Origin of the sequence: Paraglaciecola aquimarina (assembly GCF_032464635.1) — a bacterium.
Classification (GTDB): domain Bacteria; phylum Pseudomonadota; class Gammaproteobacteria; order Enterobacterales; family Alteromonadaceae; genus Paraglaciecola; species Paraglaciecola aquimarina.
Window position 1 is genome coordinate 1095760 of record NZ_JAWDIO010000002.1, and the last position, 230686, is coordinate 1326445.

A 230686-nucleotide genomic window follows, 5' to 3' on the forward strand; every position below is an offset into this window, starting at 1 on the left:
CCAATTTTAGATAGCCAGCTAATATTTGCAGTACACCTGTCAGTAATGTAGCGACGAGCAGATATTCTAAGCCATGTTCTTTAACTAAGGTGACCATCAACAAAGCCATAGCACCTGTAGCCGCAGAAATCATACCATGGTCTGCCACCCACAAAAGCAATGACCACCGCAATACAAAATGATGCGTATAAACCGACCTTTGGATCAACGCCAGCAATAATTGAAAAAGCAATGGCTTCAGGTATCAGGGCTAATGCCACTACGATACCGGCAAGCACATCACCACGAATATTAGAGAACCACTCTCTTTTCATGTTTTCGAGCATGTATATAACCTAATTTGTAAGTTTTCCTCTACAGCAGAAGAAAATATGATTGTATTTAAAAAGAATAAATTTTGCGTATGACGCTGTAAAAATGCACTTAACTTCAGGTCCATTGAAAAAGTGCGTTTGAAGCGGAATTTTTAGCTAGGGAGGGTTACCTCTCAACAGCCAATTCCTTGTTTTGTTATGTGGCGTGGATCATACAGTCTTTGTAATTTGGTCACAAATACAAGTTTTCATTCAGACTATCAATTGTGGACTATGGGAGGTTTGTTTAGGTAAAGGTGTAAATTTTAGGTAATTGATGTTAATTGTTTACAATAAGTTGATAGAATAACTACATTCTTATTGAAAATGTAACTTTAGAGGCCCACATGTGCATGAACTCAGTTAAAGAACTGGCATTGTTGCGAACCACTATATTGTTTGTCGTCACTGCCTTCATTTCCATCAGCTCGGTAGCGAAAACAACTCAGCCTAATATTTTATGGATTATTACCGATGATCAACGACCTGATTCGGTATCTGCTTACAACCAGGCTGTATATGGAAAAAAGCAAAGCCCTTTGGGATACGTTGAATCACCTAACGCCGATAAACTTGCCGCTGAAGGGGTGTTATTTACCCAAGCGTTCACAAACTCGCCAGTTTGCGGCCCGTCTCGTGGCTCGATGCACTCGGGACGGTATCCATTTAGAAATGGTCATTATGCCTTTGAGTTAACCCATCAAAACCCGGATTTTGTCAAACCTACAGTATCTGAGGTCATGCGCAGCAATGGCTACGCGACTTCTACTTTTGGCAAAGAAGATCACTATATTTATAAATGGGGGCCGGGTCAGGGCTTTCACAATGCGCAATTATTTGATGTAAAAGTACATTTTAAAAATGACTTGCAAAAAAACGGCTTGGGCGACTTATTTACCAAAGCTCAATACGACAAAAACTACAATGTAATTGGTACCGCAGAGACAGTGCTGTATCCAGATGGCAGCGAACGTAAATACTTTTTAAAACGAAATAAAGCAGAACTCACTGCTGAAGATTTGGCGGCTAGAAAAGCCACCGACCAAGAATTCGATATATTACGGGCTTACACGCGAGGCAATACTGATTTGATCCTTGGGGAGTCAACCCTAAGCCAGCGGGCGAAACAATTGACGCTTACATAGTAAAAGAATTTCAGCATTACTTACAAAATGCCAATCAAGAATATCCGTCGTTGTGGGGTAAAAAAATGCAGGGAGCGGATGCCACTAAGCCGCAGTTTCTGCACCTAGGCTTCCATTTACCTCATACGCCTGTCTTACCGCCTAAGTCTTTTAGAGATAGATTCAAAGATAAAACGTACCAAGTGCCAGACTTTAGTGAAGCTGAGTTAGCAAAACTGCCAAAACAGTTGTTAGGCATTTACAAAACTTCAAAGATGAAAGGTATGTCAGATGATGAAATTCAGCAGGCGATTCAAGATTATTATGCTTTTTGTGCCTACGGTGATTTCTTAATTGGCGAGGCGGTTGAGACATTTAAACAGTACAGCGAAAAGAATAATCAAGAGTACGTCATTATTTACACAGTGGGCGATCACAGTTGGCATTTAGGTGAACAAGGTATGGAAGCTAAATTTGGTCCTTGGCAACAATCTGTAGGCAATGCGGCGATAGTCGTTTCGTCTGATAAATCTTTGCTTCCTGCCAATAAAGTGAATACAGACTTGGTGGAGTTTGTCGATTTTGCTCCTACTATCATGGCTGCTGGTGGGGTTGATGCAAGTGCACCTAAGTATGACTATTTAGATGGGGTGAGTTTATTTGATGTTTATAAGCAAACGGTACCTAAACGCGACTACGTATTGGGCGAAATTAATGTGATTGTGGGCCCACGTGCATACCTACATAGCCAACGTTTCCGTTTTTCTATGCGAACTCGTCCCTTTAGTAATATTAAGTTAAAGCCTAATCAATTAGGTAAAGACCTAAAGTGGGCGCTCACTGCACCAGCCGAAAAAGTTGAGATGGCTTTGTATGATTTAGAAAAAGATCCTAAGGAACAAAATAATGTCGCTTATGATAGTCAATATCTGGGATTGGCCAATTGGTTTAGGAATAAACTAGGTAATATTGTATTGGGAGATAACCGTATAGAAGCCGACTGGAGTCAGGCTAACAGTTATCACTTGAGTAACTTTGCTGTTGGTGCCGATGATAAAAAATTGAATATTCCTAAGAATCTGATACCAAACTAATAATCAGTGCTTTTAGTGAACCTAGAAGAAACTGCAAAATGGATTGAGAATAATGAGTCATGTAAACAATACAATAGTCATAACGGGAACCAGCCGAGGCATCGGTTTAGGTTTATGTCAACACTACTTACAATCTGGTTGGAGAGTGATTGCGACTCATAGACCGAATGCTATTGGTAGCGAATTACACGCTCTTGAAGAGCAATATGGGGATAGCTTGAGATTGGCTGAACTAGATCTGTGCGATGAGCAATCTATTCTAAGGTTTGCGAATGAGATGACCAGTCAATTGAGCCAAATTAGGGTGTTAATTAATAACGCTGGTGTGTCTGTTAACAGAGATTTTGGTGCTTGGGATCAAGCTTCATTCTTGACTAACTTCAACGCTAACCTAGTGGGGCCGGCCTTACTTATTCAAGGGCTTTACCCATTATTAAGTGAAGCGACAAAAGTCGTGCAAATTTCAACTGGTTTAGCTTCGATACAAGACAATATTGGCGCTGATGGGCCTTTTGATGCTTATGCCGTGAGTAAAGTGGCCCTTAATCTGTTGACCGTAAGATTAGCTAATAGGGAGCAAACTAAAAAGTCAATTTTTTGTGCGATGAGCCCTGGTTGGGTAAAAACCGACATGGGGGGAGCTGAGGCTCCAACCAGTGTGACTGACGTATCGGCACAAATTTATACTACGATTGAAAAGTTAACCGCTGAACAGTCTGGCGCGTATCTAGATTGCTCAGGGCAAGTTATTGCTTGGTGATAAATGACGTGGCGAGCAACCTGCAATAGGTTGCTTTCGCATTTTTTTATAACGTTTAGCGCATAAAAAGAGTAAAATTCAATTTTTAGGTAATAACCTTCCATAAAGGCTGCTAAGGAATTGATGTGAGCTGGATCTTTTTTACATTGGGCGCGGTAGTAATGCAGACCTTTCGCAACGCTCTGCAGAGTAAGTTGAGTGCAACAGTTAGCACATCAGGGGTAACCCTTGCCCGATTTTTGTTTGCACCGCCCATCGCCTTACTCTATCTGTTCTTATTGTACCGTTTTTCTGAGCAAATCATTCCGGAGTTTAATACAAAATTTATCGTTTTGGTGTTGCTCGCTTCCGTATTGCAAATAGCGGCTACTTCTTTAATGGTGATCTTATTTAAGCAAAAGAACTTTGCAGTGGGAGCGGGGCTAGCGAAAAGTGAAGCCTTAGTGGCTGGTGTAGTGGGCACCATTTTTTTGGTAGTCAGCTTAGCCTGTTTGGCTGGATAGGTATTTTTGTTGGTGCTGCTGCGGTTTTTATATTAAGTGGGGGGGCAGAAAAGGGCAGCTTAGCGTCAAAACCATATTAATAGGATTAGCTTGCGGTACCTGTTTTGCCTTAACTTCTTTGTATGTGCGTGAAGCCGCTCATTTACTAAATGTGCCTTTCCCCCACAGTGCAGCTTGGGTGCTGTTGTGGGTATTATGTATTCAAACAAGTTTGTTGGTAACTTACATTGCTATCAAGAATAGACAGACATTTGTCTTGCTAAAACAAAACGCTAAGATGACGTTCAGCACCAGTTTAACTAGTTGTTTGGGGTCTATCTGCTGGTTTAGCGCTATGGCGTTACACCACGTCGCTTATGTTAAAACATTAGGGCAGATAGAAGTGTTATTTACTATGCTAATCGCGGTGTTTTGGTTGAAAAATCCTGTAAAAAAGCATGAAGTGATTGGTTTATTGTTGATTGCTTTTGCTGCCGTTTTAGTGATGTGGGCTTAAGGCTGTGTGGGCCGAATGAGTGCAGAGTGAAGCAGCATGAAAAATAAAGCCGAGTTGAGTTATGCCGTGCCGGCGGGGCCTTGGCACATAGAGCTAGAAGTCAAGCGTAGCAAGTTTTTAACCCTAGCCAATAATGCTAGCTCAAGACAAGAAGCCGATGATTTTGTGCGTTCGTTGCGAGAGCTGCATCCGCAAGCGAGTCATGTTTGTTGGGCCTATATAGCGGGTGCGCCAAACACCACTGTTCGTTCAATGAGTGACGATGGAGAGCCTAGTGGTACGGCGGGGATGCCCATGTTGAAAGTGCTTGAGCATAGTGGTTTGGGTGACATAGTGGTAGCGGTAGTACGTTACTTTGGTGGCACTAAGTTAGGTACTGGTGGTTTACAGCGGGCTTATTCAGATGCCGTGGCTCAAGTGCTGTCTGCTATGCCAACAAAGACCAAGGTTGCGCGAAATCAGCTCAAGCTCAGCTACGACTATGAGTTTGAAGGTGCTGTTACTCGGCTGATTGGTCGGTATGATGTTGAAAACATCCAAGCTGATTATGCGGCAAATGTGGTGAGTTTAGTGGGGGTGGCGAGCAGTGAATTAGGCGAGTTCAAAGCCGAACTAATCAACATAACCAGTGGCAGAATCACTATTTTTGTCGACGGAGAACACGAACAATAAAAAAGCGCCAAATGGCGCTTTTTTCGTTTTATGCCCGCGCTTTACTCAACCTACGAACTGGCCATGCTAGCAGCGTAAACAAACCTCCAAAGCGTTTTCTTAGATCTTCTAATATCATGTATAAGCAAGGTACTAGTATCAGCGTCACCATAGTCGCGTATAGCACTGCAAAACCTAAGCCTACTGCCATAGGTATAACAAATTTTGCCTGTAAGCTGGTTTCAAACATAATAGGCAATACTCCAGCAAAGGTAGTGATAGAGGTGAGTGTGATTGCCCTGAATCTTGCACAGCCCGCTTCGGTAACCGATTCTAAAATAGAGTAGCCTTCTTTTCGTCTTTGATTGACGAAGTCGGTCATCACTAAGCTGTCATTAATCACCACCCCCGCAGCGGCGATTAAGCCAAATGCCGACATCATGCTGAGGTCAAGACTAAACAAATAGTGTCCCCAAATAGCTCCGGTAAAGCTAAACGGAATAACTGACATGATAATCAGCGGCTGCCCATAACTTTTTAATGGCACAGCCAGCAGAATATAAACGATCAACATACCTGCAATAAAGAAAGCTACCTGCTCATCTTGTTGGGCTTGCTGTTCTTCAATATCACCACCTAGTTCCGATTTTACGCCTGGGAATTTAGATTTAAGCTGGGGCAATAGTTTTTCATCTACTTGTTTGATGACCTCATTCGGCTCAACGGCTTCTTCATCAATTGAGCCATATACATAGACACTTCTATAGCCACCTTCCCGACGAATACGATTAATACCCGGCTTTTCGGTTAGGGTGACTACATCGCCTAGCATCACTTCTTGGCCGCTAGGTGTAGTGAGTACTGCATATTTTAGCTCAGCAAAACGTTCCCGGGTTAGCTTAGGGTAACGCACCATAACACGTACTTCTTCGCCATCACGAATAACCCGCTGGGCTTCACCACCAAAGAAACTATTACCCACTTGATTGGCGATGGACGCTAAATCTAAACCTAGGTCAAAAGCGACAGGTAGTAAGTCGATTTGGATTTCTTTACTAGCTGGGTCAATGGATGAGCTAATATCAAAAAGCCCCTCTTGCTGTTGCAACATAGAGATGAAATCACGACCGGCAGCGTTCAACATTTCGATATCTGCCCCAAATAACATGTAACCAAATTCACCGTTACCGTTGTTATTGCCATTAATGCTATCTTGAATGTTAATTGACTTCATCCACAGGTATTATCGGCATTGCTTCGCGCCATCTTCTGGCTAGTTCAAAGGCGTCAAAGTGCCTTTCTTCTTCGATCACGAGCGGGGCGAGTAGGCGGGCCTCGGTGCGGCCTTGGTTAAATACCATGATGTCTTGCAGCATAGTACTGCCATATTCATCAATGACTTCTTGGTCCACCTTCTGCACCATTTTTTCAATGATTTGTAATGCGTTGATGGTCGCTTCATCCGAAACGTTATCGTTCATTTCGATGCTGATCCCTGGGAAATCGTGAGGGACTTTAGGTTGAGGGATGGTGCGAACATAGTTTGCTGCAATTAGCCCCCAACTTATCATCAGCAGAGCAACGAAGGTCGCTAACACCATCCAGCGCCACTCGATACAGCGAACAATAAAGTTCTTATATGGTCCGTTTACAAAACCAAAAAATCGTTTGTTAAACTTGTCTCGCCAGCTGTTTTCTTTAACTGGGGTGAATTTTATATGCGCTATATGAGCGGGTAAAATCCATTTTGATTCGATTAAACTAAACACCAAACATAAAATAACCACGGTGGCGATATTGACAAAAAAAGCGCCTTCAGGACCTTTCGAGAAAATAAAAGGTGCAAACACTGCAATAGTGGTCAATACACCAAATGTAGCTGGGGTGGCTACACGCTTTGCGCCGCGAATAACGTTTTCGACGCCCCCGCCTTTGGACTCTATTTCACTATAGGCGGATTCGCCGATGACAATGGCGTCGTCCACCACAATCCCTAGCACCATAATAAATGCGAACAAAGACAAGATATTAATAGTAATGCCAAACACAGGCATCATCATGACGGCACCCAAGAAGCATATTGGCAAGCCTACCATTACCCAAAATGCTAACCTGAATCGCAAGAAAATTGTCAGCATAAAGGCTACTAAAATAGCACCTTGAGCAAGGTTTTTAAGCATCATTTCTAGGCGAGCATTAAGGTAAAAGGTCATATCGACCAATACTTTTATTTCTAATCCTTCTGGTAACGTTTTGTTTCTGGCTTCTATGTATTTATGCACAGACTCAGCTACTGGCACCATACTTTGATCTTTGGTGGCTTTAACTGACATATATAGCGCGTTTTTACCTGAGTATTTGAAATAGCGCTCTCCTTCGGTGAAGCCATCTTGAATGGTCGCCACGTCTTCTAGGTAAACTTTGGCACCATTTTTACCTATCTTGACAGGAATGTGTCTAAACTCGTCGCCACTGTAATATTGGTTTTCAACCCGAACCGCAATGATGCCAGAGTCGGTACGAAGTTGTCCGGCAGAGATATTTGCTGAATGTCGCCTAATGGCTTGAGTTATGTCATTTATAGTTAAATCATATTTGCGTAAGGTATCAGGGTCGATTTCAATGGCAATTTCATCCAATGGAGAATCCATTTGCACCAATGATACGTTATTCAGTTGTAGTAATTCGTCTTCTATCTGCTTGGCGATAGGTTTAAGCTCGGTAATGGGTAAATCGCCAACCAAAGACATTTCGATTACATCTTGGCGGAATTCGACTTGAGAAATATTTGCCGGTTCCATTGCTGCAGGGAAGGTGGCAATACTGTCGACTCTCGCTTTTACTTTGTCTAAAACATCAGTCAGCTTTTCATCTTTTTCTATTTCTAAAGTAATTGAACCACTACCTCGGTTTGCGCGCGATACCGCTTTTTTTATTTCGGTGATATCTTTTAATGATTCTTCAATTTTGATCAGGATGCTTTCTTCGATCTCTTGCGGTGATGCTCCGCGATAAACCGTACTAATATTGATGTAGTTGATCTCAATATTAGGAAACATTTGTTTTTGAATCGTAGCAAAACTAAATGCGCCCATAATTAATATGAAAAACATCATTAAGTTTGCTGCTACTGAGTTATTGGCAAAAAATGCAATTAAACCTGTTTCTTTAGGCACATTAATAGGGGTTGTTCAACGTTCGCCAACTGGTTGTCGTGTTCGCTATTCATAATTTTGGCCTTAATTATTGTTGAACGACTAGGTCTGGTTCTGGCTCTGCAATTTTAACCTTCATACCTTTTTGCGGATACTCTGGTAAGGTTGTGATTAACTTATCTTGATCTTGTAAGCCTTCACTAATTAAAAAATATGTGCCTTCTTCACGGAGTATATTTACTCGTTTTGGCTGCATTTGTTGTTCTTCGTCCAATACCCAAATAATCCGGTTATTCACGAGTGTTTGCGGTAACCGATAAACTTGGCTTAAGGTTTCACCACCAAAGGTCACTTCTACGTAATGGCCAAATTTCAATGGTGGTAAGTTAGACTTTACACTGTAGGGGTCTGCTACTCGCACGACTAATTGGCTCATGCGCGTGTCTTGATCGATTATGCCTAAATCTCGGCTAATGGTGGCCTCTCGTTCTATTGGGTCATAACCTTTGGTTCTTACTGTCGCTTTTTGTTGTGCAATGTCTAAGGGTAAGAATTCACGATCAAAGCCAGCTATTGGGAATGAAATTTCTGCGGTTTCGATATTATAAATCTGAGCAATTTGTGTACCTTGGGTGACATATTGGCCAACCCCTATATTTCGTGACACGATCAATGCGTCGTACGGCGCTTTTACTACGCAGTTGTCTAGGTCGCGTAAAGCTATTTTTAAACGAGATTGAGCTGACTTAACCGCGGCTTGGGCGCTAAGTAATTGAGGCTTACGTAAATATAAGTCAGAAATTTTATTCGAGGCTAATCCCTTGGCTTCTCGTTTTGCTACGTCGGCCCTAGCTTGCTCTTCGATTAGTTGAGACTGAGCTAAGGTTAGATTGGCTTCTGCTTGCAATAGTGCTGCTTCGTATGTGTCTTTCTCGATATTAAAAAGTGTGTCTCCACGCAATACCAAGCCTCCACTAACAAAATTGGGATGCCAGCTAATGACTTCACCAGATACTTGGGCCGACAACATTGTACTTTCCAGCGGAGCTACTTCGCCGTAGCTGGTGATTTGCACTTGATAGTCTTGGGCTATCGCAGTTTCAATTTTTACTGTAGGGCGAGTATCTACAGCGTTTTTTTCCTCTTCTCCTTCTGCCGAAGCTTTAATGGCGGTTAATCCGGCGAAACCTACGACTAAAATTAGTAAAGGTAAAGCGCCTTTCATCCATGTCTTTTTCATTGTCATTACCCAGTAGCATTATTTTTAAGCAAATATAATAACGTAGAATAATGTCGACACCTATTGTCATTTGTAAAAATATATTTTGCTTTACACATCTTTTAATAGTTTGATATCTAAATAAACCAAATTAAATCTAAGAGAGACGCCATGAGACGCTGTGCTTTATTAACCACCGATCATCTGGAAGACTATTTTGTCTATGACCAAATGTTAATTGAGCCGTTTAAACAAAAGGGGTGGTTAGCTGAGGAAGTCTCTTGGCGTAATGAGCAAGTCGATTGGTCGCAGTTTGACGTAGTGCTGATCCGGAGTACCTGGGATTACCAACAAGATGTAACTAAGTTTTTAGCTAAGTTAGCCCAAATTAGCCGTACCAGCGCCCAACTAGAGAATAGTCTTAAAATTGTCGAGTGGAATATTAGTAAAGGCTATTTAAAAGAATTACAAAGTCAGGGCGTTAATATAGTGCCAACCCTATGGTTCGATAATTTTGATTACGAGCAGCTTAGCCAGAGTTTTGCGCACTTTGTTACCGGTGAATTGGTTATTAAACCTATGGTTAGTGCCGGCGCGGATTTTACCTACCGTCTAAGCCTGGCGAATTTAGCTCAGCTAAGGCAAGAGTTGAGTGAAGTATTTGCTACTAGGGCGTTTATGGTGCAGCCTTTTTTAAATGGAATTGTCAATGAAGGTGAGTACTCACTGTTTTATTTTTCTGGTGAATTTAGCCACGCTATTTTGAAAAAACCTAAAACAGGTGATTTCAGAGTGCAAGAAGAACACGGCGGTTTACTGCAGACCGTGCAGCCCTCAGATGAGATGTTAGTGGTTGCCCGACATTGTTTAGCTGCACTACCTGAAGATGTTTTCTATGGGAGGATTGATTTGGTCAGACATAGTGATGAGTTTGTTGTTATTGAAATTGAACTAATTGAGCCTTCACTTTATTTTAATATGGATCCTGCATCCCCACAGCGGTTTGTTGATGCTTTTATTCAGCGATTTGGCTGAACTATTGGTTACTGCTACTTTAGTTACATTGCACAATTAATTGTTAACAATATGTTTGGTCTACTGTATGCTGATGTTTATGAAATGTTAACGGTGAGTGCTGTGTACTCACTTTTCTATAATAAACGAGGCACACACCATGTTGAAAGCAATCCCCTGGTTGTTAGTCACTACCGGTTTAACGGTTCTTCCTATTAGTGCGTTAGCTAAAACGGAAGCTGTGGTTAACCTAAATGTTAAACACTCTGTGGGCGGAAAAGACACCTTCGATCGGCAAAAATATATAACCATTCATTCTACTCTGTCTGACAATGATTGGGTGGGAGAGGGTGACCAATTGAAATATCTAATGGACGACCTTGATGTGTATTTTGGTCGTGATAACGGAGGGCCGGGCTGGAATTTTAATCAGGCGGCTGAAGACCCTAGCAATCCTGGTTATGCAGATCCTGACAAGATTGTTGAGCGTGGTAGAAGCGCGCGAGAAGATGCTTGGGGAGTCAATCGTTCATTTCTCCACCAATATGATGGTCGAGGCGACATTATGGTTGGTGGGCAACCCATACCTCATTGGTTAGGAACCGTTACACCACATGCAAATAGTGGCCTCGAGCCATGGCAAGCCGCTGGTGCAGATGCGGTAGGGGATTTCCTAGGCCAGTATATGAATGAATTTTTCCGCAGTGAGGGAGAAGCTGTTACTGATGGGCATTTACGCCCCCACTATTTTGAAGTACTGAACGAACCACTTTATCAGTTAACTGACGATCCTGGATACATTGGCCTAACTGAATCGACCGATCCTATTGATATTTTTAACTTCCATAAGGATGTTGCGACTGCGTTTCGTCGACACAATACTGATGTGAAGATTGGTGGATTTACTGTGGCATTTCCTCGATTTGAAGTAAGAGACTTTGATCGTTGGGAAGAGCGAATGAAGTTGTTCATTGATACTGCTGGTCAGCACATGGACTTCTATTCAACCCATTTTTATGACTTGCAACCTAATGATAAATTCAAGGGAGGGCGTATCGAGGCCACTTTGGATATGATCGATCACTACTCTCTTCTTGCGTTAGGCGAAACGAAAGAGCATGTTATTTCTGAATATGGGGGACGTAATCAACCATTGGAAAGAGACCCTTGGTCACCTTTGCGTGATTGGTGGTTTTTAAAAGCGGCTAGCCCAATGTTGATTCAATTTATGGATCGCCCAGATACAATTGCCAAAACGATCCCTTTTATTCCAGTAAAAGCGGAGTGGGGACGAAAAAGCGACACAGTACCATATCCTTGGCGTTTATTCAGACGGCAGCATGAAGGTGCAGGCGAAACCGGTGATGACTGGGTTTTCACCGATATGGTTAAATTCTATGAACTATGGTCAGACGTAAAGGGCACTCGAGTTGATTCCTATACGACTAACCCTGATATTTTAATGGACAGCTATGTAGCGCAAGACAAACTTTATGTGATTTTTAGTAATTTAACTGAACAAGCAGAAACACTATTGTTGCATCAGTACGGTTCGGCCGATGCCACTATTCAAGGAGTAAAAATCAAGCATCTGTATCTGCACGGCATTAAGCCTAAGTTAGATGTTATTAACGCAGCGGGTGCTATGGATACCTTTGAGCTTGCACCTGAAGCGACCGCTATCATTGAGTACACCTATACCTCAGATATTAATATTGACCAAACATCTTCTGAAACTAAGTATTTTGCCAGCGAGTATCTCAAAGACATTTCTGCAAGTGTTGCTAACCAGTTTGAAATATCAGCGGTACAAACCAGTGAATTGGGTGAAGCCATTTTACGTATTGCGGTGGGGCGTGATCATGGTAAATCATTAACACCAAGGGTGACATTTAATGGACAGATACTGACTTCTGTTGCGCAAATTTCTGGTGATAACCAGTTAGCACGTGACCGTTTCTTTGGCTTGTTAGAAATTCCAGTACCCTATGATTTAGTCAAACAGAATAACCAAGTTGATATTACGTTTCCTGATGCTGGTGGCCATATTGCCAGTGTAAATATGAAAGTGTTTAATTTTGATAGTGATATTCGTCCAGAAGGCGGTGCCGTAAGCGGTATGTTTATTACAGCTGCCACTGACATATTACCTGTTGGCCAAACTATGCAGGTGAATGCATCGGTTACACCTTTCTTTGCTACTGATCAAACTTTTGTGCTCTCTTCTAGCGATGACACTATTGCTACTGTTTCTTCTGCTGGAGTGGTAACAGGTCTTAAAGCTGGGGTAGTTTCTATTATCGCTACATCTACAGATGGCGGTTTTCAAGCAGAAGTGACCGTTACAGTAGAAGAACCAGTCGCAGCAAGTTTGGGCTTCGATGATAGATCTGTTTACTTAAGTACTAGCTATAACGTGGATACTGGCATGCAAGTTACCACTCACTATGAAGCTGGCACCGGTTATAAAGTAACAAGTTCTTTAAATGGCGTGAAATACTTACTTCGTCATATGAGTTCGGGGTGGAAAGTTATTAAGGATATTGAAGTCAATGATACTAGTGCTATTGGCAAACAGCGTGGTACTTCGACGGTTAATATCCCATTAGATGGCTTAACACCAACGGATGAATTGCAGAATGGCGAGTTTTATTTCTTGTTTATTCGGATGAACTCATCAGCTGGTGTCACAAAAGAGATTAATGCGTTCCCAATTAAAATTGAAAAAGACGAGGGTGTTATAGAGCCTGGCTTGCAATGGGATGACTCTGATAAGTACAGAACAACCACTTATACTACTGATAGTACGTTGGATGTTGTTGTTGATTTTGAAGCAGGTAACGGTTTGACTGTTGCTAGTGATTCTGTTGGTGTTAGATTTTACCTTAGAGAAATGGACGGGACATTTACTACGGTATTTAATGATGTGACGGTTTCTGATCCTAGTGCAGTGGATCAGCAAAGCGGTCAAGCTAGTGCATCTATTCCTCTAGATGGGTTAACGCCAAGTACAAGCCTACCTGAAGGTCATTTCTATTTCTTATTTGCTCAGTTCATGTCTTCTGACGGTGCGACACATAATATTAACGGTATTGCGCCGATTAATATTGAGCAAGGTGTGGTACCTGCGTCATTTACACTCGATGATATTAATAAGTATCGCAGCACTGAATATGTGGTGGGTGGCACTATGGACGTGACGACAAACTATGAGATGGGAACTGGAAATACCGTGACTGCTAAATACAACGGTATTCGCTATTTTCTAAGGCATATGGAAGCAGGCTGGACTCGAGTTGTTAAAGATATTGTAGTGGAAGATTCTGCAGCAATTGGTAGCCAAAGTGGTGTATCTCAGGTGAGCATTCCGCTTGCCGGTGCCACCCCATCAGACGAACTTCCCGCTGGTGATTTCTACTTCCTATTCATCAAAGTTGAATCCTCTGATGGCAATGAATACGACATCCCTGTATCAGGTATTACTATTTTGCCTCCGGCGTCGGTTCAAGGTGACTGGGACGAAGATGGTGATGTGGACAGTATGGATGTGCGAGGTTTAATGGGAGCAGTGTTGAGTAGACAGGCAGTAGATCTTGCTTTTGATATCAATGGTGACGAAGTAGTGAACATGCTGGATGTAAGAGCGCTTGCACCCATGTGTACACGTGCCCGTTGTGCCACTAACTAAGAATGTTACGGAGTAATAAAAATGAGAATATATAAATTGTTAGCGTCGTGTATGTTGTTAATTGGTCTTCAAGCGAATGCCAATATGATTTCAATAGAACTGGATAATCCTTCGGTGTCGGTAGGTGAAACGGTGAATGTGAGCTTATTAGCGAACTTTACGGATGCGGTAGACACCATCGACTTTGAGTTTCTATTCGACAATAGCCTATTTAGCTTTGTGAGTGGCTCAGAAGCAAGTGATTTACCGAATGATGGTTTTCTTAATTTCTTTAGTGCGGTGCCAAATACAGTAGGGCTGGGTTTAGGTTTTGTGTCTTTTGAAAGCACAGTGACAGGGAGCTTTTTGTTTGCTTCGTTTCAGCTTGAACGAACGAGCGCAGGTGTGACAGAGTTTTCACTACAAAGTAACGTGTTATCTGACTTTTTAGGGAATGACTACATGTTGGAGCCAGTGAATGCGATGGCTGTGTCAGCGCCGAGCACAGCGGGTTTGTTTGCTTTAGCTGGCCTAGCTTTATTGGGCCTACGTCGCAAGGCTTAACATTGTTAACGTATTAACAAGCAGTAAATTCATGTTTACTGCTTGTTTTATTTCTCTCCCGCTTTAATAAAACTAATCATGCTCCGAAGCTTTGATTACATGACTTCTAACCATACATATTGTCATTTATATATAATTAATCTACTTGAAATATAATTTTACATTGTTAAGTTATTGTGTAAACATTGTTAACAATCTAATGTCTTTTGTATTAAGTGGTTTGATTGGCTTTGAAGGCGATAGAGATTTTAGCTAACTTTCAAATAGAAGAGTTTTAAAGTAATGAAATTAAATACGTCGAAAAAGTTTACCTTGAGCGTGCTTGCGTTGGTTTGCTCACTAGGTGCTTCAGCAAAAACTATCTATGTAGATACCAGCGGAGATGATGCCAACAATGATGGCTCAGAAATCGCGCCATATGCTACATTTCAAAAAGCGAATGCCAATTTGGTGGCGGGCGATACCCTTATCGTTGGCGGTGGCGTTTATCGGCAAACCATGAAAATCACTGCATCAGGAACCGCAGAAGCGCCAATACTTGTTCGCGCTAAAACAGGCGAAAATGTTGTCATTAAAGCCACTGAAGAAATCTCTGGTTGGACTCATTACACTGGTGATATCTATTCTGCAAATGTAAATATGGACATAACAGAATGGTCTCGTAATATTTATCAAAATGGCGAATTGATGCAAATTGCTCGCTGGCCAAATGATGTGGATAACGATGCGTATACAATTGACACTCATGTTATTAATGAATTAAGTACTGCCAGCAGTATTAAAGTGAGTGGCGTACCTGACGTGGATCTAACTGGTGGATACATGTGGTATTTAGGGCAGCATTCAGGCACCTCTTGGACAAAACAAATTACCTCTAATACCGCTTCAGAAATTGTATTTCCTGAGATTAACGTAGCAAGATGGCCATACAGCAATCATAATCCAGCGGAGTTTTTCGAAGGTGGTTATGGTCGATTCTACGTATATGGCAAATTGGCTTTGTTAGATCATCCTCGTGAATGGCATTACGATGCGAATACACAGACCCTTTATTTCCAATCAGTTGATGGCAGTATGCCGAGCGACTCGTCTGTCGAATATACTGCGCGCGAGCGAGCAATAGAGATAAATGGTAGTCATGTAGATGTTGAAGGAATTAGTGCTTGGGGTGGTAACGTTAAGCTTAATGGCCGATATATTCGATACGCTAACTCAAATGTTACTTATGGTAGCCAGCGTCGTAATAACTATGCGCCGGATTCAGGTGCATCAATTACTGATGGCTCAATTAATGTCATTGGTATGCATAATTTAGTCGAAAATAACGTTGTGCATCATGGTTCTAACAATGGTATTCATGTTGCTGGCTGGGCGAACGCCGGTGATTTTGCAGTTATTCAAAATAACGAAATTCGTTATTTTGACACGCTAGGTATTCACGCTAGCCTCATCCGCTCTAATGGCGATAATGTAAAAATACTCAAAAATACTGTATCTCATGTTGGTCGTGATGCAATTTATGTGTCTGGGTTTAACAATGAGTTTGCCTACAATGACGTGTCTTACGCCGGTATGATCAATAACGACGGCGGGTTGTTTTATACGGTTGGTAACACCGAAAATAGAAATATCGAAGTTCACCACAACTGGTTTCATGATGCTATGCGCCGTGACTATCATGATCAAAAAATGGCAGGTATTTATTTAGATAACGACAGTAAAGGCTTTTTAGTTCACCACAATGTTGTTTGGAATGTGCCTTGGACTGGGTTGCAGCTAAATTGGGATAATTGGGATAACCACATGTATCACAACACCTTTATTGATGTTGGAGGTGCGATGGGGGAATGGATTAACGGCCGTAATCCTCGAGACAATAGAGTTTGGAACAACTTTAGTACTGATGCAGACTGGATACGTAGTGACGCTTACGATTTAGACAGCAATATTATTTCTGCATTGAGTCAATTCGTTAATGCGGATGGTCATGACTTTATGCCCCATGCCACTTCTTTACTATTAGATGCAGGGCGGGTTATTGATGATGTTGAAGGGTTCAATAAAGCATTTGCCGGTACAGCGCCAGATGTTGGGGCTTATGAAGCTGGTGGTACACTATGGACAGCTGGAATTAATGCCATTGAAGATACCTGCAATACTTGTTTGTCTGATCCAAATAGTGCGCCGGTACACCCACCTGTTGCAGCTTCTATCATGTTCGATAATAGAGGCGAATATTTAAGTACAGATTATGATGCGGGCTCTTCTATGCAAGTATCGGTTAATTATGATGCGGGTACAGGTCATAAGGTTACTGATGTGTTAGGCGGGGTAAGGTTCTACCTTCGAACCATTGATACTACGACAGGGGATTGGATAACGGTATCTGAAGTTTCTGCGGAAGATGCAACCGCTATTGGCCAAAGAGCAGGTTCGGCTACGGCAACCCTCTCTCTTGCAGGTTTAGTGCCTTCACAAGACTTACCAGACAATCAATTTTATTACTTGTTTGTGATATTTGAAGCATCAGACGGGACAAGAAAAACAGCGAGTGCCAGTCCAATCAAAATCCTACCTGACTCAAGGGTTGCCCCATCATTTGGTTTAGATGATGCGAACAAATATAGAACAACAGACTATTTTGTGGGTGGCACTATGGACGTCACTGTGAATTATGAAGTCGGGACCGGAAATACAGTAGTAGGTAATATTGGGGGGATTCGTTATTTTCTAAGACACATGAACTCTAACTGGAAAGTGATTGAAGATATCAGAGTAAACGATGGCAGTGTAATTGGTACCCAGTCTGGAATATCTCAAGTAGCAATTCCTTTGGCAGGGGTTGTACCTACTGCAGATTTACCTGAAGGTGATTTCTACTTCTTATTTGTCAGTATTGCATCATCCGATGGCACCACAACTAATACTCAAGTACGTGGCATCAATATTCTTTCTGCCCCGGCGTCGGTTCAAGGTGACTGGGACGAAGATGGTGATGTGGACAGTATGGATGTGCGAGGTTTAATGGGAGCAGTGTTGAGTAGACAGGCAGTAGATCTTGCTTTTGATTTCAATGGTGACGAAGTGGTGAATATGTTAGATGTAAGAGCGCTTGCACCCATGTGTACACGTGCCCGTTGTGCCACTAACTAAGAATGTTACGGAGTAATAAAAATGAGAATATATAAATTGTTAGCGTCGTGTATGTTGTTAATTGGTCTTCAAGCGAATGCCAATATGATTTCAATAGAACTGGATAATCCTTCGGTGTCGGTAGGTGAAACGGTGAATGTGAGCTTATTAGCGAGCTTTACGGATGCGGTAGACACCATCGACTTTGAGTTTCTATTCGACAATAGCCTATTTAGCTTTGTGAGTGGCTCAGAAGCAAGTGATTTACCGAATGATGGTTTTCTTAATTTCTTTAGTGCGGTGCCAAATACAGTAGGACTGGGTTTAGGTTTTGTGTCTTTTGAAAGCACAGTGACAGGGAGCTTTTTGTTTGCTTCGTTTCAGCTTGAACGAACGAGCGCAGGTGTGACAGAGTTTTCACTACAAAGTAACGTGTTATCTGACTTTTTAGGGAATGACTACATGTTGGAGCCAGTGAATGCGATGGCTGTGTCAGCGCCGAGCACAGCGGGCTTGTTTGCTTTAGCTGGCCTAGCTTTATTGGGCATACGTCGCAAGGCTTAGTCTTAATTCCATTCAATTCTTGTTGAGTGTACATGTAGCTGAGCTTATTCAGACAAAAAAATATTAAGTTATTGAATTATATTGATATTGCTTAGCTTAAACGATACTGCTTATCCAAAACTCAGGTTAAGTAGTACAGCCTCAAACTAAAAGGCACTGGCTTGATAAGTCAGTGCCTTTAACCTTGTTTTATTCTGCAGTGTTAGCTTTCTTCAAACCAATTGAGTTTTTTATGTAAACTCACCACTGATCCTACAATAATCAATGTGGGTGGTTTTATGCCAGCTTGTTCTGCGATTTGTTGAATATTTTCTAGGGTACCAGTCACAACTCTTTGTCTTGGGGTGGTAGCTGATTGGATCATCGCTGCTGGGGTATCTGCCGCAAGGCCATGTTCGACTAGTTTTTTGCAAATAATAGGTAAGCCGGTTAAGCCCATATAAAACACTATGGTTTGGTCTTGTTGGGCTAACCCTTGCCAGTTTAGGTTAATACTGTTGTCTTTTAAGTGGCCGGTGGCAAAGACAACTGATTTGGAATGATCTCTGTGGGTCAATGGAATACCGCAATAACTGGCAGCGCCACTAGCCGCGGTAATAGCGGGTACCACTTGAAAGCTAACACCGTGCTCAATCAGAGTTTCGATTTCTTCTCCGCCTCGACCAAAAATAAAGGGGTCACCACCTTTTAACCTCACAACTCGATTACCTTCTAAGGCAAGTCTCGCCAGTAATTCGTTGATTTTTTCTTGAGGCACGGCATGGTCGCTTTTGGCTTTACCCACATAAATTTTCTCAGCATCGCGGCGCACCATTTCGAGAATTTCTGGCGATACTAAACGGTCGTACACTACAACATCTGCTTTTTGCATCAGGCGTAATGCTTTAAACGTTAATAATTCAGGATCACCCGGTCCGGCTCCTACTAAGTATACTTCGCCGCTGACGGTAGTGTTTTCTGCCGCTTCAAGTTTCTGCAAAAACTTGTCTTCGGCTTTCTGTAGGTTACCTTGATAAACACTTTCGGCGATATCGCCATCTAGCACGTCTTCCCAGAAGTATCGACGTTCGGTGACTGTTTGTAGGCGCTGCTTAACTACTTCTCTAAATCTTTCAGAAAACTGACCTAACAAGCTAACTTTATGGGGAATGACCGTCTCTAGTTTTTGCCTTAAATAACGTAATAAAACGGGCGCGACACCTCCACTACTAATCGCTATGGTGATAGGTGAGCGGTCAACTATCGAAGGCGTGATAAATTGGCACAGTGGTGTGTTGTCGACCACGTTGACTAATATTTTGTGAGCCTTGGCTTGGTCATGTATGGAAACATTAAGTTGGCTGTCGTTCGTGGCGACGAACACCATTTGCATATTTTGTAAATCAGACTCGTCATATTCTTTATTAGACAAGGTAATTTTGCCAGTTTCAGCTAACGCTTGAATGGTATTACATGCCCAAGGCGCAACCACTGTGATTTGAGCTGAACTCTTGAGTAGTAACTCTACTTTACGAGCGGCTACTTCACCTGCACCTACAACGAGGCAAGATAAATCTGTGGTGTCTAAAAAAATCGGAAAATATTTCATTTTGATTCTAACTCAAAGGGCTGAATAACTATTTTGCCTTGTATGCTGGGGCGAATAAACAGCTTATCGCTACAAATATATGTTTTTTCAGTCTATAGAAGCACAGCTACGATAAATTGCCTCAAACCAATTCCATTTGATATTTCCATAAAGTGCTGCTTTTTATGTCACGATATTTCAGGATGGAGCATTAGCCAATAAAAAAGGGACTAAAATATAGTCCCTTTTTTGATACTAGCTGTTTGACTAGCTACGGTTGTCAGGATTACCACGTTTTTTAGGTGGTTGATCTGACCATTCACGTAGGCCTAAACTTCTGCCCGCTACGCGAGTTTTAGTCAACACGTCTTGGGTTGTTCTTGGCATATCTTTGGGTAAATCAACGGTACTGAAATTGTCATAGATTTCGATAGCACCAATGTTTTTACTGTTAATATTTGCTTCGTTTGCAATGGCGCCAACTATGTTGCCTGGCTTCACACCGTGAGTGTGGCCTACTTCGATACGATAACGCTTCATTCCTTCGCTTGGTGGACCAGACTTGCGGTCACGCTTAGGGCGATCGTTGCCACGTCCGCGCTCTCTTCCGCCGCGGTCGTTACGATCGCCTCTATCATTACGATCATTTCTTGGCGGACGAGAATTTAAGTCGGGACGGTCACTTTCTTTTAGGATAAGTGGCTCGTCACCTTGAGCAATTTTAGCTAACGCAGCCATAATTACTTCTGGTGCCGCTTCAGTTTCAGCTTGAATCGATTCAACGATTGGGATCAATGTCTCGATAGATGAATCGCTGATAGCTTCAATGACACTGCTTTTGAAACGGCTCAAGCGAGTTTCATTAAGTTGTGAAATGGATGGAATTGACATCGCATCGATTGATTGCTTGGTGGCGCGCTCGATTGAGAACAACATACGTTTTTCACGGTGTGAAATAAACAATATTGCGTCACCTTCACGTCCAGCACGACCTGTACGACCAATACGGTGTACATATGATTCTGTATCGTAAGGTACGTCAAAGTTGATAACGTGACTAACCCGTTCAACATCTAGGCCTCGCGCCACAACGTCTGTCGCAACAAGAATATCAATTTTACCTTTTTTCAGGCGGTCAACGGTGCGCTCACGTGAGTTTTGAGGGATATCACCATTTAGCGGTTCCACTGCGTAGCCACGAGCAGATAGCTTTTCAGCTAATTCCATTGTGGCAGTCTTAGTACGCACAAAAATAATAGCGCCATCAAAATCTTCAACTTCCATTATACGCGTCAAAGCTTCCATTTTGTGATGGCCTGCAACTTGGCAGTAGCGTTGGCGAATTGTGCTAGCGGTGGTCACTTTAGATTCGATCTTAACTTGTTTAGGATCGTTTAAGTAACGCTTAGTAATTTTGCGGATAGGGTCAGGCATCGTCGCTGAGAATAACGCTGTTTGGCGCTGTGCAGGTGCATGGCTCAAAATCCATTCTACGTCGTCGATAAAGCCCATACGTAACATTTCGTCTGCTTCGTCCAATACTAAGAATTTTAATTTATCTAATTTAAGCGTGTTCTTCTTAATATGGTCAATAACACGACCTGGTGTTCCTACAACAACTTGTGCCCCACGTCTTAGTTGGCGAATTTGGTTGTCATAAGATGAACCACCGTAAACAGGCAATACGTTAATTTTCTTAGAAAAACTAGCGTAAACTTGAAAAGCTTCAGCAACCTGAATCGCTAATTCACGAGTTGGTGCTAACACCAATAACTGGGTGTTTTTATCGTCTGGATCAATGTTCGCTAACATGGGTAATGCAAAAGCGGCTGTTTTACCAGTACCGGTTTGAGCCGTACCTAAAAGGTCATGGCCGTTTAAAATAATCGGAATACTTTCAGCTTGAATAGGCGTAGGTTTTTCATAACCGACTTTTTCTAATGCTTGTAGCAGTTCTTCGGGTAGGTTTAAATCTCTAAATGTAATATCAGATGTGGTAGTCATCAAGGTTCCCAGGGTACAGGCAGGCACAGCATTATTTGAATCGGTAATACAATTTCTAAAATCGGTAATACAATTATTTAAGGCGAAGCCGGCACGGTTTCAAAGGTCAAATTATATGCGATTTCTACTCGTTACTCCATGTAATGCTTTGTTTAATTGCAATATTTTTCAATTTTGTGTTTTTATAATGGATAAATTTGTAGTTTATTGTCAGAAATGTTGCAAATGAAGCGCAATGCCGACTTGTTTGTTAACAAAGTGATGGTTTTTATTAACATTCTTGCGTTCGAGGGTGGAAGCGAAATTTAGCATTGAGGAAAAAGATGCCAACAAATATTCAAAAAAATAGATTTATTCCTATGCGTAAAACAGATTTGATCCAGGCCTGTATCGATGAAAATTTAATGTCGGAGCAACAAAGTCATGAGTTTGCTACTTTTTGTCAGCTATTAGTCAGCACTTTACACTTCGAATACCATCAAAAGTTAGAGGTTTTGAAAGATAGTTACGCCCCTTTTGAGCCAAATTCCGACACTATATCGATAGATACTACTACGCCTCAACTTCTACAACAAAAACAGCAACAATTTTCTGATACCTTTATAGAAGTATTAAATGCAGCAAATTTTGAAAAAGTAACTGATACAGATTTGCAAGAAGCCCTTAATGAAGAGTCATTATTTAAAGTAAGATTAGCGGTAGAGTTTAATGATTTTGCAGAGGTGGTTTTCTATCGTCGTGGTGAACAAGAAAGAACGGAAGTTATTCGCAAGTATTGGGGTCTTAAGAAACAACGTATTAAATTCACTAATTACGAAAAAGTAGCGGTATACATTAAATTTAAAGATGCAGAATACTTTAAGCAGCAAGAGAAGCATGTGGTTAATTTTGAGCCGGGTTCGACTGTTATTAAGCTTTTTCAAAATATTCCCAAAGCCGATCTAGAAATGTTGTTTCCTAATAGTGAAGTGCGTATGCGACCAATTGATAAAGTCATAATTGGTGGTTCTGCCGTGGTCGGTGGTGCGATTGTATTAGTGACTAAATTAGGTGCTTCTTTGGTTTTATTGGCTGCATTAATTAGCTATTGGTTAGGACTGTCACATAAAGAAGTCACAATAGGTAGTCAGCAACTAGTCGCTTTAGGGGCTGGCTTTGGCGTGTTGGGCGGCTTTATTTTTAAAGAGTGGAGTAAATTCAAAAATAGAAAGTTAAGTTTTATGAAAGCTTTAACCGATAACCTGTATTTCAAAAATCTAGATAACAATAGTGGTGTATTCCACCATTTGATTGATTCGGCTGAAGAGGAAGAATGTAAAGAGTCTATATTAGCCTATTACTTTTTATTGGCTAACCAAACACCCATGTCGCGCGATGAGCTAGACAATAGCATAGAGGTTTGGTTTAACGATAAATTTGATGTGCAATTAGATTTTGAGATAGAAGATGCACTGGCAAAATTAGTGCGATTTGGGTTGGTTACAGAAAATGAACAAAATTACACGGCGGTGTCTGTTAAACAAGGGTTAAATATTTTAGATGAAAACTGGGACCAACTGTTTAAGTTTAATTAAGTCAGCGTATTATATAGCCAAAGTATTATTAGGGAATAAATAGTGAAACGTATATACAAAACTAGTTTGAAGTTAGTCTTGATTGGGATAGTCCTGGGTGGGGTGTCTGCATGTGGTAAAAAATCTAGTGACGAATATATTCAAGAAGCAATGGCATACAATGCTGATAAAAATTCTAAAGCGGCAATCCTGTCGTTAAAAAACGCATTGCAAGTAGATCCCAAGTCAGCCGTTGCTAGATTTGAGCTTGGCCGTTTGTATATTCAAGAAAAACAGTTTGAAAGCGCGGAAAAGGAATTAAATAGGGCGTTAGATTACGGTTATGATGCATCGCAAGTATTGCCTCTACTAACACAGGCATATCATAGTACCGGTGCCTATTCAGCGATCAGCAAAATAGAGCACAAGAACTCTGGCCTGACGGCAAGTGAGCAAGCCGAAATTGGCTATTTCAAAATGTTGTCTTTGGTGCGTTTGAATAAGGTAAAAAGTGCCAGCGAATTGATTGCAGAATTGTCGAGTTTAGATACCAATTCGATATTCAAAGGCTTGACCTTAGCCTATCAGAAAATAATAGACAGAGAATTTACCGCAGCCTTAGTTGAAGTTGACGCTTTGAAACAGCTCGCGCCTGAAAATGCAGAAGTATTGAAGCTATTAGCGCAATTGCATTTATCATTGAAGCAAACCGATGAAGCTATTCTAGTATTTACTGATTATGTTAAGTATTTCCCTGAAGATACCCAAACGACTTTTGTGTTGGCAAAATTATTGGTCGATTCAGGTAAGGCGGCCTCGGCTGAACCTTATATAGATAAGTTATTAAAGATTAACGATAAAAATCCATTACTCAACCAGCTAAAAGCGGCAACATGTGCAGCGCAAGAAAAATATGAACTAGCGCTAAAGCATGCTGAAATTGCGATAAATGGAGGGATTGGCGATCCTACACTAAGACTCATTGCAGGCTATTCTGCTTATCAAATTGAAGATTATGCCAGCGCAAATCGCAATCTCGCATATGTGGCTGGTCAGTTACCCGATAATCATCCAGGCTTGAAGTTGTTAGCGGCAAGTCAATTGCAGCTAGGTTTAACCAGTGAAGTAGGAGACGTATTAGAGCGATTAGACCAGTTGTCAGAGCAAGATGCGTCTTTGTTTTCTAAGGCAAGTTATGAGTTGCTTAAAGGCGGCTTCGAAAATGAGGCTAAAGAACTCGTCGAACGCTCGACCGGTCTTAGCTCTACTGCTGAAGATCTAACTCGTCTTGGGTTATTGCAGTTATCGCTAAATAACTTAGACGGTATCGTTAATCTTGAAGAGGCTGTTGCCAAATCTCCTCAGCTCGAAGCGGCGCAAGTCACTTTAGGTAAAGCCTACTTAGCCACTAAACAGTATGACAAAGCGCTAAAATTAGCTAAAGAATGGAAGGCGGCGAAGCCTGATGAAATAAGAGCGTATATGCTGTCGGGCGAAGTATATACCAAGCAGCGTCTATACGCAGACGCCAAATTAGAATTCACTAAGGCGGCGGAGATAGCGCCAGACAATGCCTCACCCGCTTTGGCTTTAGTTAACGTGGAGTTAGTTCTTAAGAATATTCCCCAAGCTACCGCAATGCTAGAAGATTTACTCGTTGAGCATCCGCAAAATGTAGCGGTTTTAGCGACAAACTATTTGCTTGGCAAACAACAAGGGGATAGCAGCGCTGGATTGGCAAAAATGGAAGCTGCGTTCAATCAAGACCCTCAAAACTTACAATTACGTCTACTGCTAGCACGTGTATATGTTACTGAGCAAGACTATGCTAACGCTATTAAGTTGCTAGAAAGTTTACAGGGGCAGCAGGATCTTCCTACCGCATACTGGAAAACATATGGGCAAAGTTTAATTCGAACGAATGACGTAACTGCTGCTACTAATCATTATGATGCCTGATTGGCAAAAGAACCGAATAGCAAAGATGCGAATATTGGTAAGTTACTTTTATTAGATAACAAGAATAAATTTGTCGACGCGCTGGCGCTTACTCAGCGATATTTGCAGCATCGTGATGATTTGCAAATGCGTTTATTGAATTTACATTTTTTATTATTGAATTCTAAATTCAAAGAGGCGCAATCTGAATATGATGCGTTACCTAAGGTCGTTCTCGAAAGGCCACTAGTTAAAGGATTCTTGGCACAGTTGCAACTCAATGACAAAAAGCCGGAATTAGCGATAGAAAACGGGCTAGTTGCATACAACTCCTCATCTTCGCTGAGAAATTTAATAGTGCTGGTATCTGCTTACACTCAGTTAGGGCAAACAGCTAATAGCATTGCATTATTAGAAGAGCATCTTGAGAAACAACCAAACGACCAAGCTGCCCGTATGCTATTGGCAGAGAAAAATATCGGTACCGATGTAACGTCTGCGATAGCGCAATATGAGCAAGCAGTTGCACAAAATCCAAATAATTATATCGCCTTTAACAACTTAGCGTACTTGCATTTAAAGGCGGGCCAACTGAAAAAGGCAAAAGAATACGGCGAACAAGCCGTGTCTTTACAACCTGACAATTCTGCTGCTTTAGATACACTCGCACGAGTGTTATTTACTGATAGAGAGTTTGATAAAGCACTAGAGTTATACGAACGAGCGATTACGGATGCCATGAAAAATGAAGAAATTTATTTGAATTATGTTGAAACACTTCTAGCGGCAGAAAAAACCTTTCTAGCGACAAGAAAACTGAAGCAAAGAGAGATGAAAGAACCCGTTTCCATTCAGCGAGTGGCCGAATTAAAAGCAAAATATCAATTGAAGTAAAGCCTACTAGCTCAAATTTGAGCTGACAGTTATCCATTTTTCAACGGTGCTGTTAGTTTAGATTTGAGCTACCCCCTTCTTCCCAAATCGTTTTTCCATCAAGTGATGATGCGTAAACCTAATCGGGACACCCATGATAACCTTGTTGGGACACCCATGATTGATTGGGCTGGTTATGGGTGTCTTGATGGCAGTTGTATTGGTTGATTTAGGTTGGATTCCTGCTAACGGCATGCAGGAATGACGGGCTTTGTGGTTGACGTGTAAACCTTATCGGCAAACCCTATTGGGGCACCCATAGCCTTATCGGGACACCCATGATTGCTAGGGCTGGTTATGGGTGTCTTGATGGCAGTTGTATTGGTTGATTTAGGTTGGATTCCTGCTAACGGCATGCAGGAATGACGGGCTTTGTGGTTGACGTGTAAACCTTATCGGCAAATCCTATTGGGACACCCATGATGACCTTATCGGGACCTTATCGGGACACCCATGATTGATTGGACTGGTTATGGGTGTCTTGATTGCAGTTGTATTGGTTGATTGAGGTTGGATTCCTGCTAACGGCATGCAGGAATGACGGCTTTGTGGTTGACGTGTAAACCATATCGGTAAACCTTATCGCGACACCCATGATTGGTTGGAATGGTTATGGGTGTCTTGATTGCAACATGATTGCAACATTATGGGTGTCTTGATTGCAATATTAGTCTTTAGCTTTTAGTTCTTTCAGTTGTTTGTCTAAACTAGCAATTTGCTGGGCAATTTCTTTCAATGTCGGTTCGCCTTGTTCTTCTTGTTTTTCAGCCCGTGCGTTGGCATTTTCTTGCTCCATGACGCCGACCACTATGCCAATCACCATATTCAAGAATGCGAATGCGGTGAAAAATATAAAGGTTAAATAGAAAACCCAGCTTAAAGGGTATACCTCCATGGTTTCGTACATTACATCTGTCCAGTCTTCGAAGGTCATCACGCGGAATAAGGTTAATAACGAAATTGTAATGTGACCCCATAAATCGGGATTGATTTCGGCAAATAAGGTGCTGCCGATGGCGGCATAGATATAAAAAATGATGAACATCAGTAACATGACATAGCCAAGCTGAGGCAGCGCTTTGACTAAAGATACCAGTAGTATGCGTAACTCAGGAATGATTGAAATCATTCGCAATACGCGAAATACTCTGACTAGTCGTGCAATCACTGCTAATTCGGCATCGTCTGCTGGAATTAAACTAACAACGACTATGACGGTATCAAATACATTCCAAAAGCTTTTAAAAAAATCACGTTTTTTATGCTCGGCTAAAAAGCGAATGGTGACTTCAGTTAAAAAGAAACCGCTAATAAACCAATCCAAAAATTTAGTCACTAGTAACATAGTGCTAGACATTGGGTAGGTTTTCGCTCCTACTAACAATGCAGAAAAAATAATCACGGTAACCACAAAAATTTCAAATAGTTTATTACTGCGAATGCGAACGAATGTATTGTTTAGTGTTGATGTTTTCATGGGCTTTATAGATAAGTAATTAACGGCGATAGATTAGTGATTTGGTTGCAAGAGTCAATATAGGAATGTTGTTTTTACACAATGGCTGACATAAAGGTAGGCGCAGATGTACTTTGTGGTGAAAATTTTGTACATGGCGAATGTTCTTTTACGGCAAGAGTAGAGCTATAGAGCGTGACAAAAGTGTTATTTCTGTATAGGTTTCAGCAGTAAAGTGCGAGAAGGGGTAGTATAAACACCCTGGGTAGATAGTGATGAATACCATCCATTCTGATGGCATGCCAGTTTTTTCACTAATACAGCCTTATTCAATACTGTTTTGTTATGTACTGTTGCTACAAATCAAAAAGTGTCCGCTATTTATTGCGCTCTGGTATTACTGGGTGTGTGTGTAAAATTCTGAAATATAGCGACCGCCTTTAATATTTAGTATCAGTCGAAGCTTATAACGTTGTCCCGGATTACTTACTAGTTTTCGTAAATTAGTTTGCGTATGCCAATAGTAAGGGCTTTGCATCATGCCCAGTGGATAAGGGGTTTGCACGTTATTTTCGTCAACCAAAAATAAAGTCGCGCTATCTAGTGGAAATGTTGAGTTGACTGTCGTGAACAGATCTTTGTCAAAAACATTCACTTCGAAATTACCCGATCTTAAAATACAGTTTTGATTAATTACGTCACAGTTGTTAGGTGGGTCTAACTGAATGATTTTCTCTTCTTGCGCTTGGTCTTCAACATAATAGTCGGCGGCTATATAGCCAATCACGGCTAAAATAGGCGCTACCAAAAAGGCAGTTTTAGTATGTTTGTTCATTGTTCTATCTTTTTTAGACTAGCTATTGTTAGCATGCTAACTGATTTCTATTTATCTTGTTAAAAAACAAAGGCTAAAGAGTTTCTCTTTAGCCTCGACTAATTGTTAACAAAGTTCACGCCTTACTAACTATCACCATATTTAACCTGAGTGCTGGCTTACCCAGGATTCAGGTTGTTTAGTGGTTGCTAACTGCGCCGACACCACCAGGGCTACGCATGTTTTCTACTAAGTCCTGAATTTTAGCTGGTGCAGGACCAGTAAATTTCAAGACGATAAAGGCTACGGCAAAATTAACAATTGCACCGACCACACCAAACGCATTGGGTGATATGCCGAAGAACCAATTGGGTGCCATATCCCCTAGGAATGATGTACCGGGTATAAACATAATCCCTTTGTGTTGGAACACGTAAAGCATGGTGATACCGATCCCTGAACACATACCCGCTACTGCAGCAGCGCCGCTCATTGTTTTAGAGAAAATACCCATCATGAGTGCAGGAAAGATTGATGATGCCGCCAAACCAAAGGCCAGTGCCACCGTGCCTGCGGCAAATCCGGGCGGATGCAGCCCCAAATACCCCGAGACTAAAATAGCCAGTGTCATCACTATTCGTCCCGCCATTAACTCGTTTTTCTCTGATAAATCTGGCGTCAGCACGCCCTTCATCAAGTCATGTGAAATAGAGGAGGAAATAGCCAGCAGTAATCCGGCAGCAGTAGACAGTGCAGCGGCTAATCCACCGGCAGCCACCAAAGCAATCACCCAGTTGGGTAAATTAGCTATAGCAGGGTTGGCTAGCACCATAATGTCATTATCAACTTTGACCATTTCATTGGTAGTAGCGTCAGCTGAATACTGAATTTTACCGTCGCCATTTTTGTCTTCAAACTCCAATAGGCCAGTATTCTCCCAATCTTTAAACCACTGCGGACGTTTTTCATATTCTAAGTGTTGGCCTGCGGTTGGTTCAATGGTATTCATTAAGTTTAAGCGGGCCATTGCGCCAACCGCGGGAGCAACTGTATATAGCAATGCGATGAATATGAGTGCGTAGCCTGCTGAAGAGCGGGCGGCTTGAGCCGAAGGAACGGTGAAGAAACGCATAATGACATGGGGTAAACCAGCAGTACCAATCATCAATGACATAGTGTATGCGAACATATCAAGTGAGCCATTCATGTTACTGGTGGTGTATTCCTTAAAACCTAGCTCAGTCACCACTAAATCTAATTTGTCTAACAGGTAAACGCCGCTGCCATCCGCTAAGGTAGAGCCTAAACCTAATTGTGGAATAGGGTTACCTGTGAGCTGAAAAGAGATAAAGATAGCTGGGATGGTATAAGCAAAAATGAGTACCACATATTGAGCTATTTGGGTGTAAGTAATGCCTTTCATACCACCCAATACAGCATAGAACCATACTACCGCCATACCTATGCCTAGCCCTACACCATAGTCAACTTCTAAAAAGCGCGAAAAGGCGACACCTACGCCTTTCATTTGACCAATAATATAAGTCAATGAAGCCAGAATTAAACAAACCACAGCAACAATACGTGCTGTTTTTGAATAATAGCGGTCAGAAATAAATTCAGGAACGGTGAACTTGCCATGCTTACGCATGTAAGGCGCGAGTAGCATGGCCAATAACACATAACCACCGGTCCATCCCATCAAGAAAACGGAACCGCCATATCCTAAAAAGGCAATTAGTCCAGCCATAGAGATAAACGATGCGGCACTCATCCAGTCAGCACCGATAGCCATGCCGTTTTGCATAGGAGTAACCCCGCCGCCAGCAACATAAAAATCACTAGTGGAAGCGGCCCGCGCCCACCAAGGCAATACCGAAGTAGATAGAAAATGAACCGAATACCGCGATATAAGTATATAGTTTTAACTCATCCATTATGATTCTTCCTCGGCTTTATACTTTTTGTCGAGCTTGTTCATTTTGTAGCCGTACCAAAAAATCAAAGCAACAAAAGTGTATATTGAACCTTGCTGAGCGAACCAGAATCCTAGTTTATATCCACCAAGGCGAAACTCGTTTAGTGGCTCTACCAATAACAGACCAAAGCCAAATGATACGACAAACCAAATGACCAAACATATTGCTATTAGCCGCAGGTTTTCCTGCCAATATGTTGTTTTCTTTTGCATACCATTCTCCTAGTAGCGGCGTAATGTTTTGTAGCCATAACCTCGTTTAGTGTTGGAAAAATCTTTATTAGGGGTAAATTTGATTATGGATACATCAATAGCCTGTTGGAAATTAAATTTAAATAATTAGCAACAATTTATACATATTTTTAACGCTATTCAACACTAGTAAGCTTTTGTTTTTTGCGGAGTTATCAGCTAGGTCTTAGGTCCCTGTTGACTTGTTGGTTATGGTCACTCATATCCGTTAGGGGTATGTTATCCCAATTGGTATAGATAAGTGCTTTCTCAAAAGACATCCAGCGGCTTTTAAACAAGGCGTCGGTATGAAGGGAGGGCTGTTCCCTTTCAATTGCTGTGAACATAGAGCAAAAGCCGCTCGAGCATTCCTTTGAGGCGAGTGTTAAATAGGCTTACTCTGTGCTGCTCAAATTCGAAAGAGAACTGACTTTTTGTTGAATAACGAGTTATTCATTCAAAGCGTTCATGCAAAATGAGCGTTATCGAAAGGCTAGGCTTATCAAAAGCTCAGGTTACTTATCATTGTGGATTGGTACTCGCTATAGATATGGACAATGAACTACTTTTGGTGCAATAAAAATCAGGGAAGATTAAACTAAAAGAGTTAATGTAAATTATGTAAGCCCTCGATAAACGGCCGCAGATTGGCACAAGCATAAAAAAGGCAGCGTATGCTGCCTTTATCCGCCGAGGCTTGACGCCACTGACAATGATTGCAGTAAATTAATTTGTTTCAGCAATTAAGGCTGCATCTATATCTCTTACATCTTGAGCCGATAGTTTGCCAGCGGCTAATTTTAATTGCATAACACTGGTAATATAGCCATATCGAACACTAGACAAGTTACGTCTGGCATCGAATAAATTTCGGGTGCTATTTAATACATCAACAATGGTACGCGTTCCTACTTCAAAACCCGCATCTGTTGCATTTAACGCACTTTCAGCCGATATCACCGCCTGTTCAAAAGCCTTGATCCGAGCGATTGAGGCTTTAACATCATTGAAATTAGAACGTACACTACGAATAACCGATCTGTGAATGCGTTCTCGCTCTTCACTATTTGCAACATAACTGTATCTCGCTGAGTCGACGTTGGCCGTTATTCTGCCACCATTGTAAATTGGGATCGAAACATTGATTCCTACACCGTAGCGATTACTGCGATCGTCAGTATCTAATGGCATGTTGTCATCCGAATTAGCACTGGCACTTAAGCTAACAGTAGGTAAGTGTCCAGAGCGGGCATTCGAAATATCGAATTTGGCTATGTCCACACTAGTGTTGGCCGCCACTAGTTCTAAATTCAATTCATCTGCTAGCTTTAACCAATCGTTGATATCAGCTGGGGCGGGCATCGCGGCGGAGAAAGTATTTGTGTTAAGCACGTTCAATGACGAGTAATAACGACCGGTTATTTCTCGTAACGCTTCTAGGCTAGTTTCAACCGCGTTCTCTGCACTTATTTCTGACGCGACAGATGTATCATATTGAGCTTGTGCTTCGTGCACATCGGTAACTGCAGTGAGTCCAACATTGAATCTTTGTTTAGTTTGTTCTAATTGGCGTTCAATGGCGCGCTTTTCTGCTTTAGCAAAAGCTAGATCATCTTTTGCCTGCAAGGTATTAAAGTAACTACTCACTGTACGTACAATTAGATTTTGCATAGATTGAGCGTAAATAGTATCCGCTCTACTGGCGACTAATTCGGCTCGGTCAACGGCTATCCAGTTTGATTGGTCGTAAATACTTTGGCTGAGGCTAATACTTGCGCCATTTGACGAGACATTATTTTCGCCCCTGTAATAGGTTTTTCCGGCTGATAGTGAAGCAGATATCTGTGGTAACAGACTGGCACGGCTTATGTCTATATTAACAAATGCGGCTTCTTTATTCGCTTTTGATTGTAATGTTGCGGGGTCATTTTCTAAAGCTTGTTGATAAACTTCAAATAGTGAATCAGCATAAGCAGTTGATGTAATGCCTACACTTATCAAAAGTGATAAAAGTGTCTTTTTCATTTGTCGTCCTATGTATTTACTTATCCGATCTAGCGCGAATATTCTGTCTGTAGTTAAAGTCTATGCAAATCAAGTGATGACTAACAATTATTTGTCGTAACACAAGGCCCACAAGTGTAACAGAATGTGTGAAAAATAAAGAAGTAATGAATTGGTTTAATCTGTTAATTTGTTGATGAGCTTAACTATTGGCTAAGTGGGTATATTGTTATCCATTGAAAACCTTGAGTTGTTTGTCAATTGTCCGATGAATTTACTGCCTTTGATTTTGATTCAGGTACAATGTCAGTATTAGAGTGACCTAGCATCCATAAGGAACCATTTTGACAAAAATCACTGATGAAATTCAACGCTTTGGCCAGCAAGATATAAAAATATTAAAAAGGGAGCCATTGTATAGTGGGTTTTTTAATATGGTTAAGTACGCCTTTAAGCACAAACTATATAAAGGTGGCTGGAGCAAGGTAATAGAGCGGGAGATATTCGAGCGCGGCCATGCCATTGCTGTTTTACTTTATGACCCAGTTTTAGAAGAGTTTGTGTTGATTGAACAAATTCGAATGGGTGCGGTGGCTACCTCAGAATCACCTTGGTTAATTGAAGTCGTAGCGGGTATTATTGATGAAGGCGAAACGGCTGAAAATGTTTGTCGACGAGAATCCCTTGAAGAGGCGGGGGTGGAAATAAAACACCTGACAAAAGCGCTAAGCTATTTATCTAGTCCCGGTGGCACCACTGAAAGACTGCATATTTTTGTAGGTGAAGTCGATGCGACACAGGCACAAGGTGTGCATGGTTTAGAATATGAAGGAGAAGATATTTTAGTGCACCGAGTACCCGTTCAGCAAGGACTTGAGTGGATTGAACAAGGGGTAGTAGACAACGCTGCTACGCTAATCGCACTGCAATGGTTCGCATTGAATAAAGAAAAAGTAACGGAAAGTTGGTTAAATGAGTAATGTATTGAGTCGAAAATATGTACCTAAGCTAGCAAACATGCACCAAGTGTGTGAGCTGAACTATGGGTGGCTATTAAGGCTTTTACCAGACTGTGATACCGCAGATTTGCATTACCAATTTGAAGTGAATGATACGTTGCAATACACCATTAAAATTATTGAATGCAGTCGATATACCAGTACGCTAGAAATGTCCCAAAGAAGTGTGGCTGGATTTGAATTTTTGCGTCCAGTGGTACAGGTGAGGTTATATCATGATGCACAAATGGCCGAAGTAACCAGTGCGCAAAATATTGGCTCACTTAAGCCTAGCTATCGTTACCCGAATATAAAGATGTATCAAAAGAATGAAAAAGAGATGGTCAATCAGTTTTTAGCTGAATGGTTAGAGTTTTGTATTAGTCAAAATAAACAAGTTGTGACTTACCAAGTTGATTAGCTTTTTTATCTTCTGCATTGCAGAAATAGCTTCTTTGCTAGCCGAATTTATACGCCCCAAACGCTTAGCGTGGCTAAACTCATTAACGGTGGCCGAACTATCGCGGCAATGTATGTCCAACGATTTGGGTAATGTATGAAAGTTATTCAAATTTCAGATTGTCATTTATTCGCAGATAAAAATAAGCTTGGTTACAATCATATTAACCCATACAACAGTTTAGCCAGAATATTGATAGAGGTCATTGCTCACAAACCCGACTATTTATTGGTAACTGGAGACATCAGTGGAGACCACTCAAAGGCCAGTTACCAGCATTTTAAACAGTTGCTAGCCGCCGCTAATATCCAATGCCCTTATTCAATTATTCCAGGCAATCATGATCTTCCTGAGTTGCTCGTCACGCAATTTCCAGCGCAGTGTTTATGGCATAATTCGCCCCTTAACTTGGGGACTAGCCAGTGGCAATTGCACCTGATGAGCTCTCACTATCAAGGTGCTTTGGGATATGTCGCAGAGGGTGACTTAAACCGATTAGCCGCACACCTAACAGATAACCCCGATAAGTATCACTTGCTGGCTGTGCATCATCACCCTGTTTCCTGTGGCTTTTGGATGGATAAACATGAGTGGTTAAATCGCGCTGAATTTATCAATCTAATTGAACAATTCCCCAAGGTTAAAGCTGTTGTTTATGGACATATTCATAATGATTTAGAAACCAATAAAAAAGGGGTGAAATACCTGGCATGCCCAGCTACATGTTGGCAGTGGGCCGCCGAACCATCATTTGCCGTGAGTGAACTTAGTTCAGGGTTTAGAGTCATTAATCTATCCGAAAATGGGCAAGTTAATACTTCAGTACAACGTTTAGCGAGTGTCTAAAATTGCAATATATAGTTATTTATTTACATGGCTTTTTAAGTTCGCCTCAATCTCATAAAGCGATGCAGACGCTTGAGTTTGTAAAATCACATTACCCGCAGTTGACCTTAGAAATACCCAGCTTAGGCAATTACCCTAAACAGGCGGCTGCAACAATTGAGCAGATTATTGCCAAATACCCTGATAAAAAACTACGTTTTATAGGTAGTTCTTTAGGCGGGTTCTTAGCGACTAGCATGTGTGAAAAGTATGCTGGAAAGGCTGTTTTGATCAATCCTGCAGTTAGACCTTTTGAATTATTGGAAGGTTTTTTAGGCGAGCATGTTAACCCATATACCAAAGAGACCTTTTTATTGGAGCAAAAGCACATTGCTGAACTAAAAGCACTAGATACTCCTTTGGAAAATATTAATAGTCAATATTGGTTGTTGTTACAAACAGCTGATGAGACGTTAGATTACCGGCAAGCAGAGCACAAATATCAGGGGCATAAAATGGAAATAGAGCAAGGTGGGGATCATAGCTTTCAAAATTTTGAACGATTCTTACCAGATATTTTTAGGTTTCTACTGCAAGACTAAATGAAGCTTGGTATAACATAACTTTAGCGAGGGCATTTCCTCGGCTTATTTACATTCAGCTACTTCGAATACTATATAAAAACTATGACAAATCAATATAACGCAGATGCCATCGAAGTCTTAAACGGGTTAGAGCCTGTACAAAGACGTCCCGGGATGTATACCGATACCACTCGCCCAAACCACTTGAGTCAAGAAGTTATCGACAATAGCGTCGATGAAGCGCTTGGTGGCTTTGCAAGCTCAATTCGTGTGGTGTTGCACACCGACCAGTCTCTTGAAGTGACCGATGATGGTCGCGGTATGCCAGTAGATATTCACCCTGAGGAAGGAATTTCTGGGGTCGAGTTAATTATGACCAAGTTACATGCTGGCGGGAAGTTTTCGAACAAAAACTATCAGTTTTCCGGTGGTCTTCACGGTGTAGGCATTTCGGTCGTGAATGCTTTGTCTAAGCGAGTTGAGGTAAACATTCGTCGCGATGGCAATGTTCATCAAATTGCTTTTGAAAATGGCGATAAGGTGCAAGAGTTGGCCATAGTCGATACCTGTGGTAAACGTAACACTGGTACAAAAGTGCATTTTTGGCCCGACCCACAATATTTTGATTCTGCCAAATTTTCAGTGACTAAAATGATGCATATACTGAGAGCTAAAGCAGTATTGTGCCCAGGTTTGCGCATTCGATTTGATAATAAAATTAGCAACGAAACGACTGAATGGTATTTTGAAGACGGTCTTCGTGATTACTTGCATCAGTCTGTGAAAGAATATGTGACATTGCCGGAAGATGTACCTTTTGTTGGCAGTCTTGTCGGCAATACTGAAGCCGCTGACTGGGCCGTTATGTGGTTGCCTGAAGGCGGTGAAATGGTCACCGAAAGCTATGTGAATCTCATTCCCACCGCTCAGGGCGGAACCCATGTAAACGGTTTACGACAAGGGCTTTTGGAGTCAATGCGTGAGTTTTGTGAATTTAGAAACCTACTTCCTAGAGGGGTAAAGCTCACGCCAGAAGATATCTGGGATCGTTGTAGTTATATTTTGTCTACTAAAATGCAAGATCCGCAATTTGCAGGGCAAATTAAAGAACGTTTATCTTCACGCCAAGCGGCTGCATTTGTGTCTGGCGTGGTCAAAGATGCGTTTAGTTTATGGCTAAATCAACATACGGACGTAGCCGAACAATTAGCAGAAATGTGTATTAACAATGCACAAACTCGTTTGCGCCAAAGCAAGAAAGTCGCCCGTAAAAAAATCACTCAAGGGCCAGCTTTACCTGGAAAATTAACCGATTGTTCTACCCAAGACACGACTCGCTCTGAATTGTTCTTAGTAGAAGGGGATTCTGCTGGTGGCTCGGCGAAGCAGGCAAGAGACCGAGATTTCCAAGCCATTATGCCGTTACGTGGAAAAATTCTGAATAGTTGGGAAGTGGACTCATCGCAAGTCCTCGCCTCTCAAGAGATTCATGATATCTCGGTGGCTTTAGGAATTGACCCAGATTCTGATGATTTATCTGGTTTACGATACGATAAAATATGTATTTTGGCAGATGCCGATTCTGATGGCTTACACATTGCTACCTTGCTCTGCGCGCTATTTGTTAAACATTTTAGAACCTTGGTAAATACTGGGCATGTGTATGTGGCGATGCCTCCATTGTTTCGAATTGATATCGGCAAAGAGGTCTATTACGCCTTAGATGAAAGTGAAAAAGAGGGCATTTTAGATCGTATAGCGGCTGAGAAAAAACGCGGAAAAGTTAACGTTCAGCGCTTTAAAGGTCTGGGCGAAATGAATCCATTACAATTGCGTGAGACCACTATGGATCCTAACACGCGTAGATTAGTTCAATTGGTATCTGACGAACCCGAGCAAATGTTAGAAACCATGGATATGTTGCTCGCTAAAAAGAGAGCGTCTGATCGCAAAGAGTGGCTTGAATCAAAAGGTAACATGGCGGTTGTTTAACCGTTATTAGTCGCAAAAATTATTAGAAGGAAACTCTGTTGTTTAAGTTGTTTAAATACCTATTGGTTATCGTGCTATTGCTGTTCATTGTTGTTGTTGGCGTATTTTTGTTTGCCTTAGAATCCACTCCTATTTTAAAAACACAAAGTGCACAGCAAGTAAACCAAGCTGAGTCAGTCAAAAGGTTGATGACACAAATTAGTGATAGTGTTAAAAATAAAGACAGTAAACAAAAAATCGCTATTACCGAAAATCAATTAAATAGCTTAGTGGGCTTCGCACAAAGAGCTCATAAACCTATTCAAGGCCAAGTTAAGATTAACCCCGATTCGTCGCAACTGCTGGCCAGTTACGCTTTACCGTCTAATCCTTTTGGTCGATATATCAATATTGATATTGTAGTAAAACCGGGCAATGGCGTTATTGTCGAACATGTCAATGTAGGGCCGTTTTCCATTCCGGGAAATTTAGCACTTTCGACTGTGGTTACCTTAGCTAATTGGTATACAAATAGTGACATTGCGAAGCAATTTGTCGACCAAGTAGAGTCTGTCGCTATGTCTAAGAAAAAATTGGTATTGTCGGTCAGGCCGCTAGATCACTTTTTAAAGGAGCTAAAGCTTGTTAAGCAAAATGTGGATGGCGGCGATAAAGAACTTCGCCAGCGTACCGCATTTTATTTGCGAGAATTGACTATGTTTGAAGTGAGTCATAAGACTACTCCGCAATCACTTGCCAAATTCATGGGACCTTTATTTTCGATTGTTAAACAGCGTTCGACATTTGACACCGCAGCAAAAGAGAACGAAGCGGCGATTATGGCGTTGGCCATCTATGCTGGCCACTACCGATTTGCTAATTTTGTCGGTGACGTGCAACCAGTTAAAGGACAAATCGCTGTGCCTAGTGCGATTCCTATGTTGGGCTTTAGAAATGACTTAAATCAACACTTCATCTTTTCTGCAGCGATTAAAATTATCTCCGAGCAAGGTTTGAGTATTGCCATTGGTGAATTTAAAGAATTAATGGATAGAGGTGAAGGAGGGTCAGGTTATAGCTTTATTGATTTGGCTGCCGATGTGGCTGGGGTAGAATTTGCTATTTCAGCGACTGATCCAAATACAGCTCTAAAGCTACAAGAAGTATTGGCAGGCCAAACAACAGAAAGCAACTTTTTTCCTTCGTTAAAAGGACTACCTGAAGGACTAAATAAGACGGAATTCACCGAACAGTTTAGTGAAGTTGACAGCCCAGCTTATAGCCAAATGGTAACCGAAATTAATAGAAGAGTGAGTAGTTTACCTATACATAACGTACTTGAATAAGACGATATAGTTAATGTTGATTGCTGTAAACAGTTGGTTGTTGTTAACCGTTTACAGCAAGAAATAGCCCAGAATTAGCGCACGCTTTTCTGAAAGTGGCCTAGAGTTTTTAGTAGTAATTCAATTTTTGTAACGAGATCTGGTAATTCGGCTTTTAGATCCGCTTCTGATTTTTCGGCTAGCTCAACGACTGTCTTGGCTAATTCTTCCACGTAAGGTTTAAAAAAACGGCTATTGGCTTCGAACCCTGCCTCTTCTGGAAAAACCGCGGTAAATTTCCCTTTTCCATCATTTTGCAACTGATTGATTATTTGATCAGCGTCAATTGATTTACGATAAATAAGTTGAATGTTCTCACCGAGTTTTTGAATAATTGTTTGCATTGCTAAAGTTTCTGCTCGTTTAGTCGATAATATCTGCGAAGCTGGCAATTCTGCCTGCTTTTGTACTTTGCTACAAGCAATAGGGAACATGGTATGGATATTCAAGGTGCTAGTCACTCTGCTTCATCCGGTGCATCGCTTGAAATTAAGTCTCTGCAACTTGCTAAGTCACAGCAAGAAACAGAGGGTAAAGCGACGCTTCAGCTTCTGGAATCAGCAGCTGACGTGCCAAAAGCTTCGTCTGCTAATCCCGCTATTGGATCTCATGTAGATACATTTGCGTAGATTATTTATGGGGCGTGCCCTATGGATGAAGATGTAAATCAAGTGGCGTTTTGCCGGGCTGGCCTCCTATCTCTCTAACGAGTTTAGGGACTAGATAACCTTAGCTGACGCTTTATTAATTCAGCCATTAGCGTCAAGGCTTGTTGCTCTGGCACATCAAAGTGTTCAGCCCCTTCCACCTTATCTAAAACATGTAAATAGTATGGCATCACGCCAATATCAAATAACCTTTCGTTTAAGTTGATTTGCTGTTCAGCTTGGTCGTTAATGCCTTTGAGTAAAACAGCTTGATTGAGCATGGTGACGCCAGCGTCTTTCAGTTTTTTTACCGCTAATGCGACGTTTTCGTCAATTTCATTCCCATGATTAATATGTAACACCATGACCGGCTTTAAACGTGTTGAGGTAAACCAACTGACGAGTTCGTCGGTGATGCGTGAGGGGATAACCACAGGCAAACGAGTATGGATCCGTACACGGCTAATATGGGGAATAGCCGCGACTTGTTCGGTTAACCACTGTAAGAAATCATCTTTGGCCATTAGTGGGTCGCCACCTGAATAAATTACCTCATTAACATGGGTGTCCTGTTTAATGTAATCTAAGGCGGTTTGCCATTCTGTGCGATTTAGGTGGTTGTCGCTGTATGGAAAGTGCCGGCGAAAACAATAACGACAATTGACTGCGCAACCGCCACGCACTAGCAACAAAAGACGATTTCGGTATTTGTGTAAAATCCCGGGCTGTTGATTGTTTTGTTCTTGAAGAGGATCTTTGCTATACCCCTTTGCGGTGAAAAATTCTTTGTGATGGGTGAATACTTGTAAAAAGAGAGGATCATTTGGATCGCCCTTGACCATACGATTGGCGAATTCTCTAGGTATGCGCATAGGAAATAACTTTCGCGCCTGTATGTCTTGTTGGTAATTTTCAACGGGTAATTCAAGGAAACTTAGCAACAATTCTGGGTCAGAAAAGCTAGTTGTGAGTTCTTTTTGCCAGTTGCTCTCTACAGTCAGGCGTTTTTTAGGTATTATTTGCGACAATTAATCTCTCAGCATAGTTATATTTACGAGGACACATGGCTAATTACAGCACAAATGAGTTTAAATCGGGCCTAAAGATAATGCTCGACGGCGAACCTTGCAACATTCTTGAAAATGAATTTGTTAAACCTGGTAAAGGTCAAGCCTTTAGCCGCGTTAAAATTCGCAAGCTTATCTCAGGAAAAGTATTAGAAAAAACCTTTAAATCAGGTGAGTCAGTAGAAGGTGCAGATGTATTGGATACTGAATTAGCTTATTTATATACAGACGGCGAATTTTGGCATTTCATGAACAATGATACGTTTGAGCAAATTGCTGCAGACGAAAAAGCAGTAGGCGAAAATGTAAAATGGTTAGTAGAAAACGATGTTTGTACCATTACTCTGTGGAACGGTTCACCTATTGCAGTGCAACCTGCTAACTTTGTTGAGCTAGAAATAACCGAAACTGATCCTGGCTTAAAAGGTGATACGGCCGGTACCGGTGGCAAGCCTGCTACATTATCAAGTGGTGCTGTGGTTCGTGTACCTTTGTTTGTGCAGACAGGCGAAGTGGTGCGAGTTGATACTCGTAACGGTGAATATGTAGGCCGTGCTCAGAAATAATTGATAGTACTTCTTATAGTAAAGCTCACCTTATGGTGGGCTTTTTAGTTTTGGTGAAGAAAAATAGTATGGCTAAACCTAGTTGGCAACCTAGTGCCGAAATTACGGTATTAAAAAAAGAGCAGGTATCCTCAAACAGCTTCGTGATTTTTTTGCTGATAAAGGCGTGTTAGAAGTAGACACACCAGCGCTTAGTCATAGCACGGTAACTGACGAACATTTGCACTCATTTAGCACCCAATTCCAAAGCCCAAGCTCGCCAACTAGTCAAACCTTATATTTACAAACGTCTCCAGAATTTGCCATGAAACGTTTATTGTGCGCTGGTAGTGGTGCAATTTATCAAATCTGTAAATCTTTTCGTAATGAAGAAGCCGGGCGTTTTCACAACCCAGAATTTACTATGCTCGAGTGGTATCGCCCTCACTATGACCATCAGCAATTAATGACCGAAATGGATGAGTTAATACAACTGATATTGGCATGCGATAAGTCAGAAAGATTAACTTACCAACAAGCATTTATGCAGCATCTTGACTGCGATCCCATTCATGGGAGCTTGCAACAACTTAAAGTGCTAGCTACGGCAAAGGGTTATGGCGATATCGCGAAACATGAAAACAACAAAGATACCTTGCTAATGTTGTTGTTTAGCCAACATGTAGAACCAAAAATAGGTCAAGTTAGACCTTGTTTTATTTATGACTTTCCTGCTTCGCAAGCAGCACTGGCGAAAATAAATCCATTGAATACCAAGGTCGCAGAGCGTTTTGAGTTGTATTTTAAGGGCATGGAATTAGCCAATGGGTTTCATGAGCTTGATAACGCACAAGAACAGCTAACAAGGTTTGAGGTTGATAATCAAAAGCGCCTAGCTCAAGGTTTGGCAGCCATGCCTATCGATCAGAATCTCATTGCAGCTCTTGAGCATGGTTTACCTCAATGTGCGGGTGTGGCCATGGGAATAGATAGGTTAGTCATGTTAGCCTTAGAGTGTGACAGCATTGATCAGGTCATCGCTTTTGAACACAATAGAGCTTAATTGTTACATCAGTCTTAATTTTGACGTCTTTTAGTGCGACGTTTACAACTTACTTAATGCTAAATTAAAAGGAACATCATGGCAGACGGACAACTCAGTACTTTGCAACAAGAATGGATAACACTGCAAAGTCAGTTTGATCAATATGAAAAATATTCACTGTTGATTAAATTGTGCAATATTCTAATTACTTGTTATTTGCTGTTTGCCCTAAAATTAGCCCTTTGGCCATTATTTATTTGTGCTGTTATTTGGTTACAAGACGGCATTTGGAAAACCTTTCAGGCTAGAACAGGGGATAGGTTATTGTTGGTTGAAGAGGCAGTCAGTCAGTTGCAAGGCGCAGATAACAGTAGCCAGCCAATACTAGGTATGCAATTTAACTCAGCATGGGAAAGCAATCGCAGTGGCGCGATTGGCTTAATCATGGAGTATGTCAAACAATCACTCAAACCCACTGTCGCTTATCCTCATGTTTTGCTGCTTATATTGTGCCTAATCATGATGTTTTTGTAATATCGCGCAATTAGATGACGACGCTAAATAGGCTACGTTAACTGCATATTGGGCATCCGAGTTGGAAAAACTACTAGCTCTACCGTGATCAATAATGTCATCTTTTACTTGCTGGTGTGCACTAGTTAATACCCTAAGTTATTTGCTTATTTTCCATGCTGTTTATTATTAAGTTCGGTTATTAATTTGGTATACATTTCATGCTCTTGGCTCGATAGTTTTTTAATAATCGAGCGAAGATTTTCTATGATTATTGAAATCAATGGGGTCAGAGACGTTGATATATAAAGGTGGGGATAGGAAGTCAAAAGTGTATAGATATCAACCGCTCTGACCCTATCGATTCGCTTAGAAGTTGCCATGGTCAGATTGTCTTTGTATATTAGAGCGTCTTTTGTGGCTAGGTTTGGGGTTGCAAAGACTGCAGCCCGAGTGCTCATGGGCGAGTACAATCAAGAATTAACCTATCAAATGATGGGGTTAAACATACTTTAGATCGCCATTTAAACCCAGCCAAAGCCGGAAACAAGAGCCAATTTACGATAGGTGAAGATGGTGTGCGTGGGCTGTTAAGTGCTAAAAGTACAATTCAGTCTCCGGCTCGTGCATTAGAAACGGGTAATTTCGCCCGTACAATTACAACCAATAGAACAGTTGGTAACTTGGCTGAAAAAATGAGTGGCGGTTCGACCAATACTTTTACCGTAATAACGGATAAGGCAGGTAATTTACAAACCGCGTTTCCTGGTGGGTTATAAATTCATGAATAATGAAGCTAAAAAAATTGAATCGGTAACAGATGAGCTGGCAGAGCTTAATCGTAAGTTTCACGACAAGGTACTGCTTTCAGATGAATTTTATAAGCAGCTAATGCAAGCTGGATTTGCTTATCGTCAATGTTTGTTGGTATCAGTCTTTCCGGATAGTGCTAATACTTATTGTGGGCAGCTTATTAAGCAAAATGGGGATGTTGTAGAGTTTGATATTGATTTGGATAACTCAAAATACTCCTCGTGGGAAAATATCACTGTAAGTTTCCGAGAATTATATGAGAAAAATCGTAGTACAAAGCCTTGGTTGAGAGAGGTAGTTGCTTATGATTTATTTTCTAAGTTAGGTAAATAGTTATCTAATTAGCCCCGCGAGTGCGGGGCTAATTATTTACACCACAGTATAAATCAATGGGGTAAATCAATGGGGTCAGAGACGTTGATATAACACCATAGTCAGCTATTTTTATATTATCGATAAATTTATAAGGTGATGTACAGATGGCGAGACTTCCGCGTTTAAACTTGCCGGGTATTCCGCAGCATGTTGTGCAACGTGGTAATAACCGTCAAGTCAGTTTTTTTTCTGAGGCTGACTACACCGTTTATTTAGATAAGCTCAAAGACTATGGTAAAAAGTACAAAGTGGCGGTGCACGCCTATGTATTGATGACTAACCATGTGCATCTTTTACTGACACCAGAAACAGAAAAAGGTGTGAGTCAGTTGATGCAGGCTCTGGGTCGATATTATGTGATGTATGTCAATAAAACCTACCAACGAAGTGGCACATTATGGGAGGGTAGGTATAAATCAACACTAGTAGATAGTGAAAATTATTTTTTGTTGGTTAGCCGATATATTGAATTGAATCCGGTTAGAGCAGGGATGGTTAATCACCCAGCAGAGTATCCTTGGTCAAGCTATCGTGGTAACGCGTTAAATATGGATATTGGGTTGCTAACAACGCATAGTTGCTATGAAGCCCTTGGTGTTAATGATGACGAGCGACAAAATGCTTATCGGGCACTATTTGAATCTCGTATTGAGGATTTAACCTTGGAAGAAATACGTGATGCGACCAACAAGGCTTGGGTGCTGGGAGAAAATAGATTTAAACTACAAATTGAGCAACAAGCCGGCAGACGAGCATCACCTTTACCTAAAGGTGGGGATAGGAAGTCAAAAGTGTATAAAAATCAACCGCTCTGACCCTATCGATTCTAATCATGTGATTAAGAATGGCACCTTTGTGCCTGAAATGAATGGTTATGTTCGTTTGATTGGCGGAAAGGGAAGCGCTAAATATGGCTTTGTTGGGCTAGATAGAGCGACCGGAGGCATAACAACATTTCACACTAAATCAGTAAGTGAGTTAGCGAGAAAAGCGCCGAGTTTAGGGTTTTCAAAATGATAGTTAATAAAATTGAGTGGATGTCTAAAGAAGCGCAGGAAGCTATTCTTTATATCGGAGATGGTGAGTATGAGTGTGCTGCATTCTCACATCCCTGTAATTTAGAGGAAGAATATGTTTTGGTGGAACCTTTATTGGCTTTTAGTGTTGAAGGATTAATGATTGCAGAAGGTTCTAATTTATCGATAAGTCGTAAAGGGGAATCCCTTGCTCATGATGTGGTCGGAAAATTGTTGAGTGTTGACCCCCTCATTATAAAAGTAGGATCGTTTAAAATAGAGTTGGAAGACCCTCTGCCAGGAGGAATAAAGGACGATAGTGTTGTTCAATTTTCTTGTGGTCGATTAGATGTGATTAGATAATTTTAAATTTGTTAATCAATGGTAATCAATGGGGTCAGAGACGTTGATATAACACCATAGTCAGCTATTTTTATATTATCGATAAATTTATAAGGTGATGTACAGGTGGCGAGACTTCCGCGTTTAAACTTGCCGGGTATTCCGCAGCATGTTGTGCAACGTGGTAATAACCGTCAAGTCAGTTTTTTTCTGAGGCTGACTACACCGTTTATTTAGATAAGCTCAAAGACTATGGGAAAAAGTACAAAGGAATCAATGCAAAGGAATCAATGGGGTCAGAGACGTTGATATATAAAGGTGGGGATAGGAAGTCAAAAGTGTATAGAAATCAACCGCTCTGACCCTATCGATTACTTGGTGTTGTGGGCCTTGTGGAATTGGGTTTTCTGTATTGTTTACTAGTAATATTGCGTCTTACAATGGTGCGAGCAGCATTGATGCGTTTCATGCCGGGGCGGCGTAAAGCAGCTACGGCAGAGGGAAGGTGAGGCTAGTAAGCTGTTTGAGTTGGCTCAAACAGCTTATTTTTATCGGTGATTAAATCGGCGGTAAAATAATCACTTTCTTTAAAATGATTTGCTCTACCGGTACGTCAGACCAGCCGTACTTAGGATCAAAGTCGGTTTTGACTTCAGCCATTTTATCTAGCACTTCGTAACCTTCTTGTACCGAACCAAACACTGTATAACCCCAGTCGCGACCAGGATCTAAACTGTCATTGTTGTTCATATTAAAGAAAAACTGGCGGGTAGCTGAGTGAGGATCATTCTTACGCGCCATAGTGATGTTGTACATTTTGTTTTTTAGGCCGTTACCAGATTCATTAAAGATGGCGGCAAAAGAAGGCTTTTCGATAAAGTCAGTGTCGTAACCGCCTCCTTGAATAACAAATTCTGGCACAATTCGATGAAATATAGTGTCTTCGTAACTACGTTTGTCTACGTAACGTAAGAAGTTATTCACGGTAATGGGCGCTCTGTTGCGGTCGAGTTCAACGATAATATCGCCCATGGTGGTGACAAATTTTACTCTTGGATAAAAATTACTGGCTTGAATTTGCGAGCCATCGTCTTTTGCTTTAGCCAAAGTGCTGGTTGCTACAACCAGTAAAACTAGTGCCACTAATGATTGCATTGTGGATTTGATTGCCATGGATAATCCTTATAGTTTTGTTGCAGATAAAATCACGAATTTTTTGTCCGTGGCGACTATTGTAACTTGTCTAAATAATCTTTTTAACTTTGCTTGATAATCTAAGTGGCGATTGCCAATAACAAAAATTTGCCCACCTTTATTGAGCAACTCTTTCGAATCTTTAAACATTTGCCACGCAATATGGTCGGTAATTGTGTTCTGCTGATGAAAGGGCGGGTTGCAAACGACTAAGTCAATTTGTTTAAATTTAGATTTTTGCACAAAGTCATCTAAACAGTTATTCACTAAAAATTCGCAACTTTCTATGCGATCAGGTCGATTGTTTTGCACGTTAAGCGTCGCCGAAGCAATAGCCATGTAGGATTCGTCAGTGAAGACTACATGTGCACTGTCACTCATATTTAAAATGTGCAAACCTAGCACACCATTGCCACATCCTAAGTCGACTATGGTTTTGTTATCAAAAGCAGGCAATTTTGATAAATGTTGCAACATAAACCGAGCGCCGATATCGAGTTGTTGTCGGGCAAATACATTTGCTAAATTGCTTATTTCAAACTTAGGTTTGTCGGTGTGCCATACCGTTGGATAGAGGCTGATATTCAACTTTTCGCCTGTTGGCTGGCAAAAAATCAATCTAGATTTTTTTTGGCTAATGATGTATGGCAAGGGCCTAGGTATTTGTCGAATAACGCTTGAGTAGATTTTTGAATTAAGTTGGCTTTTCCGGCGGCGATGATTTGTGTATTGGGGGTGACTAACTTTTGAAGATCAATTAATTGTTGTTCTAGTAGCGCCGTAGTCTTAGGAACTTTAATTAAGATTAAATCTGCTTTTGAATCTAGTCCGGTAACCGAGTCATAAAAGTGGCTGTCTGCAATAACTAAGTCGTTTTGTGCTAGGTTTTGTTTGCATGCTTGAAGACTGACATACGAATCATTTATCCAATTGGGTTGGGCTGCGGCAAACCAACAAGCTAAGGTGCCGAAGTCATCGTTGTATATGTTGATTGAACAATTCTCTAGGTTAGTAAAATTCTGTTCTACATATTCAATTATATACTCATCTGCGCTATCCCAAGCTTGCCAACTGGGGTGTTGTAAATTTTTCGGGTATCGATGTAGCTGCAAATTGCGATTTAATAAGCTTAAACTAGTATTCATAAATTTTTGTATGGGCCATCTATGTTTTAAATGATGCGACAGTCTTTAAGTGATGGGGTGTATGATAACACGATGGTTAGCTTGGATATGCTAAAGGCAAGTGTTGTTTGTGATCATAATGGTATCCAGCCCTAGCGAAGCGTATTTAAATTACAACCCAGGTGAAATTATTACTCTTAAATAACTTAATAAAACTCAAAAGGTTATCTGCCTTTCTTGCTATTTAGTTGAAAGATTACTTACCCTGCAGCTGTTTTGTAGCTAGAATCGAACAGGCTTGGGTACAACAATAATAAAAACTATCTCGGCAGTATCGAACACCTGTATAAGCACTTAAGAGGAATTCCAATGAACATTCAAAGTAGTATAGAAAAAAATTGTTATCTCATTTTAAACCTGAACATCTTGAGGTGATCAACGAAAGTTCTATGCATAATGTACCTGAGGGCTCAGAAAGTCACTTTAAAGTGGTTATCGTCACCCCTGAGTTTGCTGGTGAGCGGTTAATTAATCGTCATAGGGCCGTTAACGCAGTACTTAAAGATGAGTTGCAAAATGATATTCATGCCTTAGCTTTGCATACTTATACTGAAAGCGAATGGCAAAAATTATTTGGTGAATTTCCTCGCTCGCCAAATTGTTTGGGCGGTTCAAAATCATAACTTTCTAAATATTCGTTGTACCTAGCAGGTTTATGTCTTTAAATATTATGTTTAACTAATATAAATCTGCTTTGACATAACGGGTCTGTCCTTTCAATTTTTAGCAAATTTTGATAAAAATCACATATCAATAACATTTTTCATTTTTACTTGCTACGTCCTAGGAAGTGAGTGACTTAATTAAGAACCGACACATGTCTTCGCAAATAATGCCTACTTCTTTTACTCTGCGCCTGCAAACTAGTATTGACGCTATACATTCACACCTATGCAAAGCTGTTAGTTGGTGCACTTTGTTCATGGTGCTAATTACTTTTTTGATAGTGGTACTTAGGTATGGGTTTAATTTGGGCTGGATAGCCATGCAAGAATCGGTAATGTACCTCCACGCAGCTGTATTTTTGTTGGGAGCAGCCCATACTTTACAGGTAAATGAGCACGTAAGAGTTGATATATTTTATCGACAAATGAGTTTAAAGAGAAAAGCTTGGGTTGATACGTTAGGCACGTTGCTGCTAATGATCCCGGTGAATATGTTAATTTTACTTTTGAGTTTTGAATACGTAATGACCTCCTAGCAATTGGTCGAGTCCTCACCACAGCCAGGCGGTTTGCCCTTGGTTTTTGTACTTAAAACATTCATTTTGATATTCACTGTGATTATGAACTTGCAGGGCATTGCGGAGCTAATACGAAATATTGTCATCATACGCAGTACATCAGCAGTAAATGCGAGGAATCGTTAATGGAATATATTTCGCTATACATGTTTGCGGTTGTCTGTTTGGTGCTACTGGCAGGCTATCCAGTGGCTTACTCTTTGGCCGGAACCGCTGTCTTATTTGCTGGCTTTGGTGTGATGACTGGCAATTTCGAAATGGCCTATTTACACGCATTGCCTAGTCGTTTATACGGTATTACCACTAATCAAACGTTAATTGCGGTGCCTCTTTTTGTATTCATGGGCATAGTTTTAGAAAAATCGAAAGTGGCGGAAAATCTATTGAATGCCATGACCCAATTGTTTGGACAGTACCGTGGTGGCTTGGCTATATCAGTGATACTGGTTGGCGCCCTATTGGCAGCGAGCACCGGGATCGTTGGCGCAACGGTTGTTACCATGGGGTTGTTGTCTTTACCCACTATGTTGAAGCAAGGCTATGCTCCGAGTTTTGCTGCTGGCAGCATTTGTGCTACGGGTACCTTAGGTCAGATTATACCTCCATCTATAGCCTTGGTTCTACTTGGTGATGTGTTATCTAACTCTTATCAAAAAGCACAACTGAATATGGGAATATTTTCTCCAGAGTCAGTGTCGGTTGGTGACTTATTTGTTGGGGCTATTGTGCCTTAGTATGATTTTAGTCTCACTGTACATGTTGTACGTTATGTGGATCACTTGGTTTCAGCCTCATAAGGTGCCAGAGGCTGCGCCGCAAGCAACGAATGTTTCGCTAAAGCAGCTATTGAGCGCTCTATTACCACCCTTAATTTTAATATTTCTGGTGCTGGGAGCTATTTTAGGCGGATTTTCTACTCCGACCGAAGCTGCGGCAGTGGGTGCTAGTGGCGCGTTACTGCTCGCGTTGTGGCAAAAACAACTTAGTTTTAGCAAGTTAAAAGAAGTCATGCTGAGCACAACTAAAGTTACGTCTATGGTCTTTTTAATCTTGATTGGTGCATCTATCTTTTCCTTGGTTTTTCGAGGTTATGGCGGCGAAGAGTTAATTGAACAGTTATTTAGCAGTTTACTCAGGCGGCGCCTTTACAGCTGTATTGATAGTGATGCTAGTCATTTTTGTCTTAGGCTTTATCTTAGATTTTATCGAAATTACGTTTGTCGTTGTTCCTTTAGTTGCGCCGGTTTTATTAACAATGGGAATCGATCCTATTTGGTTAGGGATAATGATTGCGGTCAATTTACAGACGTCTTTTTTAACCCCGCCTTTTGGTTTTGCCCTCTTTTATTTACGGGGAGTAGCGCCAAAATCTGTGAAAACGCTGGATATTTATAAAGGCGTACTGCCATTTATTGTTATTCAAATTATGCTGTTAATCGCTATGGCAATATGGCCTAATTTAATTACTTGGTTACCAGATAAAATATATGGATAAAAATTTATGTTAGACACGTTGTTAGACGTCTCGAGAAAAACGTTTGTACGTATTGCTATAGGCTTACTCTGTTCTGTTTTTTTGTTGGCATGCGGACAAGAGCAAATTAATTTAGATTCTTCTGTCGCCACGACGGCACAAAAAACCTATAAATGGAAAATGGTTACCTCTTGGCCGAAAAACTTTCCAGGTCTAGGGCGTGCACCGGAAACCTTCGCTAAATATGTAGAACAAATGTCTGCTGGCAGACTGACGGTAAAAGTCTATGGTGCGGGTGAATTAGTACCAGGCTTTGAAGTGTTCGATGCTGTATCGCAAGGTACTGTGCAAATCGGTCATTCGGGTGCCTATTACTGGAAAGGTAAAGCTGCCGCATCGCAGATATTTACCACTATTCCATTTGGTATGAATGCTCAAGAAACCAATGCGTGGTTACATTATGGTGGTGGCCTTGAATTATGGCGTGAAGTATACCAACCCTTTGGTCTAATTCCCTTTCCTGGCGGCAACACCAGTATTCAAATGGCGGGTTGGTTTAAAAAAGAGATCAATAGCATTGATGATATCCAAGGCTTGAAAATGCGTATTCCTGGATTAGGCGGTGAAGTATTTAAAAAGTTAGGTGGTATACCGGTAGCGCTTACTGGCGGCGAATTATTCACCTCTTTGCAATCGGGTGCTATCGACGCCACAGAATGGGTGGGCCCGTATAATGACCTTTCTTTTGGATTATACAAAGCAGCTGACTACTACTATTATTCTGGCTGGCACGAGCCCGGTTCTACTTTAGAGTTTATCGTGAATCAAAAAGCCTTTGAGTCTTTACCTAAAGACTTACAGGCTATCGTTGAAGTAGCCACTCGGGCTGTTAATCAAGATGTATTAGATGAATATACTGCGCGCAATAACACCGCTATGCAAACATTGATACATACTCACAACGTAGACATGCGCCCTTTGCCTGATGATGTAATGAGAGCATTAAAGGCTGCGTCAGCCGAGGTGATGCAAGAGCAATCAAATGCAGACCCGTTGTTTAAAAAGGTATATGAGTCTTATGCTGATTTTCAAACTAAAGTGAGTCAGTATCATCAAGTTTCTGAGGTTGAGTATTATAAAAACCGCTCAGCCCAAGATTAAATTGGTTACATATTAATGTTTAAGTTAACAGAGTATCTGTTCAGATTTGTTTATTGATGCTCTACCTCTACAATATAGACAATTTTTACAATAGGAATTTTTTATGATTATTAAGCCCAAAATTAGAGGCTTTATCTGCACCAACGCACACCCAGTAGGTTGCGCGGCAAGTGTTCAGCAGCAAATCGATTATGTGAAGGAACAAGGTGAGGTTGCGAACCCACCCAAAAATGTATTGGTATTGGGTAGCTCAACTGGCTATGGTTTAGCATCTCGTATTGTGGCTGCCTTTGGTGGCGGAGCCAAAACTCTAGGCGTATGTTTTGAAAAAGAGCCAACAGAGCGCAAAACCGGTACTGCTGGTTGGTACAATACCGCTGGCTTCCATGCTAAAGCAGAAGAAGCTGGGTTGTATGCAAAAACCTTAAATGGTGATGCGTTTTCAAATGAAATGAAACAACAAGTTATCGAAACCTTAAAAGCGGATATGGGTAAAGTAGATTTAGTCATATATAGCTTAGCCTCTCCACGTCGTACCGATCCTGAAACAGGCGAAGTGTACAAATCGACATTAAAACCTGTGGGACAAGCCTATACCACTAAAACCTATGACACCGACAAAAACAAAGTGCATGACGTTAGCTTAGAGCCCGCTAGTGAAGAAGAAATTCAAAACACTATCAAAGTGATGGGTGGTGAAGATTGGGAATTATGGTTAGACGCTTTAGATAAAGCAGACCTATTAGCAGACAACTGTAAAACGACAGCTTATACCTATGTAGGTAAGGAGCTTACTTGGCCTATTTATGGGCAAGCCACAATCGGGAAAGCCAAAGAAGATTTAGATCGTGCCGCCGCAGCGATTGTTAAAACTAAAGCCAGCAAGCATGTTCAGGCTTATGTGTCTTCACTAAAAGCCTTGGTAACCCAAGCTAGTTCAGCTATTCCTGTTATGCCTCTTTATATTTCGCTTATTTACAAAGTAATGAAAGAAGAAGGCACTCATCAAGGTTGTATTGAGCAAATTTATGATTTGTTTAATGAGAAGTTGAATCAAGCTAAGCCTGAAGTAGACGAGAATGGTCGTCTGTATATGAATGGCAAAGAAACCAACGAGGCCACACAAGCTAAAATTAAGGCGCTGTGGGATCAAGTGACGCAAGATAACTTCCATGAACTAAGTGATTATGCCGGTTATCACCATGACTTCTTAAAGCTATTTGGATTTGATGTGCCGGGTGTTGATTACGATGCCGACGTAGATACTTTGGCTGATTGGTAATTAGGCTGATTTATTCAGTGAAATTGAACCGCCGAACTAGGCGGTTTTTTTTAATCTTAAATTTTAATTTTGCTTTTTTATGGCTCTTTTATTGCTAAAAAGGCAAAAACCTTACAAAAATTGCGATTAAACAATAATTTGCATGGAAGATCAGGGCGGGTTAATGCTAAAATTCCGTGCTTAGGTACCTGTAGGTAAGTTTATTATGCACATGGATAATTAACAAAACGTACCTTTGCTATTGAAATTGAGCATTTTCATATAAGCCGCATGATGTTGCAGCGGAAAAATTTATAACTAATACAGGCATATAATACTCATCACCATTGGGTTTTTGGATGTGACTTTAGGAATATTCGAAAGAACCTAATGGTGCTGTGTATTAATTTAGAGTAGTGCTATTGCGTATGATAAAAATCACGAAAGGGTTAGATCTTCCTATTAAGGGATCGCCACAACAAACAATTCAAGATGGAAACTCTGTCACTAGAGTGGCTATTTTGGGTGAAGAATATGTCGGTATGCGTCCAACTATGCATATCCAAGTCGGAGATAAAGTGAAAAAGGGTCAAATTCTTTTTGAAGATAAAAAGAATCCTTGGCGTTAAGTTCACCGCTCCTGCTGCGGGTAATGTTGTTGAAGTTAACCGTGGTGCAAAACGTGTTTTGCAATCGGTTGTTATTCAACTTGAAGGTGATGAAAGTGAAGTATTTGCTAAGTATAGCAGTGCCGAACTTGCCTCATTGGATGCTGCTAAAGTACAAGAGAATTTAGTTAATTCTGGATTATGGACTGCCATTCGGACTCGTCCGTTCAGTAAGTCTCCAGAATTAGGTTCTAAACCAAGTTCAATTTTCGTTAGCGTTATGGATACCAATCCATTAGCTGCTGATCCACAAGTTGTGATCGCAGAACGTAGCGAAGATTTCATCAACGGTTTACAAGTTCTTAGCTGTCTGACTGACGGTAAAGTGTTTGTGAGCAAAGCGCCTGGTGCAGATATTGCTGTAGGTGCCGCTAAAGCCGAAGTTAATGAATTTGCTGGACCTCATCCAGCTGGTTTAGTTGGAACTCACATTCACTTCTTGGATTCAGCTGGTGCTAACAAAAAAGTTTGGCATCTTGGATATCAAGATGTCATGGCTATTGGTTGTTTGTTTACCACTGGTGAATTAGATAACCGCAGAGTTGTTGCTTTGGCTGGCCCAGAGGCAAAAAATCCTCGCTTAGTTCGTACTTTGATTGGAGCTGATGTTGCGGAATTGACAGCCAATGAAGTAAATGACGGTGAGCTGCGTGTCATTTCTGGCTCTGTTTTACAGGGGACGAATGCACATGGCGTTCACGGTTATTTAGGCCGTTTCCATAGTCAAATATCAGTCTTGCGAGAAGGCCGAGAAAAAGAACTTTTCGGTTGGATTAAGTCAGGTGTTAATCAACATTCAGTTACCCGTGCTTATCTTGGGCATTTAAGTCCTAAGAAGTTGTTCAGTATGACAACTACCACCAATGGTTCTGATCGTTCTATGGTGCCTATCGGTAACTACGAGCGCATTATGCCGCTGGATATTCTGCCTACTTTGTTGCTTAGAGATTTATTGTCTGGCGATACAGATGGCGCGCAAACCTTAGGTTGCTTGGAACTAGACGAAGAAGACTTGGCGTTATGTACTTATGTTTGCCCATGGTAAATATAACTACGGTCCGGTCTTGCGTGAATGTTTAGACCAGATTGAGAAAGAGGGGTAATCATGGGTTTAAAAGCATTTTTAGAAAAAATTGAGCCGGATTTTGAAGCCGGTGGGAAGTATGAAAAGTGGTATGCCCTGTACGAAGCTGCGGCCACTATTTTTTATACACTCAGGAACGGTTAACAAATCGACTACTCACGTAAAAGATAGTATCGACTTGAAACGAATCATGATCATGGTTTGGATGGCAACATTCCCAGCTATGTTCTACGGCATGTATAACGTTGGTGCTCAAGCTCATGAAGCTATTTTGGGCGGAGCCGTTTGGGCTGATACTGCTACTGCATTTTGGCAAGCAGGTTTGTTCGAGATGTTCGGTGGCCAGCTAAATGCTGAAAGTACTTGGCTTGGCATGATGCTTTACGGCGCATGTTTCTTCTTACCTATCTACGCTACGGTATTTGTTGTGGGTGGATTTTGGGAAGTGCTATTCGCTTCGGTACGTAAACATGAAATTAACGAAGGGTTCTTTGTTACTTCAGTTTTATTTGCATTGACCTTACCCGCGACTATTCCTTTATGGCAGGCTGCCCTAGGTATTACTTTTGGTGTTGTTATCGCTAAAGAAATCTTCGGTGGAACTGGTCGTAACTTCTTGAACCCAGCGTTGTCTGGTCGAGCGTTCCTTTACTTCGCCTACCCGGGACAAATTTCTGGTGATGCAATCTGGGTTGCGGCTGATGGGTACTCTGGTGCAACTGCATTAAGTCAAGCTGCCGCTGGCAACATCTCTGATTGGAGCATGAATGCTGACTGGTGGAGTGCGTTCTTCGGTAACCTTCAAGGTTCTGTAGGTGAAGTGTCGACTCTAGCTATCGCCCTCGGTGGATTATTCTTGATCTATATGCGAATTGCTTCATGGCGCATCGTGCTAGGTGTGTTATTAGGTGGAGCTGCGTTAAGTACATTACTTAATTTAGTCGGCAGCGATACCAATGCGATGTTTGCTATGCCTTGGTACTGGCATTTAGTCACAGGTGGTTTTGCTTTTGGTATGTTCTTTATGGCTACCGACCCTGTTTCGGCATCATTTACCAATCAAGGTAAGTGGGCTTACGGTATTTTGATTGGCGTTATGTGTGTCATGGTACGTGTTATCAATCCAGCCTTCCCTGAAGGTATGATGTTGGCAATCTTATTCGCTAACTTGTGGGCACCTTTGTTCGATTATTTTGTAGCCCAAAGTAACATTAAACGGAGGATTGCTCGTGTCGGCTAAAAAAGAAACTTTAGGAAAAACAGTAGGCGTTGTTGTTGCCGTATGTTTAGTTTGTTCGATTATTGTTTCAGGCGCTGCGGTAGGCTTGCGTTCGTTACAACAAACTAATGCTGCACTAGATAAACAATCTAATATTATCGAAGCTGCTGGTTTAGCTGAATTAGCTGCTGGCGATATTGCCGGTACATTTGATAAATATGTTGAAGAGAAATTTATCAACCTAGAAACAGGTGAGTATGTTGAGAAACCAACTGAAAACTACGACATGTATAAAGCAGCTAAGCAGGAAGAGTTTTCTGTAAAGGTTGAAGGTAGCAATGTCGGTTTCCAGCAACGTGCTAGCATCGCCAGTATATACGAAGTAAAAGACGATTCAGGCAAAGTTAGCCGCATTATATTACCAATACATGGTAGCGGTCTTTGGGATTTGATGTATGGATTTTTGGCTATAGATGCAGACGGTAATACCGTTCGCGAATTAGTGTATTACCAGCAAAAAGAAACCCCAGGACTAGGTGGCGAAGTGCAAAACCCTAGCTGGAAAGCAAAATGGGATGGCAAAAAATTATTTGATAATGGTGATGTTGCCATTCAAGTAAAGAAAAATGCTAACCCAGCTGACCCTTATGCAGTAGATGCGCTTTCTGGTGCAACACTTACTAGTAATGGTGTGCAGAATACATTGTCATATTGGCTAGGTAAGAATGGCTTCGGTCCTTACCTTAAAAATCAGACTTGGAAATCGTAAGGGGTTCACACAATGGCTGACGTTAAAGAAATGAAAAAGGTATTGTTTGGACCTGTTCTAGACAATAACCCAATTGCTCTTCAAGTACTGGGTGTATGCTCGGCACTTGCTATTACTACTAAACTAGAAACCGCTTTAGTTATGGCATTAGCCTTAACTTCGGTTACCGCTTTTTCTAGTTTATTTATATCTTTGATCCGTACACAGATACCTTCGAGTGTAAGGATTATTATTCAAATGACCATTATTGCTTCTTTAGTAATCGTGGTTGACCAAATATTGAAAGCCTATTCATACGAGATATCGAAACAGTTATCTGTGTTTGTTGGTTTGATTATTACTAACTGTATCGTGATGGGGCGTGCTGAAGCGTACGCCATGAAGAGCCCACCTTTAATGTCTTTCTTAGACGGTATTGGTAATGGTCTTGGTTACTCTATGGTATTGGTAGTCATTGGTACCATTAAAGAATTATTTGGTTTTGGTACCATTTTAGGTTTCCCGGTACTAGAGCTTGTTCAAAATGGTGGTTGGTATCAAGGTAATGGTTTATTGATTTTACCTTTCAGCTCATTCTTTTTGATTGGTGGCTTGATTTGGGTGATCCGTACAATTCGTCCAGAACAAGTAGAGCCGAAGGAGTAATTCATGGAACATTATTTAAGTATATTTGTTAAGTCGGTTTTCATTGAAAACATGGCTCTATCATTGTTTTTAGGTATGTGTACTTTTTTGGCCGTATCTAAAAAAGTAAAAACAGCAATGGGTTTAGGTGTGGCAGTGATAGTGGTTTTAGGTATATCTGTACCTGTTAACCAAGTTATTTTTGTCAATATTCTAGCGCCATGAGTGCCTTAGCTTGGGCTGGGTTTCCTAATGCTGATTTGAGCTTCTTGAGCTTTTTAACCTTTATCGGGGTAATTGCTGCATTAGTACAAATCTTAGAAATGAGTTTGGATAAGTTTTTCCCTGCGCTTTATAACGCTCTTGGTATTTTCTTACCGCTTATTACAGTTAACTGTGCAATATTTGGTGGCGTTGCGTTTGCGGTACAACGTGAATACAACTTTAGCGAAAGCATCGTTTACGGTATCGGTAGTGGTTTAGGTTGGGCAATTGCTATTACCTTATTAGCTGCAGTACGTGAAAAGCTGAAATATGCTGATATGCCAGAAGGTATCAGAGGTCTAGGTTCGGTATTTATGATTGCCGGTCTGATGGCTCTTGGTTTCCAATCATTTACTGGCGTTTCGCTGTAAGCGGACTTCTTAGGAGTATTTAAATGAATCCAAATGAAATTTATCTTGGTGTAGGCATGTTTATCGCTATTGTATTAGCGTTAGTGTTTATCATCATGTTTGCAAAATCAAAATTGGTACCAGAAGGTGAAGTCACTATCACTATTAATGGTGGCAAGGAAGAATCTATCTCTGCACAGCCAGGTGACAAGTTATTAGGTGCGTTGGCTAATGCTGGTATCTTTGTTTCTTCAGCTTGTGGTGGTGGTGGTTCTTGTGGCCAATGCCGTGTAGATATCAAAGAGGGTGGCGGTGAAATATTGCCAACTGAGCTTGATCACATCAGCAAAAAGGAAGCAAAACACGGTTGCCGTTTGTCTTGTCAGGTTTCGATCAAGCAAGACATGGCTATTGAGTTAGAAGAAGAAATTTTTGGTATTAAAAAATGGGAATGTGAAGTTATTTCTAACGATAACAAAGCTACTTTCATTAAAGAGCTTAAGCTTAAAATTCCAAATGGCGAAAGCGTACCTTTCCGTGCTGGTGGTTATATTCAAATTGAAGCTCCACCTCATCATGTTAAATATAAAGATTTCGATGTACCTGAAGAGTACCGTGGTGATTGGGAGCGTTTTGGCTTTTTCAATATCGAATCTAAAGTTGACGAAGAAACTATTCGTGCTTATTCAATGGCTAACTATCCAGAAGAAGAAGGCATTATTATGTTGAACGTACGTGTGGCTTCACCGCCGCCGAACAACTTGTCTTTGCCTGCTGGTAAAATGTCTTCATACATTTGGAGTCTTAAACCAGATGATAAAGCGACTATCTCAGGTCCATTCGGTGAGTTCTTTGCTAAAGATACTGATGCAGAAATGGTCTTTGTTGGTGGTGGTGCAGGTATGGCGCCAATGCGTTCTCATATTTTCGACCAACTTCGCCGATTAAAGTCTAAGCGTAAGATGACATTCTGGTACGGGGCTCGTTCACTTCGTGAAATGTTCTATGTTGAAGATTTCGACATGCTGCAAAAAGAGAATGACAACTTTACCTTAGCATGTTGCTTTGTCTGATCCACAACCAGAAGATAACTGGGAAGGTGACACAGGATTTATTCATAACGTATTGTTAGAAAATTACCTGAAAGATCACCCAGCACCAGAAGATTGTGAGTTCTACATGTGTGGTCCTCCTATGATGAATGCTGCCGTTATTAATATGCTTAAAGAACTTGGCGTAGAAGACGAAAACATTATGTTGGATGACTTCGGCGGATAAAAACAAAGTTCGTTTAGATCAATTAAAGGGGCTATATGCCCCTTTTTCAATGGATTAATATTAATTGTGATTTCTTACCTATCAGCTTTTAAGTGCACCATTTTATTATGGTTAACGAGTTGCTTACTATTTTCTTGCTCTGAGCAAAATAGTGAAATTCATCTTACTGGTCCCACTATGGGCACCACATACAACATCAAGTACGTAGGCACGGATACAATCAGTGCTATTGATTTACAAAAGCAAATTGATACGGAGTTGCTCAACATCAATCAACTGATGTCGACTTATATTGAAGACTCAGAACTGAGTCGCTTCAATCAATGGAATAGTACTGAGCGGTTTGCTTTGTCACCTCAAACCTTATTTGTTATGCAAGAAGCAAAAAGGCTAGGTAAGTTAAGTGACGGGCTACTAGACGTCACGGTTGGTCCTTTAGTTAATTTATGGGGATTTGGACCAGAAGCACGTCCTGAAAAGGTACCGACTGACGCTGATATCCAAAAGGCTAGAAAGCGTGTGGGTCTAAGTCGATTAGTACTAAATGAGCATTCAGCTAGAAAAACACACCCTAATCTTTATGTCGATTTATCAACCATAGCGAAAGGATATGGCGTTGACCGATTAGCTGAGATTTTAGATAAACATAATATCCATCACTACCTAGTTGAAGTGGGGGAGAGATGCGCTTGTCAGGCAAAAAATCGAATGGTCAGGATTGGCGAGTCGCTATCGAAAAGCCTGTCAGTAAGGAGCGTGCCATAGAACGTATCATAAGCGTCGGTAACAATGCGATTGCAACTTCTGGAGATTACCGAAACTATTATGAAGATGAGGGCACACGTTACTCTCATTTAATTGACCCCACTACCGGCAAGCCTATCACTCATAATTTAGTGTCGGTCACTGTGGTGAATCCTTCATCTATGACGGCCGATGGTTTGGCTACTGCTTTGAATGTTATGGGAAAGGAAAAAGCATTAATCTTGGCAGAAAAGTATGACTTAGCCGTTCTACTTATTACTAAAGAAAAACAGGGTTTTAAAGAGTATACTAGTGCCAAGTTTGATCAGCTTGTCACTGTTCATTAATTCCTGCATTCAATTTATTGGAGACTAATTTTGAGTACTTTTATTCTAGCTTTCGTATTTTTTCTAGTAGTAGTTGTGGCTATGGCTGTGGGTTATATTTTCCAGCAGAAAACTATAGCGGGTAGTTGCGGTGGGCTTGGTGCCTTAGGTATTGATAAAGCTTGTGATTGCCCAGAACCCTGCGATCGTAAAAAAATGCGGATGGAAAAAGAGCAAGCTAGAGAGAAAAAGCTAAAAGAGTGGAAACAGAACCAAATTTTATAGTGTTCTAATTTTTGTCTTAGCCAAAAAACCGCCATGCTTGTAGGCGGTTTTTTTATCTTGACCTTCTACATAGTTTTGGCAGAATACTGTAATAATAAACAGTGTTTAGGCTTTCAGTTGCGCAAAATTATTCACATAGACATGGACTGCTATTATGCTGCCGTTGAAATGCGGGATAATCCAGAATATCGAAATGTACCTTTAGCCATTGGTGGTAGCTCCGATAGGCGAGGTGTTATTTCGACCTGTAATTATATGGCGCGCAAGTTTGGTGTACGTTCTGCCATGGCCACTGCACACGCTTTGAAACTCTGTCCAGATTTGGTGTTAGCGCCAGGCAGAATGGAATTGTATAGAGAAATCTCACAACAAATACGTGGTATATTTTCTCGTTATACCGATAAAATCGAACCACTATCTTTAGATGAAGCATACTTAGACGTATCGGATTGTGAGCTGTTTTCTGGCAGTGCTACGCTAATCGCAGAAGACATACGGCGGACTATTTTTGCCGAAACTCAACTCACAGCATCAGCAGGTGTCGCACCTTGCAAATTTGTCGCTAAAATCGCTAGCGATGAAAACAAACCGAATGGAATTTGTGTTGTTACGCCATCTAATTTGGACGATTTTGTAGTAAAACTTAAACTAGGGAAGATCCCCGGTGTAGGCAAAGTCACCCTGTCTAAGTTAAATGATATGGGGTTGTACACCTGTGCAGATGTGCGACGTTTTCCATTTGATGAGTTAATTAAACGTTTTGGTAAGTTTGGCCCGGTTATCTGGGCTAGAAGTCATGGTGAAGATGAACGAAGCCTAACAGTCGAACGGCAGCGTAAATCAGTGGGGGTTGAGCGTACCATGGCCAAAGATATATATAGCCAGCAAGATTGCAGCAAGATGATTGATTCATTGTTTCCTAAGTTACAGCAAAGACTAAAAGTGTCTAGCCCAGATTTGGCTATACAAAGCCAAGGGATCAAACTTAAATTCTCAGACTTTCAGCAAACTACTGTAGAGCATAAATACCAAAAGCTGGACAAAGATTACTTCTTCGAATTGTTAAAGGAAGGGCTGTCTCGGCAAAACAACAGAGGCATTCGGTTGGTGGGGCTGCATGTTGGGTTGCTAGATAAAGCCACTCAGCAACAGCTGCATTTTTCATTTTAGTTTGCCTCAAATATGCTATTTTCCCCAAGTTAATTCTACCCAATGCAACGATTAATAGGAGGCAATAATAGATGACATTGAAAATAGGTAAATATCGACATTACAAAGGTAATGACTATGAAGTGATTGGTGTCGCTCGTCATTCTGAAGACGAGTCTGAATTAGTGGTTTATCGGCCACTCTATGGTGAGAAAAAACCAGGTGAGAGTGACCTTTGGGTTAGACCGCTAGCAATGTTTATGGAAACGGTTGAAGTAGACGGCAAGACTCAAGCGAGATTTGCCTATTTAGCCTGAGTTCTGGATAAGAAGTATCGTTTAAGCTAAGCAATATCAATATAATTCAATGGCTTAATGTGTGTTTGTTTAGATGACCTCAGCTAAATGCTACTCGGTAACGAAAATTTTTGTGTATAGCAAGACGGATTGTTGTGCGTAATAACGTGTTATTGCTAAACAATCCAACGCAGGTAGACGCAAAAAGAGCGTTATCGAGAGGTTCGGCTTATCCAGGAGTCAGGTTATTTAACCTGAGTTCTGGATAAATTCATTTCAGTGGAAAGTGAATGTCGGTTATTAAGTCAGTTGGCTGTGTGGTAGCTGGGTCATTGACGTAGACTTCAAATGGATGAATCTTCTTGTTGCAGTTAATTTCATTATTTTGCTGCATGGTATACAAGGTACTCCATGCATTCCCTAAATGCTCATACTTACCAATGTGCCTGATGGTATACACTTGAGTCGCAGGAATGCTAGCTGCAACAAATCCCATAGGTATCGTTGCGGGTATCTGTGCCAATGGAATACCGACAGTGTAGTCTACTGATTTTTTGACCATATCCCATTTATGATAAATAGAAAATGGTTGTGCTATTGGCCTATGATCCAGATTTTGTATGACATCTTGAAGTTTGGCAAAGTCCCGTTGCATCGCGTGACTAATTTCAGCTTGCGAACAAGAGGTTTTGAGCCCAATGTAGTGGCAAGGGGAGGAATAACTCTCCCCTATAAACTCTAATCTAGAAGATACAACGCCGGTTTCGATTACCTCTTTTAACATGTTAAGTCCACGTTGATAATCCATACCTATATACGCGATCATCATTTTTTTCATCCAGAATAGGAAAAACGGTAATTTGCTTTCCATGCTCCAAGATACTTCTACAGCATCATTTTTTTCTGACAGAACAAATGACACTTCAGCCTTCGATTTCCACGGCTTAAGAAAATTTAACGCATAGTCAATTTTCTTATTATGTTGCTCGGATAGCACTTGCATATTGCCTTCGCCAACTCTATCTCCGGCCCATTGGTAATGTTTGCCTTCTGCTGTCACGTTAACCTTAGCTTCTGGCTCCATGATTAACCATGGTGACCACTCAGCCCAATAATTAAAATCGTTTAACCTCGCATACACTTTATCGATGGGGGCTTGGATGGTGATGGTTTTCAGTACGTGGATTTTTGGCATGATGTTTCTCGTAAATGAGGTGAGCCTATTTATCAATAATAGATTTTAAATTAATTTTATCAATCATTTGTTAAGTTGACAGAAGCTTGCCCTTACCACCTGTTATCAATACGCTTTGCCAGCAGTAAAAAAACACACACAGGCAGTCCATAACAGCGCTGCCAGCGTTGCAGCATAAGTGGCTGGTATTATTTGTGATTTTACATGATCCATTAAATCACAGCCTGTGGTCATAGCACTTAAGATTGTGGTATCTGAAATAGGTGAACATTGGTCGCCGTATACGCTGCCATTCAGAACGGTGGCAAAACAAATCATCATGAATAATTCTGGGTTAGCCAAACCTTGGGTCTGTGCGATTGCCCAAGCGAGTGGTAACGCAAGCGGAAAAGCAATGGCGTAGGTCCCCCAACTGGTGCCAGTAGAAAACGCAATCACCATTGTCATTAACTGCAATATTATTGGCAAGCACCAAAACGGAATTTGTGAACCTAATGTGTCAACCAGGTAGATCCCGCCGCCCAGTTGTTTACTGAGTATGCCGATAGTCAGGGCAAACATTAAAATAACAGAAGCAACGACTACGCCTTTTAGTCCATTGCCAAAGCCATCTAAAACTTGTTTGAGTGACATTCCTTTGGCCATAGCCATGAGAATAGATGTTGCTAACGCACCAGAAAAGGCCCAATGAATTTGTGGCGAACCGTGAGTGAAGTAAGAAATTACTGCAATAATAATCAAACTTAGCAAGGGCACTACAAATTCTAGCATGTGACCTTGATAACCGGCCGGCACGTGATTTTGCTGTAGTTCCTTAGCGCTAATGGGCGACGCATTAGGGCCATCGAGTTGGCCAGTATTGTTGACTCGCACAATAGCGTTTTTTAAAGGACGGCCACTAAAAGTGGTTACATTGAGGCTTAACAGTAATGTACCTAAGACGGCCAGCATGGCATAAAAGCTAAAAGGGATACTGGCAAAGAAAAAGCTTATTCTATCTTGTTCGGTTGCTAAAAATGCTACACCTGGAATAAACAGAAAAGCCTGAATGTAAGCAGGCCAAGCATTAAAAGCAATAATCGAAGCAATAGGGGAGGCAGTAGAGTCAACAATGTAACTAAGCTCCTCATGGCTGACGCCAGCTTTATCGGCTATGGGTTTAACTGTGGTACCCACCAAAACCGTGCTCATGGTGCCGCCTTGAAAAAAGATAATGCCCAACATCCAAGTAATGACTTTGGCGGAGCGTGGTCCTTTTACATAGTGTAAGGTCATATAATCAGCAAACGCTTGGGCCGCGCCCGTTTTAGCCCACATACCCATTAATCCGCCTAACAGCCACAAATACAAAATTAAAATGGAAGCCGCGCTGGAGGTAGCTAAGCTGGGAATAAATATTTGATGTGTGATATCGAATCGGCCTAACATGATTGCGCCAATGACGATGCCGCCAAGTAGCGAAACTAAAGGTTCTCGGGTCATTAAACACAACGCCACCGCTACAAAAGCCGGTAATAACGACCATAAGCCAAAATGAAAGTCAGCCTTTAGCAGCACAACTTTGTTAGTACTTTGTTGCATGACCCATTGCTCGGATAGTGCTGGCTTTTTAGCGTTTTTGTTTAATGCGACTTGGTTTAGTTGCGAGTCTTCGTAGTGAATAATCTGGCCGATAGGCTTTTCTTCTCCTGCGGACTTATAGACAAGTACACCTTGTGTATTCTCATAGGTTTGGTATTGATGCTGAGTCTCAACCCATTGGGGCGCAACGTTTAGGTTGATATAAACGGCACAAATTAGGCAGCCAATAAAGAAAAGTAAACTTGGTCGTTGAGTATATTGAAACATTTGGGGTATCTTTACACGAGTTAATCAACCATTAGGTTATACGTCTCAGACGTCTACAAATCAAAGGAATACTTTCGATGAAGTCTAAAAGTGTGTTATTTGCAATATTAAGCAGTGTTTTATTCGGGCCTGCTTTAGCGGCAGAAGATGATATTGAAAGCTTCCCTGTTGGTGGCTCGGTACATATGTTGACTGGCAAAGGGGGAAATATTGGTGTTTCCGCAGGTAAAGACGGGATACTGATCATTGATGATAAGTTCGCACCATTGGCCGAGAAAATAGCAAAGGTCATAGGAGGTATATCAACTTCCCAAATGAAGTATGTAGTTAATACTCACTATCATGGAGATCATACTGGCGGTAACGCGTATTTTAGTGAAATACAAGGCAGTACCATTTTTGCTCATGACAATGTACGAAAACGCCTAGCATCTCAAGAGGGCCATAGTCATGCTGCGTTGCCAGTTGTGACTTATCAGCAAGGTGTTACTTTTCATTTTAATGATGACACCATAAAGGTGATGCACTTTCCTGCCGGCCACACCGATAGTGATAGCGTTATTTGGTTTGAAAAAGCGAACATTTTGCACCCCGGAGACTTGTTCTTTTCAGCTCGTTTTCCGTATATTGATTTGGAAGGCGGTGGCACGGTAGAAGGGTATATCAAAAATGTAACGACGTTACTTGGTATGCTCAAAGACGACACAAAGATTATTCCATGGTCATGGTGACTTAGCTAACAAAGCGGATTATGCGGAATTTTTAGCTATGATGATCGACACGGCCGCTTTTGTTAAGGCTAAAAAAGCAGAGGGTATGAGCTTGCAAGCGCTAGTTGAGCATGGTTTACAGTCAAAATATAAAGCATGGTCTTGGGCTTTTATTACTGAGGAAAAGTGGATAACCACTTTGTACAATGGGCAATAGCGTTAAGACGATTCAGGGCAAGGTTAGGCTGGTTAGCGCTTGCACAGAGCAGCTAGTAGTCGTTAAAGGCTGGTTTAATAGCTACGCCGAAATTCATACGTGGGGTGGACCGGAGCTAACTTACCCCATTACTGACCAAGATTTTGTCACCTTGCTCCAAGCAACCCATTTGCATTCTTATGTATTACTAGATGAAAATGCAACGCTGCTGGCTTTTGGGCAACATTATCTACGCATAGGGCGACATCATTTGGGACGCCTAGTGGTAAATCCTGCATATCGGGGTAAAGGCTTAGGGAAAATGTTAGTGAGGCAGTTATTAGATAAAGCTTATACTCAACAGGTTGCTGAACATGGCTCATTATTTGTGTTTACCAGCAATAAAGCGGCTTATGATTGTTATCAAAAGTTGGGGTTTGTAGAGTATCCTTATCCTGATGGGGTACCCGGCAACATGCCAAATTGTATTTACATGATAAGAGCTTACTAAAAGCAAATTACTTATTGTAACTGGCAGTCAAGTAGAGCGTTAACAAGGGTAACAGAGCCTATATGACGATTTATCAATTGCCCTTCTTTATCGAATATAACTGTTTGGTTTAAATTTTTGGGCAAGTTGAATAAAGCGCGAATTTGGTTACGTTGGCGACCAGTGATTTCTATGTGAGGATACGCATTTCTCCAGTTATTCAAATCAATAAACACAACATTGTGTTGGTCAATTTGCGATTGCAGTTGAGCTATTTCATCCACAAAGAAGTTATCGGCAGTACGCGTCAACGAATAAACCACTGTGCAGTTTGCATTGGCCAGCAATAGTCTATTTTCTTGTGCTGTAGTCGAAACACTCAATATTAGTAGCACAGCACTAATAGCCCACATTCTCAAAGTTTAATCCCTTTTAATATTGTTAAATTGATACTTTAAATTTGCATCTTCAGTTGAGTGCAAGCCCTTAGGTTACACTAACTAAAGCAATAAACTAGGTCTTTCTTGTAAGTGATTGTATTGCCATATTTGATGCATTTTTTGTTGGTCAATATTTCCACCAGATAGGATCACCAATACCTTTTTTTGAGTAGGTTGTTTTTTTAGCCAACGGATAACTGCAGCCATACTCATGGCGCTGGTAGGCTCAACATGAATTTTTAGCAAATGTTGTAACCACTGACACCAATATGCAATAGCTGATTCGTCAACTTCTATTATGTCATCTAATTGTTGCAAAAAAGGAAAGGTTGTTTCACCTACCGCCAAAGTCGCTGCTCCATCAGCTAAAGTCGATGGTTGCATGGGCAGTGTTTGAATTGCGCCTAAACGCACTGACTCAGCTGCATCGTTTGCCAGCAAAGGTTCGGCACCAATAACTTGTGTATTGGTATCAAGCGCTTTGCTACAAATCAACGAACCAGAAATTAAACCGCCACCGCCAACAGGAGCCAGTACAGCGTCCACTTGATTGGTTTGTTGTAAAGCTTCGTATACCGCAGTGCCTTGGCCAGCGATAATATCGTCATGATTAAAAGGCGGGACCCATAAAACACCGTCTTGTTGTGCAGCCTGCTGTACTCGTTGGTCGGCCTCTTTACGAGTGGCGCTCAATTTTAACTCGGCCCCGTAATATTCAGTAGCTGCAGCTTTCACCTTTGAGATATTTTGGGCACTATAAATCGTTGCTTTGACGCCCATTACGTTAGCCGCATAGGCAACAGCTTGAGCATGATTACCAGAGCTGCTAGCGACAACCTCTGAGCCCAAGGTGCCATTTTCTCTGGCCTTTAGCATCATGTTTAGCGCGCCACGAATTTTAAACGCCCCGGTTTTTTGTAAGCATTCAGCCTTAAAAACTATTTCATGGCCTAACCAACTATTGAGCAAGCTTGAATGTAATACTGGGGTTGGATTGATAAAAGGTTTGATTCTTTTTTCGGCAGATTGAATATCAGAAAATGTCACACTAGGCATAGAGTTTAAAATAGTGAAGAGAAAGGCTAAGGGTGGCGCAGATAATATCCTTATGTTGATAATTTCGCATTAACATTTATGCTATTTGTTCTCGTTATTTACCACAGGATAAAAACATGGGATTACTTGACGGTCTTTTAGGTAATGCATCTGAAGTTGATTTAGACGAAGTTGCGGAAGAATTAGCGCCAATAATTGGCGATACTGAAAACGTTCAACAAGTATTTAAAGTTATTAGAGATATGTATGTGTTCACTAACAAACGCTTAATTTTAATCGACAAACAAGGTATGACCGGCAGAAAGGTGGATTACCACTCTATTCCTTATCGCGCCATCACCCAGTTTAAAATAGAGACAGCAGGTCATTTTGATTTAGACGCCGAGCTAAAAATTTGGATCTCTGGTCAAGATGAGCCAATCGAAAAAGAGTTGAAAAAAGACACAGTTGTAGGCATTCAAAAAACACTCGCCACCAACATGTTCGCTTAAAAGCGGCAACCACGAATATCAACTTCAAACAGCGCCTACCAAGCTCCAGTACATATTTAACACCAACATTGCCGCCATCCCAGACGGCAATGTTTGAGCTGCTTTTAAATGAATCGCTTAACTTCATTATAAGGTACTAATAAATATAAATTTTAGTCATTTTCCTGAAATACTGTTTCAGGAGTGGAGCGGAAATTTGTTATTTATTCTTTGCGTGAAAGTAATTTAAATGTTGCGATAATGCTTTTTAGCGCCTATCTTTTTACCCGCTACCTGATGTGAATTTTGTAAAGTCTGCTTATTTCGAAATCTTCAGGAGTTAAATTATTCAAAATAAATTTACAAGGACGTAATCAAATAAAACTTCAGAAAAGACGTTGTCTTACCAATAACATAGCCCCCATTATTTTCACTCTAGCGTTAATGGTATTTGATACTACTGCTCAAAGCCGAATAGAGACGAGTGAAAGCTCCATTGAAGAATTAGCAGTCGAACAAGGTACAACCCGCAAATTGATTGAATCCAAGCCAGAGGTAGCACCGCCCAATACTGATGCAATTCATATTGGCGACGACGATGATACTGGTGGCGGTGGCGGTAACCCGTCAAGCTATTCCACCGAATTAGGCGCTGAAGAACTAAACAAACGACTAACTACTGATTCTATTACAGCCGACACAACCGATTTATTTGGCGAAACCATTGATTTAAATTCAGGCTCTTTGAGTTTTAGTTATTTAGATGCGAGCTTACCTTGGCAATAATGCTATTGATATGGCCGTCAGGCGTAGTTTTAAGGGCTCAAGATTCACATGGGCCTCCGATTTATCTATGGGGGACTGGCAGTTAGACATTCCACATATTCATACCGTACAAGCTTTGAGTTCTGGAGGATGGTCGGGTTTATGGGGAGATGGGAAAGAATGTTCAGGTAATGGTAATTATGGACTAATAAGTCTGCAAGGTGTGACCTATGAACCAGAACAATATTGGACCGGCGATACGTTACATGTTCCTGGAAAACGAATGATAAACTTTTACGCAATAGTGGAGACGGTTTGATTGCGCCAGCAGGGCAATACCCTAAGGTAACAAAATCAAACTGGAAAATAAGTTGTATAGAATCGAATTGAAAATGGTCGACGCATAGGAGAGAGTTTTGTAGCGCACTCACCTGATGGGTTAACCTACACTTTTAGTAAGTTAAAACGAATCGAAGCTCGCCCGGTGGGACCATTGATTCGATTTAACACTTACATGATGGTCACTGAAATCAGGGATAGATTCAATAATACAGTGAATTATCATTATAGTGGTGACAATTTGAGTTACATTTTGTCTAGTGACGGGCGACGAATTGATTTTACTTATCAAAACAGCGCTCATCCAAAGTATGTCACATCAGCAATCATAAACGGCCGACAATGGCATTATCACTATTCTGGCTCTTCATTGACCAGTATTACCCGTCCAGATGGAAAATCTTGGCAGTTTTCTATGGGCATGTTAGGAACTGTTCAACCCCGTAACTTACATGGTTCGTGTACACCTGGATCAGCAGGGAGAAGCTTTAACGTATCGATAACACACCCTAACGGACTAGTTGGTACATTCAATATTAGAGATACATTACATGGGCGTTCTAATGTACCTCGTCAAATCGCCACTATTAAGGGTAAAAAAGATATGACGCGCTGCGATAGCTCGCTGTCTATAAGAAGCAAAGAGCTTAGTGGCCCTGGTATAAGTAATTACGTGTGGCAATATAGCTACTCAAGTAACCATGGGGCGTGGGATTCTGGCAATCAAGCTTCTACTGACCTTTCTTATTCTGCGATCGATAAAAACAACATCTATCGCAGTATTCCTTCAACAGCAAACACTAAGCACAATAAAACGACAACTGTGATTGCACCTGATAACAGTAAAACAGTGTATTTCTACAATAGAGACTACACCAGTTTCAAAGAAGGAAGCCTTGTAGCCATCGATAAGTATGATACCGATAGCAGACTAATGGTCAGAACAGAAATGACTTTAACTAAAGGTCAGCGTATTGGGCTAACTGGTATGAAAAATGACAATCATCAACCCTTACATTACCGTATCAATGAAACTCAAAGTAAGCGTTATGTATACGACAGTGGTGTGCAAACTTACACCACCATATACAGCGGCTTTGATATTTATGGTTATTCAGCCATTGCAGCTGAATCTAACAACTTTAACGGTAAAACTCGTTACACTAAACAAACCTATTTAAACGATACAATAAACTGGTTAATAGGTTTGCCTCAAAAAACATATGTTAGCGCCACGTCTACTTTTTCATCTAGTCCAACCACCGAGACGATTTACCACAGTGCGACAGGTAGTTATAAGTCTTTGCCCTATGAGCAACGTTCATTTGGGCGTTGGTATAAGCGCAATACCAGTTATCACACAAGTGGCAGTTCAAAAGGTTTACCTAATAAAGTCACCTACAACGGGACAAACCGCTGGAAGTACTATTCAAACTACAAAAGAGGTATTGCGCAAACTATTCGCACTCCGCAAAGTCTCAGTACGGCTAGTCAATATACGTATAAAGTGGTAGATAATAATGGCTGGGTAATCGAACAAAGGGATTTTTTAAATAAATGTGTCAATTATGGGTACGACAGTCTAGGCCGTTTGACCTTGGTTGACCCGTGCGATAATTATTGGTTGAGCACAACTATTAGTTACGCCACCACATCAAGCAGTGAGGGCCTCACAGGTGTGTCATCAGGAATGACCAAGCAAACTGTCACCAAAGGCAATTATCAAAAAATAACCTATTACGACGGTTTGCTACGCCCAGTGATGAGCAAAGAATGGGATAAAAGTCTATCATCAACAGCGCGATTTAGCCGATATACTTACGATGCATTTAGCCGACCTAAGTATCAAAGTCTAGTCAGTGCAAGTAGCGCAAGACCATACGGTGTTAACACAACCTATGACGGCTTAGGTCGGCCTAAAACAGCAGACAATAACACCACCTCAGGCATGATTAATTACCGTTATTTGTCAAATAATCGCGTACAAATTAGCGACAATAAAAACAATATTACTACAACCACCTACTTGGCTTATGGTGCGCCAGCACAAAGCATGGCCACTTATATTGCTTCACCCGAGAGTGTTACTACAGCCATCAATTACAACATTTACGGCAACATTACGTCGGTAACACAAGGGGGGCAAACAGAGTATCGGGCTTACGATAGTTATCAACAACTATGTAAAGTCAATCGCAACGATGTTGGACGTACTGCGTATCAGTATGATGCCTTAGGTCAACTGTCTTGGCAGGCTACGGGTAATTCGGTCAGTACGTCAAACACAGCTTGTGATACTAGTGTCAGCGCCACCGACAAAGCCACATTCGCTTATGATAATTTAGGTAATGTAAAAGCCATTAGTTTCGGCGATAGCAGTCCTGACCAAACCTATGTGTATGATAAGAACAGTCGCCTAGCCATGCTGACCGCTGGCAATGTGGTCACTGCTTATGAATACAATTCTGAAAACATGATAGAAAAAGAGACCCTTTCTCTAGACGGTGAAAGTTTTGTATTAGATTACATATACAACAGCACAGGTAATCTAACCAATACAATCTACCCCAGTGGTACAAACATTGGTTATGCACCCAATGCACTTGGCCAAGCTAAACAAGTAGGTAGTTACGCCACTAATGCCTTGTATCATGCCAACGGCATGGTTAAATCTCACAGTTACGGCAATGGTTTTGCTCATACGTCTACGCAAAAAACATCAGGCCTACCGAATACCTTCTACGATAAGCGCAGCAGTACGTATGCCCTTAATCATGGCTTTACTTATGATGCGAATAACAATGTCACTTTTTTAGATGACAAAGTGAATAATGCTTATGATTTGAGACTGACCTTTGATGGTCTCGATAGACTCAACAACATTACGGATAGCTACTTAGGCACTGGAGATGTGAATTACGACACCCTAGGCAATATTACCTATTACAAGCTGGGTAACCAAACCATCCATTATTACTACAACAGCAACAAGCAGTTGGACTACACCACGGGTAGTAAAAGCTATAGCTTTACTTACGATGACAAAGGCAATGTCACCGATAACGGTACACGTACCTTTGCTTACAACACTGCCAACCAAATGGTGCAAAGTGATGGCTACCTATACACTTACGATGGTAATAATAAGCGGGTTAAAGAGCACGGCTCTAACGGACTCAGTTACTCCTTTTATGCCAGTAATGGCAAACTCATGTATCGTAAAGCCAATAATCAACATATTGATTATTACTATCTGGGTGGTAAGTTAGTCGCCAATAAAAAAGCCAGTACTGTCACCTATTTACACAGTGATTACCTAGGCAGCACAGCTGCTGAATCCAATTCAGCAGGAACGGTCACCGACCGTATGCACTATCAGCCTTTTGGTGAAAGTATAGAAACACCTAAAGATGATGTTGGTTACACGGGGCATAAATTTGATACCGATTTAGGGTTAAGCTATATGCAGGCACGATACTATGATCCAGTCATAGGTCGTTTTTATTCGAATGATCCTGTTGGTACTTTAGGGCATTTCAGCCAAGGTAATATTCACGGGTTTAACCGTTATGCTTATGCAAACAACAACCCATATAAGTATACTGATCCTGATGGTAAGTTTGCTTTACCATTACTGTTTACTCCACCAGCACTAGCGGCTATGGGGAAAGCTGTTGCATATGTAAGTAGCGCTGCCGCAGTTGCATGGGCTGGTTCCGAAGCAATAAATGCATACAATGAATCAGCTGACCCTGTTGATGGCATTAAAGAAGGCAAATCACCTGCAAAGGGTGATGCTGGAGATAAAGGTCAATTGGAGGGAGCTAACGGCATGGATGGTGCACTAGAAGATCTAGGAAGTATACCTCTAGAAGAAGGCTCGGAATGGTCTTCGCCTGATGGCAGTAGACAAGGTGGTACAATGTCTGATGGTAGTGGGAGAAAAGTAAATGTTCATCCTAGTGGTGGTGGTGATTCTTACCCACAGGGGACTCCTACACTGGAAGTGCAAAAGCCAAATGGAAAAACAGAAGTTAAAATTAGATATCCAGAGGATGAAAGCAATTGACGTTAGATAAAATTAACGAGCTGGTTGAATCAATTAATAATGCGCTAATTCAACCTTCTAATTTTCCGGAAGTTAGGATAGGTGCAAATACACTTGGGTTTATCAAACGCAAAGAAGGCGACCATTGGATGTCGCAAGATGTATTTGAAAAAACGATTCAAAAATTGGCAAATTATTCTGAGGTTAATGAGCTGATTGTTGCTGAGGACTTTGAGAGAGTTTATAAATCTTCAGGAAAAACAGTTAGGCTCAATGATATTGTAAGCAGAAATTGGCGAGATTTTTCTCAATTTTCTGAAAAAAATGAAATGATTTCGTTTTATGTTTTTGACAATAGCTTAAGTTGGTGTGGCTGGTTTAACGATAGTTACTGGTGTTTAGTCTATGAAAGCTCAATTAGAGACACTATTGAAGCGTCGTTTCTCAATGTAGACAAAGCTTTTCAAGCGTTTCCAGAGGCGGATCAACAGTTTAAGTCTTTCATTAATAATCTTTATGATGTTTCTTGATTAAAGTAGTATATTGTTAATATAAACGGACTCAAGTTTGAATCCCAAGCCTCGCAACTAGCGGGGCTTTTCTTTTTCAATATGCCAAACAATATCTCTACTGCCTTAACCCCAGGATTGGTAATCTAAATTGGCAAGCTCATTAATAATGCCTCCCAATTAGGATACTCTTCATTGCCAAAATGAACTAGTTTCCCTTCAAAGAATTCTTGTCCTCTACCGCTAGCGTGGTCGTCAATCAATATATCGCCTTTCAGTAAACCTTTGTGACTGCAAATGATTAGATTGTGGGTCATTTCGTAACCGAATTTATCTTCGACCCAAAGTCTTTTTTCTGTATACGACAAAGGGTTTTTCGTTGATGGTGCGGTAAGTATGTAGACTTCAACATTCGTTTTTTTCCTTAGCTTTTCTACTGCTGCTAAAGCGCCATCAATTGGTTCTAAGCTTCGAAAAAAGCCAGGTACACTTTGCGGGAAAGGATTGTCGGGATTTTTCTGTTTGTGCTCTTTGATTTTTGAAGAGTAATCACACAATACATCGTCCATGTCGATATAAACTGTCAGCATGTCGTCTACTCCGAAATTATTGAACGCCCAATATTATGGGCAGACAGTTTACTCGAACGATAGCTTTTTTTCGCGTAATTATCATAAGCGAGGTCGAAGTAGCTCGACTTAGCTTGATAACGTGGTGCTTTTTTCAATTGCAATATTCACCTTACAGGCAGGAATACTTATCAAGACACCCATTATAAGCAAATAAAACATTGAGTTTTTAGATTGTAATACTTATCAAGACACCCATTATAAGCAAATAAAACATTGAGTTTTTAGATTGTCGGACTAAGCTTAATTTACGTTGTTTGAAGGGAGTCAATCATGCCTAGGTCTCGTTCATCTCAAGTTTCTTTAATCGATACACCTTATTATCATTGTGTTTCACGTTGTGTTCGTCGCTGTTTTTTGTGCGGTGTAGATGATTATTCAGGTCAAAGTTACGAACATAGGCGGGGGTGGGTAGAAGAGCGATTATTGCTTTTAGCGTCTGTATTTGCGATAGATATCAGTGCTTATGCGGTCATGAGTAACCATGTGCATGTGGTGCTATTTGTTGATAAAGCGACAGCGGATAATTGGAGCCTAAAACAGGTACTTGAACATTGGCATCAATTACACAAAGGTACATTACTCAGTCAAAAGTACTTACGAGAAGAGGCGCTCACACATAGTGAGATGTTGACCCTAACCGAGACCGCAGAAATCTATCGCCAACGCTTATACGACATCAGCTGGTTTATGGGAAATCTCAATGAATATGTCGCCCGTGAAGCCAACAAAGAAGATGGTTGTACCGGTCGCTTCTGGGAAGGACGGTTTACATCTCAAGCGTTACTTGATGAATCAGCGGTACTCGCCTGCATGGCTTATGTCGACTTAAACCCTGTGCGAGCGAAAATAGCAAGTACGCCAGAAACGTCCAAACACACCAGTATTCAAAAACGCGTGAAAGCCATGCACCAGAAGACAGTCCAGCCTCATCAACTCCTGCCCTTTATTGGCAATTATCAGCAAGGCATGGGTAAAGGCATTGCCTACAGCCTAAAGGACTATTGTGAATTGGTAGATTGCACAGGTCGCTGCATTCGTGAAGATAAAGCAGGACAGATAGACCATAAACATGACCCGATACTTGAAAGATTAGGGTTATCAGACGCACAGTGGCTTACCCTCACCACAGAGTTTGAACAACATTTTTGCTACGCCGCTGGCGCTGAGCAAATGATGAATCAATTCAAAGCTCACACCGGCCACCAGCGAATGCGCGGCATGAGCAAGTCAAAAACATTACTCAAACGCGCCTAAGGTAAACACCGTCACCAAGGACAAACACAGTCATCGCAAGGTGAGGTAACCATGTATTTACAAAACCAATAAAACCGCAAATATTTGCGATTTCTATCAAAAACATCGAGTTCTGTAACACTCCCCAAAGCAAAGCTAAATAACTTGCAGTTTGAATGGTTATATTTGTATTGAAATTTACGATGGGTGTCTAGATAACCCTTGTTTGAATGGTTATATTTGTATTGAAATTTATGATGGGTGTCTAGATAACCCCGTTGTCTGATAATGCCAGAGAAAAGCTGATATTTGGTTGATAATCATTCAAGTATGATTTTGCCCTAGTAACCCCAAGCCTTAGCCTAACATTGAATTAGTTTAGTTAATTCATTCACTAAATGGCCAATTGTGGCTATTCTAATAGATGAGTAACCCATGGAGTAGGTAAAATGGCTAAACTTTTTTATGGTGCTGTATTTTTACTGCTTTCAACTTTATCTTTTGCCCAACCTACTTGGCATATAGTCTCAGAACACTTCCCGCCCTATATCTCTGCCACTAACAACGGAAACAGCTGGTTAGTCGACATTACCCAGGCGGCTCTTGCAAGCCAAAAAATCCAAAGCGAAATTGAAATAACTACTTGGGTAAGAGCATTGCAATTAGCAAGAAAGCGAAAAAGAACTGCAGTATTGGGGGCTTATTATTCAGAGCAACGAAGCAAAGTTTTTTACTACTCTAGTCCACTGGGAGTAGCTAAAACAGGTTTTTTTAAACGTACTGATCATAAAATTGCCTTTGATGGTACTTTAAACTCGATTAAAGCACACAGTATTTGTGTTGGTAGTGATTATGTAGTCAGTGACGAGTTTGCAAATAACCATGAACTGGCAGTCACGATTAGTAAAGATTTACAAACCTGCTTAAAACTATTGTATAAAGGGCGGGTAGAGTTAGTGGCAGGGACATATCAACTACAGGTAAGTTTTGGTTGGAAAACCTACCCGAATTTAACCAGTCTACTCAGTATAAAATTGAATATTTACAACCCGATATAGCCAGCCATAAACTACATTTAATTGTACCCATATCCGCTGAAGATGCTTTGCAAAATATAGCTTTATTCGAAAAAGGATTGAAGCATATTGTCAACAGTGGTGAGTTACAGATTATTTTAAAACGACATAACTTCTCAGAGCAGGAAATTACTGATTACATCCGTTTTATTGAGTAAGTCAGAGGCGTTATTCGAGTTTCGCCGTGAAACCTGTTGTTTTAGGCTAGTTGGGACATGGCATTTAAATTGTTATGTTTACGATGTTGTCTAGTTAAACTAATGGTGCAGTGGTAGACAAATAAATGGATTCAGAATATCTTTTTAACTCAGGTTTACCCTCTAATGGTAATTCAATTAAGCAAGTTGAAGTTAATGAACAAGGACAACTATCAGTTGTCCTTGGACATCAGTCAATCACGGTATTGTCGGATGAGGAAAATCTTGAAGAAATATGGTCTGTAACTCCTGATGATTATTCTCAGTTCAAGGAGTATGAGTGGTTTGTTACATATACTGATAACAATGCACTATTAACTAAATAGCAAAATAAAAATTTACTTTGAATCCAAAGCCTCGCACTCGCGGGGCTTTGTTTTATTTGGCCTATGCGGCTCTTCGTTTTGTATTCAATGAGCAGCGGCTCAATGAAAAACCTGTTAACTCAAACAGGGCATCCAAAACTGTGGATTAGTAAGATAGTTATGGGTGTCTCAATAAGTTTCTCAATAAGTTAGTAAGTTTATGATGGGTGTCTCAATTGGTTCTTTTGTATTCAATGAGCAGCGGCTCAATGAAAAATCCGTTAACTCAAACAGGGCATCCAAAACTGTGGATTAGTAAGATAGTTATGGGTGTCTCAATTGGTTCTTAACTAAATAGCAAAATACAAATTTTCTTTGAATCCAAAGCCTCGCACTCGCGGGGCTTTGTTTTATTTGGCCTATGCGGCTCTTCGTTTTGTATTCAATGAGCAGCAGCTCAATGAAAAATCTGTTAATTCAAACAGGGCATCCAAAACTGTGGATTAGTAAGATAGTTATGGGTGTCTCAATAAGTTAATGATGGGTGTCTCAATTGGTTCCTATTAACTAAATAGCAAAATAAAAATTTACTTTGAATCCAAAGCCTCGCACTCGCGGGGCTTTGTTTTATTTGGCCTATGCGGCTCTTCGTTTTGTATTCAATGAGCAGCGGCTCAATGAAAAACCTGTTAACTCAAACAGGGCATCCAAAACTGTGGATTAGTAAGATAGTTATGGGTGTCTCAATAAGTTTCTCAATAAGTTAGTAAGTTTATGATGGGTGTCTCAATTGGTTCTTTTGTATTCAATGAGCAGCGGCTCAATGAAAAATCCGTTAACTCAAACAGGGCATCCAAAACTGTGGATTAGTAAGATAGTTATGGGTGTCTCAATTGGTTCTTAACTAAATAGCAAAATACAAATTTTCTTTGAATCCAAAGCCTCGCACTCGCGGGGCTTTGTTTTATTTGGCCTATGCGGCTCTTCGTTTTGTATTCAATGAGCAGCAGCTCAATGAAAAATCTGTTAATTCAAACAGGGCATCCAAAACTGTGGATTAGTAAGATAGTTATGGGTGTCTCAATAAGTTAATGATGGGTGTCTCAATTGGTTCGATGGGTGTCTCAATTGGTTCGGTGGATTAGTAAGACAGTTATGGGTGTCTCAATAAGTTGATTGGTTCGGTGGATTAGTAAGACAGTTATGGGTGTCTCAATAAGTTGCATTCAAGTCTTTTGCGTAAGGAAATACCGAGGATGCGGCGTAAGCGTCTACTTCTTTTTGTGGATGTCCCATATAGCGTTGCAAAAAACACTTGCTGCCACTCTTAAGAGCGAGTCAAAATTCATACTTAACATCAACATTGCCGTCATCCTTGGCGGCAGTGTTGATGTTTAAATTACTAGCAAATTAGCAGCTTGCACTATTCCATATCGAAGTGTTTATCAAAGAAGTTAGTAATAGTTGTGTATAAATGTATACCGGTCTTCTTACCTCTTATGCTGTGTTTTTACCTGGATAATCCATGCTTTCGAATGGAATAGCTAAGTCTTGTAAGTGTTTATACAACTTAGTGCTATTGGTAAAAAGTACGTTGTCATCGGCCATGCCATGATAGATCAATAAATCTCCTTTCAAGTCTTTTGCGTAAGGAAATACCGAGGATGCGGCGTAAGCGTCTACTTCTTTTTGTGGATGTCCCATATAGCGTTCGGTGTAGTGAGTGTCATATAGCCCCCAATCTGTTACCGGGGCTCCTGATACGCCTGCTTGGAAGTAATCCCCAGCTTTGAACATGGCCATCAATGTCATGTAACCACCATAGCTGTGGCCATATACGCCAATACGATTTGCATCGACATAGGGCAGTTTGCGTAAAAATTTAACTCCTTGAATTTGGTCGGCCAGCTCAATGCTGCCCATTTTTTTGTATAGTGGATCTTCAAAGGTTTTACCTCTGCCTTCTGATCCTCGGTTGTCGATGCTAAATACCACATAACCTTTTTGGGCCCAATACTGCATCAGTAAGCCACGATTGCCGCCCCAACTATCTTTGACAACTTGTGCTCCTGGACCACCATATAGATAGACAATAACAGGATGCTGACCTTGAATATTTTGCGGTTTGTACAAACGATAGAAAATTTCGGTGCCATCTTCTGCATTGAAGCTATCGATAGTCGGCTTGATCCAATTGGCTAGATAAGGCGAAAGAGGGTGTTTTTCGTCAATGCTGTTTTCACTTAACCAAGGTTAGTTGTTTACCTTGGGCATTGTGTAAACTAACTTGTTGTGGAGTATTAGTGGTAGAAAAACTGTCAATGTAGACGCGCGCATCATCACTAAAGGAAATAGAATGAAAACCGCTACGTTTAGTGACTTTTGTTATAGGGCCACCGTTTAAGCTAACTTGATATAAGTGTCTTTGAGTAGGGGTATCTGCTCGACCGGTGAAATAAACAATATTATTGGTTTGGTCAATTGCTTCAATTTCATCGACTATCCACTGGCCTTTCGTTAATTGTCGCACCAGTTGGCCGTTATTTGCATGTAAGTATAAATGTTTGTAGCCGTCTTTTTCAGATGCCCAGATGAAATGTTGTTGGTCTTTTAAAAAATGTAAATCCTCATTTAAGTTAACCCAAGTTTTGCTATTTTCCTCAAGTAATGTGTGTTGCTGCTTGGTTTTTATATTGAACGTTTTCAGAGCCAAATGTTGTTGACTACGATTTTGTACTTGATATGACAGGCTTTGGCTGTCTTGCAGCCAATTCACTCTGGCTAAGTAAATATCATGCTCTTGCCCTAAATCAATCCATTGCTTTTGCTTAGAAGCTAAATTCACAACCGCTAGTTTTACCTGTACATTGTTGGTGCCAGCACTGGGGTAACGTTGAGTGATCATTTTTATCGAGTCTGCATAGATTTCACTGCGGGTGATTTGTTCAACGGGCGATTCGTCAATTTGGGTGAAAGCAATGTGCGTTTCGTCTGGCGACCACCAGTATCCTGTCATTCGTTTCATTTCTTCTTGAGCAACAAACTCTGCCATAGCGTTTTTAACTGGGCCCTGGCCGTCTGTGGTTAAGCGTGTTTCTACACCACTTAGAATATGTTTGATGTATAAATCTTGATTACGTACATAAGATAAATAATTGCCTTTGGGTGATAACTTAACATCTGTTTCAAATTCTGGTGTGTTTAACACTTGCTGGGCTTTTTCATCGCCTAAACGATAATAAAAAGCGTCACCGGCTAAAGGAAATAATAAGGCTTTGCCATCATCTGACCACTCATAACTGACTATGCCAGAGCCGCTCAAGCGCATGCGTTCTCGACGGGCTTTTTCTTCGTCAGACAATACTTCTGGACCAGAACTCAAGTCGTTTGAATCAAATAGTAATTGAGTGTTGCCACTCTTAATGTCGTACTCCCAAAGGTCTAAACGTTCGTAGTCTGTTTTTTTACCCTGTAAAAAAGTAACACGTTGACCGTCCGGAGAAATTTTCAGTTTTTTTAAAGATGAGCCCTGCAGAGTAGGGGATTCAAAAATGCGTTCTATCGTTAAAGGTTTAGATTGACTAGGTTCACTTACTGCTTGAGTTGACAATATGCTTAAGCTGCACGTTAAAAGGCAAACGAGCTTTTTCATTGGTATTTCCTGTTTGAGTTCTGTCACAATCCCATAGGTTTGAGATAATATGCATGATTGAGTGGGACCACTTGTCCCGTGCGGCTATTGTAGAGTGTTCTGCTACGCAGGTAAAATTTACGCAACAAAGCGCAACAGACTTTAGGAATGTAATGCTTAAAACAGCTTTGGTATTGGGTGCCACCGGTTTGGTAGGGCAACAGCTTATCGCACAGCTCTGTTCTGACAGTCGTTACAAGTCTATTGTTTGTTTAGTGCGTAAACCTCTAGGTTATGAATTGGCCTTTAGTCATGACGATAAATTACAGCCTATTGTCATTGATTTTGCCGCCCTGCAAGATTATCAAGGGTATTTCGGTGTTGATCATGTGTATGTGTGCTTAGGTAGTACTATTAAAAAGGCGGGCAATAGAAAAGCCTTTCGCAAGGTTGATTTTGAATATATACATGTGGCGGCACAACTAGCTCGAGCGCAGCATGTACAGAGTTTTGTTTGGATTTCGTCGGTTGGCGCTAACGCTCAAAGCTCACTTTTTTATTTACGGGTAAAAGGCGAGCTAGAAAATGCGATTTTTAAACTGTCTGGCTTAGAGCATGCCTCTGCTGTTCGGCCATCTCTGCTGCTAGGAAACCGAAAGGAGCACCGCCTAGCAGAAAAAATTGGCGGGCTGCTGGCTGGCTTGTTATCCCCGCTATTCGTCGGCCCATTCGCTAAATACAAGCCTATTCAGGCTGCAGAGGTGGCGACAAAAATGATCCAGTTACAGGTGTTTTAAATTTGAAAGGCTTAGGGTTTCAGTTCAAACAGTTTTTTATTCAACACGCTCGCTGCGCAATGAAAGTTGGCACCGATAGCATTATGCTAGGTAGTTGGATTAATGTTGGCGCCGCTAAGCATATTCTAGACATTGGTACTGGCAGTGGATTATTAGCCCTCATGTTGGCGCAAAAAGCAGACTCCGATTGCAAAATAATCGGTATCGATATTGAAGCTGGAGCCATACAGCAAGCTAAGGAAAACGCGCTAGCTTGCCCGTGGGCAGAAAAACTAAACTTCGAGCATGTAGAGTTACAGCGCTATAGTACGGTGCTTAATTATGATCTTATTGTTTGTAATCCTCCTTATTTTGTTGTCAATCAAACCGCTAATTCGCAGCACTCTCAAGCCAAGCGGCTCACGGCCAGACAAACTAAGGACTTGTCTCATGCTGAGTTGTTGTCGTTTGTGGTTAAATACCTAACAGACAGTGGATACCTTTATTGTGTTTTGCCCGCAGAGGTGGGTAGGTTTTTCATACAGTTGGCGGCCGACATGGGGTTGTATTGTCGGTCTAAACTAGAGGTAAAAAGTAAATTTAATGGCAAGCCTATTCGTTTTTTGTTGCAATTTTCCAAAGTAAAATCAATCATGAAGTCACAGAGTATTAGTATTCACCAAGCGAATGGCGAATATTCGGTAGATTATAAAACTCTTTGCCGAGAATATTATCTGAATTTTTGACAGTAGTAGTTTGTATTGCCTATCTTTTTATTGTGATGACCACTTAATAAAGGGGAAATGATGAACGCATTTGAATTACCCAAATCTATTTTGTCACTAGCTGAAGAGTTACAAATCACGCAAATTAGTTGGTTGGGAGTGACAGTACAAATTCCCAAATTTGCAGTATATGCAATTATCGAAAACCCTCTTTTTGACAAAGTAATCTATAGGAATGGTCGAGAGATTGGCTTGTTAAATTTTGGCCGCTATAGCATTCCTATTTTAGATCCCTTCAGAGGCAACATTGAGCTTAAACCCAATTATGCTGTGGTCATTAGTCATAGCAGAGGGAATTTATTTGGCTTGTATGGATACCCAGCCGACTATGTTGATCCCGATGTGCATATTTCTTCATACCATGGTTCTGTGCCTAGAATTGTTCGAGATTATGTGTAGTAAACCTTAATTCTGGATAAGCCGAACCTCTCGATAACGCTCTTTTTGTCTCTAGCGGCGTTGGACTGTTTCGCTTAAACAATACTTATCATCCAGCACTCAGGTTACTTAGCCAGTGAGCTCAAGTATTCAATCGTTAAGCGCATTTCCAGTTTTCTATGGTGATAGTATGACAGCCCATCACTTATTTTATGAAAAGCTGTGCTTAGATTAGCAATGCCTTGAAAAATTTAAGCATCTCTTGGTAACCCTTTTTCGATACTACGAATTAATCGCTGAGTGACGCGGTTATCACTGGTTACCTCAATGGATGATGCTCGACGGGTTTGCTGTTCAATAGCCCAAGTAATATGCTCTGCCACTAACTCAGTTGCATTGTTCATTGCGCACTGCAGGGCGTCTACAATCTCTGGTGAATAAGGTGCGTTGCCTAAACCTACCGCAAGGTTTCTTTGCCAGCGTTCATAGCCTATTCGCCTGATTGCAGAGCCTTCGGTGTTTTTCAAAAAAGTAGGCTCGTCCCAGCTAAACAGCTGCAATAACTCTTTGCTCATCAGCTGTTGTCTAGGGTGAAAGTCTTGTTCGTCGGTAATATTGGCAAAGCGGTTCCAAGGACAAATGAGCTGACAATCATCACAGCCATAAATTCGATTGCCTATGAGTTGTCGGTATTGCTCTGGAATGGCACCTTTTTGTTCTATGGTTAAGTAAGAAATACAGCGCCGTGCATCTACTACATAGGGTTCAATTATGGCTTGGGTAGGGCATATGGTTAGACAAGCAGTGCAGTTACCACAGTTTTCTTGAGCTTGTTGATCAACTGGCAAGGGGATATTGACAAATAATTCTCCTAAGAAAAACCAAGAGCCGGCTTGTTTGTTAATCGTTAATGAATGCTTGCCTGTCCAACCTATCCCCGCTTTTTCGGCCAAGGCATGTTCAAGCACTGGAGCGGAGTCAACAAAAGGACGAAAATTCAGATGCTGACATTCGGTCTTTATTTTTTCGCCAAGTTTTTTCAATCGAGCTCGTAGCAATTTATGGTAGTCTCGGCCTAACGCATATCGACTAATATAAGCTTGATTCTTGTTTTTTAGCGTCTTGGCAAACTTAGCATCGGGTGGCAAGTAATCCATACGCACACTGATTACTCTGAGTGTTCCTGGTAACAGCTCGTCGGGTCTGGCACGTTTCATTCCGTGTTCAGACATATAGCTCATTTCACCTGCTAATCCTTGGTCTAGCCATTTTTGTAAGTGTTTTTCATGCTCGGTTAAATCAATGTCACTTATACCAAGTTGCTGAAAACCTAGCGCTTTTCCCCAATCCTTGATATTTTCAGCCAAACGTAATAATTCTGATGTGCTAAGTGATGACATTCTCAAACCTGTTAAACCCGCAAGCGAGTAAGATTTTAGCATACAAAGCTGTCAGTTCAGAACAAGTAAAAGCCCTAGAGCCAATTGCGGCTAAATCCGAAAATTGTACTATGTACCAACTGATGGCTAGAGCCGGTGAAGCGGCTTTTATGGTGTTGATGAGACATTGGCCGAATGCGCAAAAAATATTGGTAGTGGCTGGCAATGGCAATAATGCTGGAGATGCCTACATTGTGGCAACACTTGCCCATCAAAGCGGTAAAGATGTGTGGGTGATTTGCGAAGACCCAGCACGAAAATTGCCGGGCGACGGCGGAATTGCGCAAGCAAACTGGCAGCAAGTGTCAAGTAACACCTGTCGTTTTGACCAAGTACAGTTTAGCCAGTTTGAAGTTATAGTTGATGGCCTGTTAGGGACTGGGGTAAATGGCGACGTAAAAGCTCTTTTTCAGGAGCAAATTCTGAAAATCAACCGTGCAGAATTGCCCGTTTTAAGCCTCGATTTACCTTCGGGTATGCTGGCAAATACAGGCATAGCCTTACCCGTTTGTGTCGAGGCAGATATCACTATTACCTTCATTGCTCCCAAGCCAGGCTTTGTTAACGGGCATTGGCAAACAATATAGCGGGCGAATTGAATATGCGGATTTGGCTGTGGGCGACACATTTTATCAACTAGCACATGTACAGACTCAGGTCGTTAATTGGTCGGCGCTTAAGCCAATGGCTAGTCGGCCTTCAAATAGTAACAAAGGCTCTTTTGGTAAGTTACTTTGCATCGGTGGCAATCAAGGTATGCCTGGATCTATTCGTTTGACTGCTGAAGCTGCGCTGCGCTCAGGTGCAGGTTTAGTTAAAGTGTATTGCCACAAGTCGAGTGGTGCTCATGTTGTATCGGGCCGTCCTGAAATTATGTTGCAATACCAAGATCTAAAAGCTGCACTTGCTTGGTGTAGTTGCGTGGTGATTGGCCCAGGGTTGGGGCAAGATCAGTGGGCGGTTCAGAAATTAGATCAAGTGATAAAGTATCTCACTCATCATCCTAAACCTTTGGTTTTAGATGCTGATGCGCTGAACCTATTAGCCCGTAAAAAAAGTAAGAAAGATGTAAAAGCACTCTTTGCTGAACTAAAAGCTTGCGTGCTTACCCCTCACCTATGGAGAAGCGGCACGATTGCTCAATTGCGAAATTAGTGCAATTGAAAATGATCGTTTTCTAGGGAGTAAACAAATAGCAGATAGCTTTATGAGTACATGTATTCTAAAAGGTAACGGCACCTTAATTTACTCCCATACACAGGATACTGAAGAGCAATGTCATGGTGTGTGTAACGGTGGAAACCCAGGCATGGCTACAGCAGGTATGGGGGATTTGCTAACTGGCATTGTAGGGGCGCTATTAGCTCAAGGCATGACTGAGCAACAAGCCGCGACCTACGCTGTATGTGCACATGCAGAAGCGGGAGATCGAGTTGCCAGAGAGTATGGTCAACGTGGTATGATTGCATCAGACTTGTTACAGCCTTTACGAGCGATTATAAACCTATTATGAACTTATCATCCGTCACTCCATCCAATAACACGGTACTACAATTTTATTTAGCAGATGAAGAGGCTACAGTTGCTTTAGCTCGTAAGCTCAGTAGACATTGTAGTCAAGCAATAGTGATATATTTAGAAGGAGATTTAGGTGTAGGTAAAACCACTTTTAGCCGTGGCTTTATTCAAGGTCTGGGTCATAAAGGAAAAGTTAAAAGCCCTACTTATACCCTAGTCGAGCCTTATGAATTAGAAAACTGGAAGGTCTTTCATTTTGATTTGTATCGTTTGTCTGATCCAGAAGAACTAGAATTTATGGGTATCCGAGACTACTTTGCTGAAGATTGTATTTGCATTGTTGAATGGCCGGATAAAGGCGCTGGGCTCTTGGCAGCAGCGGATTTACACATTAGTATTGAATATAACCAATCAGCACGTACTTTATCTATGCAAGCTCAGTCAGGTAAAGGACAGGAATTACTTACACATTTTGCGAAATAGAAACTAACAATGCAGACGTTTTGGCTCAAAAAAATTAGACTACTCCTGACCAGCATCTTGTTGTTTGTGCTTAGTTTTAGCACCTTTGCGCAAAATAATATTGAAGGCTTACGCATTTGGCCGTCACCTTCCACAACTCGTCTAGTATTTGATCTTGCCGACACCCCTAAATTTACCTATTTCACCTTAAGTAAACCAGAGCGTTTGGTTATCGATATTGAGAACACCAAAAAGTCTTTCAATTTTTCAAACATCACCAATGACAGTAAGCTGGTTAAAAAGGTGCGCTACAGTACAGCCAAAAATAAGCAGGCTGTGCGCGTGGTTATTGAGTTAAGTAAAAAATTAGACAAAACTGTCTTTGCGTTAACGCCAACAGCACCATACGGCGACAGATTGGTGGTTGATTTAAATGATGGTGCAGCACCTACTACCCCGCAAATTGTTTTGGATGCTAAGTCTAGTCCCGATAGAGATATTATAGTGGTGCTTGATGCAGGGCATGGTGGCGAAGATCCGGGCTCCATTGGACCAGCTCGAAGCTATGAGAAAAACATTACCCTAGGTATCGCCAAACGCTTGCAGGGCCTTATTCAACAAGAAAAAGGTATGAAAGCAGTGATGACCCGAACAGGCGATTATTATATTTCTCCGAATAAACGCCCGGAAATTGCTCGAAAACACAAAGCGGATTTGTTTGTTTCTATTCATGCTGATGCGTTTACCACGCCGCAACCTAGTGGCGCGTCTGTATGGGTCTTATCGATGAAGCGAGCAAACAGTGAGTTAGGTCGATGGATGGAAAGAACAGAACGTCACTCTGAATTATTGGGTGGCGCTGCAGAAATTATTCAAGATACAGCGAGCGAACGTTATTTAACAGAAGCGCTGCTGGATATGTCGATGGATCATTCACTGACCACCAGTTATGACTTAAGTCGTGATGTCATTAGTCAGCTTAAACGTATGACTAAAATGCATAAAAAGACGCCACAGGCAGCAAGTTTGGCAGTGTTAACCTCGCCCGATATTCCGTCTATTTTGGTTGAAACGGGTTTTATTTCTAATCCTCGGGAAGAAAAAAACCTCAACTGGTCAGCCTATAGACAAAAATTAGCGGTTTCAATATTTGCCGGTATAAAGCAACATTTTAGAGATTCTCCTCCAGATGGCTCGTTATGGGCAAGACAAAAAAGAGAAACTCGTACTCATAAAGTTCGCAGTGGCGAATCCCTATCGTTATTGGCGCAGCGTTACAACGTACCGATTAGCCAAATTAAACGAGCAAATAATTTAAGTAGTAACGTTGTAAAAATTGGCCAAGTGTTAACCATTCCAAGAACGTAATTCAATCAATTTATATTTATATCAAGGCGATAGTGTGTCAATTCAGATACTTCCAGCGAGACTTGCTAACCAAATTGCTGCCGGCGAGGTAGTAGAACGCCCTTCCTCTGTCGTCAAAGAGTTAGTAGAAAACAGTTTAGATTCTGCTGCTACGAGTATCGAAATCGAAATTGAGAAAGGTGGTCATAAGCGCATTTTAATTAGAGATAACGGCTCGGGTATCGCCAGTGATGAGTTAGCGCTGGCATTGAGTCGTCATGCAACCAGTAAAATTACATGCTTAGATGATTTAGAAGCTATTCATAGTTTAGGTTTTCGGGGAGAGGCGCTAGCCAGTATTAGCTCAGTGGCGCGGTTGACGCTAACCTCTAAACCCGAAAAGCAACAACAAGCTTGGCAAGCTCATTGCGAGGGGCGAGATATGCAAGTGCAGGTCAATCCTGTCGCACATCCAGCCGGAACGAGTGTCGATGTTGCTGATTTGTTTTTTAATACTCCCGCTAGGCGTAAATTTCTAAAAACCGAAAAAACCGAGTTTGCGCATATTGATGAGGTGGTAAGGCGGATTGCCCTTAGCCGGTTTGATGTTAGTTTTAGCCTCAAACATAATGGCAAAGTTGTACGAAAATATCCGGCAATAAGTGCGTCTGGAAATAAAATAAAGCGTTTAACTGCTATTTGTGGAAAAGGGTTTACCGATGCTTGCTTAGAAATTAATAGTCAGTATCAAAAGTTTGAGTTACACGGTTGGATGTTACCACCAACTGAGTTAGCGTCGGGCCATGAGTTTCAGTATGTTTACGTAAATGGCAGAATGATGCGGGATAAATTAATCAATCATGCTATTCGACAAGCCTTTGAAGGTATTGACAATGCCGAGTTTCGACCAGGATACGTATTGTATCTGAGTATTGAGCACGACCAAGTCGATGTGAACGTACATCCGGCCAAACATGAAGTGAGATTTCATCAAGCGCGATTGGTGCATGACTTTATTTTTCGAGCGTTAAGTGACGTACTGAAACAATACTTGCAAAATGAAAACTCGGGATCAGCGACTACGGTATTGCCGCCAGTTGAACCCGATCATGACTATATTCAACCATTGCGGCCGGTAGCAGAGCCATACGTGCATGAGGGTCACACAAGTCAGTACACTGGCGGTCATGTTCGTTCAGAGCAAGGCTCACCCCAAGGTCGATTTGCTGCTAAGTCAAACACCGCTAAAATGCCAACAGCAAAAGATCAGAATCAATCATTTGGTCACTACCAACAGTTAATGGGGCGCTCGGAATTTGAAAATGATGTGGCTGATAAATCTGAGCCAGGCCAATGGTTGCGATTGGATGATGACAGAATGTTGCTTACTGCAAGTGGTCAATATTTTCAGATGTCGGTCAGTAAGTTGCAATATTTAGTGTTGGCTAAAACCTATCAAGATAGCGTACCTGTCAGCCAACCTTTGCTAATGCCTATTTCAATTGAGGCCGATTTGACATTATTGGCACAAGCTAAATTATTGTACCAACCACTATTAGCAAGCAGTGTAGAAATTGGATGGGCACCCAAAAGAGTGATTTTGCGTAAAGTTCCAGCGGGGCTTAGGCAAGTTAGTTGGGGTGACTGCTTAGCGAGTATTTTAACCTGCAGCTCACTAGATGTTGATGAAGTACGTAAACACTTACTTACTAAGGTGGCGAGTATTAATAAAGTGAATAATAATCAGATACAGCATTTGTGGCAGCAATTTATGCTTAACTCAACGGATGCTATAGGTCAATTAACCTTACACGCTAGCCCAATCTTGTTAAATGAGTTGTTGACTAAATATGACACCTAATTCTTTGCCACAGCAAAATATAGAGAAAAACTCTGAGCTTCCCAAAGCATTGTTTTTAATGGGCCCAACAGCATCTGGCAAAACCGAGTTAGCCATACAATTGTGTGAGCGCTTTCCTTGTGAAATTGTCAGTGTTGATTCGGCATTAATCTATAAAGATATGAATATTGGTACGGCAAAACCGAATGCAGAAGAGTTAAAGCGAGCGCCGCACCAATTGATTGATATTTTAGATCCCGCAGAAAGTTACTCGGTAGCTGAATTCAGGCGGGATGCACTGCAAGCCATGAATGAAATTGTTGCCAGAGGCAATATACCACTTTTAGTGGGTGGCACTATGATGTATTACAAAGCGTTAGTAGATGGTTTGTCGCCATTGCCAGAATCAGACGCAGCGGTGCGTAAAGTCATCGAGCAACAAGCGGACGAATTGGGATGGGAAGCGTTGCATCTTAAACTGGCTGAGATCGATCCGGTATCTGCACAGCGGATTCATCCAAATGACCCTCAAAGATTAACTAGAGCACTCGAAGTCTACGCCTTAACGCAACGTTCTATGACAGAGTTAATGGCCACTAAGTCGGCGCCAATCCCTTTTGAAATCAATCAATTTAGTATCGCGCCACAAGATCGCGCGGTGCTGCATGAGCGAATTGGTTTACGCTTTCAAATGATGCTTGATGCGGGTTTCCAACAAGAAGTAGAGTGCTTAAAACGCCGCGAAGATTTGCACTTGAATTTGCCGTCGATGCGCTGTGTAGGTTATCGGCAAATGTGGCAATATTTAGATAACGAGTTTGATTTTGACGAAATGCGGAATAAGTCGCTCGCCGCCACTCGACAGTTAGCCAAAAGACAATTAACATGGTTACGTGGGTGGGAAAATATTTATGCATTAGATACTTTCGGAAAAGACAATATATCAAAAGTCATAAAACAAAGCGGTATTCGTGCTTAGTCGAGCCTATACAGCTAAATCAATTACTGTATAATCGCATTTTGCGAAACAAATAATAAAAAGAAAGGATGAATCATGGCAAAAGGGCAATCATTACAAGACCCATTTCTCAATGCGTTGCGTAAAGAACGTATTCCTGTATCGATTTATTTGGTCAATGGTATTAAACTCCAAGGCCAAGTAGAGTCCTTCGATCAGTTTGTAATTTTACTTAAAAATACTGTTAGTCAAATGGTTTATAAACATGCTATTTCTACTGTTGTACCTTCTAGAGCTATTCCTATGCCTAGCACGGGTCAAGCTGATTCAGACGAAGGTTAATTTGATAGGTAGAGGAGAGCGGCTTGTTTGACCGTTATGAAGCAGGTGAGCAAGCTGTTTTAGTACATGTAGAATTTGCTGATGAAAATACGAAAGAAGATTTATTAGAACTTCAATTGCTGGTGTCTTCTGCGGGCGTCAACGCAATTGATGTTGTATCGGGATCACGTCAAGCTCCCCATCCTCGTTATTTTGTTGGTAGTGGAAAAGCAGAAGAAATAGCCAATGCAGTGCGCACTCAGCAAGCTGATATTGTTATTTTCAATCATAGTTTGTCTCCCTCACAAGAACGTAATTTAGAAGCACTTTGTAAATGCAGGGTGTTGGATAGGACTGGGTTGATCCTCGATATATTTGCTCAACGGGCCAGAACCCATGAAGGTAAGTTGCAAGTCGAGTTAGCTCAGCTTCGGCATATTAGTACGCGATTGATCCGCGGCTGGACCCACCTCGATAAACAAAAAGGCGGAATAGGCCTGCGCGGACCGGGTGAAAGTCAACTAGAAACCGACAGACGATTATTGCGTGCACGTATTAAAAGCATTTTACGTCGATTAGAAAAAGTACAAAAGCAACGAGAGCAGGGGCGTCGAGCAAGAATTCGTGCAGAGATCCCTACGGTTTCTTTAGTGGGGTATACCAACGCTGGTAAGTCTACTTTATTCAATGAAATGACCAATGCCGCGGTTTATGCCGCCGATCAGTTATTTGCGACCCTAGATCCAACCCTTAGAAAAATTCAGTTACAAGATGTTGGCTCAGCTATTCTTGCCGACACGGTTGGTTTTATTCGACATCTCCCCCATGATCTAATTGCTGCTTTTAAAGCGACCTTACAAGAAACACAACAGGCCAACTTGCTTTTGCATGTTGTTGATTACTCTGATGACCAATTCAGAGAGAATATCGACCAAGTCAATGACGTTTTACAAGAGATTGATGCAGACGAAATTCAACAATTGGTTGTTTGCAATAAAATTGACAGGATGGAAGGTGTAGACGCTAAAATAGACCGCAATGAAGAAGGCGTACCCGTCCGAGTGTGGTTATCAGCTCAGCAAGGGGTAGGAGTTGATTTGTTACTCCAAGCTATTACTGAGTGCCTATCTGAGAATATGGTGCGACATTGTCTGTCTATTCCTTCAAGCAAAAGTAACCTGAGGGGAGTGTTTTTTGAGATGAATTGTATTTCATCAGAAAGTTATTCCGAAGAGGGTAACTGGCTGGTGGATGTGTGTATGGAAGAAAGTGATTGGCTTAGATTAATAAAGCGAGTCGACGAAAATTTAGAGTCGTACGTAATAAAACATTAATTTGATGGATTTGTTAGCTAAAACAGAGCCATTTTTGCAGAATTCGTATATTTATTGAATTAACTAGTTGGAGAGTAATGATGGCTTGGAATGAGCCCGGTGGTAACAACAACGATCCTTGGAAAAATAAGGGTGGCAAGAATCAAGGGCCACCAGATTTAGACGAGGTATTTAAGAACTTAATGAGTAAATTTGGCAAGTTTGGCGGCGGTGATGGTAAATCATCCGGCGGCAAGGGCCTAGGTGGAATTGGTGCTATCGTTATTGTGGGGATTTTGGTCGCTGCATGGGCGGTGAGCGGTTTTTACACAATTCGAGAAGCAGAGCGTGGCGTGGTTTTACGGTTTGGCGAATTCAGTCATTTTGTTGAGCTAGGACTGCGTTGGAAGCCTAGCTTTATTGACACAGTAAGACTGGTTGATGTGCAAACTGTTCGCTCAATGCCTTCGTCAGGTTCAATGTTAACCGAAGACGAAAACGTAGTACGTGTTGAGATGGAAGTGCAGTACCGAATTCTAGAGCCTTACAAATACAGTTTTGCTGTCACTAGCCCAGAAGAAAGTTTAAGTCAGGCTTTTGATAGTGCGATTCGTTATGTTGTCGGTCACTCAAAAATGGATGATGTTTTAACGTCTGGTCGTGAAAGTGCCAGACAAAGTGTTCGTGACGAGTTAACGTCTATTATCGAATCTTACGATATGGGGATTTCAATTGTCGACATGAACTTCAAGGATGCTCGACCTCCAGAAGAGGTAAAAGAAGCATTTGATGATGCGATTGCCGCACAAGAAGACGAGCAAAGGTTCATTAATGAAGCCGAAGCTTACTCTAGAGAGATTGAGCCAAGAGCACGTGGACAAGTTAACCGTATGGCGCAAGAAGCACAAGCCTACAAAGAGCGTGTAACCTTGGAAGCACAAGGTGAGATTGCGCGTTTCGAAGAACTGTTGCCGCAATATACTGCTGCACCAGAAGTGACTCGGAGCCGTATTTATTTAGAAACTTTGGAAGAAGTATACTCAAATACTAGTAAGATTTTGGTGGATACCGAAGGTACTGGCAACATGATGTATTTACCTTTAGACAAAATTCTAGAAAAACAATCTGGGCCGACTGTTCCAGCCAATATCCGCAGCACGCTGGAAGGTTTACGTAATCTAGACCCTGATCCACAACCAGTATCAAGCAATTCCAGAAGCTCACGTAGCGCTGACCGTAGTGGGAGAAACTAGGCTATGAAGAATTTTTAATTGTTATCGTAGTGGCGCTTGGCCTACTTACATTTGGTTCGCTGTTTGTGGTAGAAGAAGGCAATAAAGCGATTGTTATTCAGTTCGGTAAAGTGCAAAGAGACAGTGATACCGATGCAACTACAGTGTTTGAACCCGGGTTACATTTCAAGCTTCCGTTTTTTGACCGTGTAGTGAAGTTGGATGCTCGTATTCAGACTTTGGACGAAGTACCAGACCGCTTTGTGACATCAGAGAAGAAAGACTTAATTGTCGATCTGTATGTAAAATGGAAAATCAAAGACTTCGCTAAGTATTATCTTGCCACTGGTGGTATTAAAAGTAGCGCAGAAGTATTACTACAACAAAAAGTGAACAATGGATTACGTTCTGAATTTGGTACGCGTACTATTCAGCAGATTGTCTCTGGCGAACGCTCTGAGTTGATGGACGAAGCTATGGCACAAGCCTCAACCAGTTCTGACGAGCTAGGTATAGAAATTGTTGATGTACGAGTTAAGCAGATTAACTTACCACCAGAGGTGCGTAATTTTATCTTCCAACGTATGCGCACTGAGCGTGAAGCAGTGGCAAGAGAACATCGCTCTGAAGGTAAGGAAAAAGCCGAATTTATCAAAGCCGATATCGACGCTAAAGTCACAGTTATGTTAGCAGATGCAGAACGTAATTTACGTAAACTGAAAGGTGAAGGTGATGCACAAGCCGCTCAGATTTATGCAGAAACGTATACCAAAGACCCAGAGTTTTATAGTTTCTTGCGTAGTATGGATGCCTACAAAAAGAGCTTTAGTTCTAAACAAGATGTATTGGTTGTCGAACCAGACAGTGACTTCTTTAGATATATGAAGGGACAGAAGGGTAAATAAACAGCGTATTTATTTACTAAAAAAGCGCCAACATTTGGCGCTTTTTTATTTTCTAGGATACACGTCAAAATAATAAAAAGTGGGTATTGCAGGTATTCAGAACTGAATATGAATCAACCTAGTGCAGTTCAGTTGGAGTCTGATTTGACTTTAGATGTACGCAAAACTCTTCAAATGGCAATGGCCTGCTAAATAAATAGCCTTGAGCAAATTGGCATTTATTTTCAATTAAAAAATCTTTTTGTAACAGAGTTTCAACCCCTTCAGCGATAACCCCCATATTCAAACTTTTCGCCATCGCAATAACCGCTAATACTATTGCCGCTTCACTGTCTCCATTGGTAGCATTATTGGTCAGTGACATAATAAATGAACGATCTATTTTGATATGATCAATAGGCAGTTTTTGTAAGTACGCAAGAGAGCTATAGCCAGTGCCAAAATCGTCAATGGATACACTTACCCCTAACTGCCGCAGCTTACTTAGTAGGTAATGCACTCTTTCGTAGTTATCGATCAACACACCTTCGGTCAATTCTAATTCGAGTAATTTCGGTGAAATACTCTCTTTGTTTAACTTTGTTTTGATGAAATCAAATAATTGGCGATCACTGACCTGACGAGGAGACAAATTAACCGACATTATTATCTCATAGCCTTGCTGTTGTATAACGGCCAATAGCCTGCATGCTTCAGCTATTATCCATTTACCAATGGGAATAATTAAGCCTGTCTGCTCTGCTAAAGGAATAAATTGGTCAGGAGGTATCAATTGTCCGTCAGCACGTCGCCATCTGATTAAGGCTTCAGCTTTGACTATTTTATTGGATGCAATATTAATAATAGGCTGGAGAAATAACTCAAATTCCTGCTCTGAAATGGCATTACGTAAAGAGTCTTCCATCTCAATACGTTTGAGTGACGCATCGACAAGTTTTTTCGAGTAAAAGGCCAATCCACTTTTGGTGTCTTTTTTGGCTGTAAACACAGCTAAATCGGCGTACTTCATTAACTCTTCAGCATTATTCGAATCGGTTGGAAATGCCGCCGCACCAACACTCAAGCCGACATTGCACTTGATATTAGAATCGAAATAAAACGGTAACGAACAAGTAGAAATCAAATCATTTACGAACTTTGTGCATTGAGCTTGGTCTTCGGTAGAAAACTGAGTATGCATATGATCGAGTTCCATAATGATGGCAAACTCAGTCCCGCCAATTCGTGCTACTAGCTCGTTGACTCTGGCTATGGTATTCAGCCGTTTAGACAGTTCTTTTATCAGTCTGTCGCCTACTAGATGGCCGTGTAGTTCGTTAATTCGTTTGAAGTACTTAATGTCTATGTAGAGTAAATAAAACGGCCTATTGTGGCTAATCTTACTTTCTAATTGCTGCCAAAAATATTGACGGTTGGGTAAATCAGTTAAGACATCAAAATGGGTTAATTTCTCATTTCGTTTCAATAGGAACTTAACTTGTGTGACGTCACTAACGCTTAACAACCAGTATAAAACTGATTGGTTTTCATCTTTTATTGGATAAATTGCTACTTTAAACCATTTGCCTTGTTCTGGAGGATTGAGCCAACACAGTTCCCCTACCCAAGGGCTACAGGTACTCATAACTCTTTCATATTCAGGGTATTGTTTTTTAAATAACTCTAACAGCAGCTTATCTACTGGCAATTGAATCTTAATATGAGAGTCGCTAAATAGACTTTCTAGTGCTGGGTTTCCTGTGATCAATTGCAATTTAGGGTCAAGAATCGCCACACCTAAATCCGTTTGTTCTAATGCTTGTAAAACGGGTTGTTGAATAGTTTTAGAATTGTCGATTTGTTGCATCATGCTATCTATTTTAGCGTGTAGAAAATCATGCTGCTCAACGAATTTATCGCTTGATATCAATACTTCTCTGGCTATTTGCAGTGTTTGTTGTTTCTCTTCAAATTGCTGTTTGATATTGTGAACAACTAAATAGCACTTCCCTTGCTTAACAAACGCGGCAGCTTCTAGCCTAAAGGTTTGTTCCGCTCGTTTTTCAGACCAAATACCTGAATCAATCTTACCTTCTTTTTGCCCATCCCAGAGCTCACCGGCATCAATTAAAAAATCTTCTAGGTAAATTGAATTTTGCTGAAACGAAAAAGGCTGACTACTTTTGGATTCTGGGAGTATTAAGTCAAGCCATTGACTTTTGTTGTACAACACTTCAAATTTGTTCTCTGATATACGTTCTAAGATTACGCAATCTAGCAGGTTTAATGCGTGAAAAAGAGAAGTGTCCATATCAAAGTTTACTCCATTAAAATATTGGCGATGTATGAAAACATTTCTTCTACACCTTCACCTGTTTTTGCACTAGTATCAAAAGATTCAACAAAAGGGTGCTGAAATTCTTTTAGTTCGTTTTCGGTCCAGTGCCAAGAGCTTTCCAGATCTTTTTTGTTGATAGCAATCACACCTGGAATATCGGTGGTTTCTTTCACCTGACGAAATATTTCGGTACCTTCAACTAAAGACTGAGAACGAGTTCGGTCAACGGCAATTATAAAGGCCGATGCGCCTCTAAGATACTTAGGTTTAAAACCGCAATATCTATCAATGCCTTCAATGTCCCATATCATGAGTTGAACTGTATCTGCCTTAGTCTCGACTACCTTTTTGTCAATTTTCACCCCAATTGTCGTGAGGTATTTTTCTGAAAAAATCCCATCTACAAACTGCTTTATAAGGCTTGTTTTCCCCACACCGGAAGCGCCAAGTATACATATTTTCTTCTGGATCATATGGTTCTCTGCGAATACACACGTATAAAATTAAAGTTGACAAAGGTTAACTCATCATTAGCTTGCATCGAAATATACCACATTAAACAACACTTTACGTGCTCCTTCATCGGTTGTTTTTAAATCTATTACGCCTAGACCAATTGCGTTGAGTCGATTCTCATCGATACCTAGTTCTTGTAATTTCAATTTTACATTGTCGGCGCGTTTTTGACTAAGCACTTTATTGAAACTAACCGAACCTACAGTATCGCTGGCTCCCATAATAACTAGCCCAATCGATAGCTTCTGTTGTTCGGCAATTTTTATAACCTCGACAAATTGGTCTCTCATATCAATCAATTTATTCAGAGCAGAGGGGGATAATTCGCTTTGACCTTTGTCAAATGATACGGACATTTTATCAATCTTGGCTATGTTCAAATCTAATATGGCGCGAATTATGGCTGGGTCATCAGCTGCATTATTTTGATTGCTTGCTGTTGATATGTCATCTAACCAATTTGGCGTAAAGCCTAAACCGACAATTCTGCTGAGCTCATCTTGTAATTGAAGCTTGTCGGCAATACCAAGGCTGCCCGTAAAAATAGGTTGGGATGCGGTCCACTGGAGTTTAATACCGGGATAATTCTGTAAAGTACCAGCGACTTTACTTTTGACTACTTCACTCTCTAAAGACAAGTAAGCACTCTCTGTTACGCTGATATTGTGCTGTGAAATATCTTTAGATTTTAGCCAGTCCGCTATGCTGGGAGCATAGGGATCACGCAATACTTTGAGTTTAATGGTACGTAAACCTTCGACTTCTATGTCGGTGATAATAATACCGGGTTCTAAATCAATTTTTTCAATGTCAGTTTTCAGCTGATCGGTTTGCCAGCGGATGACGCTTAAATACCCAAGTCCGGTAATCATAAGCAAAATGATAAACCATGCCATGTAGGGTTTTTTCTTTTGTTTGGCTTCGGGTTTTAACTCGGCTATTAGACAGTCTCTTAGCTGATTTTCGGTATTTTCAAAAACCAGCGCATCGCCGTCAAATTCTGTTAAATCCTGATCATAAAGCTTATGGATTTCTTCTAGGGTAACCTGCAATTGATTTGCTATACGTTGCGGCATGTTGCCGGTGACCGCTGCGACGATTATCGCTTTTGGCCCTTGTTTTACCAGTAGGGTAAAATCATCAGTTCGCACTACGTCTAGTTGTTGTTCGCTTGCGTCAGCATTAGGTTTAAAGGAGTCTGCTACAAAATCATTGATTGCTGTCAGCATAGACGAAACCATATCCGCATCTGCACCTAAATCAACGCTCTGAGACATAGAATTTAACAACAGTCCGGTTTCTCTATGAATTAAAAAGACTTGTTCCACCCTAAACGAAAAGGTTTGGCTGGCGACGTATTGAGAAAAACTAACCTGCGCACGCCTGGCTTCAAAACGCCATTTTAAGCCTTTTACGGTAAAACTGTTTTCTAATAAGGCATTGGTTTTTTCTAGAAGTTCGGTAATAAAAGCTGTCACAGATTTTCTGACTAAGCTACCTACTAACGGGTATAAATAACCGACGAATTGTTCGCTGTGATTAGCGACTGAGGTTTCAACAGACTTTTCGACCAAAGGGGATAGCACCTTATTTACCGAACCGTCTTGTTTTTCCCGATCGTGTAAGGCTTCAGAAAATACTTCTCGAACCAGCTCTCTGGCGTTTTCCCGCAAGGCTTGCTTAACCACATGAGCATCTTCGCCCAAAACTAACTGGCGAATTTTTTCCATCTGTTGTTCGTCAGATGACTTTATTTGACTCTCTTGCGAGCTTGTCATGAGTTATCTTACAAATCTTCACCGGTTTCTAAATCATTTGCTACAGAGGCGAGTAGTTTAGCGAGCGTCTTTCGGTCTGTTTTAGATGAATTCAAATCACTAGATACCTGATTTAATTTAGCTAGGGCTTGATTGAGTTGTTCTGTGAAGTTGTTGTTCAGATTTCGAATTTCTTTATCTAAACGATTATGAAGTTCGTCATTCTCTTGTTTGCTATTGGCTTCAGCCATTTCATAGGCTGAAGATATTCGGTCGGCATAAGCGTTTAGTTCACTCGCTTTTTGATCTTGACCTTGGTCGGCTAGGGCTAACTTGTCTTCTAAATTATTAAAGCCATCTTCCATTTTACTTTGCATGATTTGCATGTTTTTTTCGAGCAACTTTTCCATTCTTTGGAAACTGTTATGTGTTTGTTGCTCTAAGGCGTTGATGCGTTTTTCAATATTGTCTTGGGCCGCGCCAAAAACAATTTGACGTAAACTATCCAGTTCAGTTGGCTGTTTAGAGGCATTGTCTAATTCTTTGCCATCTTCAGTTTTTTTCTCAGCCATGATGTACCCCTATTCCAAACATTAATTAACCATTCGAATGACAAGTTATTGTATAACCAACCAATTTAATATTCAGCCATATATTCAAGTTACTGCAAAATGCGGGGCTCTGTGAGAATCAAAAATGACTGGGACAAGGCGACTATCGTCATGCAGAGTCATTCTGCGGGTAAATAAGCAACCTAATGTCAATCGTTCTAAATCCGCCATTTTGAGGTGGTTTGGATATACAGCAAGCGCACATAATGCACAGTTTTTGTAGCAAATAAAATAGCTTTTAGTTGAATAGGTAAAAAAAGTGCCGCTATAGAGCGACACTTATGACTAAAGGTTCAATTGTTTCTTTTTTAAAAAGTGACTTCTAGCCCAATTGATGGGAATACTTCCATGCCTTCTTCATCAGCAATCTCGAAGTTATCAAGACTATCAGTGGAATGTGGTTTGTAGTAATAGCCAGAAATATTATCACTATCTAGTGCGTTAATGAGGGCGAATGTCCAAGCTGCGGGTTTGCCAAAAAGTTGATAGTGGTATTTCGCTTGCAAATCTAGACGGCTGTAAGTGGGTAATGTTTCAGAATTGAGTTGTCCATACACAGCTTGAAAATTGTCTGGATAATCTGGATTAACTCTTAGGCCTACTATTGGTGTATATTTGGCGCCACTTCTTGCTGAATAGCGTAGTCCAAATTCCCATCGTTCAGATAATTGATAGTTGATGACGCTGTTAATAACCCAAGGTGTATCCAAATAGTATTCGCTAGTGAGTTGGGTTAACTCGTCGGTTCTTTCGCTTTCAGACCAACTCAACGACAGCCAACCATACCAGCCATTAGACAAGTTTTTCTCTAGCAACCACTCCACACCACTGGCTGTTCCAGAAATATCATTGGTGTAACGCAAATCGGCGTTATCTGCTTGTAGGTCAACGGCCCTAGGTAGTTGTGACAATTCTTTGTGATAGATTTCAGTTTTACTTTGCCAATCATTGCCATGCTGCCAAGTCACCCCAGCCGAATAATGGGTGGCTTCTGGCGGTTTTATTTGAGGGTTGCCTATCAGCGCTATGGCTGTGTCTACATCAGGAAAACGGCTGTATTTTCCGGCCTTAGCAAATAGCGTTACGTCTGAATTTAATTGCCAAGTGAGTCGGGTTCTAGGGTGAGTAAAGTGTGTTTTAGTGTAGTCATCATATTCCGCTCTTACACCTAGCTGTAAACTTAAGTCCGGACTGATATGCCAAGTATCATTGAGGTAAAAGGCGTATAAATTGGCTTTTATATCATCGGCGTATTGAGTGCGTTCACCTTTTTGGAGGTCACAATTGGTACTATGATCTGTACAAAAATACGGAATAGTATCAAACGAATATTTGAAGTTATTGTTTTGAATATCAAAGCCTAAAGCGATAGTGTGATCGGTAATGCCCATGGTTTGGGCATTTAAGCGTAAATTAAACTCATCATTTTCAGTTTTCTCAAACTGCTCGGCCCCATAATTTTGTTTTGACTCTGACAGCACATGATTAACCGATACGCTGATGGTGTCATTTTTATTGGCAAACCATTCCCATTGTATTCCTTGGCTGTCAAATGCAGTATCTACCGATAAGTCGCCAATAATATCAGGATCGATTCGCCCTGCTTCTGATACTTCTGAAATATTGATCCCTCCGCTATCGCTGGCACCATTCAAATTAAATGTGAGTTTGTGTTCGTTACCTATCAGCCATTGATACTTTCCTTGATAGTCATCGCTAACTGGCGCGTCGAAAACCGTTAGTCCAATATCTTCGCCTTCTCCCTCTTCTCCTTCTGGTAAAAATAGGTGGATTAAACTGCGACGATAAGAGAAATAGAACGCTTGGTTGTCAAAAGTTTTCCCTTCTACTAATACACCTACTTTAAGTAAACTGGCGTCTAGTTTTACTTCTAAAGGTTGAGCTTTAGGATCTCGAAGTTTTACATCAAAAACGCCGCCCGTAGCGTTACCATACTCACCTCCAAAAGCAGCCGCTTCTAAATCTACAGAGCGCAATAAGTTTTTATTAAAAATACTGTCGCCGAACAAGTGGAAGATATAGTCTGTTGGCATGTTGTCGATGTAAAAGGCGTTGTCATCGGGTGAAGATCCTCTGATTGCGGGTTCTCCTCCCGCATCGCCGCCGGCATAAACAACGCCGGGCAAACTGAATACTGCCGCCAGAGGGTCGCCGTCAATGCCCGCGACAGCGAGAAGCTTTTCTGTTTCTAGAGTGGGGTGGCTCTGTGCTTGGTTTCTTTGTCCGATGACTTCTACTTTTTCCAGCTCTTCAGCTTGGATAGTTTGGGAAATTAAACTCATGGGCAGAAATAAGCAAATCATCAAGTAGTTGGGTTTACAGTACATGCGAGTTTCCTTGAAATTAAACATAGTTGTGTCAAATGTGAGCTACGGAAACTTTAATTAGGGGGCGTCATTTTGTCTGTTGCATAAATGTCAGTAAATGTCAGTTTTTGGAATATCCAGTTCATTGTCTTTAGTAATGCCATCTTCACATGACGTATTCTGTGCGCTAGATATAGAGTAAATCTTAAGCACGGTCATCTTTTTAAGGCAGTAAAGACTAAGCTTGTAGGTGAAAGCGTCACGAGGAAATGGTGTGGTTACTTGATCAGAAACTTACAATTTTTGAACATTTTATTTGAAACTTAAGTTATTTATTCAATCAGGCCTTTGATAGTATGCGTGGCATATTAGTTGAGTGATAAAAGATATGATTATTCGATATTTTTTTAAAATGGCGATCGCAAGTCTCTGTCTATGGAGTACTGTCATCTTGGCCGAAGGTGAGCTTGTTTCGCCGGCAAACTCACACGTGGATAACCTTGACGGTGCGTTTAGTTGGAATGTGACAATCACCGGAGACATCATGTCGTCTCAGTCCATATTGGCAGGCGTGAACCAAGAGAAGTTCACAGAGTTTCTAGATATTTCGGTGTTTATTGACCTTTATTACAAGGGGTTTTTTATTCAGACCAATAAACACCGGTTTGGTGATTATGTAAATGGCGCTGAATTGGGCTATGAATTGTTAGTCAATGAAAAGTATGAAATTGATCTAATTAGTAAAACCTATTTACCAGGCTTTTCTTCTGACACCGCCGAGTTAGTTTATGAGCGGGAAATTCCGGAATTGGCGGGTATTGATGAACGAGAGTTCTTATCTAGTCAAGGTATTCGCTATATGGGTTACTTACCCAGTTCGGTTTATTGGATTGATTGGGCGGTAAATCTATTAAATAGTGAACACCGTGGCTGGGTGATAGATGGATTTTATAGCTATATTTTGCAGCGCCGAAATTGGGATATCAATTTTGGCGGGGGTATCAGTCTATTTTCGAGCAATATGAATGGATATTATTTTTCGGTAAAGCCTGAGGAAGCGACGCAAGATCGCCCCGTATACGATGCTGGAGCAGGGTACCGCTTACAATTAGAGGCTTTTGTGCAACGACCCCTCAGCGAAGGTTGGCTGTTTAATGCCGGTGTTACGTTTAGCCATTACTCTAAAAGTATTAGCGATAGCCCTATTATAGATAGACAAAACGCTCTACGAGCACAAATAGGCGTTAGTTATGTTTTTTAAACGACAATTAATAGGGATGTTTTTGTTGTTTTATGGCGTCTCATTGTCGTCAAATGCGCAACAAGAATTGATCGGTGAATCTAGTTTGTTGGTGCAACCTAATAAGTGTGTTGCTTTAAACCAAGGGCGAGATTGTTTTGCAAAAATTATGGTGAGTTGGCGTCAATCGACCGAAAACGACTATTGTCTGTTTGTTAAAGTGGTTGAGCGCCCACCACTTTTAATTAAGTGTTGGGACAGTGTTAACCAAGCTCAATGGGAATATGAATTTCAATCTGCGATGGATGGGCATTTTATTTTAATGGAAAAGAGCAGCGACAAGGTGTTGGCGTCTGCCACAATCCAAGTGAGTTGGTTATACAAAGCCAATACCCGAAAACGCCGTTGGCGATTATTTTAGGTTTAATAGGGGGAAGTAGAACGACTATGACGACTGAAAATTACGCAAAAATATTACATGTAGAAGATGACCTGTCTCTTGCCGAATGGGTTTCTGAATATTTAGAAACAAATGGTTTCAGTGTAGAGCATGTCAGTCGTGGAGATCAGGTTGTGCAAAAAATCTCTAGTCAGCATTATGATCTTATTTTATTGGATGTGATGTTACCTGACTTAGATGGAATCGAAGTTTGTCGCCATATTCGGCAAATATCGCAAATACCGATCATCATGATGACGGCAAAAGCAGACGAGTTTGATGAGGTAATTGGTTTAGAAGTTGGCGCGAATGATTATGTCATGAAGCCTGTTCGACCAAGGGCGTTGTTGGCCAGAATTAAATCGGTGTTGCGCAATAATGAAGCTAGCTCCAGTAAAAAAAGCCAACAGTTAGTGTTTGGCAAACTGCAAATTAACCAAGAGTTTAAACGTGTATTGTTAGACGACAAAGAGATTGACTTAACCAGCAGTTTGTTTTCGTTACTGTGGTTACTGGCAAGTCATGCAGGAGAGGTGTTGAGCCGAGAATACGTATTCCAAACCTTAAAAGGCCGAGAGTATGATGGTTTAGACAGGCGCTTTGATGTGTTGGTTTCTACGTTAAGGAAAAAATTAGACGACAATCCGCAACAACCCAAACGAATTAAAACTATTTGGGGAAAAGGTTATTTGTTTATTGCTGATGCGTGGTTTGATTAATAGCAATTTGAATTGCCCTAACACGACTAGGTTGTAAATCTTGAAGAAAATATACGTTGGCATAGTACTCACTGTGATTGGCTCCCTAGTCTTTTTAGGTTGGGCGCTAGACAAAGTGGTGCAAGACAACAGTGAATCTAGCTTACCTGCAGACTTATTGGTTTACCAAAAAATGATGGCGGGTATGGCCAGAACGTTGAATGGTGTAGAGTCCTCAATCTTGGTCGCTCAAGTCAATCAGTTAGCCGAGCAATACCAGGTTGATATGGTGTTAGAAAAAACATTTAATTTTGCGTTGCCACAAAGCTTAGATGCGCAATTGAAAGCTAATAATACCTTGGTTTTACAGTCGGAAGACGCGACTCACTTTTACTCGTTATTACCTTCACATCCCGATATCTTATTGAGTATGACCATACCCAAAGAAGAGCCGCAGGGCTATATGCTGGATGTAATGTTGACAGTAATTTTGTATGTAGGAATTGGTTTATCTTTGGTTATTTGGCTTGTGCCCTTGACTAAACGTTTGTCTTTGTTGGATAAGTTGGCACGACGATTTGGCCAAGGTCAATTAGATACCAGAATTCAGCCGAGCCGATTTTCTTATATCGATGGTATCGAAACCAGTTTTAACCGTATGGCAACCCAAATTGAAACTCTTGTAGCCGACAATAAGTTGCTTGCAGGTAGTTTGTCTCATGATTTACGTACCCCAGTGTCTTGTTTACGTTTTGGTATTGAAGCGGCGATAGATTGCGATGACAGGCAACAAAAAGCCGAATATTTAAATCGAGTAGAAAAAGAACTCACTCGCTTAGAAGAAATGCTTGAGGCATTTTTAGAGTACGCCAGCATGGAACGTTCTGCCCTGACACTAAACCCGGCCAACGAAGATTTAGTGGCTTTAGCTAAATCAGTGGCCAGTGAGCTATCTCCGCTGGCGGAAAATAGTCAGCAATCTATTGAGGTTTTGCCTACACCTGGCGCGATAGAGCTATATGTGGACGGCCACTGGTTGAATAGGGCATTACGAAATTTAGTGTCAAACGCTATGGACTATTGTCGCCAACGCATTCAAATAGAATTGGCTGAAAGTACGGATCATTGGGTTATTAAAATCCATGATGATGGTGCTGGTGTCGTTGCAGATAAACGTGAGAGTATTTTTCAAGCCTTTGTGACGGCCAATAAAAGTCGTAGTAGGCAAAATCCTAATTTTGGTTTGGGCTTGGCCATTGTTAAACGAGTGGCTACTTGGCACGGTGGAAGTGTATATGTTGATACGTCTGCATTATTAGGTGGCGCTTGTTTTTGTTTAACCCTTCCAAAGCTGTCACCATTGATTTCTAAATAAATTAGTCCAAAATAGCGGCCAGTGCGTAAGCATTCTTTTCATCTTCATTTCACTAAGAGACATTTATGAAATACCAAGGCAACTCTGAATTTACCCATTCTCAGGTAGATAAAGTTGGTGTGTTAATTACAAATTTGGGTACACCAGATGCCCCTCAAAAAAAGCAACTCAGAGCGTATTTGAAAGAGTTTCTATCTGATCCTCGAGTCGTTGAGGTGCCGAGGCTTATCTGGTGGTTTATTTTGAACCTAGTGATCCTGAACATACGACCAAGTCGTTCAGCTAAGGCTTATAAAACAGTGTGGACCGAAAGAGGCTCACCCTTGATGTATCACACTCAAGATCAAGCAATAGCGTTAAGAAAAACACTGCAAAAACACTATGGTGAACATGTGATTGTGGAATTTGCTATGCGGTATGGGGCACCATCAGTCGACTCCGTAATTGACAGCATGTTAAAACAAGGTGTGCGAAAATTAGTGGTGCTGCCGCTCTATCCGCAATATTGTGCATCCACTACAGCCTCTACTTTTGATGCAGTTGCGGCTAGTTTAGGTAAGAAACGTTGGATGCCAGAGTTACAGTTTATAACCCATTACCACGACAACCCAGATTATATTCAAGCAGTGGCCGATAAAATTCGTGCTCATTGGCAACTAAACGGTCAGGCAGACAAGCTGATTTTTAGCTTTCACGGTATTCCAAAGCGATATTTGCTCAAAGGGGATCCTTATCATTGCGAGTGTTATAAAACGTCACGTTTGATTGCGCAAAACTTAGGGTTAGATGAATCACAGCACTTTACTAGCTTTCAATCCAGATTTGGGCGAGAAGAGTGGCTTAAGCCATACACTGATAGTTCATTGCGACAGTTTGCCAAAGACGGGATTAAATCTGTGCAGGTAGTGTGCCCTGGCTTTTCTGCTGATTGTTTAGAAACAATTGAAGAAATCGCTATCGAAAACAGAGACTATTTTTTAGAGGCTGGAGGGCAAAGTTATCAATACATTGAGGCCTTGAATGCCGACACGGCCCATATAGACGCCATGAGTCAGATTTTAAAGCCGTATCTATCCAGCATGATAAATAAAAGTGAAGGGATTAATGTGCCTAGTGTGCAGTCAGATTTAGCAAATCGACAGCAATTGGCCAAAGCATTAGGTGCAGAAAACTAACCAATTATTTGATAGTATTTGTCGATGCATAGTTGATTTACCACAGATCAATTGTGTATGTGATAAATCAAAAGCCCCATAGAGAGGGGGAAATATCCAAAGAAGGGAATATTCTATGTCAAGTATAGCCAATACGCAGCACGCTTTAATTGAACCCCCACTTTTTACCAACGACGCGACGATCTTAGGGATCTTAGCTATTTTACTTGGTGTAGTTTTTTATACTGCTAATAGTCAACACGCGTTTTGGCGCAAGTTTTATATGTTCGTCCCTTCGGTACTACTGTGTTATTTCCTACCTTCATTACTGAATACCTTTGGATTAATCGACGGTGAGCAATCGCAGCTTTATTATGTGGCGTCTCGTTATTTGCTGCCAGCTTGTTTAGTTTTGTTAACCCTTAGCGTTGACCTAAAAGCAATCGCTAAATTGGGTCGCAAAGCCGTTATATTGTTCTTCACAGGTACAATTGGGATCGTGATTGGCGGGCCAATAGCCTTATTGGTGGTGGCTACTTTTGTTCCTGAACTGTTAGGAGTAGAAGGCGCCGATGCCGTGTGGCGGGGCATGACAACAGTAGCGGGTAGTTGGATAGGTGGTAGTGCCAATCAGGCTGCGATGAAAGAGATATACCAAGCTAGCCCGCAAATTTTTTCAGCGATGGTAACTGTTGATATTATTGTAGCCAATTTGTGGATGGCGGTCTTGCTGATCATGGCAGCGAACGCTAAGTCAATTGATGAGAAAACTGGTGCGGATACAAGTGCCATCGATGAGTTAAAACACAAAGTGAAAGCCTTTGAAGCCAAGTATGCACGTATACCTAGCTTAACAGACCTGATGTTAATAGTGGCGGTGGGGATGGGGGTGACGGGATTTGCTCATTTGTTTGCTGACAATATAACGCCATATTTTGTAGAGAATTTTCCAGGCTTAAGTAAATTTAGTTTCCATAGTCAGTTTTTTGGATGATTATTTTTGCCAGTACAGTTGGTGTTATTTTGTCTTTCACTAGAGTTCGCCAGTTGGAAGGAGCTGGCGCCTCGAAAATTGGCTCTGCATTTTTATATATCTTAATTGCCACTATTGGTATGCAAATGGACATCACCATGATCGCAGAGGCGCCTTTGTACTTTGTGATTGGGGCAATCTGGATGATTATTCACGCTAGTCTGATGTTGCTGGTGGCTAAATTAATTAAAGCGCCATTGTTTTATATGGCTGTGGGTAGCCAAGCAAATGTTGGCGGCGCAGCATCTGCCCCTATTGTTGCTGCGGCTTTTCATCCTTCGTTAGCGCCGGTCGCTGTTATGTTGGCTGTGTTAGGTTACACGGTAGGAACCTATATGGCATGGTTGTGCGGACAAATTTTACAGGCTATCAATTAGGGAGCTTCCCTAAGCCTAACTCTCTAGGAACATAAAATATGGTTGATAAACTTAGTGCGCCTCGTGAGTTATTAGCAGCGCAAAAATTGGCGAATATTACCGATACTAAAGTACGTATACCTATTATAGGTATTCGATTAGGTTTAGATTTTTTGGTTGGATTAATACCTGGGATAGGCGATTTTTTGATGGTGTTGGTTTCGCTACGAATTGTTGCCTTAGCTAAGCGCATGAATGTGCCAGCTGAATTGCGGGCTGTAATGTATAGGCACATTGCGATTGATTTTTTGTTGGGGTTAATTCCTTTTGTAGGCGATGTAATAGACATTTTTTACAAGTCTAACCAAAAGAATGTGCGTATTATTGAGAAATGGTGGGTAAGCAATAATTATCAAACAATCCAGAAAAATAGCAAAGCTGCAGTTAGTGAGTGGCAATTAAAAAACTAATGTATTGTGGCTACCCTCAATAATAATTCGTTTAATGTAACATCTTTAATTTTTCGGAGATTATGTGTCTAAACTACGTTCCAATTTTTCGATAAGCAGTTTTGGTATTTATGAAAAGTGGGATGAAAAAAGTAAATCGCTACCTCAAATCAAAACCTTCACCACCAACATACCGGCGCAAATTGATATTGAATTTGGCTTTATTTTGCACGCACTAAAGGCTAAAGGTAAGCGTTTAGATTGGGTGATTTATCATCCTGATGTGCCAGATAAAAATGGTCAAGTCATGCCGCCTTTCGAAGGGGATGTTTACGTTAGAAATAACGATTGGCAGTTCTATTTAGGTGATACGGTTTGGCCACCAATTGAAAATAAAGTCGGCGACTGGCGAATGGTAATAGAGTGCGAGGGGAAAATTCTAGCGGACAAAACCTTCAGTGTGTTGGTTGAGCACGGTGATGGTGAAATTCAATTTTGGAAAAAGCGAGGCTATTAACCAAAGCTGAATTAGTCTTAACTTGAACTGTCAGATTTGATTTTTAGGGCTGAATTAAATCTGACAGTGGATAACCGCTTTGTGCCATTGCAGTCATGCCTCACTTTTGAGTGGTTGCTTCTGCTTCACGCCAAAGCGGACGAAATAACTTCTCAGGTCGAACGGTAAACTTGGTGACAAATGATACGTTTCAGCGAATCAGCGAACCTAAACCCCGCAGGTTTCATCACGAATAATTTAACGTTGTTCTGACCCCAATATTTTAAAAAATATATTATCAATAAATGCTTAATACGTTGAATTCATGTTGTGTGCATGGTGGATGTTCGAAACCTTTAATCCTTAACTGTATTTTGAGTAGACCTTTATAAACACTATAGGCACGCCAGCGACCTCTTCAATCGAAACGCTTGCTTTAGAGAGCGGTTTCAATAAATCAACGCTTCTTTGTTTCTGGTTAACTCTGTCATCAATGTAAAATTTAAGCCATTGATTTACCATTCTAGTTAGCGAGTCAATATCCAAGTCTCTACCAAGTGTTTCTCTAATAATCATCGTAATATATCGAACAAACGCTGTAACAAATAGATTATAAGGTACTGAAACCATTAAACTAGCAATTTGATTGGCGCTCTGTTCAAAATATTTTCGGGGGCTTTGCAACGCAACTATGCCGCTAACAGGAGTCAGTAAAGTGCCTGTATCAGTTTTCACGGTATTAAAGCCTAAGCGTGTAAGTGCTTTAACAGATTGGTGATTTATTGATTCAGTTTCAGTAAAAGAAGCATTATTCTTGTTTGTGAAATTCCATAATTCAGTGCCCGTAAAACACGGGATCAAATTAAGCGCAGCCGCAAAAACTGGGTTGACGATGTCGTGAAGATTAACAGTGCTTTCGTGTCTTAATGCTGCCATCATAGCAACGAATCTCGAAGATTCATGATCACGCAATGCACGCCATCGCAGAAACTCTCTTGAGCTAAAATTAGTATCAACTTTTGTCCAATCTAAACTGTCATGCTGAAAACTATCACCAAATATTGTCAATGCAGCTTTTAAAAAGAAAAAACAGTCAGCTTTCATTCCAAGAAGTGCTAAGTATTCCATGACTTTCATATCTGTATCATTTTGACTAAACTCAAAGTCTGTTAGTACCAATGAGTAAGGTGTCCCTTCAAATGTGCCATATTCATGTAGATACACTAAACGGTATAGATAGCTTTCTTGTGTTACACCTAAGTTAACATCATTTATGAGCTCTTCCTTGCTTACATCCAACACTTTAATTACTAAATTGGACTCATTAGGCTTATTTTTTATAAGCTGATAAATACCGCGCAATGAGCCAAGCAGCTGTTGTAAACCTTCGTTTTGTAATATTTCGTTTAAAGCGTTGTGCATTTCGGTTTTAGACAATTCTAAAGTGTCATATTTTGTTAATTCGTCTTCTATGTATTGTTCAAGTCGGGCGGGCTTAATATCTTCAAACGAACGAAATGAAATTAGAATTTGACAACTTAGATTCGTTAAATTCACAGTTATAGACGGTTTTACAATATTAAAAAAATCTCTAGTTTTATTTAAATCTACAGCTATGAATTGCCTATCCTTAAAGGGTATTTTAGATTCTACAGCCGATCTATTAAGATCCGCCACAATGCCAACCACAAAAGGTAATTCGATTTCTATTTGCTTGCCTTGTTGTTCTGAGGTGTATTTGAGTAGTGCAAATTTATTCATTGTTTACTCACTACCCATTATCGCGGATTTGTTTAGACATATTCATTGCTGGGGAAATCACCTGATCTAGACGGGTAATTAAGTCCGCTTCATCAGCATAGCTTTGCACTTCAAGAAACCAAGGATAGCGTTTCAAAAAATCAAGCATCCCAGGTTCCTGTTGAGCGTCTAAGATCACCGACTGAATCGGTAAAGAGGGCATGTTTGGAACTATTGCCCCCAATTCCTGCAATACCGATTTAGCATCTGATAGGTCAGCAATTACAAACCTAGCCATACCTGCTAGAGTAGACACGGTTTCCGCGGTGGATCGACTTGCAGGTTTACCAAAGTCAAATACTATAGGAACAAGGTCAAATTGCTGACTTTTTAGCGCAACCCGAATAGCGTCAAGGGTTGGTTTTCGTGCCTCACTGAATCGGCCTAGTACTAGCACAACCTTTGATGTTATGGTATCAATCACACGTCTTAAGCCCGCGTTATGCATTAGCATGTACATAAATTGAGCAACTTCTAGGTCATCGACAGAGATCACTGCCTCGCCGAGTCTAGATATAATGAGATCGCCTTGTTTCGTACTGTCGTCAATACCTAAATCCCAAGCTGAAATACCATATATAGATGAACCTGTTAGGGTCGCACCCTTTAACGCAGTGCCAATCATTCTTACTTCCTCAAGATTGGCATGATTTAAGTTTGTATGGTTAAGGCTAGCATAAGATAAGTTAGCACCACTTAAGTTTACGAAAGACATATTAGCAGATGATAAGTCTGCTTGAGATAAGTCAGCCTTATCAAATCTTGTTCTTGCAGGGTTAAACGTCGACTCTGGACTATTGAGTCTAGAATTCTTAAGGTTTGCTCTTAGTAGGTTGGCACCAATAAAATGTGCTCCCATTGCTGATATTTGCTCAAGCCGCGCATCTACTAATGTCGCAGAACTAAAATCAGAGCCATCGAATATGCCTCCGAACATATCAATACGATCCATTTGTGCATGTGAAAACCGAGCCGCCCCCTCTGCTTTACATAATTGTGCTTGACGCAAATCCGCTCGTTCGAAAGTTGAACCATCCAGCTTAGTCCTAGACAAGTTAGCTTCGACCAGGTGTGCACCAGTAAAAATCGCTCTAGACAGATTTACATTTTCTAGATTGGTTTGATATAAATGAGCGCCGGTTAAATCAGCATCAGAAAGATTTGATCCTTTTAAACAACAGCCCCCTAAATCAACGCCACGTAAATCTAACGGTTTATCGAAGTTGGGGTTAAAATCTATTTTGAAGTCCATTGCATTGATTTGCCTAAGTGAGCGTAATTGATTCCACGTACTTACGCCTTTTGCGCCAGACATCAATAACTCACTTGCTTCAGCAAAGTTCATTATAGAGAACCTGAACTGTACAAAGGCTAACATTAAGGGTGGAATTGATCGCTGTAATCATATATTTCTCCTCAAACTAGCATTCACTGCGTTATACCAAGCAATAAGTAGTGTGCGTCAAATGGCAGACTTACTTGGATTTCGATTGTGTCTAGCCCCTAAGGCCTAAAGCAACTTGTTCTATGCTTAAGAAGATTAACAGTACTGTGTAAATATTGCACAACATACTGTTCAAATGCTCAAACACGATAATATGTTGGTGTTTGCCGGTATTGCGAAAAATTACTGATTGAGTCGAGATACCTGGTTTAGTTGCGTCGCAACAGCGCCAATTATTCATTGGCGCTCCAATTAAGACACCCATAACTAAATTTGATGACAATCTTTGTAAGGTTCACTTTTATGGGGCTTTCGATAAGAATGTCTTCGGGGTTTTAGCGGATAAATGCTGGATCCTTGCTATCAGCATGCAGGGATGACGAGCTTTGACGGCAAGCGCAGAACCCGCAGAACAGGTTAGTTCAAGATTGAGTTGCATTGTCGGTTTATAATCGCTCCAATTAAGACACCCATAACTAAATTTGATGACAATTTTTATGAGATTCACTTTTATGGGGCTTTCGATAAGAATGTCTTCGGGGTTTTAGCGGATAATTGCTGGATCCCTGCTAACAGCATGCAGGGATGACGAGCTTTGACGGCAAGCGCAGAACCCGCAGAACGGGTTAGTTCAAGATTGAGTTGCATTGTCGATTTAGAATTAACATGGGTGTCCTGATAAGCGTTTTATGAGATTCATTTTTATGGGTGTCTCGATAAGAATGTCCAATCTGGAGAAACTCAATAATTATGGACAGCTAGCGGCGTAGTGGGTCAAGTAACCACTCCAAATAACGCCACTTAAGCTTGGTAATAGCGTGACTTCGGTTGGACAAGAGCGAATATCTAGAAAATCGAAGTGTAGAGTAAAAAACTTTGCAAAATCAAATCATCCAAGGCAAAGTTCATTAATTATAAAAATTAGAGAAAGGTAAGGAAATTGTCTGTCACAATCGACTTTTTCTACAGACTCGTTAGGTGCTAGCGAAATAGCTCACTATGGGTGCCAATTCTAGCCAGTTTAAGAGTGTCATTTTCAATTTTGTAAATTAAAACTAAGTCTGGTTTTACGTGACAATCACGGTAGTTTGACCAATTTCCAGCCAGCGCATGATCGACGTGTTTTTCTGGTAACGTTATACCTTGTTGCAAAGTCGTAATAACGTGACCAACTTCAATCACATCAGGTATTGCTAGCTTGACTATTTTCTTAAAGTCCTTCTTGAACTGAGTCGAGTATTCTAATTCATACATTTAGATTTTATTGGCTCCCAACTCTTTAAATAGTTGGTTTACGTCATTGACGACTTTACCACTTCCACTTTCAAGCTCTTGAATAGCTTCGAGTGTTTTATGGTTAGGAGTTTTCGAGCGCAATTCAAATGGTATACCACCATAATTAATTACAGCTTTAGCAAATAATTTTATTGCCTGCGAGGGGCTTAAACCAACCTCGTCACAAACATGTGTAAAAGCTAACTTGGTATCATGATCAATGCGCGTGCTCAACATTTCTGTCTTCATTGTGGTCACCTTTGTTATACATAGTAGTACAATGATAGCAAATAGCATCTAACAAGCAAATCAACAAGGACTAAAAACATTTGGCTCGCCTCACTTCGTTCGCTAGTATAGCCAAATGTTTTAAGGCTTTTATTTGGGTGTTAGCTTTTTGGAGAAAAACTCATGGTGATTGAATCATGGCTTGCGTTTGTCGTTGCATCGGCCGTTCTGTTGGTGATCCTGGCCCGACGATTCTGGCCGTCATCAGCTATTCAGTTACCCATGGTCGTCGAGCCAATGTTCCTCTGGTAGCGGCCGTCGCACTTGGTGACTCCACTGCACTGTTTGCTTCACTCGTGGGTTTGGGGGCGTTGCTTGCTGTATCTGCTTTTTGGTTCACAGCTGCAAAAGTAGCAGGTGGTTTGTACCTGCTCTATCTTGGTATCAAGTTGTTTAGGGCAGGCTTCTCACCCTCTGAAATGGCGAAACCCATGTCTGATGCCTCGCACTTGAAGTTGTTCACCAACACGTATCTAGTAACTGCGCTCAATCCAAAGGGGATTGTTTTCTTCATGGCCTTTTTACCGCAATTCATTACACCTAGCGAAAACGGGGTACTCCAAATGTGGTTACTTGCAGTCACTTTTGTAGTTTTGGCGACGATTAATGCCACGCTTTATACAGTTTTCGCATCGTCTGCTCGTAGGCTACTTGTCTCGAGCAAAGCGCAGCGTAGGTTCAATTTTGCTGTTGGAGCTCTACTTTCATCAGCCGGCGTGTGGGCGCTGCTAGCCAAGCGTCCAGCCGTGTAGAAGCTAACAAATGGCTGTTGTCGGAGGCACCGTCGCTGGCGTTCCGGTACGCCGCAAAGCCAAGGCGTTAGGCGCACATGATGAATCAACTAACGGTGAAGAATGTTGAGTTTTACGGGGATGAAACAGCGTCTGTAACCCTTGAAAATGAAAACTTATCAGTTGAAGTTTTTTGTCACCTCTGTAAATACTCAGAAGGGGATAAAGTTAATAATCTCCTTAGAGTTTTAGATGCAGATGTTAGAGCGGCATATCTTTCCGATTGGCCAGCTGAAATGATTGAAGAAGTATCTAGAGCGCTCCATTTAAGACATATATGGACGCTCCGCTATGGTCAAGGCAATATTTGCCTCCATCTTCAATTTGAAGATGTTTATTTCTTTATTTTTATTAGCACATCAACTCTGACGATAAATAATTAAGGGTCGTACTGACATATATCCGGCCTATTATGAGAGTGAGGTTATTGGTGTACTCTCTGGCCCTAATGAGATCCGCACTTAACTGTCTCAAACACCCACTCGGTTTTAAAAACCTAGTCTCGTACAGACTGTTGCTAAGTGCGGGAAACCCGCTTTTACATCATTTTTCGTCGACTTTGATTGTGTATTTTATCTATATCGTTTTATCATATTAGGCTTGATATTTAGCTAGCTACCGGCTGATAGTTTTCATTTCGCTGTAATAATATCCAAGCTAATCGGGCTAGACGATTGGCCAGTGCTACCGCCGCTTTGTTCTTGCCACGTCGTTCAACTAGTTGTTTTACCCATACGGACAATTTGTCATCTCGGTTTTTTGTGCGATACATCACACTGCGCGCACCATGTATGAGTTGTTTGCGTAAATATTGATTACCGCGTTTGGTAATACCGCCATAAAAAGACTTTTCCCCACTGGCATATTGCTTAGGAGTGACACCTAACCATACCGACAATGCTCGAGGGGTTGCAAACTGACTCCCATTGCCAATTGCTGCATATAATGCGGTGGCATTAAGCACGCCTACACCTGTAGTAGCGTCATTAATCGTTGGCATAGGGGTTTTGTTGAACATATTGCTTTATCTCGTTTTCAATAGACTGGCAGCGCTTACTGAGTTGGTTGTATTCTTCCTTGGTGTCTCTTAGCTGGTGTTTCATTCGTAGGCTAATACGTTCATCTTTTGGGTCAATAAGGGCGGTAATATGCAGTGTAAAGCTTTTTAAGCCTTGAGGGATAATCACGCCATACTCGCTAAGTAGCCCTCGTATTTGATTAATAATACTGGTTCGTCTGGCAATCAACTTATCACGAATACGATGCAGTGCTTGAATGTCTTGTTGCTCCACAGATTTAAGCGGCACAAATTTAATGTTAGGGCGCCAAGAGGCTTCCGCAATCGCGATGCTATCATTACGGTCATTCTTATTCCCTCGCACAAAAGGTTTAACGTGTTGGGCAGGAATTAAACGCACGATATGCCCCATCCCATCAAACAGCCGCGCCCAATGGTGGCTTGAATAGCAGGCTTCCATAACCACAATGGCTTTTTCTTGCTTAGCCATAAAAGGTGCCAGTTTCTGACGAGAGAGCTGTTGATTACTTTGCATTTTATGCTGGGGTGAAAACACACCTACTTGAAAGACATTCTTTGCTAAATCGATGGAAATGGTATTAAGATTATTCACAGGACACTCCTTAGTAATTAACCCCAGATCGGCTTAAGCAACAGTCATCGAGTTCCTTTCAACGTCAGTTAAATTAAGGGATGGCTTGTTTTCTTTTAGGCAATAAGCCACCAATCCAGCCATTAAATTGAGGGTAAAGCCATTTACACTGCGATGTCTTGAGTGTTCGATGAATGAAATGTTCTTTAATTGGTCATTTATCGTTTCAATAATGAAGCGTTTTGATAGCATCACTCTGTCCCACATAGATATCGCTTTTGCCTTCATATTTTTGCGAACAGTCGTGATTAATTTCACGCCTTGCTCAGACAAGTTGGCCTCTAACTTTTTACTCAAATATCCTTTATCACCATAAAGCTTATCTGTTAATCCTTTGGCAAGCTCTTCAACAGGTTGAGTATCATGAACATTACCAGCGGTGACCTTTGCCGCCACAATTTCACCTTTATAGTTCACGACCAAATGTAATTTGAAACCATAAAACCAGCCCATCGTTCCTTTCCCTCTTTGTGCGATACCATCAAAGGTTTTATGACGAGGAATACGGATATTATGACAAACCTTTAAGCTAGTAGAGTCAATAAATTCGATGCCTGTAGGCTTCCCTTCAAAGAAGTGAAATAAGCGCACATCGGGACAATGACTCGTGGCATGACCTCTAAAAATCGTGTGTAGCTGAGTAAATCAGGGAACGCTTTTTTGTAAAACACAGACACATAACCGGTGTAATAATTTTTGAAGTCACGGTGATGACTCATGTGAAAACGAATGACCACCGTCATGATTTCACTGATAGACATACGTTCCTCTCGACGCCTTTTTCTGCTACCGTCTTCTAACAACTGTGTTTGCCATTGTGGAATAAACAATTTGCAAAAATCATCGACATCACAGTACAACTCAACTAAATTCTTCATGCCTGTTCCTTGTTTAAATCGAATCGTTTTTAGTCGAAAGATCCGATCTTGGAACAGGCATTTAGTTCAATTTTTTAAACCGAGTTCGGGTTAATTAACTGTTGTTTACACATTCAGTTTGGCGCCATTTTGACGCCGTTGCTACTTTGGAGCGTCCATCTCATCACCCATAATTCCAATTAAGACACCCATAACAATTCAAACTCCTCAAAAACAAAACTCAATAACTTGCAGTTTGAATGGTTACATTTGCACTGAAATTTACGATGGGTGTCTAGTTAAAGTATTGTAAAGTCTGCTTATTTCGAAACCTTCAGGAGTTAAATTATTCAAAATATATTTACAAGGACGTAATCAAATGAAACTTCAGAAAAGACGTTGTCTTACCAATAACATAACCCCCATTATTTTCACTCTAGCGTTAATGGCATTTGATACTACTGCTCAAAGCCGAATAGAGACGAGTGAAAACTACTGCTCAAAGCCGAATAGAGACGAGTGAAAGCTCCATTGAAGAATTAGCAGTCGAACAAGGTACAACCCGCAAATTGATTGAATCCAAGCCAGAGGTAGCACCGCCCAATACTGATGCAATTCATATTGGCGACGACGATGATACTGGTGGCGGTGGCGGTAACCCGTCAAGCTATTCCACCGAATTAGGCGCTGAAGAACTAAACAAACGACTAACTACTGATTCTATTACAGCCGACACAACCGATTTATTTGGCGAAACCATTGATTTAAATTCAGGCTCTTTGAGTTTTAGTTATTTAGATGCGAGCTTACCTTGCAATAATGCTATTGATATGGCCGTCAGGCGTAGTTTTAAGGGCTCAAGATTCACATGGGCCTCCGATTTATCTATGGGGGACTGGCAGTTAGACATTCCACATATTCATACCGTACAAGCTTTGAGTTCTGGAGGATGGTCGGGTTTATGGGGAGATGGGAAAGAATGTTCAGGTAATGGTAATTATGGACTAATAAGTCTGCAAGGTGTGACCTATGAACCAGAACAATATTGGACCGGCGATACGTTACATGTTCCTGGAAAAACGAATGATAAACTTTTACGCAATAGTGGAGACGGTTTGATTGCGCCAGCAGGGCAATACCCTAAGGTAACAAAATCAAACTGGAAAATAAGTTGTATAGATCGAATTGAAAATGGTCGACGCATAGGAGAGAGTTTTGTAGCGCACTCACCTGATGGGTTAACCTACACTTTTAGTAAGTTAAAACGAATCGAAGCTCGCCCGGTGGGACCATTGATTCGATTTAACACTTACATGATGGTCACTGAAATCAGGGATAGATTCAATAATACAGTGAATTATCATTATAGTGGTGACAATTTGAGTTACATTTTGTCTAGTGACGGGCGACGAATTGATTTTACTTATCAAAACAGCGCTCATCCAAAGTATGTCACATCAGCAATCATAAACGGCCGACAATGGCATTATCACTATTCTGGCTCTTCATTGACCAGTATTACCCGTCCAGATGGAAAATCTTGGCAGTTTTCTATGGGCATGTTAGGAACTGTTCAACCCCGTAACTTACATGGTTCGTGTACACCTGGATCAGCAGGGAGAAGCTTTAACGTATCGATAACACACCCTAACGGACTAGTTGGTACATTCAATATTAGAGATACATTACATGGGCGTTCTAATGTACCTCGTCAAATCGCCACTATTAAGGGTAAAAAAGATATGACGCGCTGCGATAGCTCGCTGTCTATAAGAAGCAAAGAGCTTAGTGGCCCTGATGATAAGTAATTACGTGTGGCAATATAGCTACTCAAGTAACCATGGGGCGTGGGATTCTGGCAATCAAGCTTCTACTGACCTTTCTTATTCTGCGATCGATAAAAACAACATCTATCGCAGTATTCCTTCAACAGCAAACACTAAGCACAATAAAACGACAACTGTGATTGCACCTGATAACAGTAAAACAGTGTATTTCTACAATAGAGACTACACCAGTTTCAAAGAAGGAAGCCTTGTAGCCATCGATAAGTATGATACCGATAGCAGACTAATGGTCAGAACAGAAATGACTTTAACTAAAGGTCAGCGTATTGGGCTAACTGGTATGAAAAATGACAATCATCAACCCTTACATTACCGTATCAATGAAACTCAAAGTAAGCGTTATGTATACGACAGTGGTGTGCAAACTTACACCACCATATACAGCGGCTTTGATATTTATGGTTATTCAGCCATTGCAGCTGAATCTAACAACTTTAACGGTAAAACTCGTTACACTAAACAAACCTATTTAAACGATACAATAAACTGGTTAATAGGTTTGCCTCAAAAAACATATGTTAGCGCCACGTCTACTTTTTCATCTAGTCCAACCACCGAGACGATTTACCACAGTGCGACAGGTAGTTATAAGTCTTTGCCCTATGAGCAACGTTCATTTGGGCGTTGGTATAAGCGCAATACCAGTTATCACACAAGTGGCAGTTCAAAAGGTTTACCTAATAAAGTCACCTACAACGGGACAAACCGCTGGAAGTACTATTCAAACTACAAAAGAGGTATTGCGCAAACTATTCGCACTCCGCAAAGTCTCAGTACGGCTAGTCAATATACGTATAAAGTGGTAGATAATAATGGCTGGGTAATCGAACAAAGGGATTTTTTAAATAAATGTGTCAATTATGGGTACGACAGTCTAGGCCGTTTGACCTTGGTTGACCCGTGCGATAATTATTGGTTGAGCACAACTATTAGTTACGCCACCACATCAAGCAGTGAGGGCCTCACAGGTGTGTCATCAGGAATGACCAAGCAAACTGTCACCAAAGGCAATTATCAAAAAATAACCTATTACGACGGTTTGCTACGCCCAGTGATGAGCAAAGAATGGGATAAAAGTCTATCATCAACAGCGCGATTTAGCCGATATACTTACGATGCATTTAGCCGACCTAAGTATCAAAGTCTAGTCAGTGCAAGTAGCGCAAGACCATACGGTGTTAACACAACCTATGACGGCTTAGGTCGGCCTAAAACAGCAGACAATAACACCACCTCAGGCATGATTAATTACCGTTATTTGTCAAATAATCGCGTACAAATTAGCGACAATAAAAACAATATTACTACAACCACCTACTTGGCTTATGGTGCGCCAGCACAAAGCATGGCCACTTATATTGCTTCACCCGAGAGTGTTACTACAGCCATCAATTACAACATTTACGGCAACATTACGTCGGTAACACAAGGGGGGCAAACAGAGTATCGGGCTTACGATAGTTATCAACAACTATGTAAAGTCAATCGCAACGATGTTGGACGTACTGCGTATCAGTATGATGCCTTAGGTCAACTGTCTTGGCAGGCTACGGGTAATTCGGTCAGTACGTCAAACACAGCTTGTGATACTAGTGTCAGCGCCACCGACAAAGCCACATTCGCTTATGATAATTTAGGTAATGTAAAAGCCATTAGTTTCGGCGATAGCAGTCCTGACCAAACCTATGTGTATGATAAGAACAGTCGCCTAGCCATGCTGACCGCTGGCAATGTGGTCACTGCTTATGAATACAATTCTGAAAACATGATAGAAAAAGAGACCCTTTCTCTAGACGGTGAAAGTTTTGTATTAGATTACATATACAACAGCACAGGTAATCTAACCAATACAATCTACCCCAGTGGTACAAACATTGGTTATGCACCCAATGCACTTGGCCAAGCTAAACAAGTAGGTAGTTACGCCACTAATGCCTTGTATCATGCCAACGGCATGGTTAAATCTCACAGTTACGGCAATGGTTTTGCTCATACGTCTACGCAAAAAACATCAGGCCTACCGAATACCTTCTACGATAAGCGCAGCAGTACGTATGCCCTTAATCATGGCTTTACTTATGATGCGAATAACAATGTCACTTTTTTAGATGACAAAGTGAATAATGCTTATGATTTGAGACTGACCTTTGATGGTCTCGATAGACTCAACAACATTACGGATAGCTACTTAGGCACTGGAGATGTGAATTACGACACCCTAGGCAATATTACCTATTACAAGCTGGGTAACCAAACCATCCATTATTACTACAACAGCAACAAGCAGTTGGACTACATCACAGGTAGTAAAAGCTATAGCTTTACTTACGATGACAAAGGCAATGTCACCGATAACGGTACACGTACCTTTGCTTACAACACTGCCAACCAAATGGTGCAAAGTGATGGCTACCTATACACTTACGATGGTAATAATAAGCGGGTTAAAGAGCACGGCTCTAACGGACTCAGTTACTCCTTTTATGCCAGTAATGGCAAACTCATGTATCGTAAAGCCAATAATCAACATATTGATTATTACTATCTGGGTGGTAAGTTAGTCGCCAATAAAAAAGCCAGTACCGTCACCTATTTACACAGTGATTACCTAGGCAGCACAGCTGCTGAATCCAATTCAGCAGGAACGGTCACCGACCGTATGCACTATCAGCCTTTTGGTGAAAGTATAGAAACACCTAAAGATGATGTTGGTTACACGGGGCATAAATTTGATACCGATTTAGGGTTAAGCTATATGCAGGCACGTTACTATGATCCAGTGATTGGGCGTTTTTATTCGAATGATCCTGTTGGTGTAAGGGATGTCCATTCGTTTAATCGGTATGCATATGCGAACAATAATCCTTATAGATATATTGATCCATTTGGCATGAGTGTTGATGACCCATTTTCACCGCCAGAAAAGAAAGATTGTGGGTGTTCTCTCCCTAAAATTCCAAATATGTTTAAGGATTCAGAAGAATCAGATGATAGTGGTAGCGAAGATGGTGGTGACCCAGAAATAAAGAGGCAAAAACAAAACGAACATATTGAAGGTACACCTAATCATAAAAATAGATCTAAGCAAGCTGAGTCCCCTGAAGATTTACCTTCAACATGGGATAATCCAGAAGAGGCTGACTCATTAACAATTGAGGCGTGGAATCGAGGCGAGATTGTGAAAGGTAACCCAAATGTCAAAATCCTTGATTTTGGAAGAAGAGTAGGTACTAAAGGGGATAAAAGCTTCGGACAAAAAGCAGTTAAAGTAGTGCGGGATGGGAAAGGAAAAATACATGGAACTCCTACAGGCACCCTGAGACAATAATAAGGAAGTTTCATGGGGACTCTTAACTTTAGGTATACAACTTATTATGAATGAAGAAATCAGATTCGAGAGATATCAAAGTGCAATGGAAGCGATTAAAGATGCATTGTTTATGTACAAGACACTATTAGATTATCAATATTTTTTTGATGACTTGAGTTTCGAAGACGGGAATTTTTCACCTGATATTTTCATAGACTGTAGTGCTGAAGAATATAGCTTGGAAGAAAGTGATGCTCAATTTTTGCGAGAAGCAAGTGCTACTAAATTAATCTGTAGGTTAAATCAGAATTTAAGCGAAAATGGTTCTCTAATTAAATCATCAAAGTTTGTGATGTTAGCAAAATCTATACTGGTAGAAAATCGTTGCCATTATGTACCTGAATTAGGACAAATAATTAGGAATATAATTGATTCTCAAGAGTACGGAGAGGCTATACCTGAAGGTTCATTTAAAACGTATGTAATTGAGCGGTTTAGAGATTATCTTGGGTTGGATGAAAAGTAGCAATGCTCTTTGAAATGAACCCGAGCCTAATTAGACAGTCATCTTATTTTGATGCTCGTAACTTTTTCCTGTGAAAGCATCTTCACCACACAAAAATGAGCGGCGAACACAGCGTGAAACACAATGATAATAAGGGGTGTCGACTAAACTGATTTGGCTTTTACGAGACTGAGGCATAACTGACCATCCTTGGCTGTTTGAATACCTTAAAGCTTAGTACAAAACAGCCGTTTTGCTACTTTTTAAAAGTGGGTGTCTGCTTTATTTTTTCAGTGCCTGCTATAAATAAGTACGGTTTACAGTCCATTGTTAATTTAGAAGCTTAACTTTGAATTTTATTTAATCTAGCAGCTGATTTATCAATTCAATACTTAAAAACATTTTGGCAATATCATCACTTCCGCCACTATCTAAGCGCGTGAATCCTAAACTCAAATAGAAGTTTGTAGCTTTAGGATCGGCATCTAGATATAAGCCATATATCCCTATTTCTTTCGACGCCCTATGAACACGATACAAAGCATCGGACATCATTTTCTTTCCAATACCTTTCCCTTGAAGTGACAAGTCAACGCCTAGCATGACCAAACGGACACAAGGAATATCTCTGGGTAAGCTACCTTTAGATAATTTTTCTAATTCATCAGCTTGAAGTTTAAATGACGTTAAGGTGTAAAAAGCAGAAAACCGATCATTCTCGTGTGTATCAAGCAATACATAGGCTTGTGAGAAATTCTGGTTTACCTGCTTTTTTAAAGAGGAATGAACAAACTTACTAATAACCCTATTGCCACAATCGAATTTTTTCTGTTGAAAATATGACGATGTTGGTTCAAATTTTTCTATTACAAATTGATCATCGCTCACTAAATGTCCCTGCTGATAGTAATTCCTTCAGACCATCAGTAGGTTTAGAGGGTTTAGATAATGCTGCAAATAATGCATGTTGCTCTTGTCTATCAAGTTGCACTTTTTCATTCAACTCAACAACTTCTCTGGCTGCTTTTAAAGCAGGCATCATAATAAACGTAGTCATATCTACACCACGTAACATTGCTGCCTGAGCGAGCAATTCTTTATTTTGAGCAGTTGTTTTTAAATCCAACCGCGCATCTTTTTTCAATGCTAAGGCTACCATATTAAAATCCTAATACGTTTAACATACGTACAGTATAACATAGACTTCATAAACATCAATGACACGTACCGTAGCCGTATAAATAATATAAAAAATTCACTAGTAATCAATAACATTCCCTAAAGAGTCCTCGTCAGTAATAGCTTTATTGGCTTTGATATTTTTCAATATCCCAGAAGCAGTGCCTTTTTGAGCGATGATTTCAATGCGCTCTGTCATAAAATCATCGGATGCTTTTTTACTCTCGAAAAAGCTAGTCCAATCGGATTGGCTTGGCTCACTCAAAACTATCGGGGTCACCCATAAGTCAGCCGTTGTCAACAGTGCGATAAAAGTCGGATTGCTTTTTAGCAAACATTTAAGTTTGTGTTTCCTTACAGCGTGTTCCGGTTTTTATTCGCTAATATGTTTTTCTATTGGTTGTGCTGGATAATTTATCCGCAACAGTCACCCATCTGGCTCTAGTCCTTGGCCTGTAAAGGCCAATTTCCCACGCACCTCGGTGCGCCACAAAACTTCAGTTCCCCATGTTATCCAATGCGGTAAACGCACAGAGGTGGTGGTTAGGCTTTCGCCTTCCAGACCCAACTTGGCTTAACATGCGGGCGAACAAAATAAAGTCCGGTATCACCCTCCATTCAGAATAACACTGGTTTAATATCCAACCCCGATTGCTGGCTGAATGACACCGGGAAACTAACTAAAGACACGTTCGATATCGAAGGCCTGTTTATTCTTTAACATGTGAAATACCGCTCTGGCGATTTTATGGGCGACAGCTCTAATGGCAACAATACCATTGCGCTTTTGTTTTTTACGCTCGTAAAAACGTTTGGCTTTGGCATCAAACCGTACTAGAAAATGGGCAGCCTCGGAAAAGGCCCATGACAGGTATTTATTGCCTGCTTTACGGTTACCTGTGCCTTTCTTCTTGCCGTTACTTTCACGCACACTGTTGACACAACGACAATAAGACGCGTAATTACCAGCGGCTTCAAATCGGTTGATGTCACCTGTTTCTAACATGATAGTTAAACCTAAAATCGGACCAATACCGGTTACGCTGGTCAGCAGTTTGAATTCATCTTTAAGCTCCACCGCTTCCAGTGTTTGTTGTTCTATGATGGCAATCTGTTTATCTAATGCCTTAAGGATGGTGAGATTGGTATGAGCTGAATGATATAAAAAACTGCCTGATTCGAAAGGCAGTGTGAAGGTCTTTTTACGAATGTCGACACAGTTGACCCGATACCCTAACGAGCGCCAGATTTGATTTTGAATGCTTATCATATGGCTGGATGCATGTTTCACCAATTGTCGCCTACGTCGCAATAAGTCCCGTACTTGTCGGTATTCAGGCGGGTAAATATGACCGGTAGGCAATATCCCTAATCGCATCAAATGCGCAAGGTGAAAGGCATCCTGATGGTCGCCACTGTATTTTAAACCGTCGTATTGTTTAACCGCTGCAGTGTTCACCAGCTCCACTTGATAACCATGCTCCATCAGGCCATCCACTAACCAATACCAGTTAAAGGTAGATTCAATGGCCACCGCTTTTATCTGCTCTTTGTAAGGTGCGAGCAGTTCAAGTGTGATGTTTAAATTGTTGTCGATACGCTTATCCACAACCTTGTTATCCTCTTCGTCGATGACAACCACGACGTGATTGTTTGAATGTAAGTCAATGCCCGAGTAAAATGACATAACAGCCTCCCGTTTGTGATGGTTTGAGCACCTTTCAGCATAGCTGAACATGGACTCGGAGGCTGACTTGAGGATTTTCAGAACTATCGGGGTCAGAGCAAAGTTAAATTATTCGAATGAAACCTGCGGGGGCACGTTCGCTTCAACATATCATTTGTGACGAATTTTAACGTCAGTTTCCCTTGGTAATCATACTACAACACCAAAGCACCCTAATATGTATCTTAGATCGTTTACATATTAAGGTGGGTTGGTATAGCAAAAATGAATCGTACTTTTGCTATTTGTTCGCTGCTATTCGTTAGTGCCTTTACCTTTAGTCGATGCTTTATCTTCAGGGGTAAGAATTGCTATTAACGTATCTTGTTCATTTAGAAAGTGTTGGGCGGCATTTTGTAGTTTCTGCTCAGTCATGTTATTGACCAACGCCATTTTCTGTTCAATGGTCTGAAACTCTTCCGTTTCTGACAGGCTAGCCAATAAATATCCTCGCCAGAAAGCATTTTGTTTGATCTGTGTTTCAGTACTCTTAGCCTGTTGTTGTTTCATGTTTGTTAGGTACTTAGTGTCTTGTTGCGTAGTCTTAAATTCGCCAATGACCCGTTGAGTCTCTTTAATTAATTCGTCAACTCGGTTGGGATCGCAAGTGAAAGAAATACTGATGCTATGTGAGTTATCGTAACGGGAAAATCCGCCATTGACTCTCACTCCGTATACGCCAGACTTCTCTTCCCGAATACGCTCTCGTAGAACAGTACTTAATATCGAACGTAAACTATTGAACTCAGCGCTTTGACTAAAGCTCCATTCACTGTTGCCATAATAATTAAGCACCACTGTTGCTTTGGGTTCTACGCCTTTTTTGACCTTGACTTTTAGCTGTCCTTTGGTTCTTAAGTCGGCTAGTTTCTGCCACGTTTCGGCTGTGGTGTTATTTGGCAAGCTAGCCACATAGGTGCTTAATAGCTGCTCCATTTGTTGTAAGTCAATATTACCCACAAAGGCATAATTGAAGTTGCCTGCATTAGCAAATCGTTGCTGATAGAACTCAATTGAAGGTGTGAGCCGTTGCCTGCTAATAATGGTGTCGTCCATTTTTACTGAACGTGGGTTATTGCTGTATTGAGCAACTCTTATGGCTTCTGAAAATACACCGTTAGGCGTATCTAATCGGTTTTTATAGTAAGGTAAATACCTAGCTATTAGGGTATCGAAAGCTTCTTGATCAACTCTAGGCGGAGTAAATTTCAAATGCAATAACTGCATGAAGTCGGCTAAATCTGCAACTGAACTACTGCCTGTTAATGATTGCTGGTATTGGCCGATACTGGCACCCATACCAAATTGCTTGCCCTTCATGAACTTACCTAGTTGCACGGCGTTCATTTGACCGATGCCCATAGCGTTGACTATTTGAGTGGATAACAGAGTCGTTAGGTATTCATCAGTAGCTTGTAGCGAATTTCCGCCTTCACTACTAGCCGAAAATAAAATTTCGTCTTCCTTAAAATCAGTTTTTTTCAAAATAACACGGGCACCATTACTTAGTGTCCATAGGTGTGCATCTAAACTTTCATCATATTTTTTACTCACTACTGAGCCAGGTTTAGGGGCTAAAGGCATTAATGAATTAGCAACTTCTTCGTCCTGGTATGGCTGCAGAATGCGTTGCGTACTTTGCTGCCAAAGGGTCAGAAGTTGTTGTGTTGTGGGCAAGCTTGCAGCGGTTTTTTCGGGCGCAGAAATTGACACTAAGCGGTTTTCTTGGTGCCACCACTGGCTTGCCAATTGGTTAACGTCTTGCAAAGTAATGCGAGGTATAAAATGCTGGTAAGCAGTATTATATTGCTCACTGTCTAATAACGCGGTGTTTTTGGTGAAGTAACTGACGTATTGCGACGCCAAACGACTAGACGGCGTTTTATCAATTTCTATCGCGCCTTTCTCGGCTGCGCGTAAAATACTGGCTTTTTGACGCGCTAATTCGGTAGCGGTGAATCCATGTTGCAAGATCCTATTATATTCGCTCAACAAAAATTTGATTGCCGCTTTGGATTGATTCGGTTTAACCAGTGCCCTTAAATTGAATGCAGAATTATTGGCGAACAAAGCAGAAAAATCACTCCCTCCTGCGACGATCGGTGACTCGGGTTTGAGTACCGCCTCTCGAATTCTGTTATTTAACATGCCGGTAAATAATGAGTGAGCAATTTTTTGTTTGAGGTCTGCATATGCCTTGATCTCAAGTAAATCTTGCTTAAAGGTTAATGAAGCTGTTGTGCGTGTTAATTCTGGATCCGTTTCAATACTGATTAGTGGCTCTGCGTTTTCTGGTAGAGCGTAATCTTGCTTGGTATTTTGCGTTTTGGTGGGTTCAATTTTGGCAAAATATTTGTTAATTAACTGCAGGGCATTCGCAGGTTCAAGATCGCCCACCACTACTACAGACATTAAATCAGGGCGGTACCAATCTTTATAAAAGCGTATTAGATCTTGATGTTTACCTTGCTCAAGAATGTGTTGTTTGCCGATAGGGAGCCGTTCTGCATATCGCGAGCCTTTGAACAATACTGGGAGCTGTTTATTGAATATTCGCTCGTTAGCGCCCTTACGACTGCGTAGCTCTTCTATCACTACGCCACGTTCTTTGTCTATCTCTTCTGGCTCAAAACTAATCTTATGAGCCCAGTTCTCAAGAATATGAAAACCTGTTTCTATCGTATCTTGGTTGTCGGTAGGAATTTGCAATTTATATACGGTTTCGTCAAAGCTCGTGTGAGCATTTAAGTGTGCTCCAAACTTCATGCCTATGGACTCAACATACTCGACAATTTGTTGTTTTTTAAAGTCTTCGGTGCCATTAAAGGCCATGTGTTCTGTAAAATGAGCAAAGCCTAACTGGCTTTCATCTTCAGCCAGTGAGCCAATATTTACCACTAAACGAATTTCAGCTCGTTTAGCCGGTTTGGTATTTTTTTGAATGATATAGCCAATACCGTTGTCTAGTTGACCTTTTACTATGCGTGATGTGATCGGCAGCTTGCCACTAAATGCGTTAGCGGATCCTGAGGTGTTAGCTGTTTGAGGTTTGCTTGTAAGATCATTAGATTGGCACGCACCAAAGGTGATAGAAAATAGGAGTAAAGCAAGAACGGGAGTTAAACGTTGAAGTAACGTTTTTGGCGATGTTTTTTGTATCATTTTAGGTAAATAGTCCTTATTTTAGGCATAACCTATGCTTCAGTCATGCATACCTTCCATGGTAACAAGTTATCGCTTAACAAAAACCTAAAATGTTATTCAGAGTAAATATTTGCACTGAGGTTTTTATGTGGCGCATCGTTCAGTGCGATTCTATTGATTTCATCGTCACCTAAAGCCCTTGATAAAATCACCAGTTCCGCCATGCTGCCGTTTAGATTTCTAATCGGCGAGCCTAAATTCATATTGTCCCAATTGGCAATGGACGCCTTGCCAATATGCCAATACTCAGATTTTTTGGTCAGTGGTGCAGTTTTAAACAGACTGCCGTTGACAAATATTTTCACTTGTTCGCTGTCTTGGTCAACTGTCGTGGCTAAGTGATACCAAGTACCAGATTCGGCAGTCGAGAAAAACGGCTCAACTTTATAATCCTTTGCTCCTAGCTCAGTAGAAGAAAGACCCAATATAATGGTCCCTATCTGATTATGATGAAAATTACCAATTTGCCAGTGGATATCACCGGGTTTATAGCCATCTGTAAGTAATAACGAATTGTATGCGCGGTCTAAGCTGTCTATTTTCACCCAACTGGCTAGCGTAAAGCTTTTAAACTTGTCAGTTATATCAATACGTACCCTGTCACCCGGGCGCTTAAATTCCAAAGCGCCTTTACCATTCCACGGGCCTTTACCCCATTTAGCGCCTACTATTGCGCCATGGGTACCATGATTGTTCGCGGCTCTATTTTTAAGTAGACGTGGCTTGTTGTCAGCTTTTTCAAAATCGTAATACGCGACTAGGGCGGGATCCTGCAATAACTCTTCTTTTACCGCTAACCAATCTTGTTGTTTTTGACTCGTTGCCAAATAAGTTAAATCGGCTATTTCAGAAAACTCATTGAATTGACTGGCGGTGGCTTGGTCGTCTTGCCATTGTTTAGCGTCTTCGGAAAAGAACGAGACGGCATCGCCTTTTTCGATGAGTTTTTTCACTCCAGCCTTACTGATCGCTTCAACTAGTCCTTCAAATACATGAACTTGAGAATCTCCATTGGCGTCGACTTGTACGCCTATCGCCGTACCTAAATCAACCACTTCAGAATTTGGTGTGTCTATGGTGAAACCTATGGCAACTGTTGGCACATCTGTCATCACCTTGCCTTTAAATAATTTGACGCGTTTGGCGCTGACTATTTCGAGCTCGGCTGGGCCGGCGATTTTTAACTGTGCACCATGATAAAATTCAAGTTCTAAAAAGCCATCATCAATCTGCAGTTTTCCAGGGGCAACAGACTTACCAATTACAAAGTGGTCGGGGTTATCTAAGCCCACTGCATTAGCAACTATGGCGACCCCTTTGTCTTGTATTTCTGCTCGACTGGCGAGCGACAACTCAGTGCCAGTTTGATGATGTGAAGGCTGGGTGAAAGACAGTACCGAAATAATCATGCATGCAGCAATACTCAAACCCGAAATAATCCACGCCACAGTGCCACTACTTTTGCCGGTACTAATTTTGGGATCTTTAGGCAGTGCTTCCATTACCCTTTTTTCAAACTCAGTATTGGCGTGAGAGTTGGCTGACTCGGCTAATACTTTTTCAACAAAATTCTCTGCCTGATTGGTGCTGCAAAGGGCCTGGCTAATTAAATTGTCCATTTCCAATTGATTACGCAGAATGTGCTTGAATTCGTCATTTTGTTTAGCTAATTCAAGTAGTTCACTGATTTGCTCAGGGCTGGCTTTCTCTTCGATTAACAAGCCTAGAAGATCGGAAAAACGTTTATGGGTTTCAATATTGCTGATCATAATCCAACCTATAGTCCATGCATGTTTTCAGTTTTTTGCGAATACGCATCAAGGCCAAACGAATGGCTGTATCGGACATACTGAAATGTTCTGACAATGATGGAGTTTTCCACTCTTCTGAGTATTTTTTATTAAGTAACGTTTTACTTTTTCAGGTAGTTGCTGAATACATTCCTGTAGCGCGACTACTTCATCACCTTTTTGGTCTGACGGCTCGTAGTCTAGCGCGTATTCATCTAACAAAAAGTGACTAAGTTTCTCGTCCATGATCCTGTTTTGTCGGGCGTTTTTGCGTAATTCGTTACGCAGAATATTGCGGGCGATGCCATAAAGCCAGTTGCCAAAATCTTTCTCTTGGTCAAACTCGTCTAGTTTTTTATAGGCGGTCAAAAATGTCTCTTGAGCAATGTCGTCTACTGCATGTACAGCCACTCCCATTCCCCGTATAAAAGAACGTAAACGCCCTTGATACTGACGAATGAAAGCAGCAAAAAGTGTACTTTGCTTACTCATAAACAAATGACTTGGTGATGAATAAACCGATACCGCTCATTTATTGGTTACCGTCTTGTTTTCGAGCAAAAATACTAAAGATAAGTACTACAGTAAAACAAACTAAAGGCATGATGTAGCTGGTGTTTACACTATCGGTTACATCAATTAACCAGCCTTGGAAAGGTACTAAAATTGCGCCACCTAAAATAGCCATGATGATAAATGAACCACCTAATTTTCTATCTTCGCCGACGCCGGTTAAACCCAAGCCATAAATGGTTGGAAACATTAACGACATACAAGAGAAACAAGCCAACAATGCATAAACACCGACTTCACCACCAACAAATATGGCTGTAGCAATCAATGCCATAGCGAGTATCGCCATAATAGAAAGTAATTTGCTCGGACAAATCAAACTCATTAAGCCGGTACAAATAAAGCGAAAGGCTGCGTATACACACAATCCATAGAAGACGTATTCGCCGGCTTCGGCTTCGGTAGATATTCCAGCGTGATTATCCATGATGTATTTGATGGCATATGTCCATACGCCAATTTGGCAACCGACATAGAAAAATTGTGCGACTATGGCAAATTTCCACTTTTTGTTTTGTTTTAAGCGATTAAAAGACTGTTTTAATTCGCCAAATTTGTCGCTTGACTTGCCAGCCGGGAAGCGAGTGATAAAGATTATTGCGGCCAATAAAAAGGCGACAACCGCGACAATTAAATAAGCAGTGACCACATTTGATAGTTCTTGGGATTGAATCATTAATAGTTGGTCGGTAGACATCCCAGCACGTTCGGTTTCGGTGGCTGAATTCAACCCTTTTAAAATGACCTCCTTACCTAAAAATACGCCCATTAACACGCCAATTGGATTAAATGCTTGTGCTAGGTTAATACGTTGGGTGCCGGTAGCTTCAGGACCCATAGACATGATATACGGTGCCGCAACCGTTTCTAAAATGGCACAACCTGAAGCAAATACATAAAACGCCAGTAAGAAAAACTCGAAACTCATGGCTTGGCTAGCGGGATAACATAAGATAGCACCGGCAGCGTAGACGGTTAAGCCAATTAGAACGCCATTTTTGTAACTATACTTTTGAATTAAAAATGCGGCTGGCAATGCCATCACAAAATAAGCGCCATAAAATGCTGATTGGATAAACGATGACTGAAGTTGACTCATGCTCAAAACTTTTTGAAAAGCAGGTACCAGCAAATCTGTCATGTTATTGGCCGCACCCCAAAGGGCAAAACAAGCGGTAATTAAAATGAAGGGTAAAAGTAAGCCTTTCTGAATAATTGGGGTTGAGCTGCCCGTATCTTCAGTTGCTACTTCATTAGACATGACCTGTGACTCTATAGACATTTTATTTCCTTAGTTATTATTATGTTTTTCGTTTGTAATGATATTACGCAGTAATACCACTAAAGATATTTTCCATGCCAGTCATCTTATCGGTACTGTCTGAAAATGTATCGGTTAATATTCCGGCTGCACGTAATTGATTGACATACAAATTACTGAGAGGAACACTTTCACTGAATTTAGTGTAACTACCATGCTTAAGTCCCATGTTTTTGCCACCGGCAAGAATGATAGGACAGTTTCGGGCATTATGGGTAGTGCTGCATGCACTGCCGTACATTATTTGAGTGTTGTCTAATAGAGAGCCAAATTCATCTTCGGTATTTTTCATGCGCTCCACAAAGTAGGCAAAATGACTGACTAACCATTGATCATATTGTCCCCATTCTTGCCAGTGGCCATCGGCCTTATCATGGCTAATGGCATGATGACCTTTTTTCAAACCTAGCCCTAAAATTGGGTAGGCATCGCCCACACCCATGCCATCTTCACGAGAAACCATAAATGAAATCACTTCGGTTAAATCTAATTGGAAAGCCAATACCATTAAGTCATACATGCTACGAATATAAGCTTGTGGGTCGACTTTGGCATCTACCATCAAGTCCAGATGATCAGTGTTAACGGATTTAAGCGGGATATCTAGCCACGCTTCATTACGTTTTATTTGCTCTTCTAAACTATTCAAAGAAGATAAGTGCTCATCTAATTTGTGTTTGTCATTCACTCCCAGTCGTTTCTGTAAGCGTTTCGAGTCTGCAAGTATCAAATCAACCATTTTGGTCTGACGAATAAGACTCTTGCGGCGCTCGGCACTGGCACTTTTTCCATTCAACGAAAAATAACGTTCGAAAATATTTCGGTGGTTGTGTTCCGAGGGGATAGCTTGGCCGCTCAGGTCAAAGGATAAAGTTGATGCTCTAGATTTAAAACCAATACCACCATCTGCAGACAACACCAAAGATGGATAACGAGTCGCTTGTTTCTTAATTTGCGCAGCAAATTGGTCAACAGACACACTATTGTTATAGTCGGTGCGCACGTCACCACCGGTCAAAAATGTATCACCAGCAATATGCCCCAACAAGCTACGGGACTTAGGATGGCTTAAGCCCCCTAAAATTGAAATGTCGTCTCTGAACTCAGCTAAAGGTTGTAGAGTATTGGTGAGTTGGTAGTCTTTACCTTCACCACTAGGAAACCAGTTCCACTCTTTGTAGGCGGAATCTTCGCCAGGAGCACCTACGCCATTGGGAGTGTAAGCATAAGCCATTCTCTTTGGTGGCGTACTGCGTTGGCCAAGCTTCTTTTTATCATCAGCCATACACTCCATATAGGGTAAACAGGCTGCTACGCCTAGTCCTTTCAGGAATGAGCGGCGTTGAAGTCGAAAAGGTTTAACATTTTTCATCTCTGTTTATCCTTATATTTGGTTAAATGATGGGCTATTGATAATAGCTAATAACAAACTTTGCATACGGTAATCATTGGCTTTGACTTGTTGCAAAATATCTTCTAGTTCTGCGTCATCTCGATAGCTTACTTCTCTACCGAGAGCGTAAGAGAAAAGGTGCTTAATCACAGATAGAGCGACCTTGTCTGATTCTTCCTTAAGTAAATATTGTTTAATTTCGCGCATTCCATCGATAGCTGTGCCATCTGGTAAAATAGAGGTGGCATCAATGGGTAGACCTTTGTAATCAGCTCGGTAACGACCTACTGCGTCAAAGTGCTCGAATACCACGCCATATGGATCGATTTTGGCGTGACAGTCACGACAAGAATCTTTGTCTCGATGCAACTCCAGTTGTTGTTTGAGCGTGAGTTTTTCAAAGCCCGGAGTTTCTGGATCTAATTCAGGCACGTTTGGCGGTGGCGGCGGTGGTTCATCACCTAGGATTTTGGCTTTTACCCACACGGCACGTTTTACTGGGTGGCTATGCACGCCGTCGGCGTGCCCGGTTAAAAACGCTCCTTGTGATAGCAAACCGCCACGAGGTTGATCTGCAGGGAGTTTAACTGCTCGAAATTCAGGGCCCACTACATTAGGTACTCCGTAAAATTCCGCTAAATTTTGATTTAACATAGCGAAGTCTGAATCAATTACATTCAACACATTTTTATCATTTTGAATCAAGTGTTGAAGAAACTGTTCTGTTTCGAGTTTCATGTCACTTTTTACAAAACGTGTGTAGTCAGGATAGGTCGCAACATCCACCGTTTGGCCTTGTTGTCTATCTAGGCGTAACCATTGGCTTGCAAATATTTCAATAAAGTGCTGCAGCTTTTCATCATTGGCAATCATGCGCGACAATTGCTGTTGGACTTGATTCGTCAATTCGCCTTTTTTGGCTAGTTCAATTAATTCTTCATCAGGTGCGGTATTCCATAAAAAATAGGACAGTCGACTGGCTAATGAAAATTGATCAATAGACCCGCTGGTATTTTCGCTAGCGTGAGCTTCGTCTACCGAGAATAGGCTAGCTATATTATCGAGCAGCGAGTTAGTGCCATTTTCTTGAGCTAATTGTTGTTCTGCTTGTGGTTCGACTAAATATAAAAATCGCGGCGAGCATAAGACGGCCACTAATGCTTCTTTTACCCCGTCTTCAAAATTTGAAAATTCTGGTTTTAATGCTTGCCATAAATCAATGTATGGGGCAATTTCATCTTCACTAACTGGACGTCTAAAGGCCCGTTCAGCAAATTGGGTGATCACTTCCTTAGCGTATTTTTCGTCTTTCTTGGCAGTATCGAAAAATATCTTTTTATGTGTTGCCGTAGGCCACTGTTCAAAATAGGGCGCTTCGAATTCTATGTATTCAACGTTGATAGCTGAGCCAAGTTGGTCATTCGATTTAATCTTGTCATCGTTCCAAACCCCTACTTTTAAGCTACTACTTGTAATGTTGTCACCCATAGTACCGTGTGTAGGGATAGGTAGATTCTCAAGGCGACCTTTGAACGTGTACACCTGATCTTGGCCTTTAACTTCTACGCCTTTGGCAAAGTTACGATAATCCATGCCATCATCGGTTCTGGTGCCTAGATACGGTAGTAGTACCCCTTGAGTTTGATTGCTAACCGTGTTTTTGAAAAACTTGACCGGGTGATTTTTAGCTACAATATGATTTTCGTCTAGCTGGGTAACAACTATGTCACTGTAACCAGGAAAATTGTCGGCACCTTTGATTTGAATTCTATGAGGAATCTTATCCACATAGACAGATGCGATACTGGATACGACAGGCTCGCCTACTTTGTCATGAGATGATGGCGTTAAGCTGGTGGTGAAAGTAGGAAGGTTATCTACCTTGATCTCAAGATCAACCTTTTGTTCAGCTGGAATACCAAGGTGCACCAAGTCAATTTGGTAAAAACCATAACTACTACTTATTAATGATAGCTTTGATTTCACCATCACATTGTTGGCTTTTTCGTTCTTAACTAAAAATCTAGGATGGGTAGCACTTGGTGTAAGCCCTTTCTGCTCGAGCACACTAGATGTATCTAGTCGCACTTGTTGTTTTTTGTTTATGTTAGGCTCGCCATTTTTGTTAAGAGTAACCAGTGGTGTTTGCTGATGCAAGGTTGCTGCAGATGGTTGAACTTTATCAAAACCTTTCGCAGCAGACGCTTTTACTCTGACCACAAAGTCCCCTGTGCTCGGGAACTGATCTTTTATTTGCATGGCAAGGTTAGGCGATGGGCCATTCCATGTGCCGTACTTACCTGCTTCAATCACTTCTTGATGCGGCTGGGCTGAATATAAGTCTATGCCTTGGTCTTGCGTTAAAAAGCGATTTTCTGCTGAGCCTCGCATACTGGCGCTAAAATATTTCTTAATGCCGTCAGTGTCTTCGGTAGGCTTGCCTTGCTCATCTAGAATTTCAACGTAAAAATTATTAACCGGCACAACAACGTCCATATAACCTTGTGATGCTGTATTGTTTTGATTAGCTCCAATGTTCTGGCCAAAACTCATGCGGTAATGGTGAACTTTAGGTTTCTCTGCTCCGACAATGACTTTATCTAAGGCATCGCGAGCTATTTTTTCAAAGGTTTCTAAATGCAAGGTTGAGCTTTGTAACAATTCACCACTATTGCTAAAGCCAATATCTGACAATGGATCGTCTGGTAATTCGCGGCCAAAGTTAACCTCGATACCTAATAGGTCTTGGAGAGTATTGGTATATTGTTCTTTGGTTAAACGGCGTAGTACTTGTTTGCTTTCGCCTTTTTTGGCTGCTTTGGCTAACTGAATACCTTGGGTCATCCAGTCTACGATAATGCGGCGTTCATCAGCACTAGGTTGTTTTTTCTTCTTTGGTGGCATCTCTGCCGTGTTGATCATGTCTAGGGCTGCATGCCAATGCTCTGCGTCGGAGCCTTTTATAAAATCGGGGTTAAGAATGTCCAAGCGAACATTTGCTTTTTGAGTGTCGGGGCCATGGCAGTCAAAACAATAGCTTTCTAATAGAGGACGCACAGTTTCGATGTAATGGGTATCGTCTACTTGTGCCATATCTAGCTTTTGTTCTGCAGGGCTTAACCAAGTGCGAAAGGGTTCAGGTGAGTAACGGGTAAGGTAAGTATTACCATGTACTAAATTCCCACCTTCATGGGCGGCAAAAAATATGGTGACCGTCAATAGCGCACTGGCAGTAGCGTAATGCGCTTTGCCAAGAAAGCTAGTTGAACCAAAGGTAATTAGTCCTGTGCAATATAAAGCTAATAGCGCAACACAGATACCAGCAATCATATGTTGCTGTACTTCATTAAAGGCAAAACCTTCATTGGACGCGAGCAGTAAACCCATACTTACTGTCGCAACAGCACTTAAAGCACCCAGCCACCAGATAGGTCGAATAGCAGGCCTGAGTTGTTCAAAACGTTTCAGTTTAGTGGCAAAAGACAATATAGGTGCAAGCAATAGTAGTGTGACCGGGAAGTGCAGTAACAGCACATGAAAACGGCCGAAAAAGCGCAATATGCCATCACCTGCTTCAGAATCGATTGGCGCGAAGTAAGCACCTGTTAGTAACGCTAACCCGATTATCAATAGGAATATGAACGGTTTTATATTTCTAGTATTTGACACTTAAGCTCCACATTTATCATCGATAACTCAGCAAAGTATGTGGCTTCACTGACTTACGTTTTACAACCTTACCTATAATTGTCATGTGTTAATGGTTTGTTTCATTTAAGTATAAAATTATTTCAAATAAAGTGAAAACATTCGCTTTTAGGTGATGTGTACAGGTAGATTATAGGCTGCTAATAACAGATAAAATGGGCTTTTGACATAAAGTATGGGTAAAAATGGTCGATAAAATGCTTTCACCTTAGCCCTTATTTTGTTGCTATAGCATGCTTTATTGGTTGGCGGCGAATCGCGCCACAGGCTTTGCTAAAAGGTAATGGCGTAGGTGATGAAAGCTTACTACTCTTGTATGTCATATTGCTGTAACAGTTATGCCATCAAATATTGCTGTTTTTGTTGAATTGAAATATTAAGGATAATTCTGGATGAATGCATTTCGTACTCACGTAAGAAACAAGTTGTTGCTGTTACTCATATGCTCTTTGTCATTGATTGTTATTACTGTATTTCATGGGTTTTCTTCAATGGATAAGGTGATGAATGATTACAGTAACATTGTGAATGTTGAAGCTACCACTATGTTGCAAGTTGCTGAGTTAAATGTTGAGTTTAAAACCCAGGTTCAAGAGTGGAAAAATACTTTAATTAGAGGCTCAGATCCGAAGCAGTTAGAAAAATACTGGGGACGCTTTAATTTATCAGTTGAGAAAATTAAGAGCATATACAGCAGTATGCTGCAAAAAATTGACCAGAATCATCCTGCACGAACTCATATCAAGACCTTTGCTGAGGTTTACCCCAACATGGTAAGCGCTTATCGCACAGGGTACGCCGACTATATCAACTCCGGTAAAAATATAGCGATTGCCGACAATAGTGTGAAAGGCATTGACCGAGCACCAACCGAAAGTCTGACCTTAGCGGTTGAAGCCGTCAGTAAGAATATTCGTGACCTTAAAGCGTTGTCGGAACAACAAACACAAGAAAGCTTAATCTTTACCCAAATCAGTACACTTGTTGTTATTGCTTTAGTTCTTGTTGCGGTAAGTTGGTTTGTTAACAAGAATGTCATATCACCATTAAAAAGAGTAACGGAGGAATCAAAAAAGATTGCCAGTGGGGACTTAACCGCAAATATAGAGTGTTCAAGCCAAGATGAAATAGGCCAAGTGGCCAAGAATTTTATGTTAATTCAAATGGGACTAAGTAAGGTTTTTGCCGGTATATTTACTGATATTAAAGGCTTAGGTAGTATTATTGAACGTTTGTCTATTGCATTTGAAAAGATGAAAAACGGCGTACAAGGGCAAACGGCCGAAACCGCAAAGTTGACGGAAAATATGCAGAATTTATCTGACTCGAATGAGTCGGTAAATCAAGCCATTTCAGATGCAAATACCCTTGTTAGTGAGTGCGCAGAGCTAGCAGATAGCGGGCAAATGATGTTTAAAGATAACGTGCTAACAAGTCATAATATGCTGGATGCAGTAAATGATGCATCGAGTATTGTCGCTACGTTAAAAGTAAATACAGATAACATTGGCAACGTGGTGAATGTGATCAACGGCATAGCAGAACAAACTAATTTATTGGCATTAAATGCAGCTATTGAGGCCGCTAGGGCCGGAGAAACCGGCCGAGGGTTTGCGGTGGTGGCTGACGAAGTGCGCAGTTTAGCAACCAAGACTCAACAATCTATTCAGCAGATATCAGAAAACATTGAGAAATTGCAGAGCGCCGCTGATACAGCGGTACAAGCTATGTCTGTGGGTAAAGACAAAGCCGAAGAAAGTTTGTCGCAAACTGAAAAATCCCAAGAATTTGTGAATTCAATATATCAAGTGATAAATAAAATTAGCGATTTGCATGGTGTAGTGGAAGCAGAGATGACTCAACAGTTAGCGCAAACCAATTCCATAGATTCAGCATTGGCAGCCATCGAAAAGCAATGCACGCAATCTGAACAGGAAGCCTTAGTTTTGGATTCTGCTTCTAGTGAACTGGCTAGTATCTATAAGCATATAGATATTTCCACTAAAGAATTAAAAATTAGAAAAATTGATTCCAATTCCCATTGATAAGTGAACATTTAGAATGCTTTTAGCGGTTTTACATAAAGCTGCATTCTGACCGTTAGCTTATCCACGTGAAGTTATACCACCGACAAAAAAGGCTGCGCACTGCAGCCTTTTTTAGTTAAAGCCTAATGAGTTAGACTTCAAATGGATGACGTATAATGATGGTCTCATTTCTATCAGGGCCAGTAGAAATGATGTCAATTGGCACACCAGTTAATTCTTCCAGACGCTTGATATAGTTTTTAGCGGCTTGCGGTAACTTGTCGTATTCAGTCACACCAAAAGAGTTTTCACTCCAATCAAGGCATGCTTTCATAGACTGGCGTGATTAGCTCGTAGCCATCAGCTGCCATAGGTGGCACATCTGAAATATTGCCATCTGCATCTTTATAACCCGTACATATACTTAAGGTTTCTAAGCCGTCTAGTACGTCTAATTTGGTTAAACAAAAACCGGTAATTGAATTAATTTGTACAGCGCGTTTCATTGCCACCGCGTCAAACCAACCAGTACGACGTTTACGGCCAGTGGTTGCACCAAATTCATGACCTTTCACACCTAGGTGTTGACCTACATCACATCCAAGCTCTGTGGGAAAAGGACCTGAGCCTACGCGTGTGGTGTAAGCTTTTACAATACCAAGTACATAATCTAGGTTCAACGGACCGAATCCAGCACCCGTTGCCACCCCGCCTACGGTCGTGTTTGAAGACGTGACGTAAGGGTAAGTACCATGATCAATATCAAGCAACGTACCTTGGGCACCCTCAAACATGATGCAATCACCACGTAAACGCGCTTTGTCTAATACGTCGGTTACATCAACAACCATCGCTTTTAAAATATCGGCAACCGCTAAAGCGTCAGCTAATACTTTCTCGTAACTAACAGGCTCAACTTTGTAATAATTGGTTAGCATAAAGTTATGATATTCGAGGATGGTTTTAAGCTTAACTGCAAAGTCTTCTGGATTGAATAAATCGCCTACACGCAATCCACGACGAGATACTTTGTCTTCGTATGCAGGGCCAATGCCGCGACCCGTGGTACCAATTGCTTTGTTACCTAGGGCTTTTTCACGAGCCATATCAAGTTCAATATGGTAAGGCAAAATAAGTGGACAGGCTTCACTAATACGTAAGCGTTCTTTTACCGGTACGCCGCGCTCTTCTAGCATTGCTGTTTCTTTTAGTAATGCCTCTGGGCTTAGTACTACACCATTACCAATTACACAGGTCACGTTTTCACGCAAAATTCCTGATGGAATTAGATGCAAGACAGTTTTTTCACCGTCGATTACCAGAGTATGTCCAGCGTTGTGCCCGCCTTGATAACGAACAACATAGGTCGCCTGATCGGTTAATAAATCAACAACCTTACCTTTACCCTCATCACCCCATTGGGTGCCGAGTACTACAACATTTTTAGCCATGAATAGAATGGAGTCAGAAAATTAGGCGGGGATTCTAACAAAAAATAACGGCTATCTAAATAGCTAAATAGAGCAACTTATAATCAATTTAATTAAGCCCTTGGTACGAATTACGAAGTGAATTATATAAGTGGACTATTCTTGAGACTGATTCTGCCGATCACAACTGTTATTGCTGATATAATTTTGTACCTTTTGGACAAAGGGATCATCCTTATCGCCGTAGGCATATTGAGCTTGATCTTGTACTTCACAAGTAGGGGGTATTCCATTGAAAAAGTGGCCTTGACCTTCGGCATTGACGTTTAAATGAGTACTGGTGAAAAATACTTGCTGGCATAATTGACTCACTTGCATGCCTATAGGTTTGCCAGCTGTGGTTTGTCCAATGGTGATAACCTGAATGAATGGCTTAAGGCTGTTGATCAAAAGTTCACTGGCTGAGGCTGTGCGCTGAGTGGTGAGCACAAATAAACGAGTTAGATTGAGTGTTGAATTGCTCGCGAGAGTTAAAAACTCTGTGCTGATATCGCCATAGGCCTTCGATGGATTATGGCTTTTACGGTTGAATACTTTACCTTGAACTTGGCTGCCAGCAATTAAACTGGCCAGATGGTTGGCGACGCTAGCTGTTCCGCCGCCATTATAGCGTAAATCTACAATAAGCTCTTTTACTTGCTGCTTTTTAAACGCCACAAATAGCCTGTTAAGCTCGGTTATACTTGGTAAATCAAAACTATCGTAAGCCAAATAACCAACGGTTTGATCGTTTAAGGTTAGGGTCTGGCTGGCCCGAATGCTCGAAGGACGAATGGTTGATGGGGTAAATTGCCCTCTATGTAAATTGCCTTGTTGATCTAACCATTCCAATGTAACTTGCGCATTTGTAGTGTCGGGCAAGCTAGAAAAAATCGCTTGTAACCCTTGCTTGTCAGTGGCTAACCAGTGGGCAATTTGTCGATCATTTACAAAAATGATGTTGTCACCCCTTGCGATACTTTCACGGCTGCTAGATCTCGCTGCTGAATCACTAAAAATATCTAAAACCACTAAAGCGCTTTTATCCTCACTTAACCCTACTTTTAGACCTAAACTTTTGTAAGAGTGTCCTTGGATTAATTGTTGGTAATGGCTGAGCGGATTCACTTGGGTCCATTTGTCTTGGCGGGCGTAGTCTTTTATTTGCGCAATCAAGGACTCAATATTATCTGCATCGGGCATGGTGTCTGGTAAAGCGTGACGCCAATAAAACCATTGTTTTACATATCCCCAATACACCTCAATTTGTTGCTCTTCGCTTTCGCACACGGCTAAATTCTTTGACAGCTGCGGTAAAGCTGCATATTTGGGGGCTGGGCTTTTAATTGTCCTATGGCAACTAGACAGTAGTAGAAAAAAGGTGATTAGTAGGGCAAGAAAGTTTGACATTAGATTTCTCTGTTAGCCATCGAAGTCTCTGTCTTGGTAAGCAAAATCATAGTTTAAAGTAAGTAAATTAGACTAGTTACACCTATCACTACCATTACCCCACCCATACTGCGTAGTTGGTTGGCAGGCTGTTGCGCAATTTGCAGTAAAAACCGTTGCCACTTATTAGCAAACAACATTGGACCTATCCCTTCGATAATCAGCACTATGGCGAGTGCAATCAGTATACTATTAATCAATTTGGCTTTACTCGTATAAACGACAATACAATTAATATACCTTTATTTGAGCCGAAAGTGTTACACGCAGATAAGCATTAATATTTGCAAGACTTGGCAACTCATAGATATTTTATATGTAGGAATTTATGGGAAAATTAATTCAAAACCAAGTTTTCTCGCAAAAGGAAATCAAACAAACTAGGTTATTAGGTCTAGCGGGCACGGTTCTTATACTGAGCTTCATGTTTTTTGATTTGCAATTATTGCCCGTTTCACTACATCAAGTGTATTTAGAATCTAGGCTATTTATGCAAGCTCCTGTTTGTGCGCTCTTTATTGGTTTAACCTTTACGCCTTTCTATTCGAAAATTCATCAGCAGGTAGTTTGCGGCACAATCTTAGTCATCATCTATGCGAATTATTGGATAATATTACAATGTTGGGAGTTGCAGAGTTTTACGTTTCCATATGAGGGCACCGTGGCTTATTGTCTATTTGCCTTGTTTGTCTTTCGAATTAAATTCACTTATGCGGTATTTTTCGTTGTTGTGACCTTAATTGGTTTTACCTATTTAATGGTGTTTCAGTCTATCTATGGCGATAGAAATACCGTGAACTTTGGCTTTGTTCTTTCTAGTTTACTAATAGGTTTGATAGGGGGTTACCAACTGGAAAGCTTCTTAAGTAAACTTGCTGAGGTAAATAACCAGTTAGCCCACTTAAGCCAAATTGACCAATATTTTAAATCGAGGCACCTATGAAAATCGGCTCAGCCATTTACTAGAATTGAGTAAACGCAGTGGCTACAGTCTTTGCGTGTTTTTAATCGATTTAGATAATTTCAAAGCTCACAACGATGGTTATGGTCACTTACAAGGCGATGAAATCATTAAGTTGCAAGCGGATATGTTGAAAGCTATTTTTCTTCGAGATTCCGACATAGTCGCCAGGTATGGCGGTGAAGAATATGCTGTGGTGGTGAATAATTTAACTGAACAACAGTGTATTGATAAAGCCAACAAAATCATTCAGGCATGGCAACATAAGAAAATTCCACACGGTAAAGTGGCGGGGCAAGAGTTCATAAGTTGCTCAGTGGGCTTTTATCGAGAGAAGGTAAACAAAGATTCTAATAAAGTAATTTGGTGTCTAAAGCTGACAAAGCGCTGTACCAAGCCAAATTCCAAGGGAGAGGGCAGTTTGTGCAGTGGCAATGATTGAAAAGTTAACGTTTATCCCCGCCGTCATTCCGGTTGTCGTGTTAGCAGGGGTCTAGCTCGTATTGCGTTTGCGCTCAGTGATCCAACCTAGTGTTTAGTAAATTCCTATGGCTTTAGTTGATAACATTAATCAAAAGCATGGCTGAGTCATTGATACCTTCTGTTAGTTAAGGTGGGTGCCCTTGCAAAACTTTTGGTAGCAGGGGCACTAGATTTTTTACTCCAATTAAGACACCCATAACTACTCCAATTAAGACACCCATAACTAAATTTGATGACAATCTTGATAATACATACTTTTATGGGTGTCTTGATAAAGTGATGGGTGTCTTGTTAAAGTGTTTAAACGTTTAGTTGACATTCTCAAAGGGAATCGAATGAGATTTTACAAATTCGCAGTTATTCTGCTCGCATCTTCGTTTGTTACACATGCCTCAAACATAGTTAGTAGTGAAATGGTAACGGATCAGCAGAGTTGCTTTAGCCATATTTTTACTGATTTTGAGTCTTGGCGTAATTTGGTAGAGAAAAAAGAGGCAAAGATGGGATGCACTCTTTTGATGAGATGTTCAATGAAACGGATTTTAATTTATACAAAAGCAATTTATTTTGCAGTACTTTTAAATATAAAGTAGACAATGAAATTGTCTACGGTTATGCAATTAAACCAAAAGCTGCTGGTAAAAAATTACCTGTGTTGATATACAACAGAGGAGGGAATGGCAATTTCGGAATGATTAAATTTCCAATGATGATGTTTAATTTATTTCCTATTGCCAACGAAGGCTTCGTGATAATAGGCAGTCAGTATCGGGGAACAGGCGTAAAAAACACCAAAGTTCACGACGAATTTGGGGGGCAAGATGTTCAAGATGTGGTTGTTTTAACTGACTTGATCTCAGGAATAGACGGAGTTGACTCAGAACGACTTGGTATATTTGGCTCTAGCCGAGGGGGTATGCAGACTCACTTGGCGGTTAAGCAGTTAAAAAAGGTCAAAGCTATAGCAACGCTCGCGGGTAACACAGATTTGTTAGCCGGCTTAGAATATAGACCTTTTATGGAAAAGATTTACTTAAAAAGAATACCAAATTATAAGGAAAATAAAGAGCAAGAATTAGCTAAAAGGTCTGTAATAAAATGGGTTGATAAACTTTCTAAAGAGGTTCCAATTCTCCTGTTACATGGCACACATGACAAAAAAGTATCAGTTAATCATTCTAAAAAATTTGCTGAATCACTGTCTAAAAACGGCATACCCCATAAACTTGTTCTTTACTCGGGTGAGAACCATTCTTTTTCAAACAATATTCACAATGTTAATGAAGAATTGATTAAGTGGTTTAGTTTATATCTCTGATTGTCCCATGAGTACTAAATGCCTAATTTGAAGTGGTCAAGTTATATTGGCCACAGTTTTATAGTAAAGCCAGTACCTTCTTTCTGACTCGTTTGGGCTTAAACCAGCATTGTACTGATGTGACCTAGTCTGGCTGTAATAGCCAACAATATAATCCGTTATGTGTTGTTTAGCTTCGGTGAAATTCCGATAGCCATTGGTAGGAACCCATTCGGTTTTTAAACTTCTAAAGAACCGCTCCATTGGGCTATTATCCCAGCAGTTTCCTCTTCGACTCATGCTTTGGGTTAGCTGGTAACGCCAAATCAATTGTCTGAACTTTCTGCTCGTATAATGGCTGCCTTGGTCACTATGAAACATAACACCTTTTGGCTTGCCTCTACGCTCATAAGCCATCGTTAATGCTTGCATCGTCAATTCAGTGTTAGGCGAAAATGACATTGCCCAGCCAATTGGCTTTCTGGCAAATAAGTCTATAACGACAGCTAGGTATGCCCATCGGTTACCTGTCCAAATATAAGTCACATCACCACACCAGACTTTGTTTGGCTCTACTACTGCAAATTGTCTGTCGAGTAAATTGGGGATATCTACATGTTCTTTCGTCCCTTTTTTATAAGCATGTTTGGGTAATTGACAACTGACTAAATTAAGTTGCTTCATAAGCCTGCCTGCTCGATAGCGGCTGAGAGGCGTCCCTCGCTGTGTGACAATATCAGCGAGGGTTCTAGCGCCTGCTGAGCCATTACTTTCATTATGCGCCAGCCTGATTTCACTGATTAAACGTACTTGTTCTGGGCAAATGTTATCTTCGCGCACTAACCAATATTTGTAGGTACTGCGGTGTACGTCAAACACCTCACATAACAACGTAACAGGGTAACGCTTAGGCTGGCTCTGATTGAGTTTCTCGATTAACGAGAGTTGTTCAGGGAGTCGGACATCAACAGAGCCGTAGCCTTTTTTAGTATTTCCTTTTCTAATTCAATCCGTTCAATACGCTTTTTCAATTCACGTATTTCTAGTTGCTCTGGTGTCATGGGCATGGCTTTAGGTGTTTTACCTGCTCGCTCTTCATTTAGCTGCTTAACCCATTTGCTGATGGTAGATTTACCTACACCCATGGCCTTTGCCGCCTCTTCTTGAGTGTAATTTCGATCAACCACTAATTGAGCAGTTTCTAATCTAAATTCTGGGCTAAATGTCTTACGTGTTTTCTTTTTCATCTTGCTACCTAATGCTGCTATGAAGTGATCATAACATCTCTTATTAGGTGGCCAAATTAACTATGCCACTTCACCACTATGTATTATTCCACTCCCTGTGGAGAGAATTTATATCCCACTCCCCATACAGTTTGTACTATTTGTGGTGATGTCGCATCGGTTTCTATCTTGGCTCGTAGCCGGTTGATGTGTGAATTTACTGTGTGTTCGTATCCACTATGGTGATAGCCCCATACCGATTCTAATAATTGACTGCGGCTAAAGACTTGATTGGGGTGGCTGGCTAAATGGTGCAGTAATTCAAATTCCGTGGCAGTGAGTTCAAGTACTTGTTGATTGAAGGTGACTTGATGGTTTTTCTGATCGATACTCAGGTTGCCGATGACGAGTGGGGCGTCGTTTTCTGCCATTACATCGGAATTTGCGGCGCGCAGCATTTCAACTTTGCGTAGCTGAGAACGTACTCTAGCTTGTAGCTCTCGAACGCTAAAAGGTTTGGTCATGTAGTCGTCTGCGCCTAATTCCAAGCCTAGGACTCGATCGGTTTCAGAACTTTTGGCGGTTAACATAATAATTGCTTGATGGGGCTTTTTTTCTCGCACTTGTCGGCAAATGTCTAAGCCACTGATACCAGGCAGCATCACATCTAAAATCAGTAATGAATACTCTTTTTCTATTGCAAGACTAAGTGCTTTATTGCCTTGATCTTGATGGCTGACTTCAACCCCTAGTTCAGCTAAATTAACGCGAATGAGATCAGCAATATCTTTATCGTCTTCTACTATTAATACGCTGTCTGTCATGCTCTAGACTCCACTTCAACTTACTTAAAAACTTTAAAACAAAAAACGCCCAGCGGACTGAGCGTTCTCATCATAACCTAATTTAGCCTAGATTATTCAGTACGAGTAACCATAATGCGAATAGCGGGGTTGTCAAACTTATGCTGTACGGTTAACACAGAGTCTGGTAAGCCATCATCATTACTAACAACACCAGGGTGCATAGATACATAACCTGTGTCATTGCGCATTGCATTAAAGCCTTCACCGCCATCGGCTGGGTCAGGAATAGTGCCTGCTGCTTCTGAATTGACTTCGGTACCAGCGTCATAAACCCCCGAGGTGGTTGTCCAGCTATCGCCAGTAGCAAGGTAACTTAAATCAAAAGCATCCAGTCCCGTAAATGCGTCATTAGTATTGACTAACATTGTGGCAATCGAGAGCTTCGCGTCTGTCACATCTTGAATAGTAACACTGATCGTTTCACTATTGCCATGGACCTATGGGACCAGCACCTGAAGAAGCGGCCATACCAAGCGCTAACAATTCGCTATTCATACCACCTTCGGCCATTCTTTCTAGTGCTACAGAAGGTACTTCTCCTACCGAGAATAGGTGCCCGTCAGCATGCAATACTATTGCCGCAGGTGACAAGGGTTGGCCGTTAGTTAAGTTAGTAATAGTGACTTCATAGCTCACATCCACAGGTGTTGGGACAGGTGCAGGAACTTCTACAATAACTTCAACTTCTTTAATGACTTCTACTTCATCATCGCCACAAGCTGTTAATGCGATTGGCAAGGCAAATAGTAAAGCCAAGCTAATTTTTTTCTGTTTAATGTAGTTAACATCACAGTCTCCTTAGTTAACGGTTACTGTTACTTTAGCTACAGGGTTCAACCAACGGTGCACTGTATTGGTTACGTCACTTTTACCATCGGTCAAAGAATCATCACCAATATTACCTGGGTGGATGTGTATCATGCTATTTGATTCTGTAGAGGTGACCCCGCTACCGCCAGTGCCTAAGGTTAAAAAAGGTGGAGCCGGCATACCTGGTACTCCCGGTGCTCCGCCACCTACTAACTCGTCATTGGCTTCGGTACCAGCATCATAAGCATTTAAATATACTGTGTACGTGCCGGCTTCGGTAGGAATGGTCCAATTATCTAGACCAATAAATCCATCGTTTGATGGCAAAATCATAGCGACAATCGATAAAGTCGTGTTGGTGTCAGCCGTCATGAATGAGCCTGATACTTTAGCGGTTGGAGCGAGTGGTCCAGCAGCTGTTTCTGCTAACATATCTGCGTTAATAGAGGTGGCTACCGTTGTTAAACCGGCTAAGCTGCCACCTTCCGCCATTTCTTGAATTTCTGCTGAGGCCATTTCGCCCACTTCAAAAAGGCTAGTGTCTGCTGTGTGAGCTACAGTTGCGATAGGTGTAAAATACAAACCTTGTGTTAGGTTCTGGATTTCTACTGTGATGTCGGCTGCCATAGTCTGGCTAGTGCCAAATGCTAGTGCACTGGCTGCGAATATTTTCGAAAGTTGTTTCATGGTATTTCCTTGCAAAAGTTAAGTTGTCGTTGCAGGAAAAGAGTTTGCTAGGAAATTATCCCGAAAGTATCACGAATTCAAAACGAAATTATCATAATGTTAAAATACTTGTGAAGGCCACTCGGCAAGTGATATTGATTGGCTAATACTTTGCAAACCGGTTTGGCTCGGTGCCGGCTACCTCTGGGTCTAGCAACCCATCTCTGATTAATATTTTTTCACTGGCCAGAATTTGTTTGGCGTTTTCACTTTTGGGTTGGTCAATCGACAATTTACGGCGAATAAATTGATCAATATAGGCTAGTTCATGCTTGGTATTGTAGGTGTTTGTGTGGCCATGGGCTGAGTATCGATAATAAATGTGCTCAACTTCATGCTTGTTTTTTCCAGTACATATTTGAGCCTATTGCTATGCTCAAAGCTAGCTCGGGTATCTAACCTACCAGCAGTAATTAAGATAGGGGCCTTAAGCAGGTCTGCAAAGTATACTGGTGAATAGTCTTTTAATTTTGGGGTATATTCGCCCACTACTTTTGACCATACTTTTTGTAGGTAATCACTCTTCTTGGTATTTCTATCATTAAATATTAAAGGTAGATCAAACACTCCAAAACGAGCGACCACACAATCGTATTGCTTAGGGTGAAGTATCGCGAGCATAACACTCGAATAACCGCCATAGCTGGCACCAATTGCGCATGTATGCTTAAAAGATGTTTGCTTGGTTACCTGTTCAACTGCGGTCGAAATATCTTGTTCAATTTTTCTACCCCATTGGCCGCGGCCACTATTCTTAAAAGCTCGACCAAAACCCCGAGAGCCTCGGTAATTCACTTGTAATACCGAGTATCCTCTATTGGTTAAAAACTGCACTTGGCTATTAAAGCTATTGATGTCTCTTGGTCCAATAGGACCGCCATGGGGCATAACTAGTAATACATTATTTGCACTGTGTGTGGGGGGCGGGTGAAATAAGTTTCAATCTTATGCCCTGACTTACTGGTGATGTCTAGAGTGGTGGTCGGCTGAAAGGTGTATTTAACTAAGTTGCTGTTTTGCTCGCCAATAAAGCGCATTTGGTTTTTATTCTTGTGCCATAGATAATATAGGCCTTTCTCAGTGCTCGAAAAAACTCTAAGCACAACAATAGATTCGTCTTCGGAAGAAGATAAAAAACTATACTGTTTGTCAGCAAATGTGTTTGAAAGCCGTTTCTCTAACTCTTGCATCTCAGAGTTAAAATACTCTGTTCTCCATTCTCCTTGGTCAAAATATGCGATGGCTTCTAAACGTTGATTAGTTTTGTTGAGCTTAGCACTCTCTAAATCATAGCGAGCATGTTGATAGAGGATATTTGCAAAGGTTTTAGTTTTAACGTCGAATTCAACTAAGGATTTTACATCTGTTTCTAGGTTAGAAATGACGGCTAATTTGCCATTTGGTAAAAAACCTATGGGCTCAAATTCATATTCGTACGGATCAAACTGATAAAGCTCTTGCCAATCTTGATTTTCATCTAAATACCAATAAGTACTTGTGATCTTATCTTCATCAAATGCTCGAGCAAACTTGATGGCGCCTGACGCGTCGGTTGCGTAGTGTTCTGCCTCACTGATCCGGTTGCTATACTCTTGCTGCTCACGAAAATTATCTCTGATCAAAGCACTGCTATGGGCTTTATATATATTGAGTTTCTTGGGTTTTGTTTTGCTAGGATAATAGGCAAACCAAACATAATCATTTTCCTCCACCAAGGGATCGATAATATACCCTCGAGCATTGATTCTAGAGGTTTTAACTGAGAGCGATTGGTTGGTTACGGTTATATTCACCAACCAACTGACACTAGTATTTTTTTGCGATTGTCTAAAAGTACGATATACAAAAGAGTCTTCATCTATCCATTGAATGCTAGATAGCCGATACCAATCGTCTTCTTTGGCAAAAAACACATTGGCTAAATGTTCGTTTTCTATGTCGAATGCGGTAATGGATAATCGCCCTTCAGTGTAACCTGCGGTGATTAATAAATTTCCTTGTTGGTTAATTTTAGCTACTGATAGAGTGTTGTCGCTAATCAAGTCATCTAGCGGGATTAATTGCTCAGTGGCATGGCCTAATTGGCAACCAATCACAAATATAAGAGCGGCAATTTTTGCTAGATATTTCATCTTTCATCGCTTAATTGGGTTTGCATGGGCGTGTTTATTTGACCTTTAATATACTCAAAAAAATTATCACTGCCGGGGCCTTGGTACACTAAATCATATTGGTTTAATAACTGAGGGTGTTCAGATTCAAGATACTCTATGGCAAAGGAAGATTTATTGGATAGTTCTACGCGAAAACAATACTCACACCATTTATATCTTGATAGTAATTCTAAGTTGCCTACATAATTGATGGCATTTGCTTTGATCTTAAAGTCCCAGTCGTGTTCGTCATCTGAATCGAATTCTCCGCGACCGGTCTCGACGCTAGAAAAGTAATAATTACCAGGCGGGACGGCGGCCAAAATATAGGTATCGAGTTTCCCAGAAGATTTAGGTCGATAAACCAAAGGCCTGAGGCCACCTATGTTAACTTTCTCAATATACGAGTCTGACTGGACCGCAAACAGTATGTAACCTTGATTTGCAGATAAAACAGCACTATTTTGTTTGCTGCTCTCTATCACAGGCACTATGGTGCGAGCGCATCCAGTTGCCAGAGTGAGCACACAAATCGGCAAACAAACAAGTAAAATTGTCCGATTTATATATGTCATCTTACGGCTAAATACTTTTCTGATAATCAATCCACTCGGTAACATCCCAATTGTTTTTTTCTCCATACCAGATGGCATCTTTTATATTTCTCTTAGCTTTAGAAGTTTGTCCCACTGTTTTATAGGCATGGGCGAGTAAAAAATAGGTGTTTGGATCGATAAAGTTTTCATTGTCCATATTTTCTAACCAGTCTATGGATTGTTGAGCAAATTTAGAGTCAAAGGTATCCATGTTATAATTTAGCTCTACTAAAGCTTGCTGGGCTTTTGCATGGTTTTTACTGGCCGCTTTTTCGAGCCAGAATCGAGCTTTGTTTGGATCTTCTTGTAAGTATGCTGAAGGGGAGTGATAGAGTATCTTGCCTAATCTATATTCTGCTTCAATATAGCTATTTTTGGCTGCTTTGGTGATCCAATAGATGGCTTTATCGATATCATCATTGTGGTATAGCTGAAACATTCCATAGTCGTACATAGCCGGTGAGTAACCTTGTTCAGCAGAACTGAACAATAATGGTTCAAAGGCCTCTAATTCTGTGTCGTCAAAGACTTCACCATAGGCTCGAGATAACATTGCGTACTGGTACTTTATAGCTGGATTTTCATGGGCTCTTTTCTTTAAGCTCAATAATGTTTTATGAATATGTGGATAACCTTTTTCTAAGTTTCCAACTCCTTCATAGAAAATATTGATACGCTGGAAAAGTCCATGTTGCGCGACTTTTTCACCGTCACGCTTGGCTACTTTTAGTTTTGAGTTGATAACAGCGGTGATAAAATCTTTATCGAATCGTGTTTTTGGCCAAGAAAAAATCACTTCGGGGTTTTCTACTTGGCCGTCTTTGCGCACCGAATAAATCACCTCGACTCGGCCAGATTCGGGGTTAACGATAGAGTCTTTTAGAGCGCTTAGTGCTCCACCGTTGCCTACTCCATAGTTTCTCGCCGCAGTATGCACAGCCGATTGATTTCTTCCTCGGGTAAGGTGATCTGAAGACACAATTAACTTGCCGCGTTTTAACATTTTGGCTGGAGTGTCAAAATCTTGGGATTCAATGACTTGGTCTGAAATATAAGGATAGTATTGTTTGGCTAAAGCAGTCTTGCCATATTCTTTGGCGAGTTCTTCAGCAAGGACGGCGGCTTCACTTTGTTGTTCTTGATTGAGACTTTGGTAAATTTCACCAGCAAACTGCATTGAATGTGGATGTTCATATTCATTGGCTAAAAAAACCATCCTATTGCACTAAACTTATCAACTTTTCCTGCTAGACCTTGGTAATAAAGAATCGCAAGCTTATGCTGCGCTTCGGGGTTGCCTATTTTAGCCGATTCAATTAATTCAACTTCAGCTTGTTGGTAGTCTTCATCAATAATTGCTTGGTTCGCTTTGTTTATATCAGCTAAAGTTAAATTTGATATCATCAAACAACATAAAAAACCTAAAACTCTTTCCATTGCCAATTTACTCTTTTCAATCCATTTCGAGCAAAGTTAGACACTTTGCTCATATACAGAAAAGGATTTATAACAAAGTGTTAATCATGAGTAAATTAAAAGTGTCATATATATTCTTTTAGTGTTGTTTGAATAACTAATACAGCAAGCTGTATATTTTACGGCGGTATTTGGATTTTAACGGATCGCCGTCTGGTAGCGCGTTAATCATATCTAAGGTGAATTTTTTAGCTTCGCCAAAGTTTAAATCAACTAATAATACCGACATAATTAAAGCTAGAGCATCTTCTGTTTGGTTAGCTTGATGTAACTGTATTGCCAATTCAGTTTTTATTTCTAATGAGTCAGGTTGTTGCTCTAATTGTGCTTGAAGGGCCTTTATTTCTGGCGATTCTGCGGCTTGCTCGGCTAGTTCTATTTTGCCTAAAATACTTTTATATAAAGCGTCTTGGTCGACTAAACCAATAGTGGCCAATAACTCTTTCGCTTGTTTGACTTGCCCTAATTCCACTTGGCAATCAGCCAGTAGTAGTTTGATATCAGCGCGCTCTGGAGCAAGTTCGTTAGCTTGTTTGAGTAGCGGGTAGGCTTGTTGGTAATCGCCAGCAGTGACTAACTCTGTTGCTTGTTGATATAAGCCGTCTTCCACTTTTGGTAAGTGTTTTTCTAGCAAAGTCACAATTTGTTCTTCAGTTTGAGGGCCTGCAAAGCCATCTAAAGGTTGTCCTTCTTTAACTAAAATTACAGTGGGTAAACCCTGTACACCAAATTGTCCGGCAATTTCTTGTTGTTGTTGGCAATCTACTCGAGCATGAATAAGGTTGTCGCTAAACCTGGTTGCAACCTTGGCTATTAATGGCGCAATGGCGTCACTGGGCTCATAACCTTCAGCCCAAAACTCTACCATAACAATTTTACTTTGCGAGTCTTGCAAGATAACTTGCTGGAAATTCTCTGGGGTGATGTTAACTATATTGTTCATTATTGGTTCCGATTACCTAAGCTAGATTGGTGGATGGGGACAAAATATAGAAACTCAAGATTATAGAGCGTTAATCGTGACTGCTTTTTACTGACTTAAACTTGGTAAAGAGCAGCTCTCGTCAATTTATTTTTCTTGAGTAACATTTTTCCGACAGCTTTGTTACGTCTTTTGATCATACCCAGTAAATTAGTCTGTATTTTTGCTAATTATGCTGTTGTCAACATCATTTGTTTAAAAAAAGTACAAAATTGTTGGCAAGATAGGCTTTTCAAGCCTGTAAAAAAACCGTAAACTTGCGCCCCTTTTTAACACCTCGGACGTTTTTTGCACGATTTATAACATAGGTAATTATGCAGATAGGTTCATACGCGTTAGAAAATAATTTGATACTGGCTCCAATGGCTGGAGTTACTGACAGACCCTTTAGACAATTGTGCAAGCGATTAGGTGCTGGATTAGTGGTATCAGAGATGCTGTCTTCGAATCCAAGAGTATGGAACTCTGAAAAGTCTAAACAACGAATGGATCACCAAGGCGAAGAAGGCATACGCGCGGTGCAAATAGCAGGAGCTGACCCTGAGTTAATGGCGCAAGCCGCTCAGTTTAATGTGAACAACGGTGCGCAAATTGTTGACATTAATATGGGATGCCCAGCAAAAAAGGTAAATAAAAAGTTAGCAGGTTCTGCGCTGCTTCAAGACCCTCAATTGGTTGAGAAAATCATTCGAGCAGTGGTTGCAGCAGTGAATGTGCCTGTTACTTTAAAAATACGCACAGGTTGGGATGTTGAGAACCGCAATGGTGTCGATATAGCCAAAATTGCGCAAGACAATGGAATTCAATCGTTAGCGGTGCATGGTCGCACCCGAGCCTGTATGTACAAAGGTGACGCAGAATACGACACGATTAAGGCTATTAAAAAAGCCGTGTCGATACCTGTTGTTGCTAATGGTGATATCACTTGCGCCCGCAAGGCAAAGCAAGTTCTAGAGTTCACCGAAGCAGATGCATTGATGATAGGACGCGGAGCCCAAGGCCACCCTTGGATTTTTCGTGAAATACAGCATTATCTGCAAACCGGCCAAATACTGGCTGCGCCTAGTATTGATGAAGTGAGCAGCATATTGCTTGAGCACGTCGCCAATGTTCATCAGTTTTACGGTGAATTTTTAGGATGCAGAATAGCCCGCAAACATGTGGGCTGGTATTTAGCCGAAAAAGACCAGCAAAGACTGTTTCGTGCAAAGTTCAATGCTATTGAGGAAGCTCAGCAGCAACTTGACGCGTTAAGCACGTATTTTGATAAATTGGTAGATGAACCAGCGTTTTCGCTAGCTTCGCCTACTGTGTAATGATGACTAACTAAAGAGCAAGATGTAATGTTCGAACAAAATGTAACTTCTCCTTTTACCACTACGGTAACGACTCCTTCGCAAACTCAGGCGCAGAAACCTCTTCGCGATTCAGTTAAACAGGCTGTTAACAAGTATCTTAAGCAACTTGATAATACCAATATCGAAAACTTATACGAGCTAGTAATGGCTGAAGTTGAAGCGCCAATGCTAGAAGAAATTATGACTTTTACGCGTGGAAACCAGACCCGTGCGTCTATCATGTTAGGTATCAATCGCGGTACTTTGCGTAAAAAGTTAAAACAATACGGCATGAACTAATCATTGCAGTATGTAAAAGAGCACCTCATGGTGCTCTTTTTGTTTGAGTTGGATCTGACCAACTAGTCAAGAAAGTTATTGTTAAACAAATCTATTCTCGCCTTATAATAGTGGAACAAACATGCAAAACGTATCTCCTGTAAAAACTATTCGCCGCGCTTTATTAAGCGTTTCAGACAAAACCGGACTTTTAGAGTTTGCCCAATTCTTGGCAAGCCAAGGTGTTGAGCTGCTTTCTACTGGCGGTACTGCAAAATTACTAAGTGACAATGGTTTAACCGTTATCGAAGCTTCGGATTACACCGGGCATCCAGAAATAATGGATGGACGTGTAAAAACACTTCACCCGAAAATTCATGGTGGAATTTTAGCTCGTCGCGGTCAAGATGAGCAGGTGATGGCTGATAACAATATCCAGCCAATTGACTTAGTGGTCGTCAATCTTTATCCATTTGCAGCAACGGTTGCTAAAGAAGATTGTAGCCTTGATGATGCCATCGAGAACATCGATATCGGTGGGCCTACTATGGTTCGTGCAGCGGCAAAAAATCATAATGATGTAACGATAGTCGTGAATGCAAAAGACTACTCACGTGTTATCAGTGAAATGCAAGCAAATGAAAACGCTGTTAGTCAGGCGACTCGATTTGATTTAGCGATTGCCGCTTTCGAACATACAGCTGAATATGATGGCATGATAGCTAATTATTTTGGCACTATGGTTCAAGGCGTTGAATGTGAAACAGGTTGTTGTGAACCTGAGTATAGTGAGTTCCCTCGCACTTATAATATGCAGCTTACTAAGAAACAAGATTTACGCTACGGCGAAAATAGTCATCAGACGGCCGCGTTTTATGTAGAAAACGATATCCAAGAAGCGTCTGTTGCTACCGCAGTGCAGTTGCAAGGTAAAGAGTTATCTTTTAATAATATTGCTGATACAGATGCAGCACTAGAGTGTGTGAAAGAATTTGATGAGCCAGCTTGCGTAATTGTTAAGCATGCTAACCCTTGTGGTGTGGCTTTAGGAGAAGATATTTTAACTGCTTATAATCGCGCTTATCAAACTGACCCTACATCAGCCTTTGGCGGCATTATTGCCTTTAACAGAGAACTTGACGCAGCTACAGCACAAGCTATTGTTGACCGTCAATTTGTCGAAGTCATTATTGCGCCAACAATTAGTGATGAAGCTGTTGCAGTGGTTGCAGCCAAAAAGAATGTGCGTTTATTGGCATGCGGTGACTGGCAAGGCCAATTAACCGAAGGCTTTGATTTTAAGCGCGTCAATGGCGGCTTGTTGGTGCAAGATCGAGATTTTGGTATGGTTGAGCAAGAAGAGTTGCAAGTTGTGACAAAAGTAAAGCCTACCGAACAACAGCTTAAAGATTTAATGTTCACTTGGAAAGTGGCTAAGTATGTTAAGTCAAATGCGATTGTTTATTGTAACGACGGCATGACCATTGGTGTCGGTGCAGGGCAAATGAGCCGTGTTTATTCAGCCAAGATAGCTGGCATAAAAGCAGCGGATGAAGGTTTGCAAGTTGAAGGTTCGGTCATGGCATCGGATGCATTTTTCCCATTCCGTGATGGTATTGATGCGGCCGCTGCAGCGGGTATTAGCGCCATCATTCAACCCGGTGGTTCAATGCGTGATCAAGAAGTGATTGATGCCGCAGACGAAGCGGGAATTGCTATGGTATTCACTGGCATGCGCCACTTCAAACATTAGCAAATGTGGTGTTCATCGTACTGATAGCGAATCGGACGGTGATGTAAGTGAAAACGGTGTTTAACTTGTCTTATAGATTGTTAAACCCGTTTTTTGTTACCTAGTGGCTTTATTCCAGTTACAATCATTTAAATTTTTAACTGTAAGAGAGATCCGTATGTTCAAGCGCACCCTTAAGTCGGTTTTAACAATATCTACCCTAACGTTCACGCTGTTAAGTTCTTCAACTGCAATGGCTGATGCAATCAGTGAAGCGGTTGGTAACGAACACAGGCCCGCAGAGCACAGATTAAGAGACGAATATCGTCATCCGCAGCAGACCTTACGCTTTTTCGACATACAACCAGATATGTCAGTAGCCGAAATATCCCCTGGTGGTGGTTGGTATAGTCATATTCTGGCGCCACTATTAAAAGATAGCGGTACTTATTATGCTGCTCACTTTTATGTTTATGATGGTGCTCCTGGATATTTTGAAAGATCTTTAGGTGGATTTAAGAAAAAGGTAGCCAGCACCCCTTCATTAGAAAACACTAAAATTACTGCCTTTCATCAAACTAAAGCGCTAGATTTCGCCCCAGCCGGTACTCTAGATCGAGTGCTGACATTTCGTAATGTGCACAATTGGTATATGCAAGGTGGACAAGAAGGGATAGATAACGCTTTTTCTAGTTTTTATAAAGCGTTGAAGAAAGGTGGTGTGTTAGGTGTTGTCGAACATAAATTGCCCGAAAGCTATGCAGACAGTGCGCAGAGTAAATCGGGTTACATGAAGCAATCATTTGTTGTTGCGGCCGCTGAAAAAGCTGGATTTAAACTAGTGGCTGAAAATCCAGTGAATTTAAATGCATTGGATACTGCTGACCATGAAAAAGGGGTCTGGACATTACCCCCTTCATTGCGTTTGGGTGAAAAAGACCAAGCTAAATATTTAGCCATAGGTGAGAGCTCACGTATGACTCTGAAATTTGTAAAACCTTAAAAGTAAGAAAGTAAAATATGAAAATATTGATTATTGGTGGCGGTGGCCGTGAACATGCTTTGGCGTGGAAAGCGGCACAATCAGAAAACGTTACTGAAGTATATTTAGCGCCGGGTAATGCCGGCACTGCACTTGAAGATAAGTTAACTAATGTAGACATAGGGGCTGAAGATGTCCCTGCTCTTGTTGAATTTGCTGAGCAAGCGAACGTTGACTTAACAATAGTTGGGCCAGAAGTACCTTTAGTACTAGGTGTGGTAGATGCGTTTCAAGCCAAAGGCATGAGTATCTTTGGTCCTTCTCAGGCGGCAGCACAGTTAGAGGGATCAAAAGCGTTTACTAAAGATTTTTTAGCGCGTCATAAAATCCCTACGGCTGAATATCAGAATTTCACAGAGATAGAACCAGCTATTGCTTATGTACAAGAGAAAGGTGCACCAATAGTTATTAAAGCGGATGGTTTAGCGGCAGGTAAAGGTGTGATTGTTGCCATGACCTTAACCGAGGCAGAAGAAGCAATCCGCGATATGCTAGCAGGTAATGTATTTGGTGAGGCGGGCTCTCGTGTTGTTATAGAAGAGTTTCTGGATGGGGAGGAAGCCAGCTTTATTGTGATGGTTGATGGTAAGAATGTACTGCCTTTTGCTACTAGCCAAGATCACAAGCGTGCTTACAATAATGATCAAGGTCCCAATACGGGAGGTATGGGGGCGTATTCTCCAGCCCCTGTTGTTACAACTGAAATACACCAACGTGTGATGGATGAAGTGATCTACCCTACTGTTAATGGCATGGCCAGCGAAGGTAACACTTACGTTGGCTTTTTATATGCTGGGTTGATGATTATGGCTGATGGCACACCTAAGGTCATCGAGTATAACTGTCGTTTCGGCGATCCAGAGACCCAACCAATCATGCTGCGTTTACAGTCTGACTTGATCGAATTGGTAAAAGCTGCACTTGCAGGCAAACTCGATCAAATACAAGCGGAATTTGATTCACGAGCTTCTGTGGGTGTGGTACTGGCCGCTGGCGGATATCCAGGAAGTTATAATAAGGGAGATGTTATATCAGGTTTGGAGCTTGGTACTAACGAGGCTAAGGTATTTCATGCTGGTACTAAAACAATTGACGGTAATATCACTACTAATGGCGGTAGAGTGCTTTGTGCTACAGCGTTAGGTAATACTGTGACCGAAGCCCAACAGAATGCCTATCAACTGGTTAAAACGATTAGCTGGCAAGATATGTTCCATCGTGATGATATTGCGTATCGAGCTATAGCCAGAGAGCAAAAAGGATAGATATACTGTCTAAACTTTGAAATTAAAAAATCCAGTCACTTCACAGTCACTGGATTTTTTATTTGTCGAATGTAGCCATAAAACAGAATTAATAGTGCTGTTAGTAGCAGTTACTCATCTTCGACTTTCTCTTTTGCCAATCTAACTTTTAATGTTCTCTCTTGAAACATGGAATCATTTAAGTTCTTAATGGCTTTAGTTGCACCTTTTGCTTCCATTTCCACAAAGCCATATCCCTTGCGTTTTCCAGTTCTACGATCTTTCATTAATCGAACAGATATGACCTTACCCTGTTGTTCAAAATGTTCTTGTACAGCTTGCTCGTTTGCACGATAAGGAAGGTTACCCACATATAATGTCAACACTTCTTGCGAAGCATCTTCGCTGCTAGGGGTATCAGAGTTAAATAAGCCAATTATTGATGGTATGACTAATCCACCAAGTAGAACGCCAATTACCGCCGCAAACTGATTTGAAATATCAGCAGCAACTAAAGGGAGAAGTACATAAAGTACCACGGCAAAAATAACCGTAATGATAATGTTTAAGACAAAGGTTGGTTTCATTTATAACTACCTAAAAAATTTATGATTATAAGAATAAGATAAAGATAACGCGGAGCCATGTTACTCATTTATTAAACAATCGTAAATAGTTAGCTTCTTATGGTCTATATACCTGACTCGATGGTTATGTGCTTACACACCAAATACTGCGTTGTTAAGGTAAAAGGAATTCTACCTACAGCGAATTACCTATCGTATATCGTTGCAGATAAAACTCGGATATAGAAAAGCTGTTGGCTAGTTAACTTCATATAGCGATATTTGTATGAATATTAGTCAAAAAACGCCTTTTTGTTTAATAAACCACCATTCAAACAATTAATTGAAAAAAGGGGTTGCAGTGAGGGAAGTTATCTCTATAATGCGCATCTCGCTTCGGGGAGGCCACTTAAAACGGCTTACCGAGACAGGATTTACCTAGAGTAAATATTGTCATTGCGATGCTCTGAGAGTGTTGTGGTTAGCGGGATGCAGCGAGTTAGTTAGTTTGAAATTAAATTAAAAAACTTGTTGACATCGAATCGGAAGCGAGTATTATACGCCTCCCGCTTAAGAGGGTCTTCGGGCAGCATCTAAAGCGACGCTTCTACGGAAGCAGCTACTGAGGTAGCGGTCATGTAAATGACACTGTTCTTTAACAATTAATAACAAGACAATCTGTGTGGACATTCACGAAGTGAGTGTCTACCAAAAAAATTCATATTTTCGATATATTTAATTGAAGAGTTTGATCATGGCTCAGATTGAACGCTGGCGGCAGGCCTAACACATGCAAGTCGAACGGAAACATGTCTAGCTTGCTAGATGATGTCGAGTGGCGGACGGGTGAGTAATACTTAGGAACATGCCTTTGTGTGGGGGATAACTATTGGAAACGATAGCTAATACCGCATAATGTCTTCGGACCAAAGGGGGCTTTTGCTCCCGCGCAAAGAGTGGCCTAAGCGAGATTAGCTAGTTGGTGTGGTAAAGGCGCACCAAGGCGACGATCTCTAGCTGTTCTGAGAGGAAGATCAGCCACACTGGAACTGAGACACGGTCCAGACTCCTACGGGAGGCAGCAGTGGGGAATATTGCACAATGGGGGGAACCCTGATGCAGCCATGCCGCGTGTGTGAAGAAGGCCTTCGGGTTGTAAAGCACTTTCAGTTGTGAGGAAAGGTTAGTAGTTAATACCTGCTAGCTGTGACGTTAGCAACAGAAGAAGCACCGGCTAACTCCGTGCCAGCAGCCGCGGTAATACGGAGGGTGCGAGCGTTAATCGGAATTACTGGGCGTAAAGCGCACGCAGGCGGTTTGTTAAGCTAGATGTGAAAGCCCCGGGCTCAACCTGGGAATAGCATTTAGAACTGGCAGGCTAGAGTCTTGGAGAGGGGAGTGGAATTCCAGGTGTAGCGGTGAAATGCGTAGATATCTGGAGGAACATCAGTGGCGAAGGCGACTCCCTGGCCAAAGACTGACGCTCATGTGCGAAAGTGTGGGTAGCGAACAGGATTAGATACCCTGGTAGTCCACACCGTAAACGCTGTCTACTAGCTGTTTGTGAGTTTAACTCGTGAGTAGCGTAGCTAACGCGATAAGTAGACCGCCTGGGGAGTACGGCCGCAAGGTTAAAACTCAAATGAATTGACGGGGGCCCGCACAAGCGGTGGAGCATGTGGTTTAATTCGATGCAACGCGAAGAACCTTACCTACTCTTGACATACAGAGAACTTTTCAGAGATGAATGGGTGCCTTCGGGAACTCTGATACAGGTGCTGCATGGCTGTCGTCAGCTCGTGTCGTGAGATGTTGGGTTAAGTCCCGCAACGAGCGCAACCCTTGTCCTTAGTTGCCAGCCTTAAGTTGGGCACTCTAAGGAGACTGCCGGTGACAAACCGGAGGAAGGTGGGGACGACGTCAAGTCATCATGGCCCTTACGAGTAGGGCTACACACGTGCTACAATGGCGAGTACAGAGGGAAGCGAACTTGTGAGAGTAAGCGGATCCCTTAAAGCTCGTCGTAGTCCGGATTGGAGTCTGCAACTCGACTCCATGAAGTCGGAATCGCTAGTAATCGCAAATCAGAATGTTGCGGTGAATACGTTCCCGGGCCTTGTACACACCGCCCGTCACACCATGGGAGTGGGATGCAAAAGAAGTAGCTAGTCTAACCTTCGGGGGGACGGTTACCACTTTGTGTTTCATGACTGGGGTGAAGTCGTAACAAGGTAACCCTAGGGGAACCTGGGGTTGGATCACCTCCTTACTATTACGGCAGGCCTTGCTTTGCTGAGTGTTCACACAGATTGTTTTGTTGTTGATAAGAAAGAGCAAAAAGAAGTGCTTGGGTTATTCAAGCAAATTCTTAGCGCTGCAGTCATCGCGAGTTTATTGCGATGATTTTTGTTCTAGGCGAGCTGACTTTTGAGCGAGCGAGGGCGTGTACAAGTCGTACATAACCGAGTGAGCGAAAAAACAAAGGCGACGCATAGGGCAAAAAGCAGAAGCAAGAAAGGCTTGTAGCTCAGCTGGTTAGAGCGCACCCCTGATAAGGGTGAGGTCGGCAGTTCAAGTCTGCCCAAGCCTACCAAATTCGCATTGATACTGCGTTGAAGTATTCGTCGTGTAGAAAAGCCACACGTCCTCTTACTTCGCCTTGTCTGAACGCGAATTGCATAACGAAGGTTGTGTTAACGGTAATAGATACACACTCTCAAGCTATTTGAGGGGCTATAGCTCAGCTGGGAGAGCGCCTGCCTTGCACGCAGGAGGTCAGCAGTTCGATCCTGCTTAGCTCCACCACTTTCTTTGGGAAGTGATTTGCTCAACAAGATTAAGTAGCCTTAATCAATACGCATAATAGTATGTTTATTGATTAGGGTTTTTTAAACCTTAAATGTTCTTTAACAATATGGAAAGCTGATAAAAAAGTAATCGAAAACAAAAAGAGTACTCTTTAAGAGCTTACTCTATCTGATTTTTATGATTAGTACTTGTCACGCATACAACGATAACCGCGAGGTTATGCCTAACCTTGGATAAAAGGCCAAGGGGTGAGACGAGTTGTGTTAATTGGAGGCCGTTACTGTCTACCAAGCAAACATAACGTGTTGTTACTACGGTAACAAAGAGGTCATTTGGGGTTGTATGGTTAAGTGACTAAGCGTATACGGTGGATGCCTAGGCAGTTAGAGGCGATGAAGGACGTGTAAGTCTGCGAAAAGCTGTGGGGAGCCGACAAAATGCTTTGATCCACAGATGTCCGAATGGGGAAACCCAGTCCTTAGGGACTATCTTACAGTGAATACATAGCGGTAAGAGGCGAACGAGGGGAACTGAAACATCTAAGTACCCTTAGGAAAAGAAATCAAACGAGATTCCCCTAGTAGCGGCGAGCGAACGGGGAGCAGCCGAGTAGTAATGAAGTAGTGGAAGTAGTTGGAAAGCTACGCGATACAGGGTGATAGCCCCGTACACAAAGCGTCATTATTGCCATATTAAGTAGGTCGGGACACGTGTTATCTTGACTGAAGATGGGGGGACCATCCTCCAAGGCTAAATACTCCTAACTGACCGATAGTGAACCAGTACCGTGAGGGAAAGGCGAAAAGAACCCCTGTGAGGGGAGTGAAATAGAACCTGAAACCGTATACGTACAAGCAGTGGGAGCAGACTTGTTCTGTGACTGCGTACCTTTTGTATAATGGGTCAGCGACTTATATTTAGTAGCGAGGTTAACCGAATAGGGGAGCCGTAGCGAAAGCGAGTGTTAACTGCGCGTTCAGTTGCTAGGTATAGACCCGAAACCCGGTGATCTAGCCATGGGCAGGTTGAAGGTTGAGTAACATCAACTGGAGGACCGAACCGACTAACGTTGAAAAGTTAGCGGATGACTTGTGGCTGGGGGTGAAAGGCCAATCAAACCGGGAGATAGCTGGTTCTCCCCGAAAGCTATTTAGGTAGCGCCTCGGACGAATACCACAGGGGGTAGAGCACTGTTAAGGCTAGGGGGTCATCCCGACTTACCAACCCTTTGCAAACTCCGAATACCTGTGAGTACTATCCGGGAGACACACGGCGGGTGCTAACGTCCGTCGTGAAGAGGGAAACAACCCAGACCGCCAGCTAAGGTCCCTAAATATTACTAAGTGGGAAACGAAGTGGGAAGGCTAAGACAGCTAGGAGGTTGGCTTAGAAGCAGCCACCCTTTAAAGAAAGCGTAATAGCTCACTAGTCGAGTCGGCCTGCGCGGAAGATGTAACGGGGCTAAGTAATATACCGAAGCTGCGGACTTGTACTTATGTACAAGTGGTAGGGGAGCGTTGTGTAAGTGGCTGAAGGTGAGCTGAGAGGCTTGCTGGACATATCACAAGTGCGAATGCTGACATGAGTAACGATAATGGGGGTGAAAAACCCCCACGCCGGAAGACCAAGGTTTCCTGTCCCATGCTAATCAGGGCAGGGTAAGTCGGCCCCTAAGGCGAGGCAGAAATGCGTAGTCGATGGGAAACGGATTAATATTTCCGTACTTGGTATATCAGTGAAGGGGGGACGGAGAAAGTTATGCAAGCCTGGCGTTGGTTGTCCAGGTGAAAGTGCGTAGGCCGTTATCTTAGGCAAATCCGGGATAACATTGGTCGAGACACGAGACGAGACACTACGGTGTTGAAGTTGCAAATACTCTGCTTCCAGGAAAAGCCTCTAAACTTATGATATATCGAACCGTACCCCAAACCGACACAGGTGGTCAGGTAGAGAATACTAAGGCGCTTGAGAGAACTCGGGTGAAGGAACTCGGCAAAATCGTACCGTAACTTCGGGAGAAGGTACGCCGCTGTTTGTGATGGGATTGACTCCCTAAGCGAATGGCGGCCGCAGTGAAATGGTGGCTGGAACTGTTTATTAAAAACACAGCACTGTGCTAAATCGAAAGATGACGTATACGGTGTGACGCCTGCCCGGTGCCGGAAGGTTAATTGATGGGGTTAGCTTCGGCGAAGCTCTTGATCGAAGCCCCGGTAAACGGCGGCCGTAACTATAACGGTCCTAAGGTAGCGAAATTCCTTGTCGGGTAAGTTCCGACCTGCACGAATGGCGTAATCATGGCCACGCTGTCTCCACCCGAGACTCAGTGAAATTGAAATCGCAGTGAAGATGCTGTGTACCCGCACCTAGACGGAAAGACCCCGTGAACCTTTACTATAGCTTGGCACTGAACATTGACCCTACATGTGTAGGATAGGTGGGAGACTTCGAAGCATTGTCGCCAGATGATGTGGAGTCAACCTTGAAATACCACCCTTGTAGGTTTGATGTTCTAACATTGTTCCCTTATCGGGAATGTGGACAGTGTCTGGTGGGTAGTTTGACTGGGGCGGTCTCCTCCCAAAGCGTAACGGAGGAGCACGAAGGTTGGCTAATCCTGGTCGGACATCAGGAGGTTAGTGCAATGGCATAAGCCAGCTTAACTGCGAGACAGACACGTCGAGCAGGTACGAAAGTAGGTCATAGTGATCCGGTGGTTCTGAATGGAAGGGCCATCGCTCAACGGATAAAAGGTACTCCGGGGATAACAGGCTGATACCGCCCAAGAGTTCATATCGACGGCGGTGTTTGGCACCTCGATGTCGGCTCATCACATCCTGGGGCTGAAGTCGGTCCCAAGGGTATGGCTGTTCGCCATTTAAAGTGGTACGCGAGCTGGGTTTAGAACGTCGTGAGACAGTTCGGTCCCTATCTGGTGTGGGCGTTGGATGATTGAGGGGAGCTGCTCCTAGTACGAGAGGACCGGAGTGGACGAACCGCTGGTGTTCGGGTTGTTTTGCCAAAGGCATTGCCCGGTAGCTACGTTCGGAATCGATAACCGCTGAAAGCATCTAAGCGGGAAGCGAGCCCCAAGATGAGTCATCCCTGTACGTTTAACGTACCTAAAGGGTTGTTGAAGACTACGACGTTGATAGGCAGGGTGTGGAAGCGTAGCAATGCGTTGAGCTAACCTGTACTAATTGCCCGTGAGGCTTAACCATACAACGCCCAAGTGGCTTCCTTATATAATCGTTCTTCGAACGAGTCGTGTTAAATTGCTTAAACGGAAGGAAACCTTCCTGACAATTTACCTACTCGCTAAAGTGGAAAGATAGAATAAGAAGCAGTTGGTGTGTTGAGTGACAAGATACGACATAAAAATTAGAGTAAGACTAAAGAGCTTTTTAGCCTCGATTATTTGCTCCCTCTCACAAGAGAGACAAGAGCATCAGCTTTTACATATTGATTTATTGAGTTAACACTCGATAAATAACAGTTTATGTCTGGCGGCCATAGCGATGCGGTCCCACCTGATCCCATTCCGAACTCAGAAGTGAAACGCATTAGCGGCGATGGTAGTTTGGGGTTTCCCCATGCGAGAGTAGCACACTGCCAGACTCCCAATTAAGTACGAAGCCACCTTTAACGAGGTGGCTTTTTGCGTTTTGGGGGATTGAAAAGTTGTATCACTTAGATTAGTCAAATACACATCCCTGATGAGATGCACCCAAATTCGTCATCCATGACTCATTGAAAATGCCTAGCCGAGCAGTGCTCGTCTCAATACGGCATTTTCCCATCACGAAGTGGATTCCCGGAATCAAGCATAGCTTGACTCGTTACAGCGGTAAGAGCTGCGCTCTTAAAAGACCCCGCTTCCCCCCATGCGAGAGTAGCACACTGCCAGACTCCCAATTACACGAAAAGCCCTGAGCATACAACGCTCAGGGCTTTTTCGTATAAGCGCATTCGCGCAATGCTACCCAGCAATAAACCATCACAAAGTGGATTCCCGGACAGTCGCAGAGCTCCTGTCGTTCAGGCGGTTAGGTGAGTATCACGTATGACTAATCAGGCGGCGCATGTGCCTAAAGAAACAGATTATTCCCACACACGCAGCTTAGAAAAGTTGTGATACTTTTAATGTAGTCAATCACACATCCCTGATGATGCTCACCCAACCTTGGCATCCATGCCAAGCTGTTAAACCGCTGGAGCAATGCTCCAGAAAGCCTCGATTTAACCCCTGATGAGATGCACCCAAATTCGTCATCCATGACTCATTGAAAATGCCTAGCCGAGCAGCGCTCGTCTCAATACGGCATTTTCCCATCACGAAGTGGATTCCCGGACAGTCGCAGAGCTCCTCTCATTCAGGCGGTTGGGTGAGTATCACGTAAAGTCGTCAAATACACATCCCTGATGATCGGCACCCAACCTTGGCATCCATGCCAAGCTGTTAAACCGCTGGAGCAATGCTCCAGAAAGTTTCGATTTAACCCCTGATGATATGCAACCAAACTCGCCATCCGTGGCTCATTGAAAAGCGGAGCTAAAATCCCGCTTTTCCCTCCTGCGAGAGTAGACAGAAAATGTTCCAGACATTTTTCTGCACTTCCTACATTCAGGTAGGTCGCACTCGGCTCTGGCATCCTGCTTCGCTCTACCTCCTACATCTCGATAACTGCTCCTGCGTTATTCTACCTTCCGCCATCCATGGCGGTCGCATGTAGTCGACTGCCAGACTCCTATTCAAAAGAAAGGGTACCTAGCACTTAATTGACGTTTGGAACAAATCTCAAAAGTTTGCTATTCAAAGTATACTTTGTATTCTGTAATGGAATAAAAGTCTTCAGCGGTCGCATGTAGTCGACAGCCAGACTCCCAATTACACGAAAAGCCCTGAGCACACAACGCTCAGGGCTTTTTCTTAATCTTTTGGGCTATCTAAAATTAAAGATACTTTGTTGAATAGTGCTAACGGTAGAAACCAGTTGGGAGTTTTAATCTATCCAACGCTTAGTAAGTTGATCGTAGGCATCTATTCTTCGGTCTCTAAAATATGGCCAAATTCTTTTCACTTGCTCTGTCCTAGCTAAATCTAATTCGACAATTAGGTTTTCTTCACTATCCGCACTAGCTTTGGCAAGTAACTCTCCTTGAGGACCCGCTATAAAGCTATTTCCCCAAAATTGAATCCCAGCGTTAGATTCCATGGGAGATGCTTCATATCCGGTTCGGTTGGCGACGACTACTGGTAATGAATTGGCTACCGCATGACCCCTTTGAATAGTTTGCTAAGGCATCCTGTTGTCTTAATTGCTCTTCTTTAGAGTCATTTAGGTCCCAGCCTATTGCTGTAGGGTAAAAGAGTATTTCGGCACCGGCCATGGCCATTAAGCGAGCTGCTTCTGGGTACCATTGATCCCAGCATACTAACACGCCTAGTTTTCCAACACTGGTTTGGATTGGTTTAAATCCCATGTCACCTAGAGTGAAATAAAACTTTTCATAAAATCCTGGATCATCGGGTATATGCATTTTACGGTATTTACCCACCATGCCCTGTTGTTTGTCAAATACGACTGCTGTATTGTGATATAGACCTGTCGCCCGTTTTTCAAAAAGGCTAGTCACCAAAACTATATTTAATTGAGCCGCTATTTGGGCGAAATATTCAGTTGCAGGCTCAGGAATTTCTTCTGCTAAATCAAAGGCATCTGTATCTTCTTGTTGACAAAAATATAAGGTGCTGTGTAATTCTTGGAGCAATATTAGTTCGCAGCCTTCAGACGCTAAATGGGTAATTTGTTGTGCTGAACGCTGCCAGTTTACTTGTTTATCATTGTCTTTTACTGCCTGCTGAACCAAGCCAACTTTGAGCTTTCGATTATTTTTCATATTCTGTAATTCCCTCGGAAAATTGTTGCACTATTTCAGGCTTTAAGGTGCCTTTTGGTATTTGCATACTAATGCAGTGTAAGCTGCCGAATTGCTGGATTAATGGCAAGCAATTTATCGCTATAATTTTATAACTCGGGTAGGCCTTTTGTATTATTGCAAGTGCTTGGTTATCTTCGGGTTGTTGATAAGTTGGGCACAACACCGTTTGATTTGATAGTAGATAGTTTGCATAAGATGCCGGTAATCTGTCCCCTTTTGGGTTTACAACAATAGGCAGTGGCAATTCATAGATTTTGTGTGTAGGCAAATGACGCTTACATTCGTCGACCAAAGCTGATAGTCCACTGTAATGAGGGTCAGTAGGGTGGTTATACGCGGACTGAATAACTAAACCTGAATCAGGTGTAAATCTGACTAATGTGTCTATGTGCCCATCAGTATCGTCCCCTTCTAGGTGCCCGTTCTCCAAAATGATTGAGTTACTAGCGCCTAAGTTCTCTGAGAAGAAAGTCTTGTATTGGGAAAGCGTATATTGGCCGTTGCGTTCAGGGTTAGTCAAACAAAGTTTAGTAGATAGTAATAGTCCATTTTGGTCAATTTCTATTGCTCCCCTTCAACAACAAGATCTAGCGTTTTAATTGAGTTTTTGCATAAACCAGTTAATACGTACTGATTAATCTTATTGTCTTTAGATGCATCAAACTTATTGCCCCAGCCATTAAATGTAAATTCTACCGGTGAATAATTGTGTTGGCTGTCTTTGCACGTTAAAAACGCATAATCTCTAACCCAAGTATCATTATATTCAGAAGGTACAAAAATAACGCTAGCTTGTTTAGCAAGTTGCTTCTTACAGTAAGAAATTTGATTTTGTCTAATGAGTAAAATTATAGATATGCCTTGTGCATTCAAGGTACTAATTATTTCTAGATAGACGGCTTGTACATCATTTAACCACGGAGCCCAATCTGTTTGGTCATCAGGCCAAGCGAGAATAACTGCTTCTTGAGGTGCCCACTCGGGGAGTAACTGAGTTTTAGTGATCATTTAAAGTGATGGTATAGAAATGTGCGATGCATAATTATAGTAGTTTGCAACAATGGTGTCTTGCATTGAATTATTGTTGTACTCAATTTTTAACTGCTCGAAACATTATTCTCAATACATATTATTGGCTTATTATTATATGTGATATTGTTTTGAGTCAGTGTGCTCAAGCTACTTTGGCTTGAAATATGTTAAATAGGATTAACAACTGGCTGAAAAACTAATCATTTAGGTGCAAACCAAACATCCTCTTAGAATTTTTATTGGTATTAATTGTCGTTTTCTATTCTTTAAGTTATATACATATTTTAAAAATACAATAAAATCAATGCTTTACAGGTTGGCGTAAACTAAATTACGACGCTTTACAGTACATTTACCCATTTAGAACATTAAAAATACAGAAAATACTTTCATCTTCAGTCATAAATATAGTGCGAATTACGCACAACTTGAGGAAGTAAAAATGAAAAAACTAATTGCAGTAGTAACAGTGGCATTATGTGCTTTTAACGCAAGTGCAGCCATGGAATCTAAAAGTAAAGCTAAATACAAATTTAAAGGCGATACAGAGTATTCTAGTTTTTGTGAAGCAGTAGTTGCTGACGACGTAAAAATGTTGAATAAAAGTTTTCGCAGTAAAATTGGTCAAGTGGCGTCGACTAAATCAGGTGTAGTTAGCTTAATCGTATCTGATGACGGTGTTAAATGTAATGGTTCTACACTTGCTGAGTTTTCTAGAAAGCGTGAATCAAGCCAAGTTTCAGCGTTTCTTAGTAAGATTAAGTAATGATGTTGGATTGTGAGTAAAGTACGTAATTGCATGAAATTTACGTACTTTGCTCTTTCTTTCAAGCCCTTTATAGAATACCGCTACCTAAATAACCTGGATCCTGGGTAAGCCAGAACCTCCGGATAACGCTCTTTTTGTATCTAGCTGCGTTGGATTATTTAGCAATAACACGTATTAGGTACAACAATCCACCTTGCTATACACCAAAAATTTCTTTACTGAGTAACATTTAGCTGAGGTTATGTAGACAAAAATATATTAAATTATTGAATTATATTGCTTAGCTAACAATAGTGCTTAGCTTAAACGATACTTCTTATCCTGAGCTCAGGTTAATATACTCTTCATCGGCTTGGGTTAACTAGGTATACTCACCGCCCTAAACTCAATTCTATTTATGCCTAAACAGCTTCATGTATTAAGTGTATGATCGCAAAATGAGTCAGTCTAAAAAACGTAAGTCATCTTGGTGGCAAACTAAATGCAAAAAATGTAAGCAACTAAGAGCCATGATTATTTGGGCTATTTTGATGTGCATAATTTATTTGTATTTTTGGGCATAATTATGAATGAAGTCATAGAGATAAGAAGTGTCTCGAAGCGCAACGTTATTACTAGCACTTTACTAGGTGCTGCAGCTTTAGTGTTTGGTACCGCTAGTTTGATTATATTGCCCGATACTTACTACTTAGTTGGTATTTTTTTATTAGTTTGTCGATTGTTGCTCTTGTTGTCGCTTGGGTAAAGTATCGGGAACCTGAATATAGTTTCATTTTATCTAAGAATGAAATTGTTCATAAACGTAGGCAAGGAAATTGGACATTAAGTTGGAGTAACATTCAAAGAATAGATATACCTTCCGTTAATCGTGGCTTTGCTAGTGAGAAATTAGACATGATTGGCATCAAGTTGAAAGACTACCCTACCTTTTTAAGCGTTATTTCTCCGCGTTTGATGACTAACATCTTAATGGAGCAGCGCTCATTACTTTTGCATTCCACCGATAATTGCTCTTCAGGGAGTTGTTATGGTGAAGATCTATTGGAAGATGACTATTACAAGACTATTTGTGGACGGGAGTATAAGGGCGTGCAAGCTATGTTTGCTAATAGAATGAGTAAATTAAGAGAAAGGTTAGGCTACGATATTTATATATCGGCATCTGACTTAGATCGAAGTGAAATAGATTTCGTTAATTTACTTAAGCGATGCCAACAACACGTATCTATGCATAATGCTTATACTAATCAAGGTTAGTCTTTGATATATAACCGGCGACTTAAAATTCAGTCAATTGATTATGTTCAAGCCATTTTTCAATCTAAATGGCTAGGTTCACTTTCTGGGTTGCTTGTTGAACATCACAAGTGTTGAGTAACTGCGCAGAACAATGCGTTAGCAAACCTGTTACCCAAGGTTTATCTGAGGTTGTATTTTTTGTTTGCCTATTTGTAGAATAATTCTTCCTTCACTTAGCAAATTAGGTATGAGCGCTAGAGCCGCCGAGTGCTTACTATTTTTAAGTAATGTTTCAATTTTATCACAAAGCTTGTGTATCGCTGGCACACCGGTATAACAGCATGCTCCATGCAGTAAGTGGATGACGGCCTGTAACTCAGCAAAGTCTTTTTGCAAGCTTGTATTCTCTATTTCTAGCAATAATTTGGGTAATTGCTGCATAAATTTAATCAAAAGATCTTTGGCTGCTAACTCATTTTGGTTTGATCTAACTAAGGCCAAGTCCCAATCAAAACTCTTTACGTTCTCTTCAACATGATCGGTTACTTGGCACCAACGTTGTATTAGGTCAACCAAATCTGAAAGGTTGATGGGCTTGGGTAAATAGTCATCCATGCCCGAACTTAGTAGCCTGTCCTGCTCTTCTTTAAAAGCATGTGCGGTCACTGCTATGATCGGTGTTCCCAAATTTAAAGGGGTTTGCCGTATTAATTTAGTGGCTGCTAAACCATCTAAATTTGGCATCTGTACATCCATTAAAATTAAGTCAAACTCGTGGATCTGGCATTGATCTACCGCGTCTTTTCCGCCGTAAGATAAAGTTAATTGCAAATTGGTATTTTTAAACCAAGTGGTCAGCAACAGTAAGTTCATTTCCATATCATCCACCGCTAACACTCTAACTTTGGGAAGAGACATCAGTTTTTGCTGCAAAGCGTTAATGGGAGCTTTAACAGGCACTTGCAGTAAACTGTCTATTTTCCCTAAGGTAAGAGGCAAACGTATTTTATGCAGAAAATACTGTGATAGGTCAGTTCGACTAGATAGCGATTCTGCAGCAGAATAAAGGAGTACAGCGCTTTTAGCTTCTACGTGCCGCGTGGCTTCAAGAATATTGGGTAATAAGCTGACTTTATTCCAGGGGACGCTAATAAATAAAGTGTCGTGTTGTCCTTTTATGGTTTTCAAGAATGCTAAAGATTCAACGCCAGTGACAACGGCTCCCAGCGAAGTGAGCATTTTTATGCCGCAGTATCGAGAAAGTGGATTGGGATCAAAGTAAATTATCTGCTTACCCTGCCAAGGCCCGTCTGGTTTAATTGATAAATTGGTATTGAGCAGGTTGTTGCGAATTGTCACGGTAAATACACTACCCACACCAGGCGTACTTTGTAGTGACAGTTCGCCGCGCATTAGCTTTACTAACTCTTGGCATATAACTAATCCTAGTCCAGTACCTTGATACGAGCGATTTAGCGCATCATCTACTTGAGAAAATGCGGCGAACAGCTTTCTCTTATCTTCCCGACTAATACCAATACCAGAGTCTTCAATTCTTAGAGTTAGTTCATAAATACCATGTTCTTTTTCTTTACCGCTCACTGACAACCTTATGTGACCATAATCAGTAAACTTAAGTGCATTACCTAATAAGTTGTTAAGCAATTGCTTAATTCGATAGCTGTCACCAATTAGTTTTTCGGGAAGGGGATCAAGGTCGTAGATAAATTCTAAGTTTTTAAGGTGGGCGGATTTTGCCATCACGCTAACCACGTCTTCTAATAATTGGTTGGGTGAAAACGGGTGGTTATTGATTTGTAACTTACCCGCTTCTATCTTTGAAAAGTCCAAAACGTCATTAACAATGTTGAGTAAGTTATCAGCAGCGGCATTGATAATACTTGCATGCTCTTGTTTTTCGATTGGCAAGTTTTCAGAGTGAAGCTCTTTGCTAAAGCCTAATATAGCGTTTAACGGGGTACGAATTTCATGACTCATATTGGCAAGAAATTGTGACTTAACATGACTCGCTGCAATCGCGTCTTTTCTGGCTATGTCCAAGCGAACATTTTGTTCTTCTACCAACTCAATATTATTGCGCAAGTCCTTTGTTGCCTGTTCCACTTCGAGCTGTAATTGATAGCGGCTCTTGTCTATCAAGGCTACAGAGAATAAACATACTTGAACAAATAAACCTACTTGAAAACAATGAGAAGTAAAAATGTTTATCGGTAAAACGCCGAATAACTTACTAAAGGTAAAAAATCCGCAAGTGGCTAAAATACACCAACCGAGTATATAAAATCTGCTGGAATAAAATTTATTCGAATAACTTTCGAAGCCCGCACAAGTATAAATAATCATGGCAATAAAACTCGCAACATAAACCAGTTGGCTTTGCCACAATGGAGGCAATATTCCGAGTATCGTACTGACGGCTAAAATGGAAAAAGTAAATATGCAATACTTAATAAAAGGTAGCGATTTAGGGGCTGTCTTCTCAGCGTCTAGTAATGACAATGTAAACAAGCCGGAAGTGATACCAATAACAGTGAAAATTATGTCTGTGTGGGCCCCTAACCAACTCGATAAGTAGGTAGGCATCATCAGTACAAAGTGTCCACCCCAGATGAATTGCCACAATAGTACTGAGAATATATAGGCTACATAACCTAGTAAATTATTGTCTCTAAAAGTTATATACAAAATTAGTATATAGATGGCCAACATAATGAGGCCGCCGTAAAAAAGCCCCCACAGTATGTTGTCGTAGAACGTAGCGGTTTTATGGTGTGCCTGTGTTTGCAAAATAATAGGTGCTAGGATGCTCGATTGTTTGTTTTCTAAGCGAATGAATATCGCTACTGTTTGTGCGTACGGTAAGGTCACTTCTAATGTAGGAAGGCGGTAATTGAGATCTTTGCCTAATTTTCCTTGTTCTGACTGTGCAATAATTTTATCGTTAAACAATACATACATATCCGCTTTTTCAAGCTGGCTAAAGTTAATATCGAGTACCCAGTCATTTTCCGTCGTGACGTTACTTATAGTGGTGTACAACCATACGCCCTTGTCTGAATAGCCATAATTTGAATTGTCTGCAGTTGGCCAATTAAATTCAGCCGTTCGATTTCTGATTTGCTCTAAGGTTAAAACTTGGTCAGTTTCATTAAATATTTTTAGTTGCGCTGATAATGGTAGAACGGCATCGGTTGAAATTAATTGAATGTTACTTTGCGCAAAACAAAAAATTGGCAGCGTAGCAATTAGGAGAACAAAGAGTCTGACAAGTCGAAATGTCATGAATATACATATACCAAAGCTGATAGTTGAATAGTATTAAACCATCTCATAGGTGTTTGAAGCAATCCTAACTAGAAGAATGTTGCAGGGTGATTTAACCAATTCAATTTATGAGGTAATCTACCTTACAATAGAGCGATATGTAACAATTCAACCAGTGGTGTAAATAGTCGAGTATGAGCCAAGAAACTATTATCAATAAAGATGGCATTGAACAATTACCAATGCGTCGTTTTACGGAAGAGTCTTATTTAAACTATTCCATGTACGTAATTATGGATAGAGCTTTGCCGCATATTGGTGATGGGTTAAAGCCCGTGCAAAGGCGGATTATTTATGCGATGTCTGAACTAGGTTTAAGCAATGCTGCTAAATATAAGAAGTCAGCTCGTACAGTAGGTGATGTGTTAGGTAAATTTCATCCACATGGTGACTCAGCTTGTTACGAAGCAATGGTATTAATGGCGCAGCCATTTTCTTATCGATATCCTTTAGTCGACGGGCAAGGTAACTGGGGCGCGCCAGACGACCCTAAATCTTTTGCCGCCATGCGTTATACCGAATCTCGGTTATCAAAATTCAGTGAAGTATTACTAACCGAATTGGGCCAAGGCACAGTAGATTGGCAGCCGAATTTTGATGGTACTCTGGACGAACCTAAAGTGTTACCAGCTAGATTGCCGCATATTTTACTAAATGGAATTACTGGGATTGCGGTTGGTATGGCTACCGATATTCCACCCCATAATGTTCGTGAAGTTGCGAATGCTTGTGCGCATTTACTAGATAATAGTAAAGCAGAATTGCATGAACTATTGGAATTTGTGCAAGGCCCCGACTATCCAACTGACGCTGAAATTATAACCTCCAAAGCAGATATCGCCAAAATTTATGAATCAGGTAAAGGTTCTGTAAAAATGCGAGGGGTGTACCACGAAGATAATGGCGATATCATCATTACCGCGCTACCTCATCAGGCATCAGGCGGAAAAATTCTCGAACAAATTGCTGGACAAATGCAAGCCAAAAAGTTGCCAATGGTAAGCGATTTGCGAGATGAGTCTGATCATGAAAATCCAACTAGGTTGTTGATTACCCCACGCTCCAACAGGGTTGATGTTGAGCAGTTAATGCAACATTTGTTCGCTACTACCGATTTAGAAAAAAGTTATCGGGTCAATATTAATATGATTGGCCTAGATGGCCGCCCCAAGTTAAAGACTTACGCAGTATTTTGTCAGAGTGGCTAGTCTTTAGGAAAGATGTTGTAGTGCGTAGGTTACAGTATCGATTAGACAAGGTGCTTGCCAGACTACATATTCTTGAAGGTTTATTGATTGCCTTTTTGAATATTGACGAAGTGATCCGCATTATTCGTTATGAAGATAAACCTAAGCAAGCGTTGATGGCCCAGTTTGCTTTGTCAGATATTCAAGCTGAAGCCATTCTTGAATTGAAATTGCGGCACCTAGCTAAATTGGAAGAAATGAAAATAAAAGGTGAGCAAGACGAATTAGCTAAAGAGCGTGATGAACTGCAACTATTGCTAGGTTCAGATAGGCGCCTAAAAACCTTGATCAAAAAAGAAATATTGGCCGCAGCGGAGCTTTACGGAGATGAGCGTCGTTCGCCCATCGTCGCCCGCGGCGAAGCAAAGGCGCTTTCTGAGAAAGAACTGATGCCATCAGAAGCGGTCACCGTGGTGTTATCGGAAAAAGGCTGGGCGCGTTGTGCTAAAGGTCATGATGTTGATGTTGTTGGCCTAAGTTACAAAGCTGGTGATAGTTATCAATCTAGTGCAAAAGGACGTAGTAATCAGCAAGTTGTCTTTTTAGACTCTTCTGGCCGAGCGTTTTCATGTGATGCTCATGGACTCCCGTCAGCGAGAAGTCAAGGTGAACCTCTTACCGGGCGTTTTAATGTGGTGGGCGGAGAAAATATTGAGCACGTTGTCATGGGTCAAGATACTCAGCAATACTTAATGGCTTCAGACGCAGGCTACGGTTTTGTCGGTAAGTTCAGCGATATGATCAGTAAAAACAAAGCCGGTAAAGCCTATTTGTCTTTGTCTAACGCGGCAAAAATTATCAATCCACAACCTGTACATGACTTGAAAAGTGACTGGTGCTTAGCTATTTCTAACGAAGGCCGTATGTTGATGTTTCCACTTCGCGATTTACCTAGTTTAGGTAAAGGTAAAGGGAATAAGCTGATAAGCATTCCCTCAGCTAAAGCGCAATCTCGTGAAGAGTACGTAAAAGTATTAGCTGTGGTACCTGTGGGCGCTAATGTGAAAATTCTAGCTGGTAAGCGAGGTATGACACTGACGGCTGCTGATTTGGCTCATTATCAAGGTGAACGTGGTCGCCGAGGTAATAAGTTGCCAAGAGGATTGCAGCGAGTGGACGGCATTGAAGTTGAAGCGGTTAAGAGTGGTGCTGATGATACGGGCGAGTCAACTGATGGTATCTCGTTAGACTAGAGGCTACGAACTATTTATGTGCTGCACGATTCACTACAACCACATACACCGAATATAAATGGTACCTAAGGAAACGCTAAATGGAACATGACTTTTGGCATCAACGCTGGCGTAACAACGAAATAGGGTTTCATGAAATTGAAGGTAGTTATTTACTGAAAAGCTATTTTGAGAGTCTAGAACTTAGTAGCGCGCCTAGAATTTTTGTTCCTTTGTGTGGAAAAACTCGTGACATAGCTTGGCTATTAGATCGCGGTGTTGAGGTTGTCGCTAATGAACTAAATGAAAATGCAGTTATTGCTTTGTTTAGTGAGTTGGATGTTGAGCCTATTGTTAAACCTCACGGCGTATTTACCCAATACTCTGCGCCAAAATTGTGTGTCTTCGTGGGGGATTTCTTTGCATTAAACTCTGTTGATATTGGGGCCCTTGATGGCGTATATGATAGGGCTGCAATAGTTGCTTTACCTCAATCCCTGCGGGACAAATATACCGCTCACCTACTTCATATTACAAATTATGCTCAACAGCTTTTAGTCACCTTTGATTATGATCAATCACTCCTCGCAGGTCCTCCTTTCAGTGTAACAGCAGATGAAGTTCAACGTCATTATTCTGCTTACTACACCGTTAAACAGTTATATCGAGACAGAATTGATGGGGGATTTAAGGGCCAGAAAAAGGTATTTGATGCAGTCTATTTACTGCAAAAATGAACAATTAGCTAAGTGAAACTTGGCACTTTTGCGGTTTGATTATTTGTAGCAGTAGGCACACTCCAATCAAAAACATCCCTAACAAGCCTAGGTAGTTAAATACCTCGCCCACTATTGAAATTGCTAATAAAGTTGCAACGACTGGCTCTAATAAGGTTATCAGCGTGGCTTCGCTAGCATGAACATGTCGTAAACCATAGCCAAATAACAAGTATCCCAAAAACATAGGGATTACCGCCATATAAAGGGCGACGGTAATGTTAGTGGCACCAGACAACAAATTATCACCGGTCAAGAATAAAGAAGGGAGTAACATAACTGCTGCTAAGCCAAACATACTTGCCATGGAAGACGTTGAGCTGATGCCACTTTCTATCATTTGCTTCGCGACCCATGAATAGATGGCATAAGTTAAACCGGCTACAAGTCCCAAAGCTACGCCCCAATAGTAAGTGTCAGAAGTGAATGATGCGCTCGGGCTTTTTTGCTGGCCAAGGGTAAGCAGAGTTATGCCAACAGCACCAATTAAAAAACTGACCATCCAACGTGTAGAGGTTGGTTTGTTGTTGATTAGACGTTCTAGTAAAAAGAGAAAAAAGGCGCTGAGGCAATAGAGATAACCGTTCCAATAGCCACACCAGACCAATGCATTGAGGTATAGAATGCTAAAGGATACACGGCAATCGACAGTCCACCGGTTAATAAAAGTAATGGCCGATTTCTAAGTTTTTTGATGTCTTTAAATAAAGATTTGTAGGCGCTAAGTAGAAGTAAAATTCCTCCAACACCCATGGCGAAAGTGCCTGTTGCTAATGGGCTAACTTGGGTTGTAAAGGTAGCCATTGTGCCAGTGGTCCCCCAAAAAGACTGCTCAGAATTATGGCAATTGTGCCTTTAGTGACGTCATTTTTGGCAAGTATGTCTATTCCCCTATCGCTGTTTAGTGACGTTAAATTATATGGGAAATTTGCCTTCTACTTATTGCTAAAAAGACGCTTTTGTATGCAATACAGACGTCATTAACTCATAAACTTGGATGGGGGCATGGCAAAATGAGCAGAAAAACGGCGACTAAAAGCTGTGTAGTCGGTGTAGCCAACTTGTTCTGCTACTATGTGAATAGGGTAATCGGTATGCAGTAAGAGCGCTTTGGCTTTATCCATGCGTAAGTTCACAATATATTTAGCAACGGTTGTACCTACTTGGAGTTTGAATGATTTTTTGAACTGGGTTTCACTTAGGTACGCGACTTGAGCCAATTGACTAATTGGTAACTGCTGGGTAATGTTTGCTTCTATATACTCAATTGCTTCGCGAATTCTGCGCTCTAATTGTGTGAACAATTTTTGTTCTGACAGCAGAGAATAGAATGTCTGGTAGCACAACCTCTCTAGGTTCTTATTTACATGAAATTCCAACTGCCCTTCAATAAACGCCAAAAATAGGAGTAAGGGCTTACTAATTGAGAAAACTACCGAGTCTGAATGAATAATGTTATCTGGCAAGGTGTCTAAGTCTGCTACCACAAACCTTGCTTCTGTGTCTGCTGTAAAAGAATGTACATTGGTAGATTTAATCACCACACACTCGTCAAGGTGTGACTTTACCTTTATACGAATTTACCTCGATATTAATTACCCCTCGCAACGGTAAAACCAATTGATTGAAGGCATGGGTGTGACTGACTTTTTGACGACCATAGGAACGAATGGATAAAGTGTTTGGCATCGTGAAGAAAATAACTAAATTGAGAAAACGCTAAGAGAAAATAATACAGCCCATTAATAAACGCCAGAACTAGTTGCATAAAATAGGATGCAACACTGTCATGTACTATTGCTGAAGCGGCTATTCTGTCTCTGGGCTGTATTCAGACTGTTGTATTTGATGTCTGCAGCCGTTAGGGTAAGCAACTAGGCTTTTTAAAGGAGCAATGATGGGATTGATACACACTAGCTTTTTAGTGCTGATGAGTTTACTTGTTTTTGGCTGTAGTCAAGTCGAGGGGCATCTACAGCCGAATATTGTTAAGGTCGCCGAAGGCACTTTGCAGGGCACAGTTGATAGCACTAGTGGTGTTCGCTCATTTAAAGGCGTTCCCTTTGCAAAAGCACCAGTAGGCGAGCTAAGGTGGCGGCCACCACAACCGGCTACAAATTGGCAAGGCGTGAAAAGTGCCAAGCAGTTTGGTAATAGGTGTATGCAACGTTCTCTATACAGTGACATGCAGTTTCGAGATTCGGGAACTAGCGAAGATTGTTTGTTCTTAAATGTTTGGACACCTGCAGAACAATCCAATAACTTGCCTGTTTTAGTTTATTTCTATGGTGGTGGTTTTGCCGCTGGAGACGGATCTGAAAAACGATACGACGGTGCAAATATGGCAACCAAGGGCATAGTCACCGTGACTGTCAATTATCGTTTAGGGGTGTTTGGTTTATTGGCCCATCCGCAGCTGTCAAAAGCTTCAGGCTATGGGGGCTCGGGAAATTATACCTTTATGGATCAAGCTGCAGCATTGCAGTGGGTTAAACGGAATATTCATGCATTTGGAGGCAATCCAGATAAAATAACAATTGCGGGTGAATCTGCTGGTTCTTTCTCGGTTAGTGCTTTGATGGCTTCTCCTCTGTCCAGAGACATGATAAGTGGGGCGATAGGCGAAAGCGGTTCGTTATTAGCGGGTCGATTGACAACTTTAACTACTGCCGAAAATTGGGGAGAGAAATTAGTAGATGCTTTGATTGAACAGGAGCAATTGATCTCAAACAATAGTATTGCTCAGCTAAGACAAGTGCCAGCTAAAAAGCTACTTACAGCTGTGGCTAAAACTCAATATGGCCGATTTTCAGCGACTATAGATAAATATGTCATCCCTAAAAATATTATTCAAATGTATCAACAAGGGGAGTATGCAAAGGTACCTCTTTTAGCGGGAAATAATTCTCAAGAAGGTAGCTACCGAAGCATATTGCAAAACGAAGAGCCTACAGTAGATAACTACCGTAAGGCAGTAAAACGCCGCTATCCTCGTATCTACCAACACATGTTAAGTCTATACCCAGCCGAATCTAGTGAGCAGGTAAAAGACGCTGCACAGGCAATAGCCAGTGATGAGTTTATTAGTTTGTCCACTTGGAATTGGATGAATGTGGTGAGCAAAACCAATCAAAATCCTAATTATTATTATCACTATGATCATGTTAGACCACAAATGAAAGCTCAATATTGGACTAATAAATGGCCTCAAGGGAACGCTCGAGGGGCGACCCATTCTGCGGAAATAGAATATGCTTTGGGGAATTTAGACGTGAACCCGCTTTATCATTGGCGGCCAGAAGATTATCTAGTCTCAAAAACAATACAGCAATACTTCATCAATTTTATCAAAACCGGCAACCCAAATAGTAAGGGGCTGGTGAAATGGCCGCCATTTGAGCAAAACAAGCAGTTAGTTATAGGGCTCAAGCCCTATGCTCAGGACAATCACCATTTACATCATCGATATACCGAGCTGAATCGATTAATATCCATCGATATTGATTGAGTTTTAACGAGCGATTGTTGACCTTGGTGTCTAGATATTTGGTTTGAGCTGAGGATTTTTCGAGAGCGCGCTAGGTATGCTGCCTAGCGCTACTAAAGCTACCCTAAAATATTCGCGACACAGCAACAACCTGACTTCGGTTAAGATTATTTAGGCTCTATTTGTCGTACATGTCGCCTGACCGATAATAGCGAACCACTCAACCCTAAAAATACCGAGACCACTAACATAACAACGAATGTTGTAAAATTTAAACCGGTGATATCAAAACTCTTTTGATATAGCGCACTTACAGCAGCAACACTACTACTCATCCACCAAAGTAACAGAGTGACAGCAAACCAAGCCAACACCCCCTAAGAAACCATACCAAAATCCTGTATACATGAATGGGCGTTGTATAAAAGCATCGGTGGCCCCAACCAGTTTCATGACTAAAATCTCATCCTTTTTACTGAGAATATTAAGTCTTATTGTGTTTCCAATAATGAGGACTACAGCCAGAAACAAGAGCAGTGCGATGATTGTGACTAGATCTTTCACTACATTTAAGATTGCGTGAAGGCGCTCTAGCCACTCAATATCTAATTTTCCGATATCCACTTCACGCTCTTTTTTAAGTTTATCTAATAACAGACGTGCAGGTGTGGGGGCACTATGTCGAGATGTGGGGGTAACCAATACAACATTAGGCAACGGGTTTTTATCTAGATAAGCGATTGCATCGCCAAAGCCTGATAGTTGTTTAAATTCATCTAACGCTTTGTCCGCCGAAATAAAGTCTATGGAGTCAATTTCTGGCCAAAGTTGAATGCGTTTTAGGAATTGATCGACATCTTGTTTATTCGCCGTTTCTTGCAAAAACAATGATATTTGAGAGGCTTCTTCCCATCCAGAACTGACGTTTTCGGCATTTTTAACCATAACGTATAACGTTGAAGGCAAAGTAATACTTAGCCCCAATACGCCTATTGTCATAATCGCTGAAAGACGAGAGCGCCAGAGCTCTCCAAGGCTGCCTAAGGCTTGCCTAAAATGGCTGATAAAAAACATTGTGACTCTTTGAGCAAAAGACACTTTGCTAATTTGCGCCCCTTGCACTCGGCCTTTAAATAAGATGCTCATACCAAAACCTGTGAAAAATAAGAAATTAACTTAGACATATAAATCATCGCTTTGAAATTCTTGGGTTAACCCATCTGTAATCATTTGGCCCTGTTTGAGCGTTAAGGTACGGTATTTCATGCGAGCAATAAGACCTAAATCATGGGTCGCAATAAAAACCGAAACCCCGGCCTGATTAAAGTCTTCGAATAGCTTGATGATTTCCATTGATAACTTGGGATCTAAGTTTCCCGTTGGCTCGTCAGCTAATAACAAAGGAGGTTTATTGACTACCGCGCGAGCAATTCCAACTCTTTGTTGTTCGCCCCCTGAGAGCATCATGGGTAAATTTCTAACTTTATCTCTAAGGCCTACCATTTCTAATGCTGCATGCACGCGCTTGGCTGTTTCTTTATGTGAAAAGCCTTCAATAATTAGTGGTAAAGCGACATTATCGAACACAGTCTTATCCATCAATAATTGGTGACTTTGAAATATCATGCCTATATCTCTACGGATATAAGCTATTTGTTTGCGTTGAATCGTACTGAGATCGTGGCCGTTAATTAGCACCCTACCAACAGTAGGCCGCTCCATAATAGAAATGAGTTTGAGTAAGGTACTTTTTCCTGCTCCCGAATGGCCAGTTAAAAAGGCCATTTCACCGGGTTCAATATGAAAGTCGACTTTTCTGAGGGCTTGTTGTCCATCTGGATAGGTCTTACTGACTTGCTCAAACTTTATCATGGGAGACTAGTTCTCCTGCTCTGCTTGATGGTCTGTTTCTGTGAAAAGAGCGTCTACAAAATCTTTGCCGTTAAATGGACGTGAGATCGTCTATCCCTTCACCAATTCCTACATAACGAATAGGAATGTTAAATTCATCGGCAATTGAGAATATCACGCCACCTTTAGCTGTACCGTCTAGCTTAGTTAAACTAATGCCAGTTAAGCCGACAGCTTCGTGGAACAACTTAGTTTGACTAACGGCATTCTGGCCGGTACTGGCATCTAAAGTGAGCATAATTTCGTGGGGAGCATCTGGATTGATTTTTTTCATCACCCGCACTACTTTTTTCAACTCTTCCATTAGGTGATCTTTATTTTGCAATCGCCCAGCAGTGTCGGCAATCAGTATGTCTACGTTTTTGGCTTTGGCCGATTGAAAGGCATCAAATATAACTGACGCGCTATCCGAGCCAGTTTGCTGTGCAACAACGGGAATATTATTTCGCTCGCCCCACACTTCTAACTGTTCTACTGCTGCAGCTCTAAACGTATCTCCCGCTGCTAACATTACTTTTTTACCTTGACGTTGAAATTGTTTCGCCATTTTTCCTATGGTCGTTGTTTTACCTACTCCGTTCACACCTACCATTAAAATAACAAAAGGCCCTGAAGCTGATTTTATCTCCAAGGGGCTATCGACCTTAGTCAATATCTCCGCCATTTGCTCTTTCAACAGTTGATACAAAGCTTCGCCATCTTTAAGTTGTTTACGATTTGAGCTGTCAGTTAATTGTTTAATTAACTTAACCGTTGTGTTCATGCCTAAGTCGGCCACTAACAATTGGGTTTCTAACTCTTCGAATAAATCGTCGTCGATTGCTTTGCCACGAAATATCCCAAAAATACCACTGCCGATACTTTCTTTGGTGCGCGACAAACTGCGTTTTAATTTACTAAAAAATCCGGTTTTTTCTACTGCAACTTTTGATTCGACAATGGGCTCGACGTTAACTTGTTGCTGTTCAGCTTCAATGTCGGTCACGTCGTCGCTGGTATTTTGCTCAACAACTTCAGTTGGTGTTTTATTCTCAACAAGGGCAGATTTAGGCTCTTCATCGACTTCGATATAAGAATCATTAGTTTCTAACGCGATTTCTGCTTCTTCTGCTTCGCTTTCGATTATTTCATTATGAGCCGAGGTTTCAAGTTTGGTTGGTTCTAAATCACTGTTATTTCGATCTTTTTGATCCAAATTATTTGTTTTAGAATCATTGTTCTTGGTTGGGTTAGGGGTCTGTTCAGCTTGATTGTCGCTGGGAACAGAGGGGGTTTGATCTGAAGGTAAAGTCTCTTCTTGATCTTTATTTTTCTTGAGCCAGTTGAAAAACTTTGACATACCGGTGAAAAATCCTTGGAAATTCGTTGATTTAATTAAGTACACTACTCACATAAGTTCACAATAATAGCATTTCTATCCCAAATGAAGCGAGGCGTAAAAACAATCAAAAAGGCAAATGGTGCAATTCGTATCATTAGTGGCCGATGGCGTGGGCGAAAATTGCCTGTACTTGATGTGCAGGGCTTACGCCCCACTACTGATAGAAACAAGGAAACCTTGTTTAATTGGTTAATGCCCTATACCACAGAGGCTAAGTGTTTAGATGTCTTTGCCGGTAGTGGAGGATTAGGATTTGAAGCCTTATCCCGTTACGCTGCCAGCGCGACTTTTATTGAGTTAGATAAAAAAGCGGCATCGAATATAGCGGAAAATATTAAATTATTAGATATAAAAAGTGAGCAAGTTGCGCTCATCCAAGGCAATGCTCTACGTGTGCTCGATGAGTTGACTGAACCCTTTGATTTGATTTTTTTAGATCCGCCGTTCAACAAAAACCTGTTGGCAGATGTTGTCAACACAATATCTGCCCAAAACTTGCTTGCCCCTGATGGCGTTATTTATATTGAATGTGAAGGGCAAGGCGGCAATTATATCGTACCTCAAGACTGGCAATTAATTAAAGAAAAGCAAACATCTCAGGTGCAATCTCGGCTTTATCGGAGACAGAGCTAAAGCTGCTTTGCAGCGGGCAGGGGGGACATGGCTCGATTGACAAAATAACAGGGGATGTAGGTCGCTAGGAATTAACTTAAAAAGCAAACATGCAAGATTGTTTGCCTTTTATTCTTTACGCAAATTATTTATATCTCGATACCAATATTACTCATACCTTCAGCTGTGGCTAGGGCTTTGAGTTTTTTGCAGGTTTCTGCGCCTTTGGGATATTCTTTTAGCAGTAACAATAATTCTTGCTGGGTTTCTATCTCCCACTGCATCAACGGATGCTGTTTAATTTCTTGGCTTTCTAGAGGTTCACCTGAACTGGCCTCAATAAAAGCTTCGACTCCACCTTGTGATAATTTACTGACGACAACCGCCCCTTGAGGATCTTCTCCTTGGATCAGCAAAATAGTTGCCGACATAGACATGGCTACGTCTATTGCTGGGTACACCCCATAATTATCAAAATTACTGGCGTCGGGTACAAGTTCTTCTATTTTTTCTAACTGTGCACTAAAATTTATTTTCGCTTTAGGGACAGCTAACCACTCCCAAATTGAGTTCAGTGTTTTGCGATATTGGGCTGGATCGGCAAACTCTGTAACTTCACAAAACAAGTTGTAGTTAGGCAGCATTCTCTCTAATAAAGTTGCTGAAAACGCAATAGCTGCCCATCCTTCCAACTCTCTAACTTGTTGAAATATATTTAATTTTTTATTCAAGTTAATCTCTTTTGTATGAATAGTAATGTAACTGCTACTTGATGGCGTAGTATTTACCTACGCCATCTAAGAACATTTGAATGGATATCATGATGAGGATCATACCCATAAGTCTCTCAATAGCGATAAGCCCTCTTTCGCCTAATATACGATGAAACGTGCTAGAAAGCATAAGAATTGTTGCAGATACTAACCAAGCCCCACCTAATGCCATTGACCAGTCCAACATTCTGCTGTGGTCTTGGTTGGCGAGTAAAATCAACGCAGCCAATACCGAGGGGCCTGCAATCATTGGAATAGCTAAAGGTACAATAAAAGGTTCTTCACCGGGCTCTAAACCTGTCACTCCATCAGGTTGAGGAAAGATCATTTTGATACCTATGATAAATAAGATAATACCGCCAGCGATACTCACCGTTTCTTGACTTACACTCAGAAAATCTAGCACTGCTTGCCCACTGAATAAAAAGGCAAACATAATCAAAAGTGAGAAGAACAATTCTCTAGCTAAAACAATTCTTCGACGCTTAGGTTCTATCGTTTTTAAAACCGACATAAATACCGGTAAGTTTCCTAATGGATCCATTATTAAAAATAGTGTTATGGCGGCTGACCAAGTGTCCATAAATATCCTGTGCCTATTCTGTGTGATGGCTAGTCTATCCGATCTTTTGGTGAAGCTCTAAAACTAGTTAAATTTTACATACCCAACTGGCTAACCTAATGAAGTGAATGATTACCATACGCTCACCGATTCTTCGCCACTTTGACAGGACGCAGAACCCAAATCGTATAAAGGCTAATCATTTCAGTATCATGCTGGCGAACTGAATAACTGCGGGTTCTGGGGGAGAAGGCGAGCTGGCATTCTGCGAGAGTGTCATCAAGTCGTTTGAATAACGCTATTCACTACAGACCAATGCCAATTTGTAGAGGCGTGACTTGCAAAGGGCGATGAATGTATCGCCCATTACTTGTGCAGCCAATGAGTATCCTTAAAAACTCATTGTTATTCTTCTAGCAAAGCCCTTGCTATGGTTCTAAAACCTTGGGCAGTCGCACCTGCTGGCAGAAATGCAGTATTTCCAGAATTATAAGCAGCGGCTAAATCAATGTGCAACCAGCTGGTACCTTCTTCGTTAACAAAGCGTGATAAAAATCCAGCAGCGTTTGATGCACCTCCCGCTCCGCCACCTTTACGTATATTGCTATTAGCAGTGTCGGCAAAAGGGGATGGGCATTTGTTTCTATGCCACTTTTCAAGGGGTAAAGGCCAAGACGGTTCAAATTCGCTAGCTGCATAACCAAGAGCTCGTTGTGTGAGTGACTGGTCTAAACTGAAAAACGCGTTGTATTCAGAGCCGAGTGCGATTTGAGCAGCGCCAGTTAGCGTCGCTGCATCTATGATTAGTTTGCTACCAGTCTCGCTGGCAGCCATTAACCCATCTGCTAGCACTAAACGGCCTTCGGCGTCTGTGTTTACTATCTCAACCGTTGTGCCATTTTTATAAGTAATGATGTCACCTAACTTAAATGCGTGACCACTAATAAGGTTTTCGGCGCAACATAAAAATAGTTTCACGCGTTTATTTAATCCGCGCAAAATGGCAAGCCCTAAGCCTCCAGTAACGGTGGCTGCGCCCCCATGTCACATTTCATGCTCACCATACCTTCACTACTTTTGATGCTGTAACCACCACTATCAAATGTAATGCCCTTGCCCACTAAGCTAGCGGCAACCGGCTCATTTTCGTTGCCCGAAGGGTTGTAATCAAGTTCTAACATAACAGGTGGGCGAGCGCTGCCTCGACCTACATGGTATATCCCAAACCATCCATGTTGCGCGAGTTCTTCACCAGTTAGTTGTTTAGTCTTGATTGAGTGTGATGTCAGTGATTTTATCCAGCTGACGCAAGATTCTGCCAATACTTCTGGAGATAGTTCTTCTGGCGTGGCATTAATTAAATTACGGGTGAACAGCATGCAATTATATCTATGTTCAAGCTCTTGTTGATTTTCATCTTGGCACCAACGGATATGATGTTGCTTTTTTGTTGTCGTAAAGCTTTGTGCAAAAGCCCATTGCTGCTCAATTTGCCAGTCTCCCATTAACGATACTTGAAGTATGCCTAAGCCATCTAATTGACGCGCTGCTGATTGTATAATTGCTAAAGAATCATTATTCTGTGATAGGTGAATATTGGCTTGCTCTGCGGTTATTGACACCACAGAAGTAGGGCCATAACAATCAGCAGGGACTTGATTGGTAAGATAAATAGATAAAGTAGACATGATCGCTCCAAGAAAATAAAACTTTGTTAGAATACCACGCAAAATAGACTTAGTTAGTAATTATGTATTTTTCCGAAAATTTAATAAAAGGCACATTGGTCAAACGATATAAACGTTTTCTAGCCGATGTTACCTTGTCTGACGGTAGTTTAGTGACTGCTCATTGCCCTAATACCGGGGCTATGACAGGTTGTGCAGAACCTGGTTGGCAAGTTTGGCTATCTCCCAGTAATAATCCAAAACGAAAATTAGCCTATACATGGGAAGTGGTACTCACAGAAGCCGAGCATTGGATTGGAGTGAATACTCATAAAGCCAATGCGTTAGTAAAAGAAGCTTTGCTTGCGGCTAGGATAGCTGAGCTTGATGGGTACGAACATATCAAACCTGAAGTGAAATTTGGCGAAGAAAACAGCAGAATTGATTTTCTGTTAAGCAAAGAAGGCAAGCAAGATTGCTATGTAGAAGTGAAATCGGTGACATTGATGGAAAATGGTTTAGGTTATTTTCCTGATACAAAAACCTTACGGGGGCAAAAGCATTTACGAGAATTAACTGCAATAGCACAACAAGGTAAACGTGCAGTGCTGTTTTTTGTGTGCAACATTCCGGTATCAATTCAGTGCAAGTAGCAAAACACATTGATAGTGATTATGCTGCCGAATTAAAGCTTGCGGTGGCAAATGGGGTCGAAGTGGTCTGTTATGCTTGCCATATAGATTCAGAAAAAACCTATATAAATCAATCATTGGAGTTTTTATATCCTACTTAGTAGTTGATTTTTCTAGTTAGGTCCCCATATACCCTGCTTCAAAATTGTTTTGGTTCTAACGGAAGATGCTGAAAGCAAACAATTGCCAGTGTAAAAGGTTTCTGATATACATAGCCGCCTGCACATTTCAGCTCGTGCCGTAGTTTAGGAGAATTGGCAGATGCCAACAACAACAAATAAAACACTTGGATTATTAGCTCTTGCCGGATTGACTCCTTATGAGGAGAAAAAAGACGAAGAGTACATGAACGAAGCTCAATTAGAGCATTTTGGTTTATTACTTACAGCATGGCGAGACCAGCTTCGTCAAGAAGTCGATCGTACAGTTCACCATATGCAAGATGAGGCTGCTAACTTTCCGGATCCTGTTGACCGTGCCGCTCAAGAAGAAGAGTTTAGTCTTGAACTACGTACTAGAGATAGAGAGCGTAAGTTAATTAAAAAGATTGAAAAAACCCTTAAAAGAATAGACGAAGACGATTTCGGTTTCTGTGATGCTTGTGGTATCGAAATTGGGGTACGTCGTCTTGAAGCAAGGCCTACAGCAGATATGTGTATCGATTGTAAGACCATGGCTGAAATTAAAGAAAAACAACTTCAGGGTTAGTTTTACGTTATTTTGCCTAGCAACGATATAGTCGTTATATCGTTGCTGAGTAAACTGAGCTTTTCAATTGGCTATTCAAAATAAAGTGTTGCCATCCGTCAATACTGATTCAACCCAATATGTTGGGCGTTTTGCCCCATCACCTTCTGGCCCTCTTCATTTTGGCTCTCTTGTCACGGCCGTGGGAAGTTACTTACAAGCAAAAAAAAATGAAGGTAAGTGGTTACTTCGTATAGAAGACATAGATCCTCCAAGAGAAATCCCGGGCGCTGCGGACAATATCTTGAAATGTTTAGCTGCGCATCATTTGTATTGGGATGATTCAGTGGTCTATCAAAGCCAGCGTAGTGAGCTTTACTTAGACAAGCTCGATTGGCTGGCAAAGCACGGTCATACGTATTTGTGTGCTTGCACACGCAGTCAGTTGTTGCATTCAGATGTATTTTGTCTGTGTGACTGTGTGAATAGATCGTTGCGCATAAAAGATTGCGCGATTCGTTTTAAACACAGCGACCCAATCAAACAATTCAATGATCAGGTTTTGGGGCAAATAAGCTTTAAGCCAAACGAGCTTCCGGCTCAGTTTACCTTGAGACGAAAAGATGGTTTATTTGCCTATCAATTGGCAGTAGTAGTCGATGATATTGAACAAGGTATTAGTGAAGTTGCAAGAGGGGCTGACTTACTATCCGCCACGGCTTTTCAATTGTCTCTGTATCGAGCTTTCCAAAGAGCCACTCCTAAATTCTTACATTTTCCAGTTGTGGTCAGTAAGCCGGGTATGAAATTAAGTAAACAAAATCATGCACCTGGAATAGATAATTCAAAAGCATCAAGTAATATAATACAGGCCTTAGCCTTTTTAGGGCTGTCGGTACCTAAGTCATTAATGCAAGAAAGTTGCGCCAATATTCTACAATGGGCCATCGCACATTGGGATATCCATTCACTTCTTGCTGAACAAGAACGTATTGATAATAGAATTGAATTAGTAGACAGTATATGATTGGCGCGCAAATCTTAGGTTCAAACATAAGCAGAGGAGCAACTGAACATTATTTCCCGTGTAATTGATAAGGTAAGAGGTGCATTACGTGCCAAAACCGTAGACGAACCGGTAACGCTTGTCGCAAATATTATTCCGCGCGCGGAGCATCCCGTGTCCCGTGACAACATTAGCGAAAACGCACTTAAAGTACTCTATCGTTTACATAATAGTGGCTATCAAGCTTACTTGGTTGGTGGTTGCATTAGAGACGTGATGTTAGGTAAAGAGCCAAAAGACTTTGACGTTACCACTGACGCTACACCAGAACAAATCAAAGGACTGTTTCGTAATTGTAGATTGATAGGCCGTCGTTTTCGTTTGGCCCATATCGTATTTGGTCGTGAGATTATCGAAGTTGCTACTTTTCGTGGGCATCACGAAAATACGCAAGATACAGAATCAAAAATCAGTAAACAAAGTGATCATGGGCAATTGTTGAGAGATAATGTTTTTGGGTCAATTGGCGAAGATGCGCAGCGTCGCGATTTTACGATTAACGCCATGTATTACAATATTGCTGACTATTCTATTAGTGATTTTGCTGGTGGTATGCAAGCAATTAAAGATCGCAAAATAGCATTAATTGGGGATCCAGAAACACGTTATCGAGAAGATCCGGTGCGTATGCTTAGAGCGGTTCGTTTTGCCGCAAAATTGAACATGCAGATTAGTCATGAAACCGCCGAGCCGATAAAGCGAATGGCACCTTTAATGGCAAATATTCCGCCAGCTCGTTTGTTTGAGGAAGTACTTAAACTATTCTTGTCTGGGCAAGGTTTAGAAACCTATCGATTACTGACAGAATATCACTTATTTGACCCCTTATTTCCTCAACTTTCACCTTTGTTATTACAGCAAAACAGTCGAGAGTGTCGATTTGTTGAGCAAGTGCTTACTAATACGGATAACCGTATCAATACAGGGCAGCGAGTGACACCAGCATTTATTTTTGCCGCCTTTATGTGGTATCCATTAGAGGAGCGTTGTCAGCAATTAATGACTGAAGGTGGATTAAATCATTTTGATGCCTTTAATCTTGCGCTAAATGACGTTATTACACGCCAGTTACAACGTATTATGATCCCTAAACGCTTTACTATCCCTATTCGGGATATTTGGCAGTTACAAAATCGCTTATCAAAACGCTACGGTCGCCGCGCATACCAAATGTTGGAACATCCCAAATTTAGAGCGGCATATGATTTCTTATTATTGCGTGGTCAAATCGAAGGGGAGATTTACTAGAACTGGCAGATTGGTGGACCGATTTTCAAGAGGCAAGTGAAGATCAACGTAAGACAATGTTGAAAACGTTGCGTGATCGAGAGGGTGGTGCACCACGTCGCCCTCGTCGTAACCGGAAAAAACCTAAATCTTCCACATGACCAATGTATATATTGGCTTAGGCAGCAATTTGTCTGAGCCAGAAAAACAGCTAAACGCAGCGTTAGTTGCGTTATCCAATTTGCCTTCAACGTCCTTAGTCAAATGTTCTAGTTTTTATCGCAGCCAACCTATGGGGCCTCAAGATCAGCCCGATTATGTCAATGCAGTGGTCCTAATAGAGACTGGTTTATTACCAATGGATTTATTGACGGCGACACAAAATATTGAGCTTGAGCAAGGGCGTGAACGCAAGGGGAATCGTTGGGGGCCACGAACACTTGATTTAGATATTCTGTTGTTTGGACAACTAACTATCGCCACCGACGAGTTGACGGTGCCCCACTATGGGATGAAGAGAGAGAGTTCGTTTTATATCCTCTCTATGAATTAGCGGCTGATTTAGTTCTGCCAAACGGTGAGCAGATCGCTAGGTTAATTGAAAGCTGCCCATTAAATGGGCTACAACGTATATAGAACAACACTAGTTTCTAGAATTTTGCTAAAAATTCCGTATAGTGCGCAAACTTAATGAGAGACCTAGGTTTCAAAATCTGGAGAGTATCCTATGAAGAAAGTAACGACTTCTACTTTGCTTAAAATGAAGCAAGAAAAAAGATTATCACAGCACTGACGGCTTATGATGCGAGCTTTGCTAAATTGTTTGATGAACAGGGGATTGATGTTTTACTTATTGGAGACTCATTAGGTATGGTCTTAAGAGGCGATGATGATACGTTAAGTGTCACTATGGACGATGTCGCTTACCATACTCGTTCTGTAAGAAAGGGCGTCGAGCGAGCGTTTGTAATAGCAGACATGCCATTTATGTCTTACGCCACACCTGAACAAGCTTATATGAATGCTGCAGAATTAATGAGTGCAGGCGCTAGTATGGTTAAAGTGGAAGGTGGCAGTTGGCTACTAGACACCATTAAAGGTTTGCAAGAGCGAGGCGTTCCAGTTTGTGGTCATTTAGGTTTAACACCACAGTCCGTACATGTATTTGGCGGGTTTAAAGTGCAGGGACGAGACGATCTTCAAGCAGAGAATATACTAGAGCAGGCGATATTGTTAGAACAAGCCGGCATTCAACTATTGGTCTTAGAGTGCATTCCTACCATTTTGGCTGAAAAAATATCTCAAAGATTGACTATACCTGTTATTGGTATTGGCGCTGGTGCCAAAACTGACGGACAAATTCTCGTAATGCATGACATGTTTGGAATTAGTGCCAATTACATGCCTAAATTTTCTAAAAACTATTTGCAACAAAGTGGCGACATGCGTTCTGCCGTTCAGCAATATATTGAAGAAGTTCAAGCGGGTAGCTTTCCTTCAGAACAGCATAGCTTCAATTAAAGGTTTACCCTATGCATCTAATTAGTGATATTCCAAATTTACGTGAAGTTAGACGTGCCTTGGCAAAACAGTGGTCAAGTGATTGCATTTGTTCCAACCATGGGGAACTTGCATCAAGGCCATTTAAACTTAGTGAGAGCCGCTAAGGAAAAGGCTGATATTGTCGTGGTGTCTATCTTTGTTAATCCTATGCAATTTGGTCCAGATGAAGATTTGGACGCTTATCCACGTACCCTAGAGAATGACAAAAAGTTGTTGCAGGAATTAGGTGTGGATGCGTTATTTTTGCCGCAAGCGGAAGACATTTATGCGCGGGGCTTGGAGCAGCAAACTTTTGTGGAAGTCCCTGGTTTGTCTTACATGATCTGTGGGGCTAGCCGTCCTGGACATTTTCGTGGTGTGGCTACCATAGTGTGTAAACTGTTTAATATGGTGCAGCCTAATATTGCCTTCTTTGGCGAAAAGGATTTCCAGCAATTGCAAGTGATCAAAGCAATGGTGACTGACTTATCGATGAATTTAACAATAGTCGGAGTGGCGACAACTCGAGAAGCTGATGGTTTAGCACTAAGCTCAAGAAATCAATATTTAAGCGATTCAGAGCGTAAGTTAGCACCAACTTTATACGAAAAAATGCATGCCTTAGTACAAGAGATTAAAGCAGGGCGAAGAGACTTCACTTTTCTAGCCAGCGAATATAAAAAAGAATTAGCAAGGCTTGGTTTTAGTCCTGATTATTTGGAAATACGTAACGTTGAGTCTTTATTGCAACCTAGTCATGAAGACTCAAAATTGGTGCTTTTAGCTGCTGCTTTTTTGGGTAAAACTCGACTCATTGATAATCTACAATTCTCGATTTAACGGTAATTAACCTGGGTTCAGGTTAATTATTACCCAATGTCATAACATAATGGGCTAGCGCAAAATTTCGCTGGCCCTTATTTTAAGCTACTTGTTCTTTTTGGTTAATTTATGCCAAGTCTTGGTTTCTTGGGCTATTTCCAGCTGTTCATCTAATATATTTTGTAGGTCAGATTCAGTGGTTAAAGGATTGGCCAGCACAACGCGAAACACTGTTATGGATTGTTCAGCATATTTCTCTATTTGTAAGCGAGTGCGAGAAACAAAGGACTTGCCAGCTTCTCTTTGCCTTTTTTGCACCGATACCGTTAACTTATCTAACTCGTTATTTAACGCATGGGCAATTTGAGGTTGCGCCATGCATTTATGTTGTACTGATTTGGGGTTAAGACGATAAGTAAAGATAGACAAAGTAGGGGATGTCACAAGTTCAAAATCAGCATGCTCGTCAATCATGTTGGCAAATAGGTTGGCTTTCTGGATACTTTGATCGATTAATAGCTCGTATCCTTGGCGGCCTAATATATGCAATGATGAATAAACCATCATCGCCATGCCATTACGTGAACCTTCAATAGTCGTGGCCCCTAAGTCTTTTGAGCCAGCTCGCAGGATATATTGAGCATGGTGGCGAACCGCATTGCTATCATTTGGATCTTTAAACAGTACCATACCGGCCCCCATGGGGACGTACATCTGTTTGTGAGCATCTATTGTCACTGAGTCAGCTTTTTCAATACCTTTTAGTAACTTACTGTATTTTTTTGAAAAAAGTGTGGCGCCACCCCAAGCAGCATCTACGTGAAAATGGCAACCGAGCTCTTTGGCTACGTCAGCGAGCTCGTCTAAGGGATCTATATGACCTGTTTCAGTGGTACCGGCAATGCCCACAATTGACAATACTTTATTGCCATCTTGTTGATACTGTTTACCAGCGGCAAGCGCTTTTTCGGGAGACAGTTGTTGCGTAGGGCAATCTAGCGTGATCATTTGCTGACGACCCAATCCTAACAAGTCAACGGCTTTCGAGAGAGAATAGTGGCCTCGTTTAGATGAGATAATACCCATTCTTTTATAGCCATAATGCATCATGCCAGCCGCCATGCCTTCCTGAAATACTCCTTTAAATTGAGCATTTGCTGGTAAGGCTTTATTTCTTGCTATCCATAAAGCAGTAATGTTGGCTATGGTGCCACCCGAACAAAAGGCGCCTAATGCATAACTGGCACTGTGCAAATAGGTTTTATAAAAGTCACTAGATTGTTTAAATATTAACTCATGCATCATACCCAGCACCTGTCTTTCAAGTGGGGTAAAAGCTTTAGATGTCTCTATTTTGACTAGATTTTGATTCAAGCCAACCAGCAACTTAGCAAGTGGTAAGTGAAAATAAGGCAAAGCCGACGTCATATGCCCAATAAACGTAGGAGAATAAGTATTTACTGAGTTGGCAACTAAGGTTGTTAGCAGTGACTCTGCATGATCAGTGACGAACTCTGGTTTTTCAGGCACCGCGAACTTAGCGAAACTTCTTTCGATCTGTTCAAGAGAATTGACTTTAGTGACGACATGTTGCGAAAGAAAATCCGCGAGATTATCTGACAAGTGTTGTTCAATTTGAGCAAGTTTAGAATCTTTGCCTTCAGGCTTGGTAAATACTCTATATAAGTGCTCTAAACTAACTTCAGCTCCAGCCACTCTTGTAACCTTTTATTATTGCTTTTGAAGGGCGAACTTTACCTTAATTCGGGCCGTAGACCAATAGTTGGCGCAAATTCATGGCATGGGCAAGTAGTAATTATGAAAGTTTTGTTATATTTTGACTAAAAATACGGCGAAACAAAGTCAGTCAATTTGTGTTTAAAGTCATTACTTTTACAAGAACGGCGAATAAATAAGAGCCAAAAAACTTGTTTCTGTGAATTGATTGAGGTAAATAATCTGGTCGATAAATACGCAGCTTCGAAAATGAAGGGGTTATATGCAAGTTAGCGAGGTTAACGAGAGTTTTAGTTTAGACAATGTAGTGCCTTTCTTTCAGCCCATTATGGACATTCAGCAAAATTCGGTTTGGAGTTATGAATGCTTAGCTAGGTTGATGAAATTTGATGAGCACGCATATTTACCTTGCGAGTTTTTGCATTTAGTTGAAAGGCATGACTTAGTTGCAGAATTGACGCAAACTATTTTCAATCGCAGTGCTATCTACTTTAGAAACATTAATATGTCTTGGAATATTAACATCAGTTTAGCGGATATCAGTGATGTTGACATGCATCATTTTTTACGTGCGCAACTGCAGTCTTATCCAAATCCTAAGCGTATTTCATTTGAAGTGACCGCGAAGAACGCTTTGTTGTCGAAAGATAACTTCTATCAGTTCGCTGAGTTGTGTCAGGCGTTAGGGGTAAATATTATAATTGATCATTTTGAACAAAATGAGATAGATTTACTGACCATTCTCAGCCTGCCCATAACAGCAATTAAGGTTTCAGGGCGACTATTTGAACAAGCCCAGCAAAATGCCGAAAGTGCTAAATTGATCAGCCTTATGATTGAGCAATCTGCCACTCACAAAGTGGTGTTAATTGCAGAGCATATTGAATTAGCAAGTACATTAAAGGCGGTTAAAGATTTTGGGGTTAGATATGCTCAAGGATTTTATTTTAGTCAACCTAAAGCTTCTCCCTAGTTCTTGCTATCTAGGGAGCGTACATAACATTTGCCAACTTTGTTGACCACTTAGCCAATATTTTCGTTCAAAAGGCGTGATAGGGGACTCGCTTTTATATGCGTTCACTGTATTGTTAATTTTCGCTATATTTAAGGCTTCTGAAAACTCTTCAATGTATAGTTTCCAGTTACTCCTCACTTCTAATATTCCTCCCAACTTTATGATGCTAGGTAAGGCTGAACTGGCATACCACCTACGTTGTAAATGCGCCGATTTAGGATAGGGGTTTGGATAAAGTAAGTAGTGTTTATATAGGGTTATATTTTCAAGAATGAGCAATCTTAAAAAATCATTTAAGTCAGCGCGGATCACGAGATAATTATCTAGACTAGTGGCGTAGCTGCTATGCTTGTCTGTACGTAGTGCAGATTTATCGACACCTATTACTTTTGCTTCGGGGTGATTAGCTGCAATATGTGCGGTACTTTCACCTACTCCACAGCACGAATCTAATATTAACGGTCCTTGCCAGCCTGCCAACCATGCCATAGTGTGTTTAAAGGCTATCTCAGTGTGTTCAGAAAACGGCTTTTGGCTAGTGCTAGCTAAATGCCTAGTCACTACTTTTTCTAAATTGGGGTGAATTCCAATCTGGTTGGTGCTAATTGAGCGTGCTTGTTTTTGCATGATATGTGTCTTTAATTAACGAGCCCGAGCTCGAAGTAAACCGAGCCTCTGGATAATGTTCTTTCTTGCGTCTAACTGCGTTGGATTTTCTAGTAATAGCCCGCTATTACTAGAAAAAGCGCCTTGCTATACACGAAAAATTTCGTCATCTAACAAATTTTAACCCAAATACAATTGGGGCATATTCTTAAGTGTTTGAGTTTTTTTGTAAAATTCAATTTGAAACGACACCCATTTTCCCGAGTGTAGGCTAACTACGAATGCCAACGCCACGGTTGATCAGAGAATACGCCCAGCTAAGTAATAGGACATTAAAGCCAACTAATATGCCTAGCGACAGTAAAAAGCTAATATCTGATTGACCTAGAAAGCCATATCTAAAACCACTGACCATATACACAATTGGGTTTATCTTGCTGACCCATTGCCAAAATTCAGGTAACAAACTGAGTGAGTAAAATACCCCGCCTAGATAAGTTAAAGGGGTTAATACAAAGGTAGGTACAATACTGACATCATCAAAAGAATTAGCCAAAATGCCGTTAATTAAGCCAGCCGTCGAAAACAAGATGGCGGTGAGGAGCAAGGTCAGTACAATAATAAAAATATTATGAATATGTATGTCTACAAAAAATAGTGACACAACAGTAACGATTAAGCCTACCAACATGCCTCTTGCCACACCACCACCAACAAAGCCAGCGATGATTATCCAATTAGACACCGGTGCGACTAGCATTTCTTCAACATTACGCTGATATTTTGCACTGTAAAAAGAAGAGGACACATTAGCGTAGGCGTTGGTTATAACCGCCATCATGATTAGCTCAGGAACGATAAATTCCATATAACTAAAGCCACCCATATCGCCAATTCTGCTACCAATTAAATTACCAAAAATAACAAAATATAGAGACATCGTAATGGCTGGTGGTAGCAAGGTTTGGATCCATATGCGTAAAAAGCGGAAACATTCTTTACGCCAAATTGTTCGTAAGGCCACCATATTTAAGCTATTCATGGTTTTCTCCTGGTTTTATTTTTTCATTTTCAGACGCGGTGTCTGATGCTCTACCAGACTCAACCATTCTGACAAATAGCTCTTCTAGTCGATTAGACTTATTACGCATACTTAGCACTTGAATGTTTTGCTCGGTCAATTGTTGAAACACGGTATTCAAAGCTGATTCTTTCGGTACATCCACTTCTAACGTCCGTTCATCAAGTAGGCGGCTAGTGATGCCAGATAAAGAAAGTGAGCTTGCATCACTAGACAGATCTAAAACGAAGGTTTCAACATTTAAGGTCGCTAAGAGTGACTTCATACTTGTATTTTGCACAATAGTGCCTTGATCAATTATGGCGATGTTTTTACATAGCATTTCCGCTTCCTCTAAATAATGAGTGGTGAGAATAATGGTCACCCCTTGTTCATTTAGCTCTTGCAAAAATCCCCACATTGAACGTCTGATTTCAATATCTACGCCGGCTGTTGGCTCGTCAAGAATAAGCATTCTAGGCTCATGCATTAACGCTCTAGCAATCATTAAACGACGCTTCATACCACCAGACAATTGTCTGGCCGCAGTGTTTCGTTTATCCCACAAGTCGAGTTGTTTTAGATATTTTTCAGCTCTTGGTTTGGCAACACTAGTTGGCACACCGTAATAGCCAGCTTGATTGAGCATGATCTGTATAACAGGTTCAAATTGATTAAAATTGAATTCTTGCGGAACTAGCCCAATACAAGACTTTGCCTTCACAGGTTGAGTCGCTAGGTCATATTCAAAAATATTAACCTCACCCTGAGTTTTATTTACCAAAGAACTGATAATTCCAATGGTGGTAGATTTACCGGCGCCATTAGGGCCAAGTAAGGCAAAAAAGTCTCCTTGCTTTACTTCTAAATCGATTCCTTTTAAGGCTTGGGTTCCGCCTTTATAGGTTTTAGTTAATCTTTTTATGCTCAGTGCGTTCATATATTTTGCCAATTTTTTACGTTGATGTGATCAGGGCCTAGATGCGCCATTACATAACTCTATTCGTTAAAGATTCATAATTTGCAGGTGATGAAAAATGAGGATGTATACGGGTGATATATTGTGTCAGTTACAGCGTTTTCAAGTTATAAAGGGAAAGTTTTCAATTATTCTTTAGCATTGGTGTAACAGTAGCGAGATTCAGGTAAATGTTAATAGCAGTATAATGCAGCTATGGAGAACGTAGATACTACCTTGTACTCATGTCGTTCAAAAGTATGGGAAATAATGGTTTGCTAGTACTTACTTAGTTCGTTTATTGAAATCATAAATAAAGGAGCGCTATACTCAAAATCTAGGGCAGGCTGGCAGCCCGCCCTAGGATGATGATAATTTAGCGTTCTACGGTGATTCTAACCACGTTACTGTATTGACGATGATCAAACTTGCCGGTTGCGTTACCGTTTTCATCGGTTATAGGAAAAACGTAGCGAGGCGTCATGATCACTTCATAGTTGTAATCACCAGAGGGACGCACATCTACTTCAAGAAAACCGTAGTGTTTTCCTCCTGATATTAATTGTTGACCATTCCAAACTTCAGGTTCATCACCATGAGCACTCCAGTGAGTCTGTTGAGCCTCAAGAGGCAGTAAATCGTATGGCACATACTCGGTTGTAGGTGGGTAACCTGGACCTCTAAGGCCGTCACCTGCAAAACCGACATCCCAATAACTAACGCCATTTATATTGACATACTCGAGTAACTCATCGTGACCGGAAAGCACTGCGGTTACCCCGTATTGTTCGAACAGTTTATGGTATATGCGCATTGGCACACCAGACTGGCTGTCTTCAGCATTCGCTATACCTGCGCTGCCAGAGGGAAGGCTATGTACACCCGTTCCAAAAGCTGTGTGGTGAAACTGAACAAATATAACTTGCCCTTCAGCTTGGGCATTGGCTAATTCACGTACTGCCCAGTTCCATTGTTCACTCCCTTCATTGAAATCAGGTACTCTAGATTCTTCACCATTGATATATAAATTAGTGTCTTGGCTTGGATCTGCATCGTTACCGTTTGACGAATCAAGTGTAATTAACGTTACTGGGCCATAGTCCACGCGGTAGAATCGTTTTTCATATCGTTCATCGCTGGCGTCATTGGTAGGTAGATCCCAATATGTATTCCATTTATCGTATGACAACATTGATGCGTCGGCGTTATAACCATAGGTGAATCTGGGTGCCAGTAGTTTTCATGATTACCTAAAGCGGGGAAAATGGGGGTAGTAGAAGCTAGTGTTCCCCATTCACCTGCGCTATGCCGCCAAAATTCGTCCCAATCTAATTGGCGTCCCCCTTTCTCAACTAAGTCACCAGCAATCACCCAAAAATCAGGTGTTCTTTGTGTTGCGTAAATGAGATTTTCTTTATATCCGGTTGTTTGGTCAACAGGATACTGACGGGTATAGGTATCAGGGTCTGTTCCTAGTTTTTCACCACCTAATGCTAGCGCACTCGCAGTCCATCGCACGGTTTTATCTGTTGATTCAGGCTCTGTTTCCATATCAGACATGGTTATAAATCGAACTGCTTCACGGCTTCCTTTATTAGGAGCTGTCTTGAGTGATGAAGTAAAGGCACTGGAATCTGGTTGTACGACTGTATATTCGTAAGTGGTATTTGCCTCAAGCCCGGTGATCCGAGTGTAATGCTTGTAACTAACGGCAGGCGCTTCGCCCGCAGCTACATCTGGATGGATTGCACCAAAATTAGTTTCTCCATGAATATAGTCTATTTCAGAAGCACCATAGGTTAACCTGTCTGTAAGTTTTACCTCGGATACGAATGAACCTATTCCTTCAATCGTGACAGTGCCCGGTTGCTCAGATTTACTCAACCAATTGATGGTAATAGCCGTAGAAGAGGGGTTTTGAACATAAGGTAAAACTTTAAAATCAATATGAGACGTTGGCTCGACACTTTCGTTAGCGTCGTTATTACTATTGCAGCCCACAAGTGAGAATATACTTACCGCCAACACTGTATTTGCTAGAAGCGGTAACCTAGGGTTAGATTTCATATACTAAATATCCTTTGCATTGGAGTTTAAAAATAGCTTAATCCACTGGATTGGTTCTATTTAACGAAGAAGCGGTGCAAGGATAGGAGGAACTCATGGCAGATATATGACTATTTCGTGATAGTTAAAAGTCAGTCTACTGTCATCAGTCAAGTGCTTAGTTTCTATTCGAATTTACGACAATTTATGCTGAATCTTGCCTTAGCTGCGAGGCTAATCTTTGGACGAATAATAAGGGACCTGTGCGGTAAATAACAAAAAAGGGCGCTAGGCCCTTTGTCTGTTTTTGCATACACTTTAAACTTAACACGTATTTTGTGCTTGTCGAAAAGCCCCCTTCATTGAAGGCAACTTTTGCATAAAGCCAGTTTGTTATAAAAAGCCGACTAGAGTTAGAAGCTTATTATTCACACTCTTCAGGGTTGCCGTTCATTTTCTTTTTCGTCGCAATACAGGCTTCTTTTAATTTTTCAGCGGCATCATCTTTTAGTTCAGCAGCTTTTTCTTTGCTGGCATCGTAGGTCTCACTGACTGTTTCTTTGGCATCTTCATAGGTTTCACTAGCGCTTTCCTTAGCATTTTCATAGGCCTCGGCTGCTTTTTGCTTAGCTTCCTCGGTCAATTCAGCTGTACTGTCAGCTAGATCTGAGGCTTCTTCTTTCACCTTGTCATAAGAATTAGCCATAGTGTCTTTAGCGTTAACTGCCGCCTCTTTCACTTGTTGTTCTGATGTTTTTGCTTTCGTAGATGGATCTTCCGAGCATGCAGTTAACGCTAATGTTAACGTTGCTAAAGCGATTGCAGCTGGATTAGTTAATAATTTCATTTTAATTCCTTAATTAATAATTGCGGATATAGGCTTAGATAACCCTTGTTAAGCAATTTATATACCACGATACTATAACCCTTATGTGTCATAGGTTTAGAGTGGACGCCAGTTAAAGCACTACCACAGATAAATTAAATGAAGCCTAAAATCGTCTGCTTTTGATGACAGTGACATTGCTGTATGTCATATCGCAGCTGCCCGCACAATGTATCTGTGAGTGGGATTAGGTAGCACACTGTCAAATGGATAACAGGTAATTAATGTTAGCTGAGGGTGGTCGATTGTATAATTATCTAGTCCATTAGCGCTATGCATAAACTCCACTTGAGACTGCTCTGCGATACGTAAGCTCTTGACTGTAAATTGCTGCCGACCTGTTGTTGTTTTGACTTCTATGGTATCTCCTAGTTGTACGTTTTTAAGTTGATTAAACTGAGTGTCTCTATGCCCCACTATCACGCTATTACCCACTTGCCCGGGCAGCGGAGTCGAGCTTACGTGTGTGGGGGCAAAAGCTAAATTTCGACCGCTAGCGCCGGCTAGAACAAACCACTTGTCGTCGTTAATTTGTAATTCCGCAACGGGATAAGTGTCTGCCCATGGCCAAGGCGGCTGTTGTTGGTTGCTGGTAAGCGTTTTATTCCATGCATTAGCAATTAGATATTGAGCGAATTCTGCTTTTGCAAATATGTAAATCCCATTTGAAAACATATAAATTCCTAAGGCGAGTATTAACGTGCCCCATTTATGCCGATACATGAAACTTATTAGTTGCAAAAATCTATTTTTCTTTTTGTAAGTAAGCGCATACATATTGCTAGTCCCACTAAAATTAAACCTATTATTATGCTGAGTTGCCCGTTCGTAGCTGTTTGGGGCAGACTTCCTAACATTTTTCGTTGTGTGGTAGCGTGACGCACAGCACGCATGTTTTGTGCAATCTCATTATTTTCTGGTTCAAGTAATGGTTGAGTGGGCGTCAAGTCTACCGCTACCAAACTAGTGTATTGACTAACCAAGTGATGATTTAGCGCGGTTTGGATAATTTGATCTTTGAACTCTTGTTGGATTGTTGCTGCTTTTTGAGTCATCTCGGCCCGGCGTTTATCCCGGGTCAGTTGCGATATTTTTTCTCTAGCCCAGAGTACATTTAACCCACTTTGTTGGCTTGTGGCTGTTAGCTTTAGCGCCATCTCCCACGCTTGGTTTTTGAATCTTGCCCTAATCATCATTGGGTGGTTGGCCAATTTTGCTAGAGGTTCCTTTGATTGAGTAAGCCTATAACTAAGTACTATCGGCTCGCCGTAATAAAGGTCGGCGATGATATTTGGATAGAGTTCTATAGATTGACCATGTACAGCATTCATCGAGGCAAACTCTAGCTCGATATCTGTCAAAGCAGGTTGCTCGAGTTTTGTCAGTAGTGTTTGCATTTTTTCTTGTACCTGCTCAGTCGAGCCAATGTAAGTAAAGGTGCCTTTACCCATTTTTGCGGCCTCTGTCATGAAATAGCTATTGGGTGCGTTACCTATTCCTACGGTAAACAACCTGGAGGCACCTAGTTCTGCTGATATTTTTTGCATTAAAGACTCTTCATTCGACACGCTGCCATCTGTTATAAAAAGAATTTGGCGCAATTTGATAGTGTCTTCATTATAAGCCACCTGTGTATTTGCGGTTGGGGTAGGTGTTAACGGTTCTTGCAATGAAAAGGCTAAGTCAAAAGCCTTCATCATTTCTGTGCCTCCATTTGCCTCTAATCTAGAAACAAAGCGAATAGCTTGCTTTTTATTTGCTGATGAAGCCGCTTTTGATAGACTCCACAAGTTTTGCGCTTGGTTGTTAAATTCAATGAGATTAAAGGTGTCTTGCGGGGTAAGCCTATTGATAGCCAAGATGAGTGCTTGTTTAGCTTGCACAATAGAGTCTCCTTCCATTGAGCCAGACGTGTCTAAAACAAATATGACTTCTCTTGCTTGCACGTCCTCCTTACTTGCAGCAGGAGAGTCTTTTGGTGGAAATACCATTAGAAGGCCATATTCATGCCCACCGACATTTTGATTAAAATGACTGATAGTGGGTGTGGCCCCAAGCTCGGCTTGCCAAGTGAGTACAAAGTCTCTGTCGGTAATACCATTCTCGAGAAGTTGAATATGATGACTACCATCTGGTCGTTGCTTGTGTTGAATTGGATGAAATTCACTATCTAGATCTTGGATTTCGAAACCGGAGTGCAAATTGACGGTTATATTCATGTCCTCGTGAGAATGATTGGAAACGCTATCTTTGGTGCTTAGATCTTCTAGGGTTATGTCAGCTTGATTGCTTTCTGGCGAATATCTCGGCGAGATCGCCATGGGGAATCGCAAACTATAGAGTTGATTATCGATGGCTAATTTTTGTTGATACTCAATACTGACTTTTATAGTTTCACCTAGCGCGATGTTAGCAATGGAATTGGAAAAAATATTGGGTCGATGTTGCTCCACCAAACTCGCTTTCTTACCCTGTTTCTGAGCCGCTAAATAGATTGCTTTTGCCTGTGACTTTTCTTTTATTTGGCCTTCAATTTTGCGCTTTCCAACTGTAATGAGGAGATGGTCTACAGCAGCATTTTCAGGTAAAGGGAATAAATATTCTGCATTAGCCCAAGCATTACCCGCATTCTTAAAAGTTTGAGTTAATCTAGTTCGAGCTACGATTCCCGTTACTTTTATGTCTACATCGGTTCTAAGCAGCGGACTAACATAGGTTTGTGTTGAAGCCTCTGAGGATTCTTTGCTAATAGTAGACAAATACAAAGTGCCTCTCGTGGTTTCAGTCATTGGAGATACCGACATGTTTTTCAGCAACGGTGCGGGGCTGTCCGTCACAGCTTTTTCAAAGGTGTTTGGGCCATCGGTTAAGCGAGGCATTGCAAGTTGCAATGCCCCAATACCAATAACCATAAGCGCAACAATTGCAGTCTTTGGTATTGAATTCATATTTGCTGTTTCCGTAATAAATGAACGTTGATTGCCTATTGGTTCGCAGCAGCTATGGCGGTGTGTTTATCCGTCACTTTCAAATGAACTCGACGATCAAAAAAGTCGTCTTCAAAATTGCTTCCAGTGCTCACTAAGCTAGATTCTCCATATGAGTTTGTAAGCACTTGCTCTTTATTTACTCCTTTATTTATTAAATAGTCTCTAACAGATATGGTTCTTTGCTCAGATAAGGCTTGGTTCAAATCATCGTCACCTCTTTGGTCTGCAAAGCCCGACAATCTGACGGTTAGCTGTGGATCATTCAGCAGTGTTTGGGCAACTGAATCGAGTTGTGAAGTGTAGTGTTTTTCTAGAACATGAGATGCCGTTTTGAATTGAATGAGGCTTTCTATTTGAGGACTTTGTTTTTCTAAAGCTTGATTTAAAGAGGCAATTTGTACCATGGCAACTTGTTTCGCTTGTTCGAATTCACTCTGCATGGCGAGTATGGTTTGGTTTTTTTCACTTAGTGAACTTTGTGCCAGTTTTAATTCTTCATCAGAATTTACGTCTTCAGCTATGAGTAAGCCAATTAGTCCTGTCACCATTCCTCCTAGTGGACCTGCTATCAGTGTGCCGACTACCGCACCAGAGCCAAAGCCAATTAGTTCATTTTTGGATTGTTTTTGTTTCAGTTCATCGGCCAAGCTTGGCGCAGACAAAAGACAGGTTAACGCTAAGGTTGCGGTGATTTTAGTAATAGATTGTTTCATGTTTTTCTCCAAACAGGTGGTTGATTAATTCCTTTCTAGTAAACAAAGAATTAATGACTGATTCAGGGAGGAAAAATGGCAATGTGGCGATCAAATGTGGCGAAAAAATGGAAATTTTCTGAGATAGACAATCAAGGGCAACGCAAAATAAAGTTTTACGATATAGTGCCAGTATAACGTCAGCAAATTAAGTTTATCCATGTCAAAACGTATTGCTTTGGTTGAAGATGACCAAGCCTTAAGAGAAAACTACATTGCAGCCTTAACCAAGCAAGGCTACGAAGTGATGCCCTATGCCAATCGCGCAAGCGCCGAATTGGCGTTTGCCCAACGGCTGCCAGATTTGGCTATTATTGATATTGGCCTAGAAGACGAAATTGATGGCGGTTTTTCTGTCTGTCAGCAGTTACGCAGTTTATCTAAGACCCTGCCGATTATATTTTTTACGGCGCGGGATAATGACTACGACACGATTTGCGGCTTACGCATGGGAGCAGACGATTACCTAACAAAAGATATCAGTCTGCCCCACCTATTAGCTCGTATTGCTGCATTGTTCAGACGTACCGCCCTATTAGGTTCGCCGCAAAATGAAACTGATCTAGTTCACGCCGGTGATTTGATCATGGACAGTAAGCGTATGACAGTCAGTTGGCAGGGACAACCTATAGAATTAACCGTCACTGAGTTTTGGATGCTGCATGCAATCGCTAAATTTTCGGGGCATGTGAAAAGTCGCCAACAATTGATGGATGAGTCAAAAATGGTCGTCGATGACACCACTATCACATCTCACATAAAACGGATCCGCAAAAAATTTATGAAGTTTGATCCACAATTTGACCGTGTCGAAACGGTATACGGTATGGGTTATCGGTGGAAAAGTAACAAATGATAGTGTTGATTACATTGTCCCATAAACGTGTAGAACAGGTATTCTGAAATGGGCCGGATTCGTTTTGGTATACGCCTGAAGTTATTGTTTTTCTCATCGTTTTTGTTCGCCATACCTTGGCTGGGCTATCAATACGTATGGGAAATGGAAGCTTATTTACGTATTGGTCAAGAACAAACTATGGTGGGGACCGCTAGAGCGGTAGCCACAGCTTTGCACGAGAGACCCGCGCTTTTTGATAGTCAGTCTTCGTACTTGACCGATGTAACACTAAGGCACAGACCTATACGCCTATAAGATTTCACATCCTATTCAACTGGACGGTAAATTTGATGATTGGCTGGATTATCAACATTTAGCGATGGAATACGCAGGTCAGCATCTATTTGATCAAGTCACGACTTATCGCCCTGAAAGTTTGCATTTTACGCATATGGTGGGGCAATACGGAAAATATTTATATGCCATGTTTGATGTGACCGATGATAGGGTATTGTTGCGTCCACAAAATAGCTTAAGAATCGATAAGAATGATTATTTGCAAATTGCAATGACAGACGAGCAAGGTGAGTTCCAGCGCTATGTGGTGGCACCTAAAACTCAAGGCTGGGTCAATGCCTATTTGCTCGACAATCAGCTTGAATCGATTCACCCTCTTAAACTTGAAACCCGAATTCAAGGTCAATGGCGTAATACCCAAACCGGATATCAACTAGAGCTGCGTTTTCCTATTGCAATGATGTCTAGCAAAATTGCCTTTGCCATCGTTGACGTAGACAATCCTGACACGCGGGAACCTGAATATATAATGGGCACAGCTAATCCCGCTAAAGTCGATTCCTTGGGTACGGTCTTAGTTCCGTCCCCCGAAATAGAGAAAATCCTTAAAGGTCTAAAATACTCTAATGCTAGAGTTTGGGTGGTTGATAGGCATATGCGAGTATTAGCCCGCTCTGGTAATATTCAACGCTCGACAGGAGTAAATAGTGATATTAGTCAGGCAGTTAAAAAAGGCTGGTGGGATTACATTGAAAGTCATTGGTTGCTCCCCCTTTATTATCAAGTATTAACTAAACCTCCAGCTCAATTTGTCGATGATTTACGAGATGCATATGCGTTAGAAGGGCAAGATATCCAGCATGCTCTAGATGGCACACCTAGCTCATTATGGCGCTTAAGTCCTGATAGTAAAGCGGTGATCATGTCTGCCGCTCATCCGATTTATATCGACGACAATGTCATGGGAGCTGTAGTGGTGGAACAGACCACTAATGGTATTCGAACTCTGAGAAACAAAGCGCTAGAACGGCAGTTCCATTACATTCTGTTGGTCATATTAATCAGTACCTTGGCGTTATTTCTAATTGCTTCTCGTATATCTTGGCGTATACGCCAGCTAAGAAATGCCACAGAGAGTGCTATCGATCATAATGGTAAGATCGTTGGCCCTATTACTCCTTCAAATACGCGTGATGAAATTGGTGATTTATCTCGCAGCTTTGCAAACGTGTTAAGTCGTTTGGGTCAATACAATACCTATTTAGAGAATATGTCTTCTCGTTTGTCTCATGAGCTACGCACCCCGTTGCCATAGTGAATTCGTCTTTAGATAACCTATCGTTAGAAGAGCAGAGTGAAGATAGCAAGCAGTATGTGGCTAGAGCAAAACAAGGGATCACTCGCTTAAGCCGTATTCTGACAAATATGAGTGAAGCAACACGATTAGAACAAGCGATGCAAAGCAGTGAGTTAGAGGTTTTTGATGTAGAGGAGTTACTGAGAGGTTGTGTTGCTGGCTATCGACTTGCCTACAAAAAACGTCATTTTGATATTCATGTGTCTGTCGCAAACTCAGAGCTTAATGGCTCGCCAGAACTGTTTGGCCAAATGTTAGATAAAATCATTGCCAATGCCGTGGAATTTAGTGAAGTAGACTCAAGCATTACATTACAGCTGCTTAATAACGACAAAGATCTTATTTTAACCGTGGCAAATCAAGGTAGTTTATTGCCAGAAGACATGCAATTGCAATTATTAGACTCTATGGTTTCGGTACGTAAACAGAAAAATAACGAACAACCTCATCTAGGGTTAGGTTTATACATAGCTAAAATTATCGCCCAATTCCACCGTGGGAGTATAAGAATAGATAATCTTAAAGATAACTCTGGGGTGGTTGTGAGTCTAAATTTCAAAAATATATAAGTAATTTTGCCACTATCGCCGCAAACTAAACACAGAGACACTAGAGACTGTCGGTAACTGCCTTAAAGGAAAAAATATGATTTCGGCTAACGCTAGTGTTGCAGAATGTATGACCAAAGATTTTGCCAGAATTAAACCAGACATGATGGTAGCGGAGGCTTCGGCCAGTTTAATTAAAAAAGCACTACTAGGCGGCCCTGTTGTGGACGATAGCGGCAAATTGTTAGGTTGGATCTCTGAACAAGAATGTTTACAAGTGACGTTACAAGTGGTTTATCACAATACTCGTGTGGCGACCGTTCAAGATGTCATGCAAACAGAAGTGATGACGGTTAATTTGAATCAAGATGTTTTGTCTATAGCTGAGCAAATGCTCACTGCTAAACCAAAAAGTTACCCAGTCGTTGATGACGACAATAAAGTAATAGGCGTGATTACCCGTAGGCACCTTTTGCGCATGTTAGACAAAAAGCTGAGTGAGAAGGCTTAACTAATATAAACTAATCACAGCCAATTGAAGGCATTAGTTAGAATACAAGGGCGTATTAGTTGTAGAGGATTTGGTGCTGGAGCATAACGTTTGGTTAGGCCTCGCGGTCATTTTTAACGCTCACTTTAACCTAACCATTTTATGCATCAGCAATTTGCTTAAATGCTAGTGCGTTGTCGAATCGCTCTATTTTTAGTGGTTTAAAACAAAGCGAGCGTTGAGGATTATTATTATCTGAGTCTTTTTCAGTATTGTCAGTATGGTTGTCTTGCTGGTCTGCCGTATGCCATAGGATTTCACTTGAAACTGTTAAACGCAGCACATGACCCGTGCGCCAGTCGCAAAACAGCAAACTGGCAATTGGATTAATGGTTAAATTGCCTAAGGTGTTAAAAAAACCATTCCCTAGGTAATCGTCTACCCATAGTTCGTTAGTCTCAGAAATGGACACAAATCCAGCCAAACCGCCGCGATGAGATATATCTGCACCACGATTGCTGTGTTGTTGACTATCACTAAAATAACTGGCAATAAAAAAAGTATCTGCATTTAAAATGAAGTGTTTGTCAGCTTGTTGCAGTTGCTTGCTAGTGGTGCTGGTAAACTCACCATAATGACGATTGCGCGTAAAGGTCTTTGTTTGGATATATTTAGGGCAATTACCAAAACTTTGTAGTACTTTTAAGCGGATTGTCTTTTGATTAACCTCAATGATTAAGGCGTTCACTCGGTTACGTCTTTTAGTCGCAAATTCGATACCGAGCAATCCGATTCTATCCCCCACCGTTAACTGTTCTATGACAAAATCGCCCAGTGAGTATTGGGCGTTGATCAGTAGTTCGGTTTCGTTAGGCGACTGAATAAAACCTGGCGCACCAAATAGAATGCTGGCATTAACAGATTCGTTATAATCGTGATAACCTATATAAATCATAGATAAACCAAGAAAAAAATCTCTGTGCTGTTGGGGCATAAATTTACGAATAAATTTAGGACCAATTTCAGCCATACGTTCAGCCGTTCCCGCCTTATTTTGAATGGAGAGTTCACCTTCGTGCCAGCTAGTTTGCCAATCATTGTCCATGTAATATAAACCGTTTAAGCGCTGATCAATTCAAGTCTAATCCCGCCGGGAATTAAGCACATCATATGTTGGATTGGTAAGTCACCTAATGGCTCTGGGGCAAATTCAATTTCAACGTTATCTAGCGAACAGAACTGTTCGTGGAGTTTATTGAGAGCTGCAACGCCATCTACCTTTAGGGCGAAATGATGCAATCCTACATTCTGTGTACGGTCAAAAGATACCATGTTTGCAACGTCTTTGACTTGCCATAGCGTTAACATGACAGTGCCATCAGAAACAAAAATGGCAGGATAATCTGGCTTTTCACCTACTTGGCTAAAGTGTAATTGCTCAATAAAAAAAGCGGCTGTTTGTTTAATGTTTGGCACATTGAGACCTAAATGATGAATACCTGATGTCGTTAAAGTTTTGCTATCAGTACTGGCTGAAACGTTTTTATTGCACATATTGAATAACCTCTGTTTAAATTTTATGACGTAGTTTTACTGGGGTGAACAAATCTGTTCACTACTATAGGTGAACAGAACTGTTTACGTCAAGATTAAAATGTTTATAATTTAGTGCTAATTGAAAAATAAAGGAAAAACACTTGCAGCCAAGAAAACAACATTTAGTAGATACCGCACTAGTGCTATTCAATCAGCATGGATATCATGCTACCGGAATTGATTTAATATTGGCCCAAGCTAAAGTGTCGAAGGCTACACTTTACAAACACTTTCGAAGTAAGGATGAGTTAATTTTAGCGGCACTGGAACAAAGGCATGAACAAGTGTTACACATGATAAATGCTAAAATCGAAGCCGCAAATCGAGTAGGGGATTGTGGTGTGCTGGCAATATTTGATGCCTTAAACGAGTGGTTCAATAGCAGCCAATTCTTCGGTTGTAACTTTATCAACGCCTGCGCTGAATTCACCAGTGCACTTGATCCTATTCATATATTTTCAGCTCAGCATAAACAAGCCATAGTCGCACTGATTCAAAGTCAACTAGCGGACAAAGGTAAGCATCAAGCTGAACAAATCGGTTTATTGGTAGAAGGGGCAATAGTACTTGCTCACACTAGGGGGATGAAGGACTCGGCAATAATGGCTAAAGGTATGGCGTCTAGCTTTATTGATAAAAATCACAGTGAGTGATCACTTCGGATAAGTTGTCTATTTAGAGTTGCATAAAACGGCTTTTTGTTGTCTCTGTCTTTGTTGGGATTACAGTGGAACTATTTTTCCTCAGAGGTAACAATGCGATTGCGACCACTTTCTTTGGCTTTATATAATGCATTGTCAGCTTGTTGTAATAAATCCGAAAAGTGAATATCTATTCTATTTTGTATGTCAGTTAAACCAATGCTTACGGTAATTGTTATTGTGTGTTCCAAGTAGGCTATTTGGGTCTGAACAAGTTTTTGTTTTATTTTCTCTAATACGCCTTCTGCATATTCTAAGTTAGTGTCTGGCAATAGAATTGCAAACTCCTCACCACCTAAACGCCCTACTATATCACTTGAACGTATTGCATCTTTCATTAATTGAGCAAATGTTTCTAGAACTTTATCTCCTCCAGCGTGCCCATAGACATCATTTACTCGTTTAAATTTATCCAGATCTAAAAATGCTAAGCTTAAGGATCTATTTTTTCGCACGCATTGTTGAAGTAGGCCTTCACCTTGTTCAATAAACGCTCTTCTTGTTAACAAGCCTGTTAGATAATCATAACAAGCAATTTGTCGATAGGCTTCTTCAAGTTTTTGTGTTTTGACAATTAGCCCGCTGATAGCCCATGTTGTAATTGGAGAGATAATGGCCGGAACTAGTGCAGCAATAATAAAAACAATAGGTAGTAAGGGATTATTAGTAAGAATGAGAACTAAGTAGGTAATTAGCAACGAGGACATAATAGTAATCCCGGTAATTGTAAGAACAATTAACCATCGATAGCGTTCACGTACTTGGTAGGGAACTTCCTTTCCTGTAAATATTAATTTTATCATGCTACCTATTACTAAATTATTAGAATGAAACTGATTTAGCTCATATCGATAGAACTTATCTAGCAAATATACCAACGCAATCAATTGTCTTTACTATAGCTGGAGGTGATGGTGTTAAACAAACTATATAATAGAATAATATCAAATGCTTACCCAAACCAATTTTAAGGTTAGCCAAGTTTTAATCAAGTACTACTATCAAGGAAATGGTTACTCCATGCTTGATCTTTTGCACAAAGAGCTTGGTAAACAAGGGAGGGAGCTTTCCCTCTACGCTGACGACTTTACCATACCGATTAATTAATGCGGCATTAGCATTGAATGACCCAACACCAAACGAGATCACTATTGCCCTTGATGAAGGGATCCCGCTTAAAATAATAACCAATGCGGTATCAGATATTCAAGCCGAGTACCCCAACATATCTCTAGAGTTTCTAAGTGCTTCAAGCCTTGACATAATCGATATGCTCAATAGTGATAAGCCATTAACGGGTATTATTTTTAGTGAACTTAATATTTCTGGCTACTTAGATTTCGATTGCATTGGCTCAGTGAAATTTGATTTATACGTAGCAGGAACACATCCGCTAGCTAGTCAGGTGTGTAAAAATAGTGATGAGTTACGCCTACATAGGCAATTGCTTATTCGTTCTCGCAATACACAAACAAGTAGTTTCCAACTAAAAATCAGTCCCGATATTTGGTATGCCGATAACTATTACGTTCTACTTCAACTGGCAATACAGGGGCATGGCTGGTGTTTACTTCCAAATCATGTGGCTATCGAAGCCGAGCAAGATAGGCAACTGGTAAAACTCCCGATTGAATTTGAAAATATGGGATGGCTAGCGAATGTAGATATTCTGCAACATCAGCGACATAGTAACCTAGAGGTTTTTAAAAAACTGAGAAAGCTATTGCATGGCGTATTGTAAGCATTGTTGACAAAGCACAAGAGCAGTAATTTATTATTTGACGATAACGCGTACCGCTAGGTGCATACCATCTACCGTCCATTGCTTGGTAAGTTGATTAAACAACACCCGAGAATAAAGAGTTCTCGCAGAGTTATCGTCGTACGTTACGTGCATATGGCAAAAATGTTGCTCCTTCAAAACCAAGTCTGGGATCTCTACCTTAATAGCTTCGGGCTTAGTTGTTGGCCTCCTTCTTTTTGACCAGCTCTGGGGAATAATTTCAAATGTATAGCAAATAATTAGCTCTCCTTGTGTTTGATTAGTTGGCAGTATACAGATCTAAGTTGATAAAAGGTGCCATAGCTAAAATACATGCATGAGTGTAGTTGCTTTCGCGAGTCGCTTGACCATTGGTTAATAAACCTATGGCTCCCTGCTTTTGTTTGACGTTTTGGGTATTAAATAGTTTATCCATTAAGGGGCCCAGCTCTTCACCTTGTTGCAATGCTTGGTAAACCGCGGGAGGCAAAGGCAGCATGCTCGAGCGGCTTACAGACAGATGTTTGCCATTAGAAATGACGATATAGGCAAACGTCCTAGGGCCGTAGTCAAATTCGTCAACGCCACCTTCTATTGCAGCATAATAATTTGCCTTTTCATTAGCTTGACAATAACTGACTCGATTTAGTGCACCTTGCTTGGTTTCTTCAATAGTCATAGGTTGCTCGGCTACCCCAGATGGCGCATTTAACCCCATACATTCAACTTCATCTAAATTAAAAACACGTATTATTGCTTGTTTAACAGCATTGATTTTTACTGGGTTAGTCGACCCGACTACAATTTTGAGCATCCCAATTATCCGATTAGTTCAGTTTACAGCGAAGCATATTGATTAATTGTAACAGCTAATTTCACATAGCTAAATCCGGTTAATCTGGTCTCGTAACCTTGGAATAAGCGCGATATAATTTATCGCAAGAAAGTAATTTGTAGAATAATTAAATGAAAACAGCACCACCAGAATCATTAATTCGTACTTGGGTATGGATGATGTCAGAAAATAACAACCCACAATTAAATAACAAAGGGCGTCAGAATCTAATCAATGCATTTGGCAGCATGCAAAAAGCTATCGAATACATTGAAAGTATAGCGGATGCTAAACCGCAGTAAAATCTTGTGAGGATGCCTGCCTGTCGGGTAGCTAATAGGTGTCGTTATAAGCCAAGATATCCATCATCAAAAGGCGACAAACGATTTTGTGATGGAAGTCTTGGCGTTAGGAATAGGCGTTAAATACGCAAGTTTTTCATCTCGTTAACGCAGTAATCAACTGCTCTGGCGGTTAATGCCATGAATGTAAGAGATGGATTTTGTGTGCTAGTAGAGCAAAAGCTCGCCCCGTCGGTAACAAATAGGTTTGCTACGTCATGGGCTTGATTAAAGTTATTTAGCACCGATTCTTTGGGATCTTTGCCCATACGCGCAGTGCCTAATTCATGTATAGCTAACCCTGGCGGTTTATCTTTATAGCTGGTGTAGCTAGATACATCGGTTAAGCCAATTTTAGTTAACATTTCAGTGGCAATGTCTGCTGCATCGTGCATCATCATAATTTCATTTTCAGACCATTCACAGTCAAAATTCAACTGAGGCATACCCCATTTATCTGTTTTGGTCGGGTGTAAAGAAACTTGATTCTCGTACCTAGGTAACATTTCACCTTGAGCGTACATACTAAATGACCAACCACCCGGATGGGTAAGTGACTCTTTAAAGTTGGCTCCTATGCCATGATTGTAACGTTGACCCTGCCAGTTATCTCTTTGTGCACTGGCCCCAAAAGAAAAGCCACGCAAATACTTCTTATCATAGCGCGAAGGCTCAAACCTAAAGTTAGGCATGTATAAGCCGGTAGGGCGGCGACCAGAGTAGTACTCGTCTTCGTAGCCTTCTAATCGTCCTGCTGCACCAGCCCCATAATTGTGATCCATCAAATAATGACCTAACACCCCAGAGCTATTGGCTAAGCCATTAGGAAAGGATTTGGTTTTAGTGTTCAGTAGTATTTGAGTACTACCTAAGGTGGACGCACATAAGAACACCACTTTTGCGTAGTACTCTCGGGTGGAGAAGTCTTCGTTATCTATTACTCTTACGCCTTTTACTCGTTTGGTTTTTTCGTCGTAAATAAGGCTATGTACCACACTATTGGCGGCGATAGACAAGTTGTTGGTTTTAGCTGCTGCCGGTAAAGTCGAACTCTGGGTGGAGAAATAGGCTCCAAATGAGCAGCCTTTTGACATTCGTTTCGTGCTTGGCACTGGACTCTACCTTGTTGCATGTGCAGCTCGGTAGGTTGACTTAAATGGGCTGCACGTCCAATGATAAAAAGGGCGTTCAGGGAATTGGCTAGCAAGGCGTTTTTGTATTTCTATTTCGGGCACAGACATCTCAAATGGCGGTAAGCATTCGCTGTCTGGCAGTTGCGGGAGGTGGTTTTTCTCTCCGCTGATACCAGCATGTTTTTCAACATAGCTATACCAACTGTTGAGGTCTTTCGAACGAATAGGCCAATCGTTACCAAATCCGTCGGCTTTATTCGCCGCAAAGTCAAAATCACTTAAACGATAGGTTTGACGATGCCAAGTGAGAGATTTTCCACCTAATTGATTGCCTCTTATCCAATGAAAAGGTTTACCCTTTTCTGTTTGGTATGGTAGGTCTCGGTCGTTGCCGAAAAAGTGCTTAGTGGCATCGCTAAAGGCGTAACAGTTTTTTTGAATGTTGTATTGTTGCTCAACAAGTAAATTATTGACCTTGCTACGGTTAGGGAACTCCCAAGGTCCTTTGCCTTCGCTAATATAATCCTCGCGGTGTTTAACTATTCGGCCACGTTCAATCATCAACGTGTTGAATCCTCGCTCGCAAAACTCTTTTGCTGCCCAGCCGCCAGATATACCGGAGCCGACAACAATTGCGTCGTAAATTTCTGCGCTTTCATGTATGTATAATTCTGATGCCATGGAATTTGCCTTGTTTTATTCTATGAAATTACTAGATGAATTGACTGGCTATTGATATCAATAGTAATCAATTGATCCCCATGATTTAGTGTTCTCGTCGCAAGGTATCGAGCCTTTAAACCCACCGGGCACTGCTTGATAGTTTAGCGCTTGCGTAGCGCCCACTTCAGAAGTGAAGTAACCAAATACTATCAGTGCCTTAAGCAAGCTAAATTGCCCTTGACTGGTGCTGGAAACCCTGGCCTTGCTCCAATCGGGTCAGTAAGGCGTGTTGCTGTTCTGGAGTTATTAAGGCAAAAGGTTTACGCAAATTATCTTTGCTTTGTTGGTCTATCTCTTCGACTATCTGTATGCACGCTTGTTGTTCATCTTTGGTATGACATTGCAGCAATTGGTGCTGCACAAAATTATGGCAATTCACTTCGCTGGCGCTAGGAGTGTCAGTGCGAGGCAAAATAGTATCGGCAATAGCGTACAAGGCGGTCATTTGATTTTGGTTAAACAGCTGGCCGTTATTGACTTTAGACGCTTTGCCTTGAGCAAATTCATCAGCCGATTTAAGGCTACAGCTAGAGAGCATAGAGGCTGAGGTCGTCACGCACGCTAACCCTAAGGCCCTTTTCAAGAATTCTCTACGATGAGTCTCACCGAAAACGTTTTCATTTTTGTGCAAAATATTTTTATCAGGCGACATAATTTTCTCCTAGATAGATTAAATATATGGTGAATAGGTAAAACAGAAAGCGCTCTACCTGCAAAGAGCGCTTTAAAATGACTAAATAATACTGCTAATTTGTATTATGCGCTTTTTTCCGCATGACAAAATAGAATCCTGCAAACAGTACAATTAAGACTAATGGGAACATAATTAGCTGATTTAATACCGCATGACCAGAAGTTAACGCTGCTTCTGTGCCAGTCAAGCCTGCTAATTCCGCTTTTTGAGTAGCTGAATCTACCCAGCCTCCAATGACAGGATTCCAAGCGCTCATCGCAAACATACCTGCGCCACCCATCAATGACATACCTAATGCACCCGTTTTAGGAGTATATTCGGTTGTACAACCTATCATGGTAGGCCAGAAATACGTAATACCTAGAGCAAAAACTACAGCAGCAATGTAAACCGCAGTACCGGTTAACTGTGTCATTAAGAATAACCCAAAGCTGGCTAAAATAGCCGAGGCTAGTAACACACCAGGAGGACTTAATTTATGCACTAATGGTCCGGCATAAAAACGACCAAGTGCCATAATTCCGGTAATTAACGCCAAGATAAGCATAGGGGTAGCGCCAGACGCTTCCAGAATTTGGTTAATCCATTGTCCTGGTCCAAATTCACTGACCGCTGTCATTGTCATACATACCGCTAAAAATATGTAGATAGGATTCACTAAGGCTTTCAAATTGCCGCTAGTAGAGTCGTCTTCTGTTGTGAGTTTAGGGAAAGTAAATCCAACCATTAAAAAGCCATAGATTGCTGTAGGAATTAGCATAGTTGCAACTTGAGCTTCCCAGCCTAGGCCAAGTTTTGTCATGCCTGCTGAAACCAGTGAGCCAATCACGATACCGCCAGGAACCATACGTGGAAACGATTTAACATTGCCGTTTTATTATTAGGATAAAGTTGCGCGATAATTGGGTTACAACCCGCTTCAACTAACCCGTTAGCAAAACCGACTAAGAAAGTTGAAATCATCAAGCCCCAAAACCCATCGGCAACGATTGTCAATACTAGCCCTAAAGCGTGGCCGATAAATGCTAACCAAACAATTAATTTTGCACCAATTGCATTGTAAAGTATGCCGCCAAACATCATGGCAAATGGAAAACCTAGAAAGGCCATACTGGCAATCCAGCCGAGCTCTTCGCCACTCAAGCCATATTGTTCACCTAGTTCACCTAAGATACCTGCGCGAATAGCAAAGGTCATGGCTGTTACTATCAGCGCAATACAACTGATATTAAAGACGCGTTTCGCATCCTTTTCTGAAATGTCGGTTACTGCATTCATATTATTATTTACCTTTATTTAATGCCGAGTATTTTATTGTTCATTTCAACGTCTTTTTCCACACCAGCAAAGTCGTCGAAGGCTTTTTCTGTCGGTCTAATTAGATGGTCGCTAATAAATTTAGCGCCTTCTGCTGCACCGTCTTCAGGATGCTTAATTGCGCATTCCCATTCCATAACAGCCCATCCATCAAAATTGTACTGTGTCATTTTGCTGAATATGCTCTTTAAAGTCTATTTGACCGTCACCTAATGAGCGGAAACGTCCTGGACGGTCAACCCATCCTTGATAACCACCATAAACACCTGAGCGGCCATTCGGGTTAAATTCTGCATCTTTTACGTGGAAAGCTTTAATGCGCTCGTGGTAAATGTCGATGAAAGCCAAATAATCTAACTGTTGTAAAACAAAGTGGCTCGGATCATAAAGAATATTGGCGCGAGGATGATTATCGACCGCTTCTAAGAAACGCTCGAATGTCACTCCGTCGTGTAAATCTTCACCAGGGTGAAGTTCGTAACACACATCAACTCCCGCTTCATCGAATGCATTTAAAATCGGCTTCCAGCGTTTAGCTAGTTCAGCAAAGCCTTGTTCAACTAGGCCTGCTGGACGTTGTGGCCAAGGGTAAACGGTTTGCCATAGAAGCGCCCCGGAGAAACTAGCATGACCTTTAAGGCCTAAGTGTTGGCTAGCCTTAGCAGCTAGTTTCATTTGTTCAACTGCCCATTCAGTTCGAGCATCTGGATTGCCATGTACTTTTGCTGGTGCAAAGCCATCAAACATTTGGTCATAACATGGGTGAACAGCAACTAGTTGACCTTGTAAGTGCGTAGATAATTCAGTAATTTCTAAACCAGATTCAGCGGCAACACCTGCAATCTCATCACAATAGTCTTTACTGGTTCCGGCTTTTTCTAGGTCGAACAAGCGACCGTCCCAAGATGGCACTTGAATACCTTTAAAACCGTTACCGGCTGCCCACTTACAAATTTCTGGGAATGAATTGAAAGGGCTATTATCACCAGCAAACTGTGCTAGAAAAATACCCGGACCTTTGATTTGTTTCATGTTTATTATCCTGATTAATTAAAGTGGTGAGATAACGAAGTCATGCCACTTAGTCTCTGATTGACTAAAGGTTACGCTGTTTTCAATAAACGCCATACCACGGATTGCTTCGTCTATGCCTGAGTACATCAAATGCGGTATTTGAATGTTCTTCACCGGCTTCATAAGCTCTAATTTGTTTTACGAAATTGCCATAAATATTAGCGAAAGCTTCGAGATAGCCTTCTGGATGACCCGCTGGTGTGCGGATTGCAGCTTGCGCATTAGCACTAAATTCGCCAACACCGGTGCGGATCATTTGAGTAGGCGCGGTGTTAGATTTCAGCCATAATGTATTTGGCTCTAATTGTGACCATTCAATGCCACCTTTTTCGCCATATACGCGTAAGCGAAGGTTGTTTTCGTCACCTACTTGCACTTGGCTAGATAACAGTACGCCACGGGCACCATTCTCAAAACGTAACATGATAGTGCCATCATCATCGAGCAAACGTCCTTCGACTACACTGCCTAAATCTGAACACATAGCAGAAATATGCGAGCCAGTAACATATTCAGCTAAGTTAGCAGCATGTACACCAATATCCCCCATACAACAACTAATACCAGCACGTGCTGGATCAACTCGCCACGCAGCTTGTTTTCCGGCGTCGCCTTCTTTGTCAGCTAACCAGCCTTGGGTATATTCAACAATTACTTTAGTGACTTTGCCTAATTGGCCACTGGCCACAATATCTTGAGCTTGTTTTACCAAAGGATAACCATTGTAAGTATGAGTTAGGCCGTATAATTGACCTGACGATTTAACGACTTCTGCTAAATCGACAGCTTGTTGTAAGTTGAAAGTGGCAGGTTTATCACTTAATACGTGGAAACCAGCTTCTAAGGCCGCTTTGGCTACTGGATAATGCAAATGGTTAGGCGTGACAATTGCCACGAATTGCATCCTTTGTTCAACTGGCAGTTTGGCTTCGGCTGCGAACATTTCTTGATAAGTCGCGTAACACCTATTATTTGGCAAAAATAACTCTGCACCTGACGCCACACTACGCTCTGCAGTAGAGCTAAATGCACCACACACTAACTCAATTTGACCATCTAGACTCGCAGCCATACGATGCACTGCACCGATGAAAGCGCCTTGGCCGCCGCCGACCATGCCCATTCTTACTTTAGATTTTGCCATGCTGTTATTACTCGCATTTTATGATTAGTTTCTTTGAGAAAAAGAAAAGTTAAATATATGTTAACAATCCTACCTTTATGTGGCTACTGTTGCCTAACATAAATTCGGCAAATCAATGCAACTAAATCGGCGTTGGCTTAACTGAGTATATTTGTTCAATAGTCTTCCAGGCTTTGAAACATAGCCGTTGGGAGGCGTTGGTCTTTCCTGACTGAATATAATATGTGTACCAATCAACTAAAAACTACGTAAACTAATATCCAGCTGCTAACAATTTTCCGCTATGCAAATGACTATGAATATAGAAGATCCAAGACCACGGCTATTAAAATTATCGGTACTAATCATGCTAATGTTAACTTTGCTGCCGACTATTTTTGTGCCTATGTTTGTCGCCCAAAGTGGCTATTTCACCTTATTGGGCTCAATCAATGTTTTGATGTTTAGTGGGTTGTATCTCGTTGTATCAACTCAACAACCCAAGCACTGGCATCGATTTTTGGTGTTATTACTTGGCTTGCTGGCTTTACTACCTTTGATTTTCATCTCAGGCGGAGTAAATAGTCAGTTTGCTCCTTTATTACCACTTCTGCCCGTTTTTATTGCCTTATTATCGAGTACCAGAGATGCACAATTTTTATGTGCTTTTATTGTCTTGTTTATACTTGGGTTGTTGTATTTTCAAGATGACTTTGTCGATTTAACCTCTGAGCAAGTATCAATTAATAAATCACGAGCCCGTGCAATTTGGCTAGTTCTAGCTACGTTATTAGGCACCGCATTTGGTTGGGCTTTCAATGGCACAAATAAAGAGCTAAGAAGCGAACTAACTAAGCGCGCTTATCAAGATGAATTAACGGGGGTCAAAAACAGGCGTAACATTTTGGAAGTTCTGCAATCTAAAATTTACAATCCAGATAAAAACCAAACACTGGCTATATTAATGATAGATGTAGACTTTTTTAAGAAGATAAATGATACCTATGGTCATCTATTTGGTGATACTTGTTTGCAGCAAGTTGCTGCTTGTATTGCAGACTCAATTCGCGAAGAGTCTGACCATGTTAGTCGTTATGGCGGTGAAGAATTTCTAGTTATCTTAACTGGTATTAAGCCACAGCAAGCTCTGAAAATAGCGAACAGCATACGAGAAAATATTGCTAGTTTACGCGTTAAAACCCCGCAAAATGAAGTATTAGAAATGACTGCTACAATTGGCTGTCATTACACCAATTTTAGTCAAGTTAACACTGTTGAAGAGCTTATTCACGAGGCTGACAGCGCCTTGTATCAAGGTAAACAAACAGGTCGAAATAAAGTTGTGAGTAGCTTGGAACAAATTTCATAAGTCACATAAAAAGTAGAGGTTTGTCGTTCCATGGTCTATGGTTATTAGTAAGCTAACCTGACTAATAGGGATATGGACTAAAATGAAAATTTCGACTTTTAATATTGAAAACTTGGATGAAAGTAGTGATGAGTATAACCCTACATTGTTTAAGCGCATTCCATCATTACGCTGCCTTTTAAATCGTATCGATGCCGATATTTTATGTTTGCAAGAGGTGCACGGACAAGAGTTACTAGGGCATACGTCAAATAACCCGAAACGGGAATTGTCTGCATTAGAAACCGTTATTCTTGATACCCCTTATGTGCATTTTCATACTGCTTATACAACGACTTCCGATGAAGTCCCCTATGATAAACGCAATTTGGTGATCTTATCTCGCTGGCCTATTGTCGAATTAAATCAATATAAGCATGACCATTTAGCCAAGCTTGGTTATAGAAAATCCACCGTATTGCCTGCCGAAGAACCGAAAGATATCAGTTGGGAACGCCCTATCTTACATGCGCAAATCGAAGTGCCGAGTGTAGGCTTGGTGCATGTTATTAACTTACATCTTAAGTCCCGATTGTCTTCAAATGTAAAAGGTCAGAAACTCAATAATTATACTTGGAAAAGCGCCGCAGGTTGGGCCGAGGGGTACTTTCTGTCTTCCATAAAAAGAGTCGGACAAGCACTGGAAACTCGTGTGTTGTTGGACCAAATATTCGCCACTGCACCTCAGGCCAAAATAGTGGTATGTGGCGATTTTAACGCCGAACCCGGTGAAGTGCCTGTTGAAGCGATTAGGGGACGAGTAGAAAACACAGGCAACCCTGCATTACGTCACACTGTGATGTTGCCTTGTAGTTTGGCTATTGCAGATTCAGTACGATTCAGTCATCTACACCATGGGCAGAAGAACTTGCTAGACCATATGCTAATTTCACAATCCATGTTTAGTCTATTTTCTGAGGCACATATCTTTAACGAGAATTTGCATGATGAGAGTTTGCCCTTTGCCAGTGATAGTAAGTTCCCAGAATCAGATCATGCGCCTTTTGTTGCTCACTTTAATAGTTGAATAAAGGAGTCTGGTTGGGGCAGCATTTGAAGGTAAATTTGGTATAATCCTTCACACTTAATTGTAATTAGTCAGTCAAATTTAGATGTCAAAAAGTCGCAAACTCAATAAAGGCTCAGCTGGGCAAAATCGTAAAGCAAGTGAGCTATTTATTGAAAAATACTTACGTAAAGAAGACGCGGTAGAAACACCAAGCGGACTTATTTATCGAGTAGTTGAAGAAACCCAAGGTCTCAAGCCTAGGATGCAAGATAGTGTAGTGGTAAATCAACGTATTTTACATACCGATGGCAGTGTGATTGCTGATACCTATAAGACGGGTTTCGCAGATCGTTTCTCGATGCAAGAAGCATTGCCAGGCTTGCAAGAAGGTTTGCAATTTATGGCTGTCGGTGCGCGTTACGAATTTGTGCTACCGCTCGAATTAGCACTGGGGAAAAAAGGTGTGGGTAATAAAATAGGTCCGAATGCTGCGTTATTTTTTGATATTAGGTTGCTAGAAGTTGATATAAACTGAAAATCACTATAACCGAGCAGTTGATAAAATCGGCAACAACTGTGTAAGCTCATTTTAGTCTGCAGTTAGTTTTTGGCTAAGCGTTAGGTTATCATTGGGAAATTCAATCGCTGTATTTTTGGTATATTTCAGCATACAGCCCAGAGGATTTGATTGAAGTTAATGCATTCTGCCAAGCAACGATAGTTTCATTCGGTACATTTTTTGAAAACGCGATGTACAAACTCGATTCATACAACTTAAAGTTTATGCGTTCAAAATTGTTAATATCAATTCCTGCCTCTGCAGTCACATAAGGTAAGACAAATTCGCTTATCGGTGTAATATCAATCCTGCCTTTGTTTAACATCTTAATGGACTGGGTGTGACTGATAGTTTGGCTAAAATTGGTCACTCCAAGGCCCGTCAAATAAGTAAAATCCGCATTACCTAATTGCACGCCGATCGAACGTACTTTTCTTATGTCATCAATACTCCTGATAGAAATTGCGCTGCCTTTCTTCTTGTAAAAATAGACGTCACTGGAAAATATAGGGCCAACCCATTTAACGGTATTCTCTCTTTCTGGTATTCGAGCAACAATAAATAGCGCATGGTCATCTTTGCTCTGCACATTCTTGAGTGCTCGTTTGAAAGGATAAAGTGAAATTTTTTCGCGCGTATTGGTCCGCTCCATTAATGTTTCAACTATTTCTACGGCAAACCCTTTCATTTCCCCTTTTTCATCATAAGTAAACGGCTTGATAGAATGAGATAAAAATCTGATCTCATTTGCATAGCTGTTGTAAGAAAACAAAAATCCACAACATAACCATAAGAGAGCACTTGCGGTTGTTTTAGGCATGTTTATTTGGCCGCTGTTAGAAAGGCACAGTCTATATATTTCATGTATTAGTCCCTTAGAAGAAATTAGATTAACCGTAGCGAGACTCTAGCAGCCGGTTTAAGGCAGTGCAAAATAATACGCGTAAAGTGCGAGTTAACTGTAGTTGTTGATTTCTCGTTAGTTACAGGCTCGGATTTTCAATATATCAAGATCAGTATCGCAGCTCAATCGATATTCAAGGGGGCTAATGAAGTGCGCGTTAGTCTATTTTTAGGTGAAACAAAGTTTGTTTGGTAAATCTTTGCTAAATGGCTGTCATACATGCATATAATAAATGTTTTGAACTTTTCCTTTTTGTGAGTAATACAGTGCCGCTTTCGTCAGAAGATATGATTAGATATGTTGTCGTGCCTATGATATCGGTGCAACTCTTGTTGGTGGTGTTGGTATATTTCACCATTGTGCGTAAACGGATATCAGCCCAGTATGCTTGGTATTTTTGTTTTTTAGTCACTGTCATTCTATTTCTAGCCGGACGCCCAGCACAACTTTATGTGAGCCAAGAGGCGGCCGATTATATTTTATATGCGCGAGTGAGTTTGTTATTCACCTTGGGTATGCCTTCTATGTTGATAGCCAGTGCAATTTATACTGGAATTCGCAAGTCTAAAGCGTTGTTCATACTGCCTTATCTAATTGGTTTTTGTATGTCAGTGGGTTATGTACTGGGTATGGATCTGGCGCGAAACAACTTTCTGTTGTTATCTAGCGCATGGAAAAACTTTTTACCTTTCTCTATTACTGTCGATGCCGTACATGACCTGCAATTACTGTCTATTTGTACCTTATTGGTGGTACCTTGTAGCTATTTTCTTATTCGCGCATTGATTAATTTTAAAAACGTTAAAGACCTAGTGTTTTTATTTGCCTCATTACTATTCGGGATGTTATTTGCTACAGGTACTTATTGGGGAGAGTACAGTTATATATACTATTTTGGCTCTATAGTGCCTGCCTTTTGTTGGGCTTGGGTAGTATTCAAAGACGTGAATGAAATGAAAGGTAAGGTGGGCTCGCTAAAAGACGAGTTATACCAAGTTGTACAATCTGGCTCTTCGGCCGCTGGGCAAGAAGTAGACAAGTTGTTGGGGCAAATTGAACATTTGTCTTCGAATAACCTGACGGTTTATAAATTACGATTAAGAGAAATACTCAGTCGACTTACAGACAATACTATTGAAGCTGGAGGTGATAGTGAGCAGTTACTAATTAAATATGATCAACAAAATAAAGCCATAGATATTGAAGAAGATGCGAATAAATTACGTGAACTTACTCATAGCCAAGCTATGGAGTTTTCGCAAATTATAGCAGCTATTCCCAATCAACGAATTGAACGGATTAAACAATATCTCTGTGAGCATTATCAAGAAGATATTGATATTGAACAACTTGCCACTACATTTAACATCAGTCGTTCTTACTTGATGCGCGAATTCAAGAAAGAAACGCAACAGACCGTCAATCAGTTCTTAACCGCTCGGCGTATAGAAATGGCTAAAGAGTTATTAAAAACTCACTCGGTTACCGATACTGCTTTTGCCGTTGGCTTTAATAATTCTAATTACTTTAGTACCGTTTTTAAGAAAACAACGGGCTCAACACCGATTCAATTTCAGCAGTCATTATCTTAAATTTCACATTTTTTACATTAATGTAATTATTTAAGTTATTGATTTATATAAGTGTTCACTATTTTATAGATATATCTATAGACTATATTTGAGGTGGTCAGGCCAAATTTTTCTTATAACTATTGGTATCACATACTCAGTCGTACCAATTGGAAAAAGCATGGATTTAAAAACACTTGCTACAAAAGTAACGTTCACTGCCGCTTGTTGGTTCTCACTAACTTGCAGCCAAAGTTTTTCCCACGATTATCAGGTGCATGAAAATTGGTTAAAGCCTCCTATAGGATTGGCCCATATAGGTGATTCCCATGGCGAGATTGCCGTTGCCAAAAATGGTGAAGTGTACGTTAGCGTGATGGGAATCAAAGGCGGTATTCAAATTTTTAACGCTGATGGCCAATACCTGCGCAATGTACCTAAAGCTCCGAAAGATATTCATGGTTTCGAAATACACCAAGATCCCTCTGGAGAAGAGTTTATTTATGGCGCAGAAATGAGTGGTAAACGTATTTTTAAACTTACCTTGTCGGGGGAAAGAGTATTGGATATTGATGCTTTGGCAGCTATCCCCAAAAAATATCACCGAGAGCCTGTGCCATTAAAAAACGGCTGGGTGCCACCTCCACTGAGATTGACTGCTGTGACCGTAGTAGATAATGGTGACATGTACGTGGTGGATGGGTACGGGCTCGATTACATCCATCAGTTTTCTGCCAAAGGTGAATATATCACTACATTTGGTGGCCAAGGGGCCCCATGGAACTTTAAGAATTGTCATAAAATTTCTATTGACCCTAGATTTACCCCAAAACGTATTTTATGTAACGACAGAGCCAATATGCGGTTAGTTCACATGAAGTTGAGCGGTGAAGTTATAGGGACTTACGCTAAAGATTTGCGTCGCCCAAGTGCGGTTGATTTCTATGGTGACTTAGTTGCTGTGGCTGAAATCTCTGGACGTGTCACGCTACTAAATAAAGTGGGGCGGGTGGTTAAACATCTAGGTACCAACGAGGTAAAAACAGAAACTGACAAAAATAAGACACCACCCGAAAAATGGCGCGAGGGAGTATTCACTTCACCTCATGGTATTAGTTTTGATGCAAACGGTAACCTGTATGTGACCGAATATAATAAGTGGGGACGTGTGTTGCGCTTTGATGCCGTTACGCACCACTAGCTCATCATGTTCAATAGGTTGTTAGGTAATATGAAAAGTAAACTAGGTGGTTTGTTACTGGTATCGGTCAGTGCTTGTTTCTCTTCATGCGATAGTAGTACTGGTTCTGCTGGTACTAATAAAATAGAGTTTAACCGCGACATTCGCCCTATATTGAATGAAAACTGTACAGGTTGTCATGGTGGGGTGAGTAAACAATCTGGGGTGTCTTTTATTGTCAGAGAAGAGGCCCTAGGTCGCGGTCATTCTGGTCGTTTAACCGTAGTGCCCGGCGATCCGGATGCCTCGGGTCTAATTGAGCGAATCGAATCGAAAGATCCGAATATTCGTATGCCTTACAAAGCTCCTCCGTTACCGGCCGAGAAAATAGCTCTACTTCGCCAATGGATTGCAGAAGGTGCCGTTTGGGAAGAGCATTGGGCCTTTGAACCGCCCCAGCCACAAAAATTGGCCGCGCTTGAAATGAGCGATAGTCTACATAATGAAATTGATCAGTTGGTACAAGCTAAGCTTGTTGAACATGGCTTAAGTCCATCGGCAAAAGCTGATAAATCCACTTTATTACGCCGTTTATCTTTCGACTTAACGGGTTTACCGCCAACCCTTGAGGAGGTAAACGCCTTTTTGTTAGACAACAGCCCGGATGCCTATAATAAGCAAGTAGACCGCCTTTTAGCATCAGAGCATTTTGGTGAGCGCTGGGCCAGTATGTGGTTAGATATCGCTCGTTACGCGGATAGTCGTGGCTATACTCGTGACCAATACCGTCCTATTTGGCCATATCGAGATTGGGTGATCAATGCTTTCAATCAGAACAAAACGTACAAGCACTTTTTCATAGAACAGTTGGCGGGAGACTTGTTACCTAGTCGTACAGTCGAAAATATGATTGCTACAGGCTTTCACCGACACACCCCGATTAACAATGAAGGCGGCACCGATGATGAAGAATTCAGAGTGGTGGCTATGTTAGATAGAGTCTCGACAACTTGGGCTGCGTTGAACGGCATTACCATGAACTGCGTGCAATGCCATTCTCATCCTTACGATCCAATTTTTCATGATGAGTTTTACAAATTTTATAGTTTTTTAAATACCACTCAAGATGCTGATAAATTCAGCGATACGCCACACTTAAAATTGGCCTCTGAGCCGAGTCAGCAACAGCCAGCATTTGAGTTACAAGAACAGCTTATTGCAATTAAAAATCAGTTGGCGCAGCAAGCGGTAGTCGCAAACCGTAACGAAAACTGGCTTAAACTACCGATTATTCATGCCGAAATAAATGAGATAGCGGCTCTTAAGTTGAAGAAAAAATCACTAGAAGACAAGTTAACTAAGGCCAAAGAGGGGAGTTACTATTACAACAATTTACAACAAAAAATAGCGCGTTTTGCAGAAGACATCACTGAATTGACAAGCCAAGACCTTGTGCCTTTAGGAGTAAAGAATGGTGAAGTGTACGAACCTAGTGAGAGCCTACCTCCCCTCGCTGTATATCAATTAGAAGCCCATATACCAACAGAATTCACATCTTCTACGCAAAGTGTGTCGGCTATTCGCTTTATGGTGTCCGGTTTACATCCAACTAAAGCTGCCCACACTCCTGAGTTCTCTTACGACATCGACAAAGTCGATGTATGGCATGTGGCTGCAGACGGCACTAGAACGGCCATAAAGTTTGCAACCTTTTTGGTCAGTAGCACTGAAGTGCTAGATAGCCAAATTGAGAAATTGAACAGGATCCATAAAGGACGCAGTAAACCGACAAAAGCGTTGGCCTCAAAGGACCAAATGGGGACGGCTGTTAGTTTGTTTGCGCAAAGGTTATTTAATCCTCGTTGGTCGATTGGTGTGTTAGAAAAGCCAATTCAGCTA

170 protein-coding genes, 2 tRNA genes, 3 rRNA genes and 37 pseudogenes (2 of these 212 running past the window's edge) are annotated in these 230686 nt (G+C 41.2%); 121 read left to right on the plus strand and 91 right to left on the minus strand.

Features of this window, described 5'->3' with window-relative positions; genetic code table 11:
• Window positions 1-326, minus strand: a pseudogene (locus RS130_RS06055) (SulP family inorganic anion transporter); it reaches 1168 nt to the left of the window's first position.
• A gap of 380 nt (window positions 327-706) precedes the next feature.
• Between RS130_RS06055 and RS130_RS06060 the strand changes: the two are divergent.
• The 5 genes and pseudogenes from RS130_RS06060 to RS130_RS06080 all read left to right on the plus strand — a co-directional run bounded on the left by RS130_RS06060 (window position 707) and on the right by RS130_RS06080 (window position 5002).
• Complete coding sequence (locus RS130_RS06060) at window positions 707-1498, plus strand: sulfatase-like hydrolase/transferase (protein WP_316025213.1); 792 nt, start codon at window positions 707-709, stop codon at window positions 1496-1498.
• Window positions 1499-1548: 50 nt separating this feature from the next.
• Window positions 1549-2571 carry a sulfatase-like hydrolase/transferase gene (locus RS130_RS06065; protein WP_316025214.1) on the plus strand — a complete coding sequence of 341 codons (1023 nt, stop codon included), beginning with the start codon at window positions 1549-1551 and terminating at the stop codon, window positions 2569-2571.
• Window positions 2572-2623: 52 nt separating this feature from the next.
• On the plus strand, window positions 2624-3331 hold the full coding sequence (locus RS130_RS06070) for an SDR family NAD(P)-dependent oxidoreductase (protein WP_316025215.1): 708 nt from the start codon (window positions 2624-2626) through the stop codon (window positions 3329-3331).
• Between the two features lie 125 nt (window positions 3332-3456).
• A pseudogene (locus tag RS130_RS06075) lies at window positions 3457-4330 on the plus strand (EamA family transporter).
• A gap of 36 nt (window positions 4331-4366) precedes the next feature.
• Window positions 4367-5002 (plus strand): YigZ family protein, encoded by a 636-nt coding sequence (locus RS130_RS06080; protein ID WP_316025216.1) that lies wholly within the window; start codon window positions 4367-4369, stop codon window positions 5000-5002.
• A 28-nt stretch (window positions 5003-5030) separates the two neighbouring features.
• On the opposite strand, the pseudogene RS130_RS06085 reads toward RS130_RS06080, so the two are convergent.
• Both RS130_RS06085 and RS130_RS06090 read right to left on the minus strand, forming a co-directional pair.
• A pseudogene (locus RS130_RS06085) lies at window positions 5031-8097 on the minus strand (efflux RND transporter permease subunit).
• Window positions 8098-8224: 127 nt separating this feature from the next.
• Window positions 8225-9376 (minus strand): efflux RND transporter periplasmic adaptor subunit, encoded by a 1152-nt coding sequence (locus tag RS130_RS06090; protein WP_316025217.1) that lies wholly within the window; start codon window positions 9374-9376, stop codon window positions 8225-8227.
• Between the two features lie 150 nt (window positions 9377-9526).
• Between RS130_RS06090 and RS130_RS06095 the strand changes: the two genes are divergently transcribed.
• The 5 genes from RS130_RS06095 to RS130_RS06115 all read left to right on the plus strand — a co-directional run bounded on the left by RS130_RS06095 (window position 9527) and on the right by RS130_RS06115 (window position 18296).
• Window positions 9527-10390 (plus strand): ATP-grasp domain-containing protein, encoded by an 864-nt coding sequence (locus RS130_RS06095; protein ID WP_316025218.1) that lies wholly within the window; start codon window positions 9527-9529, stop codon window positions 10388-10390.
• Between the two features lie 139 nt (window positions 10391-10529).
• A complete protein-coding gene (locus tag RS130_RS06100; RefSeq protein WP_316025219.1) occupies window positions 10530-14057 on the plus strand; it encodes an Ig-like domain-containing protein in 3528 nt (1175 codons plus the stop codon).
• Between the two features lie 21 nt (window positions 14058-14078).
• A complete protein-coding gene (locus RS130_RS06105) occupies window positions 14079-14600 on the plus strand; it encodes a cohesin domain-containing protein (protein WP_316025220.1) in 522 nt (173 codons plus the stop codon).
• A gap of 282 nt (window positions 14601-14882) precedes the next feature.
• A complete protein-coding gene (locus tag RS130_RS06110; protein ID WP_316025221.1) occupies window positions 14883-17753 on the plus strand; it encodes a right-handed parallel beta-helix repeat-containing protein in 2871 nt (956 codons plus the stop codon).
• 21 nt (window positions 17754-17774) lie between these two features.
• Entirely contained in the window at window positions 17775-18296 is a 522-nt protein-coding gene (locus RS130_RS06115; RefSeq protein ID WP_316025222.1) for a cohesin domain-containing protein, read from the plus strand.
• 202 nt (window positions 18297-18498) lie between these two features.
• Here RS130_RS06115 and cysG read toward each other — a convergent pair whose 3' ends face one another.
• Together cysG and RS130_RS06125 are read right to left on the minus strand one after the other, a co-directional pair.
• Window positions 18499-19884, minus strand: a complete 1386-nt coding sequence (gene cysG / locus RS130_RS06120) for a siroheme synthase CysG (protein ID WP_316025223.1) — start codon at window positions 19882-19884, stop codon at window positions 18499-18501.
• A 246-nt stretch (window positions 19885-20130) separates the two neighbouring features.
• Window positions 20131-21867, minus strand: coding sequence for a DEAD/DEAH box helicase (locus RS130_RS06125; protein WP_316025224.1), 1737 nt, complete (start codon window positions 21865-21867; stop codon window positions 20131-20133).
• A gap of 335 nt (window positions 21868-22202) precedes the next feature.
• Between RS130_RS06125 and RS130_RS06130 the strand changes: the two genes are divergently transcribed.
• Genes RS130_RS06130 through RS130_RS06140 form a run of 3 tightly spaced genes read left to right on the plus strand, consistent with a single transcriptional unit; the run spans window position 22203 to window position 26252 of the window.
• Complete coding sequence (locus RS130_RS06130; RefSeq protein WP_316027986.1) at window positions 22203-23441, plus strand: TMEM143 family protein; 1239 nt, start codon at window positions 22203-22205, stop codon at window positions 23439-23441.
• 42 nt (window positions 23442-23483) lie between these two features.
• The gene (prsT, locus tag RS130_RS06135; protein ID WP_316025225.1) at window positions 23484-25379 is read left to right on the plus strand and encodes an XrtA/PEP-CTERM system TPR-repeat protein PrsT; all 1896 of its coding nucleotides are present in this window, start codon (window positions 23484-23486) and stop codon (window positions 25377-25379) included.
• Window positions 25380-26252 (plus strand): tetratricopeptide repeat protein, encoded by an 873-nt coding sequence (locus tag RS130_RS06140; RefSeq protein ID WP_316025226.1) that lies wholly within the window; start codon window positions 25380-25382, stop codon window positions 26250-26252.
• Between the two features lie 706 nt (window positions 26253-26958).
• Here RS130_RS06140 and RS130_RS06145 read toward each other — a convergent pair.
• The 5 genes and pseudogenes from RS130_RS06145 to tolC form a co-directional block, all read right to left on the minus strand.
• Entirely contained in the window at window positions 26959-27768 is an 810-nt protein-coding gene (locus RS130_RS06145) for an ion transporter (protein WP_316025227.1), read from the minus strand.
• A 376-nt stretch (window positions 27769-28144) separates the two neighbouring features.
• A complete protein-coding gene (locus RS130_RS06150) occupies window positions 28145-28582 on the minus strand; it encodes a hypothetical protein (protein ID WP_316025228.1) in 438 nt (145 codons plus the stop codon).
• Window positions 28583-28760: 178 nt separating this feature from the next.
• Window positions 28761-30498 (minus strand): annotated as a pseudogene (locus tag RS130_RS06155) (sodium:solute symporter family protein).
• On the minus strand, window positions 30498-30752 hold the full coding sequence (locus RS130_RS06160; RefSeq protein ID WP_316025229.1) for a DUF4212 domain-containing protein: 255 nt from the start codon (window positions 30750-30752) through the stop codon (window positions 30498-30500). The pseudogene RS130_RS06155 and the gene RS130_RS06160 overlap by 1 nt, the downstream one beginning before the upstream one ends.
• A 744-nt stretch (window positions 30753-31496) precedes the next feature.
• Window positions 31497-32795, minus strand: coding sequence for an outer membrane channel protein TolC (gene tolC / locus RS130_RS06165; protein ID WP_316025230.1), 1299 nt, complete (start codon window positions 32793-32795; stop codon window positions 31497-31499).
• 332 nt (window positions 32796-33127) lie between these two features.
• Between tolC and nudF the strand changes: the two genes are divergently transcribed.
• From nudF to RS130_RS06195, 6 genes are all read left to right on the plus strand, one after another.
• Window positions 33128-33754, plus strand: a complete 627-nt coding sequence (gene nudF, locus RS130_RS06170) for an ADP-ribose diphosphatase (RefSeq protein ID WP_316027987.1) — start codon at window positions 33128-33130, stop codon at window positions 33752-33754.
• On the plus strand, window positions 33747-34193 hold the full coding sequence (locus RS130_RS06175; RefSeq protein ID WP_316025231.1) for a DUF1249 domain-containing protein: 447 nt from the start codon (window positions 33747-33749) through the stop codon (window positions 34191-34193). The genes nudF and RS130_RS06175 overlap by 8 nt, the downstream gene beginning before the upstream one ends.
• Window positions 34194-34328: 135 nt before the next feature.
• Window positions 34329-35078, plus strand: a complete 750-nt coding sequence (locus RS130_RS06180; protein ID WP_316025232.1) for a metallophosphoesterase — start codon at window positions 34329-34331, stop codon at window positions 35076-35078.
• 2 nt (window positions 35079-35080) lie between these two features.
• Window positions 35081-35659 carry a YqiA/YcfP family alpha/beta fold hydrolase gene (locus RS130_RS06185; protein ID WP_316025233.1) on the plus strand — a complete coding sequence of 193 codons (579 nt, stop codon included), beginning with the start codon at window positions 35081-35083 and terminating at the stop codon, window positions 35657-35659.
• A gap of 84 nt (window positions 35660-35743) precedes the next feature.
• Window positions 35744-37633, plus strand: a complete 1890-nt coding sequence (parE, locus tag RS130_RS06190) for a DNA topoisomerase IV subunit B (RefSeq protein WP_316025234.1) — start codon at window positions 35744-35746, stop codon at window positions 37631-37633.
• A gap of 38 nt (window positions 37634-37671) precedes the next feature.
• Complete coding sequence (locus RS130_RS06195; protein ID WP_316025235.1) at window positions 37672-38958, plus strand: hypothetical protein; 1287 nt, start codon at window positions 37672-37674, stop codon at window positions 38956-38958.
• A gap of 74 nt (window positions 38959-39032) precedes the next feature.
• On the opposite strand, the gene RS130_RS06200 is transcribed toward RS130_RS06195, so the two are convergent.
• Complete coding sequence (locus tag RS130_RS06200) at window positions 39033-39446, minus strand: hypothetical protein (protein WP_316025236.1); 414 nt, start codon at window positions 39444-39446, stop codon at window positions 39033-39035.
• On the opposite strand from RS130_RS06200, the gene RS130_RS06205 reads away from it, so the two are divergent.
• Entirely contained in the window at window positions 39435-39626 is a 192-nt protein-coding gene (locus RS130_RS06205; RefSeq protein WP_316025237.1) for a hypothetical protein, read from the plus strand. The genes RS130_RS06200 and RS130_RS06205 overlap by 12 nt on opposite strands.
• Before the next feature lie 19 nt (window positions 39627-39645).
• Here RS130_RS06205 and epmB read toward each other — a convergent pair.
• Window positions 39646-40672, minus strand: a pseudogene (gene epmB / locus RS130_RS06210) (EF-P beta-lysylation protein EpmB).
• A 35-nt stretch (window positions 40673-40707) separates the two neighbouring features.
• On the opposite strand from epmB, the gene efp reads away from it, so the two are divergent.
• From efp to RS130_RS06255, 9 genes and pseudogenes are all read left to right on the plus strand, one after another.
• Window positions 40708-41277 (plus strand): elongation factor P, encoded by a 570-nt coding sequence (gene efp, locus RS130_RS06215; RefSeq protein WP_316025238.1) that lies wholly within the window; start codon window positions 40708-40710, stop codon window positions 41275-41277.
• Between the two features lie 68 nt (window positions 41278-41345).
• Window positions 41346-42319 (plus strand): annotated as a pseudogene (gene epmA, locus RS130_RS06220) (elongation factor P--(R)-beta-lysine ligase).
• A 78-nt stretch (window positions 42320-42397) separates the two neighbouring features.
• Window positions 42398-42835, plus strand: a complete 438-nt coding sequence (locus tag RS130_RS06225; RefSeq protein ID WP_316025239.1) for a hypothetical protein — start codon at window positions 42398-42400, stop codon at window positions 42833-42835.
• Window positions 42836-43195: 360 nt separating this feature from the next.
• The gene (locus RS130_RS06230) at window positions 43196-43330 is read left to right on the plus strand and encodes a hypothetical protein (RefSeq protein WP_316025240.1); all 135 of its coding nucleotides are present in this window, start codon (window positions 43196-43198) and stop codon (window positions 43328-43330) included.
• Window positions 43331-43392: 62 nt separating this feature from the next.
• Window positions 43393-43593: a hypothetical protein gene (locus RS130_RS06235; protein WP_316025241.1), complete on the plus strand. Its 201-nt coding sequence runs from the start codon at window positions 43393-43395 to the stop codon at window positions 43591-43593.
• Window positions 43594-43597: 4 nt separating this feature from the next.
• Window positions 43598-43960, plus strand: coding sequence for a hypothetical protein (locus RS130_RS06240; protein ID WP_316025242.1), 363 nt, complete (start codon window positions 43598-43600; stop codon window positions 43958-43960).
• A 146-nt stretch (window positions 43961-44106) separates the two neighbouring features.
• On the plus strand, window positions 44107-44817 hold the full coding sequence (locus tag RS130_RS06245) for a transposase (protein ID WP_316025243.1): 711 nt from the start codon (window positions 44107-44109) through the stop codon (window positions 44815-44817).
• A 40-nt stretch (window positions 44818-44857) separates the two neighbouring features.
• Window positions 44858-45019, plus strand: a complete 162-nt coding sequence (locus RS130_RS06250; protein ID WP_316025244.1) for a hypothetical protein — start codon at window positions 44858-44860, stop codon at window positions 45017-45019.
• A complete protein-coding gene (locus RS130_RS06255) occupies window positions 45016-45381 on the plus strand; it encodes a hypothetical protein (RefSeq protein WP_316025245.1) in 366 nt (121 codons plus the stop codon). The genes RS130_RS06250 and RS130_RS06255 overlap by 4 nt, the downstream gene beginning before the upstream one ends.
• Before the next feature lie 537 nt (window positions 45382-45918).
• Here RS130_RS06255 and RS130_RS06260 read toward each other — a convergent pair.
• Window positions 45919-46533 (minus strand): peptidylprolyl isomerase, encoded by a 615-nt coding sequence (locus RS130_RS06260; RefSeq protein WP_428982737.1) that lies wholly within the window; start codon window positions 46531-46533, stop codon window positions 45919-45921.
• Between the two features lie 9 nt (window positions 46534-46542).
• Window positions 46543-47699, minus strand: a pseudogene (locus tag RS130_RS06265) (methyltransferase).
• Between the two features lie 348 nt (window positions 47700-48047).
• Here RS130_RS06265 and RS130_RS06270 point away from each other — a divergent pair.
• From RS130_RS06270 to RS130_RS06340, 15 genes and pseudogenes are all read left to right on the plus strand, one after another.
• Window positions 48048-48361 (plus strand): annotated as a pseudogene (locus RS130_RS06270) (BolA family protein).
• 194 nt (window positions 48362-48555) lie between these two features.
• On the plus strand, window positions 48556-48939 hold the full coding sequence (locus tag RS130_RS06275; protein ID WP_316025246.1) for a TRAP transporter small permease subunit: 384 nt from the start codon (window positions 48556-48558) through the stop codon (window positions 48937-48939).
• Window positions 48940-49106: 167 nt separating this feature from the next.
• Window positions 49107-50476 (plus strand): annotated as a pseudogene (locus RS130_RS06280) (TRAP transporter large permease).
• A gap of 6 nt (window positions 50477-50482) precedes the next feature.
• Window positions 50483-51616 (plus strand): TRAP transporter substrate-binding protein, encoded by a 1134-nt coding sequence (locus RS130_RS06285; protein WP_316025247.1) that lies wholly within the window; start codon window positions 50483-50485, stop codon window positions 51614-51616.
• A 103-nt stretch (window positions 51617-51719) separates the two neighbouring features.
• The gene (fabV, locus tag RS130_RS06290; protein WP_316025248.1) at window positions 51720-52898 is read left to right on the plus strand and encodes an enoyl-ACP reductase FabV; all 1179 of its coding nucleotides are present in this window, start codon (window positions 51720-51722) and stop codon (window positions 52896-52898) included.
• A 407-nt stretch (window positions 52899-53305) separates the two neighbouring features.
• Window positions 53306-54648: pseudogene (locus tag RS130_RS06295) on the plus strand (Na(+)-translocating NADH-quinone reductase subunit A).
• A gap of 2 nt (window positions 54649-54650) precedes the next feature.
• Window positions 54651-55869, plus strand: a pseudogene (locus RS130_RS06300) (NADH:ubiquinone reductase (Na(+)-transporting) subunit B).
• Window positions 55859-56617: a Na(+)-translocating NADH-quinone reductase subunit C gene (locus tag RS130_RS06305; RefSeq protein ID WP_316025249.1), complete on the plus strand. Its 759-nt coding sequence runs from the start codon at window positions 55859-55861 to the stop codon at window positions 56615-56617. Before RS130_RS06300 ends, RS130_RS06305 begins: the two are co-directional and overlap by 11 nt.
• A gap of 12 nt (window positions 56618-56629) precedes the next feature.
• Window positions 56630-57262, plus strand: a complete 633-nt coding sequence (locus RS130_RS06310) for an NADH:ubiquinone reductase (Na(+)-transporting) subunit D (protein ID WP_316025250.1) — start codon at window positions 56630-56632, stop codon at window positions 57260-57262.
• 3 nt (window positions 57263-57265) lie between these two features.
• A pseudogene (gene nqrE / locus RS130_RS06315) lies at window positions 57266-57876 on the plus strand (NADH:ubiquinone reductase (Na(+)-transporting) subunit E).
• A 23-nt stretch (window positions 57877-57899) separates the two neighbouring features.
• Window positions 57900-59133: pseudogene (gene nqrF / locus RS130_RS06320) on the plus strand (NADH:ubiquinone reductase (Na(+)-transporting) subunit F).
• A 66-nt stretch (window positions 59134-59199) separates the two neighbouring features.
• Window positions 59200-60224, plus strand: a pseudogene (locus tag RS130_RS06325) (FAD:protein FMN transferase).
• Window positions 60225-60254: 30 nt separating this feature from the next.
• On the plus strand, window positions 60255-60488 hold the full coding sequence (nqrM, locus tag RS130_RS06330; protein ID WP_316025251.1) for a (Na+)-NQR maturation NqrM: 234 nt from the start codon (window positions 60255-60257) through the stop codon (window positions 60486-60488).
• Between the two features lie 117 nt (window positions 60489-60605).
• Complete coding sequence (gene dinB / locus RS130_RS06335) at window positions 60606-61658, plus strand: DNA polymerase IV (protein ID WP_316025252.1); 1053 nt, start codon at window positions 60606-60608, stop codon at window positions 61656-61658.
• Between the two features lie 71 nt (window positions 61659-61729).
• Window positions 61730-61954, plus strand: coding sequence for a DUF1653 domain-containing protein (locus RS130_RS06340; protein WP_316025253.1), 225 nt, complete (start codon window positions 61730-61732; stop codon window positions 61952-61954).
• A gap of 250 nt (window positions 61955-62204) precedes the next feature.
• Here the strand turns inward: RS130_RS06340 and RS130_RS06345 are convergent, their stop codons facing one another.
• Window positions 62205-63128: an SRPBCC family protein gene (locus RS130_RS06345; RefSeq protein ID WP_316025254.1), complete on the minus strand. Its 924-nt coding sequence runs from the start codon at window positions 63126-63128 to the stop codon at window positions 62205-62207.
• Between the two features lie 105 nt (window positions 63129-63233).
• Window positions 63234-64976, minus strand: coding sequence for a Na+/H+ antiporter NhaC family protein (locus tag RS130_RS06350; protein ID WP_316025255.1), 1743 nt, complete (start codon window positions 64974-64976; stop codon window positions 63234-63236).
• A gap of 77 nt (window positions 64977-65053) precedes the next feature.
• On the opposite strand from RS130_RS06350, the pseudogene RS130_RS06355 reads away from it, so the two are divergent.
• Window positions 65054-65903: pseudogene (locus tag RS130_RS06355) on the plus strand (MBL fold metallo-hydrolase).
• Window positions 65893-66393: a GNAT family N-acetyltransferase gene (locus RS130_RS06360; protein WP_316025256.1), complete on the plus strand. Its 501-nt coding sequence runs from the start codon at window positions 65893-65895 to the stop codon at window positions 66391-66393. Before RS130_RS06355 ends, RS130_RS06360 begins: the two are co-directional and overlap by 11 nt.
• An 11-nt stretch (window positions 66394-66404) precedes the next feature.
• Here the strand turns inward: RS130_RS06360 and RS130_RS06365 are convergent, their stop codons facing one another.
• Together RS130_RS06365 and RS130_RS06370 are read right to left on the minus strand one after the other, a co-directional pair.
• Window positions 66405-66785, minus strand: a complete 381-nt coding sequence (locus RS130_RS06365; RefSeq protein WP_316025257.1) for a P-loop NTPase family protein — start codon at window positions 66783-66785, stop codon at window positions 66405-66407.
• An 87-nt stretch (window positions 66786-66872) separates the two neighbouring features.
• Complete coding sequence (locus RS130_RS06370; protein ID WP_316025258.1) at window positions 66873-67868, minus strand: serine/threonine dehydratase; 996 nt, start codon at window positions 67866-67868, stop codon at window positions 66873-66875.
• Window positions 67869-67984: 116 nt separating this feature from the next.
• On the opposite strand from RS130_RS06370, the gene RS130_RS06375 reads away from it, so the two are divergent.
• The 5 genes from RS130_RS06375 to RS130_RS06395 all read left to right on the plus strand — a co-directional run bounded on the left by RS130_RS06375 (window position 67985) and on the right by RS130_RS06395 (window position 74020).
• Window positions 67985-68359, plus strand: a complete 375-nt coding sequence (locus tag RS130_RS06375; RefSeq protein ID WP_316025259.1) for a PH domain-containing protein — start codon at window positions 67985-67987, stop codon at window positions 68357-68359.
• 423 nt (window positions 68360-68782) lie between these two features.
• The gene (locus tag RS130_RS06380) at window positions 68783-69124 is read left to right on the plus strand and encodes a hypothetical protein (protein ID WP_316025260.1); all 342 of its coding nucleotides are present in this window, start codon (window positions 68783-68785) and stop codon (window positions 69122-69124) included.
• On the plus strand, window positions 69102-69422 hold the full coding sequence (locus RS130_RS06385) for a hypothetical protein (protein ID WP_316025261.1): 321 nt from the start codon (window positions 69102-69104) through the stop codon (window positions 69420-69422). The genes RS130_RS06380 and RS130_RS06385 overlap by 23 nt, the downstream gene beginning before the upstream one ends.
• Window positions 69423-69683: 261 nt before the next feature.
• On the plus strand, window positions 69684-73511 hold the full coding sequence (locus RS130_RS06390; RefSeq protein WP_316025262.1) for an RHS repeat domain-containing protein: 3828 nt from the start codon (window positions 69684-69686) through the stop codon (window positions 73509-73511).
• Window positions 73508-74020, plus strand: a complete 513-nt coding sequence (locus tag RS130_RS06395; RefSeq protein ID WP_316025263.1) for a hypothetical protein — start codon at window positions 73508-73510, stop codon at window positions 74018-74020. The genes RS130_RS06390 and RS130_RS06395 overlap by 4 nt, the downstream gene beginning before the upstream one ends.
• Window positions 74021-74145: 125 nt before the next feature.
• On the opposite strand, the gene RS130_RS06400 is transcribed toward RS130_RS06395, so the two are convergent.
• The gene (locus RS130_RS06400) at window positions 74146-74589 is read right to left on the minus strand and encodes a 5' nucleotidase, NT5C type (RefSeq protein WP_316025264.1); all 444 of its coding nucleotides are present in this window, start codon (window positions 74587-74589) and stop codon (window positions 74146-74148) included.
• Between the two features lie 312 nt (window positions 74590-74901).
• On the opposite strand from RS130_RS06400, the gene RS130_RS06405 reads away from it, so the two are divergent.
• The 3 genes from RS130_RS06405 to RS130_RS06415 all read left to right on the plus strand — a co-directional run bounded on the left by RS130_RS06405 (window position 74902) and on the right by RS130_RS06415 (window position 77463).
• Complete coding sequence (locus RS130_RS06405) at window positions 74902-75885, plus strand: transposase (RefSeq protein ID WP_316025265.1); 984 nt, start codon at window positions 74902-74904, stop codon at window positions 75883-75885.
• Window positions 75886-76313: 428 nt separating this feature from the next.
• Window positions 76314-76922, plus strand: coding sequence for a type 2 periplasmic-binding domain-containing protein (locus RS130_RS06410; RefSeq protein ID WP_316025266.1), 609 nt, complete (start codon window positions 76314-76316; stop codon window positions 76920-76922).
• 301 nt (window positions 76923-77223) lie between these two features.
• Complete coding sequence (locus RS130_RS06415) at window positions 77224-77463, plus strand: hypothetical protein (RefSeq protein WP_316025267.1); 240 nt, start codon at window positions 77224-77226, stop codon at window positions 77461-77463.
• Window positions 77464-78865: 1402 nt separating this feature from the next.
• Here RS130_RS06415 and RS130_RS06420 read toward each other — a convergent pair.
• Window positions 78866-81094 (minus strand): annotated as a pseudogene (locus RS130_RS06420) (S9 family peptidase).
• 152 nt (window positions 81095-81246) lie between these two features.
• On the opposite strand from RS130_RS06420, the gene RS130_RS06425 reads away from it, so the two are divergent.
• The 3 genes from RS130_RS06425 to RS130_RS06435 are packed head-to-tail and all read left to right on the plus strand — an operon-like array spanning window position 81247 to window position 83033.
• Window positions 81247-81870, plus strand: a complete 624-nt coding sequence (locus tag RS130_RS06425; RefSeq protein WP_316025268.1) for an NAD(P)H-binding protein — start codon at window positions 81247-81249, stop codon at window positions 81868-81870.
• 2 nt (window positions 81871-81872) lie between these two features.
• Window positions 81873-82595 (plus strand): tRNA1(Val) (adenine(37)-N6)-methyltransferase, encoded by a 723-nt coding sequence (locus RS130_RS06430; RefSeq protein WP_316025269.1) that lies wholly within the window; start codon window positions 81873-81875, stop codon window positions 82593-82595.
• Window positions 82596-82652: 57 nt separating this feature from the next.
• Window positions 82653-83033: a hypothetical protein gene (locus tag RS130_RS06435; RefSeq protein WP_316025270.1), complete on the plus strand. Its 381-nt coding sequence runs from the start codon at window positions 82653-82655 to the stop codon at window positions 83031-83033.
• Between the two features lie 230 nt (window positions 83034-83263).
• On the opposite strand, the gene queG is transcribed toward RS130_RS06435, so the two are convergent.
• Window positions 83264-84412, minus strand: coding sequence for a tRNA epoxyqueuosine(34) reductase QueG (gene queG, locus RS130_RS06440; protein ID WP_316025271.1), 1149 nt, complete (start codon window positions 84410-84412; stop codon window positions 83264-83266).
• On the opposite strand from queG, the gene RS130_RS06445 reads away from it, so the two are divergent.
• From RS130_RS06445 to hflC, 11 genes are all read left to right on the plus strand, one after another.
• Window positions 84406-85038, plus strand: coding sequence for an NAD(P)H-hydrate epimerase (locus RS130_RS06445; protein ID WP_316025272.1), 633 nt, complete (start codon window positions 84406-84408; stop codon window positions 85036-85038). The two genes, queG and RS130_RS06445, sit on opposite strands and share 7 nt — an antisense overlap.
• A complete protein-coding gene (locus RS130_RS06450) occupies window positions 85010-85606 on the plus strand; it encodes an ADP-dependent NAD(P)H-hydrate dehydratase (RefSeq protein ID WP_316025273.1) in 597 nt (198 codons plus the stop codon). The genes RS130_RS06445 and RS130_RS06450 overlap by 29 nt, the downstream gene beginning before the upstream one ends.
• Entirely contained in the window at window positions 85587-85964 is a 378-nt protein-coding gene (locus RS130_RS06455) for an ADP-dependent NAD(P)H-hydrate dehydratase (RefSeq protein ID WP_316025274.1), read from the plus strand. Before RS130_RS06450 ends, RS130_RS06455 begins: the two co-directional genes overlap by 20 nt.
• Window positions 85961-86452 carry a tRNA (adenosine(37)-N6)-threonylcarbamoyltransferase complex ATPase subunit type 1 TsaE gene (gene tsaE, locus RS130_RS06460; RefSeq protein WP_316025275.1) on the plus strand — a complete coding sequence of 164 codons (492 nt, stop codon included), beginning with the start codon at window positions 85961-85963 and terminating at the stop codon, window positions 86450-86452. The genes RS130_RS06455 and tsaE overlap by 4 nt, the downstream gene beginning before the upstream one ends.
• A gap of 9 nt (window positions 86453-86461) precedes the next feature.
• Window positions 86462-87799, plus strand: coding sequence for an N-acetylmuramoyl-L-alanine amidase (locus tag RS130_RS06465; RefSeq protein WP_316025276.1), 1338 nt, complete (start codon window positions 86462-86464; stop codon window positions 87797-87799).
• Window positions 87800-87833: 34 nt separating this feature from the next.
• A complete protein-coding gene (mutL, locus tag RS130_RS06470) occupies window positions 87834-89639 on the plus strand; it encodes a DNA mismatch repair endonuclease MutL (RefSeq protein WP_316025277.1) in 1806 nt (601 codons plus the stop codon).
• Window positions 89629-90597 (plus strand): tRNA (adenosine(37)-N6)-dimethylallyltransferase MiaA, encoded by a 969-nt coding sequence (gene miaA / locus RS130_RS06475; protein ID WP_316025278.1) that lies wholly within the window; start codon window positions 89629-89631, stop codon window positions 90595-90597. The genes mutL and miaA overlap by 11 nt, the downstream gene beginning before the upstream one ends.
• 75 nt (window positions 90598-90672) lie before the next feature.
• On the plus strand, window positions 90673-90918 hold the full coding sequence (hfq, locus tag RS130_RS06480) for an RNA chaperone Hfq (RefSeq protein ID WP_158965941.1): 246 nt from the start codon (window positions 90673-90675) through the stop codon (window positions 90916-90918).
• A 23-nt stretch (window positions 90919-90941) separates the two neighbouring features.
• The gene (gene hflX / locus RS130_RS06485; RefSeq protein ID WP_316025279.1) at window positions 90942-92231 is read left to right on the plus strand and encodes a ribosome rescue GTPase HflX; all 1290 of its coding nucleotides are present in this window, start codon (window positions 90942-90944) and stop codon (window positions 92229-92231) included.
• An 80-nt stretch (window positions 92232-92311) separates the two neighbouring features.
• Window positions 92312-93463, plus strand: coding sequence for an FtsH protease activity modulator HflK (gene hflK, locus RS130_RS06490; protein WP_316027990.1), 1152 nt, complete (start codon window positions 92312-92314; stop codon window positions 93461-93463).
• A 17-nt stretch (window positions 93464-93480) separates the two neighbouring features.
• Window positions 93481-94347, plus strand: coding sequence for a protease modulator HflC (gene hflC / locus RS130_RS06495; protein WP_316027991.1), 867 nt, complete (start codon window positions 93481-93483; stop codon window positions 94345-94347).
• A gap of 118 nt (window positions 94348-94465) precedes the next feature.
• On the opposite strand, the gene RS130_RS06500 is transcribed toward hflC, so the two are convergent.
• The 5 genes from RS130_RS06500 to RS130_RS06520 all read right to left on the minus strand — a co-directional run bounded on the left by RS130_RS06500 (window position 94466) and on the right by RS130_RS06520 (window position 101896).
• Window positions 94466-96637: a sensor domain-containing protein gene (locus RS130_RS06500; protein ID WP_316025280.1), complete on the minus strand. Its 2172-nt coding sequence runs from the start codon at window positions 96635-96637 to the stop codon at window positions 94466-94468.
• An 8-nt stretch (window positions 96638-96645) separates the two neighbouring features.
• A complete protein-coding gene (locus RS130_RS06505; RefSeq protein WP_316025281.1) occupies window positions 96646-97137 on the minus strand; it encodes a Rab family GTPase in 492 nt (163 codons plus the stop codon).
• A gap of 57 nt (window positions 97138-97194) precedes the next feature.
• A complete protein-coding gene (locus RS130_RS06510; protein ID WP_316025282.1) occupies window positions 97195-98958 on the minus strand; it encodes an OmpA family protein in 1764 nt (587 codons plus the stop codon).
• Window positions 98959-98966: 8 nt separating this feature from the next.
• Complete coding sequence (locus RS130_RS06515; RefSeq protein ID WP_316025283.1) at window positions 98967-99509, minus strand: hypothetical protein; 543 nt, start codon at window positions 99507-99509, stop codon at window positions 98967-98969.
• Window positions 99510-99856: 347 nt separating this feature from the next.
• Window positions 99857-101896, minus strand: a complete 2040-nt coding sequence (locus RS130_RS06520; protein ID WP_316025284.1) for a TonB-dependent receptor plug domain-containing protein — start codon at window positions 101894-101896, stop codon at window positions 99857-99859.
• Between the two features lie 469 nt (window positions 101897-102365).
• Between RS130_RS06520 and RS130_RS06525 the strand changes: the two genes are divergently transcribed.
• From RS130_RS06525 to RS130_RS06560, 8 genes and pseudogenes are all read left to right on the plus strand, one after another.
• Window positions 102366-103136: a MipA/OmpV family protein gene (locus RS130_RS06525; RefSeq protein ID WP_316025285.1), complete on the plus strand. Its 771-nt coding sequence runs from the start codon at window positions 102366-102368 to the stop codon at window positions 103134-103136.
• Window positions 103126-103536, plus strand: coding sequence for a DUF3019 domain-containing protein (locus RS130_RS06530; RefSeq protein ID WP_316025286.1), 411 nt, complete (start codon window positions 103126-103128; stop codon window positions 103534-103536). The genes RS130_RS06525 and RS130_RS06530 overlap by 11 nt, the downstream gene beginning before the upstream one ends.
• A 26-nt stretch (window positions 103537-103562) precedes the next feature.
• Complete coding sequence (locus RS130_RS06535) at window positions 103563-104273, plus strand: response regulator (protein ID WP_316025287.1); 711 nt, start codon at window positions 103563-103565, stop codon at window positions 104271-104273.
• A gap of 40 nt (window positions 104274-104313) precedes the next feature.
• On the plus strand, window positions 104314-105627 hold the full coding sequence (locus tag RS130_RS06540) for an ATP-binding protein (RefSeq protein ID WP_316025288.1): 1314 nt from the start codon (window positions 104314-104316) through the stop codon (window positions 105625-105627).
• A gap of 65 nt (window positions 105628-105692) precedes the next feature.
• On the plus strand, window positions 105693-106802 hold the full coding sequence (gene hemH / locus RS130_RS06545) for a ferrochelatase (protein WP_316025289.1): 1110 nt from the start codon (window positions 105693-105695) through the stop codon (window positions 106800-106802).
• Between the two features lie 115 nt (window positions 106803-106917).
• A pseudogene (locus RS130_RS06550) lies at window positions 106918-108191 on the plus strand (DUF819 family protein).
• 38 nt (window positions 108192-108229) lie between these two features.
• The gene (locus tag RS130_RS06555) at window positions 108230-108640 is read left to right on the plus strand and encodes a DUF4112 domain-containing protein (protein WP_316025290.1); all 411 of its coding nucleotides are present in this window, start codon (window positions 108230-108232) and stop codon (window positions 108638-108640) included.
• Between the two features lie 64 nt (window positions 108641-108704).
• Window positions 108705-109136, plus strand: coding sequence for a DUF3859 domain-containing protein (locus RS130_RS06560; RefSeq protein WP_316025291.1), 432 nt, complete (start codon window positions 108705-108707; stop codon window positions 109134-109136).
• Window positions 109137-109478: 342 nt separating this feature from the next.
• Here RS130_RS06560 and RS130_RS06565 read toward each other — a convergent pair whose 3' ends face one another.
• The 4 genes from RS130_RS06565 to RS130_RS06580 all read right to left on the minus strand — a co-directional run bounded on the left by RS130_RS06565 (window position 109479) and on the right by RS130_RS06580 (window position 113883).
• Entirely contained in the window at window positions 109479-110876 is a 1398-nt protein-coding gene (locus RS130_RS06565) for a type VI secretion system contractile sheath domain-containing protein (protein WP_316025292.1), read from the minus strand.
• A gap of 10 nt (window positions 110877-110886) precedes the next feature.
• A complete protein-coding gene (locus tag RS130_RS06570) occupies window positions 110887-112260 on the minus strand; it encodes a pentapeptide repeat-containing protein (RefSeq protein WP_316025293.1) in 1374 nt (457 codons plus the stop codon).
• Window positions 112261-113340: 1080 nt separating this feature from the next.
• Window positions 113341-113613: a type II toxin-antitoxin system RelE/ParE family toxin gene (locus tag RS130_RS06575; protein ID WP_316025294.1), complete on the minus strand. Its 273-nt coding sequence runs from the start codon at window positions 113611-113613 to the stop codon at window positions 113341-113343.
• Window positions 113614-113883 (minus strand): type II toxin-antitoxin system RelB/DinJ family antitoxin, encoded by a 270-nt coding sequence (locus tag RS130_RS06580; protein WP_316025295.1) that lies wholly within the window; start codon window positions 113881-113883, stop codon window positions 113614-113616.
• A 176-nt stretch (window positions 113884-114059) separates the two neighbouring features.
• Between RS130_RS06580 and RS130_RS06585 the strand changes: the two genes are divergently transcribed.
• Both RS130_RS06585 and RS130_RS06590 read left to right on the plus strand, forming a co-directional pair.
• Window positions 114060-114674 carry a LysE family translocator gene (locus RS130_RS06585; protein ID WP_316025296.1) on the plus strand — a complete coding sequence of 205 codons (615 nt, stop codon included), beginning with the start codon at window positions 114060-114062 and terminating at the stop codon, window positions 114672-114674.
• Between the two features lie 77 nt (window positions 114675-114751).
• The gene (locus tag RS130_RS06590) at window positions 114752-115096 is read left to right on the plus strand and encodes a hypothetical protein (RefSeq protein WP_316025297.1); all 345 of its coding nucleotides are present in this window, start codon (window positions 114752-114754) and stop codon (window positions 115094-115096) included.
• A gap of 224 nt (window positions 115097-115320) precedes the next feature.
• On the opposite strand, the gene RS130_RS06595 is transcribed toward RS130_RS06590, so the two are convergent.
• The 3 genes and pseudogenes from RS130_RS06595 to RS130_RS06605 all read right to left on the minus strand — a co-directional run bounded on the left by RS130_RS06595 (window position 115321) and on the right by RS130_RS06605 (window position 117261).
• Window positions 115321-115713, minus strand: a complete 393-nt coding sequence (locus RS130_RS06595; protein WP_316025298.1) for a transposase — start codon at window positions 115711-115713, stop codon at window positions 115321-115323.
• Window positions 115700-116344: an IS110 family RNA-guided transposase gene (locus RS130_RS06600; protein ID WP_316025299.1), complete on the minus strand. Its 645-nt coding sequence runs from the start codon at window positions 116342-116344 to the stop codon at window positions 115700-115702. Before RS130_RS06600 ends, RS130_RS06595 begins: the two co-directional genes overlap by 14 nt.
• 33 nt (window positions 116345-116377) lie before the next feature.
• Window positions 116378-117261: pseudogene (locus RS130_RS06605) on the minus strand (IS982 family transposase).
• A gap of 464 nt (window positions 117262-117725) precedes the next feature.
• Between RS130_RS06605 and RS130_RS06610 the strand changes: the two are divergent.
• From RS130_RS06610 to RS130_RS06620, 3 genes are read left to right on the plus strand one after another with little or no spacing between them, the layout of a single operon-like run.
• Entirely contained in the window at window positions 117726-119048 is a 1323-nt protein-coding gene (locus RS130_RS06610) for a hypothetical protein (RefSeq protein ID WP_316025300.1), read from the plus strand.
• Complete coding sequence (locus RS130_RS06615) at window positions 119038-122415, plus strand: RHS repeat domain-containing protein (protein WP_316025301.1); 3378 nt, start codon at window positions 119038-119040, stop codon at window positions 122413-122415. The genes RS130_RS06610 and RS130_RS06615 overlap by 11 nt, the downstream gene beginning before the upstream one ends.
• Window positions 122416-122461: 46 nt before the next feature.
• On the plus strand, window positions 122462-122923 hold the full coding sequence (locus tag RS130_RS06620) for a hypothetical protein (protein ID WP_316025302.1): 462 nt from the start codon (window positions 122462-122464) through the stop codon (window positions 122921-122923).
• 48 nt (window positions 122924-122971) lie between these two features.
• Here RS130_RS06620 and RS130_RS06625 read toward each other — a convergent pair.
• The 11 genes and pseudogenes from RS130_RS06625 to RS130_RS06675 all read right to left on the minus strand — a co-directional run.
• Window positions 122972-123100, minus strand: a pseudogene (locus RS130_RS06625) (Type I secretion system protein TolC); the annotation flags it as partial.
• 162 nt (window positions 123101-123262) lie between these two features.
• The gene (locus RS130_RS06630) at window positions 123263-123790 is read right to left on the minus strand and encodes a GNAT family N-acetyltransferase (RefSeq protein WP_316025303.1); all 528 of its coding nucleotides are present in this window, start codon (window positions 123788-123790) and stop codon (window positions 123263-123265) included.
• Window positions 123780-124061: a type II toxin-antitoxin system TacA family antitoxin gene (locus RS130_RS06635; RefSeq protein WP_316025304.1), complete on the minus strand. Its 282-nt coding sequence runs from the start codon at window positions 124059-124061 to the stop codon at window positions 123780-123782. The genes RS130_RS06630 and RS130_RS06635 overlap by 11 nt, the downstream gene beginning before the upstream one ends.
• 99 nt (window positions 124062-124160) lie before the next feature.
• Window positions 124161-124361: an AbrB/MazE/SpoVT family DNA-binding domain-containing protein gene (locus RS130_RS06640; RefSeq protein ID WP_316025305.1), complete on the minus strand. Its 201-nt coding sequence runs from the start codon at window positions 124359-124361 to the stop codon at window positions 124161-124163.
• A gap of 396 nt (window positions 124362-124757) precedes the next feature.
• On the minus strand, window positions 124758-125768 hold the full coding sequence (locus RS130_RS06645) for an IS110 family RNA-guided transposase (protein ID WP_316024692.1): 1011 nt from the start codon (window positions 125766-125768) through the stop codon (window positions 124758-124760).
• 294 nt (window positions 125769-126062) lie between these two features.
• A complete protein-coding gene (locus RS130_RS06650) occupies window positions 126063-128969 on the minus strand; it encodes a M16 family metallopeptidase (protein WP_316025306.1) in 2907 nt (968 codons plus the stop codon).
• Between the two features lie 95 nt (window positions 128970-129064).
• On the minus strand, window positions 129065-130780 hold the full coding sequence (locus RS130_RS06655; protein WP_316025307.1) for a LamG-like jellyroll fold domain-containing protein: 1716 nt from the start codon (window positions 130778-130780) through the stop codon (window positions 129065-129067).
• Between the two features lie 48 nt (window positions 130781-130828).
• Entirely contained in the window at window positions 130829-131293 is a 465-nt protein-coding gene (locus RS130_RS06660) for a sigma-70 family RNA polymerase sigma factor (RefSeq protein ID WP_316025308.1), read from the minus strand.
• Window positions 131294-131333: 40 nt separating this feature from the next.
• The gene (gene fucP, locus RS130_RS06665) at window positions 131334-132656 is read right to left on the minus strand and encodes an L-fucose:H+ symporter permease (protein WP_316025309.1); all 1323 of its coding nucleotides are present in this window, start codon (window positions 132654-132656) and stop codon (window positions 131334-131336) included.
• A 43-nt stretch (window positions 132657-132699) separates the two neighbouring features.
• The gene (locus RS130_RS06670) at window positions 132700-134067 is read right to left on the minus strand and encodes a DUF1552 domain-containing protein (RefSeq protein WP_316025310.1); all 1368 of its coding nucleotides are present in this window, start codon (window positions 134065-134067) and stop codon (window positions 132700-132702) included.
• Between the two features lie 12 nt (window positions 134068-134079).
• Window positions 134080-137757: a DUF1592 domain-containing protein gene (locus RS130_RS06675; RefSeq protein WP_316025311.1), complete on the minus strand. Its 3678-nt coding sequence runs from the start codon at window positions 137755-137757 to the stop codon at window positions 134080-134082.
• A 431-nt stretch (window positions 137758-138188) separates the two neighbouring features.
• On the opposite strand from RS130_RS06675, the gene RS130_RS06680 reads away from it, so the two are divergent.
• Window positions 138189-139841, plus strand: a complete 1653-nt coding sequence (locus RS130_RS06680; RefSeq protein ID WP_316025312.1) for a methyl-accepting chemotaxis protein — start codon at window positions 138189-138191, stop codon at window positions 139839-139841.
• A 133-nt stretch (window positions 139842-139974) separates the two neighbouring features.
• Here RS130_RS06680 and RS130_RS06685 read toward each other — a convergent pair.
• From RS130_RS06685 to RS130_RS06695, 3 genes and pseudogenes are all read right to left on the minus strand, one after another.
• A pseudogene (locus RS130_RS06685) lies at window positions 139975-141274 on the minus strand (adenylosuccinate synthase).
• 135 nt (window positions 141275-141409) lie between these two features.
• Window positions 141410-142702 carry a S41 family peptidase gene (locus RS130_RS06690; protein ID WP_316025313.1) on the minus strand — a complete coding sequence of 431 codons (1293 nt, stop codon included), beginning with the start codon at window positions 142700-142702 and terminating at the stop codon, window positions 141410-141412.
• Between the two features lie 53 nt (window positions 142703-142755).
• Window positions 142756-142941, minus strand: coding sequence for a DUF2065 domain-containing protein (locus tag RS130_RS06695; RefSeq protein WP_428982738.1), 186 nt, complete (start codon window positions 142939-142941; stop codon window positions 142756-142758).
• 128 nt (window positions 142942-143069) lie between these two features.
• Between RS130_RS06695 and RS130_RS06700 the strand changes: the two genes are divergently transcribed.
• From RS130_RS06700 to RS130_RS06710, 3 genes are all read left to right on the plus strand, one after another.
• Window positions 143070-143684, plus strand: a complete 615-nt coding sequence (locus tag RS130_RS06700; RefSeq protein ID WP_316025314.1) for a hypothetical protein — start codon at window positions 143070-143072, stop codon at window positions 143682-143684.
• Window positions 143653-144144, plus strand: coding sequence for a GGDEF domain-containing protein (locus tag RS130_RS06705; protein ID WP_316025315.1), 492 nt, complete (start codon window positions 143653-143655; stop codon window positions 144142-144144). The genes RS130_RS06700 and RS130_RS06705 overlap by 32 nt, the downstream gene beginning before the upstream one ends.
• 546 nt (window positions 144145-144690) lie before the next feature.
• On the plus strand, window positions 144691-145503 hold the full coding sequence (locus RS130_RS06710) for an alpha/beta hydrolase family protein (RefSeq protein ID WP_316025316.1): 813 nt from the start codon (window positions 144691-144693) through the stop codon (window positions 145501-145503).
• Window positions 145504-145539: 36 nt separating this feature from the next.
• Here the strand turns inward: RS130_RS06710 and RS130_RS06715 are convergent.
• The 10 genes and pseudogenes from RS130_RS06715 to RS130_RS06760 all read right to left on the minus strand — a co-directional run bounded on the left by RS130_RS06715 (window position 145540) and on the right by RS130_RS06760 (window position 154278).
• Window positions 145540-146729, minus strand: a protein-coding gene (locus tag RS130_RS06715) for an IS3 family transposase (protein WP_316025317.1) whose coding sequence is annotated in 2 segments (ribosomal slippage) — window positions 145540-146462 and window positions 146462-146729 — 1191 coding nt in all. Because the reading frame shifts where the segments join, the coding sequence is not laid out codon by codon here.
• 83 nt (window positions 146730-146812) lie between these two features.
• On the minus strand, window positions 146813-147532 hold the full coding sequence (locus RS130_RS06720; RefSeq protein WP_316025318.1) for a winged helix-turn-helix domain-containing protein: 720 nt from the start codon (window positions 147530-147532) through the stop codon (window positions 146813-146815).
• A gap of 92 nt (window positions 147533-147624) precedes the next feature.
• Window positions 147625-148351: pseudogene (locus RS130_RS06725) on the minus strand (spondin domain-containing protein).
• Window positions 148352-148372: 21 nt separating this feature from the next.
• Complete coding sequence (locus RS130_RS06730) at window positions 148373-149071, minus strand: spondin domain-containing protein (RefSeq protein ID WP_316025319.1); 699 nt, start codon at window positions 149069-149071, stop codon at window positions 148373-148375.
• 300 nt (window positions 149072-149371) lie between these two features.
• Window positions 149372-149998 carry an alpha/beta hydrolase family protein gene (locus tag RS130_RS06735; protein WP_316025320.1) on the minus strand — a complete coding sequence of 209 codons (627 nt, stop codon included), beginning with the start codon at window positions 149996-149998 and terminating at the stop codon, window positions 149372-149374.
• A 2-nt stretch (window positions 149999-150000) separates the two neighbouring features.
• Window positions 150001-151242: a hypothetical protein gene (locus tag RS130_RS06740; RefSeq protein ID WP_316025321.1), complete on the minus strand. Its 1242-nt coding sequence runs from the start codon at window positions 151240-151242 to the stop codon at window positions 150001-150003.
• Entirely contained in the window at window positions 151239-151790 is a 552-nt protein-coding gene (locus tag RS130_RS06745; protein ID WP_316025322.1) for a hypothetical protein, read from the minus strand. Before RS130_RS06745 ends, RS130_RS06740 begins: the two co-directional genes overlap by 4 nt.
• 55 nt (window positions 151791-151845) lie before the next feature.
• Entirely contained in the window at window positions 151846-153075 is a 1230-nt protein-coding gene (locus RS130_RS06750; protein WP_316025323.1) for an energy transducer TonB, read from the minus strand.
• Window positions 153063-153296 carry a hypothetical protein gene (locus RS130_RS06755; protein ID WP_316025324.1) on the minus strand — a complete coding sequence of 78 codons (234 nt, stop codon included), beginning with the start codon at window positions 153294-153296 and terminating at the stop codon, window positions 153063-153065. The genes RS130_RS06750 and RS130_RS06755 overlap by 13 nt, the downstream gene beginning before the upstream one ends.
• 136 nt (window positions 153297-153432) lie before the next feature.
• Window positions 153433-154278 (minus strand): tetratricopeptide repeat protein, encoded by an 846-nt coding sequence (locus RS130_RS06760; RefSeq protein WP_316025325.1) that lies wholly within the window; start codon window positions 154276-154278, stop codon window positions 153433-153435.
• Between the two features lie 353 nt (window positions 154279-154631).
• On the opposite strand from RS130_RS06760, the gene dusB reads away from it, so the two are divergent.
• From dusB to purD, 5 genes are all read left to right on the plus strand, one after another.
• On the plus strand, window positions 154632-155633 hold the full coding sequence (gene dusB / locus RS130_RS06765) for a tRNA dihydrouridine synthase DusB (protein WP_316025326.1): 1002 nt from the start codon (window positions 154632-154634) through the stop codon (window positions 155631-155633).
• Between the two features lie 27 nt (window positions 155634-155660).
• The gene (gene fis / locus RS130_RS06770; RefSeq protein ID WP_133469908.1) at window positions 155661-155954 is read left to right on the plus strand and encodes a DNA-binding transcriptional regulator Fis; all 294 of its coding nucleotides are present in this window, start codon (window positions 155661-155663) and stop codon (window positions 155952-155954) included.
• 121 nt (window positions 155955-156075) lie between these two features.
• Entirely contained in the window at window positions 156076-157686 is a 1611-nt protein-coding gene (gene purH, locus RS130_RS06775; protein WP_316025327.1) for a bifunctional phosphoribosylaminoimidazolecarboxamide formyltransferase/IMP cyclohydrolase, read from the plus strand.
• Between the two features lie 157 nt (window positions 157687-157843).
• Window positions 157844-158668, plus strand: coding sequence for a class I SAM-dependent methyltransferase (locus RS130_RS06780; RefSeq protein WP_316025328.1), 825 nt, complete (start codon window positions 157844-157846; stop codon window positions 158666-158668).
• A 17-nt stretch (window positions 158669-158685) separates the two neighbouring features.
• On the plus strand, window positions 158686-159972 hold the full coding sequence (gene purD / locus RS130_RS06785; protein WP_316025329.1) for a phosphoribosylamine--glycine ligase: 1287 nt from the start codon (window positions 158686-158688) through the stop codon (window positions 159970-159972).
• Between the two features lie 110 nt (window positions 159973-160082).
• Here purD and RS130_RS06790 read toward each other — a convergent pair whose 3' ends face one another.
• On the minus strand, window positions 160083-160538 hold the full coding sequence (locus tag RS130_RS06790; RefSeq protein ID WP_316025330.1) for an RNA recognition motif domain-containing protein: 456 nt from the start codon (window positions 160536-160538) through the stop codon (window positions 160083-160085).
• Between the two features lie 715 nt (window positions 160539-161253).
• On the opposite strand from RS130_RS06790, the gene RS130_RS06795 reads away from it, so the two are divergent.
• From RS130_RS06795 to rrf, 5 genes are all read left to right on the plus strand, one after another.
• A 16S ribosomal RNA gene (locus RS130_RS06795) occupies window positions 161254-162786 on the plus strand.
• A gap of 247 nt (window positions 162787-163033) precedes the next feature.
• Window positions 163034-163110 (plus strand) — tRNA-Ile (locus RS130_RS06800).
• Window positions 163111-163246: 136 nt separating this feature from the next.
• A tRNA-Ala gene (locus RS130_RS06805) sits at window positions 163247-163322 on the plus strand.
• Between the two features lie 347 nt (window positions 163323-163669).
• Window positions 163670-166546: ribosomal RNA gene (locus RS130_RS06810) — 23S ribosomal RNA — on the plus strand.
• 281 nt (window positions 166547-166827) lie between these two features.
• A 5S ribosomal RNA gene (rrf, locus tag RS130_RS06815) occupies window positions 166828-166943 on the plus strand.
• Together the 16S, 23S and 5S rRNA genes with 2 tRNA genes alongside form the textbook arrangement of a ribosomal RNA operon.
• 1385 nt (window positions 166944-168328) lie before the next feature.
• On the opposite strand, the pseudogene RS130_RS06820 reads toward rrf, so the two are convergent.
• A pseudogene (locus RS130_RS06820) lies at window positions 168329-169226 on the minus strand (carbon-nitrogen hydrolase).
• Window positions 169216-170276 (minus strand): annotated as a pseudogene (locus RS130_RS06825) (agmatine deiminase family protein). The pseudogenes RS130_RS06820 and RS130_RS06825 overlap by 11 nt, the downstream one beginning before the upstream one ends.
• Window positions 170277-170742: 466 nt before the next feature.
• Here RS130_RS06825 and RS130_RS06830 point away from each other — a divergent pair.
• Window positions 170743-171066 (plus strand): hypothetical protein, encoded by a 324-nt coding sequence (locus RS130_RS06830; RefSeq protein ID WP_316025331.1) that lies wholly within the window; start codon window positions 170743-170745, stop codon window positions 171064-171066.
• 714 nt (window positions 171067-171780) lie between these two features.
• Window positions 171781-172326, plus strand: a complete 546-nt coding sequence (locus tag RS130_RS06835; protein ID WP_316025332.1) for a DUF2982 domain-containing protein — start codon at window positions 171781-171783, stop codon at window positions 172324-172326.
• Between the two features lie 150 nt (window positions 172327-172476).
• On the opposite strand, the gene RS130_RS06840 is transcribed toward RS130_RS06835, so the two are convergent.
• Window positions 172477-175611: a hybrid sensor histidine kinase/response regulator gene (locus tag RS130_RS06840; protein ID WP_316025333.1), complete on the minus strand. Its 3135-nt coding sequence runs from the start codon at window positions 175609-175611 to the stop codon at window positions 172477-172479.
• Between the two features lie 176 nt (window positions 175612-175787).
• On the opposite strand from RS130_RS06840, the pseudogene parC reads away from it, so the two are divergent.
• Both parC and tmpT read left to right on the plus strand, forming a co-directional pair.
• Window positions 175788-178093, plus strand: a pseudogene (parC, locus tag RS130_RS06845) (DNA topoisomerase IV subunit A).
• An 80-nt stretch (window positions 178094-178173) separates the two neighbouring features.
• A complete protein-coding gene (gene tmpT / locus RS130_RS06850; RefSeq protein WP_316025334.1) occupies window positions 178174-178809 on the plus strand; it encodes a thiopurine S-methyltransferase in 636 nt (211 codons plus the stop codon).
• 4 nt (window positions 178810-178813) lie between these two features.
• On the opposite strand, the gene RS130_RS06855 is transcribed toward tmpT, so the two are convergent.
• From RS130_RS06855 to RS130_RS06865, 3 genes are all read right to left on the minus strand, one after another.
• Window positions 178814-179350: a DMT family transporter gene (locus RS130_RS06855; protein WP_316025335.1), complete on the minus strand. Its 537-nt coding sequence runs from the start codon at window positions 179348-179350 to the stop codon at window positions 178814-178816.
• Window positions 179351-179388: 38 nt separating this feature from the next.
• On the minus strand, window positions 179389-179652 hold the full coding sequence (locus tag RS130_RS06860; protein WP_316025336.1) for a hypothetical protein: 264 nt from the start codon (window positions 179650-179652) through the stop codon (window positions 179389-179391).
• Between the two features lie 176 nt (window positions 179653-179828).
• Entirely contained in the window at window positions 179829-180389 is a 561-nt protein-coding gene (locus tag RS130_RS06865; protein ID WP_316025337.1) for a helix-turn-helix domain-containing protein, read from the minus strand.
• Between the two features lie 353 nt (window positions 180390-180742).
• Here RS130_RS06865 and RS130_RS06870 point away from each other — a divergent pair, with 353 nt between their 5' ends.
• Window positions 180743-182356: a carboxylesterase/lipase family protein gene (locus tag RS130_RS06870; RefSeq protein WP_316025338.1), complete on the plus strand. Its 1614-nt coding sequence runs from the start codon at window positions 180743-180745 to the stop codon at window positions 182354-182356.
• Window positions 182357-182502: 146 nt separating this feature from the next.
• On the opposite strand, the pseudogene ftsX reads toward RS130_RS06870, so the two are convergent.
• From ftsX to ftsY, 3 genes and pseudogenes are all read right to left on the minus strand, one after another.
• Window positions 182503-183481, minus strand: a pseudogene (gene ftsX / locus RS130_RS06875) (permease-like cell division protein FtsX).
• A 30-nt stretch (window positions 183482-183511) separates the two neighbouring features.
• Window positions 183512-184207, minus strand: a complete 696-nt coding sequence (gene ftsE / locus RS130_RS06880; RefSeq protein ID WP_316025339.1) for a cell division ATP-binding protein FtsE — start codon at window positions 184205-184207, stop codon at window positions 183512-183514.
• A gap of 6 nt (window positions 184208-184213) precedes the next feature.
• Window positions 184214-185585: pseudogene (ftsY, locus tag RS130_RS06885) on the minus strand (signal recognition particle-docking protein FtsY).
• A gap of 84 nt (window positions 185586-185669) precedes the next feature.
• Here ftsY and rsmD point away from each other — a divergent pair.
• Window positions 185670-186260, plus strand: a complete 591-nt coding sequence (gene rsmD, locus RS130_RS06890) for a 16S rRNA (guanine(966)-N(2))-methyltransferase RsmD (protein ID WP_316025340.1) — start codon at window positions 185670-185672, stop codon at window positions 186258-186260.
• A gap of 128 nt (window positions 186261-186388) precedes the next feature.
• On the opposite strand, the gene RS130_RS06895 is transcribed toward rsmD, so the two are convergent.
• The 3 genes and pseudogenes from RS130_RS06895 to pepB form a co-directional block, all read right to left on the minus strand.
• Window positions 186389-186970: a YjaG family protein gene (locus tag RS130_RS06895; RefSeq protein WP_316025341.1), complete on the minus strand. Its 582-nt coding sequence runs from the start codon at window positions 186968-186970 to the stop codon at window positions 186389-186391.
• A 34-nt stretch (window positions 186971-187004) separates the two neighbouring features.
• Window positions 187005-187595 carry a YhgN family NAAT transporter gene (locus RS130_RS06900; protein WP_316025342.1) on the minus strand — a complete coding sequence of 197 codons (591 nt, stop codon included), beginning with the start codon at window positions 187593-187595 and terminating at the stop codon, window positions 187005-187007.
• 384 nt (window positions 187596-187979) lie between these two features.
• A pseudogene (gene pepB / locus RS130_RS06905) lies at window positions 187980-189262 on the minus strand (aminopeptidase PepB).
• Window positions 189263-189324: 62 nt separating this feature from the next.
• Between pepB and sfsA the strand changes: the two are divergent.
• The 7 genes and pseudogenes from sfsA to panC all read left to right on the plus strand — a co-directional run bounded on the left by sfsA (window position 189325) and on the right by panC (window position 195295).
• Window positions 189325-190034: pseudogene (sfsA, locus tag RS130_RS06910) on the plus strand (DNA/RNA nuclease SfsA).
• Window positions 190035-190194: 160 nt separating this feature from the next.
• On the plus strand, window positions 190195-190641 hold the full coding sequence (gene dksA, locus RS130_RS06915) for an RNA polymerase-binding protein DksA (protein WP_316025343.1): 447 nt from the start codon (window positions 190195-190197) through the stop codon (window positions 190639-190641).
• A gap of 67 nt (window positions 190642-190708) precedes the next feature.
• On the plus strand, window positions 190709-191647 hold the full coding sequence (gene gluQRS / locus RS130_RS06920) for a tRNA glutamyl-Q(34) synthetase GluQRS (RefSeq protein ID WP_316025344.1): 939 nt from the start codon (window positions 190709-190711) through the stop codon (window positions 191645-191647).
• A gap of 132 nt (window positions 191648-191779) precedes the next feature.
• Window positions 191780-193074, plus strand: a pseudogene (pcnB, locus tag RS130_RS06925) (polynucleotide adenylyltransferase PcnB).
• Window positions 193071-193549, plus strand: a pseudogene (gene folK / locus RS130_RS06930) (2-amino-4-hydroxy-6-hydroxymethyldihydropteridine diphosphokinase). Before pcnB ends, folK begins: the two co-directional pseudogenes overlap by 4 nt.
• 91 nt (window positions 193550-193640) lie before the next feature.
• Window positions 193641-194434 (plus strand): annotated as a pseudogene (gene panB / locus RS130_RS06935) (3-methyl-2-oxobutanoate hydroxymethyltransferase).
• A gap of 11 nt (window positions 194435-194445) precedes the next feature.
• A pseudogene (panC, locus tag RS130_RS06940) lies at window positions 194446-195295 on the plus strand (pantoate--beta-alanine ligase).
• Window positions 195296-195382: 87 nt separating this feature from the next.
• On the opposite strand, the gene panP reads toward panC, so the two are convergent.
• On the minus strand, window positions 195383-196993 hold the full coding sequence (gene panP, locus RS130_RS06945) for a pyridoxal-dependent aspartate 1-decarboxylase PanP (protein ID WP_316025345.1): 1611 nt from the start codon (window positions 196991-196993) through the stop codon (window positions 195383-195385).
• Window positions 196994-197276: 283 nt separating this feature from the next.
• On the opposite strand from panP, the gene RS130_RS06950 reads away from it, so the two are divergent.
• Window positions 197277-197987 carry an EAL domain-containing protein gene (locus RS130_RS06950; protein WP_316025346.1) on the plus strand — a complete coding sequence of 237 codons (711 nt, stop codon included), beginning with the start codon at window positions 197277-197279 and terminating at the stop codon, window positions 197985-197987.
• Window positions 197988-197993: 6 nt separating this feature from the next.
• Here RS130_RS06950 and trmB read toward each other — a convergent pair whose 3' ends face one another.
• From trmB to pdsO, 9 genes are all read right to left on the minus strand, one after another.
• Window positions 197994-198656, minus strand: coding sequence for a tRNA (guanine(46)-N(7))-methyltransferase TrmB (gene trmB, locus RS130_RS06955; protein ID WP_316025347.1), 663 nt, complete (start codon window positions 198654-198656; stop codon window positions 197994-197996).
• 250 nt (window positions 198657-198906) lie between these two features.
• Complete coding sequence (locus RS130_RS06960; RefSeq protein ID WP_316025348.1) at window positions 198907-199677, minus strand: ABC transporter permease; 771 nt, start codon at window positions 199675-199677, stop codon at window positions 198907-198909.
• A complete protein-coding gene (locus RS130_RS06965; RefSeq protein ID WP_316025349.1) occupies window positions 199670-200635 on the minus strand; it encodes an ABC transporter ATP-binding protein in 966 nt (321 codons plus the stop codon). Before RS130_RS06965 ends, RS130_RS06960 begins: the two co-directional genes overlap by 8 nt.
• 394 nt (window positions 200636-201029) lie before the next feature.
• Window positions 201030-201758 carry a metallophosphoesterase family protein gene (locus tag RS130_RS06970; RefSeq protein ID WP_316025350.1) on the minus strand — a complete coding sequence of 243 codons (729 nt, stop codon included), beginning with the start codon at window positions 201756-201758 and terminating at the stop codon, window positions 201030-201032.
• Window positions 201740-202720, minus strand: a complete 981-nt coding sequence (locus RS130_RS06975) for a metallophosphoesterase (RefSeq protein ID WP_316025351.1) — start codon at window positions 202718-202720, stop codon at window positions 201740-201742. The genes RS130_RS06970 and RS130_RS06975 overlap by 19 nt, the downstream gene beginning before the upstream one ends.
• Window positions 202721-203123: 403 nt before the next feature.
• Window positions 203124-203546 (minus strand): hypothetical protein, encoded by a 423-nt coding sequence (locus RS130_RS06980; RefSeq protein ID WP_316025352.1) that lies wholly within the window; start codon window positions 203544-203546, stop codon window positions 203124-203126.
• A gap of 186 nt (window positions 203547-203732) precedes the next feature.
• Window positions 203733-204308, minus strand: coding sequence for a class GN sortase (locus RS130_RS06985; RefSeq protein WP_316027993.1), 576 nt, complete (start codon window positions 204306-204308; stop codon window positions 203733-203735).
• Between the two features lie 8 nt (window positions 204309-204316).
• Window positions 204317-206533, minus strand: coding sequence for a marine proteobacterial sortase target protein (locus RS130_RS06990; protein ID WP_316025353.1), 2217 nt, complete (start codon window positions 206531-206533; stop codon window positions 204317-204319).
• 35 nt (window positions 206534-206568) lie between these two features.
• Window positions 206569-207288, minus strand: coding sequence for a sortase-associated OmpA-like protein PdsO (pdsO, locus tag RS130_RS06995; RefSeq protein WP_316025354.1), 720 nt, complete (start codon window positions 207286-207288; stop codon window positions 206569-206571).
• Between the two features lie 199 nt (window positions 207289-207487).
• On the opposite strand from pdsO, the gene pdsR reads away from it, so the two are divergent.
• The 3 genes and pseudogenes from pdsR to RS130_RS07010 all read left to right on the plus strand — a co-directional run bounded on the left by pdsR (window position 207488) and on the right by RS130_RS07010 (window position 210878).
• A complete protein-coding gene (gene pdsR / locus RS130_RS07000; protein WP_316025355.1) occupies window positions 207488-208183 on the plus strand; it encodes a proteobacterial dedicated sortase system response regulator in 696 nt (231 codons plus the stop codon).
• Between the two features lie 48 nt (window positions 208184-208231).
• Window positions 208232-210388: pseudogene (gene pdsS / locus RS130_RS07005) on the plus strand (proteobacterial dedicated sortase system histidine kinase).
• A gap of 76 nt (window positions 210389-210464) precedes the next feature.
• Complete coding sequence (locus tag RS130_RS07010; protein ID WP_316025356.1) at window positions 210465-210878, plus strand: CBS domain-containing protein; 414 nt, start codon at window positions 210465-210467, stop codon at window positions 210876-210878.
• 139 nt (window positions 210879-211017) lie between these two features.
• Here the strand turns inward: RS130_RS07010 and RS130_RS07015 are convergent, their stop codons facing one another.
• Window positions 211018-211962: a pyridoxamine 5'-phosphate oxidase family protein gene (locus tag RS130_RS07015; protein ID WP_316025357.1), complete on the minus strand. Its 945-nt coding sequence runs from the start codon at window positions 211960-211962 to the stop codon at window positions 211018-211020.
• 14 nt (window positions 211963-211976) lie between these two features.
• Window positions 211977-212411: a VOC family protein gene (locus RS130_RS07020; RefSeq protein WP_316025358.1), complete on the minus strand. Its 435-nt coding sequence runs from the start codon at window positions 212409-212411 to the stop codon at window positions 211977-211979.
• 143 nt (window positions 212412-212554) lie between these two features.
• On the opposite strand from RS130_RS07020, the gene RS130_RS07025 reads away from it, so the two are divergent.
• A complete protein-coding gene (locus RS130_RS07025; RefSeq protein ID WP_316025359.1) occupies window positions 212555-213106 on the plus strand; it encodes a TetR/AcrR family transcriptional regulator in 552 nt (183 codons plus the stop codon).
• A gap of 80 nt (window positions 213107-213186) precedes the next feature.
• On the opposite strand, the gene RS130_RS07030 is transcribed toward RS130_RS07025, so the two are convergent.
• Entirely contained in the window at window positions 213187-214041 is an 855-nt protein-coding gene (locus RS130_RS07030; RefSeq protein WP_316025360.1) for a GGDEF domain-containing protein, read from the minus strand.
• Between the two features lie 233 nt (window positions 214042-214274).
• Between RS130_RS07030 and RS130_RS07035 the strand changes: the two genes are divergently transcribed.
• A complete protein-coding gene (locus RS130_RS07035; RefSeq protein ID WP_316025361.1) occupies window positions 214275-214895 on the plus strand; it encodes a substrate-binding domain-containing protein in 621 nt (206 codons plus the stop codon).
• Between the two features lie 301 nt (window positions 214896-215196).
• Here the strand turns inward: RS130_RS07035 and yjjX are convergent, their stop codons facing one another.
• Entirely contained in the window at window positions 215197-215730 is a 534-nt protein-coding gene (yjjX, locus tag RS130_RS07040; protein WP_316025362.1) for an inosine/xanthosine triphosphatase, read from the minus strand.
• A gap of 152 nt (window positions 215731-215882) precedes the next feature.
• Between yjjX and RS130_RS07045 the strand changes: the two genes are divergently transcribed.
• Window positions 215883-216053, plus strand: a complete 171-nt coding sequence (locus RS130_RS07045) for a hypothetical protein (protein ID WP_316025363.1) — start codon at window positions 215883-215885, stop codon at window positions 216051-216053.
• A gap of 119 nt (window positions 216054-216172) precedes the next feature.
• Here the strand turns inward: RS130_RS07045 and RS130_RS07050 are convergent.
• The 6 genes and pseudogenes from RS130_RS07050 to RS130_RS07075 form a co-directional block, all read right to left on the minus strand.
• A pseudogene (locus RS130_RS07050) lies at window positions 216173-217906 on the minus strand (GMC oxidoreductase).
• Between the two features lie 57 nt (window positions 217907-217963).
• Window positions 217964-218113 carry a gluconate 2-dehydrogenase subunit 3 family protein gene (locus tag RS130_RS07055; RefSeq protein WP_316025364.1) on the minus strand — a complete coding sequence of 50 codons (150 nt, stop codon included), beginning with the start codon at window positions 218111-218113 and terminating at the stop codon, window positions 217964-217966.
• 1 nt (window position 218114) lies between these two features.
• Window positions 218115-218600, minus strand: coding sequence for a gluconate 2-dehydrogenase subunit 3 family protein (locus RS130_RS07060; RefSeq protein WP_316025365.1), 486 nt, complete (start codon window positions 218598-218600; stop codon window positions 218115-218117).
• A 94-nt stretch (window positions 218601-218694) separates the two neighbouring features.
• Window positions 218695-219920 (minus strand): annotated as a pseudogene (locus RS130_RS07065) (MFS transporter).
• 14 nt (window positions 219921-219934) lie between these two features.
• A pseudogene (locus RS130_RS07070) lies at window positions 219935-220991 on the minus strand (sugar phosphate isomerase/epimerase family protein).
• Window positions 220992-221009: 18 nt separating this feature from the next.
• Window positions 221010-222177, minus strand: a pseudogene (locus tag RS130_RS07075) (Gfo/Idh/MocA family protein).
• Between the two features lie 295 nt (window positions 222178-222472).
• Between RS130_RS07075 and RS130_RS07080 the strand changes: the two are divergent.
• From RS130_RS07080 to RS130_RS07090, 3 genes are all read left to right on the plus strand, one after another.
• The gene (locus RS130_RS07080) at window positions 222473-223525 is read left to right on the plus strand and encodes a GGDEF domain-containing protein (RefSeq protein WP_316025366.1); all 1053 of its coding nucleotides are present in this window, start codon (window positions 222473-222475) and stop codon (window positions 223523-223525) included.
• Between the two features lie 82 nt (window positions 223526-223607).
• On the plus strand, window positions 223608-224591 hold the full coding sequence (locus tag RS130_RS07085) for an endonuclease/exonuclease/phosphatase family protein (RefSeq protein ID WP_316025367.1): 984 nt from the start codon (window positions 223608-223610) through the stop codon (window positions 224589-224591).
• An 85-nt stretch (window positions 224592-224676) separates the two neighbouring features.
• Complete coding sequence (locus tag RS130_RS07090) at window positions 224677-225108, plus strand: FKBP-type peptidyl-prolyl cis-trans isomerase (RefSeq protein ID WP_316025368.1); 432 nt, start codon at window positions 224677-224679, stop codon at window positions 225106-225108.
• Window positions 225109-225211: 103 nt separating this feature from the next.
• Here RS130_RS07090 and RS130_RS07095 read toward each other — a convergent pair whose 3' ends face one another.
• A complete protein-coding gene (locus RS130_RS07095; RefSeq protein WP_316025369.1) occupies window positions 225212-225952 on the minus strand; it encodes a substrate-binding periplasmic protein in 741 nt (246 codons plus the stop codon).
• 371 nt (window positions 225953-226323) lie between these two features.
• On the opposite strand from RS130_RS07095, the gene RS130_RS07100 reads away from it, so the two are divergent.
• The 3 genes from RS130_RS07100 to RS130_RS07110 all read left to right on the plus strand — a co-directional run.
• Window positions 226324-227628 (plus strand): AraC family transcriptional regulator, encoded by a 1305-nt coding sequence (locus RS130_RS07100; protein ID WP_316025370.1) that lies wholly within the window; start codon window positions 226324-226326, stop codon window positions 227626-227628.
• Between the two features lie 160 nt (window positions 227629-227788).
• A complete protein-coding gene (locus tag RS130_RS07105; protein ID WP_316025371.1) occupies window positions 227789-228808 on the plus strand; it encodes an NHL repeat-containing protein in 1020 nt (339 codons plus the stop codon).
• A 30-nt stretch (window positions 228809-228838) separates the two neighbouring features.
• Window positions 228839-230686, plus strand: partial view of a DUF1549 domain-containing protein gene (locus RS130_RS07110; protein ID WP_316025372.1) — the 5' portion only. The gene runs 489 nt beyond the window's last position; only the first 1848 of its 2337 coding nucleotides appear in the window; it begins with the start codon at window positions 228839-228841; the stop codon falls past the right edge of the window.

Excerpts from the sequence above, each read along its gene's own strand:
- RS130_RS06060 (WP_316025213.1), top strand. The coding sequence starts at position 707 with ATGAACTCAGTTAAAGAACTGGCATTGTTGCGAACCACTATATTGTTT.
- RS130_RS06070 (WP_316025215.1), top strand. The coding sequence starts at position 2,624 with ATGAGTCATGTAAACAATACAATAGTCATAACGGGAACCAGCCGAGGC.
- RS130_RS06080 (WP_316025216.1), top strand. The coding sequence starts at position 4,367 with ATGAAAAATAAAGCCGAGTTGAGTTATGCCGTGCCGGCGGGGCCTTGG.
- RS130_RS06090 (WP_316025217.1), bottom strand. The coding sequence starts at position 9,376 with ATGAAAAAGACATGGATGAAAGGCGCTTTACCTTTACTAATTTTAGTC.
- RS130_RS06095 (WP_316025218.1), top strand. The coding sequence starts at position 9,527 with ATGAGACGCTGTGCTTTATTAACCACCGATCATCTGGAAGACTATTTT.
- RS130_RS06100 (WP_316025219.1), top strand. The coding sequence starts at position 10,530 with ATGTTGAAAGCAATCCCCTGGTTGTTAGTCACTACCGGTTTAACGGTT.
- RS130_RS06105 (WP_316025220.1), top strand. The coding sequence starts at position 14,079 with ATGAGAATATATAAATTGTTAGCGTCGTGTATGTTGTTAATTGGTCTT.
- RS130_RS06110 (WP_316025221.1), top strand. The coding sequence starts at position 14,883 with ATGAAATTAAATACGTCGAAAAAGTTTACCTTGAGCGTGCTTGCGTTG.
- RS130_RS06115 (WP_316025222.1), top strand. The coding sequence starts at position 17,775 with ATGAGAATATATAAATTGTTAGCGTCGTGTATGTTGTTAATTGGTCTT.
- cysG (WP_316025223.1), bottom strand. The coding sequence starts at position 19,884 with ATGAAATATTTTCCGATTTTTTTAGACACCACAGATTTATCTTGCCTC.
- RS130_RS06125 (WP_316025224.1), bottom strand. The coding sequence starts at position 21,867 with ATGACTACCACATCTGATATTACATTTAGAGATTTAAACCTACCCGAA.
- RS130_RS06145 (WP_316025227.1), bottom strand. The coding sequence starts at position 27,768 with ATGAAAACATCAACACTAAACAATACATTCGTTCGCATTCGCAGTAAT.
- RS130_RS06150 (WP_316025228.1), bottom strand. The coding sequence starts at position 28,582 with ATGAACAAACATACTAAAACTGCCTTTTTGGTAGCGCCTATTTTAGCC.
- RS130_RS06160 (WP_316025229.1), bottom strand. The coding sequence starts at position 30,752 with ATGCAAAAGAAAACAACATATTGGCAGGAAAACCTGCGGCTAATAGCA.
- tolC (WP_316025230.1), bottom strand. The coding sequence starts at position 32,795 with ATGAAAAAGACACTTTTATCACTTTTGATAAGTGTAGGCATTACATCA.
- RS130_RS06175 (WP_316025231.1), top strand. The coding sequence starts at position 33,747 with ATGAGTAATGTATTGAGTCGAAAATATGTACCTAAGCTAGCAAACATG.
- RS130_RS06180 (WP_316025232.1), top strand. The coding sequence starts at position 34,329 with ATGAAAGTTATTCAAATTTCAGATTGTCATTTATTCGCAGATAAAAAT.
- parE (WP_316025234.1), top strand. The coding sequence starts at position 35,744 with ATGACAAATCAATATAACGCAGATGCCATCGAAGTCTTAAACGGGTTA.
- RS130_RS06205 (WP_316025237.1), top strand. The coding sequence starts at position 39,435 with ATGGATATTCAAGGTGCTAGTCACTCTGCTTCATCCGGTGCATCGCTT.
- efp (WP_316025238.1), top strand. The coding sequence starts at position 40,708 with ATGGCTAATTACAGCACAAATGAGTTTAAATCGGGCCTAAAGATAATG.
- RS130_RS06225 (WP_316025239.1), top strand. The coding sequence starts at position 42,398 with ATGGCAGACGGACAACTCAGTACTTTGCAACAAGAATGGATAACACTG.
- RS130_RS06230 (WP_316025240.1), top strand. The coding sequence starts at position 43,196 with ATGGTCAGATTGTCTTTGTATATTAGAGCGTCTTTTGTGGCTAGGTTT.
- RS130_RS06240 (WP_316025242.1), top strand. The coding sequence starts at position 43,598 with ATGAATAATGAAGCTAAAAAAATTGAATCGGTAACAGATGAGCTGGCA.
- RS130_RS06245 (WP_316025243.1), top strand. The coding sequence starts at position 44,107 with ATGGCGAGACTTCCGCGTTTAAACTTGCCGGGTATTCCGCAGCATGTT.
- RS130_RS06255 (WP_316025245.1), top strand. The coding sequence starts at position 45,016 with ATGATAGTTAATAAAATTGAGTGGATGTCTAAAGAAGCGCAGGAAGCT.
- RS130_RS06260 (WP_428982737.1), bottom strand. The coding sequence starts at position 46,533 with ATGGCAATCAAATCCACAATGCAATCATTAGTGGCACTAGTTTTACTG.
- RS130_RS06275 (WP_316025246.1), top strand. The coding sequence starts at position 48,556 with ATGTCTTCGCAAATAATGCCTACTTCTTTTACTCTGCGCCTGCAAACT.
- RS130_RS06285 (WP_316025247.1), top strand. The coding sequence starts at position 50,483 with ATGTTAGACACGTTGTTAGACGTCTCGAGAAAAACGTTTGTACGTATT.
- fabV (WP_316025248.1), top strand. The coding sequence starts at position 51,720 with ATGATTATTAAGCCCAAAATTAGAGGCTTTATCTGCACCAACGCACAC.
- RS130_RS06310 (WP_316025250.1), top strand. The coding sequence starts at position 56,630 with ATGGCTGACGTTAAAGAAATGAAAAAGGTATTGTTTGGACCTGTTCTA.
- RS130_RS06340 (WP_316025253.1), top strand. The coding sequence starts at position 61,730 with ATGACATTGAAAATAGGTAAATATCGACATTACAAAGGTAATGACTAT.
- RS130_RS06345 (WP_316025254.1), bottom strand. The coding sequence starts at position 63,128 with ATGCCAAAAATCCACGTACTGAAAACCATCACCATCCAAGCCCCCATC.
- RS130_RS06350 (WP_316025255.1), bottom strand. The coding sequence starts at position 64,976 with ATGTTTCAATATACTCAACGACCAAGTTTACTTTTCTTTATTGGCTGC.
- RS130_RS06360 (WP_316025256.1), top strand. The coding sequence starts at position 65,893 with ATGGGCAATAGCGTTAAGACGATTCAGGGCAAGGTTAGGCTGGTTAGC.
- RS130_RS06365 (WP_316025257.1), bottom strand. The coding sequence starts at position 66,785 with ATGTGGGCTATTAGTGCTGTGCTACTAATATTGAGTGTTTCGACTACA.
- RS130_RS06370 (WP_316025258.1), bottom strand. The coding sequence starts at position 67,868 with ATGCCTAGTGTGACATTTTCTGATATTCAATCTGCCGAAAAAAGAATC.
- RS130_RS06375 (WP_316025259.1), top strand. The coding sequence starts at position 67,985 with ATGGGATTACTTGACGGTCTTTTAGGTAATGCATCTGAAGTTGATTTA.
- RS130_RS06380 (WP_316025260.1), top strand. The coding sequence starts at position 68,783 with ATGGTATTTGATACTACTGCTCAAAGCCGAATAGAGACGAGTGAAAGC.
- RS130_RS06385 (WP_316025261.1), top strand. The coding sequence starts at position 69,102 with ATGCGAGCTTACCTTGGCAATAATGCTATTGATATGGCCGTCAGGCGT.
- RS130_RS06400 (WP_316025264.1), bottom strand. The coding sequence starts at position 74,589 with ATGCTGACAGTTTATATCGACATGGACGATGTATTGTGTGATTACTCT.
- RS130_RS06405 (WP_316025265.1), top strand. The coding sequence starts at position 74,902 with ATGCCTAGGTCTCGTTCATCTCAAGTTTCTTTAATCGATACACCTTAT.
- RS130_RS06410 (WP_316025266.1), top strand. The coding sequence starts at position 76,314 with ATGGCTAAACTTTTTTATGGTGCTGTATTTTTACTGCTTTCAACTTTA.
- RS130_RS06415 (WP_316025267.1), top strand. The coding sequence starts at position 77,224 with ATGGATTCAGAATATCTTTTTAACTCAGGTTTACCCTCTAATGGTAAT.
- RS130_RS06425 (WP_316025268.1), top strand. The coding sequence starts at position 81,247 with ATGCTTAAAACAGCTTTGGTATTGGGTGCCACCGGTTTGGTAGGGCAA.
- RS130_RS06435 (WP_316025270.1), top strand. The coding sequence starts at position 82,653 with ATGATGAACGCATTTGAATTACCCAAATCTATTTTGTCACTAGCTGAA.
- RS130_RS06445 (WP_316025272.1), top strand. The coding sequence starts at position 84,406 with ATGACATTCTCAAACCTGTTAAACCCGCAAGCGAGTAAGATTTTAGCA.
- queG (WP_316025271.1), bottom strand. The coding sequence starts at position 84,412 with ATGTCATCACTTAGCACATCAGAATTATTACGTTTGGCTGAAAATATC.
- tsaE (WP_316025275.1), top strand. The coding sequence starts at position 85,961 with ATGAACTTATCATCCGTCACTCCATCCAATAACACGGTACTACAATTT.
- RS130_RS06465 (WP_316025276.1), top strand. The coding sequence starts at position 86,462 with ATGCAGACGTTTTGGCTCAAAAAAATTAGACTACTCCTGACCAGCATC.
- miaA (WP_316025278.1), top strand. The coding sequence starts at position 89,629 with ATGACACCTAATTCTTTGCCACAGCAAAATATAGAGAAAAACTCTGAG.
- hfq (WP_158965941.1), top strand. The coding sequence starts at position 90,673 with ATGGCAAAAGGGCAATCATTACAAGACCCATTTCTCAATGCGTTGCGT.
- hflK (WP_316027990.1), top strand. The coding sequence starts at position 92,312 with ATGGCTTGGAATGAGCCCGGTGGTAACAACAACGATCCTTGGAAAAAT.
- RS130_RS06500 (WP_316025280.1), bottom strand. The coding sequence starts at position 96,637 with ATGGACACTTCTCTTTTTCACGCATTAAACCTGCTAGATTGCGTAATC.
- RS130_RS06505 (WP_316025281.1), bottom strand. The coding sequence starts at position 97,137 with ATGATCCAGAAGAAAATATGTATACTTGGCGCTTCCGGTGTGGGGAAA.
- RS130_RS06510 (WP_316025282.1), bottom strand. The coding sequence starts at position 98,958 with ATGACAAGCTCGCAAGAGAGTCAAATAAAGTCATCTGACGAACAACAG.
- RS130_RS06515 (WP_316025283.1), bottom strand. The coding sequence starts at position 99,509 with ATGGCTGAGAAAAAAACTGAAGATGGCAAAGAATTAGACAATGCCTCT.
- RS130_RS06520 (WP_316025284.1), bottom strand. The coding sequence starts at position 101,896 with ATGTACTGTAAACCCAACTACTTGATGATTTGCTTATTTCTGCCCATG.
- RS130_RS06530 (WP_316025286.1), top strand. The coding sequence starts at position 103,126 with ATGTTTTTTAAACGACAATTAATAGGGATGTTTTTGTTGTTTTATGGC.
- RS130_RS06535 (WP_316025287.1), top strand. The coding sequence starts at position 103,563 with ATGACGACTGAAAATTACGCAAAAATATTACATGTAGAAGATGACCTG.
- hemH (WP_316025289.1), top strand. The coding sequence starts at position 105,693 with ATGAAATACCAAGGCAACTCTGAATTTACCCATTCTCAGGTAGATAAA.
- RS130_RS06555 (WP_316025290.1), top strand. The coding sequence starts at position 108,230 with ATGGTTGATAAACTTAGTGCGCCTCGTGAGTTATTAGCAGCGCAAAAA.
- RS130_RS06565 (WP_316025292.1), bottom strand. The coding sequence starts at position 110,876 with ATGAATAAATTTGCACTACTCAAATACACCTCAGAACAACAAGGCAAG.
- RS130_RS06570 (WP_316025293.1), bottom strand. The coding sequence starts at position 112,260 with ATGAACTTTGCTGAAGCAAGTGAGTTATTGATGTCTGGCGCAAAAGGC.
- RS130_RS06575 (WP_316025294.1), bottom strand. The coding sequence starts at position 113,613 with ATGTATGAATTAGAATACTCGACTCAGTTCAAGAAGGACTTTAAGAAA.
- RS130_RS06580 (WP_316025295.1), bottom strand. The coding sequence starts at position 113,883 with ATGAAGACAGAAATGTTGAGCACGCGCATTGATCATGATACCAAGTTA.
- RS130_RS06585 (WP_316025296.1), top strand. The coding sequence starts at position 114,060 with ATGGCTTGCGTTTGTCGTTGCATCGGCCGTTCTGTTGGTGATCCTGGC.
- RS130_RS06590 (WP_316025297.1), top strand. The coding sequence starts at position 114,752 with ATGATGAATCAACTAACGGTGAAGAATGTTGAGTTTTACGGGGATGAA.
- RS130_RS06595 (WP_316025298.1), bottom strand. The coding sequence starts at position 115,713 with ATGCCAACGATTAATGACGCTACTACAGGTGTAGGCGTGCTTAATGCC.
- RS130_RS06615 (WP_316025301.1), top strand. The coding sequence starts at position 119,038 with ATGATAAGTAATTACGTGTGGCAATATAGCTACTCAAGTAACCATGGG.
- RS130_RS06620 (WP_316025302.1), top strand. The coding sequence starts at position 122,462 with ATGAATGAAGAAATCAGATTCGAGAGATATCAAAGTGCAATGGAAGCG.
- RS130_RS06635 (WP_316025304.1), bottom strand. The coding sequence starts at position 124,061 with ATGGTAGCCTTAGCATTGAAAAAAGATGCGCGGTTGGATTTAAAAACA.
- RS130_RS06645 (WP_316024692.1), bottom strand. The coding sequence starts at position 125,768 with ATGTCATTTTACTCGGGCATTGACTTACATTCAAACAATCACGTCGTG.
- RS130_RS06650 (WP_316025306.1), bottom strand. The coding sequence starts at position 128,969 with ATGATACAAAAAACATCGCCAAAAACGTTACTTCAACGTTTAACTCCC.
- RS130_RS06655 (WP_316025307.1), bottom strand. The coding sequence starts at position 130,780 with ATGATCAGCAATATTGAAACCCATAAACGTTTTTCCGATCTTCTAGGC.
- RS130_RS06660 (WP_316025308.1), bottom strand. The coding sequence starts at position 131,293 with ATGAGTAAGCAAAGTACACTTTTTGCTGCTTTCATTCGTCAGTATCAA.
- fucP (WP_316025309.1), bottom strand. The coding sequence starts at position 132,656 with ATGTCTATAGAGTCACAGGTCATGTCTAATGAAGTAGCAACTGAAGAT.
- RS130_RS06670 (WP_316025310.1), bottom strand. The coding sequence starts at position 134,067 with ATGAAAAATGTTAAACCTTTTCGACTTCAACGCCGCTCATTCCTGAAA.
- RS130_RS06680 (WP_316025312.1), top strand. The coding sequence starts at position 138,189 with ATGAATGCATTTCGTACTCACGTAAGAAACAAGTTGTTGCTGTTACTC.
- RS130_RS06690 (WP_316025313.1), bottom strand. The coding sequence starts at position 142,702 with ATGTCAAACTTTCTTGCCCTACTAATCACCTTTTTTCTACTACTGTCT.
- RS130_RS06700 (WP_316025314.1), top strand. The coding sequence starts at position 143,070 with ATGGGAAAATTAATTCAAAACCAAGTTTTCTCGCAAAAGGAAATCAAA.
- RS130_RS06710 (WP_316025316.1), top strand. The coding sequence starts at position 144,691 with ATGCACTCTTTTGATGAGATGTTCAATGAAACGGATTTTAATTTATAC.
- RS130_RS06720 (WP_316025318.1), bottom strand. The coding sequence starts at position 147,532 with ATGACAGACAGCGTATTAATAGTAGAAGACGATAAAGATATTGCTGAT.
- RS130_RS06730 (WP_316025319.1), bottom strand. The coding sequence starts at position 149,071 with ATGAAACAACTTTCGAAAATATTCGCAGCCAGTGCACTAGCATTTGGC.
- RS130_RS06735 (WP_316025320.1), bottom strand. The coding sequence starts at position 149,998 with ATGCCCCATGGCGGTCCTATTGGACCAAGAGACATCAATAGCTTTAAT.
- RS130_RS06740 (WP_316025321.1), bottom strand. The coding sequence starts at position 151,242 with ATGAAATATCTAGCAAAAATTGCCGCTCTTATATTTGTGATTGGTTGC.
- RS130_RS06750 (WP_316025323.1), bottom strand. The coding sequence starts at position 153,075 with ATGGTTTTTTTAGCCAATGAATATGAACATCCACATTCAATGCAGTTT.
- RS130_RS06755 (WP_316025324.1), bottom strand. The coding sequence starts at position 153,296 with ATGGAAAGAGTTTTAGGTTTTTTATGTTGTTTGATGATATCAAATTTA.
- RS130_RS06760 (WP_316025325.1), bottom strand. The coding sequence starts at position 154,278 with ATGAACAATATAGTTAACATCACCCCAGAGAATTTCCAGCAAGTTATC.
- dusB (WP_316025326.1), top strand. The coding sequence starts at position 154,632 with ATGCAGATAGGTTCATACGCGTTAGAAAATAATTTGATACTGGCTCCA.
- fis (WP_133469908.1), top strand. The coding sequence starts at position 155,661 with ATGTTCGAACAAAATGTAACTTCTCCTTTTACCACTACGGTAACGACT.
- purH (WP_316025327.1), top strand. The coding sequence starts at position 156,076 with ATGCAAAACGTATCTCCTGTAAAAACTATTCGCCGCGCTTTATTAAGC.
- RS130_RS06780 (WP_316025328.1), top strand. The coding sequence starts at position 157,844 with ATGTTCAAGCGCACCCTTAAGTCGGTTTTAACAATATCTACCCTAACG.
- purD (WP_316025329.1), top strand. The coding sequence starts at position 158,686 with ATGAAAATATTGATTATTGGTGGCGGTGGCCGTGAACATGCTTTGGCG.
- RS130_RS06790 (WP_316025330.1), bottom strand. The coding sequence starts at position 160,538 with ATGAAACCAACCTTTGTCTTAAACATTATCATTACGGTTATTTTTGCC.
- RS130_RS06830 (WP_316025331.1), top strand. The coding sequence starts at position 170,743 with ATGAAAAAACTAATTGCAGTAGTAACAGTGGCATTATGTGCTTTTAAC.
- RS130_RS06840 (WP_316025333.1), bottom strand. The coding sequence starts at position 175,611 with ATGACATTTCGACTTGTCAGACTCTTTGTTCTCCTAATTGCTACGCTG.
- tmpT (WP_316025334.1), top strand. The coding sequence starts at position 178,174 with ATGGAACATGACTTTTGGCATCAACGCTGGCGTAACAACGAAATAGGG.
- RS130_RS06855 (WP_316025335.1), bottom strand. The coding sequence starts at position 179,350 with ATGGTCAGTTTTTTAATTGGTGCTGTTGGCATAACTCTGCTTACCCTT.
- RS130_RS06860 (WP_316025336.1), bottom strand. The coding sequence starts at position 179,652 with ATGGCTACCTTTACAACCCAAGTTAGCCCATTAGCAACAGGCACTTTC.
- RS130_RS06870 (WP_316025338.1), top strand. The coding sequence starts at position 180,743 with ATGATGGGATTGATACACACTAGCTTTTTAGTGCTGATGAGTTTACTT.
- ftsE (WP_316025339.1), bottom strand. The coding sequence starts at position 184,207 with ATGATAAAGTTTGAGCAAGTCAGTAAGACCTATCCAGATGGACAACAA.
- rsmD (WP_316025340.1), top strand. The coding sequence starts at position 185,670 with ATGAAGCGAGGCGTAAAAACAATCAAAAAGGCAAATGGTGCAATTCGT.
- RS130_RS06900 (WP_316025342.1), bottom strand. The coding sequence starts at position 187,595 with ATGGACACTTGGTCAGCCGCCATAACACTATTTTTAATAATGGATCCA.
- dksA (WP_316025343.1), top strand. The coding sequence starts at position 190,195 with ATGCCAACAACAACAAATAAAACACTTGGATTATTAGCTCTTGCCGGA.
- RS130_RS06950 (WP_316025346.1), top strand. The coding sequence starts at position 197,277 with ATGCAAGTTAGCGAGGTTAACGAGAGTTTTAGTTTAGACAATGTAGTG.
- trmB (WP_316025347.1), bottom strand. The coding sequence starts at position 198,656 with ATGCAAAAACAAGCACGCTCAATTAGCACCAACCAGATTGGAATTCAC.
- RS130_RS06960 (WP_316025348.1), bottom strand. The coding sequence starts at position 199,677 with ATGAATAGCTTAAATATGGTGGCCTTACGAACAATTTGGCGTAAAGAA.
- RS130_RS06965 (WP_316025349.1), bottom strand. The coding sequence starts at position 200,635 with ATGAACGCACTGAGCATAAAAAGATTAACTAAAACCTATAAAGGCGGA.
- RS130_RS06975 (WP_316025351.1), bottom strand. The coding sequence starts at position 202,720 with ATGAAATCTAACCCTAGGTTACCGCTTCTAGCAAATACAGTGTTGGCG.
- RS130_RS06980 (WP_316025352.1), bottom strand. The coding sequence starts at position 203,546 with ATGAAATTATTAACTAATCCAGCTGCAATCGCTTTAGCAACGTTAACA.
- RS130_RS06985 (WP_316027993.1), bottom strand. The coding sequence starts at position 204,308 with ATGTATCGGCATAAATGGGGCACGTTAATACTCGCCTTAGGAATTTAT.
- RS130_RS06990 (WP_316025353.1), bottom strand. The coding sequence starts at position 206,533 with ATGAATTCAATACCAAAGACTGCAATTGTTGCGCTTATGGTTATTGGT.
- pdsO (WP_316025354.1), bottom strand. The coding sequence starts at position 207,288 with ATGAAACAATCTATTACTAAAATCACCGCAACCTTAGCGTTAACCTGT.
- pdsR (WP_316025355.1), top strand. The coding sequence starts at position 207,488 with ATGTCAAAACGTATTGCTTTGGTTGAAGATGACCAAGCCTTAAGAGAA.
- RS130_RS07010 (WP_316025356.1), top strand. The coding sequence starts at position 210,465 with ATGATTTCGGCTAACGCTAGTGTTGCAGAATGTATGACCAAAGATTTT.
- RS130_RS07015 (WP_316025357.1), bottom strand. The coding sequence starts at position 211,962 with ATGGACAATGATTGGCAAACTAGCTGGCACGAAGGTGAACTCTCCATT.
- RS130_RS07020 (WP_316025358.1), bottom strand. The coding sequence starts at position 212,411 with ATGTGCAATAAAAACGTTTCAGCCAGTACTGATAGCAAAACTTTAACG.
- yjjX (WP_316025362.1), bottom strand. The coding sequence starts at position 215,730 with ATGCTCAAAATTGTAGTCGGGTCGACTAACCCAGTAAAAATCAATGCT.
- RS130_RS07045 (WP_316025363.1), top strand. The coding sequence starts at position 215,883 with ATGAAAACAGCACCACCAGAATCATTAATTCGTACTTGGGTATGGATG.
- RS130_RS07060 (WP_316025365.1), bottom strand. The coding sequence starts at position 218,600 with ATGTCGCCTGATAAAAATATTTTGCACAAAAATGAAAACGTTTTCGGT.
- RS130_RS07080 (WP_316025366.1), top strand. The coding sequence starts at position 222,473 with ATGAATATAGAAGATCCAAGACCACGGCTATTAAAATTATCGGTACTA.
- RS130_RS07085 (WP_316025367.1), top strand. The coding sequence starts at position 223,608 with ATGAAAATTTCGACTTTTAATATTGAAAACTTGGATGAAAGTAGTGAT.
- RS130_RS07090 (WP_316025368.1), top strand. The coding sequence starts at position 224,677 with ATGTCAAAAAGTCGCAAACTCAATAAAGGCTCAGCTGGGCAAAATCGT.
- RS130_RS07095 (WP_316025369.1), bottom strand. The coding sequence starts at position 225,952 with ATGCCTAAAACAACCGCAAGTGCTCTCTTATGGTTATGTTGTGGATTT.
- RS130_RS07100 (WP_316025370.1), top strand. The coding sequence starts at position 226,324 with ATGATTAGATATGTTGTCGTGCCTATGATATCGGTGCAACTCTTGTTG.
- RS130_RS07105 (WP_316025371.1), top strand. The coding sequence starts at position 227,789 with ATGGATTTAAAAACACTTGCTACAAAAGTAACGTTCACTGCCGCTTGT.